This is a genomic window from Citrobacter sp. Cf088, from assembly GCF_030334295.1.
Classification (GTDB): domain Bacteria; phylum Pseudomonadota; class Gammaproteobacteria; order Enterobacterales; family Enterobacteriaceae; genus Citrobacter; species Citrobacter freundii.
Genome location: NZ_JAOWEE010000053.1, coordinates 457238 through 687923, shown reverse-complemented (window position 1 = coordinate 687923; position 230686 = coordinate 457238). Strand labels below are relative to the sequence as shown.

General features: G+C 52.0%; 243 protein-coding genes, 5 tRNA genes, 5 pseudogenes and 1 riboswitch (2 of these 254 cut by a window edge). Of the genes and pseudogenes, 118 read left to right on the top strand and 135 right to left on the bottom strand.

Annotated elements, in window-relative coordinates:
• The 13 genes from OGV71_RS16210 to OGV71_RS16150 all read left to right on the top strand — a co-directional run.
• A protein-coding gene (locus tag OGV71_RS16210; protein WP_286533648.1) for a fimbria/pilus outer membrane usher protein crosses the window boundary here: on the top strand, positions 1–614 show its 3' end. It extends 1672 nt beyond the left edge of the window; only the last 614 of its 2286 coding nucleotides appear in the window; its start codon lies beyond the left edge, outside the window; its stop codon occupies positions 612–614.
• Between the two features lie 13 nt (positions 615–627).
• The gene (locus OGV71_RS16205) at positions 628–1596 is read left to right on the top strand and encodes a Csu type fimbrial protein (protein ID WP_061548561.1); all 969 of its coding nucleotides are present in this window, start codon (positions 628–630) and stop codon (positions 1594–1596) included.
• Positions 1597–1917: 321 nt separating this feature from the next.
• Positions 1918–3192, top strand: a complete 1275-nt coding sequence (locus OGV71_RS16200; RefSeq protein ID WP_286533646.1) for a Glu/Leu/Phe/Val family dehydrogenase — start codon at positions 1918–1920, stop codon at positions 3190–3192.
• A 325-nt stretch (positions 3193–3517) separates the two neighbouring features.
• A complete protein-coding gene (dhaK, locus tag OGV71_RS16195) occupies positions 3518–4588 on the top strand; it encodes a dihydroxyacetone kinase subunit DhaK (RefSeq protein WP_003020880.1) in 1071 nt (356 codons plus the stop codon).
• An 11-nt stretch (positions 4589–4599) separates the two neighbouring features.
• Positions 4600–5232, top strand: coding sequence for a dihydroxyacetone kinase subunit DhaL (gene dhaL / locus OGV71_RS16190; protein ID WP_003020881.1), 633 nt, complete (start codon positions 4600–4602; stop codon positions 5230–5232).
• Positions 5233–5242: 10 nt separating this feature from the next.
• Entirely contained in the window at positions 5243–6673 is a 1431-nt protein-coding gene (gene dhaM, locus OGV71_RS16185) for a dihydroxyacetone kinase phosphoryl donor subunit DhaM (RefSeq protein WP_286533644.1), read from the top strand.
• Between the two features lie 170 nt (positions 6674–6843).
• The gene (locus tag OGV71_RS16180; protein WP_286533642.1) at positions 6844–8556 is read left to right on the top strand and encodes an alpha,alpha-trehalase; all 1713 of its coding nucleotides are present in this window, start codon (positions 6844–6846) and stop codon (positions 8554–8556) included.
• A gap of 207 nt (positions 8557–8763) precedes the next feature.
• Positions 8764–9786 carry an ABC transporter substrate-binding protein gene (locus OGV71_RS16175; RefSeq protein WP_286533641.1) on the top strand — a complete coding sequence of 341 codons (1023 nt, stop codon included), beginning with the start codon at positions 8764–8766 and terminating at the stop codon, positions 9784–9786.
• 26 nt (positions 9787–9812) lie between these two features.
• Positions 9813–10772 (top strand): FecCD family ABC transporter permease, encoded by a 960-nt coding sequence (locus tag OGV71_RS16170; protein WP_369707177.1) that lies wholly within the window; start codon positions 9813–9815, stop codon positions 10770–10772.
• Positions 10769–11530 carry an ABC transporter ATP-binding protein gene (locus OGV71_RS16165; RefSeq protein ID WP_048232176.1) on the top strand — a complete coding sequence of 254 codons (762 nt, stop codon included), beginning with the start codon at positions 10769–10771 and terminating at the stop codon, positions 11528–11530. The genes OGV71_RS16170 and OGV71_RS16165 overlap by 4 nt, the downstream gene beginning before the upstream one ends.
• A gap of 9 nt (positions 11531–11539) precedes the next feature.
• The gene (locus OGV71_RS16160) at positions 11540–12352 is read left to right on the top strand and encodes a class I SAM-dependent methyltransferase (RefSeq protein ID WP_286533639.1); all 813 of its coding nucleotides are present in this window, start codon (positions 11540–11542) and stop codon (positions 12350–12352) included.
• A complete protein-coding gene (gene modD, locus OGV71_RS16155; protein ID WP_286533637.1) occupies positions 12349–13206 on the top strand; it encodes a ModD protein in 858 nt (285 codons plus the stop codon). The genes OGV71_RS16160 and modD overlap by 4 nt, the downstream gene beginning before the upstream one ends.
• Positions 13207–13229: 23 nt before the next feature.
• Positions 13230–15200 (top strand): TonB-dependent receptor plug domain-containing protein, encoded by a 1971-nt coding sequence (locus tag OGV71_RS16150; protein ID WP_016150376.1) that lies wholly within the window; start codon positions 13230–13232, stop codon positions 15198–15200.
• A gap of 41 nt (positions 15201–15241) precedes the next feature.
• Here OGV71_RS16150 and OGV71_RS16145 read toward each other — a convergent pair whose 3' ends face one another.
• Entirely contained in the window at positions 15242–15496 is a 255-nt protein-coding gene (locus OGV71_RS16145; RefSeq protein ID WP_003020908.1) for a GlsB/YeaQ/YmgE family stress response membrane protein, read from the bottom strand.
• Between the two features lie 201 nt (positions 15497–15697).
• On the opposite strand from OGV71_RS16145, the gene ycgR reads away from it, so the two are divergent.
• Positions 15698–16432, top strand: coding sequence for a flagellar brake protein YcgR (ycgR, locus tag OGV71_RS16140; RefSeq protein ID WP_003844054.1), 735 nt, complete (start codon positions 15698–15700; stop codon positions 16430–16432).
• A gap of 11 nt (positions 16433–16443) precedes the next feature.
• Here the strand turns inward: ycgR and emtA are convergent, their stop codons facing one another.
• Positions 16444–17055 (bottom strand): membrane-bound lytic murein transglycosylase EmtA, encoded by a 612-nt coding sequence (gene emtA, locus OGV71_RS16135; RefSeq protein WP_003020914.1) that lies wholly within the window; start codon positions 17053–17055, stop codon positions 16444–16446.
• Positions 17056–17153: 98 nt separating this feature from the next.
• Between emtA and ldcA the strand changes: the two genes are divergently transcribed.
• Both ldcA and OGV71_RS16125 read left to right on the top strand, forming a co-directional pair.
• Entirely contained in the window at positions 17154–18068 is a 915-nt protein-coding gene (ldcA, locus tag OGV71_RS16130; protein WP_032949456.1) for a muramoyltetrapeptide carboxypeptidase, read from the top strand.
• 97 nt (positions 18069–18165) lie between these two features.
• A complete protein-coding gene (locus OGV71_RS16125) occupies positions 18166–19899 on the top strand; it encodes a potassium/proton antiporter (protein ID WP_049016299.1) in 1734 nt (577 codons plus the stop codon).
• Between the two features lie 51 nt (positions 19900–19950).
• On the opposite strand, the gene dadX is transcribed toward OGV71_RS16125, so the two are convergent.
• Positions 19951–21021 (bottom strand): catabolic alanine racemase DadX, encoded by a 1071-nt coding sequence (gene dadX / locus OGV71_RS16120; protein WP_003020922.1) that lies wholly within the window; start codon positions 21019–21021, stop codon positions 19951–19953.
• Between the two features lie 12 nt (positions 21022–21033).
• Entirely contained in the window at positions 21034–22332 is a 1299-nt protein-coding gene (locus tag OGV71_RS16115; protein WP_032949458.1) for a D-amino acid dehydrogenase, read from the bottom strand.
• A 322-nt stretch (positions 22333–22654) separates the two neighbouring features.
• Between OGV71_RS16115 and OGV71_RS16110 the strand changes: the two genes are divergently transcribed.
• Positions 22655–24187: a SpoVR family protein gene (locus OGV71_RS16110; RefSeq protein ID WP_003844058.1), complete on the top strand. Its 1533-nt coding sequence runs from the start codon at positions 22655–22657 to the stop codon at positions 24185–24187.
• Positions 24188–24289: 102 nt separating this feature from the next.
• Here the strand turns inward: OGV71_RS16110 and fadR are convergent, their stop codons facing one another.
• On the bottom strand, positions 24290–25009 hold the full coding sequence (gene fadR / locus OGV71_RS16105; protein WP_003020931.1) for a fatty acid metabolism transcriptional regulator FadR: 720 nt from the start codon (positions 25007–25009) through the stop codon (positions 24290–24292).
• 236 nt (positions 25010–25245) lie between these two features.
• Here fadR and nhaB point away from each other — a divergent pair, with 236 nt between their 5' ends.
• The 3 genes from nhaB to OGV71_RS16090 all read left to right on the top strand — a co-directional run bounded on the left by nhaB (position 25246) and on the right by OGV71_RS16090 (position 27914).
• Positions 25246–26790, top strand: coding sequence for a Na(+)/H(+) antiporter NhaB (gene nhaB, locus OGV71_RS16100; protein ID WP_003020934.1), 1545 nt, complete (start codon positions 25246–25248; stop codon positions 26788–26790).
• Positions 26791–26931: 141 nt separating this feature from the next.
• On the top strand, positions 26932–27462 hold the full coding sequence (dsbB, locus tag OGV71_RS16095) for a disulfide bond formation protein DsbB (protein WP_003020937.1): 531 nt from the start codon (positions 26932–26934) through the stop codon (positions 27460–27462).
• A 110-nt stretch (positions 27463–27572) separates the two neighbouring features.
• A complete protein-coding gene (locus OGV71_RS16090; RefSeq protein WP_003020940.1) occupies positions 27573–27914 on the top strand; it encodes a TehB family protein in 342 nt (113 codons plus the stop codon).
• A gap of 29 nt (positions 27915–27943) precedes the next feature.
• Here the strand turns inward: OGV71_RS16090 and ycgN are convergent, their stop codons facing one another.
• From ycgN to OGV71_RS16075, 3 genes are all read right to left on the bottom strand, one after another.
• Positions 27944–28390, bottom strand: a complete 447-nt coding sequence (ycgN, locus tag OGV71_RS16085; RefSeq protein ID WP_003020944.1) for a cysteine cluster protein YcgN — start codon at positions 28388–28390, stop codon at positions 27944–27946.
• Positions 28391–28482: 92 nt separating this feature from the next.
• Entirely contained in the window at positions 28483–29142 is a 660-nt protein-coding gene (locus tag OGV71_RS16080; protein WP_286533635.1) for a fumarylacetoacetate hydrolase family protein, read from the bottom strand.
• Positions 29143–29211: 69 nt separating this feature from the next.
• The gene (locus tag OGV71_RS16075) at positions 29212–29505 is read right to left on the bottom strand and encodes a YcgL domain-containing protein (RefSeq protein ID WP_003020949.1); all 294 of its coding nucleotides are present in this window, start codon (positions 29503–29505) and stop codon (positions 29212–29214) included.
• Positions 29506–29631: 126 nt separating this feature from the next.
• Here OGV71_RS16075 and minC point away from each other — a divergent pair, with 126 nt between their 5' ends.
• From minC to minE, 3 genes are read left to right on the top strand one after another with little or no spacing between them, the layout of a single operon-like run.
• Entirely contained in the window at positions 29632–30339 is a 708-nt protein-coding gene (minC, locus tag OGV71_RS16070; protein WP_003844062.1) for a septum site-determining protein MinC, read from the top strand.
• A gap of 23 nt (positions 30340–30362) precedes the next feature.
• Positions 30363–31175: a septum site-determining protein MinD gene (gene minD, locus OGV71_RS16065; protein ID WP_003020956.1), complete on the top strand. Its 813-nt coding sequence runs from the start codon at positions 30363–30365 to the stop codon at positions 31173–31175.
• A 3-nt stretch (positions 31176–31178) separates the two neighbouring features.
• The gene (minE, locus tag OGV71_RS16060) at positions 31179–31445 is read left to right on the top strand and encodes a cell division topological specificity factor MinE (protein WP_001185666.1); all 267 of its coding nucleotides are present in this window, start codon (positions 31179–31181) and stop codon (positions 31443–31445) included.
• 87 nt (positions 31446–31532) lie between these two features.
• Here minE and OGV71_RS16055 read toward each other — a convergent pair whose 3' ends face one another.
• Positions 31533–32450: a LysR family transcriptional regulator gene (locus tag OGV71_RS16055; protein WP_210958934.1), complete on the bottom strand. Its 918-nt coding sequence runs from the start codon at positions 32448–32450 to the stop codon at positions 31533–31535.
• Positions 32451–32553: 103 nt separating this feature from the next.
• Between OGV71_RS16055 and OGV71_RS16050 the strand changes: the two genes are divergently transcribed.
• On the top strand, positions 32554–33639 hold the full coding sequence (locus tag OGV71_RS16050) for a tartrate dehydrogenase (protein ID WP_016150382.1): 1086 nt from the start codon (positions 32554–32556) through the stop codon (positions 33637–33639).
• 50 nt (positions 33640–33689) lie between these two features.
• Here OGV71_RS16050 and rnd read toward each other — a convergent pair whose 3' ends face one another.
• From rnd to yoaA, 5 genes are all read right to left on the bottom strand, one after another.
• Positions 33690–34805: a ribonuclease D gene (rnd, locus tag OGV71_RS16045; protein ID WP_060854772.1), complete on the bottom strand. Its 1116-nt coding sequence runs from the start codon at positions 34803–34805 to the stop codon at positions 33690–33692.
• 84 nt (positions 34806–34889) lie between these two features.
• Entirely contained in the window at positions 34890–36575 is a 1686-nt protein-coding gene (fadD, locus tag OGV71_RS16040) for a long-chain-fatty-acid--CoA ligase FadD (RefSeq protein ID WP_003020970.1), read from the bottom strand.
• 204 nt (positions 36576–36779) lie between these two features.
• Positions 36780–37364 (bottom strand): Slp family lipoprotein, encoded by a 585-nt coding sequence (locus OGV71_RS16035; protein ID WP_003020975.1) that lies wholly within the window; start codon positions 37362–37364, stop codon positions 36780–36782.
• Between the two features lie 94 nt (positions 37365–37458).
• Complete coding sequence (gene tsaB, locus OGV71_RS16030) at positions 37459–38154, bottom strand: tRNA (adenosine(37)-N6)-threonylcarbamoyltransferase complex dimerization subunit type 1 TsaB (RefSeq protein ID WP_286533629.1); 696 nt, start codon at positions 38152–38154, stop codon at positions 37459–37461.
• Positions 38155–38212: 58 nt separating this feature from the next.
• Complete coding sequence (gene yoaA / locus OGV71_RS16025) at positions 38213–40123, bottom strand: DNA repair helicase YoaA (protein ID WP_286533627.1); 1911 nt, start codon at positions 40121–40123, stop codon at positions 38213–38215.
• Between the two features lie 140 nt (positions 40124–40263).
• On the opposite strand from yoaA, the gene OGV71_RS16020 reads away from it, so the two are divergent.
• Positions 40264–40608 carry a RidA family protein gene (locus OGV71_RS16020; RefSeq protein ID WP_286533625.1) on the top strand — a complete coding sequence of 115 codons (345 nt, stop codon included), beginning with the start codon at positions 40264–40266 and terminating at the stop codon, positions 40606–40608.
• Between the two features lie 6 nt (positions 40609–40614).
• On the opposite strand, the gene OGV71_RS16015 is transcribed toward OGV71_RS16020, so the two are convergent.
• On the bottom strand, positions 40615–40794 hold the full coding sequence (locus tag OGV71_RS16015; RefSeq protein ID WP_003020986.1) for a YoaH family protein: 180 nt from the start codon (positions 40792–40794) through the stop codon (positions 40615–40617).
• Between the two features lie 83 nt (positions 40795–40877).
• On the opposite strand from OGV71_RS16015, the gene pabB reads away from it, so the two are divergent.
• From pabB to pdeD, 4 genes are all read left to right on the top strand, one after another.
• Complete coding sequence (pabB, locus tag OGV71_RS16010; protein ID WP_044711058.1) at positions 40878–42239, top strand: aminodeoxychorismate synthase component 1; 1362 nt, start codon at positions 40878–40880, stop codon at positions 42237–42239.
• A 3-nt stretch (positions 42240–42242) separates the two neighbouring features.
• The gene (locus OGV71_RS16005) at positions 42243–42821 is read left to right on the top strand and encodes a CoA pyrophosphatase (protein ID WP_003020991.1); all 579 of its coding nucleotides are present in this window, start codon (positions 42243–42245) and stop codon (positions 42819–42821) included.
• A 183-nt stretch (positions 42822–43004) separates the two neighbouring features.
• Positions 43005–44369, top strand: coding sequence for an L-serine ammonia-lyase (gene sdaA, locus OGV71_RS16000; protein WP_003020994.1), 1365 nt, complete (start codon positions 43005–43007; stop codon positions 44367–44369).
• Between the two features lie 130 nt (positions 44370–44499).
• On the top strand, positions 44500–46101 hold the full coding sequence (gene pdeD / locus OGV71_RS15995; protein ID WP_003841621.1) for a cyclic di-3',5'-guanosine monophosphate phosphodiesterase PdeD: 1602 nt from the start codon (positions 44500–44502) through the stop codon (positions 46099–46101).
• A gap of 6 nt (positions 46102–46107) precedes the next feature.
• Here pdeD and yoaE read toward each other — a convergent pair whose 3' ends face one another.
• Together yoaE and OGV71_RS25605 are read right to left on the bottom strand one after the other, a co-directional pair.
• The gene (gene yoaE, locus OGV71_RS15990) at positions 46108–47667 is read right to left on the bottom strand and encodes a CNNM family cation transport protein YoaE (protein ID WP_003844070.1); all 1560 of its coding nucleotides are present in this window, start codon (positions 47665–47667) and stop codon (positions 46108–46110) included.
• The gene (locus OGV71_RS25605; protein ID WP_370766360.1) at positions 47655–47813 is read right to left on the bottom strand and encodes a protein YoaL; all 159 of its coding nucleotides are present in this window, start codon (positions 47811–47813) and stop codon (positions 47655–47657) included. The genes yoaE and OGV71_RS25605 overlap by 13 nt, the downstream gene beginning before the upstream one ends.
• A gap of 313 nt (positions 47814–48126) precedes the next feature.
• Here OGV71_RS25605 and manX point away from each other — a divergent pair, with 313 nt between their 5' ends.
• The 5 genes from manX (at position 48127) to mntP (ending at position 52330) form a co-directional block, all read left to right on the top strand.
• The gene (gene manX, locus OGV71_RS15985) at positions 48127–49089 is read left to right on the top strand and encodes a PTS mannose transporter subunit IIAB (protein ID WP_286533623.1); all 963 of its coding nucleotides are present in this window, start codon (positions 48127–48129) and stop codon (positions 49087–49089) included.
• A gap of 58 nt (positions 49090–49147) precedes the next feature.
• A complete protein-coding gene (locus OGV71_RS15980; RefSeq protein ID WP_286533622.1) occupies positions 49148–49948 on the top strand; it encodes a PTS mannose/fructose/sorbose transporter subunit IIC in 801 nt (266 codons plus the stop codon).
• Between the two features lie 12 nt (positions 49949–49960).
• Entirely contained in the window at positions 49961–50812 is an 852-nt protein-coding gene (locus OGV71_RS15975) for a PTS mannose transporter subunit IID (protein ID WP_008322630.1), read from the top strand.
• 60 nt (positions 50813–50872) lie between these two features.
• Positions 50873–51331: a DUF986 family protein gene (locus OGV71_RS15970; RefSeq protein ID WP_003021010.1), complete on the top strand. Its 459-nt coding sequence runs from the start codon at positions 50873–50875 to the stop codon at positions 51329–51331.
• A gap of 432 nt (positions 51332–51763) precedes the next feature.
• Positions 51764–52330 carry a manganese efflux pump MntP gene (mntP, locus tag OGV71_RS15965; protein ID WP_003021013.1) on the top strand — a complete coding sequence of 189 codons (567 nt, stop codon included), beginning with the start codon at positions 51764–51766 and terminating at the stop codon, positions 52328–52330.
• On the opposite strand, the gene rlmA is transcribed toward mntP, so the two are convergent.
• The 6 genes from rlmA to mgrB form a co-directional block, all read right to left on the bottom strand.
• Positions 52327–53136, bottom strand: a complete 810-nt coding sequence (gene rlmA / locus OGV71_RS15960) for a 23S rRNA (guanine(745)-N(1))-methyltransferase (RefSeq protein ID WP_257651122.1) — start codon at positions 53134–53136, stop codon at positions 52327–52329. The genes mntP and rlmA overlap by 4 nt on opposite strands.
• 63 nt (positions 53137–53199) lie before the next feature.
• Entirely contained in the window at positions 53200–54945 is a 1746-nt protein-coding gene (gene ftsI2 / locus OGV71_RS15955; RefSeq protein WP_286533620.1) for a peptidoglycan DD-transpeptidase FtsI2/PBP3(PARA), read from the bottom strand.
• 219 nt (positions 54946–55164) lie between these two features.
• Positions 55165–55374 (bottom strand): transcription antiterminator/RNA stability regulator CspE, encoded by a 210-nt coding sequence (gene cspE / locus OGV71_RS15950; protein ID WP_001062678.1) that lies wholly within the window; start codon positions 55372–55374, stop codon positions 55165–55167.
• Positions 55375–55386: 12 nt separating this feature from the next.
• Positions 55387–55530, bottom strand: a complete 144-nt coding sequence (locus OGV71_RS15945; RefSeq protein WP_003034983.1) for a DUF2627 domain-containing protein — start codon at positions 55528–55530, stop codon at positions 55387–55389.
• 636 nt (positions 55531–56166) lie between these two features.
• Complete coding sequence (locus OGV71_RS15940) at positions 56167–56451, bottom strand: YebO family protein (RefSeq protein ID WP_003034980.1); 285 nt, start codon at positions 56449–56451, stop codon at positions 56167–56169.
• A 74-nt stretch (positions 56452–56525) separates the two neighbouring features.
• Positions 56526–56669: a PhoP/PhoQ regulatory lipoprotein MgrB gene (gene mgrB / locus OGV71_RS15935; protein WP_003034977.1), complete on the bottom strand. Its 144-nt coding sequence runs from the start codon at positions 56667–56669 to the stop codon at positions 56526–56528.
• Between the two features lie 164 nt (positions 56670–56833).
• Here mgrB and OGV71_RS15930 point away from each other — a divergent pair, with 164 nt between their 5' ends.
• Positions 56834–57073 carry a YobH family protein gene (locus OGV71_RS15930; protein ID WP_003034975.1) on the top strand — a complete coding sequence of 80 codons (240 nt, stop codon included), beginning with the start codon at positions 56834–56836 and terminating at the stop codon, positions 57071–57073.
• A 114-nt stretch (positions 57074–57187) separates the two neighbouring features.
• Here OGV71_RS15930 and kdgR read toward each other — a convergent pair whose 3' ends face one another.
• Positions 57188–57979, bottom strand: a complete 792-nt coding sequence (kdgR, locus tag OGV71_RS15925; protein ID WP_286533618.1) for a DNA-binding transcriptional regulator KdgR — start codon at positions 57977–57979, stop codon at positions 57188–57190.
• Between the two features lie 174 nt (positions 57980–58153).
• On the opposite strand from kdgR, the gene OGV71_RS15920 reads away from it, so the two are divergent.
• Positions 58154–59527, top strand: coding sequence for an MFS transporter (locus tag OGV71_RS15920; RefSeq protein WP_086550100.1), 1374 nt, complete (start codon positions 58154–58156; stop codon positions 59525–59527).
• A gap of 46 nt (positions 59528–59573) precedes the next feature.
• Here the strand turns inward: OGV71_RS15920 and htpX are convergent, their stop codons facing one another.
• The 4 genes from htpX to msrC form a co-directional block, all read right to left on the bottom strand.
• Positions 59574–60455: a protease HtpX gene (gene htpX, locus OGV71_RS15915; protein ID WP_003034964.1), complete on the bottom strand. Its 882-nt coding sequence runs from the start codon at positions 60453–60455 to the stop codon at positions 59574–59576.
• Positions 60456–60647: 192 nt separating this feature from the next.
• Complete coding sequence (gene prc, locus OGV71_RS15910; RefSeq protein WP_063940869.1) at positions 60648–62696, bottom strand: carboxy terminal-processing peptidase; 2049 nt, start codon at positions 62694–62696, stop codon at positions 60648–60650.
• Positions 62697–62715: 19 nt separating this feature from the next.
• A complete protein-coding gene (gene proQ, locus OGV71_RS15905) occupies positions 62716–63402 on the bottom strand; it encodes an RNA chaperone ProQ (RefSeq protein WP_003034957.1) in 687 nt (228 codons plus the stop codon).
• A 96-nt stretch (positions 63403–63498) separates the two neighbouring features.
• Positions 63499–63996, bottom strand: a complete 498-nt coding sequence (gene msrC / locus OGV71_RS15900) for a free L-methionine (R)-S-oxide reductase MsrC (protein ID WP_003034953.1) — start codon at positions 63994–63996, stop codon at positions 63499–63501.
• A 128-nt stretch (positions 63997–64124) separates the two neighbouring features.
• Here msrC and yebS point away from each other — a divergent pair, with 128 nt between their 5' ends.
• The 5 genes from yebS to OGV71_RS15875 all read left to right on the top strand — a co-directional run bounded on the left by yebS (position 64125) and on the right by OGV71_RS15875 (position 70142).
• The gene (gene yebS / locus OGV71_RS15895; protein WP_003841983.1) at positions 64125–65408 is read left to right on the top strand and encodes a membrane integrity lipid transport subunit YebS; all 1284 of its coding nucleotides are present in this window, start codon (positions 64125–64127) and stop codon (positions 65406–65408) included.
• A complete protein-coding gene (locus OGV71_RS15890) occupies positions 65377–68010 on the top strand; it encodes a PqiB family protein (RefSeq protein WP_003034947.1) in 2634 nt (877 codons plus the stop codon). The genes yebS and OGV71_RS15890 overlap by 32 nt, the downstream gene beginning before the upstream one ends.
• A 79-nt stretch (positions 68011–68089) precedes the next feature.
• Positions 68090–69511, top strand: coding sequence for a 16S rRNA (cytosine(1407)-C(5))-methyltransferase RsmF (gene rsmF / locus OGV71_RS15885; RefSeq protein ID WP_072291341.1), 1422 nt, complete (start codon positions 68090–68092; stop codon positions 69509–69511).
• A 100-nt stretch (positions 69512–69611) separates the two neighbouring features.
• Complete coding sequence (locus OGV71_RS15880) at positions 69612–69848, top strand: YebV family protein (RefSeq protein WP_029139506.1); 237 nt, start codon at positions 69612–69614, stop codon at positions 69846–69848.
• 102 nt (positions 69849–69950) lie between these two features.
• Positions 69951–70142 carry a YdfD/YebW family protein gene (locus tag OGV71_RS15875; RefSeq protein WP_003034941.1) on the top strand — a complete coding sequence of 64 codons (192 nt, stop codon included), beginning with the start codon at positions 69951–69953 and terminating at the stop codon, positions 70140–70142.
• Here the strand turns inward: OGV71_RS15875 and pphA are convergent, their stop codons facing one another.
• The 4 genes from pphA to yobA all read right to left on the bottom strand — a co-directional run bounded on the left by pphA (position 70143) and on the right by yobA (position 72806).
• Positions 70143–70784, bottom strand: coding sequence for a protein-serine/threonine phosphatase (pphA, locus tag OGV71_RS15870; protein WP_128295755.1), 642 nt, complete (start codon positions 70782–70784; stop codon positions 70143–70145).
• A 412-nt stretch (positions 70785–71196) separates the two neighbouring features.
• Entirely contained in the window at positions 71197–71535 is a 339-nt protein-coding gene (locus OGV71_RS15865; protein ID WP_003034934.1) for a YebY family protein, read from the bottom strand.
• A 20-nt stretch (positions 71536–71555) separates the two neighbouring features.
• A complete protein-coding gene (gene copD, locus OGV71_RS15860) occupies positions 71556–72428 on the bottom strand; it encodes a copper homeostasis membrane protein CopD (RefSeq protein WP_286533614.1) in 873 nt (290 codons plus the stop codon).
• Positions 72429–72431: 3 nt separating this feature from the next.
• Positions 72432–72806: a CopC domain-containing protein YobA gene (gene yobA, locus OGV71_RS15855; RefSeq protein WP_003841654.1), complete on the bottom strand. Its 375-nt coding sequence runs from the start codon at positions 72804–72806 to the stop codon at positions 72432–72434.
• A 143-nt stretch (positions 72807–72949) separates the two neighbouring features.
• Here yobA and OGV71_RS15850 point away from each other — a divergent pair, with 143 nt between their 5' ends.
• The 3 genes from OGV71_RS15850 to exoX all read left to right on the top strand — a co-directional run bounded on the left by OGV71_RS15850 (position 72950) and on the right by exoX (position 74629).
• Positions 72950–73180 (top strand): DNA polymerase III subunit theta, encoded by a 231-nt coding sequence (locus tag OGV71_RS15850; RefSeq protein ID WP_003034925.1) that lies wholly within the window; start codon positions 72950–72952, stop codon positions 73178–73180.
• A gap of 106 nt (positions 73181–73286) precedes the next feature.
• The gene (locus tag OGV71_RS15845; protein WP_003841657.1) at positions 73287–73943 is read left to right on the top strand and encodes a carbon-nitrogen hydrolase family protein; all 657 of its coding nucleotides are present in this window, start codon (positions 73287–73289) and stop codon (positions 73941–73943) included.
• Between the two features lie 23 nt (positions 73944–73966).
• Positions 73967–74629: an exodeoxyribonuclease X gene (gene exoX, locus OGV71_RS15840; protein ID WP_003833802.1), complete on the top strand. Its 663-nt coding sequence runs from the start codon at positions 73967–73969 to the stop codon at positions 74627–74629.
• Here the strand turns inward: exoX and ptrB are convergent.
• From ptrB to yebG, 4 genes are all read right to left on the bottom strand, one after another.
• Positions 74620–76674: an oligopeptidase B gene (gene ptrB / locus OGV71_RS15835; protein WP_286533612.1), complete on the bottom strand. Its 2055-nt coding sequence runs from the start codon at positions 76672–76674 to the stop codon at positions 74620–74622. The two genes, exoX and ptrB, sit on opposite strands and share 10 nt — an antisense overlap.
• 86 nt (positions 76675–76760) lie before the next feature.
• On the bottom strand, positions 76761–77420 hold the full coding sequence (locus OGV71_RS15830; RefSeq protein WP_054528502.1) for a tellurite resistance TerB family protein: 660 nt from the start codon (positions 77418–77420) through the stop codon (positions 76761–76763).
• 94 nt (positions 77421–77514) lie between these two features.
• Positions 77515–77868, bottom strand: a complete 354-nt coding sequence (gene yebF / locus OGV71_RS15825) for a protein YebF (RefSeq protein ID WP_110248581.1) — start codon at positions 77866–77868, stop codon at positions 77515–77517.
• A gap of 121 nt (positions 77869–77989) precedes the next feature.
• Positions 77990–78280, bottom strand: coding sequence for a DNA damage-inducible protein YebG (gene yebG, locus OGV71_RS15820; RefSeq protein WP_003034906.1), 291 nt, complete (start codon positions 78278–78280; stop codon positions 77990–77992).
• Between the two features lie 131 nt (positions 78281–78411).
• Between yebG and purT the strand changes: the two genes are divergently transcribed.
• Complete coding sequence (gene purT, locus OGV71_RS15815) at positions 78412–79590, top strand: formate-dependent phosphoribosylglycinamide formyltransferase (protein ID WP_286533610.1); 1179 nt, start codon at positions 78412–78414, stop codon at positions 79588–79590.
• A 68-nt stretch (positions 79591–79658) separates the two neighbouring features.
• Here the strand turns inward: purT and kdgA are convergent, their stop codons facing one another.
• The 3 genes from kdgA to zwf form a co-directional block, all read right to left on the bottom strand.
• Positions 79659–80300, bottom strand: a complete 642-nt coding sequence (gene kdgA / locus OGV71_RS15810; protein ID WP_003034901.1) for a bifunctional 4-hydroxy-2-oxoglutarate aldolase/2-dehydro-3-deoxy-phosphogluconate aldolase — start codon at positions 80298–80300, stop codon at positions 79659–79661.
• A 34-nt stretch (positions 80301–80334) separates the two neighbouring features.
• Complete coding sequence (gene edd / locus OGV71_RS15805) at positions 80335–82146, bottom strand: phosphogluconate dehydratase (protein ID WP_003841668.1); 1812 nt, start codon at positions 82144–82146, stop codon at positions 80335–80337.
• Between the two features lie 233 nt (positions 82147–82379).
• Entirely contained in the window at positions 82380–83855 is a 1476-nt protein-coding gene (zwf, locus tag OGV71_RS15800; protein WP_003034896.1) for a glucose-6-phosphate dehydrogenase, read from the bottom strand.
• A 367-nt stretch (positions 83856–84222) separates the two neighbouring features.
• On the opposite strand from zwf, the gene OGV71_RS15795 reads away from it, so the two are divergent.
• Entirely contained in the window at positions 84223–85092 is an 870-nt protein-coding gene (locus OGV71_RS15795) for a MurR/RpiR family transcriptional regulator (RefSeq protein ID WP_003034893.1), read from the top strand.
• A 118-nt stretch (positions 85093–85210) separates the two neighbouring features.
• Positions 85211–86653, top strand: a complete 1443-nt coding sequence (gene pyk / locus OGV71_RS15790) for a pyruvate kinase (protein ID WP_003034890.1) — start codon at positions 85211–85213, stop codon at positions 86651–86653.
• A gap of 43 nt (positions 86654–86696) precedes the next feature.
• On the opposite strand, the gene lpxM is transcribed toward pyk, so the two are convergent.
• The 3 genes from lpxM to znuA all read right to left on the bottom strand — a co-directional run bounded on the left by lpxM (position 86697) and on the right by znuA (position 90067).
• Positions 86697–87668, bottom strand: coding sequence for a lauroyl-Kdo(2)-lipid IV(A) myristoyltransferase (lpxM, locus tag OGV71_RS15785; RefSeq protein WP_286533608.1), 972 nt, complete (start codon positions 87666–87668; stop codon positions 86697–86699).
• Positions 87669–87787: 119 nt separating this feature from the next.
• Positions 87788–89107 carry a murein DD-endopeptidase MepM gene (gene mepM, locus OGV71_RS15780; protein WP_003034883.1) on the bottom strand — a complete coding sequence of 440 codons (1320 nt, stop codon included), beginning with the start codon at positions 89105–89107 and terminating at the stop codon, positions 87788–87790.
• Positions 89108–89122: 15 nt separating this feature from the next.
• Positions 89123–90067 (bottom strand): zinc ABC transporter substrate-binding protein ZnuA, encoded by a 945-nt coding sequence (znuA, locus tag OGV71_RS15775; RefSeq protein WP_286533606.1) that lies wholly within the window; start codon positions 90065–90067, stop codon positions 89123–89125.
• Between the two features lie 78 nt (positions 90068–90145).
• On the opposite strand from znuA, the gene znuC reads away from it, so the two are divergent.
• The gene (znuC, locus tag OGV71_RS15770; protein WP_003034877.1) at positions 90146–90901 is read left to right on the top strand and encodes a zinc ABC transporter ATP-binding protein ZnuC; all 756 of its coding nucleotides are present in this window, start codon (positions 90146–90148) and stop codon (positions 90899–90901) included.
• On the top strand, positions 90898–91683 hold the full coding sequence (gene znuB, locus OGV71_RS15765) for a zinc ABC transporter permease subunit ZnuB (protein ID WP_003034874.1): 786 nt from the start codon (positions 90898–90900) through the stop codon (positions 91681–91683). Before znuC ends, znuB begins: the two co-directional genes overlap by 4 nt.
• Positions 91684–91761: 78 nt before the next feature.
• Here the strand turns inward: znuB and ruvB are convergent, their stop codons facing one another.
• The 6 genes from ruvB to aspS all read right to left on the bottom strand — a co-directional run bounded on the left by ruvB (position 91762) and on the right by aspS (position 97018).
• The gene (gene ruvB / locus OGV71_RS15760) at positions 91762–92772 is read right to left on the bottom strand and encodes a Holliday junction branch migration DNA helicase RuvB (protein WP_003034872.1); all 1011 of its coding nucleotides are present in this window, start codon (positions 92770–92772) and stop codon (positions 91762–91764) included.
• 8 nt (positions 92773–92780) lie between these two features.
• On the bottom strand, positions 92781–93392 hold the full coding sequence (gene ruvA / locus OGV71_RS15755; protein ID WP_003034869.1) for a Holliday junction branch migration protein RuvA: 612 nt from the start codon (positions 93390–93392) through the stop codon (positions 92781–92783).
• An 80-nt stretch (positions 93393–93472) separates the two neighbouring features.
• The gene (gene ruvC, locus OGV71_RS15750; protein ID WP_003034867.1) at positions 93473–93994 is read right to left on the bottom strand and encodes a crossover junction endodeoxyribonuclease RuvC; all 522 of its coding nucleotides are present in this window, start codon (positions 93992–93994) and stop codon (positions 93473–93475) included.
• A gap of 34 nt (positions 93995–94028) precedes the next feature.
• Positions 94029–94772 (bottom strand): YebC/PmpR family DNA-binding transcriptional regulator, encoded by a 744-nt coding sequence (locus OGV71_RS15745; protein ID WP_286533604.1) that lies wholly within the window; start codon positions 94770–94772, stop codon positions 94029–94031.
• A gap of 28 nt (positions 94773–94800) precedes the next feature.
• Complete coding sequence (nudB, locus tag OGV71_RS15740; RefSeq protein ID WP_003034863.1) at positions 94801–95244, bottom strand: dihydroneopterin triphosphate diphosphatase; 444 nt, start codon at positions 95242–95244, stop codon at positions 94801–94803.
• Between the two features lies 1 nt (position 95245).
• On the bottom strand, positions 95246–97018 hold the full coding sequence (gene aspS, locus OGV71_RS15735; RefSeq protein ID WP_003034862.1) for an aspartate--tRNA ligase: 1773 nt from the start codon (positions 97016–97018) through the stop codon (positions 95246–95248).
• 288 nt (positions 97019–97306) lie between these two features.
• Here aspS and OGV71_RS15730 point away from each other — a divergent pair, with 288 nt between their 5' ends.
• Genes OGV71_RS15730 through cmoB form a run of 5 tightly spaced genes read left to right on the top strand, consistent with a single transcriptional unit; the run spans position 97307 to position 100885 of the window.
• Complete coding sequence (locus OGV71_RS15730; protein ID WP_044700301.1) at positions 97307–97873, top strand: hydrolase; 567 nt, start codon at positions 97307–97309, stop codon at positions 97871–97873.
• Positions 97870–98688: a DUF72 domain-containing protein gene (locus OGV71_RS15725; protein ID WP_286533602.1), complete on the top strand. Its 819-nt coding sequence runs from the start codon at positions 97870–97872 to the stop codon at positions 98686–98688. The genes OGV71_RS15730 and OGV71_RS15725 overlap by 4 nt, the downstream gene beginning before the upstream one ends.
• Positions 98689–98740: 52 nt before the next feature.
• Positions 98741–99136 carry an MAPEG family protein gene (locus OGV71_RS15720; protein WP_003034689.1) on the top strand — a complete coding sequence of 132 codons (396 nt, stop codon included), beginning with the start codon at positions 98741–98743 and terminating at the stop codon, positions 99134–99136.
• Positions 99137–99176: 40 nt separating this feature from the next.
• Positions 99177–99920 carry a carboxy-S-adenosyl-L-methionine synthase CmoA gene (cmoA, locus tag OGV71_RS15715; protein WP_003034686.1) on the top strand — a complete coding sequence of 248 codons (744 nt, stop codon included), beginning with the start codon at positions 99177–99179 and terminating at the stop codon, positions 99918–99920.
• The gene (gene cmoB, locus OGV71_RS15710) at positions 99917–100885 is read left to right on the top strand and encodes a tRNA 5-methoxyuridine(34)/uridine 5-oxyacetic acid(34) synthase CmoB (RefSeq protein WP_003839177.1); all 969 of its coding nucleotides are present in this window, start codon (positions 99917–99919) and stop codon (positions 100883–100885) included. Before cmoA ends, cmoB begins: the two co-directional genes overlap by 4 nt.
• Positions 100886–101128: 243 nt before the next feature.
• Here the strand turns inward: cmoB and cutC are convergent, their stop codons facing one another.
• Positions 101129–101875, bottom strand: a complete 747-nt coding sequence (cutC, locus tag OGV71_RS15705; protein WP_061548580.1) for a copper homeostasis protein CutC — start codon at positions 101873–101875, stop codon at positions 101129–101131.
• Between the two features lie 2 nt (positions 101876–101877).
• Positions 101878–102444, bottom strand: coding sequence for a VOC family protein (locus OGV71_RS15700; protein WP_071684724.1), 567 nt, complete (start codon positions 102442–102444; stop codon positions 101878–101880).
• 238 nt (positions 102445–102682) lie between these two features.
• Between OGV71_RS15700 and argS the strand changes: the two genes are divergently transcribed.
• Both argS and mrdA2 read left to right on the top strand, forming a co-directional pair.
• Positions 102683–104416 carry an arginine--tRNA ligase gene (gene argS / locus OGV71_RS15695; protein ID WP_071696444.1) on the top strand — a complete coding sequence of 578 codons (1734 nt, stop codon included), beginning with the start codon at positions 102683–102685 and terminating at the stop codon, positions 104414–104416.
• Positions 104417–104643: 227 nt separating this feature from the next.
• Positions 104644–106581 carry a peptidoglycan DD-transpeptidase MrdA2 gene (gene mrdA2 / locus OGV71_RS15690; RefSeq protein ID WP_286533599.1) on the top strand — a complete coding sequence of 646 codons (1938 nt, stop codon included), beginning with the start codon at positions 104644–104646 and terminating at the stop codon, positions 106579–106581.
• On the opposite strand, the gene bglB is transcribed toward mrdA2, so the two are convergent.
• From bglB to tar, 10 genes are all read right to left on the bottom strand, one after another.
• Entirely contained in the window at positions 106553–107692 is a 1140-nt protein-coding gene (gene bglB, locus OGV71_RS15685) for a beta-galactosidase BglB (protein WP_086504028.1), read from the bottom strand. The two genes, mrdA2 and bglB, sit on opposite strands and share 29 nt — an antisense overlap.
• A gap of 308 nt (positions 107693–108000) precedes the next feature.
• Entirely contained in the window at positions 108001–108393 is a 393-nt protein-coding gene (gene flhE, locus OGV71_RS15680) for a flagellar protein FlhE (protein ID WP_286533597.1), read from the bottom strand.
• On the bottom strand, positions 108393–110471 hold the full coding sequence (gene flhA, locus OGV71_RS15675; RefSeq protein WP_003034666.1) for a flagellar biosynthesis protein FlhA: 2079 nt from the start codon (positions 110469–110471) through the stop codon (positions 108393–108395). The genes flhE and flhA overlap by 1 nt, the downstream gene beginning before the upstream one ends.
• Positions 110464–111615 carry a flagellar biosynthesis protein FlhB gene (gene flhB, locus OGV71_RS15670; RefSeq protein ID WP_257651100.1) on the bottom strand — a complete coding sequence of 384 codons (1152 nt, stop codon included), beginning with the start codon at positions 111613–111615 and terminating at the stop codon, positions 110464–110466. The genes flhA and flhB overlap by 8 nt, the downstream gene beginning before the upstream one ends.
• Positions 111616–111773: 158 nt before the next feature.
• Entirely contained in the window at positions 111774–112418 is a 645-nt protein-coding gene (gene cheZ / locus OGV71_RS15665) for a protein phosphatase CheZ (protein ID WP_003034659.1), read from the bottom strand.
• Positions 112419–112428: 10 nt separating this feature from the next.
• On the bottom strand, positions 112429–112818 hold the full coding sequence (gene cheY / locus OGV71_RS15660; RefSeq protein WP_003034656.1) for a chemotaxis response regulator CheY: 390 nt from the start codon (positions 112816–112818) through the stop codon (positions 112429–112431).
• Positions 112819–112835: 17 nt separating this feature from the next.
• On the bottom strand, positions 112836–113885 hold the full coding sequence (locus OGV71_RS15655) for a protein-glutamate methylesterase/protein-glutamine glutaminase (protein ID WP_003034651.1): 1050 nt from the start codon (positions 113883–113885) through the stop codon (positions 112836–112838).
• Entirely contained in the window at positions 113882–114754 is an 873-nt protein-coding gene (gene cheR / locus OGV71_RS15650) for a protein-glutamate O-methyltransferase CheR (RefSeq protein ID WP_003034649.1), read from the bottom strand. The genes OGV71_RS15655 and cheR overlap by 4 nt, the downstream gene beginning before the upstream one ends.
• A 19-nt stretch (positions 114755–114773) precedes the next feature.
• Positions 114774–116375 (bottom strand): methyl-accepting chemotaxis protein IV, encoded by a 1602-nt coding sequence (gene tap, locus OGV71_RS15645; RefSeq protein ID WP_071696438.1) that lies wholly within the window; start codon positions 116373–116375, stop codon positions 114774–114776.
• Positions 116376–116418: 43 nt separating this feature from the next.
• Complete coding sequence (gene tar, locus OGV71_RS15640) at positions 116419–118074, bottom strand: methyl-accepting chemotaxis protein II (protein ID WP_003833879.1); 1656 nt, start codon at positions 118072–118074, stop codon at positions 116419–116421.
• A 406-nt stretch (positions 118075–118480) separates the two neighbouring features.
• On the opposite strand from tar, the gene OGV71_RS15635 reads away from it, so the two are divergent.
• Positions 118481–119740: a dicarboxylate/amino acid:cation symporter gene (locus OGV71_RS15635; protein WP_048217995.1), complete on the top strand. Its 1260-nt coding sequence runs from the start codon at positions 118481–118483 to the stop codon at positions 119738–119740.
• A 76-nt stretch (positions 119741–119816) separates the two neighbouring features.
• On the opposite strand, the gene cheW is transcribed toward OGV71_RS15635, so the two are convergent.
• The 6 genes from cheW to flhD form a co-directional block, all read right to left on the bottom strand.
• Entirely contained in the window at positions 119817–120320 is a 504-nt protein-coding gene (gene cheW, locus OGV71_RS15630) for a chemotaxis protein CheW (protein ID WP_003034638.1), read from the bottom strand.
• 20 nt (positions 120321–120340) lie between these two features.
• Positions 120341–122377, bottom strand: coding sequence for a chemotaxis protein CheA (cheA, locus tag OGV71_RS15625; RefSeq protein WP_003034635.1), 2037 nt, complete (start codon positions 122375–122377; stop codon positions 120341–120343).
• Between the two features lie 4 nt (positions 122378–122381).
• Positions 122382–123311 (bottom strand): flagellar motor protein MotB, encoded by a 930-nt coding sequence (gene motB / locus OGV71_RS15620; protein ID WP_003034631.1) that lies wholly within the window; start codon positions 123309–123311, stop codon positions 122382–122384.
• Positions 123308–124195 (bottom strand): flagellar motor stator protein MotA, encoded by an 888-nt coding sequence (gene motA, locus OGV71_RS15615; RefSeq protein ID WP_003034628.1) that lies wholly within the window; start codon positions 124193–124195, stop codon positions 123308–123310. Before motA ends, motB begins: the two co-directional genes overlap by 4 nt.
• A 124-nt stretch (positions 124196–124319) precedes the next feature.
• The gene (flhC, locus tag OGV71_RS15610) at positions 124320–124904 is read right to left on the bottom strand and encodes a flagellar transcriptional regulator FlhC (protein WP_008785071.1); all 585 of its coding nucleotides are present in this window, start codon (positions 124902–124904) and stop codon (positions 124320–124322) included.
• Entirely contained in the window at positions 124901–125242 is a 342-nt protein-coding gene (gene flhD, locus OGV71_RS15605; RefSeq protein WP_003034622.1) for a flagellar transcriptional regulator FlhD, read from the bottom strand. The genes flhC and flhD overlap by 4 nt, the downstream gene beginning before the upstream one ends.
• Before the next feature lie 793 nt (positions 125243–126035).
• On the opposite strand from flhD, the gene uspC reads away from it, so the two are divergent.
• Positions 126036–126464 carry a universal stress protein UspC gene (gene uspC / locus OGV71_RS15600; protein ID WP_003034619.1) on the top strand — a complete coding sequence of 143 codons (429 nt, stop codon included), beginning with the start codon at positions 126036–126038 and terminating at the stop codon, positions 126462–126464.
• Positions 126465–126481: 17 nt separating this feature from the next.
• On the opposite strand, the gene otsA is transcribed toward uspC, so the two are convergent.
• The 6 genes from otsA to OGV71_RS15570 form a co-directional block, all read right to left on the bottom strand.
• Positions 126482–127903 carry an alpha,alpha-trehalose-phosphate synthase gene (gene otsA / locus OGV71_RS15595; protein ID WP_171858510.1) on the bottom strand — a complete coding sequence of 474 codons (1422 nt, stop codon included), beginning with the start codon at positions 127901–127903 and terminating at the stop codon, positions 126482–126484.
• Positions 127878–128681 carry a trehalose-phosphatase gene (otsB, locus tag OGV71_RS15590; RefSeq protein WP_204583498.1) on the bottom strand — a complete coding sequence of 268 codons (804 nt, stop codon included), beginning with the start codon at positions 128679–128681 and terminating at the stop codon, positions 127878–127880. The genes otsA and otsB overlap by 26 nt, the downstream gene beginning before the upstream one ends.
• Positions 128682–128856: 175 nt before the next feature.
• Positions 128857–129843, bottom strand: a complete 987-nt coding sequence (araH, locus tag OGV71_RS15585) for an L-arabinose ABC transporter permease AraH (RefSeq protein WP_003034609.1) — start codon at positions 129841–129843, stop codon at positions 128857–128859.
• A 14-nt stretch (positions 129844–129857) separates the two neighbouring features.
• On the bottom strand, positions 129858–131372 hold the full coding sequence (gene araG, locus OGV71_RS15580) for an L-arabinose ABC transporter ATP-binding protein AraG (RefSeq protein ID WP_204583497.1): 1515 nt from the start codon (positions 131370–131372) through the stop codon (positions 129858–129860).
• A gap of 115 nt (positions 131373–131487) precedes the next feature.
• Entirely contained in the window at positions 131488–132477 is a 990-nt protein-coding gene (locus OGV71_RS15575) for an arabinose ABC transporter substrate-binding protein (protein ID WP_003833897.1), read from the bottom strand.
• Between the two features lie 315 nt (positions 132478–132792).
• Positions 132793–133350: a DJ-1/PfpI family protein gene (locus tag OGV71_RS15570; protein WP_204583496.1), complete on the bottom strand. Its 558-nt coding sequence runs from the start codon at positions 133348–133350 to the stop codon at positions 132793–132795.
• Positions 133351–133903: 553 nt separating this feature from the next.
• On the opposite strand from OGV71_RS15570, the gene OGV71_RS15565 reads away from it, so the two are divergent.
• The gene (locus tag OGV71_RS15565) at positions 133904–134407 is read left to right on the top strand and encodes a non-heme ferritin-like protein (protein WP_003034597.1); all 504 of its coding nucleotides are present in this window, start codon (positions 133904–133906) and stop codon (positions 134405–134407) included.
• Positions 134408–134546: 139 nt separating this feature from the next.
• Here OGV71_RS15565 and OGV71_RS15560 read toward each other — a convergent pair whose 3' ends face one another.
• The gene (locus OGV71_RS15560) at positions 134547–134798 is read right to left on the bottom strand and encodes a DUF2766 family protein (protein WP_204583495.1); all 252 of its coding nucleotides are present in this window, start codon (positions 134796–134798) and stop codon (positions 134547–134549) included.
• A 130-nt stretch (positions 134799–134928) separates the two neighbouring features.
• Here OGV71_RS15560 and OGV71_RS15555 point away from each other — a divergent pair, with 130 nt between their 5' ends.
• Positions 134929–136350 carry an MFS transporter gene (locus tag OGV71_RS15555; RefSeq protein ID WP_071696434.1) on the top strand — a complete coding sequence of 474 codons (1422 nt, stop codon included), beginning with the start codon at positions 134929–134931 and terminating at the stop codon, positions 136348–136350.
• A gap of 33 nt (positions 136351–136383) precedes the next feature.
• Here OGV71_RS15555 and OGV71_RS15550 read toward each other — a convergent pair whose 3' ends face one another.
• Positions 136384–137022: an RpiB/LacA/LacB family sugar-phosphate isomerase gene (locus tag OGV71_RS15550; protein ID WP_204583494.1), complete on the bottom strand. Its 639-nt coding sequence runs from the start codon at positions 137020–137022 to the stop codon at positions 136384–136386.
• 267 nt (positions 137023–137289) lie between these two features.
• Here OGV71_RS15550 and yecR point away from each other — a divergent pair, with 267 nt between their 5' ends.
• Together yecR and ftnA are read left to right on the top strand one after the other, a co-directional pair.
• On the top strand, positions 137290–137625 hold the full coding sequence (gene yecR / locus OGV71_RS15545; RefSeq protein WP_003034590.1) for a YecR family lipoprotein: 336 nt from the start codon (positions 137290–137292) through the stop codon (positions 137623–137625).
• 194 nt (positions 137626–137819) lie between these two features.
• Complete coding sequence (ftnA, locus tag OGV71_RS15540; RefSeq protein ID WP_003034588.1) at positions 137820–138317, top strand: non-heme ferritin; 498 nt, start codon at positions 137820–137822, stop codon at positions 138315–138317.
• A 45-nt stretch (positions 138318–138362) separates the two neighbouring features.
• Here ftnA and OGV71_RS15535 read toward each other — a convergent pair whose 3' ends face one another.
• Positions 138363–138602, bottom strand: a complete 240-nt coding sequence (locus tag OGV71_RS15535) for a YecH family metal-binding protein (protein ID WP_003034586.1) — start codon at positions 138600–138602, stop codon at positions 138363–138365.
• A gap of 226 nt (positions 138603–138828) precedes the next feature.
• Between OGV71_RS15535 and tyrP the strand changes: the two genes are divergently transcribed.
• Complete coding sequence (gene tyrP / locus OGV71_RS15530; protein WP_071696433.1) at positions 138829–140040, top strand: tyrosine transporter TyrP; 1212 nt, start codon at positions 138829–138831, stop codon at positions 140038–140040.
• Between the two features lie 26 nt (positions 140041–140066).
• On the opposite strand, the gene OGV71_RS15525 is transcribed toward tyrP, so the two are convergent.
• The 4 genes from OGV71_RS15525 to OGV71_RS15510 form a co-directional block, all read right to left on the bottom strand.
• The gene (locus OGV71_RS15525) at positions 140067–140732 is read right to left on the bottom strand and encodes a YecA/YgfB family protein (protein ID WP_003034581.1); all 666 of its coding nucleotides are present in this window, start codon (positions 140730–140732) and stop codon (positions 140067–140069) included.
• A gap of 209 nt (positions 140733–140941) precedes the next feature.
• Positions 140942–141223 (bottom strand): heavy-metal-associated domain-containing protein, encoded by a 282-nt coding sequence (locus OGV71_RS15520; RefSeq protein ID WP_003833910.1) that lies wholly within the window; start codon positions 141221–141223, stop codon positions 140942–140944.
• Positions 141220–141576 (bottom strand): mercuric transporter MerT family protein, encoded by a 357-nt coding sequence (locus OGV71_RS15515; protein WP_003034578.1) that lies wholly within the window; start codon positions 141574–141576, stop codon positions 141220–141222. Before OGV71_RS15515 ends, OGV71_RS15520 begins: the two co-directional genes overlap by 4 nt.
• Positions 141554–142696, bottom strand: coding sequence for a transglutaminase-like domain-containing protein (locus tag OGV71_RS15510; RefSeq protein WP_032949539.1), 1143 nt, complete (start codon positions 142694–142696; stop codon positions 141554–141556). The genes OGV71_RS15515 and OGV71_RS15510 overlap by 23 nt, the downstream gene beginning before the upstream one ends.
• A 331-nt stretch (positions 142697–143027) precedes the next feature.
• Here OGV71_RS15510 and OGV71_RS15505 point away from each other — a divergent pair, with 331 nt between their 5' ends.
• On the top strand, positions 143028–144053 hold the full coding sequence (locus OGV71_RS15505) for a patatin-like phospholipase family protein (protein ID WP_200054521.1): 1026 nt from the start codon (positions 143028–143030) through the stop codon (positions 144051–144053).
• A gap of 19 nt (positions 144054–144072) precedes the next feature.
• On the opposite strand, the gene OGV71_RS15500 is transcribed toward OGV71_RS15505, so the two are convergent.
• The gene (locus OGV71_RS15500; protein ID WP_003839113.1) at positions 144073–144543 is read right to left on the bottom strand and encodes an SRPBCC family protein; all 471 of its coding nucleotides are present in this window, start codon (positions 144541–144543) and stop codon (positions 144073–144075) included.
• Positions 144544–144556: 13 nt separating this feature from the next.
• Positions 144557–145246 carry a LolA family protein gene (locus OGV71_RS15495; protein ID WP_086504018.1) on the bottom strand — a complete coding sequence of 230 codons (690 nt, stop codon included), beginning with the start codon at positions 145244–145246 and terminating at the stop codon, positions 144557–144559.
• 203 nt (positions 145247–145449) lie between these two features.
• Here OGV71_RS15495 and OGV71_RS15490 point away from each other — a divergent pair, with 203 nt between their 5' ends.
• Positions 145450–145794 carry a hypothetical protein gene (locus tag OGV71_RS15490; RefSeq protein ID WP_016150545.1) on the top strand — a complete coding sequence of 115 codons (345 nt, stop codon included), beginning with the start codon at positions 145450–145452 and terminating at the stop codon, positions 145792–145794.
• A gap of 109 nt (positions 145795–145903) precedes the next feature.
• Here OGV71_RS15490 and OGV71_RS15485 read toward each other — a convergent pair.
• The 6 genes from OGV71_RS15485 to uvrY all read right to left on the bottom strand — a co-directional run bounded on the left by OGV71_RS15485 (position 145904) and on the right by uvrY (position 149444).
• Positions 145904–145990 (bottom strand) — tRNA-Leu (locus OGV71_RS15485).
• Between the two features lie 12 nt (positions 145991–146002).
• Positions 146003–146076 (bottom strand) — tRNA-Cys (locus OGV71_RS15480).
• 51 nt (positions 146077–146127) lie between these two features.
• Positions 146128–146203 (bottom strand) — tRNA-Gly (locus OGV71_RS15475).
• Positions 146204–146354: 151 nt separating this feature from the next.
• Positions 146355–146903, bottom strand: a complete 549-nt coding sequence (pgsA, locus tag OGV71_RS15470) for a CDP-diacylglycerol--glycerol-3-phosphate 3-phosphatidyltransferase (protein WP_003030490.1) — start codon at positions 146901–146903, stop codon at positions 146355–146357.
• Positions 146904–146958: 55 nt separating this feature from the next.
• Positions 146959–148791 (bottom strand): excinuclease ABC subunit UvrC, encoded by a 1833-nt coding sequence (gene uvrC / locus OGV71_RS15465; protein WP_286533594.1) that lies wholly within the window; start codon positions 148789–148791, stop codon positions 146959–146961.
• Positions 148788–149444, bottom strand: a complete 657-nt coding sequence (gene uvrY / locus OGV71_RS15460; RefSeq protein WP_003030486.1) for a UvrY/SirA/GacA family response regulator transcription factor — start codon at positions 149442–149444, stop codon at positions 148788–148790. The genes uvrC and uvrY overlap by 4 nt, the downstream gene beginning before the upstream one ends.
• 296 nt (positions 149445–149740) lie before the next feature.
• Between uvrY and OGV71_RS25600 the strand changes: the two genes are divergently transcribed.
• Both OGV71_RS25600 and OGV71_RS15455 read left to right on the top strand, forming a co-directional pair.
• Positions 149741–149884 (top strand): hypothetical protein, encoded by a 144-nt coding sequence (locus OGV71_RS25600; protein WP_418219448.1) that lies wholly within the window; start codon positions 149741–149743, stop codon positions 149882–149884.
• Between the two features lie 19 nt (positions 149885–149903).
• Entirely contained in the window at positions 149904–150128 is a 225-nt protein-coding gene (locus tag OGV71_RS15455; protein WP_003030482.1) for a DUF2594 family protein, read from the top strand.
• Positions 150129–150194: 66 nt separating this feature from the next.
• On the opposite strand, the gene sdiA is transcribed toward OGV71_RS15455, so the two are convergent.
• From sdiA to OGV71_RS25595, 9 genes and pseudogenes are all read right to left on the bottom strand, one after another.
• Positions 150195–150917 (bottom strand): quorum-sensing transcriptional regulator SdiA, encoded by a 723-nt coding sequence (gene sdiA / locus OGV71_RS15450; RefSeq protein WP_003030480.1) that lies wholly within the window; start codon positions 150915–150917, stop codon positions 150195–150197.
• 230 nt (positions 150918–151147) lie between these two features.
• Positions 151148–151900, bottom strand: a complete 753-nt coding sequence (gene tcyN / locus OGV71_RS15445) for an L-cystine ABC transporter ATP-binding protein TcyN (protein ID WP_003030477.1) — start codon at positions 151898–151900, stop codon at positions 151148–151150.
• On the bottom strand, positions 151897–152565 hold the full coding sequence (gene tcyL, locus OGV71_RS15440) for a cystine ABC transporter permease (RefSeq protein ID WP_003030474.1): 669 nt from the start codon (positions 152563–152565) through the stop codon (positions 151897–151899). The genes tcyN and tcyL overlap by 4 nt, the downstream gene beginning before the upstream one ends.
• Before the next feature lie 21 nt (positions 152566–152586).
• Complete coding sequence (dcyD, locus tag OGV71_RS15435; RefSeq protein WP_204583493.1) at positions 152587–153573, bottom strand: D-cysteine desulfhydrase; 987 nt, start codon at positions 153571–153573, stop codon at positions 152587–152589.
• Positions 153574–153680: 107 nt separating this feature from the next.
• Entirely contained in the window at positions 153681–154481 is an 801-nt protein-coding gene (gene tcyJ, locus OGV71_RS15430) for a cystine ABC transporter substrate-binding protein (protein WP_003030469.1), read from the bottom strand.
• A 100-nt stretch (positions 154482–154581) separates the two neighbouring features.
• A complete protein-coding gene (gene fliZ / locus OGV71_RS15425) occupies positions 154582–155133 on the bottom strand; it encodes a flagella biosynthesis regulatory protein FliZ (protein ID WP_016150547.1) in 552 nt (183 codons plus the stop codon).
• 57 nt (positions 155134–155190) lie between these two features.
• Complete coding sequence (locus tag OGV71_RS15420; protein ID WP_003030465.1) at positions 155191–155910, bottom strand: RNA polymerase sigma factor FliA; 720 nt, start codon at positions 155908–155910, stop codon at positions 155191–155193.
• Positions 155911–156072: 162 nt separating this feature from the next.
• A complete protein-coding gene (locus tag OGV71_RS25515) occupies positions 156073–156336 on the bottom strand; it encodes a flagellin (RefSeq protein WP_423244086.1) in 264 nt (87 codons plus the stop codon).
• Positions 156337–156384: 48 nt separating this feature from the next.
• A pseudogene (locus OGV71_RS25595) lies at positions 156385–156690 on the bottom strand (flagellin N-terminal helical domain-containing protein); the annotation flags it as partial.
• Between the two features lie 252 nt (positions 156691–156942).
• On the opposite strand from OGV71_RS25595, the pseudogene OGV71_RS25510 reads away from it, so the two are divergent.
• Positions 156943–157125: pseudogene (locus OGV71_RS25510) on the top strand (hypothetical protein); the annotation flags it as partial.
• Between the two features lie 96 nt (positions 157126–157221).
• On the opposite strand, the pseudogene OGV71_RS25505 reads toward OGV71_RS25510, so the two are convergent.
• A pseudogene (locus OGV71_RS25505) lies at positions 157222–157590 on the bottom strand (flagellin N-terminal helical domain-containing protein); the annotation flags it as partial.
• Between the two features lie 255 nt (positions 157591–157845).
• Between OGV71_RS25505 and fliD the strand changes: the two are divergent.
• From fliD to amyA, 4 genes are all read left to right on the top strand, one after another.
• Entirely contained in the window at positions 157846–159252 is a 1407-nt protein-coding gene (gene fliD / locus OGV71_RS15410) for a flagellar filament capping protein FliD (RefSeq protein ID WP_096878760.1), read from the top strand.
• A 15-nt stretch (positions 159253–159267) separates the two neighbouring features.
• A complete protein-coding gene (gene fliS / locus OGV71_RS15405) occupies positions 159268–159675 on the top strand; it encodes a flagellar export chaperone FliS (protein ID WP_053389328.1) in 408 nt (135 codons plus the stop codon).
• Complete coding sequence (gene fliT, locus OGV71_RS15400) at positions 159675–160046, top strand: flagella biosynthesis regulatory protein FliT (RefSeq protein WP_003030458.1); 372 nt, start codon at positions 159675–159677, stop codon at positions 160044–160046. The genes fliS and fliT overlap by 1 nt, the downstream gene beginning before the upstream one ends.
• A gap of 68 nt (positions 160047–160114) precedes the next feature.
• Positions 160115–161602, top strand: coding sequence for an alpha-amylase (amyA, locus tag OGV71_RS15395; RefSeq protein WP_204583491.1), 1488 nt, complete (start codon positions 160115–160117; stop codon positions 161600–161602).
• Between the two features lie 40 nt (positions 161603–161642).
• On the opposite strand, the gene yedD is transcribed toward amyA, so the two are convergent.
• Positions 161643–162056 carry a lipoprotein YedD gene (yedD, locus tag OGV71_RS15390; protein WP_061548904.1) on the bottom strand — a complete coding sequence of 138 codons (414 nt, stop codon included), beginning with the start codon at positions 162054–162056 and terminating at the stop codon, positions 161643–161645.
• A 185-nt stretch (positions 162057–162241) separates the two neighbouring features.
• Here yedD and yedE point away from each other — a divergent pair, with 185 nt between their 5' ends.
• Complete coding sequence (gene yedE / locus OGV71_RS15385) at positions 162242–163447, top strand: selenium metabolism membrane protein YedE/FdhT (protein ID WP_204583490.1); 1206 nt, start codon at positions 162242–162244, stop codon at positions 163445–163447.
• Positions 163444–163677 carry a sulfurtransferase-like selenium metabolism protein YedF gene (yedF, locus tag OGV71_RS15380; protein WP_000790504.1) on the top strand — a complete coding sequence of 78 codons (234 nt, stop codon included), beginning with the start codon at positions 163444–163446 and terminating at the stop codon, positions 163675–163677. The genes yedE and yedF overlap by 4 nt, the downstream gene beginning before the upstream one ends.
• A 55-nt stretch (positions 163678–163732) precedes the next feature.
• On the opposite strand, the gene fliE is transcribed toward yedF, so the two are convergent.
• Entirely contained in the window at positions 163733–164047 is a 315-nt protein-coding gene (fliE, locus tag OGV71_RS15375; protein WP_003030448.1) for a flagellar hook-basal body complex protein FliE, read from the bottom strand.
• Between the two features lie 216 nt (positions 164048–164263).
• On the opposite strand from fliE, the gene fliF reads away from it, so the two are divergent.
• The 14 genes and pseudogenes from fliF (at position 164264) to rcsA (ending at position 175764) form a co-directional block, all read left to right on the top strand.
• Positions 164264–165937 carry a flagellar basal-body MS-ring/collar protein FliF gene (fliF, locus tag OGV71_RS15370; RefSeq protein WP_204583489.1) on the top strand — a complete coding sequence of 558 codons (1674 nt, stop codon included), beginning with the start codon at positions 164264–164266 and terminating at the stop codon, positions 165935–165937.
• Positions 165930–166928 (top strand): flagellar motor switch protein FliG, encoded by a 999-nt coding sequence (gene fliG / locus OGV71_RS15365; protein WP_003030443.1) that lies wholly within the window; start codon positions 165930–165932, stop codon positions 166926–166928. The genes fliF and fliG overlap by 8 nt, the downstream gene beginning before the upstream one ends.
• Positions 166921–167628 (top strand): flagellar assembly protein FliH, encoded by a 708-nt coding sequence (gene fliH, locus OGV71_RS15360; RefSeq protein ID WP_003030441.1) that lies wholly within the window; start codon positions 166921–166923, stop codon positions 167626–167628. Before fliG ends, fliH begins: the two co-directional genes overlap by 8 nt.
• Positions 167628–168998: a flagellar protein export ATPase FliI gene (fliI, locus tag OGV71_RS15355; RefSeq protein ID WP_003030440.1), complete on the top strand. Its 1371-nt coding sequence runs from the start codon at positions 167628–167630 to the stop codon at positions 168996–168998. Before fliH ends, fliI begins: the two co-directional genes overlap by 1 nt.
• A gap of 21 nt (positions 168999–169019) precedes the next feature.
• Positions 169020–169463, top strand: a complete 444-nt coding sequence (gene fliJ, locus OGV71_RS15350) for a flagellar export protein FliJ (protein WP_003839084.1) — start codon at positions 169020–169022, stop codon at positions 169461–169463.
• A complete protein-coding gene (fliK, locus tag OGV71_RS15345) occupies positions 169460–170674 on the top strand; it encodes a flagellar hook length control protein FliK (RefSeq protein WP_204583488.1) in 1215 nt (404 codons plus the stop codon). Before fliJ ends, fliK begins: the two co-directional genes overlap by 4 nt.
• A 104-nt stretch (positions 170675–170778) precedes the next feature.
• A complete protein-coding gene (gene fliL, locus OGV71_RS15340; RefSeq protein WP_003030435.1) occupies positions 170779–171246 on the top strand; it encodes a flagellar basal body-associated protein FliL in 468 nt (155 codons plus the stop codon).
• A gap of 4 nt (positions 171247–171250) precedes the next feature.
• On the top strand, positions 171251–172255 hold the full coding sequence (gene fliM / locus OGV71_RS15335) for a flagellar motor switch protein FliM (RefSeq protein ID WP_048218013.1): 1005 nt from the start codon (positions 171251–171253) through the stop codon (positions 172253–172255).
• Positions 172252–172665, top strand: a complete 414-nt coding sequence (gene fliN, locus OGV71_RS15330) for a flagellar motor switch protein FliN (RefSeq protein ID WP_003030433.1) — start codon at positions 172252–172254, stop codon at positions 172663–172665. Before fliM ends, fliN begins: the two co-directional genes overlap by 4 nt.
• Positions 172665–173042, top strand: a complete 378-nt coding sequence (gene fliO, locus OGV71_RS15325; RefSeq protein WP_171862552.1) for a flagellar biosynthetic protein FliO — start codon at positions 172665–172667, stop codon at positions 173040–173042. The genes fliN and fliO overlap by 1 nt, the downstream gene beginning before the upstream one ends.
• Entirely contained in the window at positions 173042–173779 is a 738-nt protein-coding gene (gene fliP / locus OGV71_RS15320) for a flagellar type III secretion system pore protein FliP (RefSeq protein ID WP_003030427.1), read from the top strand. Before fliO ends, fliP begins: the two co-directional genes overlap by 1 nt.
• Positions 173780–173788: 9 nt before the next feature.
• Complete coding sequence (fliQ, locus tag OGV71_RS15315; RefSeq protein ID WP_003030425.1) at positions 173789–174058, top strand: flagellar biosynthesis protein FliQ; 270 nt, start codon at positions 173789–173791, stop codon at positions 174056–174058.
• Positions 174059–174066: 8 nt separating this feature from the next.
• Positions 174067–174862, top strand: a pseudogene (fliR, locus tag OGV71_RS15310) (flagellar biosynthetic protein FliR).
• A gap of 278 nt (positions 174863–175140) precedes the next feature.
• On the top strand, positions 175141–175764 hold the full coding sequence (gene rcsA / locus OGV71_RS15305) for a transcriptional regulator RcsA (RefSeq protein WP_032949553.1): 624 nt from the start codon (positions 175141–175143) through the stop codon (positions 175762–175764).
• A 54-nt stretch (positions 175765–175818) separates the two neighbouring features.
• Here rcsA and dsrB read toward each other — a convergent pair whose 3' ends face one another.
• A complete protein-coding gene (dsrB, locus tag OGV71_RS15300) occupies positions 175819–176007 on the bottom strand; it encodes a protein DsrB (protein ID WP_003030419.1) in 189 nt (62 codons plus the stop codon).
• 163 nt (positions 176008–176170) lie between these two features.
• Here dsrB and yodD point away from each other — a divergent pair, with 163 nt between their 5' ends.
• Entirely contained in the window at positions 176171–176398 is a 228-nt protein-coding gene (gene yodD / locus OGV71_RS15295; protein ID WP_003030417.1) for a YodD family peroxide/acid resistance protein, read from the top strand.
• A gap of 206 nt (positions 176399–176604) precedes the next feature.
• On the opposite strand, the gene OGV71_RS15290 is transcribed toward yodD, so the two are convergent.
• Together OGV71_RS15290 and OGV71_RS15285 are read right to left on the bottom strand one after the other, a co-directional pair.
• Positions 176605–176790: a YodC family protein gene (locus OGV71_RS15290; protein WP_048218018.1), complete on the bottom strand. Its 186-nt coding sequence runs from the start codon at positions 176788–176790 to the stop codon at positions 176605–176607.
• Between the two features lie 77 nt (positions 176791–176867).
• Positions 176868–177782, bottom strand: a complete 915-nt coding sequence (locus tag OGV71_RS15285; RefSeq protein ID WP_204584414.1) for a DUF808 domain-containing protein — start codon at positions 177780–177782, stop codon at positions 176868–176870.
• Positions 177783–177957: 175 nt separating this feature from the next.
• On the opposite strand from OGV71_RS15285, the gene yedA reads away from it, so the two are divergent.
• Entirely contained in the window at positions 177958–178878 is a 921-nt protein-coding gene (yedA, locus tag OGV71_RS15280) for a drug/metabolite exporter YedA (RefSeq protein ID WP_204583487.1), read from the top strand.
• Here the strand turns inward: yedA and OGV71_RS15275 are convergent.
• The 3 genes from OGV71_RS15275 to OGV71_RS15265 form a co-directional block, all read right to left on the bottom strand.
• The gene (locus OGV71_RS15275) at positions 178870–179337 is read right to left on the bottom strand and encodes a very short patch repair endonuclease (RefSeq protein ID WP_003030411.1); all 468 of its coding nucleotides are present in this window, start codon (positions 179335–179337) and stop codon (positions 178870–178872) included. The two genes, yedA and OGV71_RS15275, sit on opposite strands and share 9 nt — an antisense overlap.
• Positions 179318–180748, bottom strand: coding sequence for a DNA cytosine methyltransferase (locus OGV71_RS15270; protein ID WP_204583486.1), 1431 nt, complete (start codon positions 180746–180748; stop codon positions 179318–179320). Before OGV71_RS15270 ends, OGV71_RS15275 begins: the two co-directional genes overlap by 20 nt.
• Before the next feature lie 76 nt (positions 180749–180824).
• Positions 180825–181517 (bottom strand): phosphohydrolase, encoded by a 693-nt coding sequence (locus OGV71_RS15265; RefSeq protein WP_204583485.1) that lies wholly within the window; start codon positions 181515–181517, stop codon positions 180825–180827.
• 441 nt (positions 181518–181958) lie between these two features.
• Here OGV71_RS15265 and ompC point away from each other — a divergent pair, with 441 nt between their 5' ends.
• A complete protein-coding gene (gene ompC, locus OGV71_RS15260; protein WP_003839061.1) occupies positions 181959–183128 on the top strand; it encodes a porin OmpC in 1170 nt (389 codons plus the stop codon).
• A gap of 102 nt (positions 183129–183230) precedes the next feature.
• Here ompC and OGV71_RS15255 read toward each other — a convergent pair whose 3' ends face one another.
• Positions 183231–183563 carry an EmrE family multidrug efflux SMR transporter gene (locus OGV71_RS15255; RefSeq protein ID WP_003839058.1) on the bottom strand — a complete coding sequence of 111 codons (333 nt, stop codon included), beginning with the start codon at positions 183561–183563 and terminating at the stop codon, positions 183231–183233.
• A gap of 293 nt (positions 183564–183856) precedes the next feature.
• On the opposite strand from OGV71_RS15255, the pseudogene OGV71_RS15250 reads away from it, so the two are divergent.
• Positions 183857–184036: pseudogene (locus tag OGV71_RS15250) on the top strand (hypothetical protein); the annotation flags it as partial.
• Between the two features lie 27 nt (positions 184037–184063).
• On the opposite strand, the gene OGV71_RS15245 reads toward OGV71_RS15250, so the two are convergent.
• Positions 184064–184153, bottom strand: a tRNA-Ser gene (locus tag OGV71_RS15245).
• 93 nt (positions 184154–184246) lie between these two features.
• Here OGV71_RS15245 and mtfA point away from each other — a divergent pair.
• The 5 genes from mtfA (at position 184247) to OGV71_RS15220 (ending at position 188882) form a co-directional block, all read left to right on the top strand.
• Positions 184247–185011 (top strand): DgsA anti-repressor MtfA, encoded by a 765-nt coding sequence (gene mtfA / locus OGV71_RS15240; RefSeq protein WP_003030306.1) that lies wholly within the window; start codon positions 184247–184249, stop codon positions 185009–185011.
• A gap of 132 nt (positions 185012–185143) precedes the next feature.
• A tRNA-Asn gene (locus OGV71_RS15235) sits at positions 185144–185219 on the top strand.
• A gap of 259 nt (positions 185220–185478) precedes the next feature.
• Positions 185479–186516, top strand: a complete 1038-nt coding sequence (locus OGV71_RS15230) for an extracellular solute-binding protein (RefSeq protein WP_003030303.1) — start codon at positions 185479–185481, stop codon at positions 186514–186516.
• Positions 186500–188188, top strand: coding sequence for an ABC transporter permease (locus OGV71_RS15225; protein WP_204583483.1), 1689 nt, complete (start codon positions 186500–186502; stop codon positions 188186–188188). Before OGV71_RS15230 ends, OGV71_RS15225 begins: the two co-directional genes overlap by 17 nt.
• Positions 188189–188198: 10 nt before the next feature.
• Positions 188199–188882, top strand: coding sequence for an ABC transporter ATP-binding protein (locus tag OGV71_RS15220; protein ID WP_003030299.1), 684 nt, complete (start codon positions 188199–188201; stop codon positions 188880–188882).
• A 24-nt stretch (positions 188883–188906) separates the two neighbouring features.
• Here OGV71_RS15220 and ldtA read toward each other — a convergent pair whose 3' ends face one another.
• The 23 genes from ldtA to pduF form a co-directional block, all read right to left on the bottom strand.
• Positions 188907–189836, bottom strand: a complete 930-nt coding sequence (gene ldtA / locus OGV71_RS15215) for a L,D-transpeptidase (protein ID WP_204583482.1) — start codon at positions 189834–189836, stop codon at positions 188907–188909.
• Positions 189837–189963: 127 nt separating this feature from the next.
• The gene (cobT, locus tag OGV71_RS15210; protein ID WP_204583481.1) at positions 189964–191028 is read right to left on the bottom strand and encodes a nicotinate-nucleotide--dimethylbenzimidazole phosphoribosyltransferase; all 1065 of its coding nucleotides are present in this window, start codon (positions 191026–191028) and stop codon (positions 189964–189966) included.
• 24 nt (positions 191029–191052) lie between these two features.
• Positions 191053–191796: an adenosylcobinamide-GDP ribazoletransferase gene (gene cobS, locus OGV71_RS15205; RefSeq protein ID WP_003844226.1), complete on the bottom strand. Its 744-nt coding sequence runs from the start codon at positions 191794–191796 to the stop codon at positions 191053–191055.
• Positions 191793–192338 (bottom strand): bifunctional adenosylcobinamide kinase/adenosylcobinamide-phosphate guanylyltransferase, encoded by a 546-nt coding sequence (cobU, locus tag OGV71_RS15200; protein ID WP_003030294.1) that lies wholly within the window; start codon positions 192336–192338, stop codon positions 191793–191795. The genes cobS and cobU overlap by 4 nt, the downstream gene beginning before the upstream one ends.
• Positions 192335–193855 (bottom strand): cobyric acid synthase, encoded by a 1521-nt coding sequence (locus OGV71_RS15195; RefSeq protein ID WP_204583480.1) that lies wholly within the window; start codon positions 193853–193855, stop codon positions 192335–192337. Before OGV71_RS15195 ends, cobU begins: the two co-directional genes overlap by 4 nt.
• A complete protein-coding gene (locus tag OGV71_RS15190; protein ID WP_003839037.1) occupies positions 193852–194667 on the bottom strand; it encodes an energy-coupling factor ABC transporter ATP-binding protein in 816 nt (271 codons plus the stop codon). The genes OGV71_RS15195 and OGV71_RS15190 overlap by 4 nt, the downstream gene beginning before the upstream one ends.
• 8 nt (positions 194668–194675) lie before the next feature.
• Positions 194676–195353, bottom strand: a complete 678-nt coding sequence (locus OGV71_RS15185; protein ID WP_204584410.1) for an energy-coupling factor ABC transporter transmembrane protein — start codon at positions 195351–195353, stop codon at positions 194676–194678.
• Positions 195340–195621 carry an energy-coupling factor ABC transporter substrate-binding protein gene (locus OGV71_RS15180; RefSeq protein WP_003030289.1) on the bottom strand — a complete coding sequence of 94 codons (282 nt, stop codon included), beginning with the start codon at positions 195619–195621 and terminating at the stop codon, positions 195340–195342. Before OGV71_RS15180 ends, OGV71_RS15185 begins: the two co-directional genes overlap by 14 nt.
• A 2-nt stretch (positions 195622–195623) precedes the next feature.
• Positions 195624–196361, bottom strand: coding sequence for a cobalt ECF transporter S component CbiM (cbiM, locus tag OGV71_RS15175; protein ID WP_003834098.1), 738 nt, complete (start codon positions 196359–196361; stop codon positions 195624–195626).
• On the bottom strand, positions 196358–197071 hold the full coding sequence (locus tag OGV71_RS15170) for a cobalt-factor II C(20)-methyltransferase (RefSeq protein ID WP_003839034.1): 714 nt from the start codon (positions 197069–197071) through the stop codon (positions 196358–196360). The genes cbiM and OGV71_RS15170 overlap by 4 nt, the downstream gene beginning before the upstream one ends.
• Positions 197068–197862 (bottom strand): sirohydrochlorin cobaltochelatase, encoded by a 795-nt coding sequence (cbiK, locus tag OGV71_RS15165; protein WP_003839033.1) that lies wholly within the window; start codon positions 197860–197862, stop codon positions 197068–197070. Before cbiK ends, OGV71_RS15170 begins: the two co-directional genes overlap by 4 nt.
• 10 nt (positions 197863–197872) lie before the next feature.
• Positions 197873–198658: a cobalt-precorrin-6A reductase gene (locus OGV71_RS15160; protein ID WP_003844233.1), complete on the bottom strand. Its 786-nt coding sequence runs from the start codon at positions 198656–198658 to the stop codon at positions 197873–197875.
• Positions 198655–199380, bottom strand: coding sequence for a precorrin-3B C(17)-methyltransferase (locus tag OGV71_RS15155; protein WP_003030278.1), 726 nt, complete (start codon positions 199378–199380; stop codon positions 198655–198657). The genes OGV71_RS15160 and OGV71_RS15155 overlap by 4 nt, the downstream gene beginning before the upstream one ends.
• Positions 199380–200435, bottom strand: a complete 1056-nt coding sequence (gene cbiG, locus OGV71_RS15150) for a cobalt-precorrin 5A hydrolase (protein WP_204583479.1) — start codon at positions 200433–200435, stop codon at positions 199380–199382. Before cbiG ends, OGV71_RS15155 begins: the two co-directional genes overlap by 1 nt.
• Positions 200416–201189 (bottom strand): cobalt-precorrin-4 methyltransferase, encoded by a 774-nt coding sequence (locus OGV71_RS15145; RefSeq protein WP_003030275.1) that lies wholly within the window; start codon positions 201187–201189, stop codon positions 200416–200418. The genes cbiG and OGV71_RS15145 overlap by 20 nt, the downstream gene beginning before the upstream one ends.
• Positions 201182–201751 carry a decarboxylating cobalt-precorrin-6B (C(15))-methyltransferase gene (locus OGV71_RS15140; RefSeq protein ID WP_003030273.1) on the bottom strand — a complete coding sequence of 190 codons (570 nt, stop codon included), beginning with the start codon at positions 201749–201751 and terminating at the stop codon, positions 201182–201184. The genes OGV71_RS15145 and OGV71_RS15140 overlap by 8 nt, the downstream gene beginning before the upstream one ends.
• Entirely contained in the window at positions 201741–202346 is a 606-nt protein-coding gene (locus tag OGV71_RS15135; RefSeq protein ID WP_032949563.1) for a cobalt-precorrin-7 (C(5))-methyltransferase, read from the bottom strand. The genes OGV71_RS15140 and OGV71_RS15135 overlap by 11 nt, the downstream gene beginning before the upstream one ends.
• Positions 202340–203476 carry a cobalt-precorrin-5B (C(1))-methyltransferase CbiD gene (cbiD, locus tag OGV71_RS15130; RefSeq protein ID WP_003030269.1) on the bottom strand — a complete coding sequence of 379 codons (1137 nt, stop codon included), beginning with the start codon at positions 203474–203476 and terminating at the stop codon, positions 202340–202342. Before cbiD ends, OGV71_RS15135 begins: the two co-directional genes overlap by 7 nt.
• Positions 203473–204105, bottom strand: coding sequence for a cobalt-precorrin-8 methylmutase (locus OGV71_RS15125; protein ID WP_008785140.1), 633 nt, complete (start codon positions 204103–204105; stop codon positions 203473–203475). The genes cbiD and OGV71_RS15125 overlap by 4 nt, the downstream gene beginning before the upstream one ends.
• Positions 204106–204115: 10 nt before the next feature.
• The gene (gene cbiB / locus OGV71_RS15120; RefSeq protein WP_204583478.1) at positions 204116–205075 is read right to left on the bottom strand and encodes an adenosylcobinamide-phosphate synthase CbiB; all 960 of its coding nucleotides are present in this window, start codon (positions 205073–205075) and stop codon (positions 204116–204118) included.
• Positions 205072–206451, bottom strand: coding sequence for a cobyrinic acid a,c-diamide synthase CobB (locus tag OGV71_RS15115; RefSeq protein WP_044701540.1), 1380 nt, complete (start codon positions 206449–206451; stop codon positions 205072–205074). The genes cbiB and OGV71_RS15115 overlap by 4 nt, the downstream gene beginning before the upstream one ends.
• Positions 206452–206539: 88 nt before the next feature.
• Positions 206540–206714, bottom strand: a riboswitch (cobalamin riboswitch).
• Positions 206715–207046: 332 nt separating this feature from the next.
• Positions 207047–207958, bottom strand: a complete 912-nt coding sequence (gene pocR, locus OGV71_RS15110) for a transcriptional regulator PocR (protein ID WP_204583477.1) — start codon at positions 207956–207958, stop codon at positions 207047–207049.
• Positions 207959–208161: 203 nt separating this feature from the next.
• Complete coding sequence (gene pduF / locus OGV71_RS15105; RefSeq protein ID WP_003030258.1) at positions 208162–208971, bottom strand: propanediol diffusion facilitator PduF; 810 nt, start codon at positions 208969–208971, stop codon at positions 208162–208164.
• A gap of 525 nt (positions 208972–209496) precedes the next feature.
• Between pduF and pduA the strand changes: the two genes are divergently transcribed.
• The 21 genes from pduA (at position 209497) to OGV71_RS15000 (ending at position 226257) form a co-directional block, all read left to right on the top strand.
• Positions 209497–209778 carry a propanediol utilization microcompartment protein PduA gene (pduA, locus tag OGV71_RS15100; RefSeq protein WP_003030255.1) on the top strand — a complete coding sequence of 94 codons (282 nt, stop codon included), beginning with the start codon at positions 209497–209499 and terminating at the stop codon, positions 209776–209778.
• The gene (gene pduB, locus OGV71_RS15095; RefSeq protein ID WP_003030252.1) at positions 209778–210590 is read left to right on the top strand and encodes a propanediol utilization microcompartment protein PduB; all 813 of its coding nucleotides are present in this window, start codon (positions 209778–209780) and stop codon (positions 210588–210590) included. Before pduA ends, pduB begins: the two co-directional genes overlap by 1 nt.
• Positions 210591–210608: 18 nt before the next feature.
• Positions 210609–212273, top strand: coding sequence for a propanediol dehydratase large subunit PduC (pduC, locus tag OGV71_RS15090; protein ID WP_003030249.1), 1665 nt, complete (start codon positions 210609–210611; stop codon positions 212271–212273).
• 10 nt (positions 212274–212283) lie between these two features.
• On the top strand, positions 212284–212958 hold the full coding sequence (gene pduD / locus OGV71_RS15085) for a propanediol dehydratase medium subunit PduD (RefSeq protein WP_003844241.1): 675 nt from the start codon (positions 212284–212286) through the stop codon (positions 212956–212958).
• 14 nt (positions 212959–212972) lie between these two features.
• On the top strand, positions 212973–213491 hold the full coding sequence (gene pduE, locus OGV71_RS15080; RefSeq protein WP_003030243.1) for a propanediol dehydratase small subunit PduE: 519 nt from the start codon (positions 212973–212975) through the stop codon (positions 213489–213491).
• A gap of 15 nt (positions 213492–213506) precedes the next feature.
• Positions 213507–215339 (top strand): diol dehydratase reactivase subunit alpha, encoded by a 1833-nt coding sequence (locus OGV71_RS15075; protein WP_204583476.1) that lies wholly within the window; start codon positions 213507–213509, stop codon positions 215337–215339.
• A complete protein-coding gene (locus OGV71_RS15070) occupies positions 215329–215679 on the top strand; it encodes a glycerol dehydratase reactivase beta/small subunit family protein (protein ID WP_003844243.1) in 351 nt (116 codons plus the stop codon). Before OGV71_RS15075 ends, OGV71_RS15070 begins: the two co-directional genes overlap by 11 nt.
• A 19-nt stretch (positions 215680–215698) precedes the next feature.
• On the top strand, positions 215699–215974 hold the full coding sequence (gene pduJ, locus OGV71_RS15065; RefSeq protein WP_001057752.1) for a propanediol utilization microcompartment protein PduJ: 276 nt from the start codon (positions 215699–215701) through the stop codon (positions 215972–215974).
• A gap of 24 nt (positions 215975–215998) precedes the next feature.
• Complete coding sequence (locus OGV71_RS15060; protein WP_016150574.1) at positions 215999–216463, top strand: BMC domain-containing protein; 465 nt, start codon at positions 215999–216001, stop codon at positions 216461–216463.
• Complete coding sequence (locus tag OGV71_RS15055; protein ID WP_003030214.1) at positions 216463–217095, top strand: phosphate propanoyltransferase; 633 nt, start codon at positions 216463–216465, stop codon at positions 217093–217095. The genes OGV71_RS15060 and OGV71_RS15055 overlap by 1 nt, the downstream gene beginning before the upstream one ends.
• A complete protein-coding gene (gene pduM / locus OGV71_RS15050) occupies positions 217092–217583 on the top strand; it encodes a microcompartment protein PduM (RefSeq protein ID WP_046670009.1) in 492 nt (163 codons plus the stop codon). Before OGV71_RS15055 ends, pduM begins: the two co-directional genes overlap by 4 nt.
• 3 nt (positions 217584–217586) lie before the next feature.
• Entirely contained in the window at positions 217587–217862 is a 276-nt protein-coding gene (locus OGV71_RS15045; RefSeq protein WP_003030211.1) for a EutN/CcmL family microcompartment protein, read from the top strand.
• Between the two features lie 8 nt (positions 217863–217870).
• Positions 217871–218878 (top strand): cob(I)yrinic acid a,c-diamide adenosyltransferase, encoded by a 1008-nt coding sequence (pduO, locus tag OGV71_RS15040; protein WP_204583474.1) that lies wholly within the window; start codon positions 217871–217873, stop codon positions 218876–218878.
• The gene (gene pduP, locus OGV71_RS15035; protein WP_204583473.1) at positions 218875–220260 is read left to right on the top strand and encodes an aldehyde dehydrogenase family protein; all 1386 of its coding nucleotides are present in this window, start codon (positions 218875–218877) and stop codon (positions 220258–220260) included. The genes pduO and pduP overlap by 4 nt, the downstream gene beginning before the upstream one ends.
• A 10-nt stretch (positions 220261–220270) precedes the next feature.
• The gene (locus tag OGV71_RS15030) at positions 220271–221383 is read left to right on the top strand and encodes a 1-propanol dehydrogenase PduQ (RefSeq protein WP_003838997.1); all 1113 of its coding nucleotides are present in this window, start codon (positions 220271–220273) and stop codon (positions 221381–221383) included.
• Positions 221380–222735, top strand: a complete 1356-nt coding sequence (gene pduS, locus OGV71_RS15025) for a cobalamin reductase PduS (protein ID WP_204583472.1) — start codon at positions 221380–221382, stop codon at positions 222733–222735. The genes OGV71_RS15030 and pduS overlap by 4 nt, the downstream gene beginning before the upstream one ends.
• 2 nt (positions 222736–222737) lie before the next feature.
• Positions 222738–223292 (top strand): propanediol utilization microcompartment protein PduT, encoded by a 555-nt coding sequence (gene pduT, locus OGV71_RS15020; protein ID WP_016150580.1) that lies wholly within the window; start codon positions 222738–222740, stop codon positions 223290–223292.
• Positions 223292–223642 carry a propanediol utilization microcompartment protein PduU gene (pduU, locus tag OGV71_RS15015; RefSeq protein WP_003030198.1) on the top strand — a complete coding sequence of 117 codons (351 nt, stop codon included), beginning with the start codon at positions 223292–223294 and terminating at the stop codon, positions 223640–223642. Before pduT ends, pduU begins: the two co-directional genes overlap by 1 nt.
• Positions 223643–223646: 4 nt before the next feature.
• The gene (pduV, locus tag OGV71_RS15010) at positions 223647–224099 is read left to right on the top strand and encodes a propanediol utilization protein PduV (protein ID WP_003030195.1); all 453 of its coding nucleotides are present in this window, start codon (positions 223647–223649) and stop codon (positions 224097–224099) included.
• Positions 224084–225298 carry an acetate/propionate family kinase gene (locus OGV71_RS15005; protein WP_003030191.1) on the top strand — a complete coding sequence of 405 codons (1215 nt, stop codon included), beginning with the start codon at positions 224084–224086 and terminating at the stop codon, positions 225296–225298. The genes pduV and OGV71_RS15005 overlap by 16 nt, the downstream gene beginning before the upstream one ends.
• A 92-nt stretch (positions 225299–225390) precedes the next feature.
• A complete protein-coding gene (locus OGV71_RS15000) occupies positions 225391–226257 on the top strand; it encodes a GHMP family kinase ATP-binding protein (RefSeq protein ID WP_204583471.1) in 867 nt (288 codons plus the stop codon).
• A 40-nt stretch (positions 226258–226297) separates the two neighbouring features.
• Here OGV71_RS15000 and OGV71_RS14995 read toward each other — a convergent pair whose 3' ends face one another.
• The 5 genes from OGV71_RS14995 to phsC form a co-directional block, all read right to left on the bottom strand.
• Positions 226298–226633, bottom strand: a complete 336-nt coding sequence (locus OGV71_RS14995) for a DUF496 family protein (protein ID WP_003030187.1) — start codon at positions 226631–226633, stop codon at positions 226298–226300.
• A gap of 238 nt (positions 226634–226871) precedes the next feature.
• On the bottom strand, positions 226872–227930 hold the full coding sequence (locus tag OGV71_RS14990) for an FUSC family protein (RefSeq protein ID WP_003030186.1): 1059 nt from the start codon (positions 227928–227930) through the stop codon (positions 226872–226874).
• A 107-nt stretch (positions 227931–228037) separates the two neighbouring features.
• Entirely contained in the window at positions 228038–228505 is a 468-nt protein-coding gene (sbmC, locus tag OGV71_RS14985) for a DNA gyrase inhibitor SbmC (protein WP_003030184.1), read from the bottom strand.
• A 122-nt stretch (positions 228506–228627) separates the two neighbouring features.
• On the bottom strand, positions 228628–229800 hold the full coding sequence (dacD, locus tag OGV71_RS14980) for a serine-type D-Ala-D-Ala carboxypeptidase DacD (protein ID WP_204583470.1): 1173 nt from the start codon (positions 229798–229800) through the stop codon (positions 228628–228630).
• Positions 229801–229939: 139 nt separating this feature from the next.
• Positions 229940–230686 carry the 3' portion of a thiosulfate reductase cytochrome B subunit gene (phsC, locus tag OGV71_RS14975; RefSeq protein WP_003838979.1) on the bottom strand. Its footprint extends 21 nt past the window's final position, so the window shows 747 of its 768 coding nt (coding positions 22–768); its start codon lies off the right edge, out of view — the gene reads right to left on this strand; it ends in the stop codon at positions 229940–229942.

The window sequence follows — 230686 nt, the reverse complement described above, 5'->3', positions numbered from 1 at the left end:
ATGGTAAAGCGTACGCGGGATTCAGCCGTTTACCAGATAACCATTACGGCTACGCAGGCGCAACCGGATCGCTGGTGACCATGGGAGGCGGCTTGTTTGCAGCAAGGGAAATCAACAATGGTTTTGCCGTCGTCTCAACTGACGGCGTGCCTGATGTTCCAGTCAAACTGCAAAATAACCTGATTGGTCGCAGCGATGACCAGGGACTACTGCTGGTCACGCCGCTCAACAGTTATCAAAAAAACCTGATCAGTATTGACCCGATGGATCTCCCCACCAATATGCGGATCGCACGCGTTGAGACGAATGCCACGCCTGCAGATCGTTCCGGTACTTTGGTTAGTTTTGGCATCACCACCGTACGTGCTGCGCAGGTTATCCTCGTCGACAATCAGGGTAAGCCAATTCCTGAAGGTAGCATGGCTTACGCCATCAACGGAAAAGGACAGTCGTCTGTCGTTGGTTTTGATGGGATGACCTGGTTCGACACACTGGAGCAGCACAACACGCTGCGCGTTGATACGGACACCGGTAGTTGTCGCGTGCAATTTGACTATCCCGTGTCAGCAAAGGGGATTATGCAAATAGGCCCACTGGTTTGTCGCCCACACTAACAGGAGTACGTTCATGAGGTTAAGACATCTGCTACTCATCGCTGCCGTACTTTTTTGTCCGGCAATTAGCCATGCGGTAACCTGTTCGGTGAGCAATGTTCAACCCATAAATTTAGGTTCGGTCAATCCACTGTCTGCAACAGGCGCAACGTCATCAATGACGTTCAGTTACACCTGCACCAAAGAGCTTGGTGACGCGCTGGCAGGGATCAATCTCTGTTTTAATATTGGCGCCTCGGCCGTCAGCGGCCAGGTGACACCGCGAAATATGTCATTAAGCGGAACGCCTGCCAGTACACTGGCATACCAGCTTTACCAGGACAGCGGGCGCACCAAAGTTTGGGGCAGCCAGTATCAGTCGGGAACCACTTTTCCCATGGTACAGCTTAACCTGCTGAATCTGACTCCAGTGACGGGTTCACTCACGGTATCGGCGCAGATCGTCACACCACAAACCGCAGCCGTCCCCGGAAATTATCAGGATAACTATACGACGGCAACAGCCCTTGTCACTCTCAATCCCGGATTGCTTTTCCCGCCAACAACCTGTGGCGATACCATTGCTGCCAGGCTGCCTTTCACCGTATCGGCGACCGTAAGCAAACAGTGCAATATCACCTCTGCAACCGATATTAGCTTTGCGCCAGCCAGGGCGACCGGGCGTAACCTTACGGCTTCAAATACCGTGGGCGTAGCATGTTCCAATAACACGCCTTACACCATCGGGCTTCAGCCCTCCAACGGTAATACGGCAGGCAGCGGCGTGATGGCGGGCACGGGGTCAAATACGGATAAAGTCCCCTACCAGCTTAGTTCGACGCCAGGTCCTTCCGGTACGGTCTGGGGCAATACATCACTCAATACCGTCGCGGGCAACGGTACGGGGACAACAACTACCTACCCGGTTTACGCCACCGTCCCCAGCGCGAACTACACGCCAGACAACTATGCCGATACCGTTACCATCGCCGTAACCTACTGACCTCAGCTTAACCGCAATAAAGCAAATACATTTTGTTATCAAATTATTTACTTTTAGAGGTGCGTCATAAATCTAACAAATTACGATTTTAATATATTCTGCATATTAAATTACGCACCCTGCAAAACAACCCAAATACAAGCAAAGACAAAGAATAACTATTCAATCGCAAGTTAAAGTCCATACTAATCATGGCGATAATTCGTGCTGGTCGGGCAGGCCCTTCTATGAAAAAAATGTTAAATTTAGGTTTATATGGTGAGATTCACTGTATACCACGGCCAAATTAAGAACATATTACTTTTATAACTAAGGTTTATCATGGATAAGTTATCTTACGCTTCAGATAGCAGCACATCTGCCTGGAATACCTACCTGCAACAAATCGAGCGTGTGGCCCCTTACCTGGGCGAACTTTCCCATTGGGTGGATACCCTGCGCCACCCAAAACGCGCGCTGATTGTCGATATCCCGGTGCAGATGGATGACGGCACTATCCGTCATTTTGAAGGGTATCGCGTGCAGCATAACCTCTCCCGCGGGCCGGGCAAAGGCGGTGTGCGTTATCATCCTGATGTTGATCTTAATGAAGTGATGGCCCTGTCCGCTTGGATGACCATCAAATGCGCAGCGTTGAACCTGCCGTACGGCGGTGCCAAAGGTGGAGTGCGCGTCGATCCGTTCTCGCTGTCTGAAGGCGAACTGGAGCGTTTAACTCGTCGTTATACCAGCGAAATCGGTATTATCATTGGGCCGCAGAAAGACATTCCTGCGCCGGATGTAGGTACTAACGGAAAAGTCATGGCCTGGATGATGGATACCTACTCCATGAACCACGGCACCACCGTGACCAGCGTGGTCACCGGTAAACCTATTCACCTTGGCGGTTCATTAGGTCGTGATAAAGCCACCGGTCGCGGCGTTTTCGTCAGCGGTCTGGAAGTCGCGCGCCGTGCCAACATCGAAGTTGAAGGTGCTCGCGTTGCAGTGCAAGGTTTTGGTAACGTCGGCAGCGAAGCCGCCCGACTGTTCGCGGCAGCTGGTGCACGCGTGGTCGCGATTCAGGATCACACCGCTACGCTGTTTAACTCCACAGGTATCGACATGACCGCGTTGTCTGCCTGGCAGTTAGAGCACAAACAGATTGCCGGTTTCCCGGGCGCTGAAACCATCGCCAGCGAGGCCTTCTGGAGCCTGGATATGGATATTCTTATTCCGGCCGCGCTCGAGGGTCAGATCACCCGTGACCGTGCGGAAACCTTGACCTGTAAACTGGTACTTGAAGGCGCTAACGGCCCAACCTATCCGGATGCCGACGATGTGCTGGCAAGCCGTGGTATCGTGGTTGTGCCTGATGTGGTCTGTAACGCCGGCGGCGTAACCGTCAGCTACTTCGAATGGGTTCAGGATATGGCAAGCTTCTTCTGGAGTGAAGAAGAGATCAACAATCGCATGGACAAAATCATGACTGATGCGATGGTGCATGTTTGGGAAAAAGCAGCTGAGAAATCCTGCTCCCTGCGTACCGCAGCCTACATCGTTGCCTGCGAACGCATTCTGCTGGCACGAAAAGATCGCGGAATTTATCCGGGTTAACGCCGAAATCGACCATGCCTACAAACCACCTGTTCTGCAGGTGGTTTGTTTTCCATAAAAAATCGTTCAAAAACTTTCCGCACAAATACCGCCCGACCTCTCACTTTCGCTGTTTTATGCACCATGACGTTCCAATACGGAACATTATTATGCTGCTATGTTTCGTATTGAAACGCTCTTCACAGCAATTTTCTTTTGCAAACCCGTGTGCAAAATTACCTTATCGGCAGCGAGCGGTCGCCGTGGCGTTGTACAAACCGATACCCTACATCAGATGCCTGCCCGAATTTGGCAGCCATCCAGGACTGTCTGCGGAGCATAAATAATGAAAAAATTGATCAACCGTGTTGAAGACGTACTGAATGAACAACTCGCCGGACTGGCGAAAGCATATCCTTCCCTGGCACTGCATCAGGACCCAGTGTATGTCACCCGCGCGGATGCACCGGTGATGGGCAAAGTGGCGCTGCTTTCCGGCGGCGGCAGCGGGCACGAGCCTATGCATTGCGGCTACATTGGTCAGGGCATGCTCTCCGGCGCCTGCCCGGGTGAGATTTTTACCTCCCCCACGCCGGATAAAATGTTCGAATGCGCCATGCAAATTGATGGCGGGGAAGGCGTGCTGCTGATAATCAAAAATTACACCGGCGACATTCTTAATTTCGAAACCGCTACCGAGCTGCTGCACGAAAGCGGCGTCAAGGTCACCACCATGGTGGTGGATGACGATGTGGCGGTGAAAGACAGTTTGTATACCGCCGGACGCCGTGGTGTGGCTAATACCGTATTGATCGAAAAACTGGTCGGCGCGGCCGCCGAACGCGGTGACTCGCTGGAAGCCTGTGCTGCGCTGGGTCGTAAGCTGAATAACCAGGGCCACTCCATTGGCATAGCCATTGGCGCCTGTACCGTTCCGGCAGCCGGACAACCGTCGTTCACGTTACAGGATAACGAGATGGAGTTTGGCGTAGGTATCCACGGGGAACCGGGCATTGACCGCCGCACCTTCACCTCTCTCGATCAGACCGTTGATGAAATGTTCGATACCCTGCTGGAAAACGGTAACTACAGCCGTACGCTCCGCCACTGGGACAACGTCCAGGGCGCGTGGCATGAAGGTAAAGAAAGCAAGCGTGCGTTACAAAGTGGCGATCGGGTTATTGCGCTGGTCAATAATCTCGGTGCGACGCCGTTGTCTGAACTCTTCGGCGTGTATAACCGCCTCGAAAGCCGTTGCCAGGATGCAGGCATCGTCATTGAGCGCAACCTGATCGGCTCTTACTGTACCTCTCTGGATATGACCGGCTTCTCCATCACCCTGTTACAGGTGGATGACGAAACGCTGAACTTATGGGATGCACCGGTTCACACCCCTGCTCTCAACTGGGGTAAATAAGGAGATTCATGATGTCCCTCAACAGAACACAGATTGTTAACTGGCTCTATCGCTGCGGTGAAATATTCACCACTGAAAGTGATTTTCTCACCGGACTTGACCGGGAGATCGGCGATGCCGACCACGGTCTGAACATGCATCGTGGTTTCAGCAAAGTCGTTGAAAAGCTGCCGTCCATCGCGGACAAAGACATCGGCTTTATTTTGAAAAACACCGGTATGGTGCTGCTCTCAAGCGTCGGCGGGGCCAGTGGACCGCTGTTTGGCACGTTTTTTATCCGCGCCGCCCAGGTGACTCAGGCTCATCAAAGCCTGACGCTTGAAGAGCTGTATCAAATGATTCGTGATGGCGCAGAAGGTGTGATTAGCCGCGGTAAGGCTGAACCTGGCGATAAAACCATGTGCGACGTCTGGCTGCCGGTAGTGGAGTCTTTACGCCAGTCATGCGAACAGAAGCTGAGCGTCCAGGCGGCACTGGAAGCGGCAAGCCAACAAGCGGAAGTCGCAGCGCAAAGCACCATCACCATGCAGGCTCGCAAAGGCCGCGCCAGCTATCTAGGTGAGCGCAGCATTGGGCATCAGGATCCCGGCGCAACGTCGGTCATGTTTATGATGCAAATGCTGGCTCAGGCGTCCAGAGAGTAAGGATAAAGCGATGGTAAACCTGGTTATTGTTTCTCACAGCGCCCAACTGGGCGAAGGCGTCGGCGTGCTGGCCCGGCAGATGTTAATGGGTGATGGTTGCAAAATCGCCATTGCCGCAGGCATTGACGATCCTGAGAATCCGATTGGCACCGATCCGATTAAGGTGATGGAAGCCATCGAGTCCGTGGCCGATACGGACCACGTGCTGGTGATGATGGATATCGGTAGTGCATTACTGAGTGCGGAAACCGCGCTGGAACTGCTCGACCCTAACATTGCCGCCAAAGTGCGTTTGTGCGCAGCACCACTGGTTGAAGGCACACTGGCCGCGACGGTTAGCGCCGCCGCAGGTGCTGATATCGATCGGGTCATCCGTGATGCCATGAACGCCCTCGACGCCAAATGTGAACAACTGGGTTTACCTTCGCCATCCGCAGCGAAACCCACATCCGCTGAACTGTCTCCCGACTCTGATGCCCGTTCTGTTGCCATTGTGGTGAAAAACCCTAACGGCATCCACGTCCGCCCGGCTTCGCGGCTGGTTTCTGCGTTGTCTGGTTTTAACGCCGACCTGTGGCTGGAGAAAAACGGCAAGTGTGTGGTCCCTGATAGCCTGAATCAAATAGCCCTGCTGCAGGTACGCTGTAATGACACGTTGCGCCTGATTGCTAAGGGCGAACAGGCAGAGGATGCGCTGGCCGCCTTTAAACAGTTGGCGGCAGAGAATTTTGGTGAATCGCTCGAGCCCGCGCATACTGATAACAAGGCAACTCTGGCTCCCTCAAAAGTCACGGGGACGGCATTTTGTCACACGCCGTTCTCGCCAGAGGTAAACCCGCAGTCCGCCGCATCACTGCAGGCTGAGCAGCAGCGATTACAGACCGCCATCCAAAGTACGCTGAACGATCTGAGCGAACTCACCGCTCTTGCTGAAGAACGATATTCCGCAGATATCGCCGCCATCTTCTCCGGTCACCACACGCTGTTGGACGATCCTGAACTGTTTGAAATGGCCTGCGATGTAATGCGTGAAAAACAATGCAGCGCCGCCTGGGCCTGGCATCAGGTGCTGAGCGATCTCAGCCAGCAGTATTTACAGCTCGATGATCCTTATCTGCAGGCGCGATACATTGATATTGAAGATTTGCTGTCTCGTTCACTGCAACATTTGACGGGAGAGAGCGCACAAATTCCCGCGTTCTTGCGCCCCACTATCCTGGTCGCTGATGTCATTTATCCGTCTACGGTACTGCAACTCGATCCGAAGACCATCAAAGGTATCTGCCTGCGGGACGGCAGCGAAGCCTCTCATCCGGCGATTATCGCTCGTGAAATGGGTCTGTGCTGGATGTGTCAGCAAGGCGCTGCTCTCGATAGCATAAAGATGGGCGATACTCTGACCATTGACTGTGTCACACAGCGGATAACCCGCGCAAACTGATACCGAAGCACACCCTTTTCGACAAAGGGTGTGCTTCTTCCCTATTCGCGTCGGGAAATGTCTGTTTGTTCGCAAAATGGGGTGTCGATCACGCGCAACGGTCGATCCTGAACTAAGGTTTTCTCATGGTAAATGCCGCTACTTCGGCACACCGCTAAGGAGATTAACCGATGATAACGCCTGCAACTCGCCATCCAGGCCTGCTTTCTGTTGCAATAAAACTGACTCTCGCCAGTACCTTTTTTGCCCTTTCCTCTTTTGCCGTCAATGCAGAAGACGCGCCAGCCGCTACACCGCAGCCGCCAGATATCCTGCTTGGACCTCTGTTTAACGATGTACAAACGGCTAAACTGTTTCCAGACCAGAAAACCTTTGCTGACGCAGTTCCTAACAGCGATCCTCTCATGATCCTTGCCGATTACCGGATGCAGAAAAATCAGTCCGGATTCGACTTACGCCATTTTGTGGAGGTGAATTTCACCTTGCCGAAAGAAGGCGAGAAATACGTTCCCCCGGCCGGGCAATCATTACGCGAACATATTGACGGACTGTGGCCGGTCCTCACCCGCTCGACAACTGACGCTGAAAAATGGGACTCGCTACTGCCACTTCCAGAGCCGTATGTGGTGCCTGGCGGGCGTTTTCGCGAAATATATTATTGGGACAGCTATTTCACCATGCTGGGGCTTGCCGAAAGCAATCACTGGGATAAGGTCTCGGATATGGTGGCAAACTTCGCTTACGAGATTGATTCCTGGGGACACATTCCTAACGGCAACCGCACCTACTACCTGAGCCGTTCGCAACCGCCGTTCTTTGCCTTTATGGTTGAACTGCTGGCGCAGCATGACGGGAATGACGTGCTGAAAAAATACCTCCCGCAGATGCTCAAAGAGTACAGCTACTGGATGGAAGGCGTCGAAACACTCCAGCCCGGTCAGCAAAATAAGCGCGTGGTTAAACTGGATGACGGTACCATTTTGAACCGCTACTGGGATGACCGCGATACGCCGAGGCCAGAGTCCTGGGTAGAGGATATCGCCACCGCTAAAAGCAACCCCAATCGCCCTGCCACAGAAATCTACCGCGACCTGCGTTCAGCGGCTGCGTCCGGCTGGGATTTTAGCTCCCGCTGGATGGACAATCCTAATCAGCTGGGCACTCTGCGCACCACCAGCATCGTTCCGGTCGATCTCAATGCGTTGATGTACAAAATGGAAAAAATGATCGCCCTCGCCAGCAAGGCTGCCGGTAATGATGCCAAAGCGGCGCAGTACGATGGCTTCGCTAATGCCCGACAAAAAGGGATCGAAAAGTACCTGTGGAACGACAAAGAAGGCTGGTATGCCGACTACGATCTGAAAAGCCATAAAGTACGCAATCAGCTCACGGCCGCCGCCCTGTTCCCGCTGTATGTCAATGCGGCGGCAAAAGATCGCGCCAGTAAAGTCGCCACGGCCACCCAGGCACATCTGCTGCAACCGGGCGGCCTTGCTACCACGTCGGTGAAAAGCGGCCAGCAGTGGGATGCCCCCAACGGCTGGGCCCCGCTCCAGTGGGTCGCAGCATCCGGGTTACAGAATTACGGTCAGGATAACGTTGCGATGGATGTGACCTGGCGATTCCTTACCAATGTGCAGCACACCTACGATCGAGAGAAAAAGCTGGTTGAAAAATATGACGTGAGCACTACCGGCACCGGCGGTGGTGGCGGGGAATATCCATTGCAGGATGGTTTTGGCTGGACCAACGGCGTCACGCTAAAAATGCTTGACCTGATCTGCGCCAAAGAGAAGCCCTGTGACAGCGTACCCGCATCGCGGCCAACACCGACAAGTACACCACCAGCCGAGCCTAAAAAACAGACTCAACCGACGCCATAACGTCATTACCTGAGCCGTTTTACTCCCCGAATCCGCGCTTCGTCGCGGATTTTTCTGTCATATTTTTCGCTATTTAAGCTGCCTCTATCCCCTCTAGCCCTTATGGGGTATCCGGTGTTTTCATCCGTGAGAATTTGATTCTGAACATGTTTTTATTCGCTGTATATGTAAATATATAGCGAATTTGTAACCTTCAGGATACTGATAATGGCACTGACAAGACGGATGTTTGCCCAACTCGTGGCATCTGCACTGCTGCTACGCCATCTTCCCGCATTGGCGCAAACGCCGCTAACCGTTGCCGTTGGAGGCTCGCCAGGGCCGAATATAACCCAACGCGTGGTCAGCGCGGGGGCGCCCGCTGACATGCTGCTGCTGGCCGTCGCGCCGGAAAAACTGGTAGGGCTTTCCTCCATTGATTTATCTCGCCAGACCGCCATCCCGTTCCACGATGATATTCGGGCATTGCCGAAACTGGGCAGGCTGGCAGGACGCGCCAGTACCCTATCACTTGAAGCGTTACTGGCGCTTAAACCCGACCTGGTTGTTGACTGCGGCAATGCCGATGAAACCTGGCTTTCTCAGGCCAGACAAGTGAGCGCACAAACTCACATTCCCTGGCTGCTGATTAACGGCGAACTACGCCATACCCCAGAACAGTTGCGCGCAGCCGGTGAAGCATTGGGCGTCGTCTCGCGTACCGCAATGCAGGCCGCGCTGGCCCGTCGATTTATCGATAATGCAATAGCTTTCTCGCATACAGCTGCAGCGAATCTGCGTTTTTATGCCGCGCGCGGTGCCAGAGGACTGGAGACAGGTTTACAAGGTTCTTTACATACCGAAGCGGCAGAACTGCTGGGGCTACAGAATGTGGCGCACATCCCCGGAAGACAGGGGCTCACACAGGTTTCAATGGAAAATCTGCTCAGCTGGCAGCCCGATATTATTTTGGTGCAGGATGCGATGACAGCGCAGCACCTACGAGAAGATCCGATCTGGCAAGGGGTCAAAGCGGTTGCTGACCGGCGCATTCTGTTTCTCAGCGGTCTGCCGTTTGGCTGGTTGGATGCACCTCCTGGCATCAACCGTTTACTGGGGTTACGCCGCCTGCACGCCTGGCTTGAACCGCAGGTTAACGAGAGCTTTAAAGCCGATATGCAGCGCTACAGCGAACTGTTCTGGCATACCACGCTAAGCGATGCACAGTATCAACGTCTGGTGGCAGTCTGATGAAAACATCTACCCTCGGTTTTCTGATGATTGCTGCGGTGGTGCTTTGCGCGAGCGTCGCTGCGGTATCGGGCGCGTACCGCCTGGATGCGCAACAGGTTGTGAATCTTATTACAGGTACTGATGACGTCCCGATGCAGGACAAAATCGTCTTCTGGCAAATCCGCCTGCCGCGCATTCTGGCTGCATTGCTGCTCGGCGCGGCGCTGGCAGGCGCAGGAACCACCTATCAGGGCATGTTCCGCAACCCGCTAGTCTCGCCGGATATCCTCGGCGTGGCGGCGGGTGCCGGTTTAGGTGCCTGTACGGCAATCCTGTTTGGATTACCGATCCTGTTTATTCAACTGTATGCGTTCACGGGTGGTTTATTCGTGGTCGCCGGTGTCTGGTTGATTACCCGGCGAGTCAAGCGCCACGACCCGGTGTTAACGCTGGTTCTGGTCGGGATTGCGCTGGGTACGGTATGTGGCGCGGGGATTTCACTCATCAAAACGCTGGCCGACCCGTATACCCAACTCCCGTCTATCACCTTCTGGCTGCTGGGCGGTTTATCAACGATTACGCTGCACGATCTGTGGTTCTCAGCACCGCTGATCTTCACTGGACTGGTCCCGCTATTGCTGCTGCGCTGGCGCATGAACCTGCTCACCCTTTCGGATGATGAAGCACGATCGCTTGGCATCAACGTCTCCCGACTACGGCTGGGATTGATCGTCTGCGCAACATTAATCACCGCCTGCACCGTCGCCATCGCGGGCATCATCGGCTGGATTGGGCTGGTTGTGCCACATATCGGCCGACTCCTCAGTGGCAATAACCACCAGCAGTTGCTGCCGGTTTCCATGGGAGTCGGCGCCATTTTGCTGCTGCTCACCGATACCCTCGCCCGTACGCTTAGCAGCACGGAAATTCCGCTGGGGATCTTGACTGCATTTATTGGCGCACCGTTCTTTTTGCTGCTTTTGCTACGGGGAAACCGACCATGACGCTATTAATCGTGCGCCGGGCATCGCTGGGATACCACAGTCAACAGCCCGTGCTACGCGATGTCTCCTTTCAGGTTCCGCCCGGCTCCGTCTGTTGTCTGCTTGGTGCCAACGGTAGCGGAAAAACCACCCTGATGCGCACCATTCTCGGCGTTCTTTCGCCGCTTCACGGTGACATTCTTCTTGATGGCATCGCCATAAATCATCTCAACGATCGGCAACGCGCCGCCGCTATCGCCTGGGTTCCTCAGGCGCATGACGGCGCGTTTGCCTTCACTGCGCTGGACATGGTGATGATGGGGCTGGCCCCGCAACTGGCGGCATTTGCGGTTCCCGGGGCTAAAGAACACGAAATTGCTCATCAACAACTGGCGATGCTGGGGATCTCTCACCTGGCGCCCCGGCGCTGGAACACTCTGAGCGGCGGAGAGCGCCAACTGGTATTGATTGCACGCGCGCTGGCGCAACGTCCGCGCCTTTTGTTGCTGGATGAACCCGCTTCCAGCCTGGATTTTGGGCATCAGATCCGTCTGCTCGACACGCTGGTGACGCTGAAAAATTCGGGTATGGCCCTGCTGATGTCTACGCATCATCCGTTGCACGCCCGGGCAATCGCCGACAGCGTGGTACGCGTTGAACCGAACGGTGAAGTGTCGCAGGGGCTTCCTGAACACCAGCTCGCCACCGATCGCCTGGCTGCGCTGTATCACGTTACACCGTCACAAATCGCCCATCACCTCTTTGGCTCACATAATTAAGGAATAAGAATGCTCATTGACGACATTGATTTTGCCGATCTTTACCGTAAACAGTTACAACTGGCGAACAGAACCGAGAAAAAGCCGGAGCACTGGGATAAACGTGCGGAAAAAATGGCGGAGAATTGCGCCTCATTAACCGACAGCTATTTGCTACAGCTGTTGGGGAAAATCGACCTGCAAGGAGCGGAGTCGCTGTTTGATATGGGCTGCGGTCCCGGTACGGTCTCGCTGGCGCTGGCTAAAAAGATACCAATAATTTACGGCGTAGATTACAGCCAGGGAATGCTGAGCGTTGCTGCCCACCGCGCTGTGCAAATGAACGCCCGTCACGTACAGTGGGTGCAGCGGGCCTGGGAAGAACACTGGGATGATTTACCCCAGTGCGATATCGCCGTCGCCTCGCGCTCTACGCTGGTTGCCGATATGCGCCAGGCGATGACCAAACTGAATAATCAGGCCCGGCTGCGGATTTACACCACCCATCTCGTCAGTTCATCTTTCGTTTCCCCCACCATTCAACGTGCGCTGGGCCGCGAGGTGATTGAGCTTCCCAACTATATCTATGCGCTTAATGTCCTGTATCAGATGGGGATCCACGCGCACGTTGATTTTATCCGCGGGCCCAACTGTCAGCAGGACAATAGTACCTGGACGCGCTTTCTGGAAAACGTGCGCTGGAGTATGGGCGAACTAAGCGCCGACGAGGTCGAACGTCTGGAAACCTGGTATCAGCAGCAGGATCCACGCGCGATTGCCCCTGCCAGCCGTGACTGGGCGCTTATCTGGTGGGACAGCGTCCCACGGGAGGCGCTGCGATGATCTACTTTTCGCAGGCGCAAACCGACGCGCTGCTGCTGGAAGATATTCAGGGCGGCGATCTGACTACCCGCGCGTTGGGAATTGGCGCACAGCCGGGCGTTATGGCGTTTTACCATCGCCAGGGCGGGTGCGTTAGCGGCACCGCCGTTGCCAGACAAATGCTGACGTCATTGGGCATAACCGTCAGCGATATTATGGCCGATGGCGAACGAGCGAGCGCGGGACAGAGAATAATTTGTGCGCACGGAAATGCGGCGGCGCTACACCAGGGCTGGAAAGCGGTACAAAACGTTCTGGAGTGGAGCTGCGGAGTTTCGGGCTATCTTGAGAGCATGTTGAGCCAACTGCGCCAACGCTATCCTGATGGGCAGATTGCCTGCACCCGCAAAGCCATTCCCGGCACGCGTTCATTGGCGACTCAGGCAATACTCGCTGCCGGGGGCATTATTCATCGCGGAGGATGCGCCGAAACGGTGCTGCTGTTCGCTAATCACCGCCGTTTTCTTACCAACCCAAACGACTGGACAAACGCGGTCGCACGCTTACGCAGCCATGCGCCAGAAAAAAAGATCGTCGTCGAAGCGGATACGCCAGATGAAGCATTAGCCGCTCTACGCGCCGCGCCCGATATTCTGCAACTCGACAAATTCACCCCTGAGCAGGCGACAGACATTGCCCGCCTGGCACCTTCACTGGCCCCCCATTGCACGCTGGCGCTGACTGGCGGCATTACCCTCGCCTCGCTGGCGGGTTATCTCGACTGTGGCATCAGGCTCTTTATCACTTCCGCACCTTATTACGCTCCACCTGCGGATATCAAAGTTAACCTGAGCCCGGACGCACGTGGCATATAACATTAAAAAATGGACTAACAATAATGAATTTCAACAAAAGTTGTCTTTACACAGCCCTGTCGTTTGCTTTCGCGCACAGTGCTTTTGCTGGGCAAGAAAGCGAAACCATGACCGTCTGGTCAAGCCCGGCCTCTGCGGCAACCACTACGGTTCTCGGCCAGGAAACGATCCAACAGTTGGATAAACAAAACGTGGCGCAGGCGCTAAGCGTCGTCCCCGGCGTGGTGCTGCAAAAGTCGGGCAACCGCAATGAGCAGCAGGTGAAAGTACGCGGTTTTGACAGCCGTCAGGTTCCCGTCTTTTTTGACGGTGTGCCGGTGTACATCCCCTATGACGGCAACCTCGATTTAGGCCGTTTTCTGACATCCGATATCGCTTCAGTTGAAGTATCCAAAGGCTACTCATCTCTGCTACAAGGGCCTAACCAGATGGGCGGTGCCATTAATATCACCACCAAAAAGCCCACCAAACCAATTGAAGGCAGCATCGGTTATCGCCAGGGCTGGAGTCGTAGCAAAGACAACGCTCACGATATGCACGCTTCATTTGGCGCCAGTAACGATCTGGGTTACATTCAGCTCAGCGGCAGCCAGTTGAAGCAGGATTTCCTTGGCTTACCGCACGGCGTGGACAATCCGGTTGCGGGCAGTCACGGCAAGATTGCCAACTCGTCCGCCGATGATAAACGCGGCATCGTGAAGCTGGGCTTTACCCCTCGCGGCGATGATGAATATGTCCTGACCTATATAAATCAGGACGGTGAAAAAGATAACCCACCATATGCCGGAACCAGCAGTCAGAAATCACGCTACTGGCAATGGCCACAGTACGATAAAGAGAGCTATTACTATCAGGGCACCACCCATCTGGGCGATCGTTTCACTCTGAAAAGCCGTCTGTATCGCGATACCTTTGAAAATACGTTGATGATGTACAACTCGCTTGCCGATCTGAAAAACAAAAAAGGCAACTACAGTCATTATTCAGACTATAGCGATGGGGCTGGCCTGCAGCTCGCTGCGGATATGCGTGAAAACGACCTGCTCTCTTTCGCCGTAAACTGGAAGGATGATGTTCACCGCGAGAAAGGCGCACCGAATGCGGCTTACGACCGTTACGAAGACCGCACCTGGTCTGTTGCCAGTGAATATCAGTGGGCAGCGGCGGATAATGTCGATGTAGTGGCGGGAATAAGCTATGACTGGCGCGACAGTCTGGAAGGCATGAAGCACGAAAAAAATGGTAGCGTCACCCACTATGATGACAACAATCAGTCGGCCTTCAACTGGCAGATGATGACCAAATATCACTTCGAAAATGCAGACACATTAGCGCTGTCCTATTCTGACAGAACGCGTTTCCCTACGTTGAAAGAACGCTACACGACCTCAAAACCGGCCTATAACCAGGTGGCGCTGGTCAATCCGCAGCTTAAACCTGAACGCGCCCGCAGCGTGGATCTGACCTGGAATGGGTCACTTAGTCAGAACTGGGGATTCGAAGCCAGCGTGTATTACAACCGCATCAGCGACGCCATCCTTTCACACAATATTGATGCCGACACCATTCAGAATCAGAACAGCGGCCGGGTGGATTACACCGGTCTGGATGCAGGCGTTAAAGGTAAAGTCTTTGATATACTGGATGTCGGTCTGAGCTACGGCCTTATTCATGCAGACGTCAAACGCAGCGACATCGGCAAGATTACCGACCTGCCAACGCAAACCCTGACTGCCTGGATGACGCTGAAGCCATGGGATCCGCTCAGTATTACGCTGTCAGAAGAGGCCCGTTCGTCGAGCTATAGCAATAGCGACGGCTCACAGAAAGCCGCTGGTTTCGCCATTACCCATTTACGCGCTGACTACGCCATCGGTCACGGATTCAGCGTTAACGCGTCGGTCAATAACCTGTTCGATACGCAGTACGTTTATAGTGAAGGATTTATTGAAGAAGGCCGTAATTACTGGGCGGGGATCGAGTATCAGTTCTGACTTAGCAATACAGAGAAACGGCCCCCGCGGGGGCCGTTCGATTAATCTCGCCGCACCAGTCGGAAGACACCCAGCACAACAATCGCGCCGACCACGGCCACCAGGAAGCTGTGGAGATTAAACCCGCTGACATCGCCGCCGATACCAAACATCGTTGCCAGCCATCCACCGACCACAGCACCGACAACACCGAGAATACAGGTCAGGATAAATCCACCGCCATCGCGCCCCGGCATAATCAGTTTGGCGATAACCCCCGCAATCAGACCAAAAATAATCCAGGCAATAATTCCCATTTTCAGGCCCTCTTTCCAGTGAACGCACGCGCAAGACATTCTTGCGCCAGCCTTTAAAGTATAGGCAAACCATCGCTATATGCTGTTTTCACGCAGACTTAATTCATTGGCGTTGGTAAAAAATTTCATCCATTTGTATTAAGTTCCGTTGATTGATGCCGATAATCCAACGACAAACCAAGCATCCGGGAGTCATTAGGTGTGAGTAACTACAATGAGCAGTTCCTGAAGCAAAATCCGTTAGCGGTGTTAGGTGTACTTCGGGACTTAAAATCGCAGCAGGTTCCACTGCGTATCTCCTGGTCGGGCGGCCAGTTCATCAGCAAAGTTCTGGCCGTCAGCCCGAACGAGCTGGTCATGGATTTTGGTAGCCAGGAATATGAAAACCAGGCCGTACAGCGGGCCAGTCAGATCTCGATTATCGCCGAAACGCAGGGAGCCAAAGTAGAATTCACCCTGCCACAGTTAAAAAAAGGTGAGTATCAGCAACTGCCAGCGTTTATTTCATCCTTGCCGCCTTCCCTGTGGTTTGTTCAGCGTCGGGAATATTTCCGCATCGGCGCTCCGCTGCATCCTCCCTATCGCTGCACGGCAAAAATGCCGGACAACAGCACGCTGTGCTTTCGCTTATTCGATTTGTCGCTTGGCGGTATGGGCGGGCTGTTAGAAACGGCAAAACCAGAAGGACTGGTAGAAGGTATACGCTTCGCGCAGGTTGAACTGAACATGGAACAATGGGGAGTGTATCACGTTGACGCCCAGCTTATTTCCATTAGCGAACGCAAAGTTATCGACAGTAAAAACGAAACCATTACCACTCCCCGCCTGAGCTTTCGTTTTCTCAACGTCGGCCCGGCGGTGGAGCGGAACTTACAGCGGATTATTTTTTCCCTTGAGCGCGAGGCCCGGGAAAAGTCGAACAAAGTGCGCGATTAACATCACCTGAATTACATTACATCCAGCGCTTGCTGAAGCTTCCAGATATAGCGCGGAGCTTGCGGCGCCGGATGATTGTCCGCAACATGTTCAATAAATTCATCCGGGCTGAGATCGTTGATCTTATTGATGGCTTTCTTCCTGTCGGAAGAGAACGTTCGCAGCAATGCTCCCGCTCCGTTAGCGTACGATACTACCAGCGCATACTGCATCACCTGTGGATCCTCAATCCCTGCCAGCGGCCCGGTCTCCAGAATGCTCAGGTATGCGGCCCCCATGGAGATATTGCGTTCGGGGTTTTTCAACTCGCTGGTCGACGGCTCTCCGCTCCATCCCATGCGACGATAAACATCGCGGCCTGAAGTCGAGGCTTTTAACTGCATCAGACCAATCGCATTAGACTTACTGACCGCATTCGGATTACCGCCTGATTCAATGGCAATAATAGCGGTAATCAATTGTGGACTGACACCCCAGGCCGCACCGGCTTTTTCACTGATCGGCATCCATTGCATTGCGCGTTTAACCGGAACTTCAGCATTCCACGGCGGGTTTTTGTAATCATGTTTTGAACTACAGCCCGCAAGTAATACAACCAAAAAAGCAAACCATCTCAATTTCACGTCATCTATCCTTATAGCCGGAACCTGTCGCTGAGGTGACAACGACATACCTACGCGGCATGATATACATTTGGTTTTAGTTGTAGCAAGGAAATGCCATGTCCCGGTTTCACTTAATTGCCCCGTCGGGCTACTGTATCAATCAGCAGGCTGCGTTACGTGGGCTTGCACGTCTTACTGAGGCCGGTCATCAGGTCGATAATTCAGCGGTCATTGCGCGCCGCTGCCAGCGTTTTGCGGGTACAGAGGCAGAAAGGCTTGCTGATGTGAACTCGCTCGTTAATCTGAAAACCCCCAATACCATTGTGATGGCGGTACGTGGCGGCTATGGCGCGAGCCGTTTACTGGAAGATATTGACTGGCAAGGGCTGGCAGCCCGCCAGCAACAAGATCCGCTGCTGCTGTGCGGGCACAGCGATTTTACGGCGATCCAGTGTGGTCTACTGGCTCAAGGGAATGTGATTAGCTTCAGCGGCCCGATGCTGGCGGCCAACTTCGGTGCCGAGGAGATGAACACATTCACCGAGCACCATTTCTGGCAAGCATTGCGTAATGCCCAATTTACCCTCGAATGGCAGGGTGACGGTCCGCAGTGCGCGACTGAAGGTACACTGTGGGGCGGAAATCTGGCGATGATCATTTCGCTGATGGGTACACCGTGGATGCCGGCCATCAAAAACGGCATTTTGGTGCTGGAAGACATTAACGAGCATCCATTCCGTGTCGAGCGCATGCTGCTGCAACTGTACCACGCGGGAATACTGGCCCAGCAAAACGCCATTATCCTCGGCAGTTTTAGCGGCAGCGCGCCGAATGATTACGACGCTGGTTACAATCTTGATTCAGTTTGTGATTTTCTGCGCACCAGGCTGTCCGTTCCGTTGATCGGCGGCCTCGATTTTGGCCATGAACAACGCACCGTCACCCTGCCGCTGGGAGCCAGAGCGGTGCTGAAAAACGATAAAAACAGCACTCAGCTCACCTTAAGTGGGCATCCGGTACTAAAATCGTAAAAAAAGCGGCTAATGGGGCTAAGTAAAACGCTGTTTCTGTCGTTATTATGGTAGGGTTTATTAATACGAAACAGCGTAATTCAGGAGTAACCGAACGTTGGATGCCGCAGCAATTATTAGCCTTTTTATTTTGGGTTCCGTTCTCGTCACCTGCAGTATCTTACTCAGTTCATTCTCATCACGTCTCGGTATCCCAATTCTGGTGATATTTCTCGCTATCGGTATGTTAGCGGGTGTGGATGGTATTGGCGGCATACCTTTCGATAACTATCCTTTCGCCTACATGGTGAGTAACCTGGCACTGGCGGTTATCCTACTCGACGGCGGCATGCGCACTCAGGCCAGCTCTTTTCGCGTTGCGTTAGGCCCGGCGCTATCGTTGGCGACGGTCGGTGTGCTGATTACTTCCGGACTCACTGGCATGATGGCCGCGTGGCTGTTTCATCTGGATCTTATCGAAGGGCTGCTGATTGGCGCGATTGTTGGTTCAACTGACGCCGCGGCGGTCTTTTCCCTGCTTGGCGGTAAGGGACTTAACGAACGCGTTGGCTCTACGCTGGAAATTGAATCCGGTAGTAATGACCCGATGGCCGTGTTTTTGACCATCACACTCATCGCCATGATCCAAAATCACGAGACCGGATTAAGCTGGATGTTCGCGGTGCACATTATCCAGCAGTTTGGCTTAGGAATCGTTATCGGTCTTGGCGGTGGATATATGCTCCAGCAGATGATTAACCGCATTTCTCTGCCTGCCGGACTGTATCCACTCTTGGCGTTAAGCGGTGGGATCCTGATTTTTGCCCTGACCACTGCGCTGGAAGGCAGCGGTATTCTGGCGGTTTATCTGTGTGGTTTCCTGCTGGGGAATCGCCCCATCCGCAACCGATTTGGTATCCTGCAAAACTTCGACGGTCTGGCCTGGCTGGCACAAATCGCCATGTTCCTGGTGCTTGGACTGCTGGTTACGCCGTCCGACCTGCTGCCTATCGCAATCCCTGCGCTGATTTTGTCTGCGTGGATGATATTCATTGCCCGCCCGCTTTCGGTCTTCGCCGGACTGCTGCCGTTTCGTGGCTTTAATCTGCGCGAGCGTATTTTCATCAGTTGGGTGGGTTTGCGCGGCGCGGTGCCGATCATCCTCGCCGTCTTCCCAATGATGGCGGGCCTGGAGAACGCGCGCCTGTTCTTTAACGTCGCCTTCTTTGTGGTACTGATCTCGTTGCTGTTTCAGGGAACGTCACTTTCATGGGCCGCGAAAAAAGCCAAGGTGGTGGTCCCTCCTGTCGGCTGGCCCGTTTCGCGCATTGGTCTCGATATTCACCCAGATAACCCGTGGGAGCAGTTTGTTTATCAGCTCAGCGCAGATAAGTGGTGTGTGGGTGCCGCGCTGCGCGACCTGCATATGCCGGAAGAAACGCGAATAGCCGCCCTGTTTCGTGACAACGTGCTGTTTCACCCCTCCGGCAGCACGCGTCTGCGCGAAGGCGACGTATTGTGTGTTATTGGTCGCGAGCGCGATCTCCCCGCTCTCGGCAAGCTATTCAGCCAGTCGCCACCGGTGTCGTTAGACCAGCGCTTCTTCGGTGATTTTATTCTGGAAGCCAGCGCGAAATATGCCGATGTGGCGCTGATTTATGGCCTGGATGATGGCACAGAGTATCGTGATAAGCAGCAAACGCTGGGTGAAATTGTCCAGCATCTGCTTGGTGCCGCGCCGGTCGTCGGTGACCAGGTGGAATTCGCTGGCATGATCTGGACGGTGGCCGAGAAGGAAGATAATGCAGTGCTGAAGGTCGGTGTTCGCGTTGCTGAAGACGAGGATGAGTAAAGCGGATGTTGTTTGCCGGGTGGCGGCAGCGCCTTACCCGGCAAACAAAAGTTACACCGTCACAACCGGTACGCGCAGCGCCAAAGAACACATTAACTCGTAGCCCACCGTTCCTGCTGAGGTAGCTACATCGTCAATTTTAATCTCTTTGCCCCACAGCTCTACCGGCGTCCCGATCCCTGCCTGAGGGCACGGTGTCAGATCTACCGCCAGCATATCCATTGAGACTGTCCCTACCGTCCCGGTACGTACACCATCCACCAGCACAGGCGTTCCGCTTGGCGCATGGCGCGGATAACCGTCTGCATAGCCGGTCGCCACTATTCCGATGCGCTGCTCGCCGCTGGCGGTGTAACGGCCACCGTAACCCACCCGATCGCCAGCTTTCAGCGTTTGTATGCCGATTATCTCGCTGCTCAGAGTCATCACTGGCTTCAGGCCGGTGTTGGCGATGTCCCGCCATTGTCCCGAAGGCGACGCGCCATACAAAATAATGCCCGGACGAACCCAGTCATAATGCGCTTCAGGGTGCCACAGCGTGGCGGCCGAATTCGACAGTGACCGTCTGCACTCCAGTCCTTCTGTTGCCAGCGCAATACGCGCCATTGCTTCCTGGATACCTTCCGGGTGCTCTGCATCTGCAAAATGCGACATCAGCGTCATTTCGCCGACGTTGGGCATCGCCCGCAGCTGTTGCCAGACCGTTGGAACTCTTTCCGGTAAAAACCCAAGCCGGTTCATACCGCTGTTCACCTTCAGGTAAACATCGAGCGGTGCTTTGAGGCGGGCATTCTGCAATGCTTTTAGCTGCCAGTTACTGTGTACACAGGTGGTCAGTCGATAATTGTCATATACCGTCAGGTCTTCAGCGTGGAAAAAACCCTCCAGCATGAGTATCGGGCCTTTCCATCCGCGCTCGCGCAGGGTTATCGCCTCTTCAAGATTGAGCATGGCAAAACCATCGGTTGTGCCCAGCGCATTCCAGACGCGTTCAATGCCGTGTCCATATGCATTGGCTTTCACCACCGACCAGACGCGAGCGTCCGGCGCTGCCTGGCGGGTAATGGTCAGATTTTGTTTCAACGCCTGCAGGTCAATGCTGGCCAGTATCGGGCGGGTCATCTCACGTCCTTATCAGTTATGTGCGCCATGTAAATGTCGTGGACGAGAGGGGGTAAACCCCGGACTGTAACGCGCCACGCTCAGATCGTCATAAGGTATGGCTGGCGTACGGCCAGAAAGGATATCGCTCAGCAACTGACCGGAACCGCAGGCCATGGTCCAGCCCAGCGTGCCGTGGCCGGTATTGAGCAGCAGATTCTTAAAGCGGGTGCGCCCCACCACCGGCGTACCGTCCGGCGTCATCGGACGCAGTCCAGTCCAGAAGGTTGCCTGCTCCACATGACCGCCGCGCGGGAAGAGATCGCGTACGACCATTTCCAGCGTTTCACGACGAGGTTGTAGCAGCTCTGTATTAAAACCGACAATCTCCGCCATGCCGCCAACCCGAATACGATTGTCAAAGCGGGTAATAGCGATTTTGTAAGTTTCATCAAGGATAGTAGAAACCGGCGCACCGTCGTCTTGCGCTACCGGAATAGTCAACGAATAGCCTTTGAGCGGATAGACCGGGATATCAACGATCCCTTTCAGCATCGCCGTGGAATACGAACCAAACGCCATCACATAGGCATCGGCTTTGATAATCTCTTCGCCGGACTGGACGCCATAAATCTGCTCACCATCGCTCAGCAGCTTATCGACCGGGGTGTTAAAGCGAAACTTAACGCCCGCCTGCTCCGCCATCTGCGCCAGACGCTGGGTAAACAACTGGCAGTCGCCGGTTTCATCATTCGGTAAACGCAGACCGCCGGTCAGTTTGTGCGCTACTTCTGCCAGTGCCGGTTCGACTTCCGCCAGACGATTTGCTTCCAGGAGCTGATATGGCACGCCAGCGTCTTCGAGCACGGCGATGTCGCGAGTGGCGTTCTCATACTGTTGAGCGGTACGGAACAGTTGCAGGGTTCCGCCCTGACGTCCTTCATACTCAATACCGGTAGAGGCGCGCAGCGCTTTCAGACAATCACGGCTGTATTCCGCCAGTCGCACCATGCGTCCTTTATTTTCCATGTAGTGGCTGGTGTCGCAGTTGCGCAGCATCTGCCACATCCATTTCAACTGAAACTGGGTTCCGTCAAGACGAACGGCCAGCGGAGCGTGGCGCTGAAACATCCATTTGATTGCTTTAAGCGGTACGCCTGGTGCCGCCCATGGTGCCGCATAACCTGGAGATATTTGCCCCGCGTTCGCCGCACTGGTTTCCAGTGCCGGACCGGGCTCACGATCAATGACGGTGACATCGTGTCCAGCCTGACTTAAGTACCAGGCGCTGGTCACGCCAACGACACCACTTCCCAGTATGACAACTCGCATAGCCACTCCGTTAACAGTAAAAGAACAATCATCTAATTACATCTTGATAACTCAGTTGAAAATATTATTCAACATATGGCTTTTTTATGGTGACTTATCTCACATATAGCGGTGATGGCGGGGAACTCTCTGCTTTGGCATCTCCTGCTGTGCGTTATTTTTATCCAGCATAAAATTTTGCGGCAATGTCGTTTTTCAACGCCTCGCTAACGAGAAATCGCAAAGAAAAAATTTCTGCCGCAGCACGTTTTTTAACACCATGATCTATGCTTGAAATGAGGTACTCCAGACAGAGAGTGCCGCCAACAATGAGGGTGCGCGAATGGCTACGATTGATTCCATGAACAAGGACAGCACACGGTTAAGCGATGGACCCGACTGGACGTTTGATCTGCTGGATGTCTATCTGGCAGAGATAGACCGCGTGGCGAAACTCTACAGACTGGATACCTACCCGCACCAAATCGAGGTGATCACCTCCGAACAGATGATGGACGCTTACTCCAGCGTCGGGATGCCGATCAACTATCCTCACTGGTCGTTTGGTAAAAAGTTTATTGAAACCGAGCGCTTGTATAAGCATGGTCAGCAGGGACTGGCCTATGAGATTGTTATCAACTCCAATCCGTGTATCGCGTATCTGATGGAGGAGAACACCATCACCATGCAGGCGCTGGTGATGGCGCATGCCTGCTACGGACACAACTCCTTCTTCAAAAACAACTACCTGTTTCGTAGCTGGACGGATGCCAGTTCCATCGTCGATTACCTAATCTTCGCACGAAACTATATAACCCAGTGTGAAGAACGCTACGGGGTAGATGAAGTCGAAAAGCTCCTCGACTCCTGCCATGCGCTGATGAATTACGGCGTTGACCGTTACAAACGCCCGCAAAAAATCTCCCTACAGGAAGAGAAAGCCCGGCAGAAAAGTCGTGAAGAGTATCTGCAAAGTCAGGTCAATATGTTGTGGCGCACGCTGCCGAAGAAAGAGGAAGAGAAAAGCGTGGCGGAAGCCCGGCGTTATCCCTCTGAGCCACAGGAAAACCTGCTGTACTTCATGGAGAAGAACGCCCCGCTGCTGGAGTCCTGGCAACGTGAAGTGCTACGCATTGTACGCAAGGTCAGCCAGTATTTTTATCCGCAGAAACAGACGCAGGTGATGAACGAGGGCTGGGCCACTTTCTGGCATTACACCATCCTGAACCACCTTTATGATGAAGGTAAAGTCACCGAACGGTTTATGCTGGAGTTTCTGCATAGCCATACCAATGTGGTATTTCAGCCACCCTACAACAGTCCGTGGTATAGCGGGATAAACCCTTATGCCCTGGGGTTTGCCATGTTCCAGGATATCAAACGTATTTGTCAGTCGCCGACCGAGGAGGACAAATACTGGTTCCCGGATATAGCGGGTTCTGACTGGCTGGAAACCCTGCATTTCGCGATGCGCGATTTCAAAGATGAGAGTTTTATCAGCCAGTTCCTGTCACCGAAGGTAATGCGCGATTTCCGCCTGTTCACCGTGCTGGATGACGATCGTCACAACTATCTGGAGATTTCTGCGATTCATAACGAGGAAGGATATCGTGAGATCCGCAACAGGTTGTCGTCGCAATACAACCTGAGCAACCTGGAGCCGAATATTCAAATCTGGAATGTCGATTTGCGTGGCGACCGTTCGCTCACCTTGCGCTATATTCCGCATAACCGCGCACCGTTGGATAAAGGACGCAAAGAAGTGCTCAAGCATGTACACCGGCTTTGGGGTTTTGATGTGATGCTGGAGCAGCAGAATGAAGATGGCAGCGTGGAGCTGTTGGAGCGTTGTCCGCCAAGGATGAACGGTCTGTAAATCTTATTGCCGGAGGCGGTGTAAACACCTTATCCGGCCTACGAAGTGCATGCATTCCAGGCCGGATAAGACGCTTTGGCGTCGCCATCCGGCTTTGAGCGATTAACGGCCCTGAATCGCCAAATCGCCCGGCAGATTCTTCTGCATACGATGCCAAATCTCGCCACTGTCGTGACCGTAGCGGCGCACCGTTTCATACACCTGCTCATGAGCACCCTGCTCGCAGAGTTCTGACAGCTTGTGGTAGAAGCTCAGCGCCAGCGCGCGCGCTTCCGGGTTGGCAAAATAATGGCGGCCAATGCGGGTATATAATCCTTTCATACCGTTGAGGATCAAACCGTAAATCGGATTGCCGGAGGCAAATGCCAGACCGCGGAAAATGTTATAGTCCAGATCGGCAAATGCGTCAGCGTGGTCAGCCACCTGATTTGCCGTCGCCAGAACCTCCTGCGCTTTATCAGGATGCTGGCGAAACGCAGTACGAACAAAGATCGTCGAAATATTGGTACGCACAGACAGCAGATTATCAATCAGCTGCGGAACACTCTCGTGATCGAGGCGCGCCAGCGTTTCAAGAATATTCAGCCCGGAGGTTTCCCAGAAGTTATTTACCTTCGTCGGTTTGCCGTGTTGAATGGTCAACCAGCCATCTCGCGCCAGACGCTGCAATACTTCGCGTAGCGTGGTACGTGTCACCCCAATAAGTTCGGAGAGTTCACGTTCAGCGGGCAAAATAGTGCCAGGTGGGAAGCGGTTATTCCAGATACTTTCAATGATGTACTCTTCCGCGAACCCAGCCGGGCTTTGCGCCTTAATGACCATAGTAAAAATTCCATTACACAGCAAAACATAGTTACACACATCATACCAGATGGGTATCTTAGCTGATAGCTGACGCAATGAAGAAAAAGTGGATCAAGGCTTCATTTTCCAAATAACGCTGCAATACAGCCAATCTTGCCAGTCTTGTGAATAGCTTGCCTGTACTCCCTCCTCCCGCTAAGCTTTGCGGTCAAACATAAAAATATGATTTCATTTTTAAAGGTAGGGAAATCACCATGGAGCTATCATGGGGCCGCGCGATGTGGCGCAATTTTTTAGGTCAATCACCAGACTGGTACAAACTTGCACTGCTTGTCTTCTTAGTCGTTAACCCGATTATTTTTTTCATCAACCCCTTTATCGCCGGCTGGTTGCTGGTGGCCGAGTTCATTTTCACGCTGGCGATGGCGTTAAAATGCTACCCACTGCTGCCTGGCGGGCTGTTGGCTATCGAAGCTGTCATTATTGGTATGACCAGCGCAACGCATGTTCGTGAAGAGGTTGCCGCAAACCTTGAGGTGTTATTGCTGCTGATGTTTATGGTGGCAGGCATCTACTTTATGAAGCAGCTGCTACTGTTTATTTTCACGCGTCTGCTACTCACTATTCGCTCCAAAACGCTGCTGTCGCTGGCATTTTGTGTTGCGGCCGCTTTCCTCTCGGCGTTCCTTGATGCGCTGACCGTCGTGGCCGTGGTAATCAGCGTTGCGGTCGGTTTTTATGGCATCTACCATCGCGTTGCCTCTTCCCGCGCGGAAGACAACAACATGCTCGATGACAGCCATATCGATCAGCACAATAAGGTCGTTCTTGAACAGTTCCGTGGTTTTCTGCGTAGCCTGATGATGCACGCGGGTGTCGGTACGGCGTTAGGCGGCGTGATGACCATGGTGGGCGAGCCACAAAACCTGATTATCGCCAAAGCGGCTGGCTGGCATTTTGGCGACTTCTTCCTGCGCATGTCGCCGGTTACCGTCCCGGTACTGATTTGCGGCCTGTTAACCTGTGTACTGGTCGAGAAATTGCGCTGGTTTGGCTATGGCGAAACGCTGCCGGAGACCGTCCGTGATGTCCTGCAACAGTTTGACGATCAGAGCCGCCAGCAACGTACCCGCCAGGACAAAATCAAACTGATTGTCCAGGCGATTATTGGCGTCTGGCTGGTAGTTGCGTTGGCCCTGCATCTGGCTGAAGTAGGATTGATCGGTTTGTCGGTCATCATTCTGGCAACCTCCTTGACGGGAGTCACCGACGAACATGCGATAGGTAAAGCCTTTACCGAGTCGCTGCCCTTCACCGCCCTGCTGACCGTGTTCTTCTCTGTTGTTGCGGTGATTATCGATCAACAGCTCTTTTCGCCGATCATTCAGTTCGTATTGCAATCCTCAGAACATGCCCAACTGACGCTGTTCTATCTCTTCAATGGCCTGCTGTCTTCTATTTCTGATAACGTATTTGTCGGTACCATTTACATTAACGAGGCCAAAGCCGCGCTGGAACAGGGGACCATCAGCCTCAATCAGTATGAGCTGTTAGCGGTGGCGATCAATACCGGGACCAACCTGCCTTCGGTGGCCACGCCAAACGGCCAGGCTGCATTCCTGTTCCTGCTGACCTCTGCACTGGCGCCGTTAATTCGCCTCTCGTATGGTCGCATGGTGTGGATGGCTCTGCCTTATACTCTCGTCCTGACGCTCGTCGGTCTGCTTTGCGTCGAGTTCACGCTTGTCCCGGTGACCGAGTGGATGACCCAAACGGGCTGGTTAGCTACACTTTCATAACAATTAACCGGGCAAATCACTGCCCGGTTTGACTTTTTGCATGATAATTATCCGATTACGCAAATTTTCAATTCCCGCTAGTGGCGCATAAAGTGAATTGGTTTAAACTGCGGTCTCTACGCATGTTGCAGGGAAATGATTATGTTGCGATTTTTAAACCAGTGCTCCCGAGGTCGTGGGGCATGGTTATTGTTGGCGTTAACCGCCTTTGCGCTGGAGCTCGTTGCGCTGTGGTTCCAGCACGTCATGCTGCTAAAACCTTGCGTGTTGTGTATTTACGAACGTAGCGCATTATTTGGCGTGATGGGTGCAGGGCTGGTGGGTGCTATTGCACCAAAAACACCGCTGCGTTATGTGGCGATGATAATCTGGATTTACAGTGCCTGGCGCGGACTTCAGTTAGCATATGAGCACACCATGATTCAGCTGCACCCATCCCCGTTTATGACCTGTGATTTTGCCGCTCGCTTCCCAAGCTGGCTGCCATTGGACAAATGGCTGCCGCAGGTGTTTTTAGCGTCCGGTGACTGTGCTGAGCGTCAGTGGTCTTTTTTAACCCTGGAAATGCCGCAGTGGCTGTTGGGGATCTTCGCCGCCTACATGGTAGTCGCCGTGCTGGTGGTGATAGCACAGCCGTTCAAACCGAAAAAACGTGACCTCTTCGGTCGCTAACAGAGACGCTCCTTCGGGAGCGTTTTTTTTGGCTTAAATTCATTGCCTGCTGGCATCTATAAGATGTATATTAAATACATCTTATAGATGCCACACCAAGGAGATGTCTTATGTCCCATTTACGCATCCCGGCAAACTGGAAAGTTAAACGCTCTACTCCCTTCTTTACCAAAGACAATGTCCCCGCAGCACTTCTTTCTCACCATAACACTGCAGCAGGCGTTTTTGGCCAGCTTTGTGTGATGGAAGGTACGGTAACGTATTACGGTTTTGCCAATGAAGACGCAAAAGAGCCTGAAGTAAAAGTGGTGATTAATGCCGGTCAGTTCGCGACCAGCCCGCCGCAGTACTGGCATCGCGTTGAATTAAGCGACGACGCCCAATTCAACATCAATTTCTGGGTTGAAGATGACAACCATGGAGATGAGATGTATCAGGCGAAAAAGTCTTAAGCCTTTACGCCTGCTAATCGATGGGCGGCTTAGTCCGCCCATGAAGGTTTGTTCAAAATATGGTCCTGCCAGTCACGCACTTCCGATTCTTTCACCGCAATATGACGTACTGAAATACGCTCGCCGTGCATTGCCGCTTTGGACCCCGTCAGCAGTGGATGCCACTCCGGCAGCCCTTTACCTTCCGCTAACAGACGATAAGCACAGGTCATCGGCAGCCATTCAAAGGTAGGCAGATTATCGCGCGTCAGTTTGATACAGTCAGGCTCGTACTCGAATCGGCGTTCGTAATTACGGCATTGACAGGTTTTGATATTGAGCTGCTTACACGCGACGTTGGTAAAATAAATTTCGTCGGTGTCTTCATCCATCAGCTTATGCAGGCAGCATTGACCACACCCGTCACATAATGACTCCCACTCGGCATCGGTCATTTCATCCAGGGTTTTACTTTGCCAGAAAGGTATGTCGCTCATCAGGGTATCCGCTATTGCAATAAAGCTGCACCTTATAACCAGTCTGGCACGCTGATGCAAGTTTTGCCGCCCGAAAAGGCGGCAAGAAGAGATTACAGCACGCGTGTCGTCAGCGTTTGACCATGAAAACTGATGGCCAGCTCATCACCGCTGTTTAACGGCCCAACACCTGCTGGCGTCCCCGTCAACACAACATCGCCCGCTTTGAGGGTAAAGAAACGACTCATATAGGCAATCAAAGGAACGATTTGATGGATCATATCCGCCGTGGAGCCGTGCTGGCGTGTTTCACCGTTGACCGTTAACCCCAGCATCGTATCCTGCGGATCGCCGTTAAACTCGGCCACCGGAATAAAAGCCGACAGCGGACAAGAGTTATCAAAACCCTTCGCTTTTTCCCACGGCTGCCCCGCTTTCTTCATTTTGCCCTGAATATCACGCAGGGTCAGATCCAACGCGACGCCATAGCCCGCGATGGCTTTGCGCACATGTTCTTCCGTCGCCTGACGTAGGGTCGCGCCAATCAGTACCGCCAGCTCAACTTCATGGTGAACTGAACCCATATCAGATGGGATCACCAGCGGCTGGCGCAAATCGCATAGCGCAGTTTCCGGTTTGATAAACAACACCGGCTCTTCCGGAGGGGTTCCGCCCATCTCTTTAATGTGGTTGGCATAGTTACTCCCTACGCAAACCACCTTACTCACCGGATAATCCAGCAGAGCACCATGCCAGTTATGATGTTGATACATTATTTTCCCCTAACGTAGTTATCGATTTCAGGTACTGCATCGATGGGGCGTGCTGCTGCCGGATGCAGTTTAACGTTTAGCGTCTGGTGTATTTTGTTTCGCCGCAGCCAGATGCTGTTTAAGTAAATCTTCTGGCGGTGGTGGTATTTGTAAATAATAGCCCTGCTCGGTGAGTGCCTGTTTTACTTTTTCCAGATCGGCATTAACGAGCTTTTTACGGCCATCAAGCGGCAACATCATTGCCAGCGTCGGCTGACCAAATCCTTTCATCAGTTCTTCAGGAACTCGCGAGAAATCGTCTTTTTTTTCGACATATAAATAGGTCTGGTCACGTTTACTGCTTCGGTAGATCACACAAAACATATCTTTTACTCTGAATTCACGGAATGGTGGCTTGCCTCAATATAATACTGACTATAACATGCCTTATAGTCTTCGGAATATCACCCCGCGCTGGGGATGATAAATAGCAAATTGAGTAAGGCCAGGATGTCAAACACGCCAATCGAGCTTAAAGGCAGTAGCTTCACCTTATCAGTGGTTCACTTACATGAAGCAGAACCCGAGGTTATTCGTCAGGCGTTGGAAGACAAAATCGCGCAGGCACCTGCTTTTTTAAAACATGCTCCCGTCGTGGTTAACGTGAGTGGTCTTGAAAGCCCAGTAAACTGGTCAGCGTTGCAGAAAGTTGTCGCGTCTACTGGATTGCGCATTATCGGCGTTAGCGGATGCAAAGACGCCAGACTCAAGGCTGAAATCGACGAAATGGGTCTTCCTTTACTGACTGAAGGTAAAGAAAAAGCTATTCGTCCTGCGCCCGTTGAGGCCCCGGCTCACGTCGCTCCGCCGCAAAACGTTACTCCCATCACAAAAACACGATTAATAAATGTGCCGGTTCGTTCCGGTCAGCGCATTTATGCACCACAATGTGATCTGATTGTTACAAGCCACGTCAGTGCAGGCGCAGAGCTTATCGCTGATGGCAATATTCATGTTTATGGAATGATGAGAGGCCGTGCGTTGGCAGGCGCTAGCGGTGATCGGGAAGCGCAAATTTTTTGTACCCATCTGACGGCAGAACTGGTGTCTATCGCAGGTGTTTATTGGCTGAGTGATAAAATCCCAGCAGAATTTTATGGCAAAGCGGCACGTCTGCAATTAGCAGAGAACGCTTTGACAGTTCAACCGTTGAATTGATCCCTTTTTAACAAGGAATTTCTATGGCACGCATTATTGTTGTTACTTCGGGTAAAGGGGGCGTTGGCAAAACCACCTCCAGCGCGGCCATCGCTACAGGTTTGGCCCAGAAGGGAAAGAAAACTGTCGTTATTGATTTTGATATCGGCCTGCGTAACCTCGATCTGATTATGGGTTGTGAACGCCGCGTCGTTTATGACTTCGTCAACGTTATTCAGGGCGATGCGTCGTTAAATCAGGCGTTAATCAAAGATAAGCGTACCGAAAATCTCTTTATTCTTCCGGCCTCACAGACTCGCGATAAAGACGCGCTAACGCGTGAAGGCGTCGCGAAAGTTCTGGACGACCTGAAAACGATGGAATTCGACTTCATTGTCTGCGACTCTCCGGCGGGTATTGAAACCGGTGCGCTGATGGCCCTGTATTTTGCCGATGAAGCGATAATCACCACTAACCCGGAAGTTTCCTCTGTACGTGACTCTGACCGTATTCTGGGTATTCTGGCGTCGAAATCTCGTCGTGCGGAAAACGGTGAAGATCCGATTAAAGAGCATTTGTTGCTGACGCGCTACAACCCTGGCCGCGTAAATAAAGGTGACATGCTGAGCATGGAAGACGTACTGGAAATTCTGCGAATCAAGCTGGTTGGCGTGATTCCTGAAGATCAGTCAGTCCTGCGCGCGTCTAACCAGGGTGAGCCGGTTATTCTCGACATCAATGCTGATGCCGGTAAAGCCTATGCTGATACCGTAGACCGTCTGTTGGGAGAAGAACGTCCTTTCCGCTTCATTGAAGAAGAGAAGAAAGGTTTCCTCAAACGCCTGTTCGGAGGATAAGTTATGGCATTACTGGATTTTTTTCTCTCGCGGAAAAAGAGCACAGCGAACATCGCTAAAGAGCGACTGCAGATTATTGTTGCGGAACGCCGTCGTAGTGACGCCGAGCCACATTATTTACCGCAGTTGAGGAAAGATATTCTCGAGGTTATCTGCAAGTATGTACAAATTGATCCTGAAATGGTGACCGTACAGCTTGAGCAAAAAGACGGCGATATTTCTATCCTCGAACTTAACGTGACATTGCCTGAAGCCGAAGAATCTAAATAACGACTTTACTCAGAGAGTTATCGTTACAAAAAAAGGCAGATTATTCTGCCTTTTTTATTTTCTGTTTCTTGCCAACCTGTTGCACTTTTATTCCAAAGTAAACTTTGGATAGTTTTCGGTAAAATAGCGGCGCAAATACTCGACCGTAATACGGATTTTTGCCGACGTCGCCAGCCGGGAAACATACACCGCCCAAATATTTGCTGGTTGATAATACTCGGGCAATATGTGTATCAGGTTTCCGCTGGCAATGTTGTCGCAAACGTCCCACCATGACCGCAGGGCTATTCCCTGGCCATCAAGGCACCACTGATGTACCACTTCGCCATGATTAGACGACAGAGGTCCCGTAACTTTAATCGAATGCTCGCCCTCTTTATTGCGCATTTGCCAGATACCAAACGGATGGTCGCGCTCTTTGATCACCAGACAAGGAAGAGTGACAAGATCGTTGAGTTGCTTCGGCGTCCCATGCTGCGTCAAAAATTCCGGCGAGGCGCACAAAATACGGTAATTAGTCGCCAGCTTGCGGGCAATCAGGTTCGGCGCGATATCATCCCCGATACGAATATCAAGATCGATGCCCTCATTCACCATATCCACCAGACGATCTTCAACATCGAACCTCAGTTCTAACTGCGGGTACTCTTTTGCCAGCGCCGACAGCGCCGGAGCCACCACCCTGCGGCCAAAGCCAAAGCTACTAATAATACGTAGCATCCCCCGCGGGACCTGCCTGGCATCAGAAAGCTCGTCCATCATTTGATCGACATCTTGTAGGATCCGCTGCGCCCATTCGTAGATCCGCTCCCCCTCTTCCGTGATGGTTACGCGCCGCGTTGTTCGATGCAGCAGCACTACATTCAGCGTTTGCTCCAGCAGGGCAACGCGCTTACTGATAAAAGCCGGTGATACGCCCAGTTCCTCGGCAACGGCGGCAAATCCTGCACGACGGGCAACCAGCATAAAGACGCGTAAATCATTTAGCAGCGGCAGATTATTCATGATCTGTGTTTTATGTTTCACCAGTTAGGGGGATTAACTATTAATCAGTCAATTATAGGATGAGGGGAAAGTCAATTTTGATGGCGCACAAGTGAGAGCTGCTATGAAGAAAACCTGGCGTATCGCCGCTATCCCCGGAGATGGCATTGGTAAAGAAGTCCTGCCTGAGGGCATTCATGTGTTGCAGGCAGCCGCCGAGCGTTGGGGGTTGTCGCTCAGCTTTGAGCAAATGGAATGGGCCAGCTGCGAATACTACGCCCATCACGGCAAGATGATGCCCGATGACTGGCATGAGCAGTTGCAATCCTTCGATGCTATCTATTTTGGCGCGGTTGGCTGGCCGGACACCGTGCCTGACCACATCTCATTATGGGGTTCGCTGCTTAAGTTTCGCCGCGAATTCGACCAGTACGTCAACCTGCGACCGGTGCGCCTGTTTCCGGGAGTTCCTTGCCCACTGGTTGGCAAGCAGCCTGGCGACATTGATTTCTACGTCGTACGCGAAAACACCGAGGGAGAATACTCTGCCCTCGGCGGACGCGTGAGCGAAGGTACTGAACACGAGATGGTGATCCAGGAGTCGGTCTTCACCCGCCGTGGCGTCGACCGAATTTTGCGTTATGCCTTTGAACTGGCACAAAGTCGACCACGCAAAACGTTGACTTCGGCGACCAAATCCAATGGGCTGGCCATCAGCATGCCCTACTGGGATGAACGCGTCGAAGCGATGGCGTCACACTATCCTGAGATCCGCTGGGATAAACAGCATATTGATATTCTGTGCGCCCGCTTTGTCATGCAGCCTGAGCGATTTGACGTCGTGGTTGCTTCCAACCTGTTTGGTGACATCCTCTCCGATCTCGGTCCAGCCTGTACCGGAACGATTGGCATTGCGCCTTCTGCCAACTTAAATCCGGAACGCACCTTCCCGTCCCTGTTCGAGCCGGTACACGGTTCGGCCCCGGATATCTACGGTCAGAATATCGCCAACCCTATAGCGACTATCTGGGCTGGAGCCATGATGCTCGACTTCCTTGGCAACGGTGATGCCAACTATAAAGCCGCCCACGACGGTATTCTGGCGGCAATTGAGCAGGTCATTGCCAGCGGCCCGAAAACGCCAGATATGAAAGGCTGCGCCACCACCCAACAGGTAGGTGAAGCCATTCGTCAGGCACTGTGTCGCTAACTCAAATCCGATTAAAAACGGGAGCGCCAGCTCCCGTTTTTTTAGGTTTTCTACTGTGGGTATTCTTGCAGCAGCGCGTTGAGTCGTTCTGCCATCAACTCGCCACGCCAACCGGAAATCAGCTCCGGCAGAGTCTGCTGCGGCTTTAATTTCCAGTGCCAGTTGAGCAACTGGTTAATCTGACGACGCGAAGCAAGCAGCTCGACGCTAAGATTATGTTCCGCACTCACTTCAGCAACCAGCGTCTTAATGGCTTTGAACGCCTTGCGATAGCCTGGCATATCCATCAAATTCAGCAGCGGCTGCGGCAGCGACTCTTCCGGTAAGGCCTGTGCCTTTTCTACCAGGGAGATCAGCGTCTTGCCGTGGAAGCGAATTTCACTGCCGGAAAGTCCCAGACTATCCAGCTCACCCAGACTGCCCGGCATATAACGAGCGACCGACCACAGGTGTTCTTCACGCACCACAAAATTCACCGCCAGATCGCGCTCACGAGCTTTACGCAGTCGCCAGTCGGCAAGCAGTTGCAGGCAGGCCAACTGACGGGTACGCAGTTGCCAGGCGTTGGTGATGTCGCGCCATGCGTCTTCAGGCGCCAGAACCTCCTGGCGACGCTGCTGCATTAAGCGACATTCGTCCAGTGCGGCTGGCAGCCAGCCGCTGGCTTCAGTTTCGACCATCAGTTTTGTGGTGATCGGTAATAGATACCAGACATCAGCCGCCGCGTACTCACACTGACGCTCGGTCAGCGGTCTGGCCAGCCAGTCGGTACGCGACTCGCTTTTGTCGAGCGCCACGCCCGTAAACTCTTCCACCATCGCGGCAAAGCCCCACGACAGCGGACGACCGCAAAAAGCAGCCAGAATTTGTGTATCAATCAACGGCTGCGGCAGTTCGCCAAAAGTGTTGAGAAACACTTCCAGATCTTCGCTACCTGCATGTAGGAATTTGGTGATGGCAGTATCACGCAGAATATCGCGCAGCGGCGACCAGTCGGTGATCCCCTGCGGATCAATCAGAGCAACGTGTTTGCCATCAAACAGCTGGATCAGCCCCAACTGCGGATAATAGGTACGCGTGCGAACAAATTCTGTATCCAGGGCTATCGCCGGAAATTCACGGACGGCTTCGCACAGCGTGGCCAACGCGTCGTCCGTGGTGATCATTTGATAATTCAAATCGTGCTCTCTTAGGTTTGCGCCAAAAAAAACGCCGGATTACCCGGCGTTTTCTGCTGGCTGACTTAACGCTCAGCCTTTATTGTCCACTTTGGCGCGCGCTTCGTCACGTAATTCTCGTCGCAAAATTTTACCGACGTTAGATTTCGGCAACTCATCGCGAAACTCCACCAGCTTCGGTACTTTATAGCCCGTCAGGTGACGACGACAGAAAGTGACCAGCGCTTCATCGGTTAACGAGGCGTCTTTCTTCACCACGAAAATTTTTACCGCTTCACCGCTGCTGCCGGACGGAACACCAACCGCAGCCACTTCCTGCACGCCAGGATGTTGCATAACCACGTCTTCAATTTCGTTCGGATAGACGTTAAAGCCGGACACGAGGATCATGTCCTTCTTACGATCGACAATACGCAGGAAGCCTTCATCATCCATCACTGCAATATCGCCGGTGTGCAGCCAGCCGTCTTTGACGATTTCGTCAGTGGCGTCTGGTCGCTGCCAGTAGCCCAGCATCACCTGCGGGCCTTTCACGCAGAGCTCCCCCGGTTCTCCCGGCGGCACTTCGTTGTCGTCGTCGTCCACCAGCTTGACCTCGGTGGAAGGCACCGGTAACCCGATACTGCCGCTGTGGTAGTCGATATCGTGAGGGTTGACGCTTACCAACGGCGCGCACTCCGTCAGGCCGTAGCCTTCCAGCAGATACTGACCTGTCAGCTTCACCCAACGTTCAGCTACCGCCTGTTGAACCGGCATTCCGCCGCCTGCCGAGAGGTGGAGTGAAGAGAAATCCAGTTGCTGGAACTCTTTGTTATTCAGCAGCGCGTTAAACAGCGTATTGACGCCGGTCATCGCGGTAAATGGATACTTCGCCAGCTCTTTTACCAGCCCCGGAATATCACGCGGGTTAGTAATCAGCAGGTTTTGACCACCTAGCTCAATAAACAGCAGGCAGTTCATCGTTAGCGCAAAAATGTGATACAGCGGTAGGGCCGTTACCACCAGCTCTTTACCCGGATGCAGCAACGGGCCATAGGTGGCGTTAACCTGCTCCAGGTTAGCCAGCATGTTGCGGTGTGTAAGCATCGCGCCTTTCGCCACGCCGGTTGTCCCGCCAGTATATTGCAGGAACGCCAAATCTTCCGACACGACTTCGGGCTTCACATACTGCATGCGATAACCGTTTTGCAGCGCACTGCGAAACGAGATGGCATCCGGCAGGTGATATTTCGGCACCAGACGCTTGATATACTTGACGACGAAGTTAACCAGCGTCCCTTTGGCGGTGGACAGCTGATCGCCCATACGCGTCAGGATCACGTGTTGCACAGACGTTTTGTCGACTACTTTTTCCAGCGTGTGGGCAAAGTTAGATACGATGACAATCGCCGACGCACCGCTATCGTTGAGCTGATGTTCCAGCTCGCGAGGCGTGTACAGCGGGTTTACGTTCACGACGATCATGCCGGCACGTAAAATCCCAAACAGTGCGACCGGATATTGCAGCAGATTCGGCATCATCAGCGCGACGCGATCGCCCTTTTTCAGCCCGAGCCCCTGTTGCAAATAAGCGGCAAACGCACGGCTACGCTCTTCAAGCTTGCGGAAGGTCATCACCTCCCCCATGTTTACAAACGCGGGCTGATCGGCATACCGTCTTACTGAGTGTTCAAAGAGTTCCACCAGGGATTGATAACGGTCAGGATTGATCTCCGCAGGAACACCAGCGGGATAACGGTTAAGCCAAACCTTTTTCAATACATCACCTCTAAAATGCGTATTCGTCGTCATCACAACCCCAGGCAATAAACAAACTGTTAACATAATATTAACTCAGCGTACCAGTTTGTTTATTACGCAACGACAAGGTTGCGAAGCACGTCACTATTTATTTTTCTTATATCCACGTTAATGCAGAAACAGCGGACGGGCCGCTGTTTCTTTTACCAATAAAACAAAGAGTTACTCTGTTACTATGGTCTGAACCTGTGCCGGGCCGGGATTGTACCAGCCCCATCCGCCATAGCCACCGTAAGGCCAGCCACGCGCACCGTAGAACCAGGGGTCGATAGGCTGAGGCGGCATGACAATCTGCTGAGTAATATGCCAGCGTTTATAACCGGTTACCTGCATCAGCATGAATTTATACGGCGTATTACCTATTTTTCCGTCCACCGTACCGCTAATCGGGCCGACGACGGTGACCAGTTGCCCGCGAAAGTCCACCGGGTCGAGGAAGCCATTTACATCAGCATATATCCGCCCGCGAGAGGCTTCACCCAGCACTGGACGCGCACCACTATCGAGCGGAACGGTGGCAATTTCCAGACGGGATTTTCCCTGCTGGTTCTGAATGTCCACCACTTTGCCACCAAAACGCGCTTCCTGTCCGACATACAGCTGCGGCGCATTCATCACCCGCACCAGATCCTGCTGCGGCATCGGGCTCGAACCTTTAATCGCATCCGGTATGGTGACGCAGCCGCTAAGCATTAACGCCAAGGCCCCCGCCAACACACCTTTCAATAACTGCTTTTGCACCGCCATATTGCGACTCCCTTTTCTTAGCTTCTGCCCCGGCCTGTTCACGATGCTGTGCACCGACGTCTATGAAAATAAACCGGGGATGTACTACTAAGATTCATTCTTTACCGGGAAGTTTCTTCCACGCCACGGTGTTACGTAAATAAACCGGTTCCGCGTGTTCGACCGCTACGGTCTTACCCGCAGCCAGCATTTGCATGGCGACAGGCAGCATATCTTCAGCCGCAGGAAGCAGCACGTCACCATCGCTGAGCGTCAGACCGCTGTCTTTACCAAGCTCAGGCCAGGCTGGCCACCCCGTCCCAACAGTTACCCACTCGCCAGAAAGCTGCAGTAAACGCTCATGTACCTGCTCGGGGGTTAACACCGCTTCGGTTTCTTCACCGTGCCAGTTGCCGTTGTCATCACGCTGGTATTCGGCCCAGTAGACTTCGCCCATTCGCGCGTCAATCGCCGCCAGTACACGAGTCGCGCCCGACTTACGCCAGGCGCCCTGCGCCATGGTCGCCAGGGTGGAGACGCCGATCATCGGTAAGTTTGCGCCTAACGCCAGCCCCTGAGCAATGCCAATACCGATACGCACGCCGGTGAAACTGCCGGGACCCCGACCAAACGCCAGGGCGTCGATATCGGTTAACGTGAGATCGCCAGCGGCCAGGATTTCCTGAACCATCGGTAAAATTCGTTGGGTGTGTTCTCGTGGGCAAAGCTCAAAGTGAGCCTTGATAGCACCGTCATTCCACAGGGCAACAGAGCACGCCTCTGTGGCGGTATCGATAGCCAGAATTCGCATGGGTGTTTGTGATCAGATCAATAAATTTGGCGCGCATCTTACCACACTCCGTAACAAATTACTCAGTCGTTGGTATGGCAAGAAAGCGAACCGCGCGAGCTATGTCACGCGTCCGCGGCGCAGGAGGAAGACTCGCCAGGAAGGTGGCGCCGTATGACCGCATAACCAGACGATTGTCGCAAATCACCAGCACGCCGCGATCGTCGGCATCACGTATCAGACGCCCTACCCCCTGCTTCAGGGTGATGACCGCATCCGGCAACTGGACGTCTTCAAACGGATCGCCGCCGCGCAGTCGACAATCTTCCATTCGGGCTTTTAACAGCGGGTCGTCCGGCGAGGTAAACGGCAGTTTGTCGATTATCACCAGCGACAGCGTATCACCGCGCACGTCCACGCCTTCCCAGAAGCTGCTGGTGGCAACCAGTAGCGCATTACCTGCGCTGACAAACTGCTGTAACAGTTGCCCTTTACTGGTTTCGCCCTGCAGCAGAACGGGAAGCGTCATGGTGGCGCGGAATTGTTCCGCCAGATCGCGCATCATCGCGTGCGAAGTGCACAGCATAAAGCAGCGACCGTTGTTCGCTTCAATAATAGGCCGCAGCATGGATGCTAACTGGCGCGCAGCCCCCGGCTGGTTGGTTTGCGGGAGATTACGCGGCACGCATAGCAGCGCCTGGCGCGTATAATCAAATGGACTCGGCAATAACATCGACTCGGCATCTTCAATCCCCAACCTCGCGGTGAAATGATGAAGGTCATCGTTTACTGACAGCGTCGCGGAAGTAAAAATCCAGCAGCCCGGCTTTTGCTCCATCACTTCTTTGAATTTATCCGCCACAGTGAGCGGCGTCAGCGCGAGAGTGAAATGGCGAGAGGTGCATTCATACCAGTAGCTGAAGCCTGGCTGGTTGATCTCTTTCAGACGCTTCAGGCGCGCACGGTAAAGTGTGGCGCGTTCAAACGCGGCATCCAGCAATGCCGAACGCCCAAGAGACAGCTTCGCCACGTCATAACATAGCTCCAGCGTGTCATCGAGCAGCAAAAACGCGCGCTGTACGCGCTGGTCGGCCAGCAGTTCCCGCAGGTTTCCGCGATAGCCCGGCTCACCAAGTTGCAAGCGAAAGTCCTGAGCGCTTTGTGCAAGGCGATCGGCGCACTTTTGCAACTGCTGAGTGTCTTTCAGCTCGGTGCGATAGGCAATGGTGATGTCTTTCGCCAGGTCTAACAGCTGGCGACTGGAGAGCGATTGACCAAAGTACTGGCTGGCGATATCCGGTAGCTGATGCGCTTCATCGAAGATCATTACATCAGCTTCCGGGATCAGTTCGCCAAACCCGCTCTCTTTTACCACCATATCAGCGAGAAACAGATGATGGTTAACCACGACGACATCGGCATCCATCGCTTTTTTACGCGCTTTCACGACAAAACACTCTTTATACAGCGGGCAGTCGCTGCCCAGACAGTTGTCATTAGTGCTGGTGACCAACGGCCAGGCCTGAGAGTCTTCCGCCACGCTGACGCAGGTGCTGATGTCCCCATCAAGGGTTTGATTTGACCAGGAGCGCAGCAGGATGACGTCGCTTAACGTTTGTACCGGCAAGTCACCACCCGCGAGAGCCTGCTGTTCGAGACGTTCAAGGCACAGATAGTTTGAACGCCCTTTCAGCAGCGCCAGTTTACCGGTGAACTTTAGTGCCTTAGCGACGGTCGGGAGATCGCGGCTGTATAGCTGATCCTGCAACGCCTTCGAGCCCGTGGAGACAATGACCTTCTTTCCGGCACGCAGCGCTGGGGCAAGATAAGCATAGGTTTTACCCGTCCCGGTTCCGGCTTCTACCACCAACGGTTGTGATTTTTCGATGGCATGACTGACGGCGATGGCCATCTGCCGCTGTGGTTCTCGCGGTTTAAAACCCGGTATCGCTTTAGCCAACTGACCGTCTGCTGCAAAATCGTCCGTCACACTGCCCCCTGTTCATTTGAACAGGGATTATGTCAGGCCAGCAGCTCTTTCGCCAGTTGAAGAGGTGACGTGGGCACAACATTATGGCAGTCTTGGCGCAACCCAAAGCCATTTGAAAACACGTAAATGAGGAATGATTTATGACGATTGTGCGCATTGATGCCGAAGCGCGTTGGTCCGACGTGGTTATCCACAACAACACGCTGTATTACACCGGCGTGCCGGAAAATCTGGATGCAGACGCTTTTGAGCAAACGGCAAATACGCTGGCGCAAATTGATGCGGTGCTGGAAAAACAAGGCAGCAACAAGTCACGTATTATTGATGTCACCCTGTTTTTGGCAGACAAAAATGATTTTGCCGCCATGAACAAAGCCTGGGACGCGTGGGTTGTTGCTGGTCACGCGCCGGTACGTTGTACCGTTCAGGCCGGGTTGATGAACCCGAAATACAAAGTTGAGATTAAGATTATCGCTGCAGTTTAAGCGGCGTTATTCGTCTTCATCTTCAAAGCGCGCCACGATCCGCTCGCCGGTATGACTGGCGCGTAACTCTTCAGCAACAAGAGCAATGGCTTGTCCGCTGCTCATCCCCTGCGACATCAGCTCCTGAATACGCTCTACCGCTTTTTGCTGCTGCTCATGACTGAGTGAAGGTAAACCTGCAAACATTGTTAACTCCTGCTAAATTGTCTGCGCTAATTATTTCATGCTACCGGGCAGTTAGCCAGTAGAGTAGCAACGAGTCAGGACTGATGAAGACGTTATCTCCCGCAGTAATCACATTACCCTGGCGTCAGGACGCCGCTGAACGCTATTTTTCGACATTAAGCCATCTGCCCTGGGCGATGCTGCTGCATTCGGGTCAAGCCGACCATCCGCATAACCGCTTTGATATTCTGGTGGCGGATCCCGTCACCACGCTTGTTACGCGAGCTACAGAGACCGTAGTGCAGGACGGGCACGCAACCTCTCGCTCGCTTGATGATCCCATGACGGTATTACATTCCGCACTAACCGCACACAAGATTCACCCCGAATATCACCCCGACCTGCCGTTTCAGGGCGGTGCGTTAGGTCTGTTTGGCTACGATCTTGGCCGACGCTTCGAATCTCTGCCCACTATTGCAGAGCGCGATATTACGCTACCGGATATGGCCGTTGGCATTTACGACTGGGCACTGATTGTCGATCACCAGTTGCAGACCGTATCGCTGCTCAGCCATACCGATGTCGAGGCTCGCCTGAAATGGCTCGACGCGCAACAACCGCCAACGCGTGAGCCGTTTACATTAACTTCGGCGTGGCAGTCTAATATGAGCCGTGCTCAGTACGGCGAAAAATTCCGCCGGGTGCAGGATTATCTGCACAGCGGTGACTGTTACCAGGTCAATCTTGCCCAGCGTTTTCAGGCGCATTACCAGGGCGATGAGTGGCAGGCATTTGTCACTCTCAATCACGCCAACCGCGCCCCGTTTAGTGCATTTATTCGTCTTGAGGAAGGTGCAATCCTCAGCCTTTCGCCGGAACGATTTATTCTGCTGGAAAACCAGCACATCCAGACGCGTCCGATTAAAGGTACGCTACCGAGGCTTGAAGATACCGATGCCGATCGTGAGCAGGCCCGGCGACTGGCGAATTCGCCGAAGGATCGTGCGGAAAACCTGATGATCGTCGATTTGATGCGTAATGATATTGGCCGCGTTGCCGTACCGGGTTCGGTACAGGTTCCGGAGCTGTTTATCGTCGAACCGTTCCCTGCCGTTCATCATTTGGTCAGCACCATTACCGCACGTCTGCCAGAGTCATTATACGCCACCGATCTGCTACGCGCCGCCTTCCCCGGCGGCTCTATTACCGGTGCGCCGAAAGTGCGGGCAATGGAAATTATTGACGAACTGGAGCCACAAAGACGCAACGCCTGGTGCGGCAGCATTGGTTATCTGAGCTTTTGCGGCAATATGGATACCAGCATTACCATTCGCACGCTGACAGCCACAAACGGACAAATTTATTGCTCCGCAGGCGGTGGTATTGTTGCAGACAGTCAGGAAGACGCTGAATATCAGGAAACATTTGATAAAGTGAATCGCATTTTGCACCAACTGGAGAATTGACACGTGGAATACAGCAGCCTGACGCTTGATGATTTTTTATCGCGCTTTCAACTCCTGCGCCCGCAGGTCAATCATGCCGCGTTAAACCAGCGCCAGGCCGCCGTACTGATCCCCGTCGTGCGTCGCCCACAGCCGGGGTTGCTGTTAACCCAGCGTTCCGTTCACCTGCGCAAGCACGCCGGACAGGTCGCATTCCCCGGTGGGGCAGTGGATAGCAGTGATGCCTCGTTAATTGCCGCCGCCCTTCGCGAAGCGCAGGAGGAGGTGGCGATCCCACCTTCATGCGTAGAAGTGATTGGCGTTCTGCCGCCTGTCGACAGCGTGACCGGTTTCCAGGTCACCCCTGTGGTAGGCATTATCCCGCCTAATCTGCCGTATCGCGCCAGTGAAGATGAAGTTTCCGCAGTGTTCGAAATGCCGCTGGCCCAGGCCCTGCATTTAGGTCGTTACCACCCGTTGGATATTTACCGTCGTGGCGATTCACATCGCGTATGGCTTTCCTGGTATGAGCAATATTTCGTCTGGGGAATGACTGCCGGAATAATTCGTGAGCTGGCGCTGCAAATTGGCGTCAAGCCCTGACTATACTTATCTTTACGCACACAATAGACAACTTGAAACTCAGGTCACAACATTAGTAAAACCGCGGTTATCTATTAGTTTAATTCATGTGAATAGTTAAGCCGATCGCCGCGTTCCCTCTTACACTATGCGCAGTTATAACATCGTTACTGGAAAGCCCAGTCGCCCTGTAGGAGTATTATCGTGATTAGTCTATTCGACATGTTTAAGGTGGGGATTGGTCCCTCATCTTCCCATACCGTAGGGCCTATGAAGGCGGGTAAACAGTTCGTCGATGACCTGGTCGAAAAAGGATTACTGGACAGCGTTACTCGTGTCGCCGTCGACGTGTATGGTTCACTGTCGCTCACGGGTAAAGGTCACCACACCGATATCGCCATTATTATGGGTCTGGCGGGCAATGAGCCTGCTACCGTGGATATTGATAGCATCCCCGGATTTATCCGCGACGTAGAAACGCGTGGACGCCTGCTGCTTGCGCAGGGTCAGCACGAAGTGGATTTCCCGCAGAATGACGGGATGCGTTTTCACAACGGCAACCTGCCGCTGCATGAAAACGGAATGCAGATCCATGCGTACAATGGCGAAACCGTCATTTATAGCAAAACCTACTACTCAATCGGCGGTGGATTCATCGTTGATGAAGAACATTTTGGTCAGGATGCCTCGGGCGAGGTCAGCGTGCCTTATCCGTTCAAATCCGCTACTGAAATGCTGGAATATTGTAACAGCACCGGCCTGTCTCTTTCTGGCATGGCAATGCAGAACGAACTTGCGCTGCACAGTAAGAAAGAGATTGAAGAGTACTTTGGCCACGTCTGGCAAACCATGCAGGCATGTATCGATCGTGGCATGAACACCGAAGGTGTGCTGCCGGGTCCGCTGCGCGTTCCTCGCCGTGCTTCAGCCCTGCGTCGTATGCTGGTTTCCAGCGATAAGCTGTCCAACGATCCAATGAACGTGATCGACTGGGTGAACATGTTTGCGTTGGCCGTTAACGAAGAAAACGCCGCGGGCGGTCGCGTAGTGACAGCGCCAACCAACGGTGCCTGCGGTATCGTGCCTGCGGTACTGGCCTATTACGATCATTTCATTGAGTCCGTTAGCCCGGATATCTATACCCGCTATTTCCTGGCGGCCGGTGCGATTGGCGCGTTGTACAAAATGAACGCCTCTATCTCTGGTGCAGAAGTAGGTTGTCAGGGTGAAGTGGGCGTAGCCTGCTCCATGGCTGCCGCGGGTCTGGCTGAACTGTTAGGCGCAAGCCCGGAGCAGGTGTGTGTTGCTGCTGAAATCGGCATGGAACATAACCTCGGTTTAACCTGCGATCCGGTTGCCGGTCAGGTACAGGTTCCGTGCATTGAGCGTAACGCAATTGCTTCAGTGAAGGCGATCAACGCTGCGCGTATGGCAATGCGCCGTACCAGCGCGCCGCGCGTCTCGCTGGATAAAGTCATTGAGACTATGTACGAAACGGGTAAGGATATGAACGCCAAATACCGCGAAACGTCACGCGGTGGCCTGGCGATCAAAGTTCAATGTGACTAATACTTAATTTTCGCCCATCTGCGACGGATGGGCGAATTTGCCCCCTCTCCCTCGTCTACTGTAATTTTCCCCACTACACTTGCTCTGTTGCTGTTGGCTTCTGTGACCAACGGCTTATCGGGCGGCCCGCATGCAAACAGCACAACGGATCATTAAAAATTATCGCCGGAATCGCTTAATCGTCTGCACAGTATGTGCACTACTGACGCTCATCCTCACATTAACTGTCAGATTTATTTCGGAGCGTAATTTAAATCACCGAAATATCGTCACCTTTGCCAACCATGCTGTAGAAGAACTGGATGACGTGCTTTTACCCTTGCAGACCGGACGGGATGTATTGCTGCCGTTGATTGGCCTCCCCTGCTCAGTGGCGCGTTTACCCTTAAGCAAACATGCCGCAAGGTTGCAAACGGTGCGTTCTATTAATCTGATTCAAAGCGGGATCCTCTATTGCTCCAGCATTTTTGGTTATCGTAATGTTCCCATTAGTCAACTGCAGCCCGAATTACCCAGCAGGGAACCGCAACTGCTGCTGTCTACCGACCATTCGTTGATTAAAGGCAGTCCGATTCTGACTCAGTGGTATCCGTCCTCTGCCGATGGTGAAGATGGCGTGCTGGAAATCGTCAATATTGACTTATTGTCGTCTATGTTGCTTGAACCCCAGCCGCCGCAGATCACCGATGCCAGCTTAACCGTTGGTAATCGGCATCTACTGTATGATCAAGGTGTTGTCGATACGCTGCCTAAGCTAAATGATGAAAAACGCTACCAGCTTTCATCTCAACATTTCCCGTTTACCATTAGCGTCACCGGCCCCGGTCCCAGTGAGTTGGCGGTAAAACACCTGCCAACACAGCTGCCGCTGGCGGTGATCCTAAGTTTATTAGTGGGTTATCTGGCATGGCTGGCTACCGCCAGCAGAATGAGTTTCTCATGGGAGATTAATCTGGCCCTTGCTGCTCGGGAATTCGAACTATTTTGCCAGCCGCTGCTTAATGCGCAAACCCAGCAATGCATGGGCGTGGAAATCCTTTTACGCTGGAATAACCCACGCCAGGGTTGGATCTCTCCGGAAGTGTTTATTCCCATTGCAGAGGAGCACAACCTGATTGTGCCGCTTACCCGTCATGTCATCGCAGAAACCATTCAGCAACGACACGTTTTCCCGATGAGCAGCCAGTTTCATATTGGGATTAATGTCGCCGCCAGCCATTTTCGTAATGGCACGTTGCTAAAAGATCTTAATCAATACTGGTTCAGCCAGCACCCAATCCAGCAATTGGTTATCGAACTGACCGAACGCGATGCGTTACTGGATGTGGATTATCGGGTCGTACGCGAATTAAATCGGCTTGGCGTAAAACTGGCGATTGATGATTTCGGCACCGGCAATAGCTCGCTCTCCTGGCTGGAAAAGCTCCGCCCGGATGTGCTGAAGATCGATAAATCATTTACTTCGGCAATAGGAACAGACGCCGTGAACTCAACCGTCACAGACATTATTATTGCTTTGGGGAAAAAATTGAATATCGAACTGGTGGCGGAAGGCGTTGAGACACAGGCGCAAGCTCAGCATTTGCGCCGACACGGCGTACATTTATTGCAAGGTTTTCTGTATGCCAAGCCAATGCCGCTGCGCGATTTTCCAAAATGGCTGGCGGGCAGCACGCCGCCGCCCACCCGGCATAACGGGAGACACAGTATGCCCGTCATGCCGTTTCGCTAAACCCGGTTACTCGTCTTCGTCGTGAGCGGGTTGTTCTTTAACAATGCGAACTAAATCCACACGATAGTCATTCGCTTCGACAATCGTAATGCTCAGCGGTGCGACCTCGATAACATCACCTACACGAGGAATATGGCCGTTAGCCGCAATGACTAAACCTGCCACCGTAGCGATGTCTTCGTCTTCATTCACTAACGTATCCACGTCCAGCGCCTGTTGCAACGCATGCAGATCGGTACCGCCTTTGACCAACCAACCGCCTGCATCAGCTATAATTTCAGGCGTTTCATCAGCATCAGGGAATTCACCGGCGATGGCTTCTAATACATCCAGCGGCGTGACCAGACCCTGTACTACGCCAAACTCGTTAGTGACGATAACGAAGCTACCGCGGGCACGACGCAGAACGCCTAACAGATTGATCGGGTCCAGCGTTTCCGGAACAACAATAGCCGGAGAGGCAGAGGCAATCGCCGCCACATCCACACCGTCTTCCAGCGCCACCAGCAGCTCTTTAGCACGCACGATACCGATGATTTCATCCAGTTCGCCACGGCATACCGGGAACAGGCTATGAGGTGACGAAAGCAACTGCTCGCGAATTTCCTCCACGCTCAGGTCTGCATCAACCCAGCTAATCTCCCCACGAGGCGTCATAATGCCGCGTAATGAACGCGACGCCAAAGAGAGGACGCCGTTGATCATATAGCGTTCTTCTTCTACAAATGCGCCTTCTGGGACGGGAACCGGTACCGGATTGTCGGATTCCATCTGCACGCTGGCCTGACGTTTACCGCCCATCAGACGGAGAATCGCATCGGCAGTACGCGCACGCAATGGCAGCGTCGACTGGTGGCGAATAAAGTTACGACGGGCAATCTGGTTAAACAGCTCAATGATGATTGAGAAGCCAATCGCCGCATACAGATAGCCTTTCGGAATATGGAAGCCAAACCCTTCGGCAACCAGGCTCAGACCAATCATCAACAGGAAGCTCAAACACAGCACCACCACCGTCGGGTGTTGGTTCACAAAACGTGTCAGCGGCTTAGAAGCCAACAGCATCACGGCCATGGCAATCACTACTGCCGCCATCATCACTGGCAGATGGTTGACCATACCGACCGCCGTAATCACGGCATCCAGCGAGAACACTGCATCGAGGATGACAATCTGCGTTACGACAACCCAAAAGCTCGCATACCCTTTCGTCTGCCCGGTATCATGTTCACGGTTTTCCAGCCGCTCATGCAGCTCTGTCGTAGCCTTGAACAAGAGGAAGATACCCCCCAGCAGCATAATCAGATCGCGCCCCGAGAACGCATAGTCCATTACCGTGAACAGCGGCTTTGTCAGCGTCACCATCCACGAAATCACGGACAACAGGCCCAGGCGCATAATCAGTGCCAGTGACAAACCGATTAAACGCGCTTTATCTCGCTGTTTCGGCGGCAGCTTATCAGCCAGGATCGCAATGAAGACCAGGTTATCAATACCCAGAACAATTTCAAGAACGACAAGCGTGAGCAAACCCACCCAAATCTGCGGGTCCATTAATAATTCCATGACAAGCTCCTGCTTAAGGAATGACCAAACTGCGCGCTGAGGATCTCAGGCGTTAAAGCGATATGCAGAGAAAATTTGTGGCAAAAAGTGCCAATCTGACAGGCTTGATACGGCCTGAAGGTGAAATGACGTCGGTGACGATCCATATGGTGGGCTACTGCCGTATACTCCTGAGTAATTAAACAGATGCTAAACATAACAGAGAGAAGCGGTTTTTAGCAAAGATTTACCTTCCTTTGCAATAAGTTGTTTCGGAGATATTTTACCCTTCGAAATTTCTTTAAATCGGAAGTTAAATTACGGATCTTCATCACATAAAATATTTTTTTCGATATCTAAAATAATTCACGAAAATCATAGGTTTTTCTTTGTAACCCTTATCTGAATCGATTCGATTGCGGACGACGATTCAAATACATCTTCACGTTGATGTGTTAACGATAATAAAGGAGGTAGCAAGTGACCATTGCTATTGTAATAGGCACACATGGTTGGGCTGCAGAGCAGTTACTTAAGACGGCAGAAATGCTGTTAGGCGAGCAGGAAAATGTCGGCTGGATAGATTTCGTTCCAGGCGAAAATGCCGAAACGCTGATCGAAAAGTACAACGCTCAGTTGGCAAAACTCGATACCAGTAAAGGCGTGCTGTTTCTCGTTGACACATGGGGAGGCAGCCCGTTTAACGCTGCAAGCCGCATTGTCGTCGATAAAGAGCATTACGAAGTTATCGCCGGTGTGAACATTCCCATGCTGGTTGAAACCTTCATGGCGCGTGATGACAACCCGAGCTTTGATGAATTAGTGGCACTGGCCGTTGAAACCGGTAGCGAAGGCGTGAAAGCGCTGAAAGCCAAACCGGTTGAGAAAGCCGCTCCTGCCCCAGTAGCAGCGCCCAAAGCAGCAGCTCCCGCCAAACCGATGGGTCCGAACGATTATATGCAGATCGGCCTGGCGCGTATTGATGACCGTTTAATCCATGGTCAGGTGGCAACTCGCTGGACCAAAGAAACCAACGTAACACGCATTATCGTCGTCAGTGATGAAGTTGCCGCCGATACCGTGCGTAAAACGCTGCTGACTCAGGTAGCACCTCCGGGTGTGACGGCGCATGTGGTTGATGTCGCAAAAATGATCCGCGTCTACAACAACCCTAAATATGCAGGTGAGCGTGTGATGCTGTTGTTCACCAACCCAACCGACGTAGAACGTATCGTTGAAGGTGGTGTGAAAATTACCTCCGTAAACATTGGCGGTATGGCTTTCCGTCAGGGTAAGACGCAGGTAAACAACGCAATTTCTGTCGATGACAAAGACATCGAAGCCTTCAAGAAACTCAACGAACGCGGTATTGAGCTTGAGGCACGTAAGGTTTCTACCGATCAGAAACTGAGAATGATGGATTTGATTGCCAAGGTGAAATAATTTCCTGGCATTTACTTAGTTTTCACACTTAAGTCTGTATAGCAATAGGAGAAGTACAATGGAGATTACCACTCTTCAGATTGTGCTGGTGTTCATCGTCGCATGTATCGCGGGTATGGAGTCGGTACTCGATGAATTTCAGTTCCACCGTCCGTTGGTGGCCTGTACGCTGATTGGTGCCGTTCTCGGGGACATGAAAACCGGTATTATCATCGGTGGTACCCTGGAAATGATCGCCCTGGGCTGGATGAACATCGGTGCTGCGGTTGCACCAGATGCGGCACTGGCCTCAATTATCTCTACCGTTCTGGTTATCGCAGGTCACCAAAGCATTGGTGCCGGTATCGCGCTGGCTATCCCACTGGCAGCTGCAGGCCAGGTACTGACCATTATCGTTCGTACTATCACCGTAGCATTCCAGCACGCAGCGGATAAGGCGGCCGAAAACGGTAACCTGACGGCGCTCTCCTGGCTGCATGTATCCTCTCTGTTCCTGCAGGCTATGCGTATCGCTATCCCAGCGGTAATCGTAGCGATTTCTGTTGGTACCAGTGAAGTTCAGAGCATGCTTAACGCCATTCCGGAAGTCGTGACCGGCGGTCTGAACATCGCAGGCGGTATGATCGTGGTGGTTGGTTATGCGATGGTCATCAACATGATGCGCGCAGGCTACCTGATGCCATTCTTCTACCTCGGCTTCGTCACCGCGGCATTTACTAACTTCAACCTGGTTGCTCTGGGTGTGATTGGCGCAGTAATGGCGATCCTCTACATTCAGCTGAGCCCGAAATATAACCGCGTAGCCGGTGTACCTGCTGCGGCGGCTGGCAATAACGATCTCGATAACGAACTGGACTAGCAGGTGAGCGAAATGGTTGATATGACTAAAACTACCACCGAGAAAAAACTCACTCCGAGTGACATTCGTGGCGTGTTCATTCGTTCTAACCTGTTTCAGGGTTCATGGAACTTCGAACGTATGCAGGCGCTGGGTTTCTGTTTCTCCATGGTGCCGGCTATCCGTCGCTTGTACCCGGAAAACAACGACGCACGTAAGCAAGCGATTAAGCGTCACCTGGAATTCTTTAACACTCATCCGTACGTAGCGGCTCCAGTACTGGGCGTTACGCTGGCGATGGAAGAACAGCGTGCAAACGGCGCAGAGATTGACGATGGTGCCATCAACGGTATCAAAGTTGGTCTGATGGGTCCGCTGGCAGGCGTCGGCGACCCGATCTTCTGGGGTACCGTTCGCCCAGTATTCGCCGCGCTCGGCGCAGGTATCGCGATGAGCGGCAGCCTGCTGGGGCCATTGCTGTTCTTCGTTCTGTTTAACCTGGTTCGTCTGGCAACCCGTTATTACGGTGTGGCATATGGCTACCGTAAAGGTGTCGATATCGTTAAAGATATGGGCGGCGGCTTCCTGCAGAAACTGACTGAGGGGGCGTCAATCCTCGGTCTGTTTGTCATGGGGGCATTGGTTAACAAGTGGACGCACGTAAACATTCCACTGGTGGTTTCTACTATCACCGGTCAGGATGGTCAGACTCGTGTTACCACTGTGCAGACTATCCTTGACCAGCTGATGCCGGGTCTGGTTCCTCTGCTGCTGACATTCGCCTGTATGTGGCTGTTGCGCAAGAAAGTGAACCCGCTGTGGATCATCGTTGGCTTCTTCGTCATCGGTATCGCGGGCTACGCTGTCGGACTGCTCGGCCTGTAAAACTGTTGTACATCACCGGGGGCTTGCCCCCGGTTTTTCTATTTAGAGGGTTGAGGATTCATGACTATCACGGACCTGGTGCTGGTTCTATTTATCTTTTCGCTGCTGGCGTATGCCATTTACGATCAGTTCATCATGCCCCGCCGTAATGGCCCTACTCTGCTTACTGTCGCCCTGCTTCCCCGCAGCAGAGTCGACAGCGTTATCTTCCTTGGCCTGGTAGCTATTCTTATCTACAACAACATCACCAGCCACGGCGCGCAATTTACCACATGGTTATTATGTGCACTGGTATTGATGGGTTTGTATCTGTTCTGGATCCGTACGCCAAAAATCATCTTCAAACAGAAAGGCTTTTTCTTCGCCAACGTCTGGATTGAATATAACCGCATTAAAGAGATGAATTTATCTGAAGACGGTGTATTGGTGATGCAATTAGAACATCGAAGATTGTTGATTCGCGTACGAAATATCGACGATCTTGAGAGGATATATAAACTTTTAATTTCAAATCAATAGTTTATAAATATAGCCTGAACTATGTTTTTATATATCAGTAAAAAAACAATCATAGCCAAGGCTATATTTCACTGTCCACAATGTTATTTATTTTAACGTTTTATTTATAAATAAATCTAAATGAAAATCGTTTTCAACTAGAAGTCAAATATTATTTCTGCATTTCTTGTTTTATATTCTCAAAATATGTTAAGGTTGCGCCCGTCGTTGGGGAGTAGCCGATTTCCAGACTCCGGAAATGTACGTGTCAACATACTCGTTGAAAAACGTGGCGCGTACGGACTGAACTTACAGGTTTAGTCAGGCGAGACCATAGGCACATCAACTGCAATGCATATTTGAATGGCGCTGTATTTACAGTGATTCCAGCCTGTATGCATGGTTACTGGGGGCAGTGATGTGTTTTATGGATACCCCGGTCAGGACGCTGTTATGAATCTCACCGCTACCGTTCTTCTCGCTTTCGGCATGTCGATGGATGCTTTCGCCGCATCAATTGGCAAAGGCGCCACCCTGCATAAACCCAAATTTTCTGAAGCATTGCGCACCGGACTGATATTCGGCGCAGTAGAAACGCTTACGCCACTGATTGGCTGGGGCATGGGGATGCTGGCCAGCAAATTCGTGCTGGAGTGGAACCATTGGATCGCCTTCATTCTGCTGATCTTTTTAGGTGGGCGAATGATAATCGAAGGTTTTCGCGACAACGGCGATGAAGAGGAAGAACCGCAGCGCCGCCACGGTTTCTGGCTGCTGGTTACCACCGCCATTGCCACCAGTCTCGACGCAATGGCCGTCGGGGTGGGTCTGGCTTTCCTGCAGGTCAACATTATTGCCACAGCGCTGGCCATCGGCTGCGCCACATTGATTATGTCCACGCTCGGCATGATGATTGGTCGTTTCATTGGCCCAATGCTGGGCAAACGAGCTGAAATTTTGGGTGGGGTGGTGCTGATTGGTATCGGTGCCCAGATCCTCTGGGCACACTTCCACGGTTAATTCAGACGCTGCCAGACATGAATACTAAAGTCGGTCTGGCATTCAAACGTCGTTTTCCCCGCTAACGTTTCCCACACTTCCGGCTTTGCCCGCCAGGCGAACGGCGTCATTTGCAGTAATGCAACGGCCTCGCTGCCCTGAAGCTGCATCTGATATCCCAGCGCAATGCTCTGTTGCAGAACAAAACCGTCCAGTTGCTCAGTATGGGGCGCATGCAAACGCACCTCATCATAAATCAGCCCTTTCAGTTCCATTAAATGACGCGGTCCCGGCGTGGCGGTGATCACCCATCCACCCGATTTAACCACGCGAGCCAGCTCTTGCGCTTTACAGGGCGCATAGATCCGGATGATTGCATCCATTGACTCGTCTGCGAACGGCAGACGATGGCTGGAGGCAACGCAAAAGATCACCTGCGGATAGCGTCTGGCTGCGGCTTTAATTGCCACTTTGGAGACGTCAAGACCAAAGGTTGTACAGCCCGCCAGCACGTCGGCAAACGCATGGGTGTAATACCCTTCCCCACAGCCAATATCCAGGATCGCTGCATCTTCTGAATTCGACTTTTCTTTAAGCACATTCACAATCGCATCACGCAACGGTTGATAGTGCCCAGCATCAAGAAATGCCCGTCTGGCTTGCATCATTTCAGCGCTATCACCCGGATCGCGCGACCGCTTATGCTGAACCGGCAGTAAGTTGACATACCCTTCTTTCGCCACGTCAAACTGGTGCCGCCCGGGGCAGACAAAACTGTTATTCGCTTGAGTAAGAGGCTGGTGGCAAAGAGGACAGGAAAACGACATGACAACTCCGGCAGGTGACTTAAGGGCGCAAGTGTAACGCGAATTGCGCCCTGGGAAAATAACTTACAGCGACGGCGAGGATACGTTGCTGCCGTGCATCACCAGCAGATGATCAGAGTCGGCAGGCATGCCATCCGGTTTAACGTTCTCCAGACGCAGGACATCTCCCATTATCTGGCTGAAGACAGGCGCAGAGACAGCCCCGCCATAATAAGCACCGTTTTGCGGATTATTGATGACGACCACCAGTGCAAATTTCGGGTCGCTCGCTGGCGCAACGCCTGCCGTGTAGGCCACGTATTTATCGACATACTTACCGTCATCACCAATTTTCTTTGCCGTTCCTGTTTTAACCGCCACGCGATAATCTCTGACCGCGGCTTTAGTTCCCCCACCACCGGGTAACGCGACGCTTTCCATCATATGTTCAACCTGGTGAACCAGCTCCTCCGGCATCACTCTGGTACCGATTACCGGCGGGTCAATCCGGGTAATCGAAAGGGGTCGATAGATACCAAAACTACCAATGGTTGCATATACGTGCGCCAACTGCAGCGGCGTTACCATTAATCCATAGCCGAATGCAAAGGTCGCGCGATCCAAATCGCTCCAGTAACGGCGTTGAGGCATTAAACCGTTACTTTCACCGGTTAATCCCAGTCCGGTTGGATCGCCAAAACCAAAGCTCTTATAGGTATCCAGCAACTTTTGAACAGGCATAGCCAGTGAAAGGTGCGACACGCCGGTATCGCTCGATTTCTGCAAAATTCCGGTCAACGACAGCTCCGGGTAAAATCCGACGTCGCGAATGCGATGTCCATCAAGGTAAAAAGGATGGGTATCAATCACGCTGTCCGGTTGTACTATCCCCTGCTGGAGTGCAGTCATGATCACCAGCGGTTTAACGGTTGAACCGGGTTCAAACGTATCGCTTATTGCACGGTTACGAAAATCATCCAGTACCGCGCCCTCACGGTTATTGGGGTTGAAGTCAGGAAAGCTCGCCATGGACAGTATTTCACCGGTAGCAATGTTGACCAGCACTGCGGCTCCTGATTCCGCTTTATTCCACGTAACGGCATTGTCCAACGCATCTTCGGTGACCGTCTGCAGGCGCTCATCGATGCTGAGCTGTAATTGGTGTGCAGGAACAGGCGTGACTTCGGTGATATTCTCGATTACATGGCCAAATTTGTCTTTACGTACCAGACGGGAGCCAGGTTTACCCATCAACTGGTTATTAAAGCTTTTTTCCAGCCCTTCAATGCCTTGTCCATCAATGTTGGTAAAACCTATGAGATTCGCCGCTACGTGGCCTGCAGGATAGAACCGGCGGGATTCCTCGCGCAGGTTAATGCCCGGGAGATTAAGATCATCGACCCACTCAGCCTGCTGAGGGGAAATTTGTCGTGCCAGGTAAATAAAACGTCCGCCAGGATTACTGTTAACGCGTTCCGCCAGCGTACTCAGTGACAGATGCAGAGCCCTTGCCAGAGCCTGCCACCGTTCGTTATAACCCACGCCTCCCTTGCTGATGATGGTCTTAGGATCGGCCCATACGGCGTTAACCGGAACACTTACCGCCAGCGGTCGCCCTTCTCTGTCGGTAATCATCCCGCGCGGCGAGGCAATAGTTACCTCACGTAATGAACGCATGTCTTCCTGTTTCACCAGACTTGTCGGCGTGACAATTTGCAGCCATGCAACCCGACCCAGCAGCAATCCCAGACTCAATAATATTGCCACACAAAGCAGGGCAAAACGTACGGGAGTAAAATTGCGCGCGTCGCCGTCGTTTTTCTTTTTCACCTGAACTCCAGCAAGATAGTTTTTCAGGTGTCTGATTTAACGAGAAATGTCGTAAGAAAGCGGGGAAAACTATGCTACGAACATCACGCCTTTGCAACAAAGCGCTAATGGGAGGGCATTTAGAAATATTTAGACGTATTTTGAATTAAAAAGCCCCGCATAGGCGAGGCTTTATATCTGAGATGGTTGCGCATATGCGCTTCAAATCAGTGGTGTCGATCAGATAGCTGTTACGTTAACAGCAGCCGGACCTTTCTGGCCGTCCTGAATTTCGAACTCAACGTTCTGGCCTTCAGCCAGAGTTTTGAAGCCGTTACCCTGGATAGCGGAGAAGTGTACGAACACGTCTTTGCTGCCATCAGCCGGAGTAATGAAACCAAAACCTTTAGACTCGTTGAACCACTTAACTTGACCTTTAATCTTTGCCATTTGCAAAATTCCTTAGAGTATTTTCTTCGCCCGCAGGCATAACATAGATAAAACTGAGACATTACTGCTTGAGGCACTAATATAAGGTTCGGCAGAGAAGCGGTATTCAACGTCAACGTGTTTACTCAGGACTTCTTTACTGAAAATGCCACACATAAACAGAACTGTACCTCGTTTAACCCAAAACGTGTTATCACATACAACGTTAATAATGGCAAGCCATTTTTAAACGTGTCTCGATCGGTCGCACAAATCCTGTCGTTCATCAAACAGCAACTGCACAGTTATGCGCCACACTGAGTAGTGTTATATTCCCGCCGCTCGCCCCATCCCCCGCCAGGCTTGCACCATAGCCGGGACATTTCTACCATAGCTCAATAGCTTCGGTTGTTCCAGATTAGCTGTTACAGGGTGTGCCGAATATCATTTTTTATGCTTAGTAATGCATAAAATGTCACAAGCGTAAAAATGAGATCTGCCTTCTGCTTTTGCACCAAAATAATGAAAGAATGATGACAATGCACAAAAAAAGTAAGAGAAACGTTTCGCTGTTAATAAGACGATCGCTATCACAAAAATGACATAATCATATTTTTATCGTATGGGAAATTATATTTATATCAGACCGGGGATAAGATATTAATTGGCTGGAGCATCTGAAAATACTGAGTTAACACGAGAATCAGAGTGCTAATTACACGACATATGCAGAAGAAAATAATCTGGCATGTTGGCGACAGGATGAAACATCTGAGAACGTAAGCAACAGATCCTCACCCTGTCATACCGTTTTTACCGCTCAGCTACCAGGCGGATGATGTCATCATCTTCGTCCTTCGCTGTGACCACAGCAGGCTCTGCCGATTTTTCAGGTTCGTTAGCTTCGCAAAGGCGACGGAGCAATGCGTTCTGTCTTTTTTGCTGATCTAACAATGCTTCAAGCAACTCAATCTGCTCATTAGTACGCGAACTTGCCCTATTGACGAAAAACCACAGTACAAGCCCGACAACCAGAATCACCACCGATACAGCCAAAGACGCCAAACTCAACGCGCCAGAATTCAAAACTTCGTTCATTTCACCACCTCAATGTAGACAGCGTAGTTTACCACTGCCGCACAAGAAGGTAATCAACTGTGGCAAAAATGCGCTTACCAGGGAATAAATTTATTAATGGCACAAATACCGCTGAAAAATTGTACATCCTGATCGCACATGATGTTGAACACTTGCGCCCACATCAGTATGCATACCAGCACGACAACTATCAGCACTACCCAGCGAATTTTTTTCACTCCAGCTCCACTCTTCGAATCAACATCTTATGCCTATAAATTATCATGCGTTACCTAAACCCAGCGTTAACTGTATCGGCATTCAATCTTTTTAGGAATGATTCACTTGTTTCATCTCATGTACAGGCTAATCTAATAATAACGAGAAAAGATAAGAGGTTGTAATGCGTCTGATAATCCGCGCTATTGTGTTGTTAGCTCTGGTTTGGATCGGTTTATTACTGAGTGGCTACGGAATTTTGATTGGAAGTAAGGAGAATGCAGCGGGCCTGGGCTTGCAATGCCAGTATCTGACCGCCCGCGGAACCAGCACCGCGCAATACGTCCACACAAACAGCGGTATCATTGGCCTGTCGGATTGTCCCTTGTTAAGAAAAAGCACGGTCATTATTGATAACGGTTAATATAGCAGCAATACATCCGCTACGTTATTTGCACCAACTAACATTATGACTGTTCATAAAAAACCCCAGATACAAAAATACCTGGGGTTTTTACCTTGACGCTATTGCATCAGATTAGAACGGATAGTCGTTATAACCCATTTGTTCTGAAATTTTACGCGCAGCCGTATGCAGCATCGCCACATACTCGTGCAAACGTTCTTCTGAGAAACGCAGCGTCGGGAATGAAATACTCAAGCCTGCAATCACTACACCGAAACGGTCAAACACCGGTACACCGATGCAGCGCAGACCTTCTTCCTGTTCTTCGTTATCTTCACCGTAGCCCTGCTCGCGTACTTTATCCAGCAATACCAGCAGCTCATCGGTATTGGTAATAGTACGGTCGGTGCTGCGCTTGTACTCAATACCATCCAGAATCTGCTTCACTTCATCGCGTTCACGCCATGCCAGCAGAACTTTACCGATAGCCGTGCTGTACAGCGGATTACGGCGACCTACGCGAGAATACATGCGCAGATTGTACATAGAGTCGATTTTATGGATGTAGACGATGCTGTCTTCATCCAGTGCACCAAGGTGCACTGTCTCTTTGGTCAGGCGCGAAAGTTCGCGCATCTGAATATCAGCGCTACGGATAAGATCGACGTTTTGTAACGCGCGAGCACCCAGCTCGAATAGTTTCAGGGTCAGTGAGTATTTCTCAGACTCCCCTTCTTGTGCCACATAACCCAGCGTTTTCATGGTCTGCAAAAAGCGATAAACGGTGCTTTTTGACATCATGACGCGTTGCGACAACTCGGTAATACCAATTTCGCGCTCTTCACCCAGCGCCTGCAGAATGCCAAAAACCTTCAGCACGGAAGATACAGAATCGGGTTGTTTATCCAGATCTGCGATTGCCATTTATCACCCCTTTCGAGTGTTTTATAAAAATCAGAACCGGTTTTTATTATAATTTCACGTATCAGCCCTCGCAATCGCTCTTTGCTTACTTAGTTACAAATCTGCGACCTAACGCCTGAATATCAATGCTAAAATTATTATTCTCATCATAAATTCCAACAGTATTGACTTCCTATGGAAAAAACTCAGACCGATGGTCTGCCATTGCCCCAGCGATATGGCGCAATTTTAACCATTGTTATTGGCATCTCTATGGCAGTACTCGACGGCGCAATAGCGAATGTTGCCCTCCCCACTATCGCCACCGATCTTCAGGCCTCACCCGCCAGCTCAATCTGGATTGTGAACGCCTACCAAATTGCGATCGTTGTTTCGCTGTTATCGCTCTCTTTTTTAGGTGATATGTTTGGCTACCGACGCATTTATAAGTGTGGTCTGGTCGTATTTCTGTTGGCATCGCTGTTTTGTGCCTTGTCTGACTCGTTGCATATGCTGACGTTAGCGCGCGTGGCTCAGGGGTTTGGCGGCGCGGCGCTGATGAGCGTTAATACGGCATTGATCCGACTCATTTATCCTCAGCGCCAGCTTGGCCGCGGGATGGGTATTAACTCCTTTATCGTGGCTGTATCCTCGGCAGCGGGTCCGACTATTGCGGCGGCAATTCTTTCTATTGCCTCGTGGAAATGGCTATTTCTAATTAACGTTCCATTGGGGATCATCGCCCTGCTGCTGGCTATGCGTTTTTTGCCACCCAATTCATCACGTAGCAATAAACCGCGCTTTGATCTGCCCAGCGCAATAATGAACGCCTTAACATTCGGTTTGTTGATCACGGCACTCAGCGGATTTGCACAGGGACAGTCGCTAAAACTGATTGGTGCTGAACTTGTGGGGCTTCTCGTGGTAGGGTTTTTCTTTATCCGCCGCCAGCTCGCATTGCCAGTACCGTTATTACCGGTTGATCTGCTACGCATTCCGCTGTTTTCACTCTCTATTTGCACCTCAATCTGTTCATTCAGCGCACAAATGCTGGCGATGGTTTCCCTGCCCTTTTTTATGCAAACGGTTCTCGGACGCAGCGAAGTTGAAACGGGCCTGCTGCTGACGCCGTGGCCGCTGGCAACCATGGTGATGGCCCCACTGGCGGGATATTTGATTGAACGTGTTCATGCAGGTCTGCTTGGCGCGCTGGGAATGGCAGTAATGGCGTGTGGGCTGTTTTCTCTGGTGTTACTGCCCGCATCACCTTCCGATTTTAATATCATCTGGCCAATGATTTTGTGTGGTGCGGGTTTTGGCTTGTTCCAGTCACCGAATAATCACACCATCATCACCTCCGCGCCGCGCGATCGTAGCGGAGGCGCGAGCGGTATGCTCGGAACGGCGCGCTTACTGGGTCAGAGTACCGGGGCCGCACTGGTTGCGCTGATGCTAAATCAGTTTGGTGACAGTGGAACGCACGTCTCGCTGATAACAGCGGGTATTCTGGCTTCGCTGGCCGCAATCGTAAGTGGCTTACGTATTACACAACCGCGAGTTCAGTCATAAAAAAAGCGCGTCTGTCGACGCGCTTTTTGTTGTTGTCTGCTGCAGATTATTTCAGGTACTCACCGCTGCGCAGCGCTTCAATACGTTTGTCCAACGGGGGGTGAGTCATAAACAGCTCACTCAGCGATTTGGATTTACCGTTGATGCAGAACGCCATCATACTGGTCGCTTCCTGCGGCTCATAGCTGGTTTTCAGGCGCTGCAGCGCGGCGATCATTTTTTCACGACCCACCAGTTTTGCAGAACCGGCATCCGCATGGAATTCACGATGACGAGAGAACCACATGGTAATGATGCTCGCCAGAATACCAAACACCAGTTCCAGCACCGTCGCTACCGCAAAGTAGATTAACGGGTTACCGTTGCTACCCTCTCCCTCATCGCGGTTACCGCCCATAAACCCAGCGGCAATTTGCGCCAGAATACGTGAGATAAAGATAACGAAGGTGTTTACTACCCCTTGAATGAGCGTCATGGTCACCATATCGCCATTGGCAATGTGGCTGATCTCATGCGCGATAACCGCTTCGGCTTCATCCGGGCTCATGTTTTGCAACAGGCCAGTACTTACAGCCACCAGCGAGGCATCCCGGCGGGCACCGGTCGCAAACGCGTTAATATCTGGCGCGTGGTAGATTGCAACCTGTGGCATAGCGATCCCGGCCTGGCGGGCCTGATTCGCAACTGTATTCATCAGCCAGCGTTCTCTTTCATTGCGAGGCTGTTCGATCACTTCCCCGCCAACGGACTTTAACGCCATCCATTTGGACATCAGCAGCGAAATGAAGGAACCACCAAAACCAAACAGCAGTGCCATGATCAACAAGCCTTGAACGCTGCTTGACTGGATCCCTGTCAGGCTCAATACCAGCCCGAAAACGACCATCACAGCCAGGTTCGTCAGCAGGAAGAGCGCGATTCGCATCATAATTTTCTTTTAACCTCAATTTAACAAAACGCACTATGCGATTACCCATATCGTATGGGTCTTATGACTATTTTCAAGCATCCATAGGTGCTAAGTCACCAGAAAGACACAACTTTACATTTTATCGTATCAGGCTGACGTCTTCATGCACTTGTTAAAAAAACAGGCACAATTTCTTGTGCCTGTTCGAGGTTATTGACTGGTTGCGGGCTGTTCCGCTGGCTTCTCTTTCTCAAGATGCGCCAGGTCGAGCGCGATTTTTACCGTTTCATCCAGGTACGGATCCGGCTCCTGGTAATCCTTCGGCAGATCGTCCAGTTTCTTCAATGGCGGTTTGCCTTCACGTTTAAACCGATCGTTGATACGCGCCAGACGCATTGCGTCATCTTCGTTATTCTCTTTTTCACGCTGAGCGTAATTCAGAGAAGCGATGTTGCGCTTATCCTTCATCGCATTGAAACGCGCAATGTCCTTCATGATGTACTGGAACTCAGGATCGTTCGCAATACGTGCATTGTGCTCTTTCAGCAATTCAGGTCCGAACGGCGTCAGATTATCTGACTTAGTGTAGGTCGCAGCATCAATGCTGTCCCACGGCAGTGCGTTATCTTCAAACTTCTCGCCGGTTTCAGTTTCTTCATTACCTGTCGGCATGATGATATCCGGCGTAACGCCCTTACGCTGCGTGCTGCCACCGTTTACGCGGTAGAATTTCTGGATCGTGTACTGAACAGAACCCAGCGCTGGCCATTCCGGACGCAGCATCTGATCGTAAATACGGTTCAGGGAGCGATACTGCTGGACGGTGCCTTTCCCAAAGGTTGGTTCACCAACGATCAACGCTCGGCCATAATCCTGCATTGCCGCAGCGAAAATCTCTGATGCTGAGGCGCTGAAGCGATCGACCAATACCACTAGCGGGCCTTTGTAGTACACAACGCCGTCGGTATCGCTGTCTTCACGCACTTTACCGTTATTATCACGAACCTGAACCACCGGGCCGGAAGGAATGAACAGACCGGAAAGCGAAACCGCTTCAGTCAGTGCTCCACCACCGTTAGTACGCAGATCGATGATAATACTGCTGACATTTTGTTTTTCCAGTTTCTGCAGTTGGACTTTGACATCATCAGTCAGGCCTACATAGAAGCCAGGAATATCCAGTACGCCAACTTTTTCTTTGCCAACGGTTTTCACGGACATTTTCACGGCGCGGTCTTCGAGACGAATACGTTCACGCGTTAGCGTCACGGTGCGCGTCTTGGTACCTTTACCGGCAGGCAGAATTTCAAGGCGTACCTTGCTGCCTTTAGGTCCTTTGATCAGTGCCACGACGTCATCCAGACGCCAGCCAATCACATCGACCATGCCCTTGCCCGTCTGCCCGACGCCAACAATACGATCGCCAACGCTGATCGCCTTGCTCTTGGCTGCCGGACCACCTGCCACCATGGAGTTAATGACGGTGTAGTCATCATCCATTTGCAGAACCGCGCCAATACCTTCCAAAGACAAGCTCATTTCAGTATTGAACTGCTCGGTATTGCGCGGAGAGAGATAGTTAGTATGCGGGTCGATTTCACGAGCGAACGCTGTCATCGCCAGTGAGAACACATCTTCGCTGTTGGTCTGCGCCAGACGGCGAATCGCAAATTTGTAGCGGCGCGTCAGCGTTTCGCGAATTTCCGCATCGGTTTTACCGGTCAGCTTCAGGCTGAGTTCGTCAAATTTAACCTTACCGTCCCACAGCGCATTTAGCTCTGCTTCGCTCTTCGGCCACGGCGCTTTGCTTCGGTCGAGGTTAAACGTGTCGTTACCGGTAAAATCCATTGGACGTGCCAGTACGCTTAATGCGTACTGATAACGTTCAAATCGGCGTTTTTGCGCCAGATTATAGAGATCGTAAAAGACATCCAGCTTGCCAGTGCGCAGTTCATCGCCGAGGACCGTTTTCTTTTTTGCATACTGTTCGATATCGCTCGCCAACAGCACATTGTGGCTGTAGTCGAGCAAATTCAAATAGCGGTCAAAAATTTTTGCCGAAAACGCCTGATCCAGATCGAACTGGCGATAGTGTGATCGCGTAAAACGCGACGTCACACGTTCGCTTACCGTCGCATGCTGGGTTTCTTCCTTTAAAACGGGGATTTGATCGGCACGCGTGATGTCTTCCACAGCAAGTGCCTGGCCTGCTAATGCAAGCAGACCAGCTAACGCAGTAAGCCTAAAAAAAGTGTTCATGCCAGGCCTGGCCTCCGTTTCAGAACACCAGGTGTTCTGCGCGTACAATCAAAGACATACCCGAATTCAGCTGTACACGGACGCCATCTTTGGTGATTTCTAATACGGTGGCATCCATCGCATTATTTCCTGCTTTCACCTTCAGAGACTGCCCTACCGTCAGTACTGAAATATCAGATACCGGGGTATGCTGTTCTTCGCGAGGAGCACGCGGTGCTTTTGCTGCTGGTTTTTCAGCGCGAGGTTTACGCTCTGCACCTTCTTTACGACGCGGTGCAGGACGCGGCTTACGCTCACGACGCGGTGCGCCTTCTTTTTCACCGGCAGCAGCAGCCGCTTCGCGTTTTTTCGCCTGTTGCTCTGCGCGTTGCGCCTGAACACGGGCTTTAGCTTCTTCCAGCTGTTTGCGCGCATGTTCAACATGTTGTTCATCCAGCTCACCACAAGGGTTGCCGTCGAGATCAACACGCGTTGCGCCCAATTTAACGCCGTACAGATAGCGCCAGCTTGAAGTATAGAGACGTAAGGCAGAACGGAGCTGAGTCTTGCTGAGGTTCATTTCGCCCTCAACACGCTCTACCAGATCCTGAAAAATGCCAATTTTCAGTGGGCGCGCTTCGCCTTCCGCACTAAAACACTGCGGGAAGCGTTCGGCCAGAAACGCGATGACTTCTTTACTGCTATTCAACTTAGGTTGATTTTCCATGAAATTTCCTGATTACAACGGACGTAGCCAACAAGCGCAGGCATGAACAGGCGACATTATAATGACGTCATCAGTAATTGCTACGTTATCCGTTGATTATCCTGCGACGTGCGCAAAGAATTTTTTGTAATCCGTCGTTGCAAGCACGGTTTCAAGCTGTGCCACCAGTGTACGCAGACCTTGTTCATCTTCCTCAGTAAAGCGGCCAAACGCCGTGCTATCGATATCCAGCACGCCGATTATCTGATTTTCGACGGTGATAGGCAGGACGATTTCAGCGTTGCTGGCGGCATCACAAGCAATGTGCCCATCAAAAGCATGTACGTCCTCAATACGCTGAACCTGGTTCTGCGCCACTGCTGTACCGCACACACCACGCCCTACCGGGATCCGCACGCAGGCAATTTTGCCCTGGAAGGGACCAAGCACCAGCGTATCGTCCTCAAGCAGGTAAAAACCGGCCCAGTTCACTTCAGCAAGACGCTCGTACAACAATGCGCTGGTATTCGCCAGCGTTGCCAGAAAACTGGTTTCACCTGCCATCAATGCCTGAAAATCACGGTTCAGATCCGTGTATAGCTCTATTTTGTTCATTATGTAATCACTTAGTTGTCTTACTTAAAACTGCAGCCTACTAAAATAAACATTAAATGCGTTAATGCTCAAGATCATTCCCGTCATGAGTTAAGATAACATTACTTCAACAATTTGATTCGCGATACATGGCCTTAACGACACCACGCATCACGCCAACTAAAAAAATAGCCATCAGGTCCATCGGTGAGGCACTACCTCGTGCACATTATCATCGCTGCCCTGAATGTGACCTGATATTTAGCTTGCCTAAAATGCGTTCGCACCAAAGTGCCTTTTGCCCACGCTGCCAGGCAAAAATTCGTGACGGACGCGACTGGTCATTAACGCGACTTGCGGCAATGGCTTTCACCATGTTGCTGCTGATGCCCTTTGCCTGGGGAGAGCCACTCCTGCACATCTATTTATTAGGCGTGCGCATTGATGCCAATGTTATGCAAGGCATCTGGCAAATGACCCGACAAGGTGACCCCCTCACTGCTTCTTTCGTGCTTTTTTGCGTCGCTGGCGCGCCGCTAATTCTCGTGACCTCAATTGCTTATCTGTGGTTTGGCAATATTCTTGGGATGAACCTGCGCCCGGTGCTGCTGATGCTGGAAAGGCTCAAAGAGTGGGTGATGCTCGATATCTATCTTGTGGGCATTGGCGTCGCGTCAATCAAAGTTCAGGACTATGCTTTTTTGCAACCCGGTGTGGGACTGTTTGCTTTTATTGCGCTGGTGATCCTCAGTATTTTGACGCTGTCGCACCTCAACGTAGAGCAGCTTTGGGACCGATTTTACCCGCAAAGACCAGCCCGTCGCCCTGATGAAAAGCTCCGCGTCTGCCTCGGTTGTCACTTTACAGGTTATCCGGACGCTCGGGGTCGCTGCCCTCGTTGCCATATCCCGCTGCGCTGGCGCAGGAATCAAAGTATCCAAAAGTGTTGGGCGGCGCTACTGGCCTCGATTGTCCTGCTTTTGCCTGCTAATCTGCTGCCCATCTCGGTAATTTATGTCAACGGTGGTAGGCAGGAAGACACTATCCTGTCAGGCATAATGTCTTTGGCAAACAGCAACGTCGGCGTGGCGGCGATCGTTTTTATCGCCAGTATTCTGGTGCCATTCACCAAAGTGATTGTGATGTTTACGTTGCTCATCAGCATCCATTTTAACTGCGAGCAAGGATTGCGTACCCGCATAAAACTGCTGCGTATGGTGACCTGGATTGGCCGCTGGTCGATGCTGGATCTCTTTGTTATCGCTTTAACCATGTCGCTGATTAATCGCGATCAGATACTTGCTTTTACTATGGGACCGGCTGCGTTTTATTTCGGCGCGGCGGTAATATTGACTATTCTTGCTGTGGAATGGCTGGACAGCCGCTTACTTTGGGATGCACATGAGTCAGGAAACGCCCGCTTCGCAGACTGAAGCGCAGATTAAAACAAAACGCCGTATCTCTCCGTTCTGGCTGCTGCCGTTCATTGCACTGATGATCGCAGGATGGCTTATCTGGGGAAGCTATGAAGATCGCGGCAATACCGTAACCATTGACTTCATGTCCGCGGACGGCATTGTACCAGGACGCACGCCCGTTCGTTATCAGGGCGTTGAAGTGGGCACGGTGCAGGATATCAACCTCAGCAAAGATCTGCGTAAAATTGAAGTCCGCGTCAGCATCAAATCGAGCATGAAAGATGCACTGCGCAAAGATACCCAGTTCTGGCTGGTCACGCCGAAAGCGTCGCTGGCCGGAGTTTCGGGTCTGGATGCATTGGTTGGTGGTAACTATATCGGCATGATGCCCGGAACCGGCGAGGAAGAAGATCATTTCGTTGCCCTCGACACGCAGCCCAAATACCGTCTGGATAATGGCGATTTGATGCTGCATCTGCGGGCGCCTGACCTCGGTTCGCTCAATAGCGGTTCGCTGGTTTATTTCCGTAAGATTCCGGTGGGCCGGGTGTATGACTACACTATCAACCCCAACAATCAGGGCGTAACTATCGACGTGCTGATTGAACGTCGGTTTACCAATCTGGTGAAAAAAGGCAGCCGCTTCTGGAACGTCTCCGGTGTGAATGCGGATGTCAGCCTCAGCGGCGCGAAGATCAAACTGGAGAGTCTGGCCGCGCTGGTCAATGGCGCCATTGCTTTTGATTCGCCTGAAGACTCAAAACCCGCCGCAGCCGACGACACGTTTGGTTTATATCAGGATCTCGCGCACAGCCAGCGCGGGGTGATCGTCAAGCTTGACTTACCCAGCGGGGACGGACTCAAAGCTGGCTCAACATCGCTGATGTATCAAGGATTACAAGTCGGCCAACTCACCAAACTGGATTTAAATCCAGGCGGTAAAGTGACTGGAGAAATGACGGTCGACCCCAGCGTCGTAACGCTGCTGCGCGACAACACGCGGATTGAATTACACAGCCCTAAATTATCGTTAAACGATGCCAATCTCAGCTCACTGCTGACGGGTAAAACGTTTGAACTGGTCCCCGGCGAAGGCGAGCCGCGTAGCCAGTTTGTTGTTATCCCCGCAGAGAAGTCGTTGTTACACGATCCAGGGGTCATGACATTTACGCTCACCGCACCGGAGAGTTACGGTATTGATGCTGGCCAGCCGCTGATTCTCCACGGCGTTCAGGTCGGTCAGGTGATTGAGCGCACGCTTTCCAGCAAAGGCGTTTCATTTACCGTTGCCATCGAACCGCAGCATCGTGACCTGGTGCAAGGTGACAGTAAGTTCGTGGTCAACAGCCGCGTGGACGTCAAAGTCGGACTTGATGGCGTGGAGTTCCTTGGCGCCAGCGCCAGCGAGTGGCTCAGCGGCGGCATTCGTATTTTGCCCGGTACCAAGGGGGAAATGAAAAAAAGCTACCCGCTGTATGCCAACCTGGAAAAAGCAATTGAAAACAGCCTGAGCGATCTGCCAACCACCACGGTCAGCCTGAGCGCCGAAACGCTGCCTGATGTGCAGGCCGGCTCGGTGGTTCTATACCGCAAATTCGAGGTCGGTGAAGTGATCAGCGTTCGTCCTCGCGCCGATGCGTTTGATATCGATCTGCATATTAAACCGGAATATCGCAACCTGTTGACCAGCAACAGCGTGTTCTGGGCCGAAGGCGGAGCAAAAGTTCAGCTTAACGGCAGCGGATTAACCGTACAGGCATCTCCCCTTTCACGCGCGCTCAAAGGGGCAATTAGCTTCGATAATTTAAGCGGTGCCAGCGCCAGCCAACGCAAAGGCGACAAGCGCATTCTGTATGCTTCGGAAACCGCCGCGCGTGCGGTAGGCGGCCAGATAACGCTGCATGCGTTCGATGCCGGTAAACTCGCTGCTGGCATGCCGATTCGCTACCTGGGAATCGATATCGGCCAGATTCAGACGCTTGAGCTGATCACCGCCCGTAACGAAGTGCAGGCAAAAGCGGTTCTGTACCCGGAATACGTGCAGACCTTCGCGCGAAGCGGTACCCGTTTCTCCGTGATCACCCCGCAAATTTCGGCAGCTGGCGTGGAGCATCTGGATACAATCCTGCAGCCGTACATCAACGTTGAACCCGGACGCGGTAATCCGCGCCGTGATTTTGAGCTGCAGGAAGCCACCATTACCGACTCTCGTTACCTCGATGGTCTGAGTATTGTGGTGGAAGCACCGGAAGCAGGTTCACTGAATATCGGAACCCCAGTTTTGTTCAGAGGTATTGAAGTGGGGACCGTCACCGGGCTGACGCTGGGCTCGCTTTCCGATCGTGTGATGGTTGCCATGCGCATTAGCCAGCGCTATCAGCATCTGGTGCGCAACAACTCCGTGTTCTGGCTGGCATCCGGCTACAATCTTGACTTCGGCCTGACTGGCGGTGTCGTGAAGACCGGTACCTTCAATCAGTTCATCCGCGGCGGCATCGCCTTCGCGACTCCACCAGGTACACCGCTGGCTCCTAAAGCGCAGGCAGGTAAACACTTCCTGTTGCTCGAAAGCGAACCGAAAGAGTGGCGTGAATGGGGAACAGCCCTGCCACGATAATCTCTCCACTTGCTCCGGCGTACTCGCGCCGGAGCACTTATGCTACACTGCGCACCTGTTTTTTTGCCGGTGGTACCAAGTGGCTTATTTTCCCGACGCCTTTCTGACTAAAATGCGTGAAGCAATGCCTTCCACGCTCTCATTCGATGATTTTCTCGCTGCCTGTCAGCGCCCGTTGCGCCGCAGCATTCGCGTCAATACGCTGAAAATCTCCGTTGCCGATTTCCTCACACTGACAGCACCTTACAACTGGTCTCTCACTCCGGTTCCCTGGTGTGCTGAAGGTTTCTGGATCGAACGCGATGAAGATGAGTTAGTGCCGCTCGGTAGCACAGCAGAACATTTAAGCGGCCTGTTTTATATTCAGGAAGCCAGCTCAATGCTGCCAGTCGCTGCGCTGTTTGCCGAAGGCAATACCCCGGAACGCGTAATGGATGTCGCGGCAGCCCCTGGCTCCAAAACCACGCAAATTGCCGCAAAAATGAATAATCGAGGCGCCATTCTGGCGAATGAATTTTCTGCCAGTCGCGTCAAAGTCCTGCATGCCAATATCAGCCGTTGCGGGATAGCCAACGTCGCCCTGACCCATTTTGACGGACGAGTATTTGGTGCTGCGTTGCCGGAATCATTTGATGCCATATTGCTGGACGCCCCGTGTTCCGGGGAAGGCGTAGTGCGTAAAGACCCCGATGCGCTAAAAAACTGGTCGCCAGAAAGTAATCTGGAAATTGCCGCAACTCAGCGCGAACTGCTCGACAGCGCCTTTCACGCTCTGCGCCCCGGCGGCACGTTGGTTTACTCGACCTGTACGCTTAATCGTGACGAAAATGAAAATATCATGCGGTGGTTGATTGAAACCTACCCGGACGCCGTCGAGTTTTTACCACTCGGCGATTTATTTCCACAGGCCGAACGCGCCCTGACGCCGGAAGGATTCCTGCATGTGTTTCCGCAAATTTACGATTGCGAAGGTTTCTTCGTTGCGCGTTTGCGCAAAACAGCCGCCATCCCTCCACTACCTGCGCCGACATATAAAGTCGGTAACTTCCCGTTTAGCCCGCTGAAAGGACGCGAGTCCGCGCTTATCGCGCAAGCCGCGAGCGCTTGTGGACTGCAGTGGGAAGATAATTTACGCCTGTGGCAGCGCGATAAAGAGATTTGGCTGTTCCCAACAGAAATTGAGTCACTGATCGGCAAAGTCCGCTTTTCACGACTCGGCGTCAAATTAGCCGAAACGCACAATAAAGGCTACCGCTGGCAGCATGAAGCCGTCATCGCGCTCGCCAACCCAAATCACAGCCATGCGTTTGAACTGACGCTTGCCGAAGCTGAAGAGTGGTACCGCGGCCGGGATGTCTACCCACAAGCCACACCGACGAGTGACGACGTACTGGTTACATTCCAGCATCAGCCTATCGGTCTGGCAAAACGTATTGGATCGCGACTGAAGAATAGCTACCCACGCGATCTTGTCCGGGATGGCAAACTCTTTACAGGATAACGCACGTTTTTACTGGCGCTTTTGCTAACGTTGACTACGCTGAAAAATGGACGACCTAACTGGTCGTACCACAATTAGCAAATTAACGGAGAGCACGATGATGAAAACCAGTGTGCGCATTGGCGCTTTTGAAATCGACGACGCCGAGTTACATGGCGAATCGCCGGGGGACCGAACGTTAACCATTCCGTGTAAATCCGACCCGGATTTATGTATGCAACTGGATGCCTGGGATGCCGATACCAGCGTCCCGGCCCTGTTGAACGGAGAACATTCAGTACTATTTCGCGAACACTACGATCGTAAGTCAGATGCCTGGATCATGCGCCTTGCCTGATTCAAAAAGAACCCGTCGCCAGACGGGTTATTTCTTAGTTAATTTCCCTCATCTATCAACATCTTCTACACTACAGCTATGGCTTTACCATTTGAGGATGGAATGTTCACGCTGGTTCTTTTTGTGTGCTACCTGGATGGCGGTTGTGAAGATATCGTGGTTGATGTCTACAAAACTGAGCAGCAGTGCCTGATATCGATGGACGATCAACGTATTCGTAACGGAGGGTGTTTACCCGCGGATGACTACATTGATAGTTTCTGGCACCCGGCCCAGGAATACAGCGATTTTTGATTATTGCAGTTGTACCAGCGTTAACTCGCCGCCAAATACAGCACCGGTATCAATATAATGCAGATTCTCGCGATCCAGCCGATGGCGCAACGGCGTGTGGCCAAACCAAAAGTGATCCGCGCCGCGAATCCCACAACCGTTGTTCATTAGCCTCGAACGATCCCACAGCACACGCTGTAAATCGATCTTTTTTAGCCACTGATAATCATCATCCGGGTAATCGGCATGAGCAATAACGTGTATGCCGTTTTGACAGTGCAGCTCCAGAATCCAGGGTAATTGCCAACACTCTTCAAGAGCGAATTTCGCTGCCGGTTGCTCCGCCTGCGCAAACCACGAGCCACCATTCATTAACCACATGAATTTATCCCCCGTCGCCAGCGCGTCCAGCGCCATCTGTTCATGATTCCCCCTGACCGCGACAATCCAGCGTTTACGCAATAATTTCAGGCAACGCAAACTGTCTGGTCCACGGTCAATAACATCCCCCACTGAAACCAGCAGATCCTGCCAGGGATCAAAACGGTACTGCCGCAGTTTAGCCATCAGTATCGAGAAGCAGCCGTGGATATCCCCAACCACCCAGACGTGACGCCACTGCGTACCGTCGATTCGTTGATAGATATTGTCAGGTCGTCCCATGTCGCCTCCAGAGTACAAGGGTACCTGATTATAATTTTAGCAATGATGGTAAAAAAGCCTGGACGATCGTGGGCAGGAGTATGGTATGGTTTATGGAGAATGAAGCATGCGATAAGTCGTGTTTTGCCCTGGATGGCATCGCATTCGCCACATAAAAAGAGACCGAATACGATTCCTGTATTCGGTCCAGGGAAATGGCTCTTGGGAGAGAGCCGTGCGCTAAAAGTTGGCATTAATGCAGGCTAAGTTACCCTGCCATTTAAGAATAGATGACAGCGCCAGGTTTTCCAGTCCGCGACTAAAGTGGCCGGAAAAAAAGGACGTTTGTTACACATCCAAACGCAAAAACCGCAAGTTCTCGTGCGAGAACCTTGCGGTTTTTTATTGGAAATCAGAGCGCTACATCTGACAATTAGCAGAGCTTTTCTGCACGCTCCACAAACGGTGCCAGGCTCATTTTTTCGCCCGGTTTCGCCGGATCATCAATCTGGATAATCTCGATCGGCTTTGCCGTGGTTTTTCCGCTCTCCATCTGCTGTCTGGCAACATCATTCAACGGGTATTGCACCAGCGTACTGGGATTGATGACATACAGCGCGTTACCCGGGCGGCAGGTCAGCATCACCTCTTCCCGATTAAACGCCCACTTATCTTTGCCAACCTCAAAACGGCTGACGGTAATGACCTGCGGCGCAGCCAGCGCGGCTCCGGAGCTTGCCAGGAGTAATAAAGAGATAATGATTTTTTTCATGCGTTTCGCCAGTCCATCAATCAGAAAGGTTCAAGGGTTGCGAACAGGCTGACAATTGCCAGCACAACGGCTCCTATACCCCATTCCAGCTTGGTCATCCAAATAAAATAGAGAGTCATGCCGCGGTTATCCTGCTGCATGCGTGGTACCAGAACATACCGATTCACCAGCGCAATCGCCACCATTAGCATGACCAGGGCACCTTTTAACAAAAGCAGCCGCCCGTAAGCCATGTGCCAGGGAACAGAAAAACCGACAATAAACAGCGCATTCATAATACCGGTAAGTAAAACACCGATAACAAAAAGATGCCCGTAGCGGGAGAAACGCATCATGGTGCTGATGGCCTGTTCTCGCCAGCGGCCATGCGCCATTCGCATACAGTAAAGTACGGGTAGCAGGCCACCGAACCAGGCGGCGGCACATATCAGATGCAAGGCATGGTTAACCTGCTGGATTGCCCCAGTAATACCACTATGCAGCGTCGCATGCCCTACGCCAGCCAGCAAAATAAACTGCGCAATCGTCAGCATTAACAGCCGTCGCGGCATGCTACGCGGTACGATAATAACCACCACCAGAGTGACCAGCGCGAGGATAATCTGCCATAACCAGACTCCGCCAAACTGCGTTTGCAACACCGCGCCCCATACATCTGTAGAGATAACATCCCGCCAGCCTGAGCCCATTAACCCACCCTGGATCGCCAGCATCAGCGCCGCGCTGATAAAGCTCCACGTTGCGGCATGCCGTTGCAGACGCAAAAAACGACGCATCATTAAACGACGAACCGAAACGGGAGCCAGCCATGCGCCGTAAAGCGCACAACCAAACACCAGCATCAAAGTGGTAAAATGGATAAACCGTAATGCAACCCAGGTAAATGCCAGCATCGGTTATTTCACGCTAAAGGTATATTGCCCCTTCGTCTTGTGACCATCCACGGAAACAACGTGCCAGTCGACCGTATATTTTCCTGCTTCAAGTGTTTGATCAAGCGGAACAATCAGCTGCGTTTTGTCCTGCTCACTGCGTGACGCCTTGCCCGTTTTGATCTGTTCTTTGTTTGGACCTGTCAGGGTTGCGCCGCTGAATCCCGGCTCTACGCCTTCAGAAAAATTCAGCGTCAACGCCTGAGGAGATGCCACAACCTCGGCATTAGCAGCCGGGCTTTGTTTTGTGAGGTGGGCATGCGCCAGGGCGGCGGGCGTTGCCAGCACGCTGGCGAGTACGATGAGAGCGCTGCGAAGCATAGATGCAGATGAAGCCATTTCAACTATTCCTTTTTGTTATGTCTAATCTATAGAGAATAACCTTCTACAATGATCGAGTCGAGAATCATCATTTCGGTCTTGCCATTAATGCACACTCTTAGTAACTTTGCGCGCCGAAAGACAGAGAAAAGGAGAAGCCCATGAACATCAATCTGGCCAAACTTGAGCAGGCGGAGATGGATAAGGTCAATGTTGACCTGGCCGCTGCAGGTGTAGCGTTTAAGGAGCGATACAACATGCCGGTTGTTGCCGAAGTTGTTGAGCGTGAACAGCCCGAACATTTACGCGACTGGTTTCGCGAAAGACTCATCGCGCACCGACTGGCATCCGTTTCCCTTTCACGTTTACCTTACGAGCCTAAAGTTAAATAAAACTTATACTACGTTACGATTCCTTACATGATGGCTGCTACAGTATAAGCATATTCTTAATCTATACTTTCAGGATGATTGTAGACACTATGAAAAGGAAATCATTATGTCACACTGGAAAATCGCAGCAGCGCAGTACGAACCTCTTCACACCTCAGTTACCGAGCATGTCGCACATCACCTGCAATTCATTCAGGCAGCCGCCCAATGCCAATGTGAATTGCTGGTCTTTCCTTCCCTCTCCTTGTTAGGTTGTGTTGATGAACATGACGCGCTTCCTGCCCCACCCGATGAAGCGCTGTTAGAACCTCTCGCCCATGCCGCCGTGACTTATCGTATGACAATCATTGCGGGACTACCGGTGGAACATAACAACCGGTTCGTAAAAGGCATCGCGCTCTTTTCTCCCTGGATGACCTCGCCCTTAACGTTTCATCAAAGTCACGGAGCCTGTATCGCCAGACAGCAAAATGCCATTAGCGTAGTGGATAGCCAGCCGGAAGGTATCGATATCGACCCGGCTTACTCCCTGTTCACCAGCAGTCAGTCCATTAGCGAACCCGAATTGCTCTCCTCCACATCTCGTCTCCAGAGTTTCTCGCATAAGTTTGCCATAGCTGTATTAATGGCCAATGCGCGTGGCAGCAGCGCGTTATGGGATGAGCGAGGCCGATTGATTGTTCGCGCAGACAGCGGTTCTTTGCTGTTAACCGGTCAACGCACGCCACGGGGTTGGCAAGGTGATATCATTCCATTACGCTAGTCGTTTTGGGTCAGGAGCATGGCATGTTGCGCATAATAGATACAGAAACCTGTGGTCTACAGGGAGGCATTGTTGAAATTGCTTCTGTCGATGTGGTTGACGGAAAAATAGTCAACCCAATGAGCCACCTGGTACGCCCTGACCGCCCCATCAGCCCACAGGCGATGGCTATCCATCGCATTACTGAAGCAATGGTGGCCGATAAGCCGTGGATTGAAGACGTCATCCCGCAGTATTACGGCAGCGAGTGGTACGTGGCCCACAATGCCAGCTTTGACCGCCGCGTATTACCCGATATGCCCGGAGAGTGGATTTGCACCATGAAGCTCTCCCGTCGTTTGTGGCCGGGGATCAAATACAGCAACATGGCGCTGTATAAATCGCGCAAGCTGAGCGTACAGACGCCAGCGGGTCTCCACCATCACCGCGCCCTGTACGACTGCTACATCACTGCGGCACTCCTGATCGACATCATGCAGACGTCAGGCTGGACAGCCGATCAAATGGTCGATATTACCGGCCGTCCCGCGTTACTCACTACTTTCACTTTTGGTAAGTACCGCGGAAAACCGGTATCAGAAGTGGCTGAACGCGATCCGGGCTATCTGCGCTGGTTATTTAATAACCTTGATAATATGAGCCCGGAACTGCGATTAACGCTAAAACACTATTTGGATCACGCCTGAGCAGGCAGTGTTCCCTGCGCCAGTCCAATCAAAAAAGCGTACTCAAGAGCCACACCTTCGTAAGATTTAAAACGCCCGGATTTACCGCCGTGTCCGGAATCCATATCCGTGCAAAGTAGCAGCAAACGATCGTCCGTTTTCAGCTCACGAAGTTTTGCCACCCATTTTGCTGGTTCCCAGTATTGCACCTGGGAATCGTGTAATCCCGTCGTGACCAGCAGATGCGGATACGCCTGCGCGGTTACATTGTCATACGGGCTGTAGCTTTTCATATAGGTGTAATACTCTTCGTCCTGCGGATTACCCCACTCTTCAAACTCACCGGTCGTCAGGGGAATTGATTCATCGAGCATTGTGGTTACCACATCGACAAACGGCACCTGCGCAATAACACCATGGAAGCGTTCCGGGCGCTCATTAATGGCGACGCCCATTAACATTCCCCCGGCGCTTCCTCCAATTCCATAACATAACTCAGGCGCGCCATAGCCCATTTTTAGCAGCGCATCACAGACGTCGAGGTAATCATTAAAGGTATTTTTCTTGCGCAGAAACTTACCGTCCTCGTACCACTGTTGTCCTAATTCACCACCGCCACGCACATGGGCAATGGCGTAAACAAAGCCGCGATCCAGTAAGCTTAAACGGCTGCTGCTGAAATCGGCATCCATGCTGGCGCCATATGAGCCATAGCCATAAACCAGTAACGGATTTTTTCCTTTCAGGAAATACTTTTGATGATAAACCAGCGAAACCGGAACCTCAGTGCCATCACGTGCCGTTATCCATACGTGTTCGCTACGGTAATTCGCCGCATCAAATCCGGGGACCTCCGTCTGCTTAAGCACACGACGTTCCCCGGTGTCCATATCCAGTTCAAACAATGTGTCCGGGGTAGTCATGGAGGAATAGCCATAGCGCAGGCGCGATGTCTCCGGCTCTGGATTATAGGCAAGCCAGGTCACATATGCCGGATCGTCAAAGGCGATCCCGACCACTTCGCGCGTTTTACGATTAATCTGCCGCAGGCTGGTTAAGCCCCGCTTCCGCTCTTCTACCACCAGCCAGTCGGTGAATAACGTAAAGCCCTCCAGCATCACGTTGTCACGCGGTGGGATCAGCGTCTCCCAGGCTTGCTCATCACGAACACGGGTACGGTACAGGCCGAAATTTTTCCCCTGACGGTTGGAGCGCAGATAAAAATTGTGCTGATAGTGATCGAGACTGTATTCGTGGTCTTTGCGTCGCGCTAAAAAGACCAACGGTTCGGCATCTGCCAGTTCTGCATCAAGCAACAAAACTTCACTGGTGGTCGCACTGGCAATGTGGATAATCACATAATGCAATGATGTGGTTTTATGCAGACTGACATAAAACATGTCATCGGCTTCTTCATACACCAGCTCATCCAGTGACGATGGCGAACCGACTGTATGTCGCCAGACCTGATACGGCAATAACGTCGTTTCGTGCTTGCGCACGTAATAGAAAGTCTGAGAATCATTCGCCCATACCAAATCCGCTTCGACGTTTTCCAGCACTTCCGGATACCAGTTGCCGCTTTGCAGGTTGCGAAAACGCACGCCATATTGCCGGCGAGAGAGATAATCTTCGGCCAGTGCCATGATGGTGTTATCCGGTGATATCGCCAGTCCTCCCAGCGTATAAAACTCGCTGTGTGCCGCGCGCTGGTTCCCATCCAACAAAGTGTCCCAATCATCCCACTCTTCACTGAAGGCAGACTGACGCTGATAAATGGCATATTCGCACCCCGGTTCATAAATATGCCGGTAGCGATAACCATTCTTCACATAGGGGGCAGAAGCATCCTGAGGCGGGATACGGTCGATAATCTCTTTCAGGACGCGATCCTGCAAAGCCTGCTGCGAGGCCATAACCTGACGGCCATACGCATTTTCTTGTTGCAGATAATCCAGCACTTCTGGCTGCGAGCGAGTGTCATCTCGCAACCAGTAATAATTATCAACACGAGTATCGCCATGCTGCGTCATGGCGTGGGGAATACGAGAAGCTTTTGGTAGCATGTCATTGTTCTTTTGCTTAAACATCCTATAAGGGTGGCAAAAGACAGCAATGATGCAAGCGAAACATGCGCCTTAGCGGTAAGTAATTAGCCCGGTAACGCCTGTTTTTGTTCCTTGAGATCCTGTTCAATGCCTTCACGAACATCCTGCGGGATCTTCAACGCATCGCCCAGCGCATTGAGATAACTACGTTCCATAAAGTGGTCGATATCAATCGCCGCACAACTGAGGAAGTAAATTTCTAGCGCTTCTTCTTCGTTACGGATCCCATGCGCCAGTCGTTGAGGGTCTAACGGTTGTTCGATGGCGCGTTCAATCAGAATGCGGCCCTGCTCTTCCACGCCCGCTTCACGGAGCTGCTGCTCAATGGCGCTACGTTCTTTGGCATCAATATGGCCATCGCTTTTCGCCGCAAAAACCAGCGCCAGAATCAGACGTTCGGTTCGCTCATCCAGCGGTGAGCTTTGTGCGCCAAACTGCGGCTCATCCTGATGCGCTGCGCGAACTTTATCCTTGTACTTGTTCCATAACACAGTCCCGGCAACCGCGCCGCCGCCCACCAGAAGCGCGCTGGTGCCGTATTTACTCAGTAATTTACGAGAAGATTTGTTGGCAACCAGTAATCCTGCCAGACCGCCTAACGCGCCTGGAACCAGAAGTTTACTCAGCCCTTGCTCGCCAGAAGATGACGCGGAGGAACCTTTTTGCCCAAGAAGAGATTGTAGTTGATTTAGCCAGTTAGCCATTTTGCCCCTCAAGTACAGACGAATAATCATCAAAGCGTACCCGAGGGGATGTCAGGAAGTGTTCAGGTCATCAAAAGATGTGCAAATACCTCCGTTACTGCGGCTGATACTCTGCTGTTCCAGCTTTGCAGTCGACTTTTACCTGATAGTGAATATCCGCACTTTTACCGCGAACCGTCAGGGGAACTGACCATTTCCCGTCTTTGCCCGTAATATCGGGCGTGTTTACCCAGGCGACAGGATCGACTTGCCCGACGCGCTTTTGATCGTCAGCCCAGCGCGCGATGCGATTTTGTTGATAATCACGTTTCACGCTCGCCGCAATACCGTTAGCGTCCAGTCCCTCACACTTGGGGAACTGGACGTTTTTGCTTTCCATATTTGCCGCAAATACAGATACGCTGGCAGACAGCAGCAGCAGGCTCAATAACGCTCTTTTTTTATACATTCTTTTCTCCTTAATCTCCCCTTCGTCATTCAGATTGCCTGTAGCAACGTGAAATAACGTCAGGGATTGCACAATGATTCAGGGAAAAGCATGGTACAAAACGTCAGGAGCGCAAGTCGTTTCAGGCAGCCTGAGTATCATCCCCAGCGTGCGCATCGTTTTCGACAGCCTGCGGCGAAGGCAGCTTGCCATTTTTCAGAATGGCGCTCAGCACATCTTTTTGCTCAGCCAGCCACAGGGAAAGCGCTTCGCGCTGCTCGTCTTCAAGCGCTACCGGCGATTGCTCCAGCCATGTATCGAGCAGATCTGCTGTATCCAGCATTTTGTCATACGCATCGGCTTCCTTTTTGCTGGTAAACGACATTTTTTCCTCACCTTCCCGAATGACTACGTATTTAACTTCAACCGCCATTTTGCAGCCTCTTAAATTACCTGTATTTATGTACAGTATATTCTTTTTAAGCCCTGAAATCAACCTGGTAATAAAGACAGACGCAAACGTTTTCGTATATACTGCGCCCAGATAAAACAGGGGATTAATTTATGACGTTATTAGGCACAGCGCTGCGTCCAGCAGCAACGCGAGTGATGTTATTAGGTTCGGGAGAACTGGGTAAAGAAGTAGCAATTGAATGTCAACGCCTGGGTGTGGAAGTCATTGCCGTGGATCGTTACCCCGACGCGCCAGCCATGCACGTTGCCCATCGCTCATACGTTATCAACATGCTGGATGGCGAAGCATTACGCCAGCTCGTCGAGCGTGAAAAACCACATTATATCGTGCCGGAAATTGAGGCGATCGCCACGGATATGCTGGTAAAACTTGAGCAGGAAGGCCAGCGTGTTGTGCCATGTGCAAGAGCAACGCAACTGACCATGAACCGGGAAGGAATCCGTCGCCTCGCCGCCGAAGAATTGTCTCTACCGACCTCTTCTTACCGCTTTGCTGACAGTGAAGTCCGCTTTCGCGAAGCCGTCGCTGAAATCGGCTCCCCCTGCATCGTGAAACCGGTAATGAGTTCATCCGGTAAAGGACAAAGCTTTATCCGTTCAGCCGATCAGCTCGCTGCAGCCTGGGACTATGCTCAACAGGGCGGTCGGGCTGGTGCCGGACGCGTTATCGTCGAAGGCGTAGTGAATTTTGATTTTGAAATCACCCTGCTAACCGTTAGCGCCGTTGATGGCGTGCATTTCTGCGCGCCGGTTGGACATCGACAGGAAGATGGCGATTATCGCGAGTCCTGGCAGCCGCAACAGATGAGTGAACTGGCGCTGGCGCGCGCGCAGGAGATTGCCCGCAAGGTGGTGCTGGCGTTGGGTGGTCACGGACTGTTTGGCGTGGAACTGTTTGTCTGCGGTGATGAGGTGATTTTCAGCGAAGTCTCCCCTCGCCCTCACGACACGGGTATGGTGACCTTAATTTCGCAGGATCTGTCTGAGTTTGCCCTGCACGTACGTGCATTTCTCGGTCTGCCCGTTGGCGAAATCCGCCAGTATGGGCCTTCTGCTTCCGCTGTTATTCTGCCGCAACTTACCAGTCAGAATATCACGTTTGATAACGTGCAGGCCGCTGTAGGTGCGGGTATGCAAGTTAGGTTCTTTGGCAAACCGGAAATCGACGGGAGCCGTCGCCTGGGCGTTGTGCTGGCCACAGCACAGAGCATTGAAGATGCGGTGATACGCGCGAAAGACGCGGCCGCACAGGTGAAAGTTACTGGATAAAAAAAACGGGCCGAATGGCCCGTTACAGATTCGCAGGCCCGGTAGTGATTACCGGGCATTTTGCGCAATTATTGCTTCGCGCCTTCAACAGCCTCACGAGCTAGTTTGGTAATGCGATCGTAATCACCCGCTTCCAGCGCATCCGCCGGAACCAGCCAGGAACCGCCGATGCACAGCACGCTTTTCAGTGCCAGGTAGTCGCGGTAATTCGCTGGAGAGATACCACCGGTTGGGCAGAAACGGACCTGTGAGAACGGACCTGCAATCGCCTGCAGCGCTTTAGTACCGCCATTTGCTTCAGCAGGGAAGAATTTGAACTCTTTCAAACCGTAGTCCATACCCAGCATCAGTTCAGATACGGTGCTGATACCCGGGATCAGCGGAATAGTGCCTTCCGTTGCGGCTTTCAGCAGCGGCTCGGTCAGACCCGGACTGATAGCAAACTGTGCACCGGCTTCGGTAACTTCAGCCAGCTGTTGTGGATTCAGTACAGTACCTGCACCAACGATAGCGTCCGGAACTTCTTTTGCGATCGCGCGAATGGCATCCATCGCACATGCGGTACGTAGGGTCACTTCCAGAACGCGCACGCCGCCTGCAACCAGCGCTTTTGCCATCGGCACTGCGTGTTCCAGTTTATTAACCACGATAACCGGTACAACCGGGCCAGTGGTCAGGATTGCTTCTGCACTTGTCTTCCAGTTTTTCATCAGAGTTTTCTCTCGCCTGATTACAAAATAAGTCTTAAAAAGTGATACAGGTTGCGCCCTGTTCCGCACCGGACAGCTTTTCACGCAACGCGCTGAACATTTCACGGCCTGTGCCCACGCGCGATGCGCTGAGGTCAGGAATATGAGGCTGACGAGAAGCAAGTTCCTCTTCATCAACCAGCAGCGTCAATTCACCTGTCTGTCCATTCACACGAATGATGTCGCCATCGCGTACTTTTGCCAGCAGCCCGCCATCATAGGCTTCTGGGGTTACATGGATTGCTGAAGGCACTTTACCTGAAGCACCTGAAAGTCGTCCATCGGTAACTAACGCAATTTTGAAACAACGGTCCAATAATACACCAAGTGGCGGCATGAGTTTATGTAATTCTGGCATTCCGTTTGCTTTTGGTCCCTGATGGCGCACAACCACTACGCAATCACGGTCGAGCAGTCCCGCATCGAAGGCAGGCAATACATCATGCTGACTTTCGAAAACAACCGCGGGCGCTTCAATCACCTGATTTTCTACCGGTACCGCCGACGTTTTCATCACTGCGCGGCCGAGGTTTCCACTCAGCACTTTGGTGCCGCCGTGGTGGGAGAAAGGCTGGTCAAAGGTGGCTATCACGTTGCTGTCCAGCGACTTCGCCGCACCTTCACGCCAGTCCAGCTCACCCTCGTTGAGCCAGGGTTCCATGGTGTAGCGCGATAAACCAAACCCGGCAACGGTGTTCACATCTTCATGCAGCAGACCCGCGTTAAGCAGTTCACGCATTAACACCGGCACGCCACCCGCCGCCTGGAAGTGGTTAATGTCTGCCGGACCATTCGGGTACAGACGCGCCATCAGCGGCACGATATCGGACAGATCGGAGAAGTCGTCCCAGTTAATCAGAATACCGGCCGCGCGCGCCATTGCGACCAGGTGCATTGTATGGTTAGTGGAGCCCCCGGTCGCCAGCAGCGCGACAATACCGTTGACCACCACTTTTTCATCGATCATTTTACCGATCGGCATCCATTCATTGCCGTTGCCGGTCAGACGCGTTACCTGACGAGCCGCAGCGGCGGTCAACGCTTCACGCAGCGGCGCATCCGGGTGCACGAATGAGGAGCCTGGCAGTTGCATCCCCATAAACTCCACCACCATCTGGTTGGTGTTTGCCGTGCCATAGAACGTACAGGTACCCGGTGCGTGATAAGACGCAGCTTCGGATTCAAGCAGCGCCATACGATCGACTTTACCTTCAGCATACAGCTGACGGATACGCACTTTTTCTTTGTTCGCCAGACCACTCGCCATCGGGCCGGAGGGAATAAAGATCGAAGGCAGATGACCAAATGACAGTGCCGCCATCACCAGACCCGGGACAATTTTGTCGCACACGCCAAGGAATAACGCGCCGTCGAACATATTGTGTGAGAGTCCCACAGCAGCCGACATAGCAATTACTTCGCGACTCAGCAGCGAAAGCTCCATCCCATCCTGTCCCTGGGTCACACCGTCGCACATCGCAGGAACACCGCCAGCGACCTGGCCTACCGCATTGGCTTCATGCAGCGCTTTACGAATGATGTCCGGGTAATGTTCGTACGGCTGATGCGCGGAAAGCATGTCGTTATAGGAGGTAATGATCGCGATATTGTTACGCAGCATGCTTTTCAGCGAAGCCTTGTCATCCGGCTGGCAGGCAGCAAAACCATGCGCCAGATTACCGCACGCCAGTTGTGAACGATGAACGGTAGTCGATTTCGCTTGTTCAATACGGGCAAGGTAGGCGGAACGTGTGTCGCGAGAACGTTCGACGATACGTTGTGTTACGCGTAACAAATTCGGATTCATAGAGGCTCCTAAAATTTATCTGTCAGAGCGTTGGAAAAACAATGTGTTTCAGTTGGGTTAAAAACAGCTGAATCGCTTGTTAGCCGTAGCTCAGGGGCAAAATCGTTTCAGGCAGTGTAATAAAAAAAGCCCCGCGGGTGAATCCACGCGAGGCTTAAAAGTGCAAAAATTATTCTACAATCTGTGTTAGATCATGTTACCGGTAAAATAACACCTATGGGCTAGATGATATTTTACTCGAATTCGTTCCAGGAACGACCATCACGGGTAATCATGGCCACAGAGGCAACCGGTCCCCAGGTCCCGGCCTGATAAGGCTTCGGTGCGTCGTTGTCCATTGCCCAGGCTTCGGTAATAGAGTCGACCCACTTCCATGCTTCTTCAACTTCATCTCGACGCACAAACAGCGCCTGAATGCCGCGCATCGTTTCAAGCAGCAGACGCTCATAAGCGTCGGCCAGATGTGTTTGGTTGAAGGTTTCGGAGTAGCTCAGATCAAGTTTGGTAATTTGCAGGTTATGCTTGTGATCCAGGCCAGGCACTTTATTCAGGACCTGGATATCGACACCTTCATCAGGCTGCAAACGGATGGTCAGCTTGTTCTGTGGCAGGTCCTGCCAGGATTCTCTGAACAGGTTCAGCTCAGGCGTTTTGAAGTAAACCACGACTTCAGAGCACTTGGTCGGTAAACGTTTACCGGTACGCAGGTAGAATGGAACACCCGCCCAGCGCCAGTTATCGATATCCACACGGATTGCCACAAACGTTTCCGTATTGCTGCTCTTGTTCGCACCTTCTTCTTCCAGGTATCCCGGAACTTTTTTGCCCTGGGCAAAACCGGCGGTGTACTGACCGCGAACCGTTTTTTCTCGCACGTTCGAACGATCGATGCGACGCAGTGATTTCAGTACCTTCACTTTTTCATCACGGATGCTGTCAGCGCTCAGATCGGACGGCGGAGACATCGCGATCATGCATAGGATTTGCAGCAGGTGGTTCTGGATCATGTCGCGCATCTGACCGGCCTGGTCAAAGTAGCCCCAGCGCCCTTCAATGCCCACTTCTTCCGCCACGGTAATTTCTACGTGATCGATAGTGCGGTTATCCCAGTTGTTCACAAACAGGGAGTTGGCAAAACGCAGTGCCAACAGGTTCAGGACCGTCTCTTTGCCGAGATAGTGGTCAATACGATAAACCTGACACTCTTCGAAATACTCGCCAACCTGATCGTTGATTTCGCGCGATGTTGCCAGCGACGTTCCTAACGGTTTTTCCATCACCACGCGGGCAGGCTTAGCATTCAGCTTTGCTTCACCCAAACCTTTGCAGATTGCGCCAAAAGTGCTTGGCGGCATCGCGAAATAGTTAATAGTGGTACGTGATTTCTGATCCAGCATTTCACCCAGACGGCTAAATGCGGCGGTATCATTGACGTCCAGATTACAAAACTCCAGACGACCGCTGAGGGTCTCCCATAAACCTTCATCGATTTTTTCTTTCATGAAGGTTTCGAGCGCTTCGCGCACAACCTTGGTATAAGCTGCTTTGTCCCAGTCGGCACGCCCAACCCCAATGATACGGGTTTCCGGGTTAATCTGGCCGGCCTTTTCCAGTTGATACAGGGAAGGCAGCAATTTCCGTCGCGCCAGGTCGCCCTTCGCACCGAAAATGACCAGGTCACATGCCTGGGCTGTTTGCGTTACCGCCATGTCATTCTCCTCAATTAAGTGCCTGGTGCTTTTGCCAGACACTGGTTGTAATTTTATTACAGTGCACTGTACTGCTTTTACGTGAATCCGGAAACCGTAAACGCTTATCCAGCCGTGCTGTTACCGCGAACAGCCGCTTTATTGGCGTATAACCCATCAAAATGGATAAAAAAGTCGTATTTTTCGTACCCATGACGAAGTATGAAAATCCGACTCCGATCATGTAATGAAAAAAAACAACAACTATTCTGTCCATTTTGCCCCGTTGCTCCATTAGCAGGGGTAATATCTATACACTAAATTGTGTATCGGTTTCCCCGTATCGCTGAAATCGTTTTTGCCCATGACCCATGAGTCTACCTACATCATGAATATGCTGGAAAAAATCCAGTTAAAACTGGAACATTTGAGCAAGTCAGAGCGTAAAGTCGCCGACATTATTCTTGCCTCTCCCGAGCGGGCAATCCATTCAAGCATCGCCGCACTTGCTGTAGAAGCGAATGTCAGCGAGCCAACGGTGAACCGTTTCTGTCGCAGCATGGACACCCGCGGCTTTCCTGATTTTAAACTGCATCTGGCGCAAAGTCTGGCAAATGGCACCCCTTATGTTAATCGCAATGTGGATGAGGATGACAGCGTAGAATCTTACACGGGGAAAATCTTCGAGTCAGCGATGGCAAGCCTCGACCACGTTCGCCAGTCGCTGGATAACGCGGCGGTAAACCGGGCGGTAGATTTATTAACCCAGGCGAAGAAAATTGCCTTCTTTGGTTTAGGTTCTTCCGCCGCGGTAGCGCATGACGCGATGAATAAATTTTTCCGCTTTAACGTGCCGGTAATTTATTCCGACGATATTGTTCTGCAACGCATGAGTTGTATGAATTGTAGCGACGACGACGTCATTGTGCTTATTTCTCATACCGGAAGAACCAAAAGTCTGGTTGAACTGGCGCAGTTAGCGCGGGAAAACGATGCCATGGTTATCGCCCTCACCTCTCCCGGTACGCCACTGGCACGGGAAGCCACGCTGGCAATTACCCTCGATGTACCGGAAGATACTGACATTTATATGCCCATGGTCTCTCGACTTGCTCAACTGACCGTGATAGATGTGCTGGCTACAGGATTTACTTTGCGCCGAGGGGCAAAATTTAGAGATAACTTGAAGCGTGTCAAGGAAGCGCTCAAGGAATCGCGTTTTGATAAAGAATTACTCATCAAGAGTGATGACCGCTAAAAGCAATAACAATGTTCTACCCTTTTATCATCCGGGTTGTTCATTTACCGTTAATGTTTGAGAACGGCCGGATCAATGTTCACGCAACACCAAGTTGTTTCAGTCAACGGAGTATTACATGTCCAGAAGGCTTCGCAGAACCAAAATCGTTACCACGTTAGGCCCGGCAACTGACCGCGATAACAACCTTGAGAAGATTATCGCCGCGGGTGCGAACGTCGTACGTATGAACTTTTCCCACGGCTCTCCAGAAGATCACAAACTGCGGGCGGATAAAGTCCGTGAAATTGCCGCAAAACTGGGACGTCATGTAGCTATTTTGGGTGACCTGCAGGGACCTAAAATCCGCGTATCCACCTTTAAAGAAGGTAAAGTATTTCTTAACGTTGGCGACAAGTTCCTGTTAGACGCCAACCTCGGCAAAGGCGAAGGCGACAAAGAAAAAGTCGGTATTGATTATAAAGGGCTGCCTGCTGACGTCGTGCCTGGCGATATCCTGCTGCTCGACGACGGTCGCGTACAGCTTAAGGTGCTGGAAGTTCAGGGCATGAAAGTCTTCACCGAAGTCACCGTCGGTGGCCCGCTATCCAATAACAAGGGCATCAACAAACTGGGCGGCGGTCTCTCTGCTGAAGCCCTGACCGAAAAAGACAAAGCCGACATCATTACCGCAGCACAAATCAGCGTTGACTATCTGGCTGTCTCCTTCCCGCGCTGCGGCGAAGATCTGAATTATGCCCGCCGTCTGGCGCGCGATGCCGGTTGCGATGCGAAAATTGTCGCCAAAGTAGAACGTGCAGAAGCCGTCTGCGACCAGAATGCGATGGATGACATCATCCTGGCTTCTGACGTAGTGATGGTAGCCCGTGGCGACCTGGGTGTTGAAATCGGTGACCCTGAGCTGGTAGGTATTCAGAAAGCGTTGATTCGTCGCGCGCGCCAGCTGAACCGTGCGGTCATCACCGCTACGCAGATGATGGAGTCGATGATTACCAACCCAATGCCGACTCGTGCGGAAGTGATGGATGTGGCTAACGCCGTCCTCGACGGCACCGATGCCGTGATGCTCTCTGCAGAAACAGCAGCAGGTCAGTACCCGGCGGAAACCGTCGCGGCAATGGCGCGCGTCTGTCTCGGCGCTGAAAAGATCCCGAGCATCAACGTCTCTAAACACCGCCTTGACGTGCAGTTTGATAACGTTGAAGAAGCGATTGCGATGTCAGCGATGTACGCTGCTAACCACCTGAAAGGGGTCACCGCTATCATCGCAATGACGGAGTCCGGTCGCACTGCGCTGATGACTTCTCGTATCAGTTCCGGTCTGCCGATTTTCGCGATGTCCCGTCATGAGCGTACGCTGAATCTGACCTCCCTGTACCGCGGTGTCACCCCGGTTCACTTCGACAGCGAAACTGACGGCGTCGTTGCCGCCAATGAAGCGGTGAACCTGCTGCGCGATAAAGGCTACCTGGTTTCTGGTGACCTGGTGATCGTGACCCAGGGCGATGTGATGAGCACTATCGGCTCAACCAATACCACGCGTATTCTGACCGTAGAATAAGTCGCTTAAATGTAAAAAAGCCTCTCGTTTGAGAGGCTTTTTTTTATTTCTTCGGATAGAGATCTTTGCGCTTATAGGGCTCAATCTCGCCGGGTTTACGCGTCTTAAGCAGTTTCAGAATCCAGGTGTATTGTTCGACATGAGGCGTGACAAAAATCTCCACCTCTTCGTTCATCCGTCTGGCAATGGTGTGGTCATCCGCCGTCAGGATGTCATCCATCGGTGGACGAACATGGATCGTCAGGCGGTGCGTTCTCCCATCGTATACGGGGAACAGCGGTACCACGCGCGCGTGGCAGACTTTCATCAGACGACCAATCGCCGGTAACGTTGCTTTATAGGTAGCAAAAAAATCGACAAACTCGCTGTGTTCAGGCCCATGGTCCTGATCCGGCAGGTAGTATCCCCAATATCCCTGACGGACAGACTGAATAAACGGTTTGATGCCATCATTACGCGCATGCAAACGACCACCAAAGCGACGGCGTACCGTGTTCCAGACGTAATCGAATACCGGGTTCCCCTGATTGTGGAACATCGCCGCCATTTTCTGTCCCTGGGACGCCATCAGCATCGCCGGGATATCTACACCCCAGCCATGTGGAACGAGAAAAATAACTTTTTCATCGTTGCGCCGCATCTCTTCGATGATTTCCAGGCCTTGCCAGTCAACACGGTTTTGAATCTTCTCCGGGCCACGTATGGCCAGTTCCGCCATCATGACCATCGCCTGAGGGGCGGTCGCGAACATCTCATCGACAATGGCTTCGCGCTCAGCTTCGCTGCGTTCTGGAAAACAAAGGGATAAATTGATCAGTGCTCTTCGACGTGAGCTTTTTCCCAAGTGTCCGACCATCCGTCCAAGCTTTGCCAGAATAGGATCGCGAAATGACGCAGGTGTTAACGCAATCCCAGCTATCGCCGCTACACCCAGCCAGGCGCCCCAGTAGCGCGGATGGCGAAATGATTTATGAAACTCAGGGATATACTCAATATTCTTTTTTTTCGTTTCCATGCTTTTCCAGTGTCTGGTGCCGCGAAAAGTAAATCTGCTGATAGTGTAGCGGCGCACCGTGCGCCGTACAAAATAAAAAAGCCGGCACGCATAGCGTACCGGCTTTATCAGTGTACTAATTAATCAAAACGTAGCTGAGGCATAACCTCTTTCACCTGCGCCAGGTAATCGGTGCGATCCGAGCCGGTCAGACCCTCTGTACGCGGCAGTTTCGCCGTCAAAGGGTTCACGGCTTGCTGGTTAACCCATACTTCATAGTGCAGATGCGGACCCGTTGAACGCCCGGTGTTACCTGACAGCGCGATACGATCGCCACGTTTCACTTTTTGACCTGGTTTCACCAACAGCTTACGCAGGTGCATATAGCGCGTGGTGTAGGTGCGACCATGACGAACCGCAACATAGTATCCGGCAGCGCCGCTACGCTTCGCTACAACCACTTCACCATCGCCCACCGACAGTACCGGCGTCCCCTGAGGCATCGCAAAGTCGACACCTTTGTGCGGCGCTACGCGTCCAGTCACCGGATTCAGGCGACGCGGGTTAAAGTTCGAGGAAATACGGAACTGTTTCGCCGTCGGGAAACGCATGAAGCCTTTCGCCAGCCCGGTACCGTTACGGTCATAGAACTTACCGTCTGCAGCACGGATGGCATAATAGTCTTTGCCTTCAGAACGTAAACGCACGCCCAGCAGTTGGCTTTGCTCGCGCTTGCCGTCCAGCATTTCGCGAGACATCAGCACCGAGAACTCATCGCCTTTTTTCAGTTTGCGGAAATCCATCTGCCACTGCATGGCCTTAATCACTGCGCTGATTTCAGAGCTGGTCAGCCCGGCATCTTTGGCGCTGGCGACGAAGCTTCCGCCCACCGTGCCTTTGATACGACTGTTAACCCAATCGCCCTGCTGCATTTCACTGCTCATTTTGAAACCCGTCGCAGTGCGATCGTAAGTACGGGTTTCACGGCGGGATACTTCCCAGGTCAGACGCTGCAGGTCACCTTCCGCGCTTAAGGTCCATGAAAGCTGCTGACCAATTTTCAGATTACGCAGCTCTTTATCGGAAGCAGCGAGTTGACTGATATCGCCCATATCGATGCCGTACTGATTCAGAATACTGCTCAGCGTATCGCCAGTGGAGACGACATACTCATGCACACCGGCTTCACCAGACGTTTTGTCATCCAGTTCATCCTGTGGAATGGCTTCGTCTTCTTGTGCAGCCTGATCAATAGGTTCGCTTGCCTCAGGTAACAGTGAACGAATCTCGCTTTTTTCCAGCTCGATAGTTTTAACGATGGGTGCAGAATCGGGATGGTAAACATAAGGCCGCCAGACGGCGACGGCCAATGTCAGTACGGTAAGCGACCCCAGCATAACACGATGGGGTCGCGGCAGATTATTAAATGCCAGAGCGACAGAGCGGGCTATCTGTTGCACGTATTCACTTCCTCATTAATCTCCTTTCAGGCAGCTCGCATACTGGTTGGCTAATTGGTTCAAAAACGCTGAATAGCTTGTTTTACCCAGTTTGATATTCGTACCGAGCGGATCCAACGTTCCCATTCGAACGGATGTCCCTCTCGCGACGGCTTCAACGACCGCTGGCCTGAACTGTGGCTCAGCAAAAACGCAGGTTGCTTTTTGCTCAACCAACTGTGTTCTTATTTCATGTAAACGCTGCGCACCAGGTTGAATCTCAGGGTTCACGGTAAAGTGACCAAGCGGTGTTAGTCCGTAGTGTTTTTCGTAGTAGCCATAGGCGTCATGAAAAACGAAATAACCTTTTCCCTTGAGCGGTGCGAGCTCGTTACCTACCTGCTTATCGGTTGCGGCTAATTGTGCCTCAAAATCCTTCAGGTTGGCGTCAAGTTTGGCTCGACTTTGCGGCATAAGTTCCACTAATTTTTCATGGATTGCAACCGCTGAGGCCCGCGCTATCTCTGGGGAAAGCCAAAGATGCATGTTGTAATCGCCGTGATGGTGATGCTCGTCACTTTTTTCACTGCCAGCGTCATTGTGTCCATGATCGTCATCGTCGTCGTCAGCACCTTTCATGAGTAACGGTTTCACGTCATTGAGCTGCGCAATCGTTACCTGTTTCGCGTTAGGAATATTCTTGACTGACTTTTCCATAAACGCTTCCATCTCAGGTCCAATCCAAACGACTAAGTCCGCGCCCTGTAAGCGTTTTACGTCTGATGGACGCAGTGAATAGTCGTGTTCGGAAGCCCCGTCAGGCAGCAAAACTTCAGTGTCTGTTACCCCGTCCGCAATGGCCAAAGCAATAAATCCCAGCGGCTTGAGCGAGGCCACCACAGCAGCATTTGCTGCCTGTGTTGCACTACCCCAAAGAGCAGCGGATAATGCTGCGAAAAGAAGCGTATTTTTATGTAACATAATGCGACCAATCATCGTAATGAATGTAAGAAATGTGATATTATAACATTCTATAACTTCTGCAAGACTAAAATTGATATGACGACTTTGGTTTCACTGGAAAATGTCTCGGTCTCTTATGGTCAACGCCGCGTCCTGTCTGACGTATCGCTTGAACTTCGACCCGGTAAAATTTTAACGCTTCTCGGCCCAAATGGTGCCGGGAAGTCTACGCTGGTGCGCGTTGTATTAGGACTGGTAGCGGCTGATGAGGGAGTTATCAAGCGTAATGGCCAATTGCGGATTGGCTATGTACCGCAAAAACTGTACCTCGATACTACGCTTCCGCTGACGGTAAGCCGGTTTATGCGCTTACGTCCCGGCACCAAAAAAGAGGATATCCTTCCGGCACTGAAGCGCGTTCAGGCCGGACATCTGATGAATGCGCCGATGCAAAAGCTCTCTGGCGGGGAAACGCAACGCGTCCTGTTAGCCCGTGCTTTATTGAATAAACCTCAGCTACTGGTGCTCGATGAGCCGACCCAGGGCGTAGATGTCAATGGGCAGGTCGCACTGTACGACCTTATCGACCAGTTGCGACGTGAACTGGATTGCGCCGTACTGATGGTTTCCCATGACCTGCATCTGGTGATGGCCAAAACCGATGAAGTACTGTGCCTGAACCATCATATTTGCTGTTCCGGTGCACCGGAAGTGGTTTCCATGCACCCGGAATTCATCTCAATGTTCGGGCAACGCGGCGCCGAACAACTCGGAATTTACCGTCATAATCACAATCACCGCCACGATTTACAGGGTCGTATCGTCTTACGCCGGGGAAATGGTCACTCATGATTGAATTGTTATTACCCGGTTGGTTAGCCGGGATCATGCTGGCCTGTGCTGCTGGCCCACTCGGCTCGTTTGTGGTCTGGCGTCGAATGTCTTATTTCGGTGATACGCTGGCCCACGCTTCGCTGCTGGGAGTCGCCTTTGGCCTGCTGCTGGATGTAAACCCTTTCTATGCGGTTATCGCCGTCACTTTGTTGCTGGCTGGCGGTCTGGTATGGCTTGAAAAGCGCCCTCACCTCGCGATCGATACCTTACTGGGCATTATGGCGCATAGTGCATTGTCGCTGGGGCTGGTTGTCGTCAGCCTGATGTCCAACATCCGTGTCGATCTGATGGCTTACCTGTTTGGTGATTTGCTCGCCGTGACGCCTGAAGATCTTATCTCCATCGCCATCGGCGTGGTTATTGTTCTGGCGATTCTGTTCTGGCAGTGGCGTAACCTGCTGTCGATGACCATCAGTCCGGATCTGGCATTTGTCGATGGCGTGAAGCTGCAACGCGTGAAGCTGCTGCTGATGCTGGTTACGGCGTTAACGATTGGCGTGGCGATGAAGTTTGTCGGGGCGTTGATTATCACCTCGCTGCTTATTATCCCTGCGGCGACCGCCCGTCGCTTTGCCCGTACGCCGGAACAGATGGCAGGAGTTGCCGTTGGTGTGGGAATGATAGCGGTTACAGGCGGGTTGACCTTCTCGGCCTTCTATGACACCCCGGCAGGTCCCTCCGTGGTGCTGTGTGCCGCGCTGCTGTTTATTTTCAGCATGATGAAAAAGCAAGCGAGCTAAGCATGCGTTGCCCGGTGGCGCTGCGCTTACCGGGCCTACAAAATCGCCCAGGCCTTATAAGCGTAGCGACATCATGCATTAAGGCATCTGTGGCGGTGTAATGCCAAAATGGTTCCAGGCGCGCACGGTTGCCATACGTCCACGCGGCGTACGCTGCAGAAAACCTTGCTGAATCAGATATGGCTCAAGCACGTCCTCAATGGTTTCACGCTCTTCCCCGATCGCCGCTGCCAGGTTATCCAGTCCGACCGGTCCGCCAAAGAATTTGTCGATAACCGCCAGCAGCAACTTACGGTCCATATAATCAAATCCTTCCGCATCCACATTGAGCATATCCAGCGCCTGAGCGGCGATATCTGCTGAAATCGTGCCGTCATGCTTCACTTCGGCGAAATCACGTACCCGGCGTAATAAGCGGTTGGCGATACGCGGCGTACCGCGAGCGCGGCGTGCCACTTCCAGCGCGCCTTCATCGCTCATTTCCAGGCCCATAAAACGCGCACTGCGTCCTACAATGTGCTGCAGATCAGCCACCTGATAGAATTCCAGGCGCTGTACAATACCAAAACGGTCACGCAACGGAGACGTTAACGACCCGGCGCGCGTCGTCGCCCCGATTAGCGTAAACGGTGGCAGATCGATCTTGATCGAACGTGCAGCCGGCCCTTCACCAATCATGATATCCAGCTGATAATCTTCCATCGCCGGATACAGCACCTCTTCCACCACCGGCGAAAGACGATGGATTTCATCGATAAACAGCACATCGTGGGGTTCAAGGTTGGTAAGCATTGCCGCCAGGTCACCCGCTTTTTCCAGTACCGGACCGGACGTGGTGCGCAGATTAACGCCCATTTCATTGGCGACAATATTGGCAAGCGTGGTTTTACCAAGACCTGGAGGACCGAAAATCAGCAGGTGATCGAGAGCGTCCCCACGCAGCTTCGCCGCCTGGATAAAAATCTCCATTTGCGAACGGACCTGAGGCTGGCCAATATACTCTTCCAGCAATTTAGGGCGGATCGCACGATCCACCAGGTCTTCAGGGGTCGTGCTGACAGCCGAAATCAGGCGATCTGCTTCAATCATCCTTTACCTCACAATGCCGCGCGAAGCGCTTCACGAATCAGGGTTTCACTGCTGGCATCAGGGCGGGCAATTTTGCTCACCATGCGGCTGGCTTCTTGTGGTTTATAGCCCAACGCCACCAGCGCAGCAACCGCTTCCTGCTCGGCGTCGTCCGTTGTCGGACTGGCCGGAGAGGTCAGAACCAGATCCGCCGCCGGGGTAAAGAGGTCACCATGCAGGCCTTTAAAGCGGTCTTTCATTTCAACAATCAAACGCTCTGCGGTTTTCTTACCAATGCCCGGTAATTTCACTAACGCGCCAAGCTCTTCGCGCTCAACGGCATTAACAAACTGCTGCGCAGACATTCCGGAGAGGATCGCCAGCGCCAGCTTCGGCCCCACGCCATTGGTTTTGATTAACTCTTTAAACAGCGTGCGCTCTTGCTTGTTGTTAAAGCCATACAGCAGTTGAGCGTCTTCACGCACCACAAAATGGGTGAAGATAATCGCTTCCTGCCCGGCTTCCGGCAACTCGTAGAAACAGGTCATCGGCATATGCACTTCATAGCCTACCCCACCCGTTTCCAGAAGGACCAGCGGGGGTTGTTTTTCAATAATGATGCCTCTGAGTCTGCCTATCACGTGACGCTCCTGCGTTAAGGGCTAAAAGGTAATGCGCTATCATAAAAAAAGGCTGGATAGATATCCAGCCTCATTTGTCACTAACGTAATCGACCTCGCGCCAAATTCAGCCTCGACTCGCTCATTTGCATGGCATTCTGACTGACATGGCAGTGGGTAATAGCAATCGCCAGCGCATCCGCGGCATCCGCTTGCGGATTCGCCGGGAGTTTTAGCAGCGTGCGCACCATATGCTGGACCTGGCTTTTTTCCGCACTACCGATCCCCACCACAGTCTGTTTTACCTGGCGGGCCGCGTATTCAAAGACCGGTAGATCCTGATTGGTCGCCGCAACGATTGCCACGCCGCGTGCCTGTCCAAGCTTTAGCGCCGAGTCAGCGTTCTTCGCCATAAAGACCTGCTCAATGGCAAAATAGTCCGGCTGGAACTGGGTGATGATTTCCGTCACGCCCGCGTAAATTAACTTCAGACGTGACGGGAGATCGTCGACTTTGGTGCGGATACAACCGCTGCCGAGGTAGGTCAGCTGTCTGCCGACCTGACGAATAACGCCATAACCGGTGATGCGCGACCCCGGGTCAATGCCGAGAATGATAGACATCACGCACCTCCTGTCAGGTTGTGGTACAGCCACCTCATTCTAAGGTAGCTGCAACCTCATCAGAGATCTCGCCGTTATGGTAAACTTCCTGCACGTCGTCGCAGTCTTCCAGCATATCGATCAGACGCAACAACTTCGGCGCTGTTTCTGCATCCATATCTGCTTTGGTGGATGGAATCATAGACACTTCAGCCGCGTCCGCTTTCAGACCCGCCGCTTCCAGCGCGTCACGCACTTTACCCATCTCTTCCCACGCGGTGTAAACGTCAATTGCGCCGTCGTCGAAGGTCACCACGTCTTCAGCACCTGCTTCCAGCGCCGCTTCCATGATGGCGTCTTCGTCCCCTTGTTCAAAGGAGATCACGCCTTTTTTGCTGAACAGGTAAGCCACGGAACCGTCGGTACCGAGGTTGCCGCCCGTTTTCGTGAACGCGTGACGCACTTCCGCAACAGTACGGTTACGGTTGTCAGACAGACATTCAATCATAACGGCTGTACCGCCAGGACCATAACCTTCATAGATGATGGTTTCCATGTTGGTATCTTCATCACCACCCACACCGCGCGCGATTGCACGGTTCAGGGTGTCACGGGTCATGTTGTTAGCCAGCGCTTTATCAACCGCTGCACGCAGACGCGGGTTAGCGTCCGGATCGCCGCCGCCGAGTTTTGCCGCCGTCACCAGCTCACGAATTATTTTGGTGAAAATTTTACCGCGTTTAGCATCCTGCGCTGCTTTACGGTGTCTGGTGTTGGCCCATTTACTATGACCTGCCATAAATAATATCTCCAAAAAGCGCGCCTTTTCAGGCGACGTTAATTACAAACTCTTCAATCGCCTGCCGGTTACTCCACGACTTGGTTAATTGGGCGGCTTCAACCGCATTAACCCAACGATAGGTCAGATGTTCGGTGAACACGATCTCTCGTTCTGAGGGAAGTGCCAGGCAAAACCAGGATTCAGTATTTCGTTCAATTCCCGGTGCATAGCGATGACGTAAATGGCTAAAAATCTCAAACTCCACCGTGCGCTGACAGTCAATTAAGGTCAGTTGCTCAGATGCAACATCAATGGCGACCTCTTCCTTTACTTCGCGCATAGCGGCTTGCGACGCGGTTTCACCCTCTTCAAGGCTGCCGGTGACCGACTGCCAGAAATCAGGATCGTCGCGTCGCTGTAACATCAGCACTCTCCCGGTGTCCTTTGCATAAATCACGACTAACACCGAGACAGGCTGTTTGTATGTCATATCAGTTATTCTCGGCCTTCTTAACAACCTGAATGCTCAGTTCCGCCAGCGCAGCTTCGTTGGCAAAGCTCGGCGCTTCAGTCATCAGACACGCTGCAGCAGTGGTTTTTGGGAAAGCAATAACGTCACGAATGTTGTCAGTACCGGTCAGCAGCATAGTCAGACGGTCCAGACCAAACGCCAGGCCCGCATGCGGTGGTGTACCATATTTTAGCGCATCCAGCAGGAAGCCGAATTTCTCACGCTGCTCTTGCTCGTTAATGCCCAGAATACCGAATACGGTCTGCTGCATGTCGCCGTTGTGAATACGCACAGAACCGCCGCCCACTTCGTAGCCGTTGATAACCATATCGTATGCGTTAGCAACCGCGTCTTCCGGCGCAGCTTTCAGCTCAGCAGCTGTCATATCTTTCGGCGCGGTGAACGGGTGGTGCATTGCGGTCAGTCCGCCTTCACCATCGTCTTCAAACATTGGGAAGTCGATAACCCACAGCGGCGCCCATTTGGCTTCGTCGGTAATGTTCAGGTCTTTACCCAGTTTCAGACGCAGCGCGCCCATCGCGTCGGCAACCACTTTCTTGTTGTCGGCACCGAAGAAAATCATGTCGCCGTCTTGCGCACCGGTACGCGCCAGAATCGCTTCCACGATTTCTGCGTTCAGGAACTTAGCAACCGGGCTGGTGATACCTTCCAGACCTTTCGCACGCTCGGTGACTTTGATGTAAGCCAGACCTTTCGCGCCGTAAATCTTAATAAAGTTACCGTAATCGTCAATTTGCTTACGGCTCAGTGCGGCACCACCCGGTACACGCAGAGCAGCTACGCGGCCTTTCGCATCGTTTGCCGGACCAGAGAACACTGCGAACTCAACGTCTTTCACCAGATCGGCAACGTCAACCAGCTCCATCGGGTTACGCAGGTCTGGTTTATCGGAACCGTAACGACGCTCAGCTTCGGCAAAAGTCATGATCGGGAAATCACCCAGATCCACCCCTTTAACTTCCAGCCACAGATTACGCACCAGCGCTTCCATCACTTCACGCACCTGCGGTGCGGTCATGAAGGAAGTCTCAACGTCGATCTGGGTAAATTCAGGCTGACGGTCAGCACGTAAGTCTTCATCACGGAAGCATTTTACGATCTGATAGTAGCGGTCAAAGCCAGACATCATCAGCAGCTGTTTAAACAACTGAGGTGATTGCGGCAGCGCGTAGAATTTACCTTTATGTACGCGAGAAGGTACCAGGTAATCGCGCGCGCCTTCCGGCGTCGCTTTGGTCAGCATCGGTGTTTCGATGTCGAGGAAGCCGTGGTCGTCCATAAAACGACGCACCAGACTGGTAATTTTGGCACGCGTTTTCAGGCGCTGCGCCATTTCAGGGCGACGCAGATCTAAATAGCGATACTTCAGTCGCGCTTCTTCGGTGTTGACGTGGTTAGAGTCCAACGGCAGCGAGTCTGAACGGTTGATGATGGTCAGATCGGAGGCCAGCACTTCAATTTCGCCCGTCGCCATCTCGGCGTTGACGTTTTTCGCGTCACGCGCACGCACGGTGCCCGTAACCTGGATGCAGAACTCATTACGCAGTTCGGAGGCCAGCTTTAACGCGTCCGCACGGTCCGGATCGAAAAATACCTGCACGATACCTTCGCGGTCGCGCATATCGATAAAGATCAGGCTACCAAGATCACGACGACGGTTGACCCAACCACACAGAGTCACCTGCTGCCCCTCGTGGGACAGACGTAGCTGTCCGCAATATTCTGTACGCATGAGATATCCCTTAACTTTGCCGCAGGCGGATTGTCACCTGTCTCGCAGATGACGAAGTCGCAGCTTTAGCTGAATGTCACAACTGAATGAAAAAAGGCGGCTATTATACTGGAAATTCTGCCGCACGATAAGAGCCTACTGGGATAGACTCTTAGTCCGGTACTGACTGTACGCCTGTTTCCTGGACGGGCATTGCGTAATCTCACAAAAAATAACAAAAATTGTCGCCCCTTTCACACTGATTCGCGCTTAAGGTGTAACGGAATTCTATTTTTTACTGGAGTGAACATGCTGGAACTGAACGCAAAAACAACTGCCCTTGTCGTGATTGACTTACAGGAAGGGATCCTGCCTTTCGCTGGCGGACCTCATACGGCACACGCTGTGGTTGCCCGCACCGCGCAGTTGGCGGAAAAATTCCGTACCCACGGTTCCCCGGTGGTAATGGTGCGCGTCGGGTGGTCTGACGATTACGCCGAAGCGCTGAAACAACCAGTAGATGCTCAGACTCCAGCAAAAGCGTTGCCCGAAAACTGGTGGAATTACCCGGCTGCTCTGGGTAAATGCACCAGCGATCTCGAAGTAACCAAACGCCAGTGGGGAGCCTTCTATGGCACCGATCTGGAATTACAGCTGCGTCGCCGGGGTATCGATACCATCGTCCTGTGCGGCATCTCTACGAACATTGGCGTTGAGTCGACGGCGCGAAATGCGTGGGAGCTGGGTTTCAGTCTTATCATTGCAGAGGATGCCTGTAGCGCCGCCAGTGCTGAGCAACACCAGGGTAGCATGACTCACATTTTCCCCCGCATTGCGCGCGTTCGCAGCGTGGAGGAGATTTTGCAAGCGCTATGATCTATATCGGTTTACCCCAGTGGTCGCATCCAAAATGGGTGCGTTTGGGGATCACAAGCCTTGAAGAGTATGCCCGCCACTTTAACTGCGTGGAGGGCAACACCACGCTGTACGCACTGCCAAAAGCCGAGATTGTTGCGCGCTGGCAGGCACAGACCACCGATACGTTTCGATTTTGTTTTAAGTTTCCGGCGACCATTTCGCATAAGGCCGCGCTGCGTAATTGTGATGACCTGGTACAAGAATTTTTTACGCGCATGTCGCCGCTGGAGTCGCGCATTGGACAATACTGGCTGCAATTACCCGCGACTTTTAGCCCACGCGACCTGCCTGCCCTGTGGCAGTTTCTCGATGCGCTCCCCAAATGTTTTACCTACGGTGTGGAAGTTCGCCATCCAGACTTCTTTGCCAAAGGCGAAGCCGAACAGCTATTTAATCGCGGGTTACACGAGCGTGAAGTAAACCGGGTGATTCTGGACAGCCGCCCGGTACATGCCGCAATCCCACATACCGAAGCGATACGTGACGCCCAGCGCAAGAAACCGAAGGTTCCGGTGCATGCGGTGGTGACGGCAAACCATCCGATGGTACGCTTTATCGGTAGCGATGATATGGCACAAAACAGCGCGCTTTTTGCCGTCTGGCTGACCAAGCTGTCGCTATGGCATCACACCACGACGCCGTATCTGTTTTTGCATACGCCGGACATCGCGCAGGCCCCGGAGCTTGTTGATACGCTATGGGCAGATTTACGCAATGCTCTGCCACAGATCGGATCAGCGCCGTCTATTCCACAGCAATCTTCTCTTTTCTGAAAATGCCACCTATCATAGTCAAGGCCATCAGCCATTTTAAAAGGGAGTTTGTATGGTAAGCGCGCTTTATGCCGTATTGGGTGCGTTATTGTTAATAAAGTTCTCCTTTGACGTTGTTCGCCTGCGCATGCAATATCGCGTTGCCTATGGCGATGGAGGTTTTAGCGAACTGCAAAGCGCTATCCGCATTCACGGTAACGCGGTGGAATATATTCCCGTCGCGTTAGTGCTGCTGTTATTTATGGAAATGAACGGCGCAGAGACGTGGATGGTGCATCTTTGCGGGCTGATGTTGATTGCCGGACGACTGATGCATTATTACGGATTCCACCACCGGCTTTTCCGCTGGCGCCGTTCAGGCATGAGCGCAACCTGGTGTTCGCTGTTGCTAATGGTGCTGGCGAATCTTTGGTATATGCCCTGGGAGTTGGTTTTCTCCCTGCATTAGCGCACAATACGCCACTTTATTTTTCCCGGATTTTTACGTTATGTCTCACCGCGACACGCTTTTTTCTGCGCCTATCGCCAGTCTGGGTGACTGGACCTTTGATGAACGGGTAGCTGAAGTCTTCCCGGATATGATCCAGCGTTCCGTTCCTGGCTATTCCAATATTATTTCTATGATTGGCATGCTGGCCGAACGTTTCGTACAACCCAACACGCAGGTCTACGATCTGGGCTGTTCTCTGGGCGCGGCGACGCTCTCGGTGCGTCGCAATATTCATCACGAGAATTGCAAAATTATTGCTGTCGATAACTCCCCGGCGATGGTTGAGCGCTGCCGTCGTCACATCGACGCTTATAAAGCACCGACTCCGGTTGAGGTTGTCGAAGGCGATATTCGCAACATTACTATCGAAAATGCCTCGATGGTGGTGCTGAATTTTACCCTGCAATTCCTTGAGCCACCCGAGCGCCAGGCGTTGTTGGATAAGATTTATCAGGGGCTGAATCCCGGTGGCGCGTTGGTGCTATCTGAAAAATTCAGCTTCGAAGACGCGAACGTAGGCGAGTTGCTGTTCAACATGCACCACGACTTCAAACGAGCCAATGGCTATAGCGAACTGGAAATCAGCCAGAAGCGCAGCATGCTGGAGAACGTGATGCTCACCGACTCGGTCGAAACGCATAAAGCGCGACTGCATCAGGCCGGCTTTGAGCACAGCGAATTGTGGTTCCAGTGCTTCAACTTTGGCTCTCTGGTGGCGTTGAAAGCTGAGGTTAGCGCATGATCGATTTTGGTAACTTTTATCAGTTGATTGCCAAAAATCATCTGTCCCATTGGCTGGAAACACTTCCGGCGCAAATCGCTGCCTGGCAGCGCGATCAGCACGGTCTTTTTAAACAATGGTCAAACGCCGTCGAGTTTCTGCCCGAGCTAACGCCGCATCGTCTGGACTTACTGCATAGCGTTACCGCAGAAAGCAAAGAGCCGCTCAGCGAAGGTCAGCTTAAACGCATAGACACCCTGATGCGTAACCTGATGCCATGGCGTAAAGGACCGTACTCGCTGTACGGCGTCAACATCGATACCGAATGGCGTTCCGACTGGAAGTGGGATCGCGTCCTGCCGCACTTGTCTGATCTCACCGGACGTACCATTCTTGATGTCGGCTGCGGCAGTGGCTATCACATGTGGCGCATGATTGGCGCGGGCGCACATCTGGCGGTCGGTATCGACCCGACCCAACTGTTCCTGTGCCAGTTTGAGGCGGTGCGTAAACTGCTGGGCAATGACCAGCGCGCGCATCTGCTGCCGCTGGGTATTGAACAGCTTCCGGCGCTCAACGCCTTTGATACCGTATTCTCCATGGGCGTGCTTTATCACCGCCGCTCGCCGCTGGAACACCTGTGGCAGTTAAAGGATCAGTTGGTTAAAGATGGCGAACTGGTACTGGAAACGCTGGTCGTCGAAGGCGATGAAAATACCGTGCTGGTGCCGGGCGATCGCTACGCCCAGATGCGTAACGTTTACTTTATCCCGTCTGCACTGGCGCTAAAAAACTGGCTGGAAAAATGCGGGTTTGTTGATGTGCGCATTGCCGACGTATGTGTGACCACTACCGAAGAACAGCGCCGCACCGAATGGATGATTACCGAATCGCTGGCCGACTTCCTTGACCCGAACGACCACAGCAAGACGGTGGAAGGCTACCCCGCCCCACTGCGTGCGGTATTGATTGCGCGTAAACCGTAGTCATTTTTGTCAAATGACTATTACGTATAGCACCATTTCTCCAAAATAGTTCGGTTTGCAACAAGGCGGCGACGCAGCAAATCCCTGGGAGCGTAGATAACTACGTGACCGGGGTGAGCGAGGAAAGCCAACACAGTTGCAGACCGAAATATGCAGGAGAAGGAGAAAAAAAGGCCCCTGTTGAAATTGCAGGGGCCTGGTACGAGCAAGCATCATATTGGGCGACATGATGCAACGGTAAAATCAGTTGGCCTGATGGTGTGCAATGATTGCTTTCATTTCAGCAACCGCCGCCCCGTCTACCGCATAGCGAGAATACTCATCCGCCTGCGCATCCGAAGACATCGACAACCCCGAATTGCGATAACGCATTGGTGAAGCCAGCCATACTCCGGCAGAACTGTGGACTTCCTGCACCCCAGCATCAAGGAACAGGGACAAATTCGAGGCGCGAACCCCCGCTCCGGCCATAATGATTGGAGCACCAGGCTGCGCAATAAGTTCCATTATTTTTGTTAAACCTTGCGCCGCATCTGATTTTTGCCCGGAGGTGAGTACTCTGGCGATGCCCAAATCAGCTAATTTTTTAAGCGTATTGAGTGGGTTAGCACACATATCAAAGGCACGATGAAAAGTGACTTGCAGTGAACCGGCGGCGATCATTATTTTCTCCATGCGCGGCATATCGACATCGCCATTCGCATCTAAAATGCCGGTCACCAGCCCTGAGAACCCCAGTTCTCTGACCATCGCTATATCATCCAGCATTGCAGCGAATTCACCTTCGGTGTAACAAAAGTCGCCTCCACGTGGACGAATAATGGGATTGACGGGAATCGAAATGTGCTGGCGAACAGAACGCAAGACGCCCAGTGAAGGCGTTAAGCCCCCTTCTTTGGGTGCCGAGCAAAGCTCAATACGATCCGCGCCGTTTTGCTGCGCCGTGCGCGCGCACTCCATGCTGTAACAGCAGATTTCCAGTATAGTCATGCTCACTCCTGACGCTCGCTTGCCACAATGGTTTCAATCGACCACGGGTGGAATTTTATCGTCACGCTACCATCGCTAACCGCCAGCGTCGGATTCGGTAAACGTTCACGTTCTCCTTTTGGCGAGCTGGTTTTCACAAATATACCAGGTTGACTCAGACCGTGATCGGAAAGCAGCGCCAGCGCTCGCGCATTCAGCGTTTGTGCCTCACCCGGCAGAACAATTTCAATATGTTCCCAGCCTTCATGTGGGTAACGTTTTTCGCCCGGCCACGGCAGTTCGACGATGGAAAATTGCCAATGTTGCACACAAACCGGCTCATACAGTTTAAAAAGACAAATAGGTCTGCCGTTAATGATGTTTTCTGACAACAATTCACCGCACTGTTCAAACCCACGACGCCAGCGTTCTGCAGTGGTATTTTGATGGCAACGCAAGGAAATGTGATCGGCTTCCAGACCTGTGATATCCAGCCCAAGACGGGTAGAAAGTTCCGTTAATGCCTGCGTGAAATGCGGTAAATCTGCAGAAATATCCTGTAGTTCTGCAACGGTTTGCCAGTTCGCCATATTAAAAGCTCATATCCATGTTCAAAGTCGCTAATTTACTCTGTTGCGCTGCGCCATCCAACCGCTGTTTTCTCCGAACACGTCATGGATAAATTTACGCCATTGCATGGTTTATATTTCAGGCTACTGGCGGTACACACAATGCTGACGGCAACGGGCATTTGCAGTATACTCCCGCCCTTAATTCTTAAACTGGTGCGGTGAATTTTAGACCGCTTCATAAATGTAAGGTATTCCGGTGAATATTCAGGCTCTTCTCTCAGAAAAAGTCAGTCAGGCCATGATTGCTGCAGGCGCGCCTGCAGATTGCGAACCACAGGTTCGTCAGTCAGCAAAAGTACAGTTCGGCGACTATCAAGCTAACGGCATGATGGCTGTCGCTAAAAAACTGGGTATGGCGCCGCGACAACTGGCTGAGCAGGTGCTGACTCATCTGGATCTCAACGGGATTGCCAGCAAAGTTGAAATTGCAGGCCCGGGCTTTATCAACATTTTTCTCGACCCGGCATTTCTGGCGCAGCACGTTCAGCAGGCGCTGGCTTCCGATCGTCTGGGCGTCACCCAACCGGCTAAACAAACCGTTGTGGTTGACTACTCCGCGCCTAACGTAGCGAAAGAGATGCACGTTGGTCACCTGCGTTCCACCATCATCGGTGACGCGGCGGTGCGTACGCTGGAATTCCTTGGTCACAAGGTTATCCGCGCCAACCACGTCGGCGACTGGGGTACTCAGTTCGGTATGCTCATCGCATGGCTGGAAAAACAGCAGCAGGAAAATGCCGGAGAGATGGCGCTGGCTGACCTGGAAGGTTTCTACCGTGACGCGAAAAAACATTACGACGAAGATGAAGCCTTCGCGGAACGCGCCCGTAGTTATGTCGTGAAGCTGCAAGGCGGCGACGAATACTTCCGCGAGATGTGGCGTAAACTGGTCGACATTACCATGTCGCAGAACCAGTTAACCTACGATCGCCTCAACGTTACCCTGACCCGTGACGACGTCATGGGCGAGAGCCTTTACAACCCGATGCTGCCTGGCATCGTGGCCGATCTCAAAGCCAAAGGCCTGGCTGTTGAAAGCGAAGGCGCTACCGTCGTATTCCTTGATGAGTATAAAAACAAGGAAGGCGAACCGATGGGCGTTATCATTCAGAAGAAAGATGGCGGCTATCTCTACACCACAACCGACATCGCCTGTGCCAAGTATCGTTACGAAACCCTGCATGCCGATCGCGTACTGTATTACATCGACTCTCGTCAGCATCAGCACTTAATGCAGGCCTGGACCATCGTACGTAAAGCTGGTTATGTGCCGGATTCGGTGCCGCTGGAACACCACATGTTCGGTATGATGCTGGGCAAAGACGGTAAACCATTCAAAACCCGCGCTGGCGGCACGGTTAAACTGGCCGATCTGCTGGATGAAGCGCTGGAGCGCGCACGTCGCCTGGTCGCGGAGAAGAACCCGGACATGCCTGCCGATGAGCTGGAAAAGCTGGCAAATGCGGTCGGTATCGGCGCGGTGAAATACGCGGATCTGTCCAAAAACCGTACCACCGACTATATCTTCGACTGGGACAACATGCTGGCGTTCGAAGGCAATACCGCGCCGTACATGCAGTATGCTTACACCCGCGTACTGTCCGTATTCCGTAAAGCGGATATCGACGAAAGCGCGCTGGCAAATGCGCAGGTGATTATCAACGAAGATCGCGAGGCTCAGCTGGCTGCGCGTTTGCTGCAGTTTGAAGAAACGCTGACCGTTGTTGCACGTGAAGGTACACCGCACGTGATGTGTGCTTACCTGTACGACGTTGCCGGTCTGTTCTCTGGCTTCTACGAGCACTGCCCTATCCTCAGCGCTGAAAACGAAGAGGTTCGTAACAGCCGACTGAAACTGGCACAACTGACGGCGAAAACCCTGAAGCTGGGTCTGGATACACTGGGTATCGAAACCGTAGAACGTATGTAATTACCTCAAGTAATGTGAAAGCCCGCGCTATGTCGCGGGCTTTTTTATTTTCCCTGACCCGTTCTCATGGCAGCGCAATCAGGCCTACGAGAAGCGGCTACGTTCACTGTAATTTGTAACAGCCCACAAGGAATGACACATTTCCCTAGAGATATGGAACATTTTTTGCCTGTCATCCCGTTTAAGCCTCCGTATCATTAGGCGGCGAATTAATCGGGTACGGGTCAATGACATTCAGAGATTTTGAGGCGGAAGAAAAACTCTTTCAGCGGCGTGTATTGGTGGCCTTTGGCCTGGTGGTCATCTGTTTTGGCATCCTGATTTACAATCTGTATAACTTACAAATCTGTCAGCACCAGTATTACACCACCCGGTCGAATGCAAACGACATCAAAATGCTACCCGTCGCCCCCACGCGTGGCATGATTTACGATCGCAACGGCATCCCGCTGGTGCGCAACGTCACCTGGTACGATATTTCCGTTACGCCTTATAAAATCAGCGATATGAATGCGTTAATCCAGCAGCTCACGCCCATCGTTGACCTCACTCCTGATGATATTGATCAGTTTCGCCATGAGCTAAAAGCCAGCAGCCGCTATCGTCCGGTCGTGCTAAAAAATGCGCTTACCGATGTGGAAATCGCCCGTTTCTCGGTAAACCAGTTTCATTTTAGCGGCGTAAACATCAATAGCTACGAAGACCGCCAGTATCCCTATGGCGCGGCGCTGGCACATGTCCTTGGCTATGTTTCAAAAATCAATGACAACGACCTGAAAGCTCTGGATCAAAAGGGTCAGGCTGAGAACTACGCCGCCGATCACAATATCGGTAAGCAAGGTATTGAGCGCTATTACGAAAATGAACTGCATGGAAAGACCGGTTATCAGGAGGTGGAAGTAGATAACCACGGACGCATCGTACGCCTGCTCAAAGATGTGCCGCCCGTTGCCGGAAAAAATATCCATTTAACGCTGGATTTACATTTACAGCAATATATTGAGAGCTTGTTGGCTGGCCAGCGTGCCGCCGTTTTAGTTGAAGATCCACACGACGGTTCTGTACTGGCGATGGTCTCAAACCCCAGCTATGACCCTAATCCGTTTGTCAAAGGCATTAGCTATCAGGACTATAACAAGCTACTCCAGGATAAAGACCTGCCATTAATCAACCGCGTCACACAGGGATTGTACCCCCCCGCTTCAACGGTCAAACCGTATATGGCGATGTCAGCATTACTAAACGGTGTGATCACGCCGCAGACCAGTTTCTTCGGTGCTCCTACCTGGACGCTACCCGGCACCGAGCGACATTACCGTGACTGGAAAAAAACGGGCCACGGTATGCTGGATGTCACCAAAGCGATAGAAGAGTCTGCCGATACATTCTTCTATCAGGTGGCGTATATGATGGGGATCGACCGGATTAACAGCATGCTCAGCCAGTTTGGTTACGGTAAACCGACCGGCATCGATCTTGATGAGGAGTATAACGGCCTGCTCCCGAGCCGTGAATGGAAGCAAAAAGTGCATAAAAAAGCCTGGTATCAGGGGGATACTATCTCAGTTGGCATCGGCCAGGGCTACTGGATTGCCACTCCTATCCAGATGGTAAAAGCCATGGTCGCACTGATTAACAACGGCAAGGTTATCGTCCCTCACCTGCTACTCGATGAAGAAAATGGCAAAACCCTCACGCCGTATCAGGCTCCAGAAGCACCGTCACAAATCGCCTCAGCCTCGTCACCCTACTGGGAACTGGTGCGTCAGGCGATGTTCGGCATGGCGAATGAACCAAATGGTACAGGTTATAAGTTCTTTCACACCGCACCTTACGGCATTGCGGCGAAAAGCGGCACCTCGCAGGTCTTTAGCTTGAAAGAAAATCAGACCTACAATGCGAAGATGATCCCTGTCCGCTTGCGCGACCACGTGTTCTATACCGCATTTGCGCCCTATAAGAACCCGGAGGTCGCGGTGGCGTTAATTCTGGAAAACGGCGGCAGCGATGGTGTCACCGCCGCGCCGGTTATGCGTCAAATCATGGATCATCTCTTTGCCCCGCAGGACAACACGGTACAAACAGTGACGACTCAACCATCAGGTCCGATAGCGGTAGCGCCATCAAATACCGATATCAAAAATACTTACGCAAGTATTCGGTAAGACACAGCATCGCCATCGCTTGTCCGTAAGGCATAGAAGTCCGAGGGATGTTGCGGTAGAAATCGAGATTGTGTCCCATCCCGGTACCAAACGAGGTGTGCAGCAGTTCACCTTCCGGTGAAATATGCTGCACAATGCCACGAATGGCTTTTTCGGCCACCAGCGTATACTCTTGCCCAACATAGCGTTTACGTACAGCTTTGAGGATCCCATAAGCAAATCCGGCAGTTGCCGATGCTTCCAGATACGACTGCGGGTCGTCCAGCAAGGTATGCCACAACCCACTTTCATCCTGGCATTTCGCCAGCGCCGCGATTTGTGCGTTCAGGACCTGTACCAGATAGCGGTGAACGGCATTGTTTTCTGGTAAATCAAGTAATTCGAGAAAGTCCGGGATCACGATAGTTAACCAACTGTTGCCACGCGCCCAGCGGGCATTGGCAAAGTTATGATTTCCTTCATAGCTCCAGCCGTGGAACCACAGCCCCGTGTCTTTATCCATCAGGTTTTGCACGTGCAGCAGGAACTGATACGTTGCCTCTTCGATGTAGTCAGGGCGATTGAGTAACTTGCCAATCTTCGCCAGCGGTAAAACCGTCATCATCAGCGTGTCATCCCACATCTGCTGGTGGTTTTCTTCCGCCAGCGTAATGTGTTGCATACCGCCGAACTCGGTACGCGGCATCTCATGCATTGCCCACTCAGCCCAGCTGTCGAGCCACGGTAGATACGCTGGATTACGCGTCTCTTCATAGCGATACGCCAACGTTAAAAATGGCGCCATGGTGTTAACGTTTTTAGTGGTTGCACCTTCAGCAAAGCGATCGGCAAACCAGCTATCGATGATATCGCGTATCGTTTCATCGCCGGTTTGCAGATAGTACTGATACATCCCGTACAAGCCGACGCCGTGCGTCCACTCCCATCCCGCCCAGCCTTTGGTATCAATTACGCGTCCATCGTCCAGACGCAGCAAGAACTCACCAGTTTCGTCATGAATATTGACCAGGTTATGCGTCACCTTTTTGATCAGCACTTTTAATTCATCCCTGGCAATAAAATGTTCTGGCTGGCGCAACAACGGGCTATGTTTAACCGGGTAAACAATCATTTACTTAACCTCTGTCAATGTCGGATTCAATGCTGTGACCTGCCCCTGTTGCGGTGCAGCAGCTGTATTTGGGAGGCCCCGCAATCCTCGCTTTGACAATGGGCATCCTTATAGAGGCACAGTAAAAGCAAACAGGAAGTGAAACCTTTCTATTTCTGCCAGAAGGATTCGTGAAATGGCAACAATACAAAGAGTCCGGCAACGTACGTCACTTATTTTATAAAACTGCGTTTCTATTTAATTGAATGAGAGACTGAAATGTTGAAACAACCAGCAGTTTTAACTGCTGGTCTGAATGACGGAGGGTGTTAACGGTAGTTCACAATCACCTGATTGCTCTGAATGCGTAACGCGGGGATCAGGCGACCACCGCCGGGGACTTCCCAGACAAAATGCATCGGTTCAATGGCCGGAACATTATTGAACCCGTTGGTGGTCCCACTTTGCCCGTCCAGCTCGACACAACGGGACTGAGAACATAAACGCACCCGCAGACCTGCGGGCGTGGGGCCATTCAGCTCATAGCGCCAGACTACCAGCGTCATTAAGCCTGAGACCGGCTGGCCAGGAACCAAAGGCGCAGACGAGGCTGACTGGCCACGGTAATTTAAGGTGATCCCCATACCGCTTGCCTGCCAGGCCCCTTCTCCGGCGGCCTGCGCCACCAGAGGAAAAAACAACAACCACAGTAACTTGCGCATTATTTACCTCCAATGGTCGCCGTCATGCGGATATGGCGGTTATCGGAAAGCTCCATGTTCGATAACACAACCAACTGCGGGATGCTGCGACGTAAAAACCGCGCCAGCAGCGGACGCAACGCGTGATTAACCAGCAAGACAGGCGGCGCGCCCAACATTTCCTGCCGGGACAGCGCTTCCTGTGTTTGGGCCAACAGGCGGTCTGCAAGCCCAGGCTCCAGGCCTCCCCCCCCCTGCAGCGCTTGCAGCAGCAAACGCTCGAGCGGAGTATCAAGACCGATAACCTGAACCTCTTCATTCCCCGGGAACCACTGCTGAGTGATGGCGCGTCCCAACGCAACACGGACGACCGCGGTAAGCTCATGCGGATCGTTTTGCAGCGGCGCATGTTCCGCCAGCGTTTCAAGAATAGTGCGCATATCACGAATCGGTACTTTCTCGTCCAGTAAGTTCTGCAGCACTTTATGCAGCGTGGTGAGCGTCACAACGCCCGGCACCAGATCTTCCGTCAGCTTTGGCATTTCCTGCGACACTCGATCCAGTAACTGCTGCGCTTCCTGACGGCCAAACAGCTCAGCGGCGAACTGGCCAATCAGGTGATTTAGATGCGTAGCAACAACAGTACTGGCTTCAACCACCGTAAAGCCCTGAATCTGCGCCTGTTCTTTCAATGCGCTTTCAATCCAGATAGCGTCCAGTCCGAAAGCCGGATCGACCGTTTTCTCGCCCGGCAGCGACCCGGCAGCAGTACCCGGGTTAATGGCTAGCCAGCGTCCCGGATAGGCGTCACCGCTGCCAATTTCTACCCCTTTCATCAAAATTCGATAGCGGGCCGGCTGCAGATCCATATTGTCACGGATGTGTACCACCGGCGGCAGGAAGCCCATATCCTGAGCAAATTTCTTACGAATACTGCGAATTCGCCCCAGTAACTCGCCATCCTGCTGAAAGTCCACCATTGGGATCAGGCGATAACCTACCTCCATTCCCAGCGAATCTTCCAACTGCACGTCGTTCCACGTGGCTTCCACCACGGAGTTGTTTTCCGGCATTTTCACCGGCTGCGGTTCATCTGGCGCTTTTTGCTCACGACCGCGCATCCACCAGGCCAGGCCCAGCAATGCGGCAGTAAACATCAGAAACACCAGGTTCGGCATGCCCGGAACCAGGCCCAAAAGTCCAAGTACCGCCGCACTGAGCAACATGACACTAGGATTGCTGAACAGTTGGGTCACCATCTGTTCGCCTACGTCCTGGTCGGTACTCACGCGGGTCACGATAACGCCCGCCGCGGTAGAGATAACCAGCGCAGGAATTTGTGCCACCAACCCGTCACCGATGGTCAGCAGGGTATAACTTTCCGCAGCGCTGCCCATGCTCATACCATGCTGCAACACCCCAACTAACAGACCGCCGACTACGTTGATCACCATGATCAAAATACCGGCAATGGCGTCTCCACGGACGAATTTACTCGCACCGTCCATTGAGCCGTAAAAATCCGCTTCCTGGGTCACTTCCGAGCGTCGTTTTTTAGCTTCATCTTCGCCAATCAGACCGGCATTCAAATCCGCATCAATCGCCATCTGCTTGCCGGGCATACCATCCAGCACGAAGCGCGCGCCAACCTCGGCGATACGCCCTGCACCTTTGGTGATTACCATAAAGTTAATGATGACGAGAATCACGAAGACCACGATGCCGATCGCAAAGTTACCGCCCACCAGGAAGTGACCAAAAGCTTCAACCACCTTCCCCGCCGCCGCCGCGCCGGTGTGTCCTTCCATCAAAATGATACGGGTCGATGCGACGTTCAGCGCCAGGCGTAATAATGTGGTAAACAGCAAAATCGTCGGGAATGCGGCAAATTCCAGCGTACGCTGGGTGAACATCGCCACCAGCAGCACCATGATCGACAGCGCAATGTTAAATGTGAACAGCAAATCGAGGACGAAAGCCGGCAGCGGCAGCACCATCATCGACAGGATCAGCAGGATGAGGATCGGTCCGGCAAGGATTTGCCATTGCGTGGATTTCAGGTTGCTGGGCAGACGCAGCATCGCGACCAGATTAGCCATCAGTATTCTTCTCGTTCATGAAATCCAGTGCTTCAGGCACCGGAAGGTTTTCAGGTTGTGGTGGACGTTTGCCGCCAGCCAGACGCCAGCGTTTTAGCTGCCATACCCATGCCAGCACTTCGGCAACGGCGGCATATAATTGACCCGGTATTTGCTGACCAATTTCAGCATGGCGATAGAGCGCACGCGCCAGTGGTGGCGCTTCTAACGTAGGGACACGGTGCTCTGCGCCAATTTCACGAATGCGCAGCGCAACCAGCCCGGCCCCCTTAGCGACAACTTTCGGCGCACTCATTTTGTTCTCGTCATACTTCAACGCCACTGAGTAGTGCGTAGGGTTAGTGACAATAACGTCTGCTTTTGGTACATCCGCCATCATGCGACGCTGAGCGGCCGCGCGCTGCATTTGACGAATTTTGCCCTTAACGTGCGGGTCACCTTCGCTTTGCTTAAATTCATCACGGATATCCTGGCGCGACATGCGCAGCTTTTTCAGATGGCTGTAAATCTGGAAAAAAACGTCGAATCCCACCATCGGAATGACGCCAAGTACCACTAACAACGCGCACATGCCGACCAAATCCAGGGCGTTACCCATTGCCGCAATCGGAGATTCCGCCATCAGCCGCATCATTTCTGGCCACTTGTGCCAGAGATAAAACCCGGCCACGCTGCCCACTAACGTCGACTTCAGTATCGCTTTGAGCAGTTCTGCGCCGGTTTGCGCGGAAAACATGCGCTTAATGCCCGGCAACGGATTCAGCTTAGAGAATTTGGGTTGCAGGGATTTACCGCTGAAAATCAAGCCGCCAAGCATCACCGGGGAGATTAATGCCACCAGAACGACGCCGGTAATCAACGGCAACAGCGCAATCATCGCGTCTTTAATCAGCAGGATGATTTGGCTGAGGATCAGGTTTGGATCGTTGACCATACTGTGGTCAAAACGTAATCCGGCCGACAGCATACCGGCCAGTCTGCGGGCAAGCGACTCCCCGCCAATCCAGATAATACACACGCCCACCAGCAAAATAAGTAGTGAGGTTAGCTCTTTGGATCGGGGGATCTGCCCTTCTTCCCGCGCTTTTTCAAGTCGGTGGGGTGTGGGGGCTTCTGTTTTGTCGTCGTCGCTTTCTTCTGCCACGCATCAGACCCTGGATAGAGATATAGGCGAGAATGATGCCAGAACAGCTATCCAGCAATGGGAAGAGTAAGCGGTAAAAAAGACGGGATTTATGGCTTTAAGCAGAATTGCGCGTAAGCCGGATGAGAGGCCCACGCCTCACATCCGGCAAATACTCATCAGAACCCGAGGCTATCCAGCAGGTCGTCAACCTGATCCTGGCTTGCCACTACGCCAGCTTTCGAGGCGTCAACCTGCGGGCCGTTCAGCAAGCTTTCGTTTTCACGTTTAGGACGAGCGCCCTGTTCCGGAATGTTTTCCAACAGAACCATCAACAGTTGACGTTCAATTTCCTGGATAACATCCATCATGCGCTTGATGACCTGTCCGGTGAGATCCTGGAAATCCTGCGCCATCATGATGTCCAGCAACTGGGCATTGGTAAAGCTGGTATGTCCGGGCACATCACCAAGGAACTGACGGGTATCGGTGACCAGTTCACGAGCGTCTGACAGTTCGATCGGATTTTCGAACCATTCATCCCAGCGTTTGGTCAGGTCTTTGGCCCCTTTTTCCATCGCGTCCTGGTGCGGCTGCGAAGCTTCGACGCTGTTCAGCGCGCGCTCTGCCGCCTGAGCGGTCATCTGTACAACGTAATCGAGACGATCGCGGGCATCGGGAATTGCTTCTGCCGCTTCGGCAATGGCCTGATCCAGCCCCAGTTCACGCAGGCTGTCGCGCAGCATTCGGGTCAAACTGCCGATGCGCGCGATGATGTCCCCTGCAGAGTGTTCGTCAGCAGGTTTAATTTGTGGTTGCATCATCATCACACCCTCACATGCCCAGTTTCTCAAAGATTTTATTCAGTTTTTCTTCCAGCGTCGCCGCCGTGAACGGTTTCACGACATAGCCACTGGCACCTGCCTGTGCCGCCGCAATGATGTTCTCTTTTTTCGCTTCCGCCGTGACCATCAGCACCGGCAGAGAAGCCATCCCACCATCTGCACGGATGGTTTTCAGCAGTTCCAGTCCATCCATGTTCGGCATGTTCCAGTCAGAAATAACAAAACCGAATCCCCCTGCCTGCAGCTTGTTCAGCGCATCCACGCCATCTTCAGCCTCTTCAACATTGTTGAATCCCAGCTCTTTAAGCAGGTTACGCACGATGCGACGCATGGTGGAAAAGTCATCCACAACCAAAAACTTAAGCTCTTTATCCGCCATAAAAATAAACTCCTGATTCAAATACGTATTGCCTGTCCGGCACTAATTTTCACCAGCATTTGCTGGCTCACCTGGCTAAGATCGACCACTTCGCTTACGCCACCCATATTGATGGCCTCGCGCGGCATGCCGAACACCACACAACTTGCTTCGTTTTGCGCAATGGTCCAGGCACCCGCCTGGTTCATCGCTAACATTCCGGCTGCGCCATCGTTGCCCATACCGGTCAGGATCACCCCAACGGCATTACGCCCCGCATGTTTCGCCACCGAATGAAACAGCACATCCACTGAGGGCCGGTGCCGGTTAACCGGCGGACCGTCATGAATTTTGATTTGATAGTTCGCGCCGCTGCGCGCCAGCTCCATATGCTTGTCGCCAGGCGCGATATACGCATGCCCAGGGAGAACGCGCTCTCCGTCCTCTGCCTCTTTCACGGTAATCTGACACAGTTTGTTCAGACGTTCGGCGAACGAACGGGTAAATCCTGGCGGCATATGCTGGGTAATAAGAATACCGGGACTTGAAAGCGGCAATGGCTGGAGTACATGGCGAATTGCCTCTGTTCCTCCGGTTGAGGCGCCGATGACCAGCAGTTTTTCTGAACTGAGTAATGGCCCCGTTTTCAAGGTCGTCGGTGCCGCCAAGGGTTTGTGGGCGGCCAGTTTTGCCCGCGATGCGGTGCGGATTTTCTCCGCAATCATCTCGCTATACGCCAGCATGCCTTCGCGGATCCCCAACTGAGGCTTGGTGACAAAGTCAATCGCCCCCAGTTCCAGGGCCCGCAGCGTGACCTCAGAACCTTTACCGGTCAGTGAAGAAACCATAACCACCGGCATCGGACGCAGGCGCATCAACTTCTCAAGGAAATCGAGGCCGTCCATGCGCGGCATTTCCACGTCCAGCGTCAGGACGTCGGGATTGTATTTTTTGATTAAATCCCGGGCGACCAACGGATCCGGCGCCGTCGCCACCATTTCCATATCACTGTGGCTGTTAATAATTTCGGTCATGATTTGACGCATCAATGCAGAATCATCTACCGACAACACCCTGATTTTACTCATGCTTTATCCTTACCTGGCGCATGCGCATACACGGTCTGTCCACGCAGGCTAAACTCGCGCACAAGGTTGCTAAAGTTTTCTGAATGACCTGCAAACAGCAGTCCGTCAGGTTTAAGAAGTGGAACAAAACGGTGCAAAATGTCCTGCTGCGTCGTTTTATCGAAATAGATCATCACGTTACGGCAAAATATGGCATCAAAAGGGCCTGGCACGTTGTACTGCTTATCCAGTAAATTGACGCTGGAAAATTCAACATGACCTGCCAGTTCCTGCCGAACGCGTACCAACCCTTCATGCGGCCCGGTGCCGCGCATGAAATAACGCTGCAACTGCTGGGGTGACAGCGTCTTTAGCTCATCGAGGCGGTAAATGCCGTTTCTGGCCTTTTCCAGCACTTCGGTATCAATGTCGCTGGCAAAAACACGCCAGCGGCCCGGTGCCATACCTAAGGTATCGGCAAGCGTAATCGCAATGCTGTAGGGTTCTTCTCCGGTTGATGCCGCCGCGCTCCAGACGCGGTATTCACCGCTGCGCCGACGAGCATGATCTGACAGCACCGGAAAATGATGCCCTTCGCGAAAAAATGCGGTCAGGTTGGTAGTCAGGGAGTTAATAAAAGCCTGCCACTCAGCACTGTTCTGGTTAGCTTCCAGCATGCTGAGATAGCGACCAAAGTCATCCAGCCCCAGGGTACGCAAACGGCGGACCAGGCGGTTATAAACCATATCCCGCTTGTGGTCGGCCAGTACGATCCCCGCACGCTGGTAGATTAATTGACATATCCGACGAAAATGCGCGTCAGACAGCGCGAGGCGCTGTGTCATCTGTAACAATAATGACGTTTGCCCGGTGGGCAGAGATGATGTCATAGCGCCTTCTCAATCACATTCAGGATACAACGGGCACAACCTGCGGCTGCGCCAACTCTTGTTTTGCTACGGTTTGCTCTTCAAGCTTGAAAAATGCGACACAGGCGGAAAGATTATCGGCCTGTGTGGCGAGTTGTCCGGTGGCGGATGCGGCTTCTTCCACCAGCCCGGCGTTTTGCTGCGTCACTGAGTCCATCTGGCTGACGGCCTGCGCCACCTGCTCAATGCCTCTGCGCTGTTCATCGGATGCCGAGGCAATCTCGCCCATGATGTCGTTAACCCGGGTCACCGAACTGACAATTTCCGTCATCGTGCGCGACGCCATATCCACCAGTTGCGAGCCCTGATGCACCCGGGTGACTGACTCCTCAATGAGCCCCTTAATTTCTTTCGCCGCCTGCGCGCTACGGCTTGCCAGATTACGCACTTCACCAGCGACGACGGCAAAACCACGCCCTTGCTCCCCTGCCCTGGCGGCCTCGACCGCGGCATTCAACGCCAGGATATTGGTCTGGAAGGCAATGCTGTCAATCACGCCGATGATGTCGCCGATTTTCTGCGAGCTGGCAGAAATCTCATGCATGGTGCTGGCAACCCGGGACGTCTGCTCGCCACCTTTATGCGCTGTGTCTGCCGCACTTTTGGCGATCCCTGACGCCTGGCGCGCGTTATCAGCGTTCTGGCCGACAGTGGCGGTAAGTTGTTCCATGCTGGCCGCCGTTTGTGCCAGCGCGGCCGCCTGCTGTTCGGTTCGCGAAGATAAATCGTTATTGCCCATCGCGATTTCTGAAATACCGCTATGCATGGCTGAGCTGCCCTGACGAACGTCACTTACCGTTTCGCGTAACGCCTTTTGCATCTTCTGCAGGCTGGCAAAAATGGCCGAGATCTCATTGCGCCCATAAACCGCTACTGGCCGTGCCAGATTCCCCGCGGCAATACTGTCGAAATGGCTGCCAATAATCGCCAGCGGCTGAACAATCATCTTGCGTGACCAGAACAGCGCACCGCTGGTGAGCAGTGCTGCCAGGACCACCATGGTGGCGAAAATCACCCCCGACATATGGTAATTGCGCTGACTCTGCTCTCCTGCCGTTTGCAACACGCGGTCGATGTTGCTCTGCCACGCATTCACATTCGCATCAAAAGCATCTTGAGCCGCCTGCACCGGCGCGGTCAGAAAATCTGACAGCTGATTGTTTTCAAGCCAGGTGGCCTGATGCGCGAGATCGCTGTGCCACTGGTTGAAACTTTTCTCCGTCGCGCTAAACAGCGCCTTGCCTTGTTCCGTCGAATCCGATGTCGCCATAAAGCGTTTAAACATCAATTCAGACTGCGCCAGGCTGTCGCGCGCAAGGGTCATCAGGGTTTTGATGTCCTCTGGCGGATAGCTCAGGGCGGTCAGCGTCCCTGCCTTATTAAGGGCCGTACTGGCCTGTAATAACACAGCGCGAGTTTGGGCCAGCGCAGCGCGTTGCTGATTACTCCGTTCGACCTGATTCAGGTTCTGAAAACCGTCCCGAAATGCCCAGAAGGACAAGCCATTACTGCCAATCTGCAAAACACCGCAGAGGATTAAAATCAAAAACAGCGTGGTCGAAATTCGAATACGATTAAACATCAACGCTCCCATCAGGCGGCACTGGCCGCGGTTTAACTGTCAGTCAAAATGTTTCCCAATTCGTATCTTGTTCAATGCTCTGGCGCGGATAGGATGCGCTCGGCGCTGCAGGTAATCGTGTATCGCGTGGTTTTGTCGAGGCCGGACGTGACGCAAGACGGAAAGTCGATACCGACTGCGTCAGGCGACTGGCCTGTTCTTCAAGAGCGGCCGCTGCGGCAGCCGACTCCTGTACCAAAGAGGCGTTCTGCTGCGTAACGCGATCCATTTCAGAGACCGCGAGCGCAACCTGATCAATCCCCCGGCTTTGCTCGTCGGAAGCCGAGGCAATCTCACCCATGATATCGGTCACCCGCGTCACGGCATTGACGATGTCGTTCATCGTTTCCCCAGCGCTTTCTACCAGTACAGAACCGGTATCAACCCGGGAAACGGAATCTTCAATCAACGCTTTAATCTCTTTCGCCGCCTGCGCACTGCGGCTTGCCAGATTACGCACTTCGCCCGCCACCACGGCAAAGCCGCGGCCTTGCTCACCGGCGCGTGCAGCTTCAACCGCCGCGTTCAATGCGAGAATGTTGGTCTGGAAGGCAATGCCATCGATGACGCTAATAATGTCGGCAATTTTCTTCGAGCTATCGGCAATTTCGTGCATGGTGTTCACCACGCTATCAACCACTTTGCCGCCATGCTGCGCGGTGTCCGAGGCGCTTTTCGCCAGTTGCGAGGCCTGACGCGCATTGTCCGCGTTTTGCTTCACGGTTGCGGTCAGTTGTTCCATGCTGGCTGCAGTCTCTTCCAGCGCAGACGCCTGCTGTTCCGTACGAGATGAGAGGTCCGTGTTTCCGCTGGCAATTTCGCTGGTACCGGAATAAATCGCATCAGAGCCTTCACGCACCAGAGTGACGGTTTCCGTCAGCGAGCGCTGCATATGATCAACCGTACTGGCCAGCTCGCCGATTTCGTTACGACCACTAACGGCGAGAGTTGCGGTCAGGTTACCGCTGGCGATTTCCCGAATATGGGCAATAACACGGGACAGAGGATTAAGCAGGGTATGACGGATGCCGTACCAGACCACCACCAGAATCAGCACCAGCACCACGGCCAGCACGCCAAGCTGCCATTGGGCGAAATGGTAATCCCGCGCGCTTTGATCAAATGCCTGAACGTAAAGCTTTTCGCTAACGCTGGCGTACTTGCCCAGCGCCTCGCCGAGCGCGTTTTGCATTCCCTGCGTAGGCTGCGCAAAGTAGGCGTCCATATTGCCGCTTTCCAGAAACTGAACCAGTTCTGCCAAGGCCGCATGGTACTGCTGATATTTTTCCTCAACGTTGCCGCTGGCTTCTGCCATTTCCGGCAACGGTGTGATGTTTTTAAATTTTGCGTAATGCGTTTCAGCTTGCGCCAGCGATGCTTTCGCATTCTTCAGCAGATCGTTTTTGGCACTGCTTTGCTGGTTAGACGCATCCATCATCATGCGCGCAGAAGAACGGCTTAAATTGATTCGTGTTTGCAGCATCAGATCCCATGTTGAGGTGAGTTCACTTTGCTGCTGTCGAAGATCGTTAGAAATAACAAAACTTTGCTGATTCTGCTGCAATGAAGAAAACAACAGACCACCGGAAACAAGCTGTAGCAGTGCGAAAACCCCCAGCACCATCATCAGCATTGTGACAACGCGGATACGGTTAAACATAAGGCACCTTCCTGAAAACGAGTTACCAACGTTATCGGCAGTGGCAGAGATAACTTTACGTTTGCAAAAAGGAAATCCTGAAGGGATGTGAAGCCTGGCGAGGGGAAGGTAAAACTGGTGTGCAGCAACCACAAATTATTCACATAAAAACACCATAATTATCATGCAAATAACATACATACTCATCGGTGAGCACGGTCAGATTGGCTGAAATACACTTTTTTGTGTGATTTGGATCACACATACGCATCGTAAATACCACAACAAAATGGATAAAAAATTAAAAAAAGTTGTATCCGTTTACGCTTTAATCCAATTTATATGATGAATACTTCGTTACCACTTAATAAGTATAAAAAATGAGTAACCGATCAATAAATGTTAAATCCTTACTGAGGGCTTTTTAGTGGCAAATGCAAACAAACTCACGTTGTTTATCGTGATCTTCATGCTGGCGGGGATCCTGTCGGGTGCGGTGATCCACTCTTATGCCTCCCCCGGCGTTGTGACCGCCTGGGCCGATAATATTACGCTTCTCACCGACATCTTTTTACGTCTGATTAAGATGGTGATTGCGCCTTTAGTATTCAGCACCCTGACCGTTGGTATTATGCGCCTGGGGGAAACATCGACCATCGGTCGCGTGGGCGGCAAAGCGATGATCTGGTTTATCAGCTCTTCTGTATTATCTATTCTGGTCGGTCTGTTTGTGGTTTCCCTTGAGCAACCCGGGAGCGGGTTAAACCTTACGATCCCGCTGGAAGCCACCGACACCGGTCTGGCCGTAGGCGGCATGAGCCTGAAAGGTTTTCTGACACATACCATTCCAACCAGCATAGCCGAGGCAATGGCTAACAATGAGATCCTGCAAATCGTGGTGTTCTCAATGTTCTTCGGTATTGGTGGAGCATCGCTCGGAGAGAAATTTAACGCTCCGCTGGTTGCCGCGCTGGATGTGGTTTCCCACATTATGCTGAAAGTGACCGGCTACGTGATGTACGTCGCGCCGCTGGCAATTTTTGCCGCCATCTCTTCCGTAATCTCTACCCAGGGTCTGGGGATCCTGCTTAACTATGCATCGTTTATCGGCGGCTACTATGTGGCGATTTTGCTGACCTGCCTGGTTCTGTTGGCGGTGGGTTATGTCATGCTGAAAAAAGAGGTATTTCGCCTGGTGAGCATGCTGAAAGACCCGGTTCTGGTCGCATTCACCACCAGCAGCTCTGAGGCCGCTTATCCGAAAACGCTGGAGCAATTAACTAAATTTGGCTGCTCACCCAACATCGTGTCATTCGTGCTGCCTATCGGTTATTCGTTCAACCTGGTCGGTTCCATGGTCTATTGTTCATTTGCCTCCATGTTTATCGCGCAGGCCTATAATATTCACCTCTCTTTCGCAGAAATCACCGTCCTGATGCTGACGCTGATGCTGGCGTCCAAAGGAATTGCCGGTGTGCCGCGTTCAGCGCTGGTGGTACTGGCGGCAACCATCCCAAGCTTCAATATTCCGGTTGCCGGAATTCTGCTACTGATGGGTATTGACCACTTCCTGGATATGGGACGTTCAGCAATCAACGTATTAGGTAATGGGATTGCAACGGCGATGCTGGCGCAGGATGAAGGTTTACTGGAAGAAGAACCTGAGCTGGTTGAGCGGGAAGCGTAAGAAGGAAATCTGCCGGATACGCTACGCTAATCCGGCCTACAACAGTAATCATTGTAGGCCGGATGAGTTATGGCGATTATGCGACGTGGGAAGCGGCAATATCTAGCAGCGCCATTTCTTCGCTGTTCAGCAGCTTCTCAATGTTGACCAGAATCAGCATCCGGTCACCCAGCGCACCCAATCCCGTCAAATATTCCGTCGACAGCGTGACCGCAAACTCCGGTGCCGGACGGATTTGATCCGTTGTCAGAGACAGCACATCCGAAACGCCATCCACCACAATCCCAACCACCCGCTGACCCAGGTTCAGCACAATCACCACGGTGTTTTCGTTGTAATCCACATCACTCTGGCTAAATTTCACGCGCAGGTCGACGATAGGCACAATCACACCGCGCAGGTTCGTGACGCCTTTGATAAACGCAGGCGTGTTAGCGATGCGCGTCACCTGATCATAACCACGGATTTCCTGCACTTTCAGGATATCGATACCGTACTCTTCATCCCCCAGTGTAAACACGAGGAATTCCTGACCTGACGGTTCGCCGGCCAGTTTAGTTACATTACTCATACCGGTCATATTATTCCCTTCTCACTCAATCAGGCGGCTGTGATCGCCACACGTTGTTCGCGGTTTAATCCCTGCAATGCAGAGACATCGACAATCAGCGCGACGCTGCCGTCGCCGAGGATCGTTGCTGCAGAAATACCTGGCACTTTGCGGTAGTTGCTTTCCAGGTTTTTGACCACTACCTGGTGTTGGCCAATTAACTGATCGACCAGCAGCGCATAGCGACGCCCTGCACTTTGTAAAATAACCACAATGCCCTGAGTCGCTTCAGTTTTAGCGCCTTCAACCTCAAAGACCTTCCACAACTCAACCAGCGGTAAATATTCGCCACGCACTTCCAGAACGCGTTCGCCTCCGGCCAACGGATGGAGATCTTCTTCGCGCGGTTGCAGCGATTCCATAACGGCATTTAGTGGCAGAATGAAGACCTCATCCGCCACACGCACGGACATCCCATCGAGGATCGCCAGCGTCAGCGGCAGCAGAATGCGAATAGTGGTCCCCTGTCCCTGTTTGGACTGGATCTCAACATGGCCGCCCATCTCCTGGATATTTCGCTTCACCACATCCATACCCACGCCGCGTCCGGAGACATCCGTCACCTGTTCGGCGGTCGAAAAGCCTGGAGCGAAGATCAACATACCCACTTCGTCATCGCTCATGTTTTCGTGGATCGGCATGCCCTGGGAGATAGCTTTGGCCAGAATACGTTCGCGGTTCAGGCCAGCGCCATCATCGGTCACTTCAATACAAATATTCCCACCCTGGTGCTCGGCGGAAAGCGTCAGATTGCCGATTGGGCTTTTGCCGGATTCAAGGCGTTTTTCCGGCAGTTCGATACCATGGTCGAGGCTGTTACGCACCAGGTGCGTCAACGGATCGATGATGCGTTCAATCAGGCTCTTATCGAGTTCGGTTGAGCTACCTACCTGCGTCAGCTCGACCTGTTTACCCAGCTTACCGGCCAGATCGCGTACCAAACGAGGGAAACGACTGAACACATACTCCATTGGCATCATACGAATCGACATCACCGACTCTTGCAAATCGCGGGCGTTACGTTGTAACTGACCCATGCTGGTGATGAGATCGCCATGATTGACGGGATCCAGTTCGTTAGATCGCTGGGCCAGCATCGACTGGGTGATGACCAACTCACCGACCAGGTTAATAAGCTGATCGACCTTCTCAACCGCTACGCGGATGCTGGTCGACTCGCTGGCGCGGGCTGGTTTTTCACGCTCCGCGCGCCCATGTGGCGCTTCACTGGCGGCGGCTTTCACCGCTGGCGCAACGGCAACCGGCTGCGGCTTCGCGACAACGGCTACCTCTTCAGTTTCAACGGTCGCGGGCGCTGCGCTGACGGTTTCGAATTCAATTTGGTCAGCTTCAATGACAAAGCAGAGTACTGCAATGATGTCATCTTCTGCGAGGTTGCCATCAAGCGTAGCTGACAGCGTGTCGCTTCCTTTTACCACATCGGTTAAGGTCGCCAGATTCCCCAGTTCCTCTTCCAGCAAATCCACTTCGCTGGCTTTCAGACGCGAGAGAGTAATGCGTTTTTTGCTCTCTTCACTGGCGAGTTCAGGCTTTGCAACCGCCTCTTCCTGCATCGCGGTGCTATCAACAACGCTCAGTTTTGCTGAGTTGACAACTGACGGTGCGGTTTCACCTTTCGCTTCGAGCGCTAACTGCCGTAACGCCTGGCAAATGTACTCAAAACTGTCGGCATCAGGCTCCACTGAGCTTTTATAGGCGTCGAGCTGTTCCTGCATAATATCTTTCGTTTCCAAAAACAGGTTGATAATGTCGGCATTGAGCTGCATCTCGCCACGCCGCGCTTCATCCAGCAGGTTTTCCATCAGATGGGTCGTTTCCTGCAAAATGGTAAAGCCGAAGGTGCCCGCCCCGCCTTTAATCGAGTGCGCTGCACGAAAAATGGCATTCAGCTGTTCGGAGTCCGGGGCTTCAGGAACCAAATCAAGAAGGTGTTGCTCCATATCAGCCAACAGTTCGTCAGCTTCATCAAAAAATGTCTGATAAAAATCGCTAATATCCATGCTCACGCTATCACCTCGGATTGGCTGGTGGCGATGTGGGAACGCTTACCGGCGGGAGTTCCGCTGGCCGTTGTAAGACACTTACCGGCTCATTCTGGCTTTCAGCGTTTTCATGCAAAATGGCCTCTTCTGCCTGCTTATTGAGAACCAGCAGGCTAATACGGCGGTTGATAGCGTCTTCAGGACCGCGATCGCTCAGACGCATCGTGGCGGCCATACCTACCACACGTAATACTTTTCCATCATCCAGACCGCCGCTAACCAGCTCGCGACGCGATGCATTTGCGCGATCGGCAGACAATTCCCAGTTGCTGTACCCTTTCTCACCATTCGCGTAAGGGTAATCATCCGTGTGACCGGAAAGGCTGATCCGGTTAGGGATCCCGTTGAGCACTGGTGCAATCGCGCGCAGGATATCGCGCATGTACGGCTCAACTTCAGCACTACCGGTCTTAAACATTGGGCGATTCTGACTGTCGATAATCTGTATCCGCAGCCCTTCCTGAACTAAATCAATCTTTAAATGCGGACGCAGCGCTCGCAGTTTGGGATCGGATTCAATCAGTTGATCGAGATCGCCACGAAGTTTGCTCAAGCGGCTCTGTTCCATACGTTTTCTCAGGTCATCAATATTCGGCTGCTTGTTCACCTCACCCTGCTGCTGGGTGTAATCATCCCCGCCGCCTGGAATCGGGCTTTGGCTATTCGAAATACGATTTCCCCCGGTCACCGCGGTGGCCAGCGGTGTACGGAAATATTCGGCAATCTGGATCAATTCTTTAGGGCTGGAAATAGAAATGAGCCACATCACCAGAAAGAAGGCCATCATCGCGGTCATAAAATCGGCGTAGGCGATTTTCCACGAGCCATGCGCCCCACCACCGTGATTCTTATGTTTGCGTCGCTTTACAACGATAATGGGATGGGCCTGATTTTTCATGCGTCCTCGGTCGTCTGTTGCGCAGTTGGATTTCTCACCGCACGAACATGTTCTTCCAGTTCGATAAACGAAGGACGTTCGCTGGAGTACAGAGTCTTACGACCGAATTCAACGGCAATCGGCGGCGCGTAGCCATTCAGATTGGAGAGCAGCGTTATCTTCACGCATTGCATCATTTTGGTTGTTTCAGCACTTTTCTGGCGCAGAACGCTGGCAAGCGGAGAAATAAATCCATAGGCCAGCAAAATACCGAGGAATGTTCCCACCATCGCATGCGCAATCAACGCCCCCAGCTCTGCTGCCGGGCGATCGGCAGAAGCCAGTGCATGCACAACACCCATAACGGCCGCGACGATCCCGAATGCCGGCAGTGAGTCGCCGACCATCGCCAGACTATTCGCCGGAACTTCGGCCTCACTCTCATGAGTCTCAATTTCTTCGTCCATCAGCGCTTCAATTTCAAACGTATTCATATTGCCGCTAATAATCAGGCGCAGATAATCGACAATAAAATCAAGCATTACGGCATCGGCAAGAATGCGCGGATAGCTGGCGAAGATTTCACTTTCTTTTGGGTTTTCGATGTCGCGCTCAAGCGAGAACATGCCCTGTTGACGTGACTTGGCCATCAGGCGATACAGGAGCGCCAGCAGATCCATATACATCGCTTTGGTGTATTTCGAACGACGGAAAAGCAGCGGGATCGCTTTCATCGTCCCTTTGATGGCTTTCCCGTTATTACCGACGATGAATGCCCCAATACCCGCGCCACCGATAATCACCAGCTCAGCCGGTTGATAGAGTGCCCCAAGGTGTCCGCCGGTCATCATGTAACCGCCGAAAACTGTACCAATAACAACCAGGTAACCTAATAAGATAAGCACGACATCATCCTTTCGCAATTGACTATGACAGGATGCGCAGTCGGGCAATTAACGTAAGGTCAGGACAAAAAAAAGCAGCGGTAATCGCTTACCGCTGCTGGAGTGTTCATCCACACCGTATCAGTTAAACAGCCTGTTCGATCTGTTCATCCAGCAGTTGTGGAATAATATCGGCAGCATTCTGGGAAAGTTTACGTCTTTTTACGGCCCTTGATGGCGGCTGGCATAAACTACAGGCAAAGCTGCCTGCGGGTTGGTGTGCATGAGTGATAAAATTCCCACCGCAGCAATTGCATTGGGACAACTCCAGCAATCCGCTGTCGACAAATCGTACCAGCGTCCACGCGCGAGTTAACGCCAGCAATGGCCCTTCTTCAGGCTGCGGACACTGCTCAAGATATAACCGATACGCCTTAATCACGGCATCCACGCCGCTACAGAGACCCGTTTTGAGCAGGAATTGCCATGCATTGCAAAACATCGACGCATGAATATTTTGTTCCCACGTCATAAACCAGTCGGTGGAAAACGGGAGCATCCCTTTTGGCGGAGGACTACCGCGTAATTCTTTGTACAGCTTGATTAATCGACCACGGCTTAATTGCGTTTCGCTTTCCAGCATTTGCAAACGGGCGCCCAATGTGATTAATTCCATTGCCAACTGGATATCACGCGCTTCCTGAACAATGCTTTTTTCGCTCATCATCAAGCCCTTTTCTTACGTGCTGCATCATCGATGTCGCTTAACAGGCGTGTTGAAAGCATGATACCAGTATGAATTTGCTGAAGATCGTCAACGCGGGAGTCTTGCGTCAGGCGAGTAACAGTCTGGTGATCGTCGAAACGGAAATGACATACCAGTTGGTTTGTTTCGGCCAGTTTGACCATTTGAGGAAGTGTTAATGTTGCCAACGTGTCCGCCATTTCCTCGCTGATACCAAGGCGAAACATCGCAGATGCTTTGTCCTGAACGATCAAACGCTGTGCAAGCAATAAATATGACAAATTGATGTCATAAATGTGTTTCAGCAACTCGGATGTATGCATTATTTGCATCCATAATAACCAACATTGTTTTCATGCGGTAAAACCGCACCCCGTGATGTCGCCGGGAAGGCCCGGTAAAAAAAAGCAAAAGGTCAAATACATAGCAGCGTAACGACACTTACGCGTCGTCTAAACAATCCCTTTTAAGAAGGCAGCGTCCCTTACAAGCTCACATCAATTCTTACAAATGTCTAAGATTTTTCCTAATTCGACGCAACTCTACCCGCCGTCAGTTACACATACAACGGAGCTATGCTGCGAATTTAAAGAATATGTGATCAAGATCACATAAAACAGCCAAACACTTAACATAAATCCATCAGCGTGGCTTTTACTTTGCTTATTTCTTAACCTTCCATTATCCATTTCGATTCCTGATGTACGAATATTCTTGCAATAAAAGCGAATAGTATTATGTTCACGACCGTTAATATCACGCCGTGAAATAGCGAGCTGGATCACATATTTAACTCAAAAAAATTTTTTAATTAAATTCTTTATAAACAATGACTTAAATATTTAGGGCGATTAATTAATACCGCGATGTGACGACCTTGCAAATGTTAATGTATGTTTATTTTTTATTAACACATTGTTTTCATTAGCCGTGGGTTTTACTTAAGTTACCTAAACATATCTGCAACCAATATGAATCGATTATTCTATTTATAAGAATAATTAATGAATAATCATGATGACATTCACACTATGAAGGAAGGAAACGTTGCAGTATGGAGTAAGCTGAGTAAAGCTGAAAAGCCCCCTCATAATTCTTGAAAAAAAGGAGCGAGTTATGAGCTATTCGCACATTCTTGTTGCTGTTGCCGCCACCCCTGAAAGTCAGCAGTTGTTAGACAAGGCGGTTTCTATCGCTCGCCCTGTCAACGCCCGAATTAGCCTGATTACACTGGTCTCAGACCCCGAACTGTATAACCAGTTTGCAGCTCCCATGCTGGAAGACCTGCGTGAAGTCATGCAGGAAGAAACTCAGGATTTTATCGACAAACTTAGCAAAGAAGCAGAATACCCCATTGAGCATACCTTTATTACCTATGGGGCTCTGAATGAACATATCCTGGATGTATGCCGCAAATACGCCATTGACCTGGTCATTTACGGCAACCATAACCACAGTTTTTTTTCACGCGCTTCCTGTTCAGCGAAAAGCGTGATTCATACCAGCCAGGTGGACGTTCTTCTGGTTCCGCTAGCCGGAGATTAATACACAGCGCCAGGACTTCATGCGAGTTTAGAACAGGAAGAAATATTGTCTGGCAGTTGGCATTGACTCCGACGCGGCGTGACTGTTTTAAGATCACTGATGAACGTCGCCTGCCAGTTGTCGATATCGTTTTTAACGATAGTCTCAAGCATTTCAGCGTGGCGCGAGATGCGTTCGGTAAGTGGCATCGTCAGCGCCTGGTTTAATGCGCTTGCCACTTCATCCCGGTCATAAGGATTAACAATAAGCGCAGAGGTTAGCTCATTCGCCGCCCCGGCAAATTGCGATAAAACCAGCACGCCAGGGTTAGCAGGATCCTGTGCGGCCACAAACTCTTTCGCCACCAGGTTCATACCATCGCGCAACGGGGTCACCAATCCTACGTCAGAGTAGCGGAAGATCTTCATCAGCAATTTACGATCAAAATACTGGTTCAGATAGTAAAGCGGCGTCCAGCCCAGTTGCCCATATTTGCCGTTGATTCGCCCTGCTTCTGTTTCCAGTTGGTGGCGAATATCCTGATAGGCCTGCACCTCTTCACGCGAGGTCGGCGCTATCTGCGTATAGCGAATTTTACCGTGGTGCTGCGGATAATGTTCCAGTAAGGCCTCGTAGGCCTGAAAGCGCTCCGGCAAGCCTTTGGAGTAATCCAGACGCTCCACGGAGAAAATATTCTGCACATTTTTAAGCTCCGCTTTTAGCTGCGCCAGTTTTGGCGGCAGCGGCCCGGACGCCTGTCGTGCAATCTCATCAGGTTCGATACCGATGGGATAGACCTGAGTGCGAAACGCTTTTCCCCATGCCAGGTGCTGCTTATCTTTATGCGTGGACACCCGAGTCTGGGCTGCGAGACAGTCCAGAAAAGCCTGGCGATCGTTTTCGGTCTGGAAACCAAGTAAATCAAAGTCACACATTTGCTCAAGTAGCGCCAGATGTGGAGGGAGCGCATTAAAAATTTCCGGCGTCGGAAAAGGAATATGCAGGAAAAAACCGATGCGGTTATTCACACCGCGCTTACGTAACTCGCAGGCAAACGGCAATAGATGGTAATCATGAATCCAGATGATGTCGTCATCGCCAAGCAGCGGCAGAAGTTTATCTACCAGTAAGGCATTAACCCGTTGGTAGCCTTCCCAGGCAGAGCGCTGAAACTGAACTAAATCCAGTCGATAGTGAAATGCGGGCCATAAAACCGCATTTGAAAACTGGCAGTAATACTCTTCGTAATCTTGCTCACTCAAATTAAACGAGGCCCAGGTGATATTGCCACGCGTGACTTTTTTTAACGGTTTATCCTCATTACCGGTATCACCACTCCAGCCAAACCACAGACCACCAGCAGCTTTTAACGCGCCCAGTACACCGACCGCGAGCCCACCCGCGCTCCCTTTGTCATCTGGTGAGGCGATACGATTAGATACTACGACTAAACGACTCATAGCCACCTCTTCTGTTATTCGTTGCTTTCGATTCTTGCTGCGAAGAGTTAATTTGCTCCAGCCAGCGCCAGACATCCCTGACGCCATCCAGACGCCATGTCGCCTGCGTCGGCCCGATCCCCACCTTCACGGAAATACCGCCAGCGCGGTTAACCACAGCAAATCCTGTTTCATCTGTCAGATCATCACCGAAAAACACAGGGATCCGGCCAGCAAAAGGCGCTTCCTGCATAAATGCAGCTATCGCGTCGCCTTTATTGCTGCCCTTAGGCTTTATTTCCACGACACATTTTCCTTGCTGCAGAGCAAGCTGCGGCCATCTGCGCGTGATGCTTTCAGCCAGGGTAATCAGCGCAGCTTCGTGTTCGGGTGCCTGGCGATAGTGCAACGCGAAAGCCATACCTTTGGTTTCCAGCGTTGTCCCCGGTAACGTCACTAACGCTGAGTGTAATAAAGCCCCAGCTTCACGCTCGATACCTTCAGGCAGGTGTACTATGTGCGTTTGACCATTGATGTCACGGCGTTCTGCCCCATGCACTCCGGCAAGCGGAAAACGAAACGGAGTTGTGAGTGCGTCAAGCTCAACCATTGAGCGCCCTGAAATCAATGCCAGCGCATCCGCATTATGCGTCGCTAACTGATGTAAACATTGCAGGATTGCCTTAGGGACAACGACCTGGTCGGGAAAGGGTTTAATCTCAGCAAGTGTCCCATCGAGATCAAAAAAGTAAGCACAGTTTACAGATTGTTCAGGGGGTAAGATCAGTGATGCTGTCACCCGGTTATCCTCCTCATCATAGTCAGAACGCCACGCGGATCGCGGCGTATAGATGATGTATGACGGATATAAGTATAGACAGTGTGACCATGCTCGCCATTTGGAAAAACAATCGCCAGCCGGGTAGCGGCTGGCGACGGGCAGAAGCTAGACTAAAAAGTTAGGGTTTAAATCATCAAACGGTACGCTTCGCTTTTTGCTTGTAACGGTCGAAGATCACCGCCGCTAGCAGGATGAGGCCACGTACCACATACTGCGCGAACGGAGAGATATTCAGCAGGTTCATCGCATTCTCAACCGTACCCAGGATTAAAACCCCGGCCACCACATATGAGATTTTTCCGATGCCACCTTTAAGCGAAACGCCCCCTAACACGCAGGCTGAAATCACGATCAACTCATAACCGATTGAGGTCATTGGCTGGCCGCTGGTCATACGCGATGCGAGGATAATCCCGGCAATGGCGGATACCAGACCGGAAAGAATAAAGATAATAATCTTGGTACGAACAACCGGAACCCCTGCCAGGCGCGCCGCCTCTTCATTGCCCCCAATGGCCAGCGTATTACGACCAAACGTGGTTTTGTTCAGCAGTAAACCAAAGACAATGAAACAAACGACAGTGATCCAGATAGGCGCAGGCAGACCAAACCAGTTAGCATAACCGAGTGTAAAGAAACGCTCGTCTTCAATCCCGACAGCCTTACCGTCGGAGATAATATAAGCCAGACCACGTACAATCTGCATCGTCGCAAGAGTAGTGATCAGGGCGTTAATTTTTAACCGCGCAATCACGAACCCATTCACCAGGCCACACAGAATACCGAGCAGAAGTCCGGCAGCCACGCCAATCCACAAACTTTCAGTCATGTTAATGACTACGGCAGTGGTAACACCAGCACAAGCAATCACAGATGCGACAGACAGGTCGAAATCACCGGATGCCAGACAAAACAGCATCCCACACGCGACCATGCCCGACATCGATACTGCCAGCCCCAGTCCCTTCATATTGATGAAGGTGGCAAAGTTTGGCACAAACAGGGAACAAACGAGGAACAGCACGGCGAACACCACCAGCATACCGTATTGATCCCAAATGCGGCCCAGATTTAGCGCCGACTTCGCTGCGCCAGAACCCGATGTAGAAACGGAAGACATCATACTCTCCTTATTCAGGCTACAGCCTGGCTGACTTTAGGCATAGCAAGGCTCAACGCCTGGCGCTCATCCGCCTGTTCATGAAGTAACTCACCGGCAATTTCGCCTTCTCTCATCACCACAATACGATCGGCGACACCGAGCACTTCTGGCAGGTCACTGGAAGCAAACAATACGGCCACACCGCGCGCTGCGAGGGCATAAATCACGTTGTAAATTTCATGCTTGGCGCCTACATCAATGCCGCGTGTAGGCTCATCCAACAAAATCACCTTCATCTCTTCCGATAACCAACGACCGAGGATAGCCTTCTGTTGATTACCGCCGGAGAGATTCATGATCAGTTGCTCTGCACCCGGTGTTTTGATGTTGAGTGAACGAATATGGTGATCGGCATTGGTCTCTTCCCAGCCGTTGTTGATCACGCATCCCCCCAGAACATGCTTACGTCGTGCACTAATGTTGATGTTGTTGCGCACTGAATGGACCGGAATGATCCCTTCGGCTTTGCGATCCTCCGGGCACAGCATCATCCCTGCTTCAATGGCATGGCTTGGTTTACGGATATCGATAGGCTGTTCATCAATAAATACCTGGCCCGCCGTGATACGCGTACCACCGAACAGTCCTTTCATTAATTCGCTACGTCCGGCCCCCACCAGGCCAAACAGCCCGACAATTTCACCGCTTCGCACAGATAAACTGATTGGCGTACGCACGCCCGGGGCTTTTACCTCATGCAACCGCAGACGCTCTGTGCCATACGGTCTGGATTTCCAGCCATAGATATCCCCGAGGTCGCGCCCGACCATCGCCTGCACCAGCGCGTCGTGATCGACCTGCTGCATATCCGTGAACGTTTTGACGTAATGACCATCTTTAAACACAGTGATGGCATCGCTGAGGGCAAAAATCTCCTCCATACGGTGCGAAACGTACAGAATGATGCGTCCTTCGTTGCGCAGCTCACGAATGACACGAAACAGATTCTCAATCTCACGTGCTGACAGGGAACTGGTCGGTTCATCAAACGCAATAATTTTGGCATTTCGCGCCAGCGCTTTTGCAATCTCTACCATCTGCCACTGACCAATGGAGAGGTATTTCAATGGGGTATCGGGATCGATATCCATGCCCAGATGCTTCAGCTGGATTGCTGCTTCATAGTTCAGCAGCGAGCGGTTCACAATCCCGCCTTTGTGCGGTAACTGCCCTAAATAAATATTCTCGGCAACGGTCATTTCCGGGACGAGATGCAGTTCCTGATAAATAATGGCGACGCCGGCGTTGAGCGCGGCAGTGGTATCCGCGAAGGAAACTTCCTGTCCGCGGATCGTCAATGATCCCGTCGTTGGCGCATAGTTACCGCTGAGAATTTTTAAGAGTGTTGATTTCCCGGCGCCATTTTCGCCCATCAGCGCATGCACCTGTCCGGCATAGCAGTCGAAACTGATATCCGTCAGCGCTTTAACGCCGGGGAACGTTTTGCCAATGCCGCGAAATGAGAGATACGGGGTAGACTGTTGCATAACGTCTCCGTGAGTCAGATCTTTATGCCGGAGGGGGGCTTTGCCTCATCCGGCCTTCTGAGGACGCAATTCGTAGGCCGGATAAGACGCGTTGACGTCACATCCGGCATTTGTGTTACTTACCGCCTAAGCCTTTCTTCGCCAGCTCTTCTTTGAAGTTATCGCGGGTAATCAGCACCACATCCGTCACTTCAGTGAATGCCGGTGGCTCTGCACCTTTCGTTACCCAGTTGTAGAGCATTTCACTGGACTTGTAGCCGTGAACGTCCGGGCTTGGCAGCAGTGAACCGTAGAACCCGGTCGCTTCGCCTTTAGACAGTTCGCTTACTGCGTCAACGCCGTTGATACCAATACCAATTACGTTTGGTGCTTTGAAGCCCTGCCCTTCGGTCGCACGTACGCCGCCCAGCACAGTGTTGTCGTTCATGCCGACAATCAGCCAGTTTTTGACTTCAGGATGCTGAACCAGCATGGAGTTAGCGGCGTCAAATGCGCCGGGGATGTCATTCGATTTTGTTGGGACCTGGTAGATCTGTTTTTCCGGGAAGCCTGCGGCTTTAAGCGCTTCCATTGAACCAGAAGTACGACGACGTGCGGTATCCAGTTCGTTGGCGGTAATGGCCATTACGGCGGTGGATTTCACATCCCAACCGCGTTTTTGCATCTCCTTGTACAGCTCCTGGCCCTGGCGCTCACCAATTTTGGTTGCCGCCATCATCACCAGCGGTACGGTATCCATCGGCTTACCTTTGGCATTGGCAAACTGGTCATCGACGGCAATGACTTTCATATCGTAGCCACGCGCCTTAGCCATAATGGCTGGCCCCAGTTTTGGGTCTGGCGTACAAATAACAAACCCTTTTGCTCCACTTGCAGCCAGGCTGTCGATGGCGTTAAGGGTTTTCTCACCATCCGGGACGGCAATTTTAATCACCTCAAAACCAAGGTCTTTGCCGGCTTTATCGGCAAATTTCCATTCAGTCTGGAACCACGGTTCTTCCGGCTGTTTGACCAGGAAACCGAGCTTCATGGATTCAGCGATAGCGGATTGTGACATAATGGCCGCCAGACCGATGGCAGCCAGCGCTTTAGTGAATTTGTGCATGGTTAACTCCAGCTTTAACGTTCTTTTATGTAGGGTAAAATCAGACGATTTTTTGTAATTCGGACGTAAAACAAGGCATTACCTTTTATTGATAAGATCAATGCCAGTGCTGAGAGTATTTGTAGCGGGAAATTGATTCTCCATAAGAGAGCGGCATCACACCACAGAATTACAGTAATTGCGTACATAAATTCAGCGGGAAATGACATAAAAAAACGCGGTTTTGTCGACGGGAAAAAAGAGGAATAGCAGATTAGTCCATAACATCAGCCAACGAATCCTTGTTCCCGAATACCGGAGTATTCGGGAAAATGCTTACCATCGGTAATAAATGTGATCAGCGTGATCGCGAACCGGAATATCATCTCCCAATAGACGCGCCGCAAGCGTCAATGCAAAATCGAAAATATGCCCTAACCCTTTACCGCTAATCAGGTTGCCATCTTCCACAATCGGCGCATCGATATATTCCCCATCCGTTACGTTTTGCCACAGATCCCCCGAACACACGTAGCGACGCCCCTTCAGCAGGCCGTTGCCACCCAGCACGCGCGCAGCCGCGGAACACACCGGGCAAATGATTTTTCCTGCCTCGTCATGGCGAGCGATAAACTGGATGACAGCCTTACTGGCGGCAAGATTAACGCTGCCCTGCGGCCCGCCCGGTAACACAACGGCATCGTAAAGATCCGTCTGACGCGCAGCCAGCGTGCTGTCCGTCACCATCGGCACGTCATGATAGCTCACCACCGCACGGGACTCGGCGCAGGCCAGTGTTTCAACTTCGATCTGCAGGCGGCGCAGAATATCAATGGTAACAATGGCTTCCGCCTCTTCAAAACCAGGTGCCAGTAGCACGGCAACCTTTTTCATACACACTCCTCGATTTTTCCAAATACACCAAACCATAAATGCCGAATCATTCAGGCGCTTAACTTTATTAATTTCCACAAAACTGATCTGGCGCAAAAAATTAGCCAGCAGATAACGTTCACTGACACGTCCCGATAATGAAATTTCTCCATCCCAAGGCCGGATAATCATCCGGTGAGAGACAATACCTGATTGTGAAATTCCATTTCGTGATATGAAACATCATTTCAATATTAATGCTTGGATTTAATCCCATAAATATCAATCTCTTATATTCACATCACTTATATACACAAGCAGAAAAATCACTAATATTGCTATGACAATATGTAAAAAATCATAAATACGCAGATTTAAGGATTTTCTTAAGTCGGAACAGGAGTTATGCTGAATCTCGATCGGGAGCGAATATAATTCGTGATCACTAAAGGACCGGCGGAACGGATTTATTCTGCTAACAGTTTTAATTGTACGTAGAGGTGATGTGTAGCGGCAGCCCGTTGCACTGACGTAAGTAACGTACATCCCCCTTTCTGGAAATAAGGATATTGATATGGCTGCAGTTGGAATTGTTCATAAACTCAACACACAAATGAACCTCGAGTTCTACGCATCGAATCTTTACCTGCATCTCAGTGAATGGTGTTACGAACACAGCCTGACTGGCACCGCAACCTTTCTACGCACTCAGGCACAAGGTAACGTGACTCAAATGATGCGTATGTTCAATTTTATGAAAAGTGCCGGAGCTAACCCCATCGTCAAGGCAATTGATGTTCCGGGTGATGAACTAACTTCTCTTGAAGAACTGTTTCAGAAAACGCTGGATGAATACCAACAGCGTTACAGCAAGCTATCACGCTTGACCAATGAAGCAGAAGCCTTGAATGATGCAACAACCATTGATTTTCTTCACGATCTGGAAAAAGAGCAGCAGCAGGATGGCGTGCTGTTACAAACGATTCTTGATGAAGTCCGCAGCGCTAAACGTGCGGGACTGTGCATGGCGCAAACCGATAAGCATCTGCTGAACGTCGTGAATTATCAACATCACTAATCTTCAATTTTCATCGTGTTAATGCCGGATAACGATGCGACGCACCTTATCCGGCTGGTGCTTAATTTTCTCTACGCTCACGCCTCTCATTCTGCGAGGCGCAAAAAAACCTTTCTAAAACCTGAAACAACGGTTTATTTTAGTGAGATTCATTCTGCGGCGTGAATTTCAACTCGATCAAGGCAACTGCTTTTTGTATTGCGCGCATAGTAACCGGATCGGCGCCCGCAGGATGGCAGGAGAAATCGATGCTTTTCAGTTGGCTGGACATTTTCTCCCGCACTTCTACTGGGGCAATAACATCAAGAACATCCAGAATCTGCTTGATAACCAGCTGACAGGCAACAACGTCCGAGAGCAGTTCCTGATCGGCATTCAGTGTTTGGGACATAGTGAGCTCCTTATAGAAAGGTCGTCATAGTACCTATTCAACGAACGAAACGATAGCCGCGCATGCATTACGAATGCGCTGGAAAATAAAAATAGATCCAGTCAGTTTCTTTTGAGATGGCAAGCACAACATGAGTGAACATATAGCGGTTGAGAACAAACGCGGTCTATCCCCGGCTGCATTACTTGTTGCCGGGGCTTTCTTTATGGAGTTTATTGACGGCACGGTGATTGCCACCGCACTGCCCGACATGGCGAAGAGTTTTGCCGTGCAAGCGGTAGACCTGAACATAGGTATCAGCGCCTATCTGATCACCCTCGCGGTGCTGATTCCCGCCAGCGGCTGGATTGCGGATCGCTTCGGTGCCCGAAAGGTGTTTACCCTGGCGCTGGCGATATTTACTCTCGCCTCGGTTTTATGCGGTTTGTCCGAAAGCCTTGAGAGCTTTGTCGCCATGCGAATCTTACAGGGTGTAGGTGGCGCGCTAATGGTTCCGGTTGGCCGACTTGCGGTATTGCGTACCACGCCTAAACATCAGTTGATCACCGCTATTGCGACCCTGACCTGGCCCGCGTTAGTCGCCCCCATCATTGGCCCTCCCCTTGGCGGATTCATTACCAGCTATGCCAACTGGCGTTGGATCTTCTTCATCAATGTACCGCTCGGGATACTGGCGATTGCGCTGGCGCTTCGTTTTATCCCGGATATTCATGACGACGAGCGCCGCCCATTTGATATAACGGGATTTATCGCAACCTCTGTTGCGATGGTAAGCCTGGTGTATGCCATGGAGTTACTGGGAACCCAACAGCCTCAGGGCTGGCTGACCGCCGGACTTTTGGCGCTAGGAACAGTGACATTTCTGTTTGCCCTGCATCATTTTCGTCGCGCCGCATGGCCAATGATTCGCCTTGATGCCATGAACGTCCCTACTTTTCGCGTCACCATGTATGGCGGATCGCTGTTTCGTGCCTCTATCAGCGCCGTGCCGTTTCTGCTGCCGTTAATGTTTCAGGTAGGTTTTGGCATGAACGCTTTCCACGCGGGTTCGCTGGTGCTGGCGGTATTTGTGGGCAATCTGACGATTAAACCGGCCACCACACCGTTGATACGTTGGCTGGGCTTTAAGAAACTGCTGTTGATTAACGGTGCGCTTAACGTTCTGGCGCTGCTGGCCTGTGCATTAATTACGCCGCAGACCCCCGTGTGGGTTATTTTGCTGGTGTTGTATCTGGGCGGTGTGTTCCGCTCAATTCAGTTTACCGGCGTCAGCACGCTTGCCTTCGCGGACGTCCCCGCGGCACAAATGAGCTACGCTAATACGCTGTTCAGTACAGCGACACAATTAGCGGTAGGATTGGGCATTTCTTTAGCCGCTATTGGGATCCGCATTGGCGATGTGGTCAGTGAAAGGCTGGCATTGGGCAATATTCCAGGGATCAGTTTCCGGCTGGCCTTTGTCGCTATTGCCATTATTTGTCTGGTAGGTATGGTGGATACGCTGCGACTCGCCCGTGATGCAGGAAGTGCAGTATCGAACAAGAACAAGTAGCCCGGAGGGTGAACGCTGCCGGGCCAACAGGATTTAGCCAATTACCTCGCGTACAAACGCTTCGATTGCTTTGTCCTGGCAGTTTTCAAAGAAGCACTGCTGGAAGCGCGGGCCCGATACAGCAGTTTTCACCAGCTCAGGATCGATAGCGCGCAGCGTGTCCAGATAATTTTCTTTTACTACAGCCGCTTTCACCTGATTCAGAATACCGGCGTTACGCACCTGCGGCTCTTTACGCTCCGGTGGGTAGCCTTCGCCGTTACGCCCGGTGAACGCTTTTTCAAACATATAGCGCACATTCAGCTCAGCACCCCAGCCAAAACCTTTGGCGAATGCCAGAGAAAGCGCGTTGCCGTTGTTGATCTGAGAGAACAAGAACGCATCTGCAGGATCGAGGCAATAACCACACACCACACCCGGATGGATATTCAGTGACACCATTGCCCCCTGGCCCGTGCCGCAACCGGTGACCACGAAATCAACCGCTTTGGAATTAAGCAGGATGCTGGCCATAATTCCTAAATGGATGTAGGTCAGATGATGATCATTTTCATCGCTCATCCCAACGTTATAGACCGGAAAACCTTTCTCATCCGCAACGGCTTTAAGCTCGTTATGGATGATGGCGTTTTTGCTTGCCTGGCTGTTTTCCATCATCAATGCAATTTTCATTCTGTACTCTCCTGAATGCGCTGCGGTAGCCCGCTGAAAGTCATAACATTCAGCCACATTACTATTTTGCAATCACACTTTCAAATTTAATGAAATTTAGTTTTAAAAAACAAAGTTGCGCTCACATTCTTGTCTGAAGAGTTCAGAATTGCCTCAAACGAATGACCTCGTTGTGATTAATCACAGGTGATCTTCGGGCTATTCAAGCCATTGATGAGGGCCTCTGTATGCCATGATAGTGTATCTTCGAACTTTCAGAGCGATCTCATGAAGACCTTTATCCTAGCGCTTTTGCCGCTCGTGCTGACAGGATGCACAATTACAAAACAGGCACAGGTCAGCGAAGCCAGCGCCATCACTGGTGTGGTTCGCCTGACTTATAATCAGGCCATGTTACAAACAGCACGTACCGATGACTACGTTACCCAAGGGACAGCCACCAAAGAGTGTCAGCGCCTGGGCTATGCCAGCGCTGAAGCGTTTGGCCAGCCGGTGTCAACCTGCAGCGTATATGCAGGTTCTCTGTGCTTAAATACCAAAATTACACTCGCCTGGCAGTGTCATGGTGTCGCGGTATCGCAATCCCCCTCATTCAATTATTAATATTTCCGACCAGCACATTTTTGCTGGTCTTTTACCACTTTATTATTTATATCCCCCGCTCAATATCGTTAATGCGTTTTATTCCCATTCTCATTTTTAATAAATAAATTTATTATTTTACCTTTTGCAAATAATTAAATAACAAATTATAGTGACGCCACGTCAATATATAATAATGTTTGTGGAGCAGAACCATGCTGAAAACAGAAATGATCGACCAACTGAATGAGCAAATGAATCTTGAATTATATTCATCTCTGCTCTACCAACAGATGAGCGCGTGGTGCAGCTATCACAGCTTCGAAGGTGCCGCCGCGTTTTTGCGCCGTCACGCCCAGGAAGAGATGACGCACATGCAGCGTCTGTTCGATTACCTGACCGATACCGGCAGCTTGCCGCGTATTAATACCGTTTCTTCACCTTTTGCTGAATATGCGTCTCTGGATGAACTGTTCCGTGTCACTTACGAACACGAGCAGTTGATCACCCAGAAAATTAATGAGCTGGCACACGCGGCAATGACCCACCAGGATTATCCAACCTTTAATTTCCTGCAGTGGTATGTTGCCGAGCAACATGAAGAAGAGAAATTATTTAAATCTGTTATTGATAAGCTGTCGCTGGCAGGGAAAAGCGGCGAAGGTCTTTATTTCATCGATAAAGAACTGGCTACGCTTGATACGCAGAATTAATAATTTGGGGTAATGAAGGCAACCCGCCATCATTACCCATTAAAATCAGTGACGGCAGATCTTGCTTTCGTGCGTAGAGAAGCCGTCTTCTTTTGCAATAAACTTTCCCTTCGCCGCTAAAAACGCCACCAGCTCGCCTGCCGTCATATCTGCCGCAGAACAAGTGTGGAAACGCGCCTGCTCGCCGAAACGTGCCGTAATCGCCGCTTCAAGGCTGGCATTTGAATACTGCTCGCCAGATTCAATCATCATGTTGAGCACTTCGTGACCGTGAATAGATTCCATACTACCTCCTCAATAAAGACCGTAGCCTAATGTGAACCGCACGGCGCTGCTTTGCGCTAACGCAGGTTTATCCGCAGATAAATGTCATTTGTTATACATCTTAATGGTCAAAAATATCGTAAACATTAATGTACAACCATTGTAACGACGATTTGACGAACATAGCGTTTTGCCTTAACCTGCGCCGCAGATATAACCGTTGATTATCTCTGGGACAGAGGAAAGCGTGAAAAACAGAACCCTGGGTAGTATTTTTATCGTGGCGGGAACCACGATTGGTGCCGGTATGTTGGCAATGCCGTTGGCTGCGGCAGGCGTGGGGTTTAGCGTCACGTTGGTATTGTTAGTCAGTCTTTGGGCGTTGATGTGCTACACCGCGCTGTTGCTGCTTGAAGTATATCAACATGTCCCGGCAGACACCGGGCTGGGTACGCTGGCAAAACGGTATCTTGGTCGTTACGGACAATGGGTAACGGGCTTTAGCATGATGTTTTTAATGTATGCCCTGACGGCGGCGTACATCAGTGGTGCAGGTGAACTGCTGGCCTCCAGCATCAGCGACTGGACCGGAACAAATATATCTCCGACAACAGGCGTACTGCTGTTCACCTTTGTTGCCGGTGGCGTGGTTTGTGTTGGGACCTCGCTGGTCGATCTGTTCAACCGTCTGCTATTCAGCGCCAAGATAATCTTCCTGGTGGCGATGCTGGCTCTGTTAATGCCGCATATCCATAAAGTGAACCTGCTTACGCTGCCGCTGCAACAGGGGCTGGCGCTCTCCGCAATCCCGGTCATCTTCACCTCGTTCGGTTTTCACGGCAGTGTTCCCAGTATCGTCAGCTATATGAACGGTAACATCCGTAAACTGCGTTGGGTGTTTATTACGGGTAGCGCTATTCCACTGGTCGCCTATATCTTCTGGCAACTGGCGACGCTTGGCAGCATTAACTCGACAACGTTCATGGGGCTTTTAGCCAACCACGCAGGCTTAAACGGCTTATTGCAGGCATTGCGTGAAGTCGTGGCTTCGCCGCACGTCGAACTGGCGGTACATCTGTTTGCCGACCTCGCGCTGGCAACCTCTTTCCTCGGCGTTGCATTGGGATTATTTGACTACCTGGCCGACCTCTTCCAGCGCCGCAATACCGTAGCGGGAAGAATGCAAACCGGCGTGGTGACCTTCCTGCCGCCGCTGGCATTCGCGCTGTTCTATCCGCGTGGTTTTGTCATGGCATTAGGGTATGCGGGCGTTGCCCTGGCGGTGCTGGCGCTGCTCATTCCCTCGATGCTGGCATGGCAAAGCAGAAAACAGAATCCGCAGGCCAACTACCGCGTAGCCGGCGGTGCTCCGGCGCTGGCGCTGGTATTCTTGTGCGGCATTGTGGTGATCGCAGTACAGTTTTCTATTGCAGCAGGATTACTACCAGAAGTGGGTTAAAACAAAGGGGCTTTCGCCCCTTTCTGTTAATGCAAACAGCACTGCTTATATTTCTTGCCGCTGCCACAGGGGCAAGGGTCATTGCGCCCTACTTTGGCATCCACTTTCACCGGTACTTTGACCGGCGTTTCCTGAGGATGCGCCATCCAGTAAGCATGCAGGTCCAGCGCAGCCAGGCGGATGGCATCGACGCTCTCTTCAAACGCTTCAGGTGTCAATTTCTCAACCACCGCAAAGTTCTCTTCCGTACCGTGCAGCGCAATAGCCTCAAGTGCTGGTTTTAACGTGTCCGGTAACGCGGACCAGTCTGACAGTGCAACGCCGCGCATATAACCAAAGCACCACTCTTCAACGATGGTCAGTTCATGCTCGTCAATTTCACGCAAACCAAACAACGGCTCAAACTGCTCAGGATATTCATCCAGACGATCGGCCGTATCCGCCATATGTTGAAACGCCAGGTTCATGAAACGCGTCATTTCTTTTTCGGAGGACCAGCGAGGGACATACTGCGCGCCGCCCCAAATTGCGACCAGCCACTGCTCTGGTTCAATTTCATACGGTGAACTCAGCACCGCCGTCAGCAAACCATCCAGTTCTGACACATCCAGAATAGCCTTGTCTGTATTGTACTTAGTCAGTACATCATCCAGCCATTCCAGTTCGCTCTCGTTTAATGGTCCCGTTTTCATAACGCTTTTCCTTAGTCAAAAAATCTTGCCTGTGATCATCCTACATGGCTGGAGGGATAACAGATACAAATGGGCATATGCGGCATACAGTTGCCGCCTGTTCAGGTTAACAGGAAACGAGGGGAATTCCGGAAGTTAACGCACAAAAGAGAACACTAAGCCGCCGGGCATCATACCGGGAAAACACAATAAAACCACCCGCAGGTGGTTTACTGTTGTTCAATGCGGTTGAGCGTTGCGGTATAGCCCGTTTTCGCTACCGCGTTAAGTAAAGTATCGGTTGGGAAACCTTCTGGCACAATCGCTTCTGCTTGTCGGGTTTTTAGGGAGGACTTTGCTTTAATCACGCCGTCGGTTTCACGTAGCGCCTGATTGACCGAAATAACGCATAGCGAGCAGGTCATATTTTGTATATCCAGCACCACTTTTTGATTGGCCGCCTGAGCCCACAGCGGTAATAGCAAGCATGCAACTAACGTGAAGATCTTCATTCAAATACCTCATAAAACCAGGCAACAAGCGTTGGGTAAAATAACACTGGCAAAATCAATGCCAGTGCGCACCAGTAGAACATGCGCGCTTGCCTCAGCGTTAGCCAGCCTGAACACCACAGCCGTTTGGAAAAATAGAGCCGCCAGAAGACATGCAGTAATAATCCCAGGGATAGCAGCACCAGAGGCGTTCGCAAAAACTCAAACTTGGTGAAAACAGCAAAGCTCGCCGCCGAAATACCAAACAGCAGGTAGAGCAGCGGTCCAACGCAGCATAAGCCCGCAGTGACGGCAGCTACCGCAGCCGTCAACAGGGTGAGTCCCGCCCGTTTAGCGTTGTTCTGTGGCGACATAGCTGTAGGAGAACGCTTTAGGATCATAGAAATTGATCGGGTCGCCATCAACTTCAGCATAAGGATAACCAAAGTTGTTCACCGCGCCCTGCTCCGTTGCCGGATACAGCTCGAAATCACGCCCGTAGTTGAATCCAACCCAGTTCATTTCCCAGTTACCAAACAGGTAAGTGTTTACCGCCTGGACATCGGCGTCCTGATGCGATTTTTTCTCTGCCAGACGCATTTTGGTCACATCAGCAGGATCGCAAGGTAACCAACCGTAACCGGCCAGATAGAACTCGGCACGACAATGTTGCCCACCGCTCACATCAGCAACGCCTGCGCTGTCTGCTTTGCCAAATGCACTTTTCGAGTAACGTTCGAGCTTATTGGCCTTGCCCAGACGGATACCAAACAGTTCACGCGCCGGAATGCCGCTGGCACGCGCCAGAGCCACAAAAACGGAGCTCATGTCGGTGCATTTTCCTTTGAGCTTACCGCTTTTTAAGATCTCCGCTACATCCCCCGTGCCGCAGCCGATAACGTCGTTATCGCGCTCCATATGGCTACTCACCCACTCGTAAATCAGGCGTGCTTTTTTCAGCGGATCCTGCTCATTACCGGTGATTTTACGTGCGGTTTCCAGAACCAGCCCATCAACTGGGGTATGTGCCGTCGGCAAAAGGTACGGTTTTACATCCAGCGGGTAAATAATCTGCTCCGGCGCTTGCCAGGTTTTCAACGCGTCCTGCTTCAGCGGTTCCCAGTCGGCGGTTTCAATGTCGATATCAACGTTAATCAACAGTTCGCCCTGCGAGTCAGGCCAGGTGGCAAACAGCGTTTTCGCGCCATAAGTATTATTAGTGGTGACATACGCTTGCTTATAGTTTCCGCTAAAGGCAAGCGCCGTCATTTGTTGAAACGCGGTATCTACAGGAAGCGGGATCCACAGTTTTACTACACCGCTCGAGCCCTTAGGAGGGTTAAGTTTATAGGTCTGGGATAACACAAAGCGCCGACGCGCGACTGGTGCAACGGATGGCTCAGCGGCGCGAACCGTCTGACTAATAACCGCAGGACCGACTAAACCGGCGGCCGAAAGGAGAACGCTATTTTTGAGAAATTGTCGACGTTGCATTGCTGTCTGTCCATGTTGTAAGAGTTGAACTACGGCTAAGCAGGTAAAAACCGTATACGATCATCACAGCAGACAGACGCTGACATAAAAAGGTGAGCCGATGGAGGTTATTCATCAATAACAGACCTGTTAACTGTGAATGAAATAAGATACTACAAGGTCGCTATTAAGCCATTTACAGGCAAAAAAGTACAGCAGTGAGCGGATATCAATCTGCCAGCCCCCTTCTTATGACACAAATTCAGCGTAAATCCTGTCTATATTTAACTGCAGCCATAGCGGAAACAACCCTACCCCTAAATCCCGTTTCTTATCTTTGGAGGACATAAAAATGGCAATGAGAATACTGTCTATCGATGGTGGCGGGATCAGAGGCATCCTGCCGGGTATGCTACTTGTGGCACTGGAGAAGAAATTGCAGGATATATCACAAAATCCTGCCGCCAGAATTGCGGATTACTTCGATCTCTTTGCCGGTACCAGTACCGGGGCCATTCTGTGTTCTGCTTACGTTTGCCCTGATGCGAAAGGAAAGCCCAAGTTCTCCGCTCAGGAAGCCGTCAATTTCTACCTTCAGGATGGGGATGAAATTTTTGATGTCGGCGTCTGGAAAACAATCAGTTCACTGGGTGGTGCTAGCGATGAAAAATATTCTGCAAAGGAGCTGGAGAGGGTATTAAAAACAGCATTTGGTGAAACAAAAATCAGTGAATTATTAAGACCAACCTGCTTTGTTTCTTATGACGTGAGCAGTCGTCTTCCTGTCATTTTCAAACAACACTCCGCCCTCGCCAAGAATCGGGACTTCCTGGTCAGGGATGCTTTACGGGGTACCTCAGCAGCTCCCACTTATTTCGAGGCAGCGCGTATTTATTCATTACCCCCGGTACCCGAAAAATTTGTCCTGGTTGATGGCGGTGTGGTGGCAAACGACCCGGCACTCTGCGCCTATTCCGAAGCGATTAAATTCAGTAATGTCGCTGGCATTAAGGATATGATTATTGTCTCACTGGGCACCGGCAAGAAATTGCAGGGGTATTCTTATTCCGAAGTTAAGGACTGGGGCCCCTTTGGCTGGGCAAAACCGGCTATTGATATCGCGCTAGAGGGGGGGCCACAGATGACCGCGTATTATCTGCAACAAATTGCCTCAACGGTAAAAAACTCTAAATACTACAGAATTCAGCCTGAACTATACGGCGCCGATCCAACGCTGGATAACGCATCGCGTGAAAACTTAGAACTTCTGCGCAAGGCAGGCCTACAAAATGCCGCCGTGTATGATAAGAAATTGACTGAGATCGCTAAGTTATTAATCAGTAGTGGAGGCAATTTTAAATATCAGGACGCTAATTAATCCTCAACCCTGACTGAACTCAAAATATATGTACATTCGTTGCCAGTTTGCGGGCTAATCCTCTGGCCCCTTCGCGCATGACCGTATCGTGATTCCAGCGAAAAACGGGTGCCGCCAGCGGGGCCAGGTAATTCATCCAACGAATCGTGGTGCGAACATTCCAGTCATATCTGACGATGGTCTCAGCGCCACTGGCAGAAAAATACCACACACCTCGCCCTTCTACCGCCCCACTGGCTTGTCCCTCAAGCAGCGAGCAAGGCAGAATATTTAACACGTTGATGTCAAAGGTTAAGCGATAGGGAAGCGCTCCTTTCCAGGTATAACGATGCAGCGCCCCAATGCCCTGTACATCACCTTTTTTAATCTCAACAATGCGTTCCAGACTTTCCCACCATTCAGGCCACTGATCGGGATGAGAAAAAACATCCCATACCTCCTGAATAGAAGCCTCAACCCGCCAGACGGTGGAAAACTGATAGTCAGCCATAATACAGCCTCCTTCAGGGTGAGAAGAAATTGGCGGGAAAACGGATGTTAATGACCATAGCATCCAGAAGCACGGTTTCTAATCGCTGCCCATCTGGCGCATAGCTGATCACTTTGGCAGGAAGTCCGTGATAATTATCCAGCCAGACGTCATAGCGGTGAACACCATCAACCACCATTGTTCCAGGCCCAACCACAGATACGTGCGTCGTCGCCCGTCCTGCAAGGTTTTCCTTGCCAACAGTGGTCATTGTCCCTTCGCGTTGCAGATGACGAATATTGCCCAACAACACGCCGATATCAGAGCGATCCACTCGATGACCACGCTCATCCTGGATCAATGAATTAGTAGGCGACAGTTGCAAAATGGGCAAAAAACCCACACCAAATGGCCATAACGTCACTTTACCGCTGACAGGATTAAAGATAAGCACCGCTCCTGAATGCGGTTGGGTAAAATCCATCCGCACATACCCAGGCTTTTGAAAGCTATAGCGAATAATTTTGCTTTCATCGGATGGCGACGAAGAGCGCATCATGACCTGATAAGACGTCAGGTTTTTAAATGACTGTTGAGAAAATGCGATGGGATCCATGGCCCTGGCATTCTGCGAAAAGATATTCCCTTTTTCCACCGAATATGCTGCACAACTAAAGGTGAGCAATGCTGCGAACATGACTATCGGAGAAGATGAAATGTTCATAGCTGCCCCCTGAACCAGCGCGATTGGCAAACAGGAGTTATCACCTGCCGACTGTTTTTATTATAGTTCTTAACTGCGCGGCACTACTCTTCCGGCCCTCAGACTCAGTATGGACAGCAGGTTTAAATTATTGGTTTTCTTTTCAGTTGAGATGACAACATAAAGCTATACTTTAATAGCCATACTTTTAATAGGTATTAATCATGAAACTGCCATCGGTATTTTCATGCACCGTTCTTATATTACTGCTGCTGTCGTCATCTTCTGCCACATCCAGCGCGTTACAAAACCAGGCCGTCAGAGAGCAAGAGTTAAGCGCGGCACTTCGAGCCGGTAATGGCGTGATCATCATTGGCGGGACGGATGATTTCGTTTTCACGTTCAGGGCACGAAACCGAATCCACAGACACCTGGCGATACAGGATGACTTTGGCGATCCCATCCTGATGAATGGTTTCCAGGACCACAACTATAATCCCGCCCGCGATGGTTTTATCAACAACCCTGCCCGAGGGGGCTTTATGTTTAACGCGCCTATTCGGCGATAGATTGATGAGCAATAGTGAGTTCTATGCTTGTAAAAAACAAGCACAAAAAAACCACCCGTAGGTGGTTTCACGACACTGCTTATTGCTTTGATTATTCTGTTCTTTCCCATGGTACCCGGAGTGGGACTTGAACCCACACAGCGCGAACGCCGAGGGATTTTAAATCCCTTGTGTCTACCGATTCCACCATCCGGGCTCGGGAAGAAATTGGAGGCGCGTTCCGGAGTCGAACCGGACTAGACGGATTTGCAATCCGCTACATAACCGCTTTGCTAACGCGCCGAAATCTTCTGGCTTTACAGCCGACATCCGCGATTGCCGATGTCTCTAATTTGGAGCGGGAAACGAGACTCGAACTCGCGACCCCGACCTTGGCAAGGTCGTGCTCTACCAACTGAGCTATTCCCGCATCACCAAGTAACTTTGTTAATCACTTGATTTTGTTATCGTCTGGCAATCAGTGCTGCCGTTCGATGCGTTGCATTCTACTTACCTGACGCAATGAGTCAACGATATTTTTCACCACTAACGATCGTTTGCTGAAATTTGCGTCGAAACGATCACTGATCAAGCAAATCTCCACGTGCAGCGCTCAAATACTGGAACATTGACCACAAAGTCAGTATCGCGGCGACGAAGAAAAGTGCGATCCCAGCATACTCAACCCAGATATTTGGACGCCACAGCAGCCAGGCCAGTGCAGCCATTTGCGAAGTGGTTTTCACTTTACCAATCCAGGATACGGCTACGCTGCTGCGTTTACCCAGTTCGGCCATCCATTCACGTAGTGCAGAGATGATGATTTCACGCGCAATCATTGTTGCAGCGGGGAGCGTCACCCACCAGCTGTGGTAATGCTCTGTCACCAGTACCATCGCAATAGCTACCAGCACTTTATCAGCGACCGGATCGAGGAAGGCGCCAAAACGCGTGCTTTGGTTCCAGCGGCGAGCCAGAAAACCGTCAAACCAGTCTGTGACCGCTGCGATACAGAAGATCAGCGCACAAACAAAAGGAGCCCAGGTGAATGGCAGGTAAAAAGCCAATACAAAGAATGGGATCAGGATGACGCGAAACAGCGTGAGCAACGTAGGGATATTAAATTGCATATGACGGATAACTATCTGTTGTCAGTGAAATTACCCCTATGTTGCTACAGAGGGCCTAATGTTTCAACGAGTAGAAGATCTTTTCTGCCAGAGCTTGCGAAATACCCGGCACTTTTGCAATTTCTTCGATACTTGCATTACGAAGACCTTGCAAACCTCCCATATATTTCAACAACATCTGGCGACGCTTTGGCCCGACACCTTCGATGGTCTCAAGCGTGCTGGTACTTTTCACTTTCGCCCGCTTTTTACGATGCCCGCTAATCGCATGATCGTGAGATTCATCGCGGATATGCTGGATAACGTGCAATGCAGGCGAATCCGGCGGCAGACTAAAGCCCTCACCTTCCGGCTCAAAGAACAGTGTTTCCAGACCGGCTTTACGATCGGCCCCTTTTGCCACCCCCAGCAAAAGTGGGTGCTGTTTGTCCCAGGGAACGTCCAGTTCAGCAAAAACGGCTTTCGCCTGCCCTAACTGACCTTTACCGCCGTCGATCAATATGACGTCCGGAATCTTACTTTCTTCAATCGCCTTACCATAACGCCGACGTAAGACCTGATTCATCGCCGCATAATCATCACCCGGCGTAATGCCGGTAATATTGTAACGCCGATATTCTGCACGCAGCGGGCCATTGGCATCAAAAACCACGCAAGAGGCTACCGTCTGTTCCCCCATCGTATGGCTAATGTCGAAGCACTCCATACGCTTCACCGCAGGTAACTTCAATACGGAGGCCAGCGCCGTCAGACGTTGCGTAATCGTCGACTGCTGAGAAAGTTTCGTGGTGAGCGCCACTGCCGCGTTGGTCCGCGCCAGCTTCAGATAACGCGCGCGATCCCCTCGCGGTTTCGTCTGCACGTTAATCTTCCGTCCGGCCAGTTCAGACAGAGAGTCTGCCAGCAGGGTTTTATCGCTAAGATTGAAATCGAGCAGGATCTCCCCGGGTAAGGTACGCATCTGGCTCCCCTGCAGATAAAACTGCCCGACAAAGGTTTCGACGACCTCGCCCAGTTCCGTACCACCGGGTACTTTAGGGAAATAGCTGCGGCTGCCCAGCACTTTACCCTGGCGAATAAACAGAACGTGCACACAGGCCATGCCGGCGTCAAACGCCACGCCAATGACGTCCAGATCGTCTCCAGTATTAGAGACAAACTGTTTTTCGGTCACGCGGCGTACGGCCTGGATTTGGTCACGAATTCGCGCAGCCTCTTCAAATTCGAGATTTTGGCTGGCCTTTTCCATGCGGGTAATCAGCTGTGTTAACACCTGATCGTCTTTTCCGGACAGGAACAGACGAACATACTCGACCTGCTGAGCATACTCTTCCTCGCTCACCAGACCCGCGACACACGGGCCGAGACAGCGGCCAATCTGATATTGCAGACAAGGTCGAGAACGGTTGCGATAAACGCTGTTTTCGCACTGGCGGATAGGGAATATTTTCTGCAACAGCGCCAGCGTTTCACGCACCGCATAACCGTTAGGGAACTGTCCAAAGTACTCGCCTTTGGCATGCTTTGCCCCACGATGCATCGCCAGACGCGGGTGGGTATCGCCGCTAAGGAATATAAAGGGGTAGGATTTATCATCACGCAGCAATACGTTATAACGCGGCTGATATAGCTTGATGTAGTTGTGCTCAAGCAATAACGCTTCGGTTTCAGTGTGCGTTACCGTGACATCAATCTGCTGGATTTGCGCGACCAGCGCTTCGGTCTTGCGTGACGCAAGATTACTACGGAAGTAGCTGGAAAGCCTTTTTTTCAGGTCTTTCGCTTTCCCGACATAGATAACCGTTCCGGCGGTATCATACATACGATAGACGCCGGGCTGACTGGTCACGGTTTTCAGGAACGCTTTGGCATCAAACTGATCTGTCACTGGCTTGCTAATGTCTCCGCATTACACAGGCCATGGCGAATTGCCAGGTGAGTCAGCTCTACATCGCCATGAATGTTTAATTTACTGAACATTCGATAGCGATAGCTGTTCACCGTTTTAGGACTAAGATTCAGTTGCTCTGAGATCTCATTAACCTTCTGACCTTTGGTGATCATCAGCATAATCTGCAACTCGCGTTCAGACAAACTGGCAAACGGGGTTTCCGTTTTCTCAGGCTCAATCTGGCTGAGCGCCATTTGCTGAGCGATATCGGAGGCAATATACCGTTGCCCGGAAAAAACCGAACGAATCGCACTCACTACTTCCTGGGGGGCGGCGCCTTTGCTGAGATACCCTGCGGCCCCTGCCTGCATAACTTTTGCAGGTAATGGGTTTTCGGTGTGTACCGTCAGCATGATCACTTTAATGTCTGCCGTGGAACGCGCAATTTTGCGGGTTGCTTCCAGACCGCCAATACCGGGCATATTCATATCCATCAGCACAACGTCAACGGAATTTGAGCGGCACCATTTTACCGCATCTTCACCGCAGCACGCTTCGCCGACAACTTTTATGCCTTTTATATCTTCCAGAATGCGTCGTATCCCTGCGCGCACCAGTTCGTGGTCATCAACAAGAAAAACGTTGATCAAAGGAATATCTCCAGAATAGGGATAACGCTACCGATAGTTAATCGGTCCTATGTTAACGGGTTTTATCTCAACTTTGAAATGTAAAAAACGCCCGACTTTCGATTTTGCTCTCGTTTTTGGAAATTAGATTGTACGACGAGTGGAAACTTTCAGTACTGGTAACCTTTTGCTACGGTTATATCTGTGTAGCTGTTTCATAATGGTGACAAAAAGATCATATTCCTTCGCTGAATGCAAACCAGGCAGTCAAAGTTGTAACAATAATTAACGAGGAAAATACTCGAAATAAACAACATGTGGAGAAAATATATGCACTGCAACATGTTGTTTATTTTAATGTCCACAACATTGGTCCGCGCAAAAAACAACCACAGATATTTTTAGCCTCGCTTATGGTATACTCCGCCGCCTTAAGATTTGACATCGCACTTTTTCATTGAAACATAACGAGGAAAATAAATGAGTACGCCTGACTTTTCCACTGCTGAGAATAACCAGGAACTGGCCAATGAAGTCACCTGCCTGAAAGCCATGTTAACGCTGATGCTGCAGGCAATGGGTCAAGCCGATGCAGGCCGCGTGATTCTTAAAATGGAAAAACAGCTCGCGCTGATTGAAGATCAATCACAGGCTGCGGTATTTTCCAACACGGTTAAGCAAATTAAACAAGCTTACCGCCAGTAATAAGAAACCGGCTGATAGCAATGCTCTCAGCCGGTTTTGCGTCTGACACTCAGAACGATTATTTACTCAGATAAGCCCGGTTGCCGCGGCATAACAGGCTATCTGCGTTTTGTTTGGCGCATTGAATTTCTTTTGCATATTCTTCTGGTGGAAGTTCACAGTATTTTCAGAAATCGACAGAATGATGGCTATCTCTGAAGAGGTTTTCCCCTCTGCCGTCCATTTCAATATTTCCTTTTCTCGCTTGCTAAAACGCATCTCTGGCGCCATAACCATGTCATCTTCCAGTCGCGTCAGTACAGACAGACTTTCCCGTACCAGAAGCTGCATCCTGAGCTCCACTTCATCGCTCGCAAGGCGACTGTTACGGATACTTGCACGCGATACAGATAAAAAACCCAACGCCCGGTTAGGCAACATTAAGCATTGCGTCATCCCTTTGCGTAAACCGTGATTGCGCGCGGCGTCCCACAAAGGTTGCGCATCGCGAAACAGAGTATCGTTCCAGGGTAAATGCCCCTGACTGAAGTTTTCAGGTTTCAGCACCGGATCAATGGCAAAATAATTTTCGGACTGATAATGCGCCACCCATGCTTTGGGATAGGTCGTATGAAGTGACGTTTTAGGTCGGGTAAAAGGTACCGGATGACGAACACAGAGCGCGTAAAAATCAAACTCTAAGTGCTGCGTCTGTTGTTGCAATTCCGTATAGACATCCTCTGCCGTCGCCATTTCCTGAAAGCGTAACAGCATGCTCCGTCGCCAGGTGAAGAAATCAAGATCCTGCATACTAAGTGGTAATGCCCCTGAGATTGATAATCATCCAAACATATGAAACAAGCTAACACATAAATGTATTTTATATATGCAAATTATCGGACAAATGAACAATTACTTGAGTATTACTCAACAGCGGAAGTAAGTAACAGAATCAAATGTTAATAATAAAGCAATAATTATAAATAGTTATGCGAAGAGCACTCGCCAGAAACAATCCCGGCGAGTGCCATATACACTATTTATTGCATCAAAAACTTTTCAAGAAACTGACGGGTACGTGGCTGCTGCGGATGCGTGAATAAGGATTTTGCTGGTCCCTGCTCTACTATCCGTCCTTGATCCATAAATATCGCTCTATCGGCAACATCGCGAGCAAAGCTCATTTCATGCGTCACAATTACCATGGTGCGTTTTTCCTGCGCCAGTTGGCGGATGGTATTAAGTACCTCGCCAACCAGTTCAGGATCAAGCGCGGAGGTCGGTTCATCAAAAAGAATAACCTCAGGTCGCATCGCCAGCGCTCGGGCAATCGCTACGCGCTGCTGCTGCCCACCCGATAAACGCCGCGGATAGCTGGTTTCTTTACCTGCCAGCCCGACTTTCGCCAGCAATTCACGCGCACGAGCGGTCGCTTCAGCTTTTGGTTCACCTTTGACTATCACCGGCCCTTCAATAATGTTTTCCAGCACTGTCCGATGGGGAAACAAATTAAAGTTCTGGAACACAAAACCGACGTGCTGGCGTAACTGACGAATCAGCCCTTTCTGCTGGGTCAACGAACGCGCGGTATCAATGGTAATCTCACCCACTTTAATGGTGCCCGCCTCCGGTTGCTCCAGCAAATTAATGCTACGCAGCAGCGTGGTTTTGCCCGATCCGCTCGGCCCGATAATCGCTACTACTTCACCAGGTTTGACGTCAAGATCGATCCCGTGCAGCACCGTTTGCCCATGAAATTTTTTGACCAGGTTTCTGACTTCGATAGCACTCATTTCGGCTCTCTCTCCTGGCGGTTCAGTTGTTCTTCAAAATAGTTTTGCAGCGCAGAAAGCACCGTCGCCATCACCCAGTAAATCAACGAGGCCGCCAGATACATCGTAAAGACTTCCAGCGTACGCGAGGTAATCAGCTGCGCCTGACGGAACAGTTCTGGTACCTGAATAGTGGCGGCCAAAGAGGTATCTTTCACCAGACTGATAAAGCTGTTGCTCAGCGGCGGCAGCGCAACGCGCGCAGCCTGTGGCAGGATTGCCCGGCGCATAGTCTGCCAGCGCGTCATACCAATACTGGCACCCGCCTCCCACTGTCCTTTGTCGATGGAAGAGATTGCCGCACGCAGGGTTTCCGCAGCGTAGGCGGCTGTATTAAGCGACAAGCCAATCATCGCCGCCGGGATGGGATCAAGCTCAATACCAAACTGCGGCAGACCGTAATAAATCATAAACAGCTGGGCAATCAACGGCGTTCCGCGAAAGATAGAGATATAAAAACGCGCCAGCCAGCGCACAGGCAGCAGCGGCGACAGACGCATCAACGCCAGGATAAACCCCAGCACGAGGCCAAAAAACATCCCGCCGATACTCAGTTGCAGCGTAAAAACCGCGCCTTTGAGCAGATACGGCAGGGAATCAATTACCAGTTGAATACTTTCATGCATTAGCGTTTTTCGACCTGGTTGTTACACGTGAGGATGGTAGGCAAACAGTGCAGGTGCCCCACCGGTATGAATAAAGAGGATTGGCCCTTCATCTTTGAAGCGCTTCTGGCTGATGCCGTCAATCAAACCCGCCATCGCCTTACCGGTATACACCGGATCCAACAAAACGCCTTCGAGGCGCGCCAGCAGTTTTACCGCCTCCATGCCCTCTTCGTTTGGCGTACCGTAGCCTGGCGCATAATAATCATCCCATAACAGGATATCCGCTGAGGCCGTCAGTTCCAGTTCACGGGCAATATCCTGCTGCAACGTAACAACTTTGGGTTTTTGATCCGCCACGCTGCGCGAAACGGTCACGCCGATAAGCTCGACATCTGGCATCAGTTGCTCCAGCCCCACCGCCAGCCCGGCATGCGTTCCCGCACTGCCCGACGCGACCACCACGGAAGAGAGCGAAACGGCCCCTTCACACTGCTGGGCAATTTCCAGCGCGCTTTCCACATAACCCATCGCCCCCAGAGCATTAGAGCCCCCAACCGGGATCACATACGGGCGGAACCCTTGCGCTTCAACGCGCGTCGCCAGCTCCTGCAACTGCGCATTCGGATCGGTTAGCGCGTCACACATTTCGATCTGCGTATTAAACAGATCCAACAGCAGACGGTTGCCATTGGTGAGATAGTTTTCCGCCGTGGTGCCAATCGGATTTTCCAACAGCGCCACGCAGTGCAGGCCAAGCTTAGCCGCTACCGCCGCAGTCTGACGAACGTGGTTAGATTGGATGGCACCCGCGGTTATCAGCGTATCAGCGCCTTCACGCAGCGCGTCTGCGGCCAGAAACTCCAGCTTACGCAGCTTATTGCCGCCCATGGCCATCGGCGTGACGTCATCGCGTTTGATGAAAATATCGCGCCCGAGGTAGTCGGAGAAACGTGGAAGATATTCGAGCGGCGTTGGCGCGCCAATAAATTCCAGACGTGGAAAGCGCGTTAAGTTATGCAGCGGCATACAGCCTCCGGTATTCGTTGTTGTGATGTTCTTTTTATTATGCACGCTCAGGCGCAATGAAATAAAAAAAGGCGCTGTTAAAGGCGCCTTTTTTCATCGGATGCCGATTATTTCGTCACATCCGCTCCAAACCATTTTTCAGACAGGGCTTTCAGCGTACCGTCTTTCTGCATTTCAGCAATGGCCGCATCAACCGCTTTCAGCAGATCTTCATTGCCTTTGCGCAGCGCCACGCCGGACTCCTGACGGGAGAACGCTTCACCGGTCACAGCCAGCGTATCCTTGGTTTTCTTGACCAGATCCAGCGCCGCCAGACGGTCAACCAGAATGGCGTCGATACGGCCTACACGCAGATCCTGGTATTTGGTCGGGTCATCATCATAGGTACGAATATCCACGCCCTGCACGTTCTGGCGCAGCCACTCTTCATAGTTGGTGCCCAGACCAACGCCGACTTTTTTACCTTTCAGATCGGCAGCGGTCTTAATAACGCCTTCATTGCCTTTTTTCACCAGCGCCTGAATACCAGAAACCGTATACGGGGTAGAGAAATCGTATTTTTTCTTACGTTCGTCAGAGATGGTCACCTGGTTGATGACCACATCAATGCGCTTGGAATCAAGAGAGGCCAGCATACCGTCCCACTTGGTCGGCTTCAGGTTAGCTTTCACCCCAAGGTGCTTGGCCAGTTCCTCAGCGAATTCCACTTCGAAACCGGTCAGCTTGCCGTCATCGCCCTGAAAACTAAACGGGGGATAGGTCCCTTCCAGGCCCACCAGCAGCGTGCCGCGCTCTTTAACTTTATTTAACAGACCTTCATCTGCATAAGTCTTTACGCTCATTCCGGCGACAAGTGCAACAGCCATTACACCCATCAGAGCCTGACGTCCCAGAAGTGCTAATTTCATAGTTACCCCGAATATTGTCATTAGTGACTATCATTTATGACTACAGTGTAAAACGTTTGCTGTGATCCACAAACACGACTCTGTTACACCTTATTCGTTTTTAATATATATCAGAACTGGCTGTCCAGGAGGATTTCTGCATATGCCCTATATGCGTATGGGCTTTAAACTGCTCATACTTACGTAAGGCGATGCGGTAATTGTTGGTGCTGGTTTCCGGCAGCCACGGGGCAAGGTTTTCGTCGAGGAACCCTTCCTGTAGCAGATCGTGAGAGATATTTTGTTCGGTCAGGTGATTCCCGAGGCGACGCAGACGGACAACGTATTCACGTACCGTGCCGTGACTCATTTCGGTCTGCTCAAATAAAAACTGTTTAAAACCGATAATATCGAAAAAGTCGCTCTGCTCTTTGCAATGCAAATCACCGCAAAAACGACACAGTGCCACCCACTCTTTTTTCTCCTGCTCCCACTCGGCTTCATCCAACAAAGTGTCCAGGCGGGCGATGGCGATTTTATTCACAATTTGCCCGCGACGAACCAGCGTGATCCGGTCGAGCAACTTAAAGCAATGGGCGCAATGCGTCTGGCTGTGTTTGAAATCTTTGAGGTAGCGGCTTAGAGGCCGTCTTTTTGATTGCTGCACCGTCATGAGAACTCCTGGTAGTCAATTCGTAATGCGGCATTGTTCAGGGGTAATGATGTACCCCTATAGCTTACCCAGCTTGGTGCGTAGACGTTTGATGGCCTGACTGTGCAACTGGCTAACCCGTGATTCCCCGACTTCCAGTACCGCGCCAATCTCTTTCAGATTCAGCTCTTCCTGGTAGTACAGCGTTAACACCAGCTTTTCGCGCTCCGGCAACGCCTCGATCGCGTCCATTACGCGCTGGCGGAGGTTACCCTCAAGTAGCTGTTGTAACGGGTTTTCCTGCTGATGTTCTTCCGTCACCAGCTCAATACTATCGCCATGCTCTTCCCGCCACTCGTCATAAGAGAAGAGTTGGCTGTTATTGGTATCGAGCAACATCTGACGATACTCTTGCACAGGAATAGCCAGACGCGCCGCCACTTCGGTTTCCGTTGCGTTGCGTCCTAATTCCTGCTCCAGTTGTCCCATCGCCTGTGCCACTTCGCGAGCATTGCGCCGAACGCTACGCGGCACCCAATCCCGGCTACGTAGTTCGTCCAGCATTGCTCCACGAATACGCTGCACTGCGTAAGTGGTAAATGCCGTTCCTTGCAAAGCGTCATATCGGTCAACGGCATTCAATAACCCGATGCCGCCCGCTTGTAGCAGGTCATCCAGTTCTACGCTCGCCGGCAAACGCACCTGAAGGCGCAATGCTTCGTGACGCACCAACGGTACATAACGCTGCCACAGCGAGTGTTTATCCATTACACCTTCAGCGGTATACAGTGAATTCACGATAAACAGCCCTGCGTTAAATGAGTTATCGGCATGATTATCCGTTTCTGCAGGGGTTTTAATCGGGTGAATAGTGGGTGAAATGAGGGGTTATTTAGGGGTTACGGGTAAAGCTAAATGTAAAAAACCCCGCCGGAGCGGGGTTTGCGCGATAAGTGTAAATTAACGCAGCAGAGACAGAACGTTCTGCGGAACCTGGTTGGCCTGTGCCAGTACAGAGGTACCTGCCTGCTGCAGGATCTGTGCTTTGGACATGTTGGACACTTCGGTCGCGTAGTCAGCATCTTCGATACGGCTACGTGCAGAAGTCAGGTTGTTAACGGTGTTACCCAGGTTGGTGATGGTAGAATCGAAACGGTTCTGTACCGCACCGAGGTCAGAACGCAGCGCATCAACCTGTGCCAGAGCTTTATCAAGAACAGCCAGCGGATCTGCAGTGCTGGTGGTTGCTTTAGCTACATCTTCGTTAACCAGTTTAGCACTACCGTTTTTATCGGTAGTTACATACATGGTTTTCTTATTCGCGCCAGTGCCAGTAGTTACATTGCCATCAACATCTACATCATAGGTAGCGCCACTCGCTTTCAGCGTGCTACCAGTTTTGGTTGCGTTCGCATTCTGCAAATCGGCTACAGTTGCTGCTTTGTTAGCGGTTGTAGAAGCAGTAGTCAATGTACCATTCTGACTTGCGTATAATGCAACATCAGTTTTAACTTTTGCGCCAGTACCAACAGCAGCAGTTGAAGAGTCAACAGTAAAGGTCACTGTTTTACCATCAACTTTAGCCGTGTAGTCGCCATTACCAAACTCTGGGTCAGTACCATCGGCTGTTTTGGTAAATTCCATACCATCAAAGTTGAACTTATCACCGACTTTCGCACTTGCACCCAATGTTGCGAGACTGGTTGCAGAACCGTTAGCTGTCGCGGCGGTGGTATAGACAGTAGATGCTGTGTTCGGTACAGTCGGTCCAGTCACCAGACTACCATCAGCCGCGCTGACATAAAGGGCATTACCACCTGAAGTTACAGTTTGGGATTTAACATCAACATTAACGGTTCCCGCTGCACCGCCAACAGTAGCGCTGTAGTTATCAGTACCAGTCGCACCAAACTTGGAGATCAGATCGCTGGCAGTGGCTTTCTGCGCACCGTTCACGCGGAAATCAGCTACACCCAGGCTCTGAGTATCGATTTTTTTCAGGTCGATGGAGATAGTTTCGCCGTCGTTCGCGCCAACCTGAATTTTCAGAGTGTTGTCCTGAGCCAGTACTTTCACACCGTTGAACTGAGTCTGACCGGATACGCGGTCGATTTCGCCCAGACGCTGAGTGATTTCGTTCTGGATGGAAGTCAGGTCGCTATCGGAGTTGGAGCCGTTAGTTGCCTGAACAGTCAGTTCACGTACACGCTGCAGGTTGTTGTTGATTTCGTTCAGCGCGCCTTCAGTAGTCTGCGCGATGGAGATACCGTCGTTGGCGTTACGGGAAGCCTGAGTCAAACCTTTGATGTTTGCAGTGAAGCGGTTAGCGATCGCCTGACCAGCAGCATCGTCTTTCGCGCTGTTGATACGCAGACCAGAGGACAGACGCTCGATAGCGGAGCTCAGAGTAGACTGAGATTTGTTCAGGTTGTTCTGGGTCAACAGCGACAGGCTGTTTGTATTGATGACTTGTGCCATGATCTTTTCCTTATCAATTACAACTTGATGTTATTGGGCTGTTGCCCACGGTTTCTCACCGTAACCCATGTATCGGCACGTTAATTTCGAACTTTAGAAAATTTTTACTTTCCGCCCTCTTTTTTCTTAGCCCCTGAAATACCCTCTTTATATGCCATTATTCTGCGCATTATTTTTACAAAACTATCATTAAACTTTGCGCGCAGATTGCCGATAACCCGCTTAACTACTGTTTGCAATCACAAGGAATTAGGCATGCCTTCATTTACATCATTGGGCGTCGGCTCAAACTTACCGCTGGATACATTGCTGACAAATCTGACGACTGCTGAAAAAAAACGTTTAACTCCAATTACTCAGCAGCAGAGTTCAAACACTGCGAGACTGACGGCCTACGGCACGCTAAAAAGCGCGCTGGAAAAATTCCAGACGGCAAATACCACATTAAATAGCGCCGATCTGTTTAAAAGCACCACCGTCACCAGCAGTACAGAAGATCTTACAGCATCGACCTCTGCCGGCGCAGCGGCTGGAACCTATATGATTAGCGTGACGCAACTGGCGCAGGCGCAATCATTAACGACGAAAAGCGGTATCAATTCAGTTAAAGAGGCGTTAGGTGACACTTCCTCTGACACCCGCACGATTAAAATCGAGCAAAAAGGCCGTAAAGAACCGCTGGAAATTAAGTTAGGCAAAGACCAGACGTCACTGGAAGGAATTCGAGATGCCATTAACGACGCTGACAGCGGTATTTCCGCCAGTATCGTGAAAGTTAAGGAAAATGATTATCAGCTGGTATTAACGGCCGACAGCGGTGTCGATAATAAGATGACCATTTCCGTCAGCGGCGACAGTAAGCTCAATGATTTACTGGCCTACGACAGCACCGCCGGTAGCGGAAATATGAAACAGCTGGTGGAAGCCAAAAATGCGTTGTTAAAGGTTAATGGTATTGATATTGAACGCCCGAGCAACACCATTACCGATGCTCCGCAAGGCGTAACGCTGAATCTGACTAAAGTGGTCACCGACGCGCGCCTCACCGTTACTAAGAGTAACGATAAGGCAACGGAAGCGATCAAAGGCTGGGTTGATGCCTACAACTCGTTGCTGGATACCTTCTCAACGCTGACCAAATACACCGAGGTGGATCCCGGAGCCGAAACTCAGGACACCAATAACGGTGCTCTACTCGGCGACAGCGCGGTACGAACTATCCAGACAGGGATCCGCGCCCAGTTTTCCAATGGCGCCGGCGACGGTGCATTTAAAACGTTAGGTGAAATCGGGATTACCACTGACGGAACCTCCGGCAAATTGAAAATTGACGACACCAAGCTAAAAAAAGCGCTGGAAGATAATACCGCAGCTACCCGTCAACTGCTGGTTGGTGATGGCAAAGAAACCGGGATTACCACCAAAATTGCCACTGAAGTAAAAGGCTACCTGGCCGATGACGGCATTATTGACGTAGCCCAGGACAACATTAACGCCACGCTGAAAAAACTAACCAAACAATATCTGGCCGTCAGCAACAGCATCGACGATACCGTCGCGCGCTATAAAGCACAGTTTACGCAGCTTGATAGCATGATGAGCAAACTGAACAGCACCAGTACTTATCTGGGCCAACAATTTTCAGCCATGAGCAATTCCTGATAACACGAGGTAAGCATGTATACCGCGAGCGGTACCAAAGCCTATGCACAGGTCGGCATAGAGAGTGGCGTGATGAGCGCCAGTCCACACCAGCTGATCGAAATGTTGTTTGACGGCGCGAACAGCGCCCTGGTGCGCGCTCGCCTGTTTATGCAGCAGGGTGATATCGTCGCCAAAGGCGAGGCCTTAAGCAAAGCCATTAACATTATCGACAATGGCCTGAAGGCAGGGCTGGATCAGGAAAATGGCGGCGAAATCGCCACCAACCTGTCTTCACTGTACGACTATATGATCCGCCGTTTACTGCAAGCCAACTTGCGTAATGATTGTCAGGCTATTGAAGAAGTCGAAGGGTTACTCGGCAACATTGCAGATGCCTGGAAACAGATCTCACCGAAAGCATCTTCCCAGGAGTCTCGTTAATGACCTCAGCCGTGGAGTTTATCAACCGTTGGCAGCGCATCGCGCTACTCAGTCACTCGCTGCTGGAACTGGCACAGCGCGGTGAATGGGACCTTTTACTGGAACAGGAAGTTACCTATCTGCAAAGTATTGAAGTGGTCATGGAAGAGCAAACTCCACCGGGCATTACGCGAAGTATTCAGGACTTAGTCGCCGGGTACATTAAACAGACGCTGGATAACGAGCAACTGCTCAAAACATTATTGCAGCAACGCCTGGATGAACTCAGCAACCTCATCGGCCAGTCGACACGCCAAAAGACGCTGAATAACGCCTATGGTCGTCTTTCCGGCATGCTGTTAGTCCCCGACGCCCCCACTGCCCCACAATAATTTCCCGTCTCGTCTGAATTATCTTCCATACTCCAGAGGTCGGCCAAACGACTTCTGGAGCACGGAAGATGAAAAATCCCACATTATTGCAGTACTTCCACTGGTATTACCCTGATGGCGGTCAATTGTGGACCGAGCTTGCCGAACGCGCAGGCGGGCTCAATGACATCGGCATCAACATGGTATGGTTGCCCCCCGCTTATAAAGGCGCTTCTGGCGGTTATTCGGTGGGTTACGACTCCTACGATCTGTTTGATTTGGGCGAATTCGACCAAAAGGGAACCGTCGCCACCAAATACGGCGATAAAAACCAGCTGCTGGCGGCGATAGACGCGCTTAAGCACAATGATATTGCCGTACTGCTGGACGTGGTGGTTAACCACAAAATGGGCGCAGATGAGAAAGAAAAGATCCGCGTCCAACGGGTTAACGCCGAGGATCGCACGCAAATAGACGATGAGATTATCGAATGCGAAGGCTGGACGCGCTATACCTTCCCTGCCCGCGCAGGACAGTACTCGCAATTCATATGGGACTTCAAATGTTTCAGCGGCATTGACCATATCGAGAATCCCACCGAAGACGGGATTTTTAAAATCGTTAACGATTACACCGGCGAAGGCTGGAACGACCAGGTTGATGATGAATTGGGTAATTTTGATTACCTGATGGGCGAGAACATCGACTTTCGTAATCACGCCGTCACCGAGGAGCTCAAATACTGGGCGCGCTGGGTGATGGATCAAACCCATTGCGACGGCTTTCGCCTGGATGCCGTCAAGCACATTCCGGCCTGGTTTTATAAAGAGTGGATTGAACACGTGCAGGAAGTGGCGCCAAAACCGCTGTTTATCGTCGCGGAATACTGGTCCCACGAAGTCGATAAGCTACAAACCTACATCAACCAGGTAGAGGGGAAAACCATGCTGTTCGACGCCCCCCTACAGATGAAGTTTCACGAAGCGTCCCGTCAGGGCCGCGATTATGATATGAGCCAGATTTTCGCCGATACCCTGGTAGAAGCCGATCCGTTTCATGCCGTCACGCTGGTGGCCAATCACGACACCCAACCTTTACAGGCACTCGAAGCCCCTGTCGAGCCGTGGTTTAAGCCGCTGGCCTATGCGCTGATCTTGCTGCGTGAAAATGGCGTACCGTCGGTGTTTTACCCTGACCTCTACGGAGCGCATTACGAAGACACCGGCGGCGATGGCGAAACCTATCCTATCGACATGCCGATCATCGAACAGCTTGATGAACTGATCCTCGCGCGCCAGCGCTTCGCACACGGGGTACAGACGCTCTTTTTCGATCATCCCAACTGTATCGCTTTTAGCCGCAGCGGAACAGACGACGATCCCGGCTGTGTGGTTGTTCTGTCTAACGGCGATGACGGGGAAAAGACCATCAATCTCGGCGCCAATTACGGCAATAAAACCTGGCGTGACTATCTGGGAAATCGCGAGGAAAGCGTGGTCACCGATGAAAACGGTGAAGCAACGTTTTACTGTAACGGCGGGAGCGTCAGCGTGTGGGTCATTGAAGAAGTGATATAAAACTTAACCCCGGTGGCCATTGGCTACCGGGGCGTACGGTTTATGGCAGTGGCGTAGGCAACGGCGTTTTCTTTAACGCGTCAGCGCACTCCTGCGTCGGGCGATCCACCCGCTGCAGCGTCATACCGTCATATTCCAGCGTATTGCCTTCGCGCTCGATCTCATACAGCTCGCGTTTCACCGTCACGTTGGTGAGATCGCCAGAGAGCATCGTCAGTTTCCCCGGCAGCGCGATCACCCGCTGCCACTGGCGACAATCCAGCGTATCGCCCTCTTTCGTTATCACCAGGCTGGCAATCGCTTCCGGGCTTACCAGACTGCGTTGCGGACCTTTTGACTGCCAGTATCCTTCCAGACCGGCTGGCGCTGGCGTTTTCACCACGTCGTTATAATTTTCTACTTCGGCGCATCCGGTTAGCGCCAGAAATACACCAACGATTGCTAATTTTTTCATCATTCATCCTGCATGCGAAGAAAATGGGATTGTGGCATTAAAGGCCTGATGTCGCCAGCCTTTCAGCGGCATTGAGAAAGATTGATCCAGACGGTATTACCTCTTATTACTCATAGTCAAAAATTATGAACGGTGTAGTATCCACACTTCTTGTTACATACCTTCTGAGTTCAGAGGCGCAACGCATGTCATGGCAACACTTCAAACAGGCCTGGTTAATTAAATTTTGGGCCCCCGCCCCTGCGGTCATCGCAGCGGGTATTCTCTCCACTTATTATTTCGGCATTACGGGAACCTTTTGGGCCGTTACCGGTGAATTCACCCGTTGGGGTGGACAAATCCTGCAACTGTTTGGCGTGCACGCCGAAGAGTGGGGATACTACAAGCTGATTCATCTCGAAGGCTCGCCCCTGACCCGCATTGACGGCATGATGATCCTCGGTATGTTCGGTGGCTGTTTTGCTGCCGCGCTGTGGGCTAACAACATCAAGTTACGCATGCCGCGCAGTCGGGTGCGCATTATGCAGGCGATAGTTGGCGGGATGATCGCCGGATTCGGCGCCCGGCTCGCGATGGGCTGCAACCTGGCCGCATTCTTCACCGGCATTCCACAGTTCTCGCTACATGCCTGGTTTTTCGCGCTGGCAACGGCAATCGGCTCATGGTTTGGCGCACGCTTTACCCTGCTGCCGATGTTTCGTATTCCGGTCAAAATGCAGAAAGTCTCCGCCGCTTCGCCGTTGACGCAAAAGCCGGATCAGGCCCGTCGCCGTTTCCGCCTTGGCATGCTGGTGTTTATCGGCATGATCGGCTGGGCGCTGCTCACCGCGATGGATAAACCCAAGCTCGGTCTGGCGATGCTGTTTGGCGTTGGGTTCGGTCTGCTGATTGAACGGGCGCAAATCTGCTTCACCTCCGCCTTCCGCGACCTGTGGATTTCTGGTCGCACCCATATGGCAAAAGCAATCATCTTCGGGATGGCGGTCAGCGCCATCGGTATCTTTAGCTACGTGCAACTGGGCGTCGAGCCTAAAATCATGTGGGCGGGTCCAAATGCGGTGATCGGCGGCTTGCTGTTCGGCTTTGGCATCGTTTTAGCGGGCGGATGCGAAACCGGCTGGATGTACCGCGCCGTTGAAGGCCAGGTGCATTACTGGTGGGTTGGTCTGGGCAACGTTATTGGCTCGACCATTCTGGCCTACTACTGGGATGATTTTGCTCCCGCGCTTGCCACCAACTGGGACAAAGTGAATCTGCTCAACACCTTCGGTCCGCTCGGCGGTCTGCTGGTAACCTATCTGCTGTTGTTTGCCGCGCTGATGCTCATTATCGGCTGGGAAAAACGCTTCTTCCGTCGCGCAGGGCTAACGCCTGCCAAGGAGTCTGTATGAAAAATATCGTGCCTGATTATCGCCTCGATATGGTCGGCGAACCGTGTCCATACCCGGCTGTCGCCACGCTGGAAGCGATGCCGCAATTGAAGAAAGGTGAAATTCTGGAAGTGGTGAGCGATTGCCCGCAGTCAATCAACAATATTCCACTGGATGCGCGTAATCACGGCTATACGGTGCTGGATATTCAGCAGGATGGCCCAACGATCCGCTATTTGATTCAGAAGTAACTGGTTGCCGGATGGCCGCTGTGCTTATCCGGCAACCAGTCTCTGCACGTTAAACCTACACCTGCATCGACATGACTTCCTGATACGCCGACACCAGTTTGTTACGTACCTGAATACCCATCTGCATTGATACCGACGCTTTTTGCATATCGGTCATCACATCATTCAGCGCAATACCCGGTTCACCGAGGGTAAATTTCTCAGCCTGCGTACGGGACGCGGTTTGCACATCGCTGATCCTGTCTAACGCCGCATGCAGTTGACCGGCAAAACTCACGGTCGGTTGTGGCTGCATATCCTGCATTTTTGCTGACATCGCCGTGGCTTGCAACTGGCTGATGACCCCTTCAATCCCCTGTATTGCCGACATTCTGATCCCCTGGATGATTTTTTACTTAGCTGAGATTACCAGTTAGTCAATAAGATAAAGGCGTTAAATAACGATAAAAAACCACGGTTTTTAACGCATAGAAAAATTCGAAACCGCAAATAATGAGACCGTCAATTTTTCGAGTTTGCTGACCCGGGAGTGAGTCTTGTTCCACTTTGCAAAAAACGCCGTCCACGATAAGCCACGAGGTGCGAGATGAGTGCGACAGCATCGACTGCAACCCAGCTTAAACCTCTCGAGTGGTTAAACCGCCTGCGCGCGAATCCCAGAATTCCTCTGATTGTGGCGGGAGCCGCTGCCGTCGCTATCATCGTGGCGATGGTCCTGTGGGCCAAAACACCTGACTACCGCACACTGTTCAGCAACCTATCCGATCAGGATGGTGGCGCGATTGTCACCCAACTGACGCAGATGAACGTTCCCTATCGTTTTACTGAGGGAAGCGGTGCTATAGAAGTTCCTGCCGATAAAGTTCACGAATTGCGGTTACGTCTGGCACAACAAGGTCTGCCGAAGGGCGGCGCCGTTGGCTTTGAGCTGCTGGATCAGGAAAAGTTTGGTATTAGCCAGTTTAGCGAGCAGGTCAACTACCAGCGTGCGCTGGAAGGTGAATTAGCTCGTACCATTGAAACGCTGGGACCGGTAAAACGCGCCCGCGTGCATCTGGCAATGCCAAAACCGTCGCTGTTTGTGCGTGAGCAAAAAGCGCCTTCAGCCTCCGTGACCGTTAACCTTGAACCGGGCCGCGCACTGGATGAAGGTCAAATCAGTGCGGTCACACATCTGGTTTCCAGCGCTGTTGCAGGCTTGCCGCCGGGCAACGTTACACTGGTCGACCAGGCTGGTCACCTGTTAACTCAGTCGAACACCAGCAGCCGCGATCTTAACGATGCGCAGTTGAAATACGCCAGCGATGTCGAAGGGCGCGTTCAACGTCGTATCGAATCGATCCTGTCGCCGATTGTCGGCAACGGCAACGTACATGCGCAGGTCACCGCACAACTGGATTTTGCTAATAAAGAGCAAACCGAAGAACAGTACCGTCCAAACGGTGATGATTCCCAGGCAGTGCTGCGTTCACGCCAGTTAAACGTCAGTGAGCAGATCGGTAGCGGAGCGCCAGGCGGCGTACCGGGCGCATTGTCTAATCAACCAGCACCGGCTAATACCGCGCCAATCGCCACCCCTCCGGCTAATCAGCAAAATGCGCAAGCCACGCAAACGGCAAATAACAACAATAATGCTGGTCCACGCAGTACGCAGCGTAATGAAACCAGCAACTATGAAGTCGACCGTACCATTCGCCACACCAAAATGAACGTCGGCGATGTGCAGCGTCTCTCGGTTGCAGTGGTGGTCAACTATAAAACGTTGCCGGACGGTAAACCGCTGCCGTTAACCGCCGATCAGATGAAACAGATTGAGGACCTGACCCGCGAAGCGATGGGCTTCTCCGACAAGCGTGGCGATACCCTGAACGTGGTGAATTCACCCTTCACGGCGACCGACGATTCCCTTGGCGAGCTGCCGTTCTGGAAACAGCAGGTCTTTATTGAACAGTTGATGACCGCAGGCCGTTGGTTGCTGGTGCTGCTTGTTGCCTGGATCCTGTGGCGTAAGGCTGTTCGCCCGCAGTTGGTTCGCCGCAGCGAAGAAGCAAAAGCGGTACAAGAACAAACGCGTATCCGTCAGGAAACCGAAGAAGCGGTAGAAGTTCGCCTCAGCAAAGACGAACAAACCCAGCAGCGTCGTACGAATCAACGTCTGGGTGCAGAAGTGATGAGCCAGCGTATTCGTGAAATGTCAGATAACGATCCGCGCGTCGTGGCGCTGGTCATTCGCCAGTGGATGAGTAACGATCATGAGTAATGCCCTTACCGGTACCGATAAAAGCGTCATCCTGCTGATGACCATTGGCGAAGATCGCGCGGCTGAGGTATTTAAACACCTTTCCACGCGCGAAGTTCAGGCGCTCAGTACAGCGATGGCGAACGTACGCCAGATCTCCAACAAACAGTTGACGGAAGTACTGGCCGAGTTTGAGCAAGAAGCAGAACAATTTGCCGCGCTGAATATCAACGCCAACGAATATCTGCGCTCCGTGCTGGTGAAAGCGCTGGGCGAGGAACGCGCTTCCAGCCTGCTGGAAGATATTCTGGAAACCCGCGATACCACCAGCGGCATTGAAACGCTCAACTTTATGGAACCGCAAAGCGCCGCCGACCTTATCCGCGACGAGCATCCGCAGATTATCGCCACCATTCTGGTACACCTCAAACGGGGCCAGGCCGCCGATATTCTGGCGCTGTTCGACGAGCGTTTACGTCACGACGTGATGCTGCGTATCGCCACCTTCGGCGGCGTGCAGCCTGCCGCGCTGGCAGAACTGACCGAGGTACTGAACGGTCTACTCGATGGTCAGAACCTCAAGCGCAGCAAAATGGGCGGCGTGAGAACGGCAGCAGAAATTATCAACCTGATGAAAACCCAGCAGGAAGAAGCGGTTATTACCGCCGTACGCGAATTCGACGGCGAGCTGGCACAGAAAATTATCGACGAGATGTTCCTGTTCGAAAACCTGGTGGACGTCGACGATCGCAGTATCCAGCGTCTGTTGCAGGAAGTGGATTCCGAATCGCTGCTGATTGCCCTGAAAGGTGCCGAACAGCCGCTACGCGAGAAGTTCCTGCGCAACATGTCGCAACGTGCTGCCGATATTCTGCGTGACGACCTTGCCAACCGCGGCCCGGTGCGTTTGTCGCAGGTGGAAAACGAACAGAAAGCCATTCTGCTTATTGTGCGTCGTCTGGCGGAAACCGGCGAGATGGTGATAGGCAGCGGCGAGGATACCTATGTCTAACGAACTGCCGTGGAAAGTCTGGACTCCGGACGACCTCGCCCCACCGATGGCGGAGTTCGTACTGGCCGACCACAGCGAAACGCCGCTGTCAGAAGAAGCTGAAGAGCCACAGCTTTCCGCAGAGCAACAGCTTGAACAGCAGCTCGCACAGCTGCAAATGCAGGCCCATGAGCAAGGGTATAACGCGGGGCTGGCGGAAGGTCGACAAAAAGGTCACGAACAAGGCTATCAGGAAGGTCTGAGCCAGGGGCTGGAGCAAGGCCAGAACCAGGCGCGAGCACAGCATGCGCCGATCCATGCCCGCATGCAGCAACTGGTGAGTGAATTTCAGAATACGCTGGACGCGCTGGATAGCGTCATTGCCTCGCGCCTGATGCAAATGGCGCTGGAAGCTGCGCGTCAGGTGATTGGTCAGACGCCAATCGTGGATAACGCGGCGCTGATTAAGCAAATCCAACAGTTATTGCAACAGGAACCGCTGTTTAGCGGTAAACCGCAGCTGCGCGTACATCCGGACGATCTCCAGCGTGTAGAGGAGATGCTCGGTGCCACTCTCAGCCTGCACGGCTGGCGGCTACGCGGCGACCCGACTCTGCATCACGGCGGTTGTAAAGTCTCCGCCGACGAAGGCGATCTGGATGCCAGCGTCGCCACACGCTGGCAAGAACTCTGCCGTCTGGCAGCGCCAGGAGTCGTGTAATGACCACTCGCCTGACTCGCTGGCTCAATACGCTGGACAACTTCGAAGAGAAAATGTCACTGCTGCCTGCGGTGCGTCGTTATGGTCGCCTGACCCGCGCAACCGGGCTGGTGCTGGAGGCCACGGGGTTACAGCTGCCGCTCGGTGCCACCTGCGTCATTGAACGCCAGGACGGCAACGAAACCCAGGAGGTCGAAAGCGAAGTCGTGGGCTTTAACGGTCAACGTCTGTTTCTGATGCCGCTCGAAGAAGTCGAAGGCGTTCTGCCCGGCGCACGCGTATACGCGAAGAACATTGCCGGAGAAGGTCTGCAAAGCGGGAAGCAATTACCGCTTGGCCCTGCTCTGCTGGGTCGTGTGCTGGACGGTAGCGGCAAACCGCTCGACGGACTGCCCGCCCCGGATACCACCGAAACCGGCGCGCTGATTACACCGCCGTTTAACCCCCTGCAACGCACCGCGATTGAACACGTCCTGGATACCGGCGTACGTCCTATTAACGCGTTGTTAACCGTCGGCCGCGGCCAGCGTATGGGACTTTTCGCCGGTTCCGGTGTCGGTAAAAGCGTCCTGCTCGGCATGATGGCGCGCTATACCCAGGCCGATGTTATCGTCGTAGGTCTGATTGGCGAGCGTGGTCGCGAAGTTAAAGATTTTATTGAAAATATTCTCGGCGCTGACGGTCGCGCACGCTCGGTAGTGATTGCCGCTCCGGCGGACGTCTCGCCGCTGTTACGTATGCAAGGCGCGGCCTACGCCACGCGCATCGCCGAAGATTTTCGCGATCGCGGACAGCATGTATTGCTGATTATGGACTCCCTCACCCGCTACGCGATGGCACAACGTGAGATAGCCCTGGCGATCGGCGAGCCACCGGCAACCAAAGGTTATCCACCCTCAGTATTCGCTAAGTTACCGGCGCTGGTCGAACGGGCCGGAAACGGTATCCACGGCGGCGGTTCAGTCACCGCGTTTTATACGGTACTGACCGAGGGTGACGACCAACAGGACCCGATTGCCGATTCCGCGCGCGCGATTCTGGACGGTCACATTGTGCTGTCTCGTCATCTGGCCGAGGCGGGTCACTATCCGGCCATCGATATTGAAGCCTCGATCAGCCGCGCCATGACCGCACTCATTAGTGAAAAACACTATGCACGGGTGCGTAACTTTAAACAGTTGCTGTCCAGCTTCCAGCGTAACCGCGATCTGGTCAGCGTAGGAGCGTATGCGAAAGGCAGCGATCCGATGCTGGATAAAGCCATCGCCTTATGGCCGCAGCTGGAAGCATTCTTACAGCAAGGTATTTTTGAACGGGCTGACTGGGAAGATTCTCTACAAGCTTTGGAACTGATTTTCCCTGGTGTGTGATTAAGCAGGAGAGCATAGGTCATGGCACAACATGGTGCATTAGCAACATTGAAAGACCTGGCTGAAAAAGAGGTAGATGACGCTGCTGTCTTATTGGGAGAGATGCGTCGTGGCTGTCAGCAGGCGGAAGAACAGTTAAAAATGCTGATCGATTATCAGCATGAGTATCGCAACAATCTGAATACCGATATGGGCCAGGGTATTACCAGCAATCGCTGGATCAATTACCAACAATTTATTCAGACGCTGGAAAAAGCGATTGAGCAACATCGCCAACAGCTCAATCAATGGACACAGAAAGTAGACCAGGCATTGAACAGTTGGCGCGACAAAAAACAACGATTACAGGCGTGGCAGACGTTGCAGGACAGACAAACCTCGGCGGCGTTACTGGCCGAAAACCGCCTGGATCAGAAAAAAATGGATGAATTTGCTCAGCGCGCAGCTATGAGGAAACCCGAATGATTACTTTACCCCAACTGATTACCACCGACACCGATGTAGCCGCAGGTCTTCAGTCAGGCAAAGCGGTAGATTCACCCGAGGATTTTTTAGCGCTACTGGCTGGCGCATTAGGTGCGGGCGACGCACAAGGTAAAGACGCCCCGCTGTCGCTTGCTGACTTACAGGCGGCCAGCAGTAAGCTGCAAAAAGGGTTGCTGCAAAAAAATGGCGATGCCACACAGTCGGTCAAATTAACCGATCTGCTGGCGCAAAAGGAGCTGCAAACCGAGACTTCTCTTGCCGACATGACTGACGCTCAGCAACTGTTGTCCGCTCTCACGCCTTCACTGAAAGCGAATGCCCTGACGACACTGAGCAAAGTCGCTCAGCAGGACGAAAAAAACACTACGCTGAGTGATGACGATCTCGCCAAGCTGAGCGCGTTGTTCGCCATGCTGCCAGGACAACCACTGGCTACGTCTGCCGTCGACAGCGCACCAGCCCCTGTTGATGCGGCGCTTTCCGCATTGTCACGAGGCGCGGTACACGGCGCGGCGACTGATAATGCAGCCGAATTACTGCCGGGTGATGCCAAAAAAGGCAAAGCGGATATCACGATTGCTGGCGGTGGTGCTAATCAGGCAAACAACCCGGCATTAACCCCGCTGACGGCGGCAGCGAACGCCAGAACTGAAATCGACAGCACCCCGTCACCGACCAGCATTGGCATGACTGCGGCCCCGCTAAGTGGTCCACAAACACACGCACAACCGTTACCGACGGCCGCGCCGGTGTTAAGCGCTCCGTTAGGTAGCCATGAATGGCAGCAATCGCTGAGCCAGCACGTCACCTTGTTCACGCGCCAGGGCCAGCAAAGCGCAGAGCTGCGTCTGCATCCGCAGGACCTGGGTCAGGTACATATTTCGCTCAAGCTGGACGATAACCTCGCGCAGTTACAAATGGTTTCACCGCACAGCCACGTGCGCGCCGCACTGGAAGCCGCATTACCGATGCTGCGTACACAGTTGGCTGAAAGCGGGATCCAACTGGGGCAAAGCAACATCAGCAGTGAAAGCTTCGCTGACCATCAGCAGTCTTCCGGACAGCAACAGCAGTCTGGTCGCGCTCAAGGACAAGACATTTTTGCCGCTGAAGATGACGCAATACTGGCAACCCCAGCCTCGCTGCAAGCCGCTGCCCGCGGCGATGGCGCAGTAGACATCTTCGCCTAACGCCAGAGGTAGCATGATTATCCGCGTCTTTTCCACGCTTTGTCGTGGACAGGACACGGGATAATCAGCCCATAAGCTGTACCGAAACAGGAAGCCCGTATCTGATGACTGACTCCGCGATTAACAAAAAAAGTAAACGCGCTATTTGGATCCCTCTGCTGGTATTAATTACCCTCGCCGCCTGCGCAACTGCAGGTTATAGCTACTGGCGCATGCAGCAGCAGCCTTCCGCCAGCGTCAAAGCGGAACCGGCTCCACCGCCAGCCCCGGTGTTCTTTGCGCTGGATACCTTTACCGTCAATCTGGGTGATGCAGACCGTGTGCTGTATATCGGTATCACATTGCGCATGAAAGATGAGGCGACACGTTCACGTCTTAACGAATATCTGCCGGAAGTGCGCAGCCGCTTGCTGCTGCTATTTTCTCGTCAGAATGCGGCCACACTCGCCACCGAGGAAGGTAAGCAACAGCTGATTACCGCTATCAAAGAGACGCTGGCGACTCCGCTTGTTGTTGGGCAGCCGAAACAGGTTGTCACCGACGTTCTTTATACAGCTTTTATTCTGCGGTAAAGACATGGGCGACAGTATTCTTTCTCAGGCAGAAATCGACGCATTGCTGAACGGCGATAGCGAAACCAAAGACGAACCCATTTCAGGTATCGCAAAAGAAAGCGATATTCGTCCTTATGATCCCAACACTCAGCGTCGCGTGGTACGTGAGCGTTTACAGGCGTTGGAGATCATTAACGAACGCTTTGCGCGCCAGTTCCGTATGGGGTTATTTAACCTGTTGCGCCGTAGCCCGGATATTACCGTGGGGGCGATCCGTATCCAGCCTTACCACGAATTTGCGCGCAACTTGCCGGTTCCGACTAACCTGAACTTAATCCACCTGAAGCCGCTGCGCGGTACGGGTCTGGTTGTGTTCTCACCAAGTCTGGTATTTATCGCCGTAGACAACCTGTTCGGTGGTGATGGTCGTTTCCCGACGAAAGTGGAAGGCCGCGAATTTACGCACACAGAACAGCGCGTTATCAACCGCATGCTGAAGCTGGCGCTGGAAGGCTACAGCGATGCGTGGAAGGCCATCAACCCGCTGGAAGTGGAATACGTCCGTTCCGAGATGCAGGTGAAATTTACCAATATCACCACCTCCCCGAACGACATTGTGGTGAACACCCCGTTCCACGTTGAAATTGGCAACCTGACCGGTGAATTTAACATCTGTCTGCCATTCAGCATGATTGAGCCGTTGCGTGAGCTGCTGGTGAATCCGCCGCTGGAAAACTCGCGTAATGAAGATCAGAACTGGCGCAATAATCTGGTGCGTCAGGTTCAGCATTCTGAGCTGGAGCTGGTGGCAAACTTTGCCGACATTCCGCTGCGGCTATCCCAGATTTTAAAACTGAAACCCGGCGATGTACTGCCGATTGAAAAACCCGACCGCATTATTGCTCATGTGGACGGCGTGCCTGTGCTGACCAGCCAGTATGGCACCGTAAACGGTCAGTATGCGTTACGCGTAGAACATCTGATAAACCCGATTTTGAATTCGCTGAATGAGGAACAGCCCAAATGAGTGATATGAATAATCCGTCCGATGAGAACACTGGCGCATTGGACGATCTGTGGGCTGACGCGTTAAACGAGCAAAAAACCACGCCCACCAAAAGTGCGGCCGATGCGGTATTCCAGCAGTTAGGTGGCGGCGACGTCAGCGGTGCTTTGCAGGACATCGACCTGATCATGGACATTCCGGTCAAACTGACCGTCGAACTGGGCCGTACCCGCATGACCATCAAAGAGCTGCTGCGCCTGACGCAGGGGTCGGTTGTCGCACTGGATGGTCTGGCAGGCGAACCGCTGGATATCCTGATCAACGGTTATCTGATTGCCCAGGGCGAAGTCGTCGTGGTCGCGGATAAATACGGTGTGCGTATCACTGACATTATCACCCCATCTGAACGTATGCGCCGTCTGAGCCGTTAATCATGAATACCCAGGCTACCGTTTCTCAACCCGCCGCCGTTCCCGGCTCACCGCTGGTGCAGGTAAGCGGCGCGCTGCTCGGGATCATCGTCTTGATCCTGGCGGTGGCCTGGGTCATTAAACGTCTGGGGTTTGCCCCCAAAAGTGCCGGTACTCGCGGGCTGAAAGTCGCAGCCAGCACCTCATTGGGTCCACGTGAGCGCGTGGTGATTGTCGAGGTCGAAGATACCCGTCTGGTACTGGGTGTCACAGCCTCGCAGATTAACGTCCTGCACACCCTGCCCCCGGCACCTGCCGATGCAGAAGAAAAAACGGCCTCCCCTGCGGATTTCCAGGCCATGATGAAGAGTTTGCTTAAGCGTCCTGGGAGATCCTGATGCGCCGTTTGTTATCCCTCACGCTGGCAGGCTTGTGGCTTTTCAGTCCCGTTGCCCTCGCCCAACTCCCGGGTCTGGTTAGTCAGCCGTTGCCGGGCGGCGGACAAAGCTGGTCTTTGCCCGTGCAGACACTGGTGTTCATCACCTCGCTAACGTTCCTGCCTGCAATTTTGCTGATGATGACCAGCTTCACCCGCATCATCATTGTTTTCGGTCTCCTGCGAAATGCGCTGGGTACCCCCTCTGCACCACCTAATCAGGTGCTACTGGGCCTGGCGCTCTTTTTGACCTTTTTCATCATGTCGCCGGTGATCGATAAAATCTACGTCGACGCATATCAACCGTTCAGCGAAGAGAAGATCTCCATGCAGGAAGCTATGGAGAAAGGCGCCCAGCCGCTGCGTGAGTTTATGTTGCGCCAGACCCGTGAAGCCGATCTGGCACTCTTCGCGCGCTTAGCAAACAGCGGTCCATTACAGGGACCAGAAGCCGTGCCGATGCGAATTTTGCTACCCGCTTATGTCACCAGTGAGTTGAAAACAGCATTCCAGATAGGTTTTACCATTTTTATTCCGTTTCTGATTATCGACCTGGTGATTGCCAGCGTACTGATGGCGCTCGGGATGATGATGGTACCACCAGCCACAATCGCGTTGCCGTTTAAGCTGATGCTGTTTGTGTTGGTAGACGGTTGGCAGCTACTTGTCGGCTCGCTGGCACAAAGCTTTTACAGTTAGAGGCGCGAAATGACTCCTGAATCGGTCATGATGATGGGCACAGAGGCGATGAAAGTCGCCCTGGCCCTTGCTGCGCCTTTGCTGTTGGTCGCTCTCGTCACAGGTCTTATCATCAGTATTCTGCAGGCGGCGACCCAGATTAACGAAATGACGCTGTCCTTCATTCCCAAAATTGTCGCGGTGTTTATTGCCATCATTGTTGCTGGCCCGTGGATGCTTAACCTGCTGCTCGACTACGTGCGTACGCTGTTCAGCAATATCCCCTACATCATCGGGTAGACAACGTTATGTTGCAGGTGACCAGCGTTGAGTGGCTCCACTGGCTAAATTTATACTTCTGGCCTTTGCTGCGCATACTGGCGCTCATCTCAACGGCCCCCATCCTCAGTGAACGAGCCATCCCCAAACGGGTAAAGCTGGGGCTGGGGTTGATGATAACTGTCGTTATCGCCCCATCAATTCCCGCCGTTGACGTCCCCATCTTTTCGATCGGCGCACTATGGCAGGCAATGCAACAAATCCTGATCGGTATCGCTTTAGGCTTCACCATGCAGTTTGCGTTTGCCGCAGTACGTACCGCCGGGGAATTAATTGGTCTGCAAATGGGCCTTTCCTTCGCGACATTCTTCGATCCCGGTAGCCGTCTGAATATGCCGGTTCTGGCACGACTGATCGACATGCTCGCCATGCTGCTGTTCCTGACCTTTAACGGCCATTTATGGCTGATTTCGCTGCTGGTAGATACTTTTCATACTCTGCCCATCGGTGGCAATCCGGTGAACAGCAATGCGTTTCTCGCGCTGGCACGGGCGGGTAGCCTGATTTTCCTCAACGGGCTAATGCTGGCCCTGCCGGTAATGACGCTGCTACTCACGCTGAACCTCGCACTTGGTTTGTTAAATCGCATGGCGCCACAGCTGTCGGTTTTCGTCATCGGCTTTCCTCTCACTCTGACCGTAGGTATTTCACTGATGGCGGCGCTAATGCCATTAATTGCGCCATTTTGCGAACGATTATTCAGTGAAATTTTTAATTTGCTGGCCGATATCGTCAGCGAAATGCCTGGAAAATAATAACCCTTAATTTTTATCCTGTTTTACTAAGGATTGTCCTAATTTTAAAAAGTGACAACATCCACCAGGATATCTCTGTCGCGGCTTATTTGTTTTTGCCTCACTCACATAACGCAACATTCACTTTACTTTAAGATGTTTCCTGGCAAATTATACGTAACTTTACGGGATAGTAAATTCGCCTGAAAAACAGCGAAAGCGTCATCTTGGGTCGTTATTATTCCGTTTAGTTGTGATGAAATAATCAGGTAAGGGGAATTATCGTTACGCATTGAGTGAGGGTATGCCATGTCAACGATTATTATGGATTTATGCAGTTACACCCGACTAGGGCTAACCGGGTATCTGGTAAGTCGGGGAGTGAAAAAAAGGGAAATCAACAACATTTCCAACGTTGATGAACTCAGTCTCGCCTGTGTCTCTCAACAACCCGCTGTGGTGTTTATTAATGAGGACTGCTTTATCCACGAACCTGCTAATAGCCAGCAAATAAAGCAAATCATTAATCAGCATCCCAGCACATTATTTATTGTGTTTATGGCAATTGCCAACGTGCATTTTGATGAATATCTACTCGTCAGAAAAAATTTATTGATTAGTTCTAAATCGATTAAACCTGACTCACTGGATAAACTACTTGGCGATATTCTGAAAAAAGAAGTAGATATTGCTATTGATGTGAATCTGCCGACATTATCATTAAGTCGAACCGAATCCAGCATGCTGCGCATGTGGATGGAGGGTCAGGGAACAATACAGATATCGGATCAAATGAATATCAAAGCCAAAACGGTGTCATCCCATAAGGGGAATATAAAACGAAAGATTAAGACGCATAATAAGCAAGTTATCTATCACGTTGTGAGGCTTACGGATAACGTCACCAATGGTATCTTTGTGAATATGCGCTAAGACGTTCTGACTGGTGGCGACTCCACCAGTCAGAATCAAACAGCGGAACTCACCTCACTCCACTTTTTCCACAAAGATACCATCCTGATGACCTGATTCATTAAAGAACCAGATACCGAGCGGGTAGTCTTCCAGCGAAACCAGGTACATGGTGCCTTCACTAAACTCTTCGATTGCCAGTACCACGCCCGGTCGACGAGGACCGCCGTCCGTTTTGACTGTGACCCGATCATTCACCTTCATAGTTTTCCTCCTGTGGCTTTGTGCCAGTGTAGAACAAATTCCTTTTTCTGGCAGCGCTCTGCACGCGCGATTGCGGGTTTTATCGACGGTCTATACTTAAGTTGTGCGTATCTGATGTTTGGGTACGCTCCCCCGGTATCCTTAACGGTTGAGAGGTATGAGGATGAAAACCGCGAAAGAGTACAGCGATACGGCCAAACGTGAAGTCAGCGTCGATGTGGACGCGCTGCTAAAGGCAATCAACGAAATCTGCGAGAGTGAAATTCATCGCAGCCAGGATGACCCGGAGCGCGTTAGCGTCGACGGGCGAGATTACCATACATGGCATGAACTGGCCGACGCGTTCGAGCTTGATATCCATGACTTTAGCGTGTCGGAGATCAATCGCTGACTGAGGGCGAAAAAAATCCCGGCCCTTATCGGGTCGGGATCAAGCTTGCTTATGCAAGAAGCACTTGTAAATTCGTTACACCAGAAAATCTGATGTGAACCAAACCTTATCTGCAATTTTTTTGCCTGACAAGTAAATAATTCTCACCAAAATGATAAATATAACTAATAGGTGAGAGATCACCAGGTTACGGTCGAACCAAATTTTCAGGCATCCTGACAGAGCTGTCTTCGCTCGCCCAGCACCACCAGTTCATCTTCACGGAATGCTTCCCGTTTAACGCCAAAGCCGTCGTACCAGCGACACTCCACCATTCCGCTGGCATACCCGGTAACGATCATACGTGGGCCACCCTCTTTGGAGGTGACTTCCTCACTGACAGAAAAGACCATACCTGCCTCCTGTATCAAGAGAAACCTTTACACCTTAGATGACAAAGAGGCGTTTTGCATAATCAGTCCTGTAACAATTAGTGCGAAACTCCGCGCAGCCTGACGACAGCTTTCACCAGCAGAACGACAATCCCACCGATGATAAAGCCGAGCACCAGGTTAAGCAGGGTCGGAAGCATTAGCGAAATCAATGTACTTTGCTGTTGAGCAAAATGTTCAATCGCATGATGCAGCGGTGATATTCCGTGTACCACAATACCGCCCCCCACCAAAAACATCGCCAATGTACCGACCACAGAAAGTGTTTTCATCAGCCAGGGGGCAACCACCAGCAACCCTTTCCCCAGCGACTGGGCAAGTTGGCTACGTTTTTCTGCCAGCCAGTACCCGATGTCGTCAAGCTTAACGATAATCCCGACCAGGCCATACACGCCCACGGTCACCACTAACGCGATACCCGATAACACCAACACCTGATTCAGCAAAGGTGCATCCGCTACAATACCCAGCGTAATCGCAACAATCTCGGCAGACAAAATGAAGTCAGTACGTATTGCCCCTTTGATTTTATCTTTCTCAAAGGTGAGTGGATCCTGTGCGGCCAGAGCAGCCAGACGCTGCTGACGCTCTTCCGGGCTTTCTTTGTGCTTACGCGCCTCCAGGGTATGCAGAACCTTTTCTACCCCTTCAAAACAGAGAAACGCCCCACCTACCATTAATAATGGGGTGATCGCCCAGGGAATAAATGCGCTTATCAATAGCGCCAACGGTACAAGGATAACTTTGTTTACAAACGACCCCTTCGCCACGCTCCAGACCACCGGGAGTTCACGGTTCGCCCGCACGCCCGATACCTGCTGCGCATTAAGCGACAGATCATCTCCCAGCACGCCCGCGGTTTTTTTCGCGGCCAATTTTCCCATCACTGATATATCATCCAGCAGCGTGGCGATATCATCGAGTAAGGTTAGTAAGCTACTTCCTGCCAAAATTTTGACCCTCAATATTATTTTTTTGCAGTCATAAGTATGAAGTAAAACACGCCATGCTGAAACTGACCTTTCTGGTCAACAAGTTTTTAACATCGACACGTAATTATAAATCTCGCCAGTAAGATAGTTTTGACGTTTACTATGTTGCACCTTTTTATTTCTACCGTGAGGGATTATGCGTTTCAGGCAATTGTTACCGCTTTTCAGTGCGCTATTCGCGCTGTACATCATTTGGGGTTCCACGTACTTCGTTATTCGCATTGGTGTTGAAAGCTGGCCGCCGTTAATGATGGCAGCCGTACGTTTTCTCTCTGCGGGAATTTTATTAACAAGTTTTTTACTTATTCGCGGGCATAAGCTCCCCCCCTTACGCTTAATCCTGAACGCCGCGTTAATTGGTATCCTGCTGCTGGCTGTGGGTAATGGACTGGTCACCGTCGCAGAACATCAAAATGTCCCTTCCGGTATTGCCGCCGTGGTGGTCGCCACCGTCCCGCTATTTACGCTGTGTTTTAGCCACTTTTTTGGCATCAAAACGCGCAAACTGGAATGGTTGGGAATAGCGATTGGGCTCGCAGGGATCATCATGCTGAACAGCGGAGGCAATTTAAGTGGCAATCCGTGGGGCGCTATTTTAATCCTGATCGGTTCGATAAGCTGGGCGTTTGGCTCGGTGTACGGTTCACGCATTACGCTGCCCGTTGGCATGATGGCCGGAGCCATTGAAATGTTAGCAGCCGGTATTGTGCTGATGTGCGCATCGTTACTCTCCGGGGAAAAACTGACCACCATGCCAACATTTTCAGGCTTTATGGCGGTGGCTTACCTGGCCCTGTTTGGCTCCATTATTGCCATTAATGCGTATATGTTCTTGATCCGCAATGTCAGCCCGGCGCTAGCCACCAGCTACGCCTACGTCAATCCGGTTGTTGCGGTGCTGTTAGGTACCGGTCTGGGGGGAGAAAGACTGGCCCCTATCGAATGGCTGGCGCTCGGCGTGATCGTGTTTGCTGTGGTGCTGGTAACGTTGGGGAAATACCTGTTCCTTGTTAAAGCGGATGTCGTCGCGAGTTCGTCGGAAAAGACATTACAGTAAATGAATACCGAGAGTGTCGATCTGCGCGGTGTCGCCACCGCCGCAGATCCACTCGATGACACGTTCAGATAACGCTTCATCATCCAGCTTTTCGCGACCACGCAGGGCGCACTCCCAGACAATCAGTACGCGCCAGCCAAGAGCCTGCAATTTTTCACAATCCCGCGCATCGCGTTGGACATTTTTGCCTATTTTTTCCAGCCAGAATTCCGTTCGTGTCGCGGGGACTTTAAACAAATAGCAATTGTGGTGGTGCCAGAAACAACCGTGAGTAAAAATCACACAATGATAATCATCCACCACAAAATCGGGGCGACCGGGTAACGTCGCATCCTGCACGCGAAACGTTACCCCCTGCTCTGTCAGCACGCTGGCAAGGCGTTTTTCAATCGCGGTATCGCGGGTGGCTATCGCCCGCATATTTTTACTGCGTGTTGCTTTATCGTGAACGTCTGCCATGCAGGTTCTCTTTCTCGCGAATAGCAACTGCCTGCTTGATTTTTGGCTCCAGCAGCCTGGCCACCGCCGCAAATGCCGGAACGACCACCGAATTACCAAACTGGCGATAAGCCTGAGTATCTGACACGGGGATCCTGAACTGATAGCCTTGCGGAGATTCAAACCCCATCAGGCGCGCGCACTCTCTGGGCGTAAGTCTGCGTGGGCGGTGTCGCTGATTCTGCGGATCGTCAAAATCTTTTTCACCCAGCGCCATATCCCAGCCACGGTCAATCAGGATCTCCGCCCCATCCTTATAATAACGCGCAGATAATGTGCGCGTTACGCTATCAGGGTTACCGGGATACACCATGCCATAGCCAAATCCATTTCCCCGCGCCTGATGCTTTTTCGCATAGCGATAGAGGTATTTCCACAGCACCGGCGTCAGCACATATTTCGCATCGACGGTCGGCTCAAGCAGTTCCGCCAGGGTAGTACGCCGCTGCGGATAACGCGTGACAATATCCCGCAGCGTGAAGTCTGATTTCAAATTCAGATCGCGTCGGAAGCCGACAAGCACGATACGTTCGCGATGTTGAGGCAAAAAATGTTGCCCATCGATAATTTTCGGATCATCCGGACCGTTATCCGCCGCATCTGCCACGTCATAACCCAGCTCGTCCAGCGTCTGCATAATGATGCGAAACGTTTTGCCCTGATCGTGACTCTTCAGGTTTTTGACGTTTTCGAGCACAAATATTGCTGGTCGACGAGCGTCGATAATGCGCACCACGTCAAAAAAGAGTGTGCCTTGTGTATCGCAGGCAAAACCGTGGGCCCGCCCTAACGCATTTTTCTTTGACACTCCGGCCAGGGAGAAGGGCTGACAAGGAAATCCCGCCAGCAGTACATCATGTTCTGGAATGTGCTGGCGAATATGTTCTGCCGCCTGCTGGTCGCTCACCCCATCCTGATGGCTCAGCGTGACATCACGAATATCTTCATTAAAGTGATGCTGGAAGGGATCGCAATAGTTGTTCGCTTTGTAGGTGCGCACCGCATGCTTGTTCCACTCGCTGGTAAACACGCACTGCCCACCAATTGCCTCAAAGCCGCGACGAATCCCGCCAATGCCGGCAAACAGATCGATAAATCGAAAGGCATAATGCGGATGATGCGCAGGTGGCGTCGGCAGTAAGGAATTCAGATAAGTAAACTCATTGTCGCTGAGGCGATGCCATGTTTCGTTCGCCACCACTCGCTTAAAGATGGCCGGACTCCAGCGGTTCTCGCCAACACCGTTCAGATAAGCAACCAGGGTTTTCACGTCATATATTTCAAGCAACTTAGCCAAAATCACCTGCGCGGCGGCCTTGTTATCATCTGTCATCGGGTTCATGGAGCCTGCTACTGAAAAATTATCCTGCATACATTTAACCGGCCGAAATGGATAACCGACAGATTAACATAAAATAGTGCGGTTGACGTTGAGGCTGTACTGGCGACTAACGTGCTTTAAAGGGTTGAATCGCGTCAAGATCCAGCATTTCATACTCTCCTTTTAACTCCGCACTCAGCTTCGCCATATACGTCAGTAAGAAGTCAGCATTATGCTGCGCTAAATGTCGTCCTTGTTCAGTTTGCATCGTCGACGGCAACGTCAATAACTTGGTCTGGAAGTGATCAAGCGCGTACTGTTTGTCGTCAAGGCCACGCTGGCGGGCAAACGGATCTTCCGCATCAAATAGCGCCACGCCTAAGGCACCAGACACAGCAAATACGCGCGCTAGACCGATAGCCCCCAACGCCTCAAGCCGGTCCGCATCCTGCACGATTTTCGCTTCAAGGGTTTCTGGTGCAATTTTGGCGCTAAAACTGTGCGCCTCAATGGCATGGCACACTGCCGGTAACCGTTGTTGTGGAAAATCCGGGAAATCGCGCATAAAAATGCGACGCGTTTCCAGAGCTGCCAGTACCGACGAACGATGACGCTCAGGATGGTTCTTTGGCAGGCTGACGAGATCATGGAAGTAGCACGCGGTCAGCACCACTAGCCAGTCTACAGTAGCATCTGTACTCAGCTTTTGCGCCGTCATCCATACACGACGAAAGTGAAAGATGTCATGCGCAGCATCTTGTCCGGAATGGTTATCAGCTAACCAAGCTTCAAATTGCGGCTGCCAGTCGTGCAGTTTCATGCTATCTCCCTTTGTAGAAAGAAAATCACCTTAGCAACAATTTTCGTTGCAAACCACTGCCTGCCCCATTACATAATTAAATTTTATTATCACGCCGAAAACAAAACCCACATGAATTTATAAAAATCATAATCTCAATATCAACAACCATATTATATGAATAACAAAAACAAATACTTTCCACAAATAAAATTCAAGTTACAAATAAATAACTAGATATACATAACTAATTGATTAAAAATGATTTATGTGGCAAATAACAATTTAATTCACATATATTTTTAGTTATAAAAACACACTTAGGAAATATTTAGAAATATTTTAAATACATTTGTTACATGTTATATTTTAAATTAAATGAACTTCATAGATAGTATCCAAATGTAGTTGCTTGGATAGTACTACATATTCATTTTAATTATCATGCAAAGGGAATACATAATGAAAAGAAAAGTATTGGCACTGCTTCTCCCTGCTTTATTAGCTGCAGGCGCAGCAAATGCGGCTGAAATCTATAATAAAAACGGCAATAAACTGGATCTGTACGGAAAAGTCGATGGTCTGCGTTATTTCTCTGATGATGCAGGCAGCGACGGCGACATGACCTATGCGCGTCTGGGCTTTAAGGGCGAAACGCAGATCAACGATATGCTGACTGGCTATGGTCAGTGGGAATATAACATTCAGGCCAACGGTACCGAAGGTGACAAAGGCGATTCATGGACTCGTCTGGCCTTTGCCGGTTTAGGTTTTGGTCAAAACGGTACTTTCGACTACGGTCGTAACTACGGCGTCGTGTACGACGTTGAGGCCTGGACCGATATGCTGCCAGAATTCGGTGGTGATACCTACACTCAGACCGACGTTTACATGCTGGGCCGTACCAACGGCGTTGCTACCTATCGTAATAAAGGCTTCTTTGGTCAGGTTGATGGCCTGAACTTTGCCCTGCAATATCAGGGGAATAATGAAGGTAGCAGCGTAGGTCAGGAAGGTTCTGGTAATAGTGAAAACCGCAAACTGGCGAAAGAAAACGGTGACGGTTTCGGTATGTCCACCTCCTATGACTTCGACTTCGGTTTAAGCCTCGGCGCGGCATACTCCAGTTCTGATCGTACTAACAACCAGGTCGCTGAAGGTCGCAATGATCGTAGCTACACCAGTAAATATGCTGGTGGTGAAACAGCAGATGCATGGACTGTTGGCGCGAAATATGACGCTAACAACGTATACCTTGCTGCAATGTATGCCGAAACCCGCAATATGACCGCTTATGGTGATGACAAAGGCGGTATCGCCAACAAAACGCAGAACTTTGAAGTTGTTGCACAATACCAGTTTGACTTTGGTTTGCGCCCGTCCGTTGCATTCCTGCAATCTAAAGGTGTCGACTTAGGTGGCTGGGATCACCATAGCAATGGCACCCCACGCTACACCGACAAAGATCTGGTCAAATATGTTGAAGTGGGTATGACTTACTACTTCAACAAAAACATGTCCACCTACGTTGATTATAAAATCAACTTGCTGGACGAAGACGACAGCTTCTATGAAAGCAATGGTATCGCAACTGACGACATCGTTGCCGTTGGTTTAGTCTATCAGTTCTAATTACGACAAAAATACGCAAGCCCGCTTCATACCAAGCGGGCTTTTTCACCGCACAGGGATAAGCTCTGCTAACAGCGCCAGATATCCGACATTCTTTTAGAATTAATGCGGGGAAGATTTTGAAAAAATATTGATAACCAGAACCCCAGCGCAAATCAGGAACATGCCTGCGATCGCCGGGAAATCCAGCTTTTGCCCACTTACCAACCAGCCCAAAAGGCTGATTAATACGATTCCAGCACCTGACCAAATTGCGTACGCAATACCCGTTGGAATCGTCGACAGCGTCTGAGCGAGAAGATAAAAAGCAGTGCAGTAGCACACAATAGTTGCGACAGATGGCCATAGACGTGTAAACCCGTCAGAGAACTTCATCAGGGTTGTACCTATTACTTCAGCTACAATGGCCCCGGCAAGGAAAATGTATGAATTCAAAATCTGGCCCCATGTGACAATCTAAGATAATTATCGTATCACAAAGGGTTAAGTGAGTTTATCCAAAACAAGTCGTGGGCATAACCCCAACAAATATTGCAATCTTGTCACCGTCTTGTGCGTCCGCTCATCGCTCAAAGATAACTGTCAGATTTATTCTCGAGGCTTGTTGCTAATTTCTCTGACGGCCTGGTTTCTGGGGCTATCTTCTAGCATAAAAGCCAAAATAACTTTAGCTACCCTGCCCCTGGTTTAATTTTGAGCCGCAGGAAAAAAACTTGATAGAAACGAGAAAGGACAAACAACTATTCTCAGATCACAAAACTGAACGCCAGGTTGCGGTTTATGACAGAAAAGTGAAAATTTCCCCCACACTGGATCTTCCAGTATTGGGCAAATCAGAACATGATGATGGCGAGCTTTATACTAAGCGAATATATCAACACTATACCAAGTGTGACATGCGTCGTTGAAAGGAATTGAGCTAACTGTTTGAATAGTGGCGGAGAGAGGGGGATTTGAACCCCCGGTAGAGTTGCCCCTACTCCGGTTTTCGAGACCGGTCCATTCAGCCGCTCTGGCATCTCTCCGTTTTGGCGGTTGCCATGATGCCAGGTAATTTGGCATTTTAACAGACCCCGTTCCGTCAATTTCGTTCAAGTGACGAGTTTGCGAGCAAAACGATGATTAAGTGGCCCTGGAAAGAGCAAGAAACAACCCGGAGTGACGACTGGCCGTGGGACGACGCCCTGGCTATTCCTCTTCTGGTGAATCTCACCGAGCAAGAACAAGCCAGACTTATCGCCCTGGCCGAGCGCTTTTTACAGCAAAAAAGATTGGTAGCGCTTCAGGGGTTTGAACTTGACCCGCTGAAAAGTGCGCGCATTGCGCTGCTTTTCTGTTTGCCTGTCCTGGAATTAGGGGTCGAGTGGCTCGACGGGTTTCATGAAGTTCTCATCTACCCTGCCCCGTTTGTCGTGGACGATGAATGGGAAGACGATATTGGGCTGGTGCATAATCAACGGGTTGTACAGTCCGGGCAGAGCTGGCAGCAAGGTCCGATAATCCTTAACTGGCTCGACATTCAGGATTCTTTTGATGCCTCCGGCTTTAATCTAATCATCCATGAAGTGGCACATAAGCTTGATATGCGTAATGGCGACCGCGCCAGCGGTATTCCGGCGATCCCTCTGCGAGATATTGCCGGTTGGGAGCACGACCTGTATGCCGCAATGAATAACATTCAGGATGAAATTGATCTGGTCGGTGAAACCGCGTGCAGTATAGATGCTTACGCAGCAACCGACCCGGCCGAATGCTTTGCCGTTCTTTCGGAGTATTTCTTCAGTGCTCCTGAATTATTTGCGCCACGTTTTCCGGCCTTATGGCAGCGTTTTATTCAGTTTTACCGCCAGAACCCCATGGAGCGGTTACGCGATACCCGCTAAGATGGTCATTATCGCTCAGCAAATGTGCATTAACGCTGAATTTGAAGATTAATTAAGCAATTGAAATGACGCGCTAATTTTACTGTTGACACCTCATGGTGAGGTCAGTAATATGCGCCTCGTTCACACGATTCCTCTGTAGTTCAGTCGGTAGAACGGCGGACTGTTAATCCGTATGTCACTGGTTCGAGTCCAGTCAGAGGAGCCATATTTAAGAAGCCTGCTTAGGAAACTAAGCAGGTTTTTTGCTTTTTCGGTCGCTATAAAATCCCCTCTGATAAGCACCCTGCCTGCTCTGCACCCCGTTACATGCCGCATCACAACGTTGATTAAAGTTATGTAAATGTAAATCGTTTAAACTTTGCAATTATTGTAAGTGCTAGTGATTATCATTTATTGTACGCGAGCCAAAGGAACGAGCCCTCGCTCGGTTCACTGTACGTTCCAATTACTCTGGGATATAAACGATGAATTCTCTGCCTCGCGCCGGACTGCGCCGTATCACACTTGCCTCTTCCCTGGTCTTCTCAGTTAGCCTACCGGCTTTCGCTCAGGAAACGTTAACGCTCTATACAACCCGCGAACCGGGTCTGATCCAGCCTTTACTTGATAGCTGGACCAAAACCAGCGGCATCAAAGTCAGTACGGTCTATATCAAGGACGGTATGCTTGAGCGCGTTAAAGCTGAAGGTAAAAATTCACCTGCCGACCTGCTGATGACCGTCGATGCCGGTAATCTCATTGATTTAGTGGAAGCGGGTGTAACTCAGCCAGTAGAGTCAGAAGCACTGAAAACCGCTATTCCAGCTAATCTGCGCGGTGCAGATAATCAGTGGTTTGCGCTGTCGATGCGTGCCCGCGTGCTGTATGCCGAGAAGTCACTGCCAATCGATAACTGGCATTACGAACAACTCGCCAGCCCTGAGTACAAAGGTAAAGTCTGTATTCGTTCCGGACAGCACCCGTATAACACGGCGCTGATCGCCGCAATGATTGCTCATCACGGCGAAGCAAAGACCGAAGAATGGCTGCGCGGTGTGAAAGCTAACCTGGCGCGTAAAGCTACCGGTGGCGATCGCGATGTTGCTCGCGATATCCTCGGCGGTATTTGCGATATTGGTCTCGCCAACTCCTATTACGTCGGCCATATGAAAAATGCCAAAGAAGGCAGCGATGCGCGTCAATGGGGCGATGCGATTAAAGTCGTTAAACCTACCTTTGAAAATGGCGGTACACACGTCAACATCAGTGGTGCAGCTGTAGCCCGCTATGCGCCAAATAAAGCCGATGCCGTTAAGCTGATGGAATATCTGGTTTCCGCACCTGCCCAGCAGCAATATGCGAAAGCGAACTTCGAATACCCGGTACTGAAAGGCGTGACGCTTGACCCGGTTATCAACGCAACTATTGGCGAAATCGACGTCGATAAAACACCATTAACCGAAATCGTTAAATATCGTAAACAAGCTAGTCTGCTGGTAGATAAAGTTGGATTCGATCAATAAACCTCTGCAGTTTCCGACGTTACGCGGCCTGGTTTCCGGGCCGCAGTCATTATTGACGCCGCTACATCTTGGCGCACTGTGCGTAGCGCTTGGCGTTCTGACACCGATCATTGCGCTGATTTGGCAGGCTACCCAAGCCGATTTATCTCACTGGGATAATCTCCTGACGTATGTACTACCTGCCGCACTAAAAAATACCGTGCTGTTATTAGCCGGTGTCGCGGTGATGGTCGGCGTGATTGGCGTAGGCAGCGCATGGGCGGTAACGGCATGGGATTTCCCTGGACGTAAAATACTTAGCTGGGCGTTACTGTTGCCGCTGGCGATGCCGACCTACATTGTGGCCTTTGCGTGGCTCGATCTGCTGCATCCGATTGGCCCCCTGCAAACCTTTATCCGTTTTTTACTGGGTTTTGACAGCCCAAGACAGTTCCGTCTGCCAGATTTACGCTCACTTTCCGGCGCAATCATCCTACTCGGATTGGTGCTTTACCCATACGTGTATCTGACAACCCGCGCCATGTTTATTAGCCAACCGGCCCATTTACTGGAAGCCGCACGCACGCTGGGATGCAGCGCAACCGGAACCTTCTTTCGTGTTGCATTGCCCATGGCCCGTCCGGCACTGGCCGTTGGGATCAGCCTGGCACTGCTGGAAACGCTCAACGATATCGGCGCATCGGAGTTTCTCGGGGTACAGACGTTAACCGTTACCGTGTACACCACATGGATCTCGCGTTCTGATTTATCTGCCGCGGCACAAATTGCCTGCATGATGCTGATGTTTATATTCCTTATTCTGACGCTGGAATTTTATGGTCGCAGAAAACAAGGATTCAGCAGTCGCAGCCTGCGGGAAATTCAACCTACGCGCGTGCAGGGCTGGCGTGGCTGGCTGCTCGGTGGCGTTATTTCACTGCCTGTCCTGCTGGGTTTTCTGGCTCCGGTTCTGTTTTTAATGTGGGAAAGCGCCAAACGCATAGGTGATGAGAATCCGCTTTCCTCTTCGTTACTGTCAGCATTACAAAATACGCTATCGCTGGCGGCGGGAACCACGCTGGTGGTGGTTTGCGTCAGTATGTTAGTGGCCTGGAGTGCGCGTCATAGCGCCGCCGACAACGCCATGCCAGGATTTCGTCGCGGCGTGATGCGTCTGGCTTCTTTAGGCTATGCGGTCCCCGGCACAATTCTGGCAATTGGTTTTTTGACACCCGCCATGGCGGTCGACCGCTGGCTGGCCGATTTACTGGATGTTCGTGGTCTGCCGCTGATGTCCGCCGGGACCCTGCTGGTAATTTGTTGTGCCATGCGATTCCAGGCGATTGCCATTGGCGCACTGGATTCTGGTCTGGGCCGTATCCCCCCCTCGCTGGAACAGGCGTCTCGTCTGTTGGGTGAGAATGGTGCGGGGACGTTTGCACGGGTCCATTTTCCCCTGCTGCGCCCAGCGTTAGTCAGCAGTGCCCTGCTGGTTTTTGCCGATGCCATGAAAGAACTGCCAACAACGTTGCTTTTGCGCCCGGTCAATTTCGAAACGCTGGCAACATTGTTGTATGCGGAAGCAGCCCGTGGAACCTATGAAGAAGGTGCTATCGCCGCGCTAATGATTGTTTTAGCTGGCACGCTACCGGTTATTTTGTTGGTGCGTCATCAAATGACTCGCCGTGGTTAAGAGAGCAACAATGTCAGAAATTGCATTACGACTCCAGGATGTACACGTTACTTATGGCAACAGCCAGCAATCGGTACTGAGCGGATTTTCAATGTCGGTACATAAAGGTGAAATCGCCTGTCTGCTGGGCGCTTCAGGCTGCGGGAAAACCACGGTGCTACGCGCAGTTGCCGGATTTGAACGCCTGCAAAACGGAGAGATCTATGTGTCACAGCGCCGTGTTGCCGGTCCCGGCATTCATCTGCCACCGGAAAAACGTCATGTCGGCATGGTCTTCCAGGAATATGCGTTATTCCCCCATCTGACGGCGCAGCAAAATGTGGCCTTTGGATTGCGTCGCATGCCGCGTGAGGAACAACAGGCCAGAGTGACTGAGCTGCTGAAAATGGTGGAGTTACACAGCCATGCCAACCGCTATCCGCATGAGCTTTCAGGCGGGCAACAACAGCGTATCGCCCTTGCGCGCGCGTTGGCGCCACATCCGGAAATCCTGTTGCTCGATGAACCCTTCTCCAGCCTTGATAAGCGCACACGCGAACGTCTTGGCAACGAGGTACGGGATATTTTGCGCGCAGCCGGGCAAACGGCGCTGTTAGTTACCCACAGTGAACACGAAGCTCAACTAATGGCAGACCATATTGGCGTGGTAAAAATGGGGCAGTATCAAATAAAAAAAGCGACCCATCCGACCTGAAGGTCACCAGGGTCGCCCTGAAAATTAATAATGTTTCTGTACCAGGCTGATGTTCACCGGCATACCGGAACGTCTTTCCAGTGCCTGGTTCCCACGGCTCACATCCACGTCATTCCCGCTGATAAAGGTACGCAGAGCGGGAGTGACTGGCAAAGGTACCTTTCTGTCAGACTCGTATTCCGAACGGTTTCGCGACAGCGGCTCATGCACTTCCACCCAACGACTACCGTCCGGCTCTTCGCTGTATTTCACCGGTCGGTCAATTAATTGTACACGGGTCCCTACAGGCACCGTATCAAACAGGTACTTGATGTCGTCATTCCGCAAACGGATACACCCCTGGCTTACCCGCAGACCAATACCGAAATTGGCATTTGTCCCGTGAATGGCATAAAGCCTGCCGATATAAATTGCATACAGGCCCATCGGATTTTCTGGCCCGGCAGGAACAAATGCTGGCAAGCTTTCCCCGCGAGCGGCGTATTCGCGTCGGGTATTTGGCGTCGGTGTCCAGCTTGGTGCTTCCTGCTTACGCTCTACCGCCGTTACCCAGTTGCGCGGCGTTTCTCTACCCGCCTGACCAATGCCAATGGGCAAAACCTCAACCGTATTGCTGCCAGCAGGATAATAGTAAAGCCGCATCTCGGCGACGTTGATGACAATCCCCTCGCGTACGGTATCCGGTAATATCAGTTGCTGCGGCACAACCAGCATTGAACCCGATTTAGGCAGAAAAACATCGACGCCCGGATTGGCTTCAAGCATATTGCTCAACCCCTGCCCGTACTGAGCGGCAAATGCCTCCAGCGGCTTGGTATTACCTGGTGGAACCGTAATAGTCAAAGGGCTACCCACCAGGCGACTGCCCTCTGGCGGCAGTGGATAACTCACCGCCTGCGCGCCCTGACTCGCAAGCAGCATAATGAGTGAACAAAGCAGTTTTACACGACGCATCTTTTTCCTTTCCTTCGTCGCAGCAGATATCCGTTAATTATAGCTTTTATTATCTGTTTTAGTGGGTTACGACATATTTGCGCATAAAAAAACCTCGCCAACAGGCGAGGTTCAGGTTGAGCGGTAACTACGCTTCCTTACCATCCGGAAGCACGATGTTACTGGCGGCTAACTGCCCCATATTGTTGTACATCGCACAAGCAGCCTCAATAATTGGCATCGCCAACGCGGCCCCACTGCCTTCGCCCAAACGCATCCCCATATTCAGATACGGATCCAATTCAAGATGCGCCAACGCGGTACGGGCGCCCTTCTCAGCGGAGAAATGTGACGGGATTAGGTAGGGTTTAATTTGTGGTGCAATCTGGCAGGCCGCCAGCGCAGCGGAATAAGAAAGAAAACCATCCAGCACGACCGGCAGGCCGCAGGAGGCCGCCCCCAACATAACCCCTGCCATGCCGACAAGATCGAACCCACCAACTTTAGCCAGCACATCGACACCGTCATGGCGATCCGGCTGATTGACGGCAATTGCCCGACGCACAACGTCTACCTTATTCCCCACCCGAGAAAGAGGAAGGTTAGCGCCAATACCCACGACTTCCTCAGCATGACTGCCGGTAAGCACGCTAACAATGGCCGCCGCAGGTGTAGTATTTGCCATACCAAGCTCACCGACACCAAACAGCGTCACACCGTCTTTGGCCAGTTCATGGGTATAGCGAATGACTTCCAGCAACAGCTCCTCGGCCTGCGAACGGCTCATTGCCGGGCCTTCGGCTATATTGCCGCAGCCGCGTGCCACACGCATATTCACCACGCCGGGAATAAGTTCAGCATCAATCCCCACATCTATCACATGGACCTTCGCCCCCGCCTGAGCGGCGAGGACGCAGACGCCGGTCGTTCCACGCGTCATATTGGCAGCCTGTATAGCCGTGACAACTTTAGGTGAAACGGCAACCCCTTCATCCCACACGCCGTGATCGGCGCACATCACCAGCATCGCTTTGCCATTCACATGCGGCACACCCTTCAGGCCAGGCATCCCGGCCAATTGCACGGCGAGAGATTCGAGTCGCCCCAAACTTCCCGGCGGCTTAAGCAAGCCGTCGATATGCTGCTGCGCGCGCAGCATCGCGGCACTGTCAGGTAATGGGATCGCGCGGAGTAAAGAGGTTAAAGTCTGCATAAGGGTTCCAGTATGTGGGCTGACTCAGAGCAGAGCCAGCAAGAAAATCAACTCGCCAAGTTCAATGGCAGCGCCCAGCGTATCGCCGGTTTGCCCACCCAACGTGCGTTTTAATAACTGCCCAAGAATAAAAATCGCCACCATTGTGACAACCAGCGCTGCCACGCCGCGCATGCCGGGAAGCAGCACGGCGGCAAGGATCGCCGCCAATCCCAACGTAACGCAGGTTTGACGCCCGGTGACTTTACCAATAAAAACGTTGCCCAGCCCTTCTTCGCGGGCATAGCGATGCCGATACATCAGCAACACCGCCGTTCCTCGCCCGGCGACACATGCCGCCGCCAGCGCAGCCAGCATCGGCGTGCCACGCAAAGCCAGTTCGCTCACCACCAGCACCTTCGCCAGTAAAACGAAAATTAACGCCAGTCCACCGTGGGTTCCCAGACGACTGTCGCGCATGATTTCCAGCATCCGCTCGCGTCGGCGCGCCGAAAAAATGCCGTCACAGGTATCCGCCAGACCATCCAGATGAAATCCTCCGGTCAATAACGCCAGCGTCAGCACCGCAAAAAGAGCGGCCAACGGTATACCGCACCAGGTCTGGAGCGCCATGAAGACCAGCCCCGTCAACCCTCCCAACACGACGCCAATCAGGGGGAACATCACAATACCGCGGGAATAATGCTCGAAATCCAGTCCTTGCGACCAGCGAGCAGGAACGGGCAAGCGACTGATAAAAGAGAGCATTGCCCAGAACAACTTACTCATTTAATTTTGACTCCAATTCCTGATACCACCAGCCAGACCTCATCAGCCGCCGCCGCCAGTCGCTGGTTCACGCGTCCTGCAATATCACGAAAATGCCGCGCCAGACGGTTCTCCGGCACAATCCCCATTCCCACTTCGTTAGTGACCAACACGATCTTTGCCGGGCAGCGCTGACAGGCTGCAATCAGTGAACGGATTTCACCTTCGATAGATTGCTCCATCGCCGCGTAATCCCAGCTGTCCGGATCGCTGTCACCGCCCAGCGCAAACAGCAGGTTGGTCACCATCGTAGTGATGCATTCAAGCAGAATGGCTTCCTGAGGATCGTTCGCGGCCGTAATCAGTTCATCAAGATGTTGCCAACGTTCGGCTGTACGCCAGTGCGCAGGACGTCCATCGCGATGATGCTGAATTCGCGCAGCCATTTCCTCATCAAAAATCTGCGAAGTCGCAATATACAAAACGTTTGGGGAATCAGCGATCAGCGCTTCCGCATGCCGACTCTTACCGCTTCGCGCGCCGCCAGTAACCAGAATCATCATACTGGCTCCCGGTGTTGCTGCATGATGGTATAAATTTTCTCAATATCGATGTGTTGCCGCATCGCATCCGCCAGCAGATCAAACTGCTGCGATTTATATTGCGCGTAATGGAAGGTGGAATCCAGCGGAGCTAACCCTTTACGTTCTCGCAGGCCATTGACCAACGCACGGGTGAAATCATCGCTGTCGAAAAGACCGTGAAGATAGGTGCCGAACGCCAGACCATCCGCAGTGACCGCGCCGTCAACAACGTTGCCGCCGTCTTTGTGCAACGTCATCACCGACTGACATTCATCGGTTAATGCTGTTTCACCCATATGAATTTCATAACCGCGAACGGATAACCCCGCCGTGCCCGCCAGCCAGTCAGGCAGCGATGAGGACATTTTCCCCTCAACCAGGGTCGTGGTTTTGTGCTGAGCAAAATGGGTTACGGTATTGAGCAAGCCCAGCCCCGGCAGCGTACCGAGTCCTGACTCCACTTCATCAATGATGGTATCGCCGAGCATTTGATAACCGCCGCAAATCCCCACCACCGGTACGTTATTTCGATGCAATTGCACCACGCCATGCGCCATCCCGCTTTCACGCAGCCACACCAGATCGCCAAGGGTATTTTTGCTGCCGGGTAAAATCACAAGATCGGCCCCCGCCAGCTCTTCAGGCTGGCGAACATAGCGCACACGCACATCCGGCTGCGCAGCAAGCGCATTGAAATCCGTAAAGTTAGAAATGTGCGGTATTTGCACAACGGCGATGTCGATGTCGCGTTTATCAGTGCGCAAATACTTGCCCTTTTGCAGTGCAACGCCATCTTCATCTTCCAGATCAACATCCAGCCATGGCATCACGCCCAGCACCGGAACACCGGTCAGCGCTTCAATTTGCTCGATACCGGAGTGCAGCAGCGTCACATCACCGCGAAACTTATTGATGATCACCCCTTTTACGCGTGCGCGTTCGTGATCGTGCAACAGCGCCAGCGTGCCGTAAATGGAGGCGAACACCCCACCACGATCGATATCCGCCACCAAAACGACAGGGCACTGCGCCATTTCTGCCATGCCCATATTGACGATATCGCGATCGCGCAGGTTAATCTCTGCCGGGCTCCCCGCACCTTCCAGCACCAGCACATCGAACTCCTGCGCCAGGCTGTTATAAACTGACAGGATCTGTTCCCGCAGACGTGGTTTGTACTCGTGGTAACTCACCGCGTCCATATCAGTCGCTACTTTGCCCATCAGCACTACCTGCGCTTTGCGATCGCTGGTCGGTTTAAGCAGAACCGGGTTCATACGCACATCTGGCGTAATACCTGCGGCTTCAGCCTGAAAAATTTGCGCGCGGCCCATTTCTTTTCCCTCTGGCGTAATGCCAGAGTTCAGCGCCATGTTCTGCGATTTGAACGGTGCGGTATGCAGTCCATCCTGATAAAAAATACGACACAGCCCGGCGACCAATACGCTTTTACCCACATCAGATGCCGTTCCCTGCAACATTATTGCCTGCGTCATGACGCCTCCTTCAGTGCGTTCTCTCGCATACAGCTAAAAAATTCAGCCTCTGTTTTACACAGCGGGAAGCCCAACTCGGTATGCAGCTTCACCAGCCAGGGCTGAGTTAATCCCGCTTGTTCAATAAGATCCGTACGGGCGAAAACGTCGCCTGGCGTGCCGTGCGTGAGTACTTCGCCCCGGCGTAAAACGTACACCGCATCGCTGACTTCATAGATAAGATCGATATCATGGCTTGAAATTACGACATGGTTTCCTTGCGCTACGATGCGTTTGATAATCTCAATCATCTGCGTGCGGCCTGACGGGTCGAGGCCCGCAGTAGGTTCATCCAGCAGCAGATACTGCGCCTGCAACACCAACGCCCCGGCTATCGCTACGCGTTTTTTTTGCCCATGGCTTAAACACTGAATGGGCTGATGGCGAAAATGCTGGGCGTCGACCAGCGTAAGTGCATCTTCCACGCGTCGGGCGATTTCAGCCTCATCCACCCCGAGATTGCGCAAGCTAAAGGCGATATCGCTGTCGATATCGGTATAAAAGATTTGCTGATCTGGGTCCTGAAATACCGTTGCCACCTGTTGACGCAGCGCCAGCAGGCCGCGTTTGCTGTAATCCAGCGGTTTGCCCTGCCACATCACCGCGCCTTGCTGTGGGCGCAATAAGCCACTCAGGTTCATAAACAGCGTGGATTTCCCGCAACCATTAGCGCCTACCAACCCGGTGACGGCATGCGTAGAAAAATCCAGCGTTAGCCCTTTGAGGATCGGGTCATCCTGATAGCGAAACCAAAGCGCTGAGGTGGCAAGCATACTTTTCCTTACAGGTGAAAATCACCCTGATAAAGTTTGATATCCAGTGTGGTGGTCATTTGCTGGTAGCGGATCAACACGCGGGTGAACAGCAATCCCACCAGCATTGCCAGGGAGCGGTAGCCCAACGGCAAGCTACGATAACCAAAACGCAGCGTTTGTGCGCGGTGAATAGCCAGCGCCTCGTCTAAGAGAATAAAAATAAACCGCCAGGTCAGCAGGATCTGCTCAGTTAGCAGGCGAGGAACGTGCGCGCGTTTGAGTAGGATAATTAATTGCGGAAACGGCAGATTCAGTACCAGCCAGAAGGTTGCCGCCAGCGCTGCAAGGCTGCGCCAGAACGTTTCATTCGCTGTCACCAGACCTGGTGCGCTGATCCCCAACCAGTAACTTCCCGCAGGTATGCTGGCCAACAGCGTCTGTGGATCGCGGCTGATGCTAAACAGGATGGTCACTACGCCAACCGCCAGAAAACCAAACGGTAATGCCATCCAACGGCACCAGCGCCAGAATGAAATACGCAGCAGCCAGCAGCTCAGCGCGGCAATCAATAACAGCTCAATACCCTGCCCCAACGGGGGCAGAGTAAACGCCAGAATCATCATCACCAGCCAGAGCAGAAATTTCCGCACTGGCGAGACATGAACCCAACGGCTTTGATAGCTAAGCCTGTCAAGCCCGGTCATCACGGCGTTGCCTGCCCTTGGTATAACCCAGGATATAGAAAATCACGGCTGCACCCAGCGAGCCCTGAAGTGTAAACAGCAGACTTTCAATTTCACCACTTGCCGGTTCATACAGCGGCTGGAACCAGGGTTCATAATGCGGGGCAATAGCCTGAATCTGACTCTCAGCCTCACCGTCTGAACCGCCGTACTCTCCACCGTGGTTGATAAAGAACGGCAGGATCACCAGCGCCACTACCATGCCCAATATAATCAGCGTCTTTTTCATCGTTAATGTCCTTGTGCGGTTATTAACTGGCGTTTGGTTAGCTGATCGTAAATCAGCACGGTGAGTAACCCTTCCGCAATCGCGATTGGGATCTGCGTCAGACAGAAAATCCCCATGAACTTAATGATTGAACCGGTAGCGCCAGCAGAGGGATCCGGGAACGCCACGCCCAGCTGTACCGACGTCACGAAATAGGTGACGAGATCCGCCAGCATCGCGCACAAGAAGACGCAAACATCACGACGCAGCCCTGCACGGCAGGCCATTTTCCACACCATGTAACCCACTACCGGGCCAATTACCGCCATCGACATGCCGTTCGCGCCGAGCGTCGTTAAACCACCGTGTGCCAGCAGCAGTGCCTGGAACAGCAGAACGATCGCCCCGAGGATGGCCACTACACCAGGTCCAAACAGGATAACTGCCAGGCCTACGCCGGTAGGGTGTGAACAACTTCCGGTAACGGAAGGAATTTTCAGCGCCGACAGCACAAAAATAAAGGCGCCGCACAGTGCCAGTAAAACTTTCTGGTGGTTATCTTCCTGCACGATTTGGCGCAGGCGCACCAGCCCGTACCACAGGCAGGGTAAAAACAGCAGCCACCATGCCAGCGCCCACATCGGCGGCAAGAAACCTTCCATAATGTGCATGGCGAACGCTTGCTCAGGAACAATCATCAGTAATAGCGCCGCAGCCAACCCGCTGAAAGACAGCTGTTTTAGCTGTTGTTCAAGCTTCATTGTGCATACTCCCACTGTTTGTTGACCAGAATGGTCGAGAAATAAGGCAGCGGCTGATCGTCGCTCACCTCATCGAGATGACGCCAGCACTGTTCACCTGGCAGCGTGGCTTCAGACATCATTAATGCGCAGCCCAACAAACCTTCTTGTTGCAGCAGCGCTTTGATACGCGCAAAACGACCGTACACTTTCATCAACACCAGACTGTCATGCTGCTTTAACGCCTGCTGAATTTCAGCTTCCGGCGCGGTACAGGAGACCACTGCCAGCGATTGTTGCTCCATGGCGAGCGGGGTTTTCGAACGCGCGGCAATCGCAGCGAAAGAAGTCACGCCCGGGACGATTTCTAACCAGTCAGGCGAACCAATGCGCTGCAGTAAAAAGACCCAGGTACTGAACAGCATGGCGTCGCCGAGCGTAATAAAGCCTACTTTTTTTCCAGCTTCGACTTCCTGAACCAGCGCGGTTGCAACCTCATCCCAGACGGCCTCTTTTTCCGCGCTGTCGGCACTCATGGGAAAATGGCAGCAGCGAACCTCGGTCTGCTCGCCGATATACTCCCGCACAATCGACAGCGCCAGGCTATCGCCGCCTTTACGCCCGGCAGGCGCATAGAGAATATCCAGCATGCCCAGCGTACGTGCAGCACGTACGGTGATCAGATCGGAAGCGCCAGGTCCGGTGCTTAATGCGTACAGTTTCCCGCTCATGCTGCTTCCTCCAGCGCCACATTAAGCGCCTGCTGTAAATGTGCCACGAACATGGCGCGAACCGCCGGGTTTTCCCCCAGTCCGCTGAGCCACGGCGTAGCCGTTATCCCGGCCGCATTGAACAATGTTTTCCACGAATCATCTTCGTCAGAGGCCATATCATTGATGGCATGGTCACCAGCAACTAACATCAGCGGCATCAGATGCACCGCCGTCACCCCTTCCTGAGATAAACTTTCAATCAGCACATCCACTTCCGGATAGCTTTCCACCGCCCCAACCCGCGCCGGAAAGCGCTGCGCCGTCATCATATGGTCGAGACAGGCATAGGCGGCAAAGGCATGATGGCTGGCGCCGTGTCCCATAAACACCACTTTTTCATTTTCTCTAAGCGTCGGCATTTGCTGTTGCAGCGCCAGCATCAGCTGGGCGTAATCTTCATGGCTGCTCAGTAGCGGTACACCCAGCGTCAGGCGTGAAAACAGCGGACGCATACTTTGCACTTCGCGGACAATTTTTTCGTATTCGTCGCCATTGATAATGTGCAGCGACTGAATAGCCACATCCTGATACCCCTGCTCCGCCAGTTTTTGCAGCGCCTGCAGCGGTGTGTCGATTTCAATGCCGTCACGCTGCTTGAGCTTGCGGATAATCATCCCGGAGGTAAACGCCCGGAACAGGTCGCGGTCAGGGCAACTGGCTGCAAGATCGCGCTCACAGGCCACAATATTTTTCTCACAGGTGTCGTGATAGCTGGTGCCAAAGCTGACCACCAGAAGCGCCTTTTTCATCTTTAACTCCTTAAGCCGCGGCCAGCCAGCGCGTTAAACGCGCCGCAAAGGCGGCCTGACTTTCCAGTAACTCGTCTCCCGTCACCAACGGTGCCGGACGTGTAATCACGATGCAGGGGATACCGGCATCCAGACAGGGTTGAACTTTTTCCTGATAACCACCTTCAGCGCCTGAAGCCTTAGTGATCACCACATCAGCCTGACACTGGCGATAAAACGCGGCGTTGAACTCGGCGCTAAACGGCCCACACAGTGCGAAGATTTCACCGACGCCAAATCCCAGATCCGCGCATTGCTGAATGACCTCAGGTACAGGCAGAACGCGCGCCAGCAGCGTTTTTTCAGGCAACCCTTCGCGCCAGATGGCCAGATCTTTACTGCCAGTCGTCAACAGCACGCGATCGCCGAAGCGTCGCGCCACCTCACAGGCTTGCGGAATACTTTGTACGGTATACAGCTGCGGGTGAGTTAATCCGCTCAACTGCTCAGGGCGCTGGTAGCGGCTCAGCAGTACGCCCGCCGCTTCGCAGGCATTCATGATGTTGCGACTCACCACTTCGGCGTACGGATGCGAGGCATCGATCACCCAGCGCGTCTGATTTTCCTGTAGCCAGGCAATCATTTGCTCGCGTTCCAGACGCCCGCAGCGCACCTGGCCTTTGATGTCTCCCGCCAGCTGCTTTCCCGTCGGGGTCGCAACGGACAGGGTGTAGGCCACGTTTGCCGCATCCAGTTGCTGGCACAGCATGCGCGCGTCGCTGGTGCCGCCCATGACCAGCACATCACCATAATTCACAGCACATAACCTCGTGGCGTGATCATCAGGCCGTCCTGAACATAGGTTGTTTTATTGCCCACGATCACAAGACTGGTCATATCAACCGGCTCAAAGTCCATTTCACCCAGCGTGGTCAGCCATTTTTCCTGCTTTTTACGTCCGGCTGACTTCACAATACCAACCGGCGTTTGTGCGCTCTTGCTGGCAGATAACAGCTCAAATGCGCGCGCCAGATGTCCTTCGCGACCCCGACTGCGTGGGTTGTAGAAACAGATAACAAAATCGGCCTCACCGGCGGCAACGATGCGTTTTTCGATAACCGGCCACGGCGTTAACAGATCGCTTAAGCTGATGTGGCAGAAATCGTGCATCAACGGCGCACCCAGCAAAGAGGCGGCGGCAATGCTGGCGGTCATCCCTGGGATTAGCCTGACCTCAACGTCCAGCTTTTGCTTACTGACCAGCTCGAGCACCAGCCCGGCCATACCGTAAATCCCCGCATCACCGCTGCTGATCAGCGCCACGTTGTGCCCCGCCTGCGCCAGTTCGATCGCCGCCTGACAGCGTTCAATCTCTTTGCACATCCCGGTTTTGATCACCTGCTTGTCGCCAGTGAACGCTTTTACCAGATGGGTGTAGGTTTTATAGCCAACGATGATTTCCGCTGCCTGCAGTGCTTCAACGGCTTCCATGGTCATCATTGCCTGCGAGCCAGGGCCAATTCCAATTACGCTTAACATCAGTGTGAAACTCCCAAAGTGATAGTGACGCCCTGTTCTCGCAGGGTCTCGCCTAACAGTTGTCCGTGGCTCAACAGCCAGGCTGCAGGACCAGAAACGCTTCCTGTACCCACCGTTTTGCGAACAAACGATGAGGCCGGAAAACGGTGCTCATGCTCACGCAGCGCGTCAGCAGTAAAGGTTTCGAAAGGAACGCGACAGCATGAAGCCAGTTGGATAAGTCCCTGTTCATCTTTTTTCAGCGTGATGCTGCCAATCGCTTTTAGCGCCAGCGGATCGAGCTGTTGGGCTTCGAGTTGGCGGGCAAGCAGCGCAGCCAGCAGCGGGAACGGCGTATCACGGCGACAACCAATTCCGGCCACAACCCGCTGCGGCACCAGCTTCCAGTGCGGAACAGGCAGCTCAGGTAAATTGGTGCGTAAGGTGATGCACACCAACGCATCCAGTTCAGGGAGCTGGTTGAGATCGGTGACCGTAATAAATCCGCGCCGGTCGCAATGGCTGATATCCTGCGTCAGTTCGTCATCCCACCACAGCCCAACCCGCTTATTGCTGACCAGCATCTGATTGACGATCTTCACCGCCGAACGGAAATCACTCATTCGGGCATTCAGTTGAAATGCCAGCGTATCCAGTGCCGCCATATCGTTCACATCCGTCGCGGTGGTGATAACCGGGTCGGCACCCAACATGCCCGCCAGATAACGTGCCAACGCATTAGCACCGCCCGCGTGACCGGAGAGCAGGCTGATGACATGCTGGGCACGTTCATCAATGACCACCACCGCCGGATCGCAAAACTTGTCGTTGACCAGCGGGGCCAGTACGCGCACCGCAATGCCAGTCGCCCCGATAAAAATCAGCGCCGAATAATTCGTAAACGCTTCGCGAGCGGTATTCGCAAAGCCGTTTTCGAAGGGAATAAACCCCTCCTCCAGCAGCTTTTCACTGGTAAAACAGGTAACCGGCAGCATAGCTGCCAGACGTTTCGCCAGCACAACGCCGCCAGGAGTCAGGCAAAAAAGCGCAATTGACTCAGGCTTTACGGTATTCATGGCTAAAGTCCGCCGCATAGAGTTTGGAGTAGTGATACTCCGAGCCCAGGAAATTACCGACCAGAATAAGGGCCGTTTTACGGATGCCAGCATCGCGAACCTTGTCGCCAATATCCGCCAGGGTCCCGCGCACGGTCTGGCTTTCTGGCCAGGTTGCTTTATAGATCACCGCCACGGGCGTGGTCGCCGGATAGCCACCTTCAATCAGACGCTCAGCCACCCGATGAATACGCTGGACGGAAAGATATATCGCCATTGATGTCTGGTGGCTGGCAAAAGACTCCAGCTGTTCACGCTCTGGTACCGGGGTGCGGCCTTCCAGGCGCGTAATGATCAGGCTCTGTGACACTTCGGGCACGGTATACTCAACGCCCAGCTCCGCCGCCGCGCCGAGGAACGCGCTGACGCCGGGCACCACCTGCCAGTCAATCCCGCGTTTGGTCAGCTCCTCGCCCTGCTCGCGCACGGAACCATACAACGAGACATCGCCGGTTTGCAGACGCACGACGGTCTTACCCGCTTTCACTCCGGCTTCCATCAGATCAAGGATCTGCTCCAGATGCAGTTCGGCACTGTCGTGACATTCAGCACCAGCAGGGCAATACTCCAGCAGTTCGGTGTTAATCAGCGATCCGGCGTAGATAACAACCTGCGCCTGCTGCAGCAACCGGTAACCTTTGAGGGTAATCAGCTCGCGATCGCCAGGACCTGCGCCAACAAACCACACGCTACGGGGATCAAAAATCTCAGACATGGTTTCCTTCCTTCTGACAGGCGATAACAAATACGGGGTTATTCGGTTTAAAATAGTGACCACTGCCAAGCGCAGTAAGCGAGGAAACCTGTAGCTGCAGGCAATCCACTCCCTGTACGCCAAGATGGTCCAGATGTGTTAGCGCGGTGTTGAGGTTTTCCTGGAGGATAAATGTCATCACCAAACGCCCTGCGGGATGCAATTGACGCATCGACCAGTCAATCAGGTCGGTCAGATGACCACCGCTGCCGCCCATAAAAATGGCATCGGCTTTTTCCGCGATGGTCATGGGAGCAACGCCGGGAAAAATATCGATATTTGCGCAGGCAAAATGCTGGCGGTTTTCATCCAACAACCTGAGCGCCGCCGGGTTACGTTCGATGGCCGTGACACGTAATCCGGGATATTGCAACGCCGCCTCTATCGACACGCTGCCGGTTCCGGCGCCTATATCAATCAGGTGACTGGCGCGGTGTAATTCAAGTTTTGAGAGGGCAAGTGCGCGTACCGCTTCTTTGGTCATAGGCACTTTCTCTCCACGCAGAAACAGCTCATCTTTCATCGAGGATCACCACTGCATTCATGTCATAGTCGGCGTTAACTTCACGCACAGGCAGGAAATGGATCTTTTCGTTTTCCATCGCCAGGTTTTCGCCAATCACCATCCAGCGATGCCCCTTGCCTCGGGCAATGAGCTGCTGCGCGATTTCACGCGGGCCACACAGCGCATCAGTCACCATCGCTACCTTGTTATGTCGCGCCAGCTCATCAAAACAGACGCTGCGGCCATGGCTACTGGTCAGCCACATATCGTTCATATCAATACCGGACTGCGCACACAGGTACTGCACCGCACTAATGCCGGGAATAATCCGCACATTCTCAATACCAAAATGCGCCACCATGCGCGTCCCGATGCCGTAAAACAGCGGATCGCCAGATGCCAGTACCACAACATGCTTCTCCTGGTGCGCGCTAATCCAGCTCAGAAGTTCCGGGATATTGGCGCCAAGAGCAAACTGTTCACCGGCAAAATCCGGGAATTGCTGCAAATGCCGCTTTCCACCGACCAGAACATCCGCCACCGCGACCGCTTCACGTGCCGCAGGCGTCATCAAATGCAAACCGGCGGGGCCCATCCCTACAACGGTTAACATTGCATCTCCTCAGCAATCTCTGCGACCGGGCGATTACTGCCAAGAACCTGATTATCAAAGGAAAACATGATGGCATCGCAGGTCGGCGGATTTTTGGTAAAGCGCAATGTTTGCAGAACACGCATACAAATGCGCTGAGCCAGATGGTCATAAATGTGCTGGAAACCGTATGCGTCGATATGTTCCATCGCCGCTTCGGTGGTATCGCACTCGCTGACCAGCGTCAGCAGCTCCAGCGGTGCGCCAAGTAATGCGAGGTGGGCCACCAGCGTTTCCATGCGGGCATCGGCAATATGGCTATGGGTATGGAAGATCCCCGCCGCGATTTTGACGAGCTTACCGGGATGTCCCACCAGCACAATTTGCCGGAATCCAAGACGTACGGCTTCTTCAATCATGTAGCCGACAAAGTTGCTCATGGTGACTACAACCTGGGTGTCGATACCCATCTGCTCGCGCACAAAACGCTCGCCGTGGTTTCCCGGCACCAGTACGACACGCTCCAGCCCAGCCGCCCGCTTAATTTCCAGCTCCAGCGACAGCGAACGTTTCCAGCTCTCTTCCGACATCGGCGTGACAATACCCGTGGTGCCGATAATCGAAATACCGCCCAGAATGCCAAGGCGGGAGTTGTAGGTTTTTTGCGCCCGTTCTTCTCCTTCTGGCGCGAAGATTTCAATCTGCGCCCCACGATTTGGGCCAATCGCTTCGCGGACGGCAGATTCAATGGTCTGGCGAGGTGTACGGTTAATCGCCGAGCTGCCCACCGGTAGGCCAATCCCTTTGCGGGTTACCGTACCGACCCCTTCACCGCCCTGTAAGGCAATCACGCCACTATCGTCTAACGTCACGCGGGCAAAAATCAGCATGCCGTGGGTGGCGTCCACATCATCACCACCGTCTTTGCGGATGGCAGCTATCGCCTGCTGCCCTTCGATATGCGGCGACTCAACGTTCAGGCACAACGTCACCCCGGAAGGCGTGACAATGGAAACCTGATGGATGAGGTGTTGGCGCAATACCATCAACGCTGCCACTTTTGCCGCCGCCGTGGCGCACGATCCCGTGGTATATCCTTTACGCAGCGCTTTACCGTTGTGCCACACCGGCGTATCGAAGGCCTCGCTCATCGCGCCCCCTGCATGTGATAAAGCATGGCGTTGACGATAGCGGCGGCGACGTTGCTTCCCCCTTTACGGCCTAACGCAGCAATGGCGGGCAAATTGCTTTGGGTCAATGCATCTTTCGACTCTTCTGCACCAACGAACCCGACCGGTACGCCAACCACACCGCTGACGGCGACATCATGCTCAAGCAGGCGAAACAGCGCTGTCGGCGCGTTGCCAAAGACAAACAGCTTTTCCCCCTCCTCCTTCACCGCAATGTCGACAGCAGCCATGGACCGGGTAATACCCTGCTCTTTTGCCGTACGCACAACCCGCGGGTCACTGATGTAACAGCGGCATTCACCGCCGAATTTTGCCAGCAGCGTTTTATTGATCCCGGAAAGCGCCATCGTGGTGTCGGTATAAATCACGCTCGAACGGCTAAGCGCCGCACAAAACTGCTCCAGCACATCACTGGAAAACCACAGAATGTCCAGCCAGTCGAAATCTGCCGTCGTGTGAATGACCCGCTTGATAATGGCTTCATGTAACGGACTGGCAAACTGATAGTCCGGACGGGTTTCACGGATGATCTCGCCAATAATGTCGAAACTTTTGGCTTCAATCGCCTGGGGTTGCTGGATATATTGCATTATGTTGTCCTCAGGCTACACCGGCCCACAGCCACCGCAGCGCAATAAACAGCGCCAGTGCCAGCGTCGATGCCACCCACATCAGTCGAATCGTATGGGAAATGTCGTCTACCGAAATGTCGCGTTGCGCATCACCGATCCACGGTTTCTCAACGCGCTCGCCAAAGTAGTCATTAGGACCACCCAGACGAATGCCTAATGCCCCGGCTACGGATGCCTCTGACCACGCGCAGTTTGGGCTGCTGTGGTTGTAGCGATCGCGCCAGCCAATCTGTAGAGCTCGCGAGCCGTCTTTACGGCATAAAAATGCCGCCACGCCCAGCAACAGCCAACTCAGTCTTGCAGGAATAAGGTTCGCGACATCGTCCAGACGCGCGCTGACCATACCGATAGCGCGGTATTTTTCATGTTTGTAGCCCACCATGGAGTCAAGGGTGTTTACCGCTTTGTAGGCCATCGCCAGGGGCGCACCGCCGAGAAGGAGAAAGAACAGCGGCGCGATAATGCCGTCGACGGTGTTTTCAGCCACGGTTTCCACCACCGCGCGATTGATCTGTTGCGGTTGCAGTTGCGAGGTATCACGCCCCACTATCCACGACAGTTTTTCCCGACTCGCGGCAAGGTCACCGGCCCGTAAAGGACGTTCGACATCCTGTGCGGCATTCGCCAGGCATCGCCCGGCCAGCACGGTAAAGATCATCCATACCTCTACCACCCAACCCAACCAGGGATGAACAGATTTTGCCAGTACCAGCACGCCCCAGGACGCAGCCCAGGTCAAACCAACCACCACAATCCACATCACCGCGCCACCAATGCGCAGCGCACGGTCGCTATGACAATAACGCCGAATAATTCGCTGCACTGCAGAAATCAGATTGCCAATCCAGCGCACCGGATGCGGCCAGTTCTGCGGATCGCCGATGATAAAATCAAGCAGCCAGGCAACACACCACGCAAGGATCGTCATAGCGCGCTCCTCGCGGCTGTCAGCCAGTGGTTAAGCATCTGCGGACGTTGAGCAAAATGAACGTGTAGATAGCTGGCGAAGGTGTTTCCGACCTGCCAGCCGCCAGACCAGGCTTGCAGCGTTTTACCATCGCGCACTTTGCGACAGTTCATCACCGCTGGTGTTTCAGGGGTAAAATCGGAATAGTGGAATTCATGCCCGCGCAGCACTTCGCCTTCTGCTGCTAACAATGTTTGCTGTGCGGCCTGCGCTTCGCAGTAGCCAAATCGGGTCAGACGTTTTCCCATTTTGCTGTGGCCGGGAATGATATCCGCCATCAGCCAGGTATCTCCGTTACTGTCCTCAAGCGAACTGCCGAGATACATCAGCCCCCCACACTCTGCGTAAATCGCGACGCCACGTTGATGTGCCGCTCGCAGTTGCTTCAGCATCGAGACATTGCGAGCCAGCGCCGCAGCGTGTAGCTCAGGATATCCGCCACCTAACCAGATCATCTGACAGTCGGGTAAGCAGGTGTCGTGCAACGGGCTAAAACGAACAATATTAAGCCCCGTACGTTCCAGCAACGTAATGTTGTCCGGGTAGTAGAAGTTGAAGGCTTCGTCATCGGCAATTGCAAGCGTTAGCCCTGCTCCAGCATCTGCGGCAGGCAGCGCGGGCCATTCGCCAGCAGGAAGATTGGTTGACTGGCTTAATGTCAGCAGTGCGTCAATATCAAGGGTTTGCTCCAGCGTGGCAGCAAACTCCTGCCACGGTTGCTGATTGATAACCGACTCACGTGCGGTGACTAAACCCAAATGTCGTTCGGGAAGGGCAACCCCATCCATACGGGGTACGTAACCTAAGACGGGTACATCGCAGTAACGTTCGATTGCGACTTTCAGTAACTGGTAATGCGTTTCGCTGTTAACCCGATTAACAATAACACCAGCGATGTTCAGGGTGGGATCAAAATGCTGAAAACCCATTACCGTTGCGGCGATTGAGGTGGAAACGGCTTTGCCATCAACCAGTAAGATGACCGGACAGCCTAACTGTTTAGCCATCGCGGCGGTGCTGCAGTAGTTTGGGTCGGTACCATAGCCGTCATACAACCCCATCACACCTTCAATAACGGCGATATCCGCATGTCGCATCTGCTCGTTGAATAGAGCGTTCAGCGTGGGGACGGGAAGCATAAAGCTATCAAGATTGCGGGAAGCAGTACCGCATACCGCTGTATGCCAGCCGGTATCAAGGTAATCAGGACCCACTTTGCAAGGCTGGACGCGCAAACCGCGTTTTTTCAACAAGCTCAACAAGCCCAGCGTCACCGTGGTTTTACCACAGCCGCTTCCGGTACCTGCAAGAACAAATGCGTGAAAATTGGCCGCCATACCCTGATCCTGTTCAGGGTGGTAGGGGTGTAGAGATACCCAGTCTCTCGACTGTATGCATCTGAACCACCCACTTCCCACCGAAGTTGTTGGTAGTCACTGACAGGCAGGTCTTCTGGCTTAGCGTCATCCTCACCCGTCCTTCCCAATCTTGCGATCAGTGGTCCATACGGGGTCGTCAGCATCACAGCAGCGGGGGCTGCGGGGGATTCTCACCCCCTTCCCTACCACAAATGTGGCAAACCTGTCAGTTCAAGAGCCTGGTTAATTAAGCTCTCTGTTATGAGGTAAATTCACGACCTCATGACAATAATTCAGTTTAATATCTTTCCGAATTCATTCAGCCAATTTCCTGGCCTTTTCCCACATATTCATACGTTCACTTTTTGAATGAAAGTATCAGCTAAGAATAAAGAAAGTCATTCACACAGACACTGTATCTCATCACAAAAATAAAAACTGGTGCAGTTTATCCCTCAAATACCATTATTTTGTTGCGCTATGACAATTTATTGGCAGCTGTCATTATTTTTCATTTTATAATGACGGGCATAGCACCACATATCAAAAATCGGCAATAGCAAAATATTGCTATTTAAGCGGACTCTCCGCGTGAAATGACATTAATTTGCTGGCGAAATGCCTGCGGCGTAACCTGATACGTTTGACGGAACACTTTGCAAAAATAGCTGGTTTGCGAAAAGCCTAAATTACGCGCAATGCTGGCTATGCTCCAGTCACTGTGGCAAAGCAGCTCTTTGGCACTTGCCATTCTCTGTTGGTTTACCCATGCGTTAAAACCGATACCCTGATATTTTTTGAACAATTTACTGAAATAGTACGGGCTAAGGAAAACATGAGAGGCAACATCTTCCAGACGCAGCTCGTCTGATAAATGCGCATCAATATAGCGCAGGGCTTTTTTCATTTTACTGTCATGCGGATTGGTACTGCGGTTAGCGCGTACCGATTCTGATTGCTGCGGGTTATCTTTGATAACAACAAAATTGAGTTGTTTCTTAAGGCAATTTTCGACGATGAGCTTGAGTAAATCCGCTGAGGCAATGACACGAGAATAGTCCATCTCAGGTACATTACGGAACTCGTTGACCAGCTCTGGATCGGCTTGCCAGCGGTCATCGACGTTCAGAATATCAACGAGGCCTACATCGTTACTTAAGCGTACTTGTCCACAAAGCACAAACCCTACCAGGTGTCCCGCGATGACCAGCGGAATTGAGAAATCGGTAAGCCCGGCATGGCAGCGATAAATGCAAGGTTGATCGGACTTAGAGGCTTCCAACCCTCCACAGCGGTCGCTCATACGACAACGCGTACTATGCTGAGGATGCTGGCGCATCAACTGGCAAAAAGGAGTGAAATTAAAAAGCTCAGAAATTTCATCACCGTGAATATTGACAACCACAACAGCCAGACTGGTGGCCTGTGCAAAATCCTGTGCGATTTTATTAATGAGTTCTGAGTTCAGGGCACTCGCAGAAATCATGATAAAACCTCTCAGTTAATTTATTGTTATAAATAAAACATATTATTCACACATTCATTTTCATCTCGCGATCCAGCGCTCTGATGAAAGTCAGCATTGAACATAACAAAAGTCTCCCATTCTTGGGAGACTTTTTAAGCCGTTCAGGAAACCGGATCACGAAAACAGTTTTTGCCTTTCAATAATAAACATCTTTCATGAAGCTAGCTCTCGTTTTCCTCCAACTTACACGAATTACACGGTAAATTTTTGCCAATAAAATAACGATAAATTGCTGCGCCCGCACAGGCGCCGATGATGGGAGCCACAATCGGCACGATGAAATAAGGGATATCGCGCCCGCCGGTCATCGCAACATCACCCCACCCGGCCATCCAGGCAAACAATTTAGGACCAAAATCACGTGCCGGGTTCATCGCAAAGCCGGTAAGTGGGCCGGTTGATGCGCCGATAACAGCAACCAGAATACCAATCAACAGTGGTGCCAGAGGGCCTTTGGGAACGCCGTTACCGTCGTCCGTTAGCGCCATAATCATCCCCATCAGAATGGAGGTAATCACCACTTCGACTAGTGCGGCCTGCCAGACACTCAGTGCGGCGGCAGGATACGTGCTAAAAATACTGGCAAGTTGCAGGCTTTCCAGACTGCCGCGTACCATTTGGTGGGCTGATTCATACTCAATGAATAAACTGCCGTACAACAAATAGGCCAGCATAGCGCCACCAAAGGCACCCGCTATCTGAGCGACAGAATAAGGCAGTACTTTACGACCAGGAAAACAGGCAAACAACCAAAGTGCGATGGTAATAGCAGGATTGAGATGGGCCCCAGAAATCCCGGCTGTCAGGTAAACTGCAAGCGAGATCCCCAAGCCCCATATGATGCAGATCTCCCACAATCCCAAACTGGCACCCGCGACTTTAAGGGCGCTCAGGCACCCAATACCAAAAAACAAAAATAGCCCGGTACCCAAAAACTCAGCAATACATTGCGCTCTTAGTGAATCGTTCATTGTGACACCTTCTAAGCAGAGTTCGTGTCTTTACCAGCGGACTCCTTGCTGGCAGGAAGATTACTTCAAGACTTACTATAAAAATCTGTATCGGCAAATTGTTGGCAATCTGCAAGCGACATACCCTTAAAAATCGTGTTGTGATAGCAAATTTTTGCTATCACCTTTATTAAAACAGGTGACAAAACGAGGATTCACCCTATTAAAAGTACATTTTCAAAATAATAAAATATTGCGAAAAGCAGAATTTCATTTTCAAACGATCATCACAATTTCATTTTTCTCGCATAGCAAATGATATTTAAACTGTCACTCAGAAAAGTGTAAATATGGAATTAACATAACCAAATAGTCATATTGATAAAGCTTAAAATAACCAACAAAAACAGTATATTACAATAAAAAACAGCAATTTTATCTCACCGTAACCCCACTATTTTTTCACTCTTACTTTCAACTCAGCCATTCTTTTTCCTCGCTTCTTTTTATAGTCATGAAAATCGGGACAACCCAGGCGAGGTCTTTATGCAACAAGAAGCGTTAGGAATGGTAGAAACCAAAGGCTTAACTGCAGCCATAGAGGCCGCAGATGCAATGGTGAAGTCAGCCAATGTAATGCTGGTCGGCTACGAAAAAATTGGTTCGGGGCTGGTAACAGTTATTGTCCGCGGCGATGTCGGCGCAGTCAAAGCAGCAACAGATGCCGGTGCCGCCGCAGCCCGTAATGTGGGAGAAGTGAAAGCCGTACACGTTATCCCACGCCCGCATACCGATGTAGAAAAAATCTTACCGAAGGGAATTAGCTAATGAGCAGCAATGAACTGGTTGAACAGATCATGGCGCAGGTGATTGCTCGTGTGGCAACGCCAGAACAGCAGGCTATCCCAGAAAATAATCACCCAACACGAGAAACGGCTATGGCAGAGAAAAGCTGCAGTTTAACGGAGTTTGTCGGTACCGCGATTGGCGACACCGTCGGTCTGGTAATCGCCAACGTAGACAGTGCCCTCTTGGACGCAATGAAACTTGAAAAACGCTATCGCTCCATTGGCATCCTTGGCGCCCGTACTGGTGCGGGTCCACACATCATGGCCGCTGATGAAGCGGTGAAAGCCACCAATACTGAAGTCGTCAGTATTGAGTTACCACGTGATACCAAAGGCGGCGCAGGTCATGGCTCGCTGATTATTCTTGGCGGCAACGATGTTTCCGACGTGAAACGCGGCATTGAAGTCGCACTGAAAGAACTGGATCGCACCTTTGGCGACGTTTATGCCAACGAGGCCGGTCACATCGAAATGCAGTACACCGCACGCGCCAGCTACGCGCTGGAAAAAGCCTTTGGCGCACCGATTGGTCGTGCCTGTGGCGTCATCGTCGGCGCACCAGCATCCGTTGGTGTCCTGATGGCTGATACTGCCCTGAAATCCGCCAACGTGGAAGTTGTGGCTTACAGCTCCCCTGCTCATGGCACCAGCTTCAGTAACGAAGCCATTCTGGTTATTTCGGGTGACTCTGGCGCTGTTCGTCAGGCTGTTATCTCCGCCCGTGAAATCGGTAAAACCGTACTCGGGACCCTCGGCTCAGAGCCGAAAAACGATCGTCCGTCCTACATCTGATATCAGTGAGGCTGATTCATGAGATCGAAAAGATTTGAAGCACTGGCGAAGCGCCCTGTGAATCAGGATGGCTTCGTTAAGGAGTGGATCGAAGAAGGCTTCATTGCGATGGAAAGCCCGAACGACCCCAAACCGTCGATTAAAATCGTCAACGGTACAGTCACTGAACTGGACGGTAAATCCGCTAGTGAATTTGACTTAATCGACCATTTTATTGCCCGCTATGGCATTAACCTGGCGCGCGCTGAAGAAGTCATGGCGATGGATTCGGTCAAACTGGCCAATATGCTTTGCGATCCTAACGTGAAGCGCAAAGACATTGTGCCGCTGACCACCGCAATGACGCCGGCAAAAATTGTCGAAGTCGTGTCCCATATGAACGTCGTTGAGATGATGATGGCCATGCAGAAAATGCGTGCTCGTCGTACACCATCTCAACAAGCGCACGTCACTAATGTCAAAGATAACCCCGTGCAAATTGCCGCTGATGCCGCTGAAGGCGCATGGCGTGGATTTGACGAACAGGAAACGACCGTTGCCGTTGCGCGTTATGCGCCATTTAACGCCATTGCGCTGTTAGTCGGCTCACAGGTTGGACGCCCGGGCGTGTTAACTCAGTGTTCTCTGGAAGAAGCAACCGAACTCAAACTCGGGATGCTAGGCCACACCTGCTACGCTGAAACCATCTCCGTCTATGGTACTGAACCCGTCTTTACCGACGGCGATGACACTCCATGGTCTAAAGGCTTCCTCGCCTCATCCTACGCATCCCGTGGTCTGAAAATGCGCTTTACCTCCGGCTCTGGTTCAGAAGTTCAGATGGGTTACGCCGAAGGCAAATCGATGCTTTATCTGGAAGCCCGATGTATTTACATCACCAAAGCTGCTGGCGTACAGGGTCTGCAAAACGGTTCCGTAAGCTGCATCGGAGTCCCTTCCGCCGTGCCGTCAGGAATTCGTGCAGTGCTGGCTGAAAACCTGATCTGCTCCTCTCTGGATCTGGAATGCGCCTCCAGCAACGACCAAACCTTTACCCACTCGGATATGCGTCGTACTGCGCGTCTGCTGATGCAGTTCCTGCCGGGTACTGACTTCATTTCCTCTGGTTATTCCGCAGTGCCGAACTACGACAACATGTTTGCGGGTTCGAACGAGGATGCTGAAGATTTTGACGACTACAACGTTCTCCAGCGTGACCTGAAAGTAGACGGTGGTCTGCGCCCGGTTCGTGAAGAAGACGTTATCGCCATTCGCAACAAAGCGGCGCGTGCGCTGCAGGCCGTCTTTGCCGGGATGGGATTACCGCCAATCACTGATGAAGAAGTGGAAGCGGCGACCTACGCCCACGGTTCGAAAGATATGCCGGAACGTAACATCGTTGAAGATATCAAGTTTGCACAAGAGATCATCAACAAAAACCGTAACGGTCTGGAAGTGGTGAAAGCCCTTGCTCAGGGCGGATTTACCGATGTCGCTCAGGACATGCTCAACATCCAGAAAGCCAAGTTAACCGGGGATTACCTGCATACCTCCGCCATTATCGTTGGCGACGGACAGGTGCTATCCGCTGTCAATGATGTTAACGACTATGCCGGTCCGGCAACAGGTTATCGCCTGCAAGGCGAACGCTGGGAAGAGATCAAAAACATCCCTGGCGCACTTGATCCCAACGAGCTTGGCTAAGGGGTGAAAAATGGAAATTAATGAAAAACTGCTGCGCCAGATAATTGAAGATGTGTTGTCTGAAATGCAGACCAGCGACAAACCCGTCTCTTTCCGCGCATCTACAGCGGCAAGCGCACCTCAGGCTGCTGCGGCACAGGGCGACAGCTTTCTGACCGAGATTGGTGAAGCCAAACAAGGCCAGCAACAGGACGAAGTGATTATTGCCGTAGGGCCGGCGTTTGGCCTGTCACAAACCGTCAATATTGTTGGGATCCCGCATAAGAATATCTTGCGCGAAGTGATTGCCGGTATTGAAGAAGAAGGCATTAAAGCGCGCGTTATCCGCTGCTTTAAATCCTCCGATGTGGCGTTTGTTGCTGTTGAGGGTAACCGTCTGAGCGGTTCCGGGATCTCTATCGGCATCCAGTCAAAAGGCACGACGGTTATCCACCAGCAGGGGTTACCACCGCTTTCAAACCTGGAGCTGTTCCCTCAGGCACCGCTTCTGACGCTGGAAACCTATCGTCAGATCGGTAAAAACGCCGCGCGTTATGCCAAGCGTGAATCTCCACAACCGGTCCCGACTCTGAATGACCAGATGGCCCGTCCTAAGTACCAGGCGAAATCAGCCATTCTGCACATTAAAGAGACCAAATACGTTGTGACAGGCAAAAACCCGCAGGAACTGCGCGTGGCGCTTTGATAAAGGATACCTCCATGAATACCGACGCAATTGAATCGATGGTTCGGGATGTGTTGAGCCGGATGAACAGCCTGCAAGGCGAGTCCGCGACTCCGCCCGCGGCAAGTTCATCAGCACATACCGCGAAAGTCACGGATTACCCTCTCGCGAATAAACATCCTGAGTGGGTAAAAACTGCGACCAACAAAACGCTGGACGACTTCACGCTTGAAAATGTTCTGAGCAACAAAGTGACCGCGCAGGACATGCGCATCACTCCTGAAACACTGCGCCTCCAGGCGGAAATCGCCAAAGATGCCGGACGTGACAGGCTGGCGATGAACTTTGAGCGCGCTGCCGAGCTAACCGCTGTTCCTGACGATCGCATTCTTGAGATCTACAACGCGCTGCGCCCGTACCGCTCAACAAAAGATGAGCTGATGGCTATCGCCGACGATCTCGAAAATCGTTATCAGGCAAAAATCTGTGCAGCTTTCGTTCGTGAAGCGGCAGCGCTGTACGTTGAGCGTAAAAAACTCAAAGGCGACGACTAACTCAGGGACAGGATCATGCGATATATAGCTGGCATTGACATAGGCAACTCATCAACGGAAGTCGCTCTGGCTACTCTGGATGAGTCTGGCGTGCTGAGCATCACCGGCAGCGCGCTGGCAGAAACCACCGGAATTAAGGGCACATTACGTAATGTGTTTGGCATTCAGGAGGCCCTTACGCTGGCGGCAAAAAACGCCGGTATCAATGTCAGCGATATTTCGCTCATCCGTATTAACGAAGCCACACCGGTCATTGGCGACGTGGCGATGGAAACAATAACCGAAACCATCATCACTGAATCCACCATGATCGGCCATAACCCTAAAACACCGGGCGGTGTCGGGTTAGGCGTGGGCGTCACTATTACGCCGGAAGACCTTCTCAGTCGCCCGGCGGATACGCCCTATATTCTGGTGGTGTCATCGGCATTTGATTTCGCCGATGTTGCTACGATGATTAATGCCTCCGTCCGTGCCGGATACCAGTTGACTGGTGTTATTTTGCAGCAGGACGATGGTGTGTTGGTCAGTAATCGTCTGACTCATCTCCTGCCCATAGTCGATGAAGTCCTTCATATTGACCGTATCCCGTTGGGGATGCTTGCTGCCATTGAGGTCGCCGTACCAGGAAAGGTTATTGAAACGCTTTCTAACCCCTACGGTATTGCAACTGTCTTTGGCCTCAATGCCGATGAGACTAAAAACATTGTTCCGATGGCACGGGCGCTGATCGGCAACCGTTCAGCCGTGGTGGTGAAAACGCCGTCAGGTGATGTGAAAGCGCGAGCGATTCCTGCCGGAAATCTGGAGCTACAGTCTCAGGGTCGTACAGTACGGGTCGACGTTGCAGCGGGCGCCGAAGCGATTATGAAAGCGGTTGGTGAATGCCCGAAACTGGATAACGTTACCGGAGAAGCTGGCACCAATATTGGCGGCATGCTGGAGCATGTGCGCCAGACGATGGCTGAATTAACCAATAAACCCAGTCATGAAATTTTTATTCAGGATCTGCTGGCGGTCGATACCTCGGTTCCTGTCAGCGTGACGGGTGGACTTGCCGGTGAGTTCTCGCTGGAACAGGCTGTCGGCATAGCCTCCATGGTGAAATCAGACCGCCTGCAAATGGCGATGATTGCCCAGGAGATCACGCAAAAGCTCAACATTGACGTCCAGGTTGGCGGGGCCGAAGCCGAAGCTGCCATTCTGGGGGCCTTAACTACTCCGGGCACCACGCGACCACTGGCTATTCTGGACCTCGGCGCGGGTTCAACCGACGCTTCTATCATCAATCCTAAGGGCGAAATTATTGCCACGCACCTGGCGGGTGCAGGCGATATGGTCACGATGATCATTGCCCGTGAACTGGGTCTGGATGACCGTTATCTCGCGGAAGAGATTAAAAAGTATCCGTTGGCGAAAGTTGAGAGCTTGTTCCATCTTCGCCACGAAGACGGCAGCGTTCAATTCTTCCCTACGCCTCTCCCGCCAACAGTTTTTGCGCGCGTGTGCGTAGTGAAGCCCGATGAACTGGTGCCACTGCCGGGTGAACTGGCGCTGGAGAAAGTACGGGCCATTCGTCGAAGTGCTAAGGAACGCGTTTTCGTTACTAACGCACTCAGAGCGCTACGCCAGGTGAGTCCGACCGGGAACATTCGGGATATTCCCTTTGTGGTACTGGTTGGCGGCTCATCCCTGGATTTTGAAGTTCCGCAGCTGGTCACCGATGCTCTGGCGCATTATCGACTGGTTGCCGGGCGCGGCAATATTCGTGGTACCGAAGGTCCGCGCAATGCGGTTGCGACAGGGCTGATTCTCTCCTGGCATAAGGGATTCGCTCATGGAAAGTAATCTCACCACGCCAGCCATCGTTATCTTCACCAGTGCTGACTGCGCTGACGTCTGGAATGACGTACTGCTGGGTATTGAAGAAGAAGGGATCCCCTTTGTGATTCAGGAGAATGACTCAACTGACGTTATCCACAACGCATGGTTGGCCGCCTGCCAATCACCATTGCTGGTTGGTATTGGCTGTAGCCGTGAAAAACTGGTCGTGCACTACAAAAACTTACCCTCATCAGCACCGCTTTTTACGCTGACGTATCAACAAAATAGCCACGATCGCCGCAGCATTGGTAACAACGCTGCGCGGCTGGTTAAAGGCATTCCGTTCCGGGAATGCCACTCATAACCCACAGGAGAAAAGCAGTATGAATAACGCACTGGGACTGGTTGAAACAAAAGGGCTTGTCGGCGCTATTGAAGCCGCTGATGCCATGGTGAAATCCGCAAACGTGCAGTTGGTTGGTTACGAAAAAATCGGCTCTGGCCTCATCACCGTTATGGTTCGCGGTGATGTCGGCGCGGTGAAAGCAGCCGTAGATGCTGGAAGCGCAGCCGCAAGCGCCGTTGGCGAGGTGAAATCCTGCCACGTTATCCCGCGTCCGCACAGCGACGTTGAAGCCATTTTACCTAAATCCGCATAAGTCGTTGCAACCAAGGAGCACAGCGTGAAGCAATCACTGGGATTACTTGAAGTTAGTGGTCTGGCATTAGCCATCAGTTGCGCGGACGTCATGGCGAAAGCCGCCTCCATCACGCTGGTGGGCCTAGAAAAAACCAACGGCTCAGGCTGGACGGTGATCAAGATAATCGGGGATGTGGCCTCCGTCCAGGCGGCCATTTCCACTGGTGTCAGTTTCGCTGACCAGCGAGATGGACTGGTGGCTCACAAAGTCATTTCCAGACCCGGGGACGGGATCCTGTCGCATAGTGTTGTCCTGGAGCCTGAACCAACGCCCGAACCCATACCAGCCATACCGCATGAAGAGATATTTGTAGACCATGCGGCACCCGAAGCACCGCAAGATGCAGAATTGATTAGCTGCAATTTGTGTCTTGATCCTGCCTGCCCTCGCCAAAAAGGTGAGCCGCGCACACTTTGTCTTCACTCCGGCAAACGAGGTGAAGCGTGATGGATAAACAACAACTGGAAACCACTGTCGCTAAGGTTCTGGATGAAATGCGCGAGCGCCCGATTCCGCTGGGGATCTCTAATCGGCATATTCATCTGTGCGCTGAAGATTACGGTCGCTTGTTTCCCAATCACCCAATTAGTGAGAAAAAAGAGCTGCTGCAGCCAGGACAATATGCAGCAGAGCAGACTGTCACGCTGGTGGGGCCAAAAGGTCAGTTAAAAAATGTGCGTTTACTCGGCCCGCTGCGCAATACCAGCCAGGTCGAAATTTCTCGTACCGACGCCCGCACGTTGGGAATTGCTGCTCCGCTGCGGATGTCGGGCAATATTCAGGGCACACCCGGTGTTCGTCTTGTCAGCCCATTTGCTGAACTGGAGTTAGCATCCGGGGTGATCGTTGCCCAACGGCATATCCATATGTCGCCGCTCGATGCTCTGATTCTGCGAGTTTCCCATGGTGATAAAGTCTCGGTCGCCATTAATGGCGATGAACGTCGACTGATTTTCGATAACGTTGCCGTACGCGTTTCGCCGGATATGCGCCTCGAAATGCATATCGATACAGACGAAGCCAATGCTGCAGGCGCTGATAATCCCCAGGCATTCGCCACACTGGTGACCTCACGATGAACAACGAACTGCTGCAACGCATTATCGAGGAGGTTGTTTCCCGATTAAAAAAACGCGCGGAAAGCACGCTCACTCTTAGCGTCGCGCAGTTACGGGAAATCGATTCACGGACGGTATGCTGCCAGTACTCGTCGCTCCATCTCCAGCAAGTGGACCTGCCATTTCTGGAGCAAATTGCCGAAGGCTGCCCAGTCAACATGTCGGTGGTAACGATTCACGACGCGCTGGCATGCGGAGTCCGCGTGAAGATTTCACTACAACACCGATTGTTACCCGCAATCCCCGTGAAAAAACTCGCGCGTCTGCCACTGGAATTCAGTGATGAACTGGGGCGAATCATCTTTTTGCATCCTGAGAGGCTTCTCAGCTATGCCGACGTCGCCCAATTGAGGGATGGCGTACTGGTGTTACGCCGTCGATGTGTCGTGACGGCTCTGGCTCAGGAAGCTGTCAGTCTGCGAAATGTCCAACTAATTAAGCAGGAGTGAGCTATGCATCTGGCACGGGTTACAGGCGTTGTGGTTTCCACGCAAAAATCCCCATCACTGGTGGGAAAAAAACTGTTGCTGGTACGTCGGGTAAGTGCTGACGGAGAGCTTCCTGCGTCCCCAGTGAGTGGAGATGAAGTCGCTGTTGATTCTGTCGGCGCGGGGACCGGCGAACTGGTATTACTCAGCAGCGGGTCCAGCGCCAGACACGTATTTTCCGGCCCTAATGAGGCCATTGATCTGGCTATCGTCGGCATTGTCGACACGCTTTCTCGTTAGGAGGAACTATGGCGATTTATACCCGCACAGGTGATGCCGGAACAACAGCCCTATTTACCGGACAGCGCGTGAGCAAAACGCATCCGCGCGTGGAAGCCTACGGTACGCTGGACGAACTGAATGCGGCGCTTAGCCTGTGCGTTTGCGCGGCGAAAAACCCTCAGCACCGGCAGTTACTTGAAAATATCCAGCTGCAGCTTTTTTGGTTCAGCGCCGAACTGGCAAGCGAAAGCGAAGAACCGACGCCAGAGCAGCGCTACATCAGCTCAGAAGAAATTGCGGCACTGGAAGCTGCCATCGATATCGCAATGGGAAGAGTACCGCCCCTGCGCAGCTTTATTTTACCAGGCCGCAGCGAAGCCGCCAGCCGACTGCACTTTGCCCGAACTCTGGCACGCCGCGCAGAGAGACGACTGGTCGAGCTGTCCACCGAAATCTCCGTCAGACACGTGCTGATGCGTTATATCAACCGCCTGTCCGACTGCTTATATGCGCTTGCACGAGCAGAAGATCATGACGCCCATCAAAACGAAATCATTCAGAAAGTGGCTGAGCGCTATCTCGCTGCCGTTCAACCACCAGCCGCAAAGGAGCCGACTATGTCTCTGTCTTTTCAGGAGCTCCACCAACTCACTCGCGCTGCGGTGACGAGAGCAGAAGAACTTCAGGTTCCGGTCGTCATTAGCATTGTTGATGCGAACGGGACCCAAACGGTGACCTGGCGCATGCCTGACGCATTACTCGTGAGTAGCGAACTGGCACCGAAAAAAGCATGGACTGCCGTGGCGATGAAAACCGCCACGCATGAGCTGACATCAGCAGTGCAACCAGGCGCCGCGCTTTACGGTCTGGAAAGCCATATGCAGGGAAAAGTCGTCACCTTCGGTGGCGGGTACGCATTATGGCGTGAGGGTTTACTCCTCGGGGGTCTTGGCATCAGCGGAGGAAGCGTTGAACAGGATATGGACATTGCAGAAACGGCCATTGCGGCGATTAACGTGAGAACACATCAATGAATACTTCAGAACTTGAAACCCTTATTCGTAACATTTTGAGTGAGCAACTCGCCCCGGCAAAAGCAGAAGTTAAGGGTAACGGTATTTTTCCGTCCGTTGGCGAAGCGATCGATGCCGCTCATCAGGCTTTTCTGCGTTACCAGCAATGTCCATTGAAAACCCGCAGCGCCATCATAAACGCCCTACGCGAAGAACTGACGCCTCATCTTGCTTCACTGGCCGCTGAGAGCGCTGCCGAAACGGGTATGGGCAACAAAGAGGATAAGTTCCTTAAAAATAATGCCGCGCTGGACAACACTCCGGGTATCGAAGATCTCACCACCACGGCGCTAACCGGCGATGGCGGCATGGTGTTATTCGAGTATTCACCGTTTGGCGTAATTGGTTCTGTCGCCCCCAGTACTAATCCGACAGAGACCATTATTAACAACAGCATCAGCATGCTGGCGGCAGGGAATAGCGTTTACTTCAGTCCGCATCCGGGTGCTAAAAAGATTTCACTCAAGCTGATTGCCATGATTGAAGATATTGCTTTCCGTTGCTGCGGAATTCGTAATCTTGTCGTCACGGTCACAGAACCCACTTTTGAGGCTACCCAGCAGATGATGGCGCACCCTAAAATCGCAGTTCTGGCGATTACCGGTGGCCCAGGCATTGTTGCTATGGGCATGAAAAGCGGGAAAAAAGTCATCGGCGCAGGCGCAGGAAATCCACCCTGCATTGTTGATGAAACGGCCGACCTGGTTAAGGCGGCAGAAGATATCATCAATGGCGCATCCTTTGATTACAACCTCCCCTGCATTGCTGAGAAGAGCCTGATTGTTGTTGATGCCGTTGCCGAACGACTGGTTCAACAGATGCAGTCTTTTGGTGCGATGCTTCTCAATAGAGGAGAGGTAGACAAACTGCGAGCCGTCTGTCTACCAGAAGGCATAGCCAATAAAAAACTGGTAGGTAAAAGCCCGGCAACCTTACTGGAAGCAGCAGGAATACCAGTTCCGGCAAAAGCACCTCGATTACTGATAGGCATCGTCCAGGCGGACGACCCGTGGGTTACCAGCGAGCAACTGATGCCAATGCTCCCCGTCGTAACGGTGAGCGATTTTGATAGTGCATTAACGTTGGCCCTGAAGGTTGAAGAGGGATTGCATCACACGGCCATTATGCATTCGCAAAATGTGTCACGTTTGAACCTTGCCGCGCGCACGCTTCAGACCTCCATCTTTGTGAAAAATGGCCCCTCTTATGCCGGGATCGGCGTTGGTGGTGAAGGCTTTACAACCTTCACTATTGCGACGCCAACCGGTGAAGGAACAACATCTGCGCGCACTTTCGCACGCTCTCGTCGTTGCGTGCTGACAAACGGTTTTTCTATTCGTTAATGGGGCCGTTATGAATAGCTTTTCACTGCAAACTCGATTGTACAGCGGCCAGGGAAGTCTGGATGTGCTCAAGCGCTTCACGAATAAGCATATCTGGATTATTTGCGATGGTTTTCTCGCGCGTTCTCCCCTGATTGAAAAGCTGCGCAACGCTCTGCCAGCGGATAACCGCATCAGCATTTTCAGCGATATCACCCCCGATCCCACCATCAGCACTGTAGTTCAAGGGATTGCACAAATGCAGTCCCTGCGGCCGGACATCGTGATGGGTTTTGGTGGCGGCTCAGCACTGGACGCCGCAAAAGCCATCGTCTGGTTCAGCCGCCAGTTCGGTATTGAAATTGAAACCTGTGTCGCAATTCCCACTACCAGCGGTACGGGCTCCGAGGTAACCAGCGCCTGCGTGATTAGCGATCCGGATAAAGGCATTAAATATCCATTGTTTAATAATGCGCTTTATCCAGACATGGCCATCCTTGATCCAACGCTGGTCGTCAGCGTACCGCCAGCCATAACCGCGAATACCGGCATGGACGTGTTAACGCATGCGTTGGAGGCATACGTGTCCACGAAGGCCAGCGACTTCACCGATGCACTAGCTGAAAAAGCGGCTCAAATCGTCTTCCAGTATCTGCCTGTCGCCGTCAGCAAAGGCGAATGCCTGGCAACCAGAGGGAAAATGCACAATGCGTCAACGCTCGCGGGAATGGCATTTAGTCAGGCTGGACTGGGGATCAATCATGCGATTGCCCATCAGTTGGGCGGTCAGTTTCATCTGCCACACGGACTTGCCAATGCGCTGCTGCTGACCCATGTCATTCATTTTAATGCTCGCGATCCGCGGGCTGCGAAGCGCTATGCCCGTTTCGCTAAAGCCTGCCATTTATGCCCGGATAACGCGAACGATACAGCGGCATTGAATGCGCTCATTCATCATATCGAGCTACTCAAAAAACAGTGTGCGTTGCCTTCTTTAGTTGACGCGCTTAAAGACGGAAAGCAAGCCTGGTCGCAACGTATCCCGTCGATGGTTCAGGCCGCGCTGGCTGATGTCACGCTGCAAACCAATCCTCGTGTTGCCGACGCCAGTGCCATGCAGGAACTGCTTGAGGAATTATTATGAAGACAGCCATGACGGCAGAGTCCACGCTCTATGATGCGCAGACAATTCGCGAACGCGTTCGCGCAGCGGGTGTTGTCGGAGCCGGAGGCGCAGGCTTTCCTGCTCACGTAAAATTACAGGCACAGGTCGATACTTTTCTGGTCAATGCGGCTGAATGTGAGCCAATGCTGAAAGTTGACCAGCAGTTGATGGCCGTCCAGGCTGAGCGACTTATCCACGGCGTTCAATATGCCATGACGGCTACCGGAGCCAGTTCCGGAATTATTGCGCTCAAAGAGAAATACCAACAGGCTATCAATGCATTAACGCCCCTTCTGCCTGCCGGGATCCGCTTACATATTTTGCCCGATGTCTACCCGGCAGGTGACGAGGTTCTGACCATCTGGATGGCAACAGGCCGGAGAGTTCCGCCTGCCGCGCTGCCTGTCAGCGTCGGCGTAGTGGTCAATAACGTCCAGACAGTGCTCAACATCGCGAGAGCAGTTGAGCAGCAGTACCCGGTTACGCGTCGTACCTTGACCGTTAACGGCGCAGTCGCCAGTCCCATCACACTCACAGTCCCTATCGGAATGTCTTTACGTGACGTTCTGGCGCTGGCCGGGGGTGCAACCGTTGACGATCCCGGCTTTATTAACGGTGGTCCGATGATGGGCGGCCTGATTACTTCACTGGATACCCCAGTCAGCAAAACCACCGGGGGCCTGCTGGTTTTGCCTAAGTCTCATGCGTTGATTCAGCGGCGGATGCAGGATGAACGCACTGTGCTTTCTGTTGCAAAAACCGTTTGCGAGCAGTGCCGTTTGTGTACAGATTTGTGCCCAAGGCATTTGATCGGTCATGAATTATCCCCGCATCTGCTGGTTCGTGCGGTTAATTATCAGCAGGTGGCCACGCCGCAGCTACTGCTCACGGCCCTGACCTGCTCAGAATGCAATGTGTGTGAAAGCGTTGCCTGTCCGGTTGGGATTTCGCCGATGCGAATCAACCGCATGCTTAAACGCGAGCTGCGGGCGCTCAACCATCGTTATGAAGGGCCGCTAAATCCTGAGGATGAAATGGCGAAGTACCGGCTGATCCCGGTTAAGCGCCTTATTACCAAACTGGGCCTTAGCGACTGGTATCACGATGCGCCACTGGCTGAGACTGACTACTCCACAGACAAAACGACGCTGTTGTTACGTCAGCATATAGGTGCCAGCGCCATCCCATGTGTAGAACAAGGCGAACGCGTTGTTCGCGGTCAATGTGTTGCCGATGTACCGTCCGGTGCATTAGGCGCGCCTGTTCACGCCAGTATTGACGGTATTGTCAGCGAGATCACTGAGCAATCCATCACGGTAATAAGAGGTTAATCATGTCTCAGGCTATAGGGATTTTAGAACTCACCAGCATTGCCAAAGGAATGGAAGCTGGCGATGCCATGTTAAAAAGCGCGAATGTGAATTTACTGGTCAGCAAGACCATCTGCCCGGGAAAATTTCTACTCATGCTCGGTGGTGACGTAGGTGCCGTACAACAGGCGATTGCCACTGGAACATCTCTTGCTGGCGATATGCTCGTTGATAGTCTGGTACTCCCCAACATTCATGCCAGCGTACTCCCCGCAATCAGCGGACTAAACAGCGTAGATAGGCGTCAGGCAGTTGGTATTGTCGAAACATGGAGCGTTGCTGCCTGCATCTGCGCCGCCGACCGGGCTGTTAAAGCCTCCAACGTCACGCTGGTACGCGTCCATATGGCATTTGGTATTGGCGGCAAGTGTTACATGGTCGTAGCTGGCGATGTATCCGATGTGAATAACGCGGTGACGGTTGCCAGTGAAAGTGCGGGTGAAAAAGGCCTGCTGGTTTACCGCTCGGTCATCCCCCGTCCACACGAAAGCATGTGGCGACAGATGGTGGAAGGATAATGGAAAGACAACCCACCACGGATCGTATGATTCAGGAATATGTTCCTGGCAAACAGGTCACGTTGGCGCACCTTATCGCCAATCCCGGTAAGGATTTGTTCAAGAAACTGGGATTACCTGATTCGGTTTCAGCGATCGGTATTCTGACCATTACCCCTAGCGAAGCCTCAATCATCGCCTGTGATATCGCCACGAAATCAGGGGCGGTAGAGATTGGTTTTCTCGACCGGTTTACCGGCGCGGTGGTACTGACGGGCGATGTTTCAGCCGTTGAGTACGCGCTGAAACAGGTAACCCGAACGCTGGGCGAAATGATGCGTTTTACCGCGTGTCCCATCACCCGGACGTAATCTCATGAAACGTATCATGCTAATTGGTCCCAGCCAGTGCGGTAAAACGTCGCTCACGCAGTGCATGCGCGGAGAGGTGCTCCACTATCAGAAGACCCAGGCCATAGTCTGGTCACCTACGACAATAGACACACCGGGTGAATATCTTGAGAACCGCTGCCTGTACAGTGCGCTGCTGGCCAGCGCCTGTGAAGCGGACATTATTGCGCTGGTACTCAATGCAGACGCGCCGTGGTCACCATTTTCTCCCGGTTTTACCGGACCAATGAACCGACCCGTTATTGGCCTCGTTACCAAAGCCGATTTAGCCAACCCGCAGCGTATTTCTCTTGTGGAGAGTTGGTTAGTTCAGGCTGGTGCGCAAAAAGTATTTGTCACCAGCGCGCTGGAGAATACCGGAGTCGATGAGATGTTCATTTTTCTGAATGCAAAGGAACCTTCATGTCTCACAAAATAATGGCCATTAATGCAGGTAGTTCCTCGCTTAAGTTTCAACTACTGGCGATGCCGCAGGGTGAAATGATCTGCCAGGGGTTGATAGAACGTATCGGTTTGTCTGATGCACAGGTCACCCTAAAAACACCAGCGCAGAAATGGCAGGAGACTTTGCCCGTAGCAGATCACCGTGAAGCCGTAACGTTGCTTCTGGAAAAACTGCTCAACCACCACATTATCAGCAGTCTGGAAGAGATCGACGGCGTGGGCCACCGCGTCGCACACGGCGGGGAATCCTTTAAAGACTCCGCGCTGGTAACTGATGAAACGCTGGCAGAAATCGAGCGACTCGCGGAACTGGCTCCTCTGCATAACCCAGTAAATGCGTTGGGGATCGCGGTATTCCGCCAGCTATTGCCCAAAACGCCAGCCGTTGCGGTGTTCGACACCGCGTTTCATCAAACGCTTGATGAGCCTTCTTTCATCTATCCCCTGCCCTGGCGTTACTATGTCGAGTTGGGTATTCGTCGTTACGGTTTTCATGGTACCAGCCACAAATACGTTAGCTCACAGCTTGCTGAAAAACTGGGTGTGCCACTCAGCGCCCTGCGCGTTGTTTGTTGTCATCTGGGCAACGGCAGCAGCATCTGCGCGATCAAAGGCGGACAATCGGTGAATACGTCAATGGGCTTTACACCACAGTCTGGCGTGATGATGGGCACGCGAAGTGGCGATATTGATCCATCCATTTTGCCCTGGATAGCCCTGCGAGAAGGCAAAACACCCCAGCAGCTCAACCAATTGCTCAACAATGAGTCCGGATTGCTCGGTGTTTCTGGCATCTCACCTGACTACCGCGACGTTGAACATGCCGCAGATACGGGCAATCACCAGGCTGCGCTGGCGTTGACGCTTTTTGCTGAGCGCATTCGTGCCACCATTGGTAGCTATATTATGCAGATGGGCGGTCTGGATGCCCTGGTTTTTACCGGTGGTATTGGCGAAAACTCCGCACGGGCGCGCGCTGCGATTTGTCGTAACCTGAATTTCCTGGGTCTGGCCGTTGATGAGGAAAAAAATCAGCGTAATGCCACCTTCATTCAAACGGAAAATGCGATGGTCAAAGTAGCAGTGATTAATACCAATGAAGAGCTAATGATTGCGCAAGACGTTATGCGTTTAGCGATATCTGAAACTGTGACATTGGGCATTCCTGCATAATACTGCAGCACCTCAAATTGCGGCAAATCATGGTAATAGCGCGATCGCCATGACACTATGCGCCGAGGATTGCTGATCACATAGGTGAAGACGTGGCTGTTGCGCAATGTCCCGCATCGTGCGGAGAACTTATCCAGGGCTGGATTCTGGGCAGTGAGAAATTGGTCTCCTGCCCGGTTGAATGGTATAGCACCGTTGAGGTCACTTCAGGTTCACCGCTGACAGATGAACGTCCACTTTCGCGAGCAATGGTTGAGAGGTTATTGCTGCACTGGCAATACCCGGCACACATGAGTCAGGATATCCGAATAGATGTCCAGTCAACCATTCCTGTCGCTAAAGGGATGGCCAGCAGCACAGCGGATATCGCCGCCACGGCAATCGCCACGGCACAGTATCTGGGGCATCAGCTAGACGAATCCACTCTGGCGCAGCTTTGCGTTTCGCTGGAACCTACCGACAGCACCGTTTTCCGCCAGCTTACGCTGTTCGATCATAACGACGCCTCCACGCAAATTGCCTGTGAATCCCAGCCTCAACTCGATCTGCTGGTTCTCGAAAGTCCGGAAATCTTGCTTACTGCTGATTATCACCGTACTCCACGTCAGTCAGGGTTACTGGCGGGCGCCCCAGCTCTGAAACGCGCATGGGAAAAGGTACAGGAAGCCTGTATCAGTCAAAACCCTTATCGGATGGGCGAAGCCGCCACGCTGAGCGCGATCGCCAGCCAGTTGCTGTTACCTAAACCAGATTTTGATTCACTATTAGCACTGGTAGAAGAATGTGATTTATACGGTGTCAACGTCGCGCACAGCGGCAGCGTCGTCGGTCTGATGCTGGACAGAACGCGTCATGACGTGGATTACATTAAATGGATGCTGACGCAGAAAAAATTGACGGTGCACTGGCCGGAACAACATTTGTTGCGGATGGTAACTGGCGGGGTCGAACTGCAATAAGGGCCGCCGCTAAGCAGCGACCCAAACGAGCATAAAATCGTTACTCAGCTTTCGCATCGGCGTTTTTCACTTCGCCCATCGCTTTCAGCTTTTTAGAGATGTCGCGGCGCTCTTTAGAGATCTCAGCGTTTTTGATGATGTAATCATCAACACGATCTTCATAATCGCTTTTCATGCTGGCGATAATGCCCTGAATCGCTTCCACGCTCATTCCAGGCTTGATGTAGTCGCTCAGGTTGTCCAACAGCAGAACGCGTTTCTGGTTGTCACGGATCTTTTTCTCAACGTCCTGAATTTCACGTTGCAGTTTGTTTTTACGACGGAACAGACGAACAAATTCCAGCACGTCCTGGAAAGAAGGCTTGGTAGTTTCCATTTTTACACCCCTGATAATGTGAGATTCGGATTCGTTAAAACAACGGCTAAAGTGGGTCAACATTACTTTCATGCCCGCCATACTTCAAGTTGCATCTGCATCGACAATGCATGGTTGAAACCTGAATTATCGAGGGTAAAGCCATTGCAGTTACCAATGGTTTTAGCCTTTTTCAGTATCATACCTCTAATCTTTGCTGAATCGAAGCAGCAGTAGAACCTATCGCCTCATCTGCTCTTTATTTGCGCAGCGCGCGACAGATTAAATGTGAGAGCAACTCCAGCTGTCGCGCCATTTCCATGTTCAACCAAACGTAGCCGTGAATGGGCGTTTCTGCGACATAATCGCCTTTATGCTCAGCAATGAGCTGACGTAACTCCGCCACGGTGTCATTGAGCTTTTCCGTATTGGCAAGCACCGGCTGCGGATTCCCTTCGTACAAGGCGTGGGTTATGGTCAGTAGCGCCTGCTGCGTCCTGAGCTGAGTTTCACGTAAAGTTTGCGCATTCAGCATGACAAAGTGGCTGGTGCGGCTGGCCCAAAGTGCATTAATTTGCAGCTCAAGCATGCAGACCAGATTGCGGTTAACCGTTTGAATAGCCTCAAAAATGGATTTTTGAATACGGGTTTCTTTACTGGCGGGAACGATGAGCCCGCGCATTTTGACAACGTCGCTTAAGAGCTGCTGTAAATGCTTCTCAAGCCGCGGTTGCTCAAGCAAATTAGGGGATAGCGCGGCCTGATACACCCGATTATATCCCGTCACACAATGTGCCAATTGGATACGCCAGTGTATAAATGCCCGCTGCGGCCAGATGCCGGTAAACAACATCGCCAGTAACGAGCCCAAAATAACATCGCCACCGCGCCATAACGCGGTATTCATATCTCCGGCAGGCGCCCCCACGACCACGGCAAGCGTAATGCCAATCAGCAGCGCCTGATACGGCCTTTTACCCAATGCCAACCAGCCACAGAGAAACATCGCCACCGCGCACCAGATCAGCATTAGCGGAAGCGAAAAGAGTTCCAGACGCAGGGCAATCAATCCAAGCACCGAGCCCAGGATCGTTCCGCCTATACGCTCAAACGCTCTGGGAACAACGTTACCCCAAAAAGAAATTGGCCCCATAATCACCACCAGCGTGATCAGAGGCCATGTACCTTCGGGAATGTTTAACAGGCGTACCAACAGAAAAGTAAGAAGAAACGCCAGCGCAATGCGAATGCCATGCACCACACGATAATGACGATACAAACGAATTTCAAAAGGACTCAGAGACTTATCTGCACGCACTCATGCACTCCGTCAGGGAATAGCAAAGAAGCGAATTGTACCTGTTTTTACGGTGAAAACATCATCCTGATGACCAGGACATTCATCCTGATTTACACCAAAAACAGTTACTTCAACTGTACCGGCACGTACATTTCAATGTCCCAGTAACCGTCCTCCATGCCGTTGTTCATATAAACTTCAAAACAGGGTTTAGCCGCTATCGCATACGTCGAATCCTGCATCAGGCGCTCAAAAAACTGATACCACGGCGTCGCGAAGTCATGATTTTCAACGCGCGCAACGGCTATAGCATAGTCGCCACCTGCCAGCTCGGTCTGGATCACGCCTTCGCTGTTTTCCGGGATCTCAAAACCTTCAGGCACAGACACCACGGTATCACAACGAAGTTTTTCCGCCGGAACAACGTCAGGATTGTCGTAATAAACGGCTATCCATTCCAGCGGTACGATCTGCTTACCGTCGACCCACATCATTAACTGTTCGAAACCTTGCTTTACCGTTTGTTCCCACGGTCCAACCATATGGAAACCGGCAATTATGCGTTTCTCGACCTGCTTTATCTCGTACTCCATATAACCTCCGTTATTACACTGTATTTATATACAGTGTAATTTTTAGGTATGACGGCCACAAGGAATCAGTGATTATTATGTGAGCAGATTCGCACTCTTGCCAGTCAGGCACATCAGGAAAACTACGCCTTATGGCGGAAGTAATCGCTCAAACGCGAGAAGACGCCACCTTCGTTGACAGACTCCAGCGTAACCAGAGGCCAGTGCGCCACCAGTTTATCCCGATCGTAGAGTTCAATTTCCCCCACACGTTGATGGGCTGCAATGGGGGCGACCAGTTCTTTCTTATCAAGAACATATTTTGCCTTGATATTCGCGACTTCGGCTTTAGGCAGGGCCATCCAGAAATCCTGCTCTGTGCCAAGGCTAATTTTTTCTTTATCGCCATACCAGATCCGTTCAATACCGACCTGCTTACCGCTACGTAAAACCTGCACGGTATCGAAGTTCTGTTGTCCCCATTGCAGCAGTTTTCTCGCCTGCTCTTCACGTCCTTTCGCACTCTCCGCCCCCATCACAACCGCAATCAGGCGGCGCTGCCCATCAACAGCAGAAGCAATCAGGTTGAATCCAGCGCCGGAGGTATGCCCAGTCTTCAGACCATCGACGTTCATGGTTTTATCCCACAACAAACCGTTACGGTTTTGCTGCGTGATTCCGTTCCAGGTAAGGCTTTTTTCACTGTACATATGGTAGAAATCCGGCTCTCCATGGATGATAGCTCGCGACAGCACGGCCAGATCGTAAGCTGAGCTATGCTGACCTGGCGCATCCAGACCATGTACCGTTTCAAAATGCGTGTCCCGCAGGTTCAGCTTTTGCACATAGTTGTTCATCATCGCGACAAACTGCGGCTGCCCTCCGGCGATGTAATCCGCCAGCGCCACACAGGCATCATTACCGGAATCAACAATTAACCCGCGACTCAGGTCGCGCACAGAAACGCGATCCCCTTCTTTCAGGAACATTAAGGATGAACCGACGAATACCGGATTATCTTTCGCCCAGGCGTCGCGCCCAACGGTGACAATATCTGTCGGACTAATACGCTTGCTGTCGATTGCGCGATCGACAACATAGCCAGTCATCAGCTTGGTCAGGCTGGCAGGGTTGCGCTGCTGGTGTTCATTTCCGGCTGTCAGGATTTGGCCCGTGGTGTAATCCATTAATACCCACGCTCCGGCATTAATCGCGGGTGGCTGTGGGGAAAAGCTTACGACCTCGGTCGCGTAAGCGGGCGAAAAACTCATCGCAAAGAGTGAAGCGGCAATAAACAAACAGCGTTTCAACAGCATGTCCTCAGGAAATGGAGAAATAGCCGTTCTTTTTACGGAAGTTCTGGCGAACAAACATGGATAAATTGCAAGAAAATGTGACATAAGGCACATTTTCTTGCTGTAAGGAAAGGTTTTCAGATATCAACCGCGGCGGGCATTACCCTTTACGCGGTGCTGTCTCTGCGTGATGGCTGCGATGACGATGATAGCCATCTATCATGCTGCGGAAAATTTGCCCCGGTGTGTCACCCAGCGTGCACAAGTAAATATGTGCACAGATGAACAGTAAGCCGACAATCGCCAACACCATATGCAGCACCAGCATCACAGGCCCTGCCCCTATTACCTGCGGGTAGAGACATAACAACCCGGTAATGATCAACAGCGGAACCAGCGCATACATGATGGCCAGATAAGCCAACTGTTGTAGCGGGTTAAATTTACTCTCTGCCGTTGCTGCAAACGGGTGCGGCTCACCTTTCATGATGCCATACAGATAAAAGCGCGTTTGCAACAAGCAGCGTGATATCAACCCGTTAAACTTCACCCGATAATGACAACCGTTGCCGCTGGTTGCGTTGATTAGCACAAAACCAACCCAGAAGGCCAACAGGGCGAAACCGCACCAGGTATGTACCTGCACCATCAATGCCACCGGTCCGACAGAGAAGTGCCCAAACAGGCCACTCAGCAGAAGCAGGATAAAAAGCAGCGCATTACCCCAGTGCCAGCGGCGAACTGCCAGCGAATAGAGGTAATCCCGATGTTCTTCTCCAGTTGCTGTTTTGGGTGACAACATCCGACGTAACAGCGCGTGTATAACCAGGCCCGCAATCATCAGCACAATAACAACGCCTGCATAAATGAGCCACAGCGGCCAGTAGTCCGGCGCATAGTTAAGCTC

Coding starts and splice junctions, on each gene's coding strand:
- OGV71_RS15945 (WP_003034983.1), bottom strand. CDS start 55,530: ATGTGTGGCATTTTCAGTAAAGAAGTCCTGAGTAAACACGTTGACGTT.
- OGV71_RS16170 (WP_369707177.1), top strand. CDS start 9,813: ATGATTGCTGCGGTGGTGCTTTGCGCGAGCGTCGCTGCGGTATCGGGC.
- otsA (WP_171858510.1), bottom strand. CDS start 127,903: ATGAGTCGTTTAGTCGTAGTATCTAATCGTATCGCCTCACCAGATGAC.
- OGV71_RS15970 (WP_003021010.1), top strand. CDS start 50,873: ATGACTATCACGGACCTGGTGCTGGTTCTATTTATCTTTTCGCTGCTG.
- OGV71_RS15655 (WP_003034651.1), bottom strand. CDS start 113,885: ATGAGTAAAATCAGGGTGTTGTCGGTAGATGATTCTGCATTGATGCGT.
- OGV71_RS15135 (WP_032949563.1), bottom strand. CDS start 202,346: ATGTTAACCGTTGTAGGGATGGGCCCCGCCGGTTTGCATTTGATGACG.
- dcyD (WP_204583493.1), bottom strand. CDS start 153,573: ATGCCGCTGCATAACTTAACGCGCTTTCCACGTCTGGAATTTATTGGC.
- ftnA (WP_003034588.1), top strand. CDS start 137,820: ATGCTGAAAACAGAAATGATCGACCAACTGAATGAGCAAATGAATCTT.
- cobS (WP_003844226.1), bottom strand. CDS start 191,796: ATGAGTAAGTTGTTCTGGGCAATGCTCTCTTTTATCAGTCGCTTGCCC.
- OGV71_RS15570 (WP_204583496.1), bottom strand. CDS start 133,350: ATGAAAAAGGTTGCCGTGCTACTGGCACCTGGTTTTGAAGAGGCGGAA.
- exoX (WP_003833802.1), top strand. CDS start 73,967: ATGTTGCGCATAATAGATACAGAAACCTGTGGTCTACAGGGAGGCATT.
- OGV71_RS16015 (WP_003020986.1), bottom strand. CDS start 40,794: ATGTTTGCAGGTTTACCTTCACTCAGTCATGAGCAGCAGCAAAAAGCG.
- OGV71_RS15880 (WP_029139506.1), top strand. CDS start 69,612: ATGAAAACCAGTGTGCGCATTGGCGCTTTTGAAATCGACGACGCCGAG.
- yebS (WP_003841983.1), top strand. CDS start 64,125: ATGGCCTTAACGACACCACGCATCACGCCAACTAAAAAAATAGCCATC.
- kdgR (WP_286533618.1), bottom strand. CDS start 57,979: ATGGCAATCGCAGATCTGGATAAACAACCCGATTCTGTATCTTCCGTG.
- araG (WP_204583497.1), bottom strand. CDS start 131,372: ATGCAACAGTCTACCCCGTATCTCTCATTTCGCGGCATTGGCAAAACG.
- OGV71_RS16055 (WP_210958934.1), bottom strand. CDS start 32,450: ATGAATAATCTGCCGCTGCTAAATGATTTACGCGTCTTTATGCTGGTT.
- OGV71_RS15455 (WP_003030482.1), top strand. CDS start 149,904: ATGAGTACGCCTGACTTTTCCACTGCTGAGAATAACCAGGAACTGGCC.
- OGV71_RS15125 (WP_008785140.1), bottom strand. CDS start 204,105: ATGCAATATATCCAGCAACCCCAGGCGATTGAAGCCAAAAGTTTCGAC.
- OGV71_RS15850 (WP_003034925.1), top strand. CDS start 72,950: ATGAACATCAATCTGGCCAAACTTGAGCAGGCGGAGATGGATAAGGTC.
- OGV71_RS15720 (WP_003034689.1), top strand. CDS start 98,741: ATGGTAAGCGCGCTTTATGCCGTATTGGGTGCGTTATTGTTAATAAAG.
- fliG (WP_003030443.1), top strand. CDS start 165,930: ATGAGTAATGCCCTTACCGGTACCGATAAAAGCGTCATCCTGCTGATG.
- flhD (WP_003034622.1), bottom strand. CDS start 125,242: ATGCATACATCCGAGTTGCTGAAACACATTTATGACATCAATTTGTCA.
- OGV71_RS16050 (WP_016150382.1), top strand. CDS start 32,554: ATGAAGAAAACCTGGCGTATCGCCGCTATCCCCGGAGATGGCATTGGT.
- OGV71_RS15030 (WP_003838997.1), top strand. CDS start 220,271: ATGAATAGCTTTTCACTGCAAACTCGATTGTACAGCGGCCAGGGAAGT.
- tar (WP_003833879.1), bottom strand. CDS start 118,074: ATGTTTAACCGTATCCGCGTTGTCACAATGCTGATGATGGTGCTGGGG.
- fliK (WP_204583488.1), top strand. CDS start 169,460: ATGATTACTTTACCCCAACTGATTACCACCGACACCGATGTAGCCGCA.
- fliM (WP_048218013.1), top strand. CDS start 171,251: ATGGGCGACAGTATTCTTTCTCAGGCAGAAATCGACGCATTGCTGAAC.
- pduE (WP_003030243.1), top strand. CDS start 212,973: ATGAATACCGACGCAATTGAATCGATGGTTCGGGATGTGTTGAGCCGG.
- pduU (WP_003030198.1), top strand. CDS start 223,292: ATGGAAAGACAACCCACCACGGATCGTATGATTCAGGAATATGTTCCT.
- OGV71_RS15155 (WP_003030278.1), bottom strand. CDS start 199,380: ATGTTAAGCGTAATTGGAATTGGCCCTGGCTCGCAGGCAATGATGACC.
- OGV71_RS15180 (WP_003030289.1), bottom strand. CDS start 195,621: ATGAAAAAGACGCTGATTATATTGGGCATGGTAGTGGCGCTGGTGATC.
- OGV71_RS15520 (WP_003833910.1), bottom strand. CDS start 141,223: ATGAAGATCTTCACGTTAGTTGCATGCTTGCTATTACCGCTGTGGGCT.
- minD (WP_003020956.1), top strand. CDS start 30,363: ATGGCACGCATTATTGTTGTTACTTCGGGTAAAGGGGGCGTTGGCAAA.
- aspS (WP_003034862.1), bottom strand. CDS start 97,018: ATGCGTACAGAATATTGCGGACAGCTACGTCTGTCCCACGAGGGGCAG.
- OGV71_RS15270 (WP_204583486.1), bottom strand. CDS start 180,748: ATGCAGGATAATTTTTCAGTAGCAGGCTCCATGAACCCGATGACAGAT.
- OGV71_RS15140 (WP_003030273.1), bottom strand. CDS start 201,751: ATGAAAGATGAGCTGTTTCTGCGTGGAGAGAAAGTGCCTATGACCAAA.
- cbiB (WP_204583478.1), bottom strand. CDS start 205,075: ATGACGATCCTTGCGTGGTGTGTTGCCTGGCTGCTTGATTTTATCATC.
- OGV71_RS15830 (WP_054528502.1), bottom strand. CDS start 77,420: ATGGCTAACTGGCTAAATCAACTACAATCTCTTCTTGGGCAAAAAGGT.
- OGV71_RS16150 (WP_016150376.1), top strand. CDS start 13,230: ATGAATTTCAACAAAAGTTGTCTTTACACAGCCCTGTCGTTTGCTTTC.
- cbiD (WP_003030269.1), bottom strand. CDS start 203,476: ATGAGCGAGGCCTTCGATACGCCGGTGTGGCACAACGGTAAAGCGCTG.
- pduA (WP_003030255.1), top strand. CDS start 209,497: ATGCAACAAGAAGCGTTAGGAATGGTAGAAACCAAAGGCTTAACTGCA.
- cobU (WP_003030294.1), bottom strand. CDS start 192,338: ATGATGATTCTGGTTACTGGCGGCGCGCGAAGCGGTAAGAGTCGGCAT.
- pduT (WP_016150580.1), top strand. CDS start 222,738: ATGTCTCAGGCTATAGGGATTTTAGAACTCACCAGCATTGCCAAAGGA.
- pduJ (WP_001057752.1), top strand. CDS start 215,699: ATGAATAACGCACTGGGACTGGTTGAAACAAAAGGGCTTGTCGGCGCT.
- OGV71_RS15290 (WP_048218018.1), bottom strand. CDS start 176,790: ATGGTCTTTTCTGTCAGTGAGGAAGTCACCTCCAAAGAGGGTGGCCCA.
- OGV71_RS15505 (WP_200054521.1), top strand. CDS start 143,028: ATGGCAATGAGAATACTGTCTATCGATGGTGGCGGGATCAGAGGCATC.
- OGV71_RS15515 (WP_003034578.1), bottom strand. CDS start 141,576: ATGTCGCCACAGAACAACGCTAAACGGGCGGGACTCACCCTGTTGACG.
- OGV71_RS16080 (WP_286533635.1), bottom strand. CDS start 29,142: ATGTATCAACATCATAACTGGCATGGTGCTCTGCTGGATTATCCGGTG.
- OGV71_RS15745 (WP_286533604.1), bottom strand. CDS start 94,772: ATGGCAGGTCATAGTAAATGGGCCAACACCAGACACCGTAAAGCAGCG.
- OGV71_RS15845 (WP_003841657.1), top strand. CDS start 73,287: ATGTCACACTGGAAAATCGCAGCAGCGCAGTACGAACCTCTTCACACC.
- bglB (WP_086504028.1), bottom strand. CDS start 107,692: ATGATTGTTTACCCGGTTAAACATAGCCCGTTGTTGCGCCAGCCAGAA.
- OGV71_RS15045 (WP_003030211.1), top strand. CDS start 217,587: ATGCATCTGGCACGGGTTACAGGCGTTGTGGTTTCCACGCAAAAATCC.
- pduO (WP_204583474.1), top strand. CDS start 217,871: ATGGCGATTTATACCCGCACAGGTGATGCCGGAACAACAGCCCTATTT.
- cutC (WP_061548580.1), bottom strand. CDS start 101,875: ATGACTATACTGGAAATCTGCTGTTACAGCATGGAGTGCGCGCGCACG.
- pocR (WP_204583477.1), bottom strand. CDS start 207,958: ATGATTTCTGCGAGTGCCCTGAACTCAGAACTCATTAATAAAATCGCA.
- fliZ (WP_016150547.1), bottom strand. CDS start 155,133: ATGACGGTGCAGCAATCAAAAAGACGGCCTCTAAGCCGCTACCTCAAA.
- pyk (WP_003034890.1), top strand. CDS start 85,211: ATGTCCAGAAGGCTTCGCAGAACCAAAATCGTTACCACGTTAGGCCCG.
- fliN (WP_003030433.1), top strand. CDS start 172,252: ATGAGTGATATGAATAATCCGTCCGATGAGAACACTGGCGCATTGGAC.
- OGV71_RS16165 (WP_048232176.1), top strand. CDS start 10,769: ATGACGCTATTAATCGTGCGCCGGGCATCGCTGGGATACCACAGTCAA.
- yedF (WP_000790504.1), top strand. CDS start 163,444: ATGAAAAATATCGTGCCTGATTATCGCCTCGATATGGTCGGCGAACCG.
- OGV71_RS16115 (WP_032949458.1), bottom strand. CDS start 22,332: ATGCGAGTTGTCATACTGGGAAGTGGTGTCGTTGGCGTGACCAGCGCC.
- OGV71_RS15055 (WP_003030214.1), top strand. CDS start 216,463: ATGGATAAACAACAACTGGAAACCACTGTCGCTAAGGTTCTGGATGAA.
- msrC (WP_003034953.1), bottom strand. CDS start 63,996: ATGAACAAAATAGAGCTATACACGGATCTGAACCGTGATTTTCAGGCA.
- OGV71_RS15940 (WP_003034980.1), bottom strand. CDS start 56,451: ATGAACGAAGTTTTGAATTCTGGCGCGTTGAGTTTGGCGTCTTTGGCT.
- cmoB (WP_003839177.1), top strand. CDS start 99,917: ATGATCGATTTTGGTAACTTTTATCAGTTGATTGCCAAAAATCATCTG.
- zwf (WP_003034896.1), bottom strand. CDS start 83,855: ATGGCGGTAACGCAAACAGCCCAGGCATGTGACCTGGTCATTTTCGGT.
- OGV71_RS15525 (WP_003034581.1), bottom strand. CDS start 140,732: ATGAAAACGGGACCATTAAACGAGAGCGAACTGGAATGGCTGGATGAT.
- OGV71_RS15730 (WP_044700301.1), top strand. CDS start 97,307: ATGCTGGAACTGAACGCAAAAACAACTGCCCTTGTCGTGATTGACTTA.
- fliF (WP_204583489.1), top strand. CDS start 164,264: ATGAGTGCGACAGCATCGACTGCAACCCAGCTTAAACCTCTCGAGTGG.
- modD (WP_286533637.1), top strand. CDS start 12,349: ATGATCTACTTTTCGCAGGCGCAAACCGACGCGCTGCTGCTGGAAGAT.
- ruvC (WP_003034867.1), bottom strand. CDS start 93,994: ATGTCTATCATTCTCGGCATTGACCCGGGGTCGCGCATCACCGGTTAT.
- OGV71_RS15575 (WP_003833897.1), bottom strand. CDS start 132,477: ATGCACAAATTCACTAAAGCGCTGGCTGCCATCGGTCTGGCGGCCATT.
- cobT (WP_204583481.1), bottom strand. CDS start 191,028: ATGCAGACTTTAACCTCTTTACTCCGCGCGATCCCATTACCTGACAGT.
- OGV71_RS15975 (WP_008322630.1), top strand. CDS start 49,961: ATGGTTGATATGACTAAAACTACCACCGAGAAAAAACTCACTCCGAGT.
- flhA (WP_003034666.1), bottom strand. CDS start 110,471: ATGGCTAATCTGGTCGCGATGCTGCGTCTGCCCAGCAACCTGAAATCC.
- dhaL (WP_003020881.1), top strand. CDS start 4,600: ATGTCCCTCAACAGAACACAGATTGTTAACTGGCTCTATCGCTGCGGT.
- OGV71_RS16075 (WP_003020949.1), bottom strand. CDS start 29,505: ATGTTTTGTGTGATCTACCGAAGCAGTAAACGTGACCAGACCTATTTA.
- OGV71_RS15265 (WP_204583485.1), bottom strand. CDS start 181,517: ATGAAACTGCACGACTGGCAGCCGCAATTTGAAGCTTGGTTAGCTGAT.
- pduF (WP_003030258.1), bottom strand. CDS start 208,971: ATGAACGATTCACTAAGAGCGCAATGTATTGCTGAGTTTTTGGGTACC.
- nudB (WP_003034863.1), bottom strand. CDS start 95,244: ATGACATACAAACAGCCTGTCTCGGTGTTAGTCGTGATTTATGCAAAG.
- fliI (WP_003030440.1), top strand. CDS start 167,628: ATGACCACTCGCCTGACTCGCTGGCTCAATACGCTGGACAACTTCGAA.
- ompC (WP_003839061.1), top strand. CDS start 181,959: ATGAAAAGAAAAGTATTGGCACTGCTTCTCCCTGCTTTATTAGCTGCA.
- yobA (WP_003841654.1), bottom strand. CDS start 72,806: ATGGCTTCATCTGCATCTATGCTTCGCAGCGCTCTCATCGTACTCGCC.
- yebG (WP_003034906.1), bottom strand. CDS start 78,280: ATGGCGGTTGAAGTTAAATACGTAGTCATTCGGGAAGGTGAGGAAAAA.
- OGV71_RS15185 (WP_204584410.1), bottom strand. CDS start 195,353: ATGACCGGGCTTGACAGGCTTAGCTATCAAAGCCGTTGGGTTCATGTC.
- znuC (WP_003034877.1), top strand. CDS start 90,146: ATGACGACTTTGGTTTCACTGGAAAATGTCTCGGTCTCTTATGGTCAA.
- pduD (WP_003844241.1), top strand. CDS start 212,284: ATGGAAATTAATGAAAAACTGCTGCGCCAGATAATTGAAGATGTGTTG.
- OGV71_RS15875 (WP_003034941.1), top strand. CDS start 69,951: ATGTTCACGCTGGTTCTTTTTGTGTGCTACCTGGATGGCGGTTGTGAA.
- yedE (WP_204583490.1), top strand. CDS start 162,242: ATGTCATGGCAACACTTCAAACAGGCCTGGTTAATTAAATTTTGGGCC.
- htpX (WP_003034964.1), bottom strand. CDS start 60,455: ATGATGCGAATCGCGCTCTTCCTGCTGACGAACCTGGCTGTGATGGTC.
- purT (WP_286533610.1), top strand. CDS start 78,412: ATGACGTTATTAGGCACAGCGCTGCGTCCAGCAGCAACGCGAGTGATG.
- rlmA (WP_257651122.1), bottom strand. CDS start 53,136: ATGTCGTTTTCCTGTCCTCTTTGCCACCAGCCTCTTACTCAAGCGAAT.
- nhaB (WP_003020934.1), top strand. CDS start 25,246: ATGGAGCTATCATGGGGCCGCGCGATGTGGCGCAATTTTTTAGGTCAA.
- ptrB (WP_286533612.1), bottom strand. CDS start 76,674: ATGCTACCAAAAGCTTCTCGTATTCCCCACGCCATGACGCAGCATGGC.
- znuB (WP_003034874.1), top strand. CDS start 90,898: ATGATTGAATTGTTATTACCCGGTTGGTTAGCCGGGATCATGCTGGCC.
- ycgN (WP_003020944.1), bottom strand. CDS start 28,390: ATGAGCGACATACCTTTCTGGCAAAGTAAAACCCTGGATGAAATGACC.
- sbmC (WP_003030184.1), bottom strand. CDS start 228,505: ATGGAGTACGAGATAAAGCAGGTCGAGAAACGCATAATTGCCGGTTTC.
- tcyN (WP_003030477.1), bottom strand. CDS start 151,900: ATGAGTGCTATCGAAGTCAGAAACCTGGTCAAAAAATTTCATGGGCAA.
- OGV71_RS16205 (WP_061548561.1), top strand. CDS start 628: ATGAGGTTAAGACATCTGCTACTCATCGCTGCCGTACTTTTTTGTCCG.
- OGV71_RS25605 (WP_370766360.1), bottom strand. CDS start 47,813: ATGGATCGTCACCGACGTCATTTCACCTTCAGGCCGTATCAAGCCTGT.
- OGV71_RS15535 (WP_003034586.1), bottom strand. CDS start 138,602: ATGGAATCTATTCACGGTCACGAAGTGCTCAACATGATGATTGAATCT.
- tap (WP_071696438.1), bottom strand. CDS start 116,375: ATGTTTAATCGTATTCGAATTTCGACCACGCTGTTTTTGATTTTAATC.
- OGV71_RS15930 (WP_003034975.1), top strand. CDS start 56,834: ATGCGTCTGATAATCCGCGCTATTGTGTTGTTAGCTCTGGTTTGGATC.
- OGV71_RS16090 (WP_003020940.1), top strand. CDS start 27,573: ATGTCCCATTTACGCATCCCGGCAAACTGGAAAGTTAAACGCTCTACT.
- ldtA (WP_204583482.1), bottom strand. CDS start 189,836: ATGCGTCGTGTAAAACTGCTTTGTTCACTCATTATGCTGCTTGCGAGT.
- tcyL (WP_003030474.1), bottom strand. CDS start 152,565: ATGCATGAAAGTATTCAACTGGTAATTGATTCCCTGCCGTATCTGCTC.
- pduM (WP_046670009.1), top strand. CDS start 217,092: ATGAACAACGAACTGCTGCAACGCATTATCGAGGAGGTTGTTTCCCGA.
- lpxM (WP_286533608.1), bottom strand. CDS start 87,668: ATGGAAACGAAAAAAAAGAATATTGAGTATATCCCTGAGTTTCATAAA.
- cbiG (WP_204583479.1), bottom strand. CDS start 200,435: ATGAATACCGTAAAGCCTGAGTCAATTGCGCTTTTTTGCCTGACTCCT.
- OGV71_RS15220 (WP_003030299.1), top strand. CDS start 188,199: ATGTCAGAAATTGCATTACGACTCCAGGATGTACACGTTACTTATGGC.
- yedD (WP_061548904.1), bottom strand. CDS start 162,056: ATGAAAAAATTAGCAATCGTTGGTGTATTTCTGGCGCTAACCGGATGC.
- OGV71_RS15275 (WP_003030411.1), bottom strand. CDS start 179,337: ATGGCAGACGTTCACGATAAAGCAACACGCAGTAAAAATATGCGGGCG.
- copD (WP_286533614.1), bottom strand. CDS start 72,428: ATGCTGGCATTTACCTGGGTTGCATTACGGTTTATCCATTTTACCACT.
- cheY (WP_003034656.1), bottom strand. CDS start 112,818: ATGGCGGATAAAGAGCTTAAGTTTTTGGTTGTGGATGACTTTTCCACC.
- proQ (WP_003034957.1), bottom strand. CDS start 63,402: ATGGAAAATCAACCTAAGTTGAATAGCAGTAAAGAAGTCATCGCGTTT.
- minE (WP_001185666.1), top strand. CDS start 31,179: ATGGCATTACTGGATTTTTTTCTCTCGCGGAAAAAGAGCACAGCGAAC.
- pduC (WP_003030249.1), top strand. CDS start 210,609: ATGAGATCGAAAAGATTTGAAGCACTGGCGAAGCGCCCTGTGAATCAG.
- pgsA (WP_003030490.1), bottom strand. CDS start 146,903: ATGCAATTTAATATCCCTACGTTGCTCACGCTGTTTCGCGTCATCCTG.
- OGV71_RS15725 (WP_286533602.1), top strand. CDS start 97,870: ATGATCTATATCGGTTTACCCCAGTGGTCGCATCCAAAATGGGTGCGT.
- rcsA (WP_032949553.1), top strand. CDS start 175,141: ATGTCAACGATTATTATGGATTTATGCAGTTACACCCGACTAGGGCTA.
- OGV71_RS15920 (WP_086550100.1), top strand. CDS start 58,154: ATGGAAAAAACTCAGACCGATGGTCTGCCATTGCCCCAGCGATATGGC.
- araH (WP_003034609.1), bottom strand. CDS start 129,843: ATGTCTTCCGTTTCTACATCGGGTTCTGGCGCAGCGAAGTCGGCGCTA.
- mtfA (WP_003030306.1), top strand. CDS start 184,247: ATGATTAAGTGGCCCTGGAAAGAGCAAGAAACAACCCGGAGTGACGAC.
- cspE (WP_001062678.1), bottom strand. CDS start 55,374: ATGGCAAAGATTAAAGGTCAAGTTAAGTGGTTCAACGAGTCTAAAGGT.
- fliH (WP_003030441.1), top strand. CDS start 166,921: ATGTCTAACGAACTGCCGTGGAAAGTCTGGACTCCGGACGACCTCGCC.
- OGV71_RS16175 (WP_286533641.1), top strand. CDS start 8,764: ATGGCACTGACAAGACGGATGTTTGCCCAACTCGTGGCATCTGCACTG.
- OGV71_RS15195 (WP_204583480.1), bottom strand. CDS start 193,855: ATGACGCAGGCAATAATGTTGCAGGGAACGGCATCTGATGTGGGTAAA.
- amyA (WP_204583491.1), top strand. CDS start 160,115: ATGAAAAATCCCACATTATTGCAGTACTTCCACTGGTATTACCCTGAT.
- OGV71_RS15070 (WP_003844243.1), top strand. CDS start 215,329: ATGGAAAGTAATCTCACCACGCCAGCCATCGTTATCTTCACCAGTGCT.
- yecR (WP_003034590.1), top strand. CDS start 137,290: ATGAAGACCTTTATCCTAGCGCTTTTGCCGCTCGTGCTGACAGGATGC.
- fadR (WP_003020931.1), bottom strand. CDS start 25,009: ATGGTCATTAAGGCGCAAAGCCCGGCTGGGTTCGCGGAAGAGTACATC.
- OGV71_RS15490 (WP_016150545.1), top strand. CDS start 145,450: ATGAAACTGCCATCGGTATTTTCATGCACCGTTCTTATATTACTGCTG.
- OGV71_RS16200 (WP_286533646.1), top strand. CDS start 1,918: ATGGATAAGTTATCTTACGCTTCAGATAGCAGCACATCTGCCTGGAAT.
- dacD (WP_204583470.1), bottom strand. CDS start 229,800: ATGCTGTTGAAACGCTGTTTGTTTATTGCCGCTTCACTCTTTGCGATG.
- OGV71_RS16180 (WP_286533642.1), top strand. CDS start 6,844: ATGATAACGCCTGCAACTCGCCATCCAGGCCTGCTTTCTGTTGCAATA.
- fliQ (WP_003030425.1), top strand. CDS start 173,789: ATGACTCCTGAATCGGTCATGATGATGGGCACAGAGGCGATGAAAGTC.
- OGV71_RS15115 (WP_044701540.1), bottom strand. CDS start 206,451: ATGGCGGCCAATTTTCACGCATTTGTTCTTGCAGGTACCGGAAGCGGC.
- OGV71_RS15700 (WP_071684724.1), bottom strand. CDS start 102,444: ATGGCGAACTGGCAAACCGTTGCAGAACTACAGGATATTTCTGCAGAT.
- cheR (WP_003034649.1), bottom strand. CDS start 114,754: ATGACATCATCTCTGCCCACCGGGCAAACGTCATTATTGTTACAGATG.
- pduB (WP_003030252.1), top strand. CDS start 209,778: ATGAGCAGCAATGAACTGGTTGAACAGATCATGGCGCAGGTGATTGCT.
- dhaM (WP_286533644.1), top strand. CDS start 5,243: ATGGTAAACCTGGTTATTGTTTCTCACAGCGCCCAACTGGGCGAAGGC.
- cheZ (WP_003034659.1), bottom strand. CDS start 112,418: ATGATGCAACCACAAATTAAACCTGCTGACGAACACTCTGCAGGGGAC.
- OGV71_RS16145 (WP_003020908.1), bottom strand. CDS start 15,496: ATGGGAATTATTGCCTGGATTATTTTTGGTCTGATTGCGGGGGTTATC.
- tsaB (WP_286533629.1), bottom strand. CDS start 38,154: ATGCGAATTCTGGCTATCGATACCGCCACAGAGGCGTGCTCTGTTGCC.
- OGV71_RS15865 (WP_003034934.1), bottom strand. CDS start 71,535: ATGAAAAAAATCATTATCTCTTTATTACTCCTGGCAAGCTCCGGAGCC.
- fliT (WP_003030458.1), top strand. CDS start 159,675: ATGACCTCAGCCGTGGAGTTTATCAACCGTTGGCAGCGCATCGCGCTA.
- cheW (WP_003034638.1), bottom strand. CDS start 120,320: ATGACCGGTATGAGTAATGTAACTAAACTGGCCGGCGAACCGTCAGGT.
- fliE (WP_003030448.1), bottom strand. CDS start 164,047: ATGTCGGCAATACAGGGGATTGAAGGGGTCATCAGCCAGTTGCAAGCC.
- dsbB (WP_003020937.1), top strand. CDS start 26,932: ATGTTGCGATTTTTAAACCAGTGCTCCCGAGGTCGTGGGGCATGGTTA.
- fliS (WP_053389328.1), top strand. CDS start 159,268: ATGTATACCGCGAGCGGTACCAAAGCCTATGCACAGGTCGGCATAGAG.
- minC (WP_003844062.1), top strand. CDS start 29,632: ATGTCAAACACGCCAATCGAGCTTAAAGGCAGTAGCTTCACCTTATCA.
- sdiA (WP_003030480.1), bottom strand. CDS start 150,917: ATGCAGGATCTTGATTTCTTCACCTGGCGACGGAGCATGCTGTTACGC.
- kdgA (WP_003034901.1), bottom strand. CDS start 80,300: ATGAAAAACTGGAAGACAAGTGCAGAAGCAATCCTGACCACTGGCCCG.
- fliP (WP_003030427.1), top strand. CDS start 173,042: ATGCGCCGTTTGTTATCCCTCACGCTGGCAGGCTTGTGGCTTTTCAGT.
- OGV71_RS15980 (WP_286533622.1), top strand. CDS start 49,148: ATGGAGATTACCACTCTTCAGATTGTGCTGGTGTTCATCGTCGCATGT.
- mrdA2 (WP_286533599.1), top strand. CDS start 104,644: ATGACATTCAGAGATTTTGAGGCGGAAGAAAAACTCTTTCAGCGGCGT.
- OGV71_RS15170 (WP_003839034.1), bottom strand. CDS start 197,071: ATGAGCGGGAAACTGTACGCATTAAGCACCGGACCTGGCGCTTCCGAT.
- OGV71_RS15890 (WP_003034947.1), top strand. CDS start 65,377: ATGAGTCAGGAAACGCCCGCTTCGCAGACTGAAGCGCAGATTAAAACA.
- prc (WP_063940869.1), bottom strand. CDS start 62,696: ATGAACACTTTTTTTAGGCTTACTGCGTTAGCTGGTCTGCTTGCATTA.
- OGV71_RS15145 (WP_003030275.1), bottom strand. CDS start 201,189: ATGTCTGAGATTTTTGATCCCCGTAGCGTGTGGTTTGTTGGCGCAGGT.
- tcyJ (WP_003030469.1), bottom strand. CDS start 154,481: ATGAAATTAGCACTTCTGGGACGTCAGGCTCTGATGGGTGTAATGGCT.
- dsrB (WP_003030419.1), bottom strand. CDS start 176,007: ATGAAGGTGAATGATCGGGTCACAGTCAAAACGGACGGCGGTCCTCGT.
- OGV71_RS16160 (WP_286533639.1), top strand. CDS start 11,540: ATGCTCATTGACGACATTGATTTTGCCGATCTTTACCGTAAACAGTTA.
- pabB (WP_044711058.1), top strand. CDS start 40,878: ATGAAGACGTTATCTCCCGCAGTAATCACATTACCCTGGCGTCAGGAC.
- yedA (WP_204583487.1), top strand. CDS start 177,958: ATGCGTTTCAGGCAATTGTTACCGCTTTTCAGTGCGCTATTCGCGCTG.
- fliD (WP_096878760.1), top strand. CDS start 157,846: ATGCCTTCATTTACATCATTGGGCGTCGGCTCAAACTTACCGCTGGAT.
- yodD (WP_003030417.1), top strand. CDS start 176,171: ATGAAAACCGCGAAAGAGTACAGCGATACGGCCAAACGTGAAGTCAGC.
- OGV71_RS15230 (WP_003030303.1), top strand. CDS start 185,479: ATGAATTCTCTGCCTCGCGCCGGACTGCGCCGTATCACACTTGCCTCT.
- pduP (WP_204583473.1), top strand. CDS start 218,875: ATGAATACTTCAGAACTTGAAACCCTTATTCGTAACATTTTGAGTGAG.
- OGV71_RS15190 (WP_003839037.1), bottom strand. CDS start 194,667: ATGCTTGCCACCTCAGCGCTTTGGTTTCGCTATCAGGATGACCCGATC.
- znuA (WP_286533606.1), bottom strand. CDS start 90,067: ATGTTACATAAAAATACGCTTCTTTTCGCAGCATTATCCGCTGCTCTT.
- yoaE (WP_003844070.1), bottom strand. CDS start 47,667: ATGGAATTATTAATGGACCCGCAGATTTGGGTGGGTTTGCTCACGCTT.
- OGV71_RS15555 (WP_071696434.1), top strand. CDS start 134,929: ATGAGTGAACATATAGCGGTTGAGAACAAACGCGGTCTATCCCCGGCT.
- OGV71_RS14995 (WP_003030187.1), bottom strand. CDS start 226,633: ATGGAAACTACCAAGCCTTCTTTCCAGGACGTGCTGGAATTTGTTCGT.
- cbiM (WP_003834098.1), bottom strand. CDS start 196,361: ATGAAGCTTGAACAACAGCTAAAACAGCTGTCTTTCAGCGGGTTGGCT.
- pduV (WP_003030195.1), top strand. CDS start 223,647: ATGAAACGTATCATGCTAATTGGTCCCAGCCAGTGCGGTAAAACGTCG.
- motB (WP_003034631.1), bottom strand. CDS start 123,311: ATGAAAAATCAGGCCCATCCCATTATCGTTGTAAAGCGACGCAAACAT.
- OGV71_RS15565 (WP_003034597.1), top strand. CDS start 133,904: ATGGCTGCAGTTGGAATTGTTCATAAACTCAACACACAAATGAACCTC.
- OGV71_RS15500 (WP_003839113.1), bottom strand. CDS start 144,543: ATGGCTGACTATCAGTTTTCCACCGTCTGGCGGGTTGAGGCTTCTATT.
- flhE (WP_286533597.1), bottom strand. CDS start 108,393: ATGCGCAAGTTACTGTGGTTGTTGTTTTTTCCTCTGGTGGCGCAGGCC.
- ruvB (WP_003034872.1), bottom strand. CDS start 92,772: ATGATTGAAGCAGATCGCCTGATTTCGGCTGTCAGCACGACCCCTGAA.
- uspC (WP_003034619.1), top strand. CDS start 126,036: ATGAGCTATTCGCACATTCTTGTTGCTGTTGCCGCCACCCCTGAAAGT.
- fliJ (WP_003839084.1), top strand. CDS start 169,020: ATGGCACAACATGGTGCATTAGCAACATTGAAAGACCTGGCTGAAAAA.
- OGV71_RS16035 (WP_003020975.1), bottom strand. CDS start 37,364: ATGGCGGTGCAAAAGCAGTTATTGAAAGGTGTGTTGGCGGGGGCCTTG.
- edd (WP_003841668.1), bottom strand. CDS start 82,146: ATGAATCCGAATTTGTTACGCGTAACACAACGTATCGTCGAACGTTCT.
- pdeD (WP_003841621.1), top strand. CDS start 44,500: ATGCAAACAGCACAACGGATCATTAAAAATTATCGCCGGAATCGCTTA.
- OGV71_RS16020 (WP_286533625.1), top strand. CDS start 40,264: ATGACGATTGTGCGCATTGATGCCGAAGCGCGTTGGTCCGACGTGGTT.
- OGV71_RS15510 (WP_032949539.1), bottom strand. CDS start 142,696: ATGCAACGTCGACAATTTCTCAAAAATAGCGTTCTCCTTTCGGCCGCC.
- OGV71_RS15550 (WP_204583494.1), bottom strand. CDS start 137,022: ATGAAAATTGCATTGATGATGGAAAACAGCCAGGCAAGCAAAAACGCC.
- ldcA (WP_032949456.1), top strand. CDS start 17,154: ATGTCCCGGTTTCACTTAATTGCCCCGTCGGGCTACTGTATCAATCAG.
- OGV71_RS15075 (WP_204583476.1), top strand. CDS start 213,507: ATGCGATATATAGCTGGCATTGACATAGGCAACTCATCAACGGAAGTC.
- mntP (WP_003021013.1), top strand. CDS start 51,764: ATGAATCTCACCGCTACCGTTCTTCTCGCTTTCGGCATGTCGATGGAT.
- pphA (WP_128295755.1), bottom strand. CDS start 70,784: ATGGGACGACCTGACAATATCTATCAACGAATCGACGGTACGCAGTGG.
- dadX (WP_003020922.1), bottom strand. CDS start 21,021: ATGACCCGCCCGATACTGGCCAGCATTGACCTGCAGGCGTTGAAACAA.
- OGV71_RS15495 (WP_086504018.1), bottom strand. CDS start 145,246: ATGAACATTTCATCTTCTCCGATAGTCATGTTCGCAGCATTGCTCACC.
- cmoA (WP_003034686.1), top strand. CDS start 99,177: ATGTCTCACCGCGACACGCTTTTTTCTGCGCCTATCGCCAGTCTGGGT.
- OGV71_RS15560 (WP_204583495.1), bottom strand. CDS start 134,798: ATGTCCCAAACACTGAATGCCGATCAGGAACTGCTCTCGGACGTTGTT.
- fliL (WP_003030435.1), top strand. CDS start 170,779: ATGACTGACTCCGCGATTAACAAAAAAAGTAAACGCGCTATTTGGATC.
- dhaK (WP_003020880.1), top strand. CDS start 3,518: ATGAAAAAATTGATCAACCGTGTTGAAGACGTACTGAATGAACAACTC.
- cbiK (WP_003839033.1), bottom strand. CDS start 197,862: ATGAAAAAGGCGCTTCTGGTGGTCAGCTTTGGCACCAGCTATCACGAC.
- OGV71_RS15005 (WP_003030191.1), top strand. CDS start 224,084: ATGTCTCACAAAATAATGGCCATTAATGCAGGTAGTTCCTCGCTTAAG.
- yebF (WP_110248581.1), bottom strand. CDS start 77,868: ATGTATAAAAAAAGAGCGTTATTGAGCCTGCTGCTGCTGTCTGCCAGC.
- rnd (WP_060854772.1), bottom strand. CDS start 34,805: ATGATCACCACGGACGACGCGTTGGCCACGCTGTGCGAAGCCGTCCGT.
- pduS (WP_204583472.1), top strand. CDS start 221,380: ATGAAGACAGCCATGACGGCAGAGTCCACGCTCTATGATGCGCAGACA.
- OGV71_RS16110 (WP_003844058.1), top strand. CDS start 22,655: ATGGCTACGATTGATTCCATGAACAAGGACAGCACACGGTTAAGCGAT.
- OGV71_RS15795 (WP_003034893.1), top strand. CDS start 84,223: ATGAATATGCTGGAAAAAATCCAGTTAAAACTGGAACATTTGAGCAAG.